Source organism: Aeromonas sp. FDAARGOS 1414, from assembly GCF_019047065.1.
GTDB lineage: Bacteria > Pseudomonadota > Gammaproteobacteria > Enterobacterales > Aeromonadaceae > Aeromonas > Aeromonas veronii_A.
On record NZ_CP077210.1, the window covers coordinates 3,940,001 to 4,170,686 of the forward strand.

Below are 230,686 nucleotides of genomic sequence, written 5' to 3' on the forward strand. Positions count from 1 at the left end.
ACAAGCTGTGCCGGTTTCACCGACACTTCTTGGGGTTGTATGGTTAAGTGACTAAGCGTACATGGTGGATGCCTTGGCAGTCAGAGGCGATGAAGGACGTACTAACCTGCGATAAGCTGTGAGAAGTCGGTAAGAGACGCTATTACTCACAGATTTCCGAATGGGGAAACCCACCCGAGATAACTCGGGTATCTGTTACTGAATACATAGGTAACAGAGGCGAACCGGGAGAACTGAAACATCTAAGTACCCCGAGGAAAAGAAATCAACCGAGATTCCCTCAGTAGCGGCGAGCGAACGGGGATTAGCCCTTAAGCATCTTGGAAGTTAGTGGAACGGTCCTGGAAAGGCCGGCGATACAGGGTGATAGCCCCGTACACGAAAACAACCTTGATGTGAAATCGAGTAGGGCGGGACACGTGACATCCTGTCTGAATATGGGGGGACCATCCTCCAAGGCTAAATACTCCTGACTGACCGATAGTGAACCAGTACCGTGAGGGAAAGGCGAAAAGAACCCCTGTGAGGGGAGTGAAATAGAACCTGAAACCGTGTACGTACAAGCAGTGGGAGCCCTTCGGGGTGACTGCGTACCTTTTGTATAATGGGTCAGCGACTTACATTTTGTAGCGAGGTTAACCGTATAGGGGAGCCGTAGGGAAACCGAGTCTTAACTGGGCGTCTAGTTGCAAGGTGTAGACCCGAAACCGGGTGATCTAGCCATGGGCAGGTTGAAGGTTGAGTAACATCAACTGGAGGACCGAACCCACTAACGTTGCAAAGTTAGGGGATGACCTGTGGCTGGGGGTGAAAGGCCAATCAAACTCGGAGATAGCTGGTTCTCCCCGAAAGCTATTTAGGTAGCGCCTCGGACGAATACTACTGGGGGTAGAGCACTGTTTGGGCTAGGGGGTCATCCCGACTTACCAACCCCATGCAAACTCCGAATACCAGTAAGTAATATCCGGGAGACACACGGCGGGTGCTAACGTCCGTCGTGAAGAGGGAAACAACCCAGACCGCCGGCTAAGGTCCCAAAGTTCTGGTTAAGTGGGAAACGATGTGGGAAGGCTCAGACAGCTAGGATGTTGGCTTAGAAGCAGCCATCATTTAAAGAAAGCGTAATAGCTCACTAGTCGAGTCGGCCTGCGCGGAAGATGTAACGGGGCTCAAACCAGGCACCGAAGCCGCGGATTCACACTTATGTGTGAGTGGTAGGGGAGCGTTCTGTAAGTCTGCGAAGGTGTATCGAGAGGTATGCTGGAGATATCAGAAGTGCGAATGCTGACGTAAGTAACGATAAAGGGGGTGAAAAGCCTCCTCGCCGGAAGACCAAGGGTTCCTGTCCAACGTTAATCGGGGCAGGGTGAGTCGACCCCTAAGGCGAGGCCGAAAGGCGTAGTCGATGGGAAGCAGGTTAATATTCCTGCACGACTTGTAATTGCGATGGGGGGACGGAGAAGGCTAGGTGGGCCAGGCGACGGTTGTCCTGGTGAAAGTGCGTAGGTGGTGTTTCTAGGCAAATCCGGAGACACAACACTGAGACACGAGACGAACACACTACGGTGTGGAAGCCATTGATGCCCTGCTTCCAGGAAAAGCCTCTAAGCTTCAGATTACAAGTCATCGTACCCCAAACCGACACAGGTGGTCGGGTAGAGAATACCAAGGCGCTTGAGAGAACTCGGGTGAAGGAACTAGGCAAAATAGAACCGTAACTTCGGGAGAAGGTTCGCTCTTGACAGTGAAGTCCCTTGCGGATGGAGCAGTTGGGAGTCGCAGTGACCAGATGGCTGGGACTGTTTATCAAAAACACAGCACTCTGCAAACACGAAAGTGGACGTATAGGGTGTGACACCTGCCCGGTGCCGGAAGGTTAATTGATGGGGTTAGCGCAAGCGAAGCTCTTGATCGAAGCCCCGGTAAACGGCGGCCGTAACTATAACGGTCCTAAGGTAGCGAAATTCCTTGTCGGGTAAGTTCCGACCTGCACGAATGGTGTAACCATGGCCATGCTGTCTCCACCCGAGACTCAGTGAAATCGAATTCGCCGTGAAGATGCGGTGTACCCGCGGCTAGACGGAAAGACCCCGTGAACCTTTACTACAGCTTGGCACTGAACATTGAACCTACATGTGTAGGATAGGTGGGAGGCTTTGAAGGCGTGACGCCAGTTGCGCTGGAGCCGTCCTTGAAATACCACCCTTGTATGTTTGATGTTCTAACGCAGGGCCCTGAATCGGGCTCGCGGACAGTGCCTGGTGGGTAGTTTGACTGGGGCGGTCTCCTCCCAAAGAGTAACGGAGGAGCACGAAGGTTGGCTAATCCTGGTCGGACATCAGGAGGTTAGTGCAATGGCATAAGCCAGCTTAACTGCGAGACGGACAGGTCGAGCAGGTACGAAAGTAGGTCATAGTGATCCGGTGGTTCTGAATGGAAGGGCCATCGCTCAACGGATAAAAGGTACTCCGGGGATAACAGGCTGATACCGCCCAAGAGTTCATATCGACGGCGGTGTTTGGCACCTCGATGTCGGCTCATCACATCCTGGGGCTGAAGTCGGTCCCAAGGGTATGGCTGTTCGCCATTTAAAGTGGTACGCGAGCTGGGTTCAGAACGTCGTGAGACAGTTCGGTCCCTATCTGCCGTGGGCGTTGGATGATTGAAGGGAGTTGCTCCTAGTACGAGAGGACCGGAGTGAACGAACCTCTGGTGTTCGGGTTGTCACGCCAGTGGCACTGCCCGGTAGCTAAGTTCGGAATCGATAACCGCTGAAAGCATCTAAGCGGGAAGCGAGCCCTGAGATGAGTCATCCCTGACCCCTTGAGGGTCCTAAAGGGCCGTTGGAGACCACAACGTTGATAGGCGGGGTGTGTAAGTGCAGCGATGCATTGAGCTAACCCGTACTAATTACCCGTGAGGCTTAACCATACAACACCCAAGAAGTGTTCTAAGGCTTGTAGCGAATGAACGAACTACTCAAATTCAGTGGTAATGACAAAGCAAACTAGCCAAGTTGTTATTCACATCAGCTTTCCAAGATTGAAGAATTTGCCTGGCGGCCATAGCGCCGTGGAACCACCTGATCCCATGCCGAACTCAGAAGTGAAACGCGGTAGCGCCGATGGTAGTGTGGCATTCGCCATGCGAGAGTAGGACACTGCCAGGCACCTAATTAAACAGCGATGTGAAGAATCACGTCACTGGCTGCGAGGATGACACCTCACTGACGCGGCAAACAATTTAGCGCAAGCTAACCGAATGCGGAGCGGTAGTTCAGTCGGTTAGAATACCGGCCTGTCACGCCGGGGGTCGCGGGTTCGAGTCCCGTCCGCTCCGCCACTAATTTGAAGGCCTTCCCTGATGGGAAGGCCTTTTTGCTATGGGCGTTTTTGCCCAGTGATCCACAGTTTTGCACACCAGAACCAACACAAAGCCCAGTCTGACGACTGGGTTTTGATGTTTTAGCCTGCTGGTGAGCTGCCGACATCCCACCGCGATGGCAATACCTTCCCCCTGTTGGCGTTCTTGCTACTGTTTCCAGCTCTGTATCGCATCACACCCCACCTTGGCCATAGTGCATGACGATTAAATCAGGCCATCTTGCAACGGTACGTCATCGCTTCCACTTGTTTGTGTAATCCCTTTTTTGCTTATGGATTTATTCCATTAAAACAGTCTCTTATCAAGAATGAGCGATTCTGCTGCAGGAATACCACATGAATCAAATGATAATGATTATTGTTTGAATGATTCTGGCGAGGTCGTTACAATGCGGGCTGATTAATAAAGTGCTTTTCAAATGAGCCTTTTCTAATGCTGCGTCTGGCCGGATGCTAGGGCGTTGTAATGAGTGAAGTAAGGGAATACGTCACCTTCCTACTAATAATGTTCAGGCTAAAACATGACAACAGTGAAACCGAACAAGCTTGCCTTGCTGATCTGCTCCCTTCTTGCGACCCAGGCCTATGCTGCCGAACAAGAGGTGATGGTCGTCACCGCTTCCGGCTTCCAGCAGAAGATTGAAGACTCTGCCGCCTCCATCTCCGTGATTACCCGTGAGCAGCTGGAAAAGCGGGCCTATCGCGATGTGACTGACGCCCTGAAGGATGTTCCCGGTGTTGTGGTGACCGGTGGTGGCAGCAGCAGTGATATCAGCATTCGCGGTATGGGCTCGAAATACACCCTGATGCTGGTTGATGGCAAGAAGGTGGATAGCCGTGGCACTCGCCCGAACAGCGATGGTCCGGGTATCGAGCAGGGCTGGCTGCCGCCACTGCAGGCGATTGAGCGGATTGAGGTCGTCCGTGGTCCCATGTCATCCCGTTATGGTTCCGATGCCATGGGGGGCGTGATTAACGTCATTACCCGCAAGACCACCGGTCTGGCCTGGCAGGGCTCGGTTCATGCTGATTCGACCTTCCAGGAGAACAAGGATGCTGGCAACAGTTTCCAGACCGATGCCTACACCGCAGGTTCACTGATCGATGGCGTGTTGGGGCTGCGTTTCAACGGGCAGCTCGCCCATCGTGGTGAAGACAAATTTATCCAGGGTTTTGCGGAGCAGGAGACTCGCAGTGGCACGGCGGTGCTCAGCTTCAAGCCTGATGACCATAACCGCTTCGATCTGGAGGCCAGTCGCAGTCTGCAGGATCGGGATCGCACGGCCGGCAATTCGCTGGCTGCCAAGGCGAAAGATAGCCTTAACCGCTACGAGCGCACCAACTATGCGCTGACCCATGATGGCCAGTATGATTTCGGCTCTTCCAGCAGCTATCTGCAGCAGGAGATCAATACCAACCCCGGCCGCCAGATGGAGCTCACCAACACCATCGCAGATACCCATACCCAGTTTATTCTGGGTGATCACTACCTGAGCGTCGGTGGTCAGTATCGCTATGAGGATCTGCACGATCAGGGCAATACCCTGAAAGTGGCCAACCCTGCCGAGCAGCTGACCCGCTGGAGCTGGGCGATGTTTGTCGAGGATGAGTGGTCACTCACTGACAGCTTTGCCCTGACCGGTGGCGCCCGCATGGATCGGGACCAGAACTACGGTTCTCACTGGAGCCCGCGCCTCTACGGCGTCTGGCATCTGGATGATAGCTGGACCCTGAAAGGAGGCGTATCGACCGGTTACCGCTCTCCTGACTTGCGGATGTCGGCGGCCAACTGGGGTCAGGTCACCGGTGGTGGTAGCCTGGATGGTATGCTTGTCGGTAACCCGGACCTCAAACCCGAGACTAGCGTGAGTGAAGAGATCGGTCTGCTGTGGAACGGTCATCAGGGTTTCAACGCCGGGGTTACCCTGTTCAACACCGACTTCAAGAACAAGATCTCCGAAGTGCGTCGCTGCACCAGCAAGAGTGATCCCGCCTGTACCCTCAATGGGTACAGTTATGACTTCATCAGTGATCGGGTCAACGTCGACAAGGCGAACATGCGCGGGGTCGAGGGGATGATGGATTGGGCTATCAACGAGGATTGGTCGGTCAGCTCCAGCTACACCTTTACCCAGTCCGAGCAGAAGAGTGGTCCACTGGCGGGTCATGCCCTCAACCAGATGCCCCGTCACATGTTCAACGGCAGTGTTGACTGGCAAACCACCGAGGATCTCAGCCTCTGGTCACGGGTCAACTTCCGTGGCGAGACCTCCGAGTACCTGAGCCGTGTCAAGATGGCGGAGGGGACTCCTTCCTACACCTTCTTTGACATGGGCCTGGTCTACAAGGCCAACAAGCATCTGGCTCTGACCGCAGGGGTCTACAACCTGTTCGACAAGACGGTGGATTACAGCAGCTATGGCACTGTGTTGGATGGTCGCCGCTACAACCTGGGCGTGACCTACAACTTCTGATAGGAAACGTCTCATGCGGCCGCCATCTTCTGATGGCGGCCGTTTTTATTGCGCGTCCGTCAGAGGGCTATGCCTGATAGGGGGCGGCTTGCCAGGTATTGCGCCCCAGTCCCTTGGCCTGATACATGAGGGCGTCAGCCTGCCGTAGTAGCTGCTCGGCATCAGCCTCTCTCTCTGCGGCGACCCAGACTGCCCCGGTGCTGATGGATAGTGTCACTGCACTATTGTCGGTGTACAGAGTTTGTTGATTGCACTCCTGACAGAGGCGTTTGGCCCACTGCTCTGTCTCTGCCAGCGTGGCCAACGGCAGCAGCAGGCAAAACTCCTCGCCGCCGATGCGAGCCAGCAGAGCCTCTTCGGGTAACAGGTTCGTCACAGTCGTGGCCAGCTTTTCCAGCAACAGATCCCCGATGCCATGACCAAAGCGGTCATTGGTCTCCTTGAAGTGATCCACATCGAACAGCAGTAGAGCACAGGGCTCCCCGCTTGCCAGTCGTTGCTCCATGGCAGGCATGAATGCCCGTCGGTTGAGCAGGCCGGTCAGGGGGTCGGTACTGGCCTGCTTCTCCAGTCTGGCGTTGGCGCGGCTCAACTCGGTGGTACGGCTGGCAACAGCGCGGCGCAGTTGCACTATGTAGGCCACCATGATTAACACTCCGGCCAACAGCAGCCAGGGACCGAGATGGATGGGGTAGACGGTTTCGACATGCATCCATTTGCGGATGATCCGCTCCCGATCGCTCTCTTTGAGCTTGGCGAACCCCTCTTCCAGCCGGTTTAACAGGGCAAGGTCGCCCTTTTTCACTGCAAAGCGGATCTGGTCGGTATAGAGGTGGCGAACCGGAATAAAGCGGGTGGGATCGTCCGAGGTATAGATGTAGAAGTTGGCGACCTGCAGATCGGCGATAAAGGCCTTCACTTCACCCTTGAAGGCCGCAGCCAGCAGGGTGTCATTGTCATTGAAGGTTTGCAGTCTGGTGCCGGGGAAGTAGCGTCTGGCGTAATACTCCTCGTAGCCACCGGCTACCACACCGACCGTTTCATGGAGCAGGTAGTAGTGGACATCGGTGCCGCGCAATTCGCTCGAGAAGAAGAGCTGGGAGTCGAGCTGGGCGAGAGGCCGGCCATAGTCGAACAGTTTGCCCCGCTCCGGTGACCAGAGCAGTCCGGCGTGAACGTCCGCTTTCCCCTCATGGAGCAGGTCGAGGGAGCCTTGCCAGTCGACCAGCCTGAACTCGATCTTCTGGCCGGTCACTCGGGCATATTCACGCCACAAATCGATCAGCAGGCCATCCGGCTGGCCCGACTCATTGATATAGGAGAAGGGCTGCCAGGCTTTGGAGTTGGTAATGATGAGCGGCTCTTCCGGGGCTTTGGCCCAGGCAGGTAGGGCAAGGGCGAGCAGCAGGAGCCCCCACCCGATACTGACTATGACTCCTGTCCTGGAAGAGGCCATCCTTGCTCCAATCCGTTGCCGTATACCGTCCCGTGGTCACCGATTATCACCGTCTTTCTCATCGAAGAACAAGCGCTCAAATGATGAAGTTTGCATGATGCAAATGGCGCCATGACAAGGCTGGCGGATAGAGTAACTACTTACAGCGGCAGGCTGATCCGCGCCTCCAGTCCCCCCTGTGGCCGATTGAGCAGGGTCAACTCGCCGCCGTGCTGATGCACCAGAGTGCGGGCAATTGAGAGCCCGAGCCCCACGCTGCCGGACTCGGTGTTGCGCGCTTCATCGAGCCGCACGAACGGCTTGAACACATCCTCGAGCCGCGCCGGATCGATCCCCGGCCCGTTATCGCAGACCCGGATCAACAGCTCCTCCTTGCGCCGCTCCAGCGACACTTCGGCGCTGCCGGCATATTTGATGGCGTTGCCGATCAGGTTCTGCAGCACCCGGCGCAGGGTGTTGGCTCGGCAGGCGTAGACCTCTTTGCCCTCCGCCAGACAGGTGACCGGCTGGCCGGTATCGGCATAGTCATCGCACAGGCTGACCAGCAGGCTGACCAGATCCAGCTCGCGGGTGGCCTCCTGCTGCCCCTCCTCGCGGGCAAAGCTGAGGGTGGCCGCCAGCATCTGCTCCATCTGCTGCAGGGTCTGCTGGATGCGCTCCTTGTCCTCGCCATCGGCCAGAAACTCGGTGCGTAGCCGCAGGCTGGTGATGGGGGTGCGCAGGTCGTGGGAGATGGCCGCCAGCATCCGGGTTCTGTCCTGCACGAAGCGGTCGAGCCGGGTGTGCATCCGGTTGAAGGCCTGAATCGATTCGCGGATCTCGGTCGGTCCCTCTTCTTTCAAGGGTTCGATATCCTCGCCCCGCCCGAGCCGCTCCGCATTGCCTGCCAGCTGCTTGAGCGGGCGGGTGGCACGGCGAAACAGCAGCACCATCAGCCCGATCACCAGACTGGCGACCAGCATCAGGTTGAGGGTGGTCTGCCACGACCAGCTGCCCGCCTCCTTGTCGACCAGCGAGCTGAACTGCAGCCAGCCCCCCTGGGGCAGTTCGATGGAGCCATAGAGCCGCATATCTCGTGGCGGGGGCGGCCCCTTGCGATCCCGCATCATGCGGGCGTGATGCTCCCAGGCTTTGCTGCGCTGGGCATCCTCTTTCAGCTCGGCGCTGATCTCTATGGTGAGACCCTGCGGGTAGCCGAGCCGAGAGCGCACCAACTGCTCGAAGCGGGGGCTGCGATTATCCGGTTGCAGTGGTTCGTCTGAGAGGCGCAGCAGCAGGGTTTCGCTGCGGCTCGCCTTGAGGATCTCGTCATAGAGAGATGGGGGTGATAGAGAGAGCAGCCTGACCACAGAGATGATCCGCTGCATGGCGTTGCGGCTGTTGACGAAGCCGAGCGCCTCCTCCCGATCCGAGCGGTAGATCTGGATGCTGAGCAGCTGGATCAGGATCAGCCCTGCCAGCGCCACCAGAATGATCTGGCCTGTCAGCCCCTTGGGCCACATCCGTGCCCACAGTCGTCGCAAGGTGCCCACAGTTTAAACCTGCGTCACGTCGGCGGAGAACATATAGCCGCCACCCCAGATGGTCTTGATCAGCTCCGGATTCTTGGGATCCCGCTCCAGCTTGCGGCGCAGTCGACTCACCAGAGTATCGATGGCGCGATCGAAGGCCACCGCCTCGCGGCCACGGGCCAGATCCAGCAGTTGATCCCGGCTCAGCACCCGTTGCGGGCGTTCGAGAAACACCTTGAGCAGATCGAATTCGGCGGTGGAGAGGCTCAGGCCCACCCCATCCTCATCGACCAGCTCCCGACGATTGACGTCGAGCAGCCAGCGATCGAAGCGCAGATCCCGGGTCAGGGTCTCGGCGGCAGGCTGGGTCTCGGCCTGGGTGCGGCGCATCACCGCCTTGATGCGCGCCAGCAGCTCGCGCGGGTTGAAGGGCTTGGCCAGATAGTCATCGGCCCCCATCTCCAATCCGATGATGCGGTCGGTCTCTTCCCCCATGGCAGTGAGCATGATGATGGGCAGGTTCGATTTGACCCGCAGCTCGCGGCAGAGGGTCAGACCATCTTCACCCGGCATCATCAGATCCAGCACCAGCAGGTCGAACTCCCGCTCCTCCAGCAGTCGCTTCATCTCCTTGCCATCCCGGGCGCAGCTGACCCGCAGGCCGTGCTGTTCCAGAAAGCGTTTCAAGAGATCGCGGATCTCGCTGTGGTCGTCGACCACCAGAATGTGGGTGTTGCCCTGGTTCATGAATACCTCCCCTTCTTGGCGTTGGCCCGAGTATACGAAAATCCGGACGGCGGTTTGTGTCAAAGTGTGCCAGATCCGCACGATGCCACACTCTGCTACAAAAAAGGGCGATGCTGGCAAAGTTCAGACACCGATAGGGTGTTTACTTGAGGGCAAGGCAAGAGCGCCGAACCAGAATCATCCCTACAGGAGATAGACCATGAAAAAGCTGACCAAAACCCTGCTGACCGCCACCCTGATCCTTGGCCTGCCGCTGGGTGCCTATGCTGCCAGTGAAGCGGCCCCCACCGGCCAGCCCGGTGCCATGGTGGATTGCCCGATGGACGGTGGTGGCATGATGGGTGGCAAACACCACGGTGGTCGCCACGACAAGATGGCCCGCATGCAGAACATGACCCCGGAGCAGATCCAGGCCAACCTGCAGCAACGTTATGACCGCATTGAAGATCCGGCCAAGAAGGCGGAGTTTATCAAGAAGCTCAACGAGCGTGCCGCCGGTATGACCAAGCACGCCGAAGCGATGAAGCAGTTCGCCGAAGCGAACCAGTAACAGCGCCAGCTGTTATCAACCCAAGGGTGGCCGAGGCCACCCTTTTTGTGTTTACTACGTTGAGTAGCAGATTGGTTAAACGCTGGAGATTGCCAATAAAAGAGGGGAGCCTGATGCTCCCCCTCTTGCTATCTGTGCAACCGACTTCACCGGACGAGCGAACTTAGCCCTGAGCCTTGTCGGTCAGGTCTACTTTCTTGACGGTTTCGCCTTCGAACTTGATGACCACGTTTTTCTTGGCGGCGTCGGTATCTTTCAGCAGGGTTTTGGTGGTTTCTGCCAGCAGCGGAGAGGCCTTGTTCAGGGCATCCAGATCATAGGTCCACACTTCCAGACCGGATTCAGTCTTGGTGGTGGCAGGAGAGCCCAGCTTATCTTTGACTGCCTGCTTGTTGGAGCCGCCTTCCTTGATATCCAGTGCCTTTTTGATGGCTTCGTTGGATGCGCTGTCCATGGCACCGGATACGGCAGTGCTGGCCGCATCCTTGACGCTGCTGGTGACGCTGTCGGTCAGCGAGTCCATCAGGCCGGCATTGGCAAACAGGGGCAGGGTGGTGAGGGCAACCAGCAAACTCTTTTTCATTTTCTACAGCTTCCATGGGTTCAATGAGGCGGCTATGAAATCAGCAAAGATATTGGGCGTCAAGTGAGGCATGCAATTAACATTTCTGTTAACTGGATCTCATTTCTCACCAGTTGCAAATAGTTTTGGTATCTCCCGCACCAGCCAGCTTTTGGCCTTGCCCATGGTGTCTCGCCGCCAGGCCAGCACCACCTGCAATTGATGGCGATATTCGGGGCTGATCACCTTGAGTCGTCCGGCCCGGATGTCCCCCTCAATCCAGCTCTGTGGCATGGTGCCGACGCCGATCCCTGCCAGCAGGGCATCCCGTTTCTCCGTCATGGTGCTGACAGTGAGGCGCGGCTGCTTGTCCAGCAGGCGGTAGGTGAGCACCGGCTTGCGCAGGGCGGTATCGGCGACGGCGATGGCGCGATAGCGGCGCAGGGTTTCGTCAGCCAGAGGCTCCGGCTCCTGATGCAGCGGGTGATCGGGATGGGCGACGTAGAGCATCACCTCGTCCTTGATCACCTGATGCTTGATGCCGGTCATCATGATGTCGGGGTTGATGGAGGAGATAAGCAGGTCGGCGCGACCATCTTCCAGACACTCCCAGCTACCCGCCAGCACCTCGGCCCGCAGCCGCAGTCGGGTATCGGTCTGCTCGGCCAGCTTCTCCACCAAGGGGTAGAGGGCCTGCACCGGGACCAGTGCATCGACGGCGACTGTGATGTCGGTCTCCCAGCCACGGGCCAGCGCCCGGGTCTCTCCCACCAGATGCTCGGCTGCCTCCAGCAGTACCCGGCCGCGCTCCAGCAGCATGCGCCCCGCCGGTGTGAACTTGGTGCGGTGGCCGCTGCGGTCAAACAGCATGGCATCCAGTTCATCCTCCAGCTTCTGCACTGTGTAGCTCAATGCCGAGGGGACCTTGCCCAGCTCGTCGGCCGCCGCCGCAAAGCTGCCGCGGCGGTCGATGGCATCCAGCACCCGGATTGCCTCCAGGGTCAGCGCCCGTTCCTTGTTCGATTCCTTGGCCATTCCTCACCTTCAATTTTTTTGAATATGTTTGCCAGTTTATCTCGCTAACAAGTTAGGTCATGTCACTTTAATATTCAATCAACGCTTAGGCAGGAACGTCGAGCGGCCAAATATGCGGGTAGTTCCGTACTGTGACACACCAAATAGGTCTGTCTGACGTCGGTGAAAGAACAACACACTATTTGAATGACCTCTTGCATGGATGCATTGATTCTGGCCGAAAAGGCCTTGGCAATGACATATAAAACAAGAGAGTGAATGAACATGAAAAACGTAATCAAGATGCTGGCCGTTGGAGGCCTGATGACCACTGGTTTCGCCCAGGCTTCCGTACCGGCTGACTTCAATGCCATGCCCGGCGTGCTGTTTGTGAACTGGAACGCCACTGCCGCAATGGATGGCAAAGCCAATCCTATGTTGGAAGTGCGTGACGAGTCTGGCGATCTGCTGGCATCAGTCCACGCCAACCTGACAGGCACCCAGCAGGTGCGGATCCCGAGCCGTACCCAGGGCAACCTGACTGTCAGCCTGGCTGACCAGAGCAGCGAATACCGTATTCCGTTCGGTATCGGTAGCGGCAAACAGCGTTAATCAACCGTCCCGGTAGGTGAGGAGCACACCATGATGCAATTGAGAGCCGCAGAAGCGCGGGGCAAGGCCAACTTTGGCTGGCTGGACGCGCGCCACAGTTTCTCCTTCGGTCACTACTATGACCCGGAGTGGATGGGACACTCGGTACTGCGGGTGATCAATCAGGATCTGGTTGCGCCGGGTGGCGGATTCGCCACCCACCCTCACGCCAATATGGAGATCCTCACCTGCGTGCTGCAAGGCACCATAGAGCACAAGGACAGCCTCGGCCATGCCGAGCAGATCCCGGCAGGGGATTTCCAGCTGATGAGTGCAGGTAGCGGGATCCGCCACAGCGAGTACAACCCCTCGCAGACGGAACCCCTCTCCCTGTTGCAGATCTGGATCGAGCCGAACGAGTTCGGCACGCCACCCGGGTATCAGCAGAAGAAGATCGAGTCCAGACCGGGCATGACGCTGGTAGCGTCACCGGATGGCGAGGCGGGATCGCTGCGGATCCGCCAACAGGCCCGCGTATGGCGGCTGGAACTGGCCCCGGGCGAGACGCTCGAATGGGCACTGGCTGGCCGACACGGTTACCTGCAGATGATTTCAGGTACGCTTGCCGCCAACGGTCTGGCTGCCCGACCCGGCGACGGGGTACTCAGTCGTGATGAATACCGGTGGGAGCTGGTTGCGACCAGTGCCAGCCAAGCCCTGTTATTTGACCTACCCTGAAGCAGTCAGCGGTGATGTGACACAAACGAGGAATATGAAATGGACAAGATGAAAGATGTAGCGCTGCTGGCGGGTCGTGTACTGCTGGCGCTGATGTTCGTAATGGCGGGCTGGAGCAAGATCGGCGGCTATGCCGGTACTCAGGGCTATATGGAAGCGATGGGTGTGCCCGGCTTTATGTTGCCGCTGGTGATCCTGCTTGAGCTGGGTGGTGGCCTTGCCGTCGTGCTGGGTCTCTTTACCCGCAGCCTCTCCGTGCTGCTGGCCGGTTTCACCCTGATGGCTGCCTTTATCTTCCACTACCAGCCTGCCGAACAGATGCAGATGCTGATGTTTATGAAGAACGTCTCAGTGGCCGGTGGTTTCCTGGCGCTGGCGGCGGCCGGAGCAGGGGCTTTCAGTGTGGATGCCCGTCTCGGCAAAAACTGGTAATGCCCTGAAGAGTCAAGTTTTCCAATGCCTTTTGGCCGGTGCAACTGCACCGGCTTTTTTCTGTCTGCGTTTTCCGGATAGGTGAGGCGGCGCGTCAAATCTGCGGCGCCCCTCATGATTCAGCGGTTTACCCGCCTGCTGGCCACAAGTGCCTTTTGCATCTTCCCCCTCGATCCCCGACAATTCCTTTTCTTGTGAAGTGACGGAAATGGCTCGCCTTTTCCCTCGCCCCCTCTCATCCACAGGCGGGAATTGCTCATGTTTACCCTCTACCACTCCAATCAGCTGGATCTGCTCAAAGAGCTGCTGGTGAGCCGCATCCGGCAGGCCCCCCTCTCTCACCCCTTCGATCGGGAGCAGATCCTGGTGCAGAGTCCGGGTATGGCCCAGTGGCTCAAGCTGGAGCTGGCCAAAGCGTTCGGCATCGCCGCCAATATCGATTTTCCGCTACCCGCCAGCTTTATCTGGGAGATGTTCACCCGGGTGCTGGCAGATGTGCCGCGCCAGAGCCCCTACAACAAGGGCTCCATGAGCTGGCAGCTGATGACCATTCTGCCTGCCTTGCTGGATCGCCCCGCCTTTGCCCCGCTCGCCGCCTATCTGGGTGGGGGAGATGACGAGGATCCCGCCAGAGATCCCGAGCAGGTGCGGCTGTGGCAGCTCTGCCAGAAGGTGGCGGATCTGTTTGACCAGTATCTGGTCTACCGGCCGGACTGGATCGCCCGCTGGGAAGAGGGGGAAGGATTGAGTCAGGAGCTGGCCGGGGTGAGCGGTCAGGATTGGCAGCCCGAGCTGTGGCGCGAGCTGGTGGCCCGCACCCTGGCGCTCTCTCCGAGCGGCTACCACCGCGCCAACCTCTACGAGGAGTTTATCCACGAGCTGGCGCGCACCGCCGATCTGCCGGGCAAGCTGCCGCAACGGGTCTTCGTGTTCGGCATCTCGGCGCTGCCGCCGCGCTATGTGGAGGCGCTGCTGGCCCTCGGTAGCCGACCGGAGGTGGAGGTGCACCTGTTCGTCACCAACCCCTGCCGTTACTACTGGGGGGATCTGCTGGATCGCAAGACCCTGGCTCGGCTGGAGAACAAGCTCAAACCCGGTACCGACATCGAGACATTGCAAGGCCCCGCCAACCCGCTGCTCGCCTCCATGGGCAAGCTGGGGCGCGACTACCTGCATCAGCTGATGGAGCTGGAGGTGCCGCAAATCGAGGCTTTCGTCGATATCGACGAAGTGGATGGCAAGGGCAATGTCAGCCTGCTGCGCGCCATCCAGAAGGATGTGCTGGAGCTGGCAGAACGGGGCGCCGGTCAGTTCGATCTCGACAGCAGCCATCACAAGAGCCCGATCGATCCGGCGGATGGATCCTTGCAGATCCACGCCTGCCATGGCCCGATGCGCGAACTCGAGGTGCTGCACGATCGGCTGCTGGCGCTGTTCGAGCAGGACCCGACCCTCACCCCGAAAGACGTGGTGGTGATGATGCCGGATGTGAACAGCTACGGCCCCTATATTCAGGCGGTGTTTGGCGCGCGCGGCCAGATCCCGTTTGCGGTCTCGGATCGGGCGGCGAGTCAGGAGAGCCCGCTGCTGCAAAGCTTCCTCGCCCTGCTCAGGCTGCCCAACGCCCGCTTCGGGGCGGGGGAGCTGCTCGCCATTCTCGAGGTGCCCGCCGTGCTGCGCCGCTTCGAGCTGGATGACGACGAGTTCAACCAGCTGCGGGTCTGGGTGCAGGAGACAGGCATCCGCTGGGGGCTGGATGACGGTTACCCTGTCCGTTTCGATCTGCCGCCCATGTCCGGCAACAGCTGGCTGTTCGGCCTGCGCCGCATGCTGCTCGGCTTTGCCATGGGGGATGGCGAGCCGGTGGCGAGTATCTTGCCTTATGCCGATATCGAGGGGCAGCAGGGGCTGGCGCTCGGCAAGCTCGCCTGGTTTGTCGATTCGCTGGCAGAATTCCTGCCCCGCCTGCAACAGGCGCAGCCGCTGGCCGAGTGGAACGCCTGCCTGCTGGCGCTGCTGGAGCGCTTCTATCTCGCCGACGAGGATGAAGAGCGTCAGCTCCAGCTGATTCGCAGCCAGCTGGCCGAGTGGCAGACCCGGCTTGGCGAGGCTCGCTTCGAGCAGCCCATCACCGCCGACCTGTTGCAGGATTACCTCGGCAGCGTGCTGGGGGAGTCCCGCTCCAGCCAGCGCTTCCTTGCCGGTCAGGTCAACTTCTGCACCCTGATGCCGATGCGCTCCATCCCCTTCAAGCAGGTCTGCCTGCTCGGCATGAACGACGGCGTCTACCCGCGCACCCTGGCTCCCATGGGGTTCGATCTGATGGCGGTGGCGTCGCGGCGTGGGGATCGCTCCCGTCGCGATGATGACCGCTACCTCTTCCTCGAGGCGCTGCTCAGCGCCCAGCAGGGGCTCTATATCAGCTATCAGGGCTTCAGTGCGCAGGACAACAGCGACAAGGTGCCGTCGGTGCTGTTGGCGGAGCTGATCGACTATGTGCGGCAGGGCTTTGTGCTGGCGGGGGATGAGGATCTCGACGACGAAACCTCCGGCAAGCGGCTGCTCAACCATCTGATGGTGGCGCACCCGCTCACCCCCTACAGCCGCAACTACTTCTATCCGGAGCCGGGTTCACGCCTCTTTACCTATGCCGCCGACTGGCTGCCCGCTCTCAATCCGGTGCGCGGCGCGGCCAACTTCCAGAGCGGCGAGCTGCCTTTGCCTCCCGAATGGGGCAAGGAGCAGGGACTGGAGCTGGCGGAGCTGCTGCGTTTCTATCGCCAGCCCACCAAGTATTTCCTCAACCGTCGCCTCAAGGTGTGGTTTGAACTGAACGAGGCCAACATCGAGGACAGCGAGCCATTCGAGCTGGATGGCCTGCAACATTATCAGCTGAAAGATCTGCTGCTCGATGCCCATCTGGCGGAAGGAGATAGCACCGAGCGTCGCGAGCGGTTGCAGCTCACCGGCCTGCTGCCGCAAGGGTGGTTCGGCAGCCTGCTGCTGGACGATCTGGACGCCGAGATGGGCAAGCTGGCGGATCGGTTGCGCCCTTGGGTTGCGGCCAATGAGTCAGAAAAACAGGCGGTGGAGATCGATATCTCCCTCACTCAGGGCCAGCTGCAAGGGTGGATCGACACCCAGAAGGGGCGCTTGCTGGTGGTCAAACCCGGCAGCTTCAACGGCAAGGATCTGCTGCTGGGCTGGATCCAGCACCTCTGCCTCTCATTGAGCGGCGCCCCCGGCGACACCCTGCTGTTCGATGCCAAGCAGAGTCTGCGCCTGCCTGCTCTTGCTGCCGACGAGGCGCGGCCCAAACTGGCGGCTCTGGTGGCCTGTTGGGCGCAGGGGATGAAGCGGCCGCTGCCGTTTTTCCCCAACACTGCCTGGGATTGGCTCAAGGCGATCGAGAAGGATCCCGACAAGCCGGAGGCGGCCGACAAGGCGGCTCTCACCCGTTTCAACGGCGGCTGGATGATCAATGGGGAGGGGCAAGACGTTTACGTCGCCCGCTGCTTCCCCGAACTCGATGACGAGGTGCTGGGGCAGTTGCAGGCGCTGGCCCGCGAACACCTGACCCCGCTGCTTAAGACCCTGGAGGAGCTGAAATAATGGCTAACCCGCTCAATACATTGCGTTTTCCCCTCCATGGTGAACGACTGATCGAAGCCTCCGCCGGTACCGGCAAGACCTACACCATCGCCGGTCTCTACCTGCGCCTGCTGCTGGGCCACGGCCCCATGATCGGTGAGGGCGCCGATGCCGGTCAGCCGAGCGCCCACGAGCGGCCGCTCTCGGTGACCGAAATTCTGGTGGTGACCTTTACCGAGGCGGCCACCGCCGAGCTGCGCGGGCGGATCCGCGGTCGCATTCACGAGGCGCGCCTCGCCTTTATGCGCGGCCATAGCAATGATGCCCTGCTGGCCCAGCTGCTGGACGAGGTGGAAGATCACGAACTGGCGGCCCGCCGCCTGCTGGCCGCCGAGCGGCAGATGGACGAGGCGGCGGTCTTTACCATCCACGGCTTCTGCCAGCGGATGCTCAAGCAGAACGCCTTCGAGTCTGGCGCCCTCTTTGAAACCGAATTTCTTACCGACGATAGCCAGCTCAGGTTGCAGGCGGTGAGCGACTACTGGCGCGCCGAGTTTTATCCGGTGGATAAGACCCTCGCCAGTGCGGTGCGCGCGCTCTGGCCGAGCCCCGCCGCCCTGCTGCGGGAGATGGGTAGCTGGCTCGACAACAGCGAGCTGGAGATCCACCCCGCGCTGGGGGACGAGACCCTCGCCGCCCGCCATCAGGCCGCCATGAGTCGAATCGCGGCGGTGAAGAGCGAATGGCTGGCGCAGATGGACGAGATCCGCCGCCAGACGGATGGGCAAGTAAGCCGCTACACCGGCAAGAACTATGAAGGGTGGCTTGCCAAGATAGCCGATTGGGCGCAGGACGAGAGCAGTGGCTACGCCATCCCGAAGGAGCTGGAGCGCTTCGGTCAGACGGTACTGGAGGAGAACCTCAAGAAGGGGGGCGCCGTGCCGACCCTGCCGCTGTTCAGCCAGATCGATGAACTGCTGGCGAGTCGCCCCGGTATTCGGGATCTCATCCTGCAGCGGGCGGCCAAAGTAGTGCGCAGCCGGATGCAGGCCAGCAAGCGGCAGGCTCATCAGCTCTCGTTCGATGACTTGCTCAAAGATCTCGACGGGGCGCTTGGCTCCAGCCTTGGCGAGCGGCTCTGCGAGCGCATTCGCGCCACCTACCGGGTGGCGATGATCGATGAATTTCAGGATACCGACCCCCAGCAGTACCGCATCTTCCATCGGCTTTACGGCGGCCACACAGACACGGCGCTGTTGATGATCGGTGACCCCAAGCAGGCCATCTACGGCTTTCGCGGCGCCGACATCTTTACCTACATTCAGGCGCGGCGAAATGTGAGCGCCCACTACACCCTCGGGCGCAACTGGCGCTCCAGCAGTGCGCTGGTGGGGGCGGTCAACGGCCTGTTCGAGCGAGCCAAGGATCCCTTTATCTACGAAGCGGATATCCCCTTCCTGCCGGTGGAGGCGCAGGGCAAGAGCAAGGCGCTGCAGCTGGATGGCGAAGCCGCCCCCGTGCTCCACTGCTGGCAGCTGAGCGGCCAGCCGACCTTCAATCGGGGGGATTACCAGAGCAAGATGGCCCGCGCCACCGCTGCCGAGATCCACCGCCTGCTGACCCTGGCCCGCGAGGGCAAGGCATTGATCGGTGACAAGGCGGTGAAGGCCGGAGATATCGCCGTGCTGGTGCGTACCGGCTCCGAGGGCAAGCTGGTGCAGCAGGAGCTGGCGCGGCTCGCCATCGCCTCCGTCTATCTGTCGAACCGCGAGAGCGTGCTGGAGCAGACGGAGGCGCGGGAGATCCTGCTGATTTTGCACGCCTGCCAGAACCCGAGCGAAGAGCGCAGCCTGCGGGCGGCGCTCGCCACCGGCCTGTTTGACCTCGACGCCAAGGCGCTCGATGGGCTGGCCAGCGACGAGCGAGCCTGGGAGAGCGCGGTGCAGGAGTTTATGGAGTACCGCAAGATCTGGCACCGCCGTGGCGTGCTGGCGATGCTGCGGGCCCTGCTGCACCGGCGCAATCTCGCCTCTTCGCTTTTGGCTAGCCCCTATGGCGAGCGGCGGCTGACCAACTTCCTCCATCTTGGCGAGCTGCTGCAACAGGTGAGCAGCGAGCTGGACGGGGAGTATGCCCTGCTGCGCTGGCTGGGGGAGGCGGTGAGCCGCCCCAACGGGCAGGATGCGGAGCAGGTACTGCGCCTCGAATCCGAGCGCAAGCTGGTGCAGATCGTCACCATCCACAAATCCAAGGGGCTGGAGTACCCGCTGGTATTCCTGCCCTTTATCTGCAGCCATAGAACCGCCGAGACCCCGCTCTATCACGAGGCGGACGAGGCGGGCAATCGCACCATTCTCGATCTGACCGGCGCCGACTCGTCGCTCGCCGAAGCGGACAGGGAACGGCTTGCCGAAGACCTGCGGCTGCTCTATGTGGCGCTGACCCGGGGCGTCTACGCCACCTGGCTGGGGCTGGCGCCGGTGCGGGCGGGAGCGGGCAAGTCGGAGAAGACCGACCTGCACCACACCGCCATCGGCTACCTGCTGCAAAAGGGCGAGGAGGGGGATGCGCAGACGCTGGCAACCGCCCTGACCGAGCTGTCACAGGCGCTGCCCGGGGTGGCCGTCGGTGAGCCCTCGCTCACCCGTCCGGCCCCGCTGCCGCCAGAGGAGGAGCTGCTGGGCGAGCCGCAGGTGCGCCACTTTACCGGTCGGCTGGAGCGGGACTGGTGGATCAGCTCCTACTCCGGGTTGGCGGCGCAGGGCCACGGCCACAGCAAGGGCGTACTCGCCAATCCCGGTTTCGATGACGAGGTAGTCACCGAAGCAGCCGCTGCGCTGGTGGCGGAACAACCGGACGAGGCGCCCCAGCCCTCCATCTTTACCTTCCCGAAAGGGGCGCGCCCCGGCACCCTGCTGCACAGTCTGTTCGAGACCATCGACTTTCAAAGCGCCGCGGGCGAGCCGCTGGCAGAGCATATCGCCAGTCTATTGGCTCAGGACGGCTTCGACGAGAGCTGGGCCCCGGTGCTGCAACAGCAGGTCGAAGCGGTGCTGGATACCCCGCTGGAAACGGGCTTTGGCGAGCCGATACGGCTGCGGGACTTGAGTGCCGAGCGCAAACAGGTGGAGCTGGAGTTCTTCCTGCCCATGGGACGGGTGACGGCACCGGCGCTGACTGCGCTCTGCCAGCAGCACGACCCGTTGTCACGGGGCAACAAGCCGCTCAGCTTTGCCACCGTGCAGGGGATGCTCAAGGGCTTTATCGATCTGGTGTTCGAGTGGCAGGGGCGCTGGTATCTGCTCGACTACAAATCGAACCACCTCGGCATGAGCCCCGCCGATTACAGCCGTCCGGCGCTGGAGCGGGCGATGGCGGAGCATCGCTACGACCTGCAATACCAGCTCTACTCGCTGGCGCTGCACCGGCTGCTCACCCTGCGCCTGCCGGGCTACGACTTCGAGCAGCACTTTGGCGGCGTTTTCTATCTGTTCCTGCGCGGCATGCCGCAGGGGGGCATTTTCCATACCCGCCCGAGCTGTGAACTGGTGCTGGGGCTGGATAAGTTGTTTCGCGAAGGCAGTGAGCTGCCAGCAGCGGGATCTCAAGCATTGAACGAGGTAGAGGCATGAGCGGCACCATGATCAGCACCGCGACCAGTGTAATGATGGTTGAACGGTTGAAAACACTGGCGCTGGCTGGCCGTATCCGCCAGCTGGATCTGCAATTCGCCAGGCTGGTGGCAGACCTTGGCGGCAGCCCCGAGCTGGTGCTGGGGGCGGCGCTCGCCTGCTTCGAGCTGGGGCGTGGCCATGTCTGTCTGCCGCTGGAGATGCTCGCTGCCGGATCCCTGCGCCCGTTCGGTCTGGATCCCCAGCAGAGCCGGGATCTGTTGGCTGATCTGGCGGATCCTGCCCGCTGGCCCGCCCTGTTTGCGGCAAGCCCGCTCGTTGGCTGTGAGCAGGATGACGGGCTTGCCCCGCGCTGGCCGCTGCGGCTGTGGCACGGGCGGCTCTACCTCACCCGCTACCACGATTTTGAACTGGGGGTGGCCCGCCATCTGCGCGCCCTGAGCGAGCGCGCCGAATGGCCGGAGATTGCCCCCGCTCTGTCGCGGCTGTTTGCCCGCGACTACGGGCTGGTGTTCGCGGCGCTGCTGAAAGCCCGCCTCGCCCCCGATTTCTCGGCCCGCCACTTTATCGAAAAGTATCTCGATCTGGTGTTCCCCAATGAAGTGGATTGGCCCGCCATCGAAGGGCTGCTCGCCAGTGCGCAGGCGGCGAGCGACCTTGGCAAGCTGGACGCGCTGGTGCCCGAGGCGCTCTGTTGTAACGGCCAGAAGCTGGCGGCGGCCACCGCGGCGGCGCGCCCCTTTGCGGTGATCTCCGGCGGCCCCGGCACCGGCAAGACCACCACTGTGGCGAAGCTTTTGGCCATTCTGGTGGAGACCGGCCTGCAAGCGGGCAAGGCCCCGGCGATCCGGCTGGTGGCCCCCACCGGCAAGGCGGCGGCGCGCCTAACCGAGAGTATCGGCTCTGCCCTGCAGGCCCTCGATCTGCCCCCCGAGTGGGTGGAAGCGATCCCCACCGAAGCGGGCACCCTGCACCGGCTGCTCGGGGTCATTCCGGGGCGCAGCCAGTTCCGCCACCACGCGGGCAACCCGCTGCACCTCGACCTGCTGGTGGTAGATGAGGCCTCCATGGTTGACCTGCCGATGATGGCACGCCTGCTCAATGCGTTGCCAAGCCACGCCCGCCTGATCCTGCTCGGCGACAAAGATCAGCTCGCCTCGGTGGAGGCGGGGGCCGTGCTCGGCGATATCTGCAGCTTTATCGAACAGGGCATCAGCCCGGCGCAGGCGGACTGGCTCTCCCGCCAGACCGGCTACCGCCTGCAGGGCACACCAGCGGGGGCCCCGGTGCGTGACAGCCTCTGCCTGCTGGCCAAGAGCTGGCGCTTTGATCAGCACTCCGGCATCGGCCAGCTGGCGCGCGCCTGCAACAGCGGCGATGCCACGGCGGTGGAATCAGTCTGGGGCATGGGCTTTGCCGATATCAGCCTGCACCCCTGGGCCGGGGAGGCCTACGATGCCCTGATTGCCCAGGGTGTGGCCGGTTACGGCAGCTATCTGAAGGCGGCCCGCGCGGGGGAAGCGCCCGCCGCCGTGTTCAAGGCATTCAACAGCTTCCAGATCCTCTGCGCCCTGCGCGATGGCCCGTTCGGGGTGCTGGGGCTTAACGAGCGCCTCGAACTGGCCCTGTCACGGGCTGGCCTGATTGCCCGCGATGGCGACTGGTATGCCGGTCGCCCGGTGATGGTGGTGCGCAACGACCATGGGGTCGGCCTCTACAACGGCGATATGGGGCTCTGCCTGCCCGATGAAAGCGGGCGGCTCAAGGTCTGGTTCGAGCAGCCGGACGGCACCTTGCGGGCGCTTTTGCCCAGCCGCTTGCCACCCCACGAGACGGTCTACGCCATGACCATCCACAAATCCCAGGGCTCGGAGTTTGCCCATACCGTGCTGGTGTTGCCCGATAGCCCCAGCCCGCTGCTCACCCGCGAGCTGGTCTATACCGGCATCACCCGCGCCAAGGCCCGGCTCGATCTCTACGGCGATCGCGCCCTGCTGGCACAGGCGGTACGAAAAAAGACCGAGCGTTATTCCGGATTGGCGGAGAGGTTGGGGGAGTGATGTGGGGTCTGTAAGACTGATACAGAAGTAAGTCATAAGTTAAGCGGATTGACCGAGATATTCTGTTCTGGTAACGTCTGCATCACTGGTGACTAGGAGTAACTCCAGTCGTTAAGCCAGTCCCTAGGCGTCATTACCTGATTTCTTTCTTCCCCCCCTCTTTACTATGCTGAGAGGGGAAGGGAAGATTGAAAGTATAAATACCCTTCAGTTTTCCCAATTCCATCCATATTTTTAACGTATGAGACATGCAGTCTAATTAATTTAAGTTTAAGTATCACTATTCTAATTTTATTAAACATAACGATTAGTTGTTTTTTCTATATTTGTGAATTATATTTCATCAGGTTTATATGATTTGGAAATGATGAAATGATTCAACGCACTTTTAAACAAGCATTTAATGCTGTATTTCATGAAAAAGAAAATTTCGAAGAGTTCCTTGCCCTTGATATCGAAAATGAAGTCGAGAAAATTTCCGTTGAAAATAAAATAAAGAAACAGCACAGACTGTTCTTTCGTCAATCTGAAAAATTAAAGAAATATCTTCGATTTGTTGATAGAGTAATACTGAGAAATCTAGCAAAAGATAATGATGTAGTCCATTCTTTCACCAAAGATAAAAGTACATTGACAGCGGTGTCTGCTCATTCAAATAATGATTATTTTTTCCAAACTGATATATCTTCCTTTTACTCAAGTATTACTAAGGATGATGTATTAAGGATCTTAAAAAGAGACATTAATCTTATACCAATAATTGATCTTTCTGACTATATAGACTTCCTTGTATCTATCATGACTTATGATGGTGTTTTACCTGTAGGATTCTCGACGTCACCTCAAATAAGTAATGCTTTTCTCTTCGAGTTCGACGGGGAATTGAATGAAATCTGTCGAAGAAGAAATATTATTTATACTAGATATGCAGATGATATAATCCTATCTGGAATGGATTTAGAACATTTGAAGGACATGAGTAGTGTAATTGACTCATTGATACTTAAGCTGTTTTCTGGACAGATCACCCTTAATAAAGGGAAGACAAAGTTAACATGGAAAGGTAATAAGGTAAAAATTCTTGGACTGACAATTCTACCTAATGGCGTGGTGACAATTGACAAAAAATATAAGAATACAATAGAAACACTTCTTCATCTTTATACAACCGATATCGATAGATTTGAAAAACATTTATCTGTAACAGATGGGTTCAATAAAAGGTCCTTATTTGGATTGCTACACTATGCAAATTCGATTGACCCACAGTATATAAGTAAGTTACAGCGTAAATATGGTTCTTTGGCTGTCTATAAATTAATGGAGGATAGTCAAAATGACGACTGATATTGTGGTTATAAAAAATATAAAAGCAATAAAGTCTCTTAGTGTCGAATTCTCCTTCTCTGACAGAGGAATATTGGTCGTAACAGGTAAAAATGGTATCGGTAAAACGTCACTCGTAAAGGCATTTAGTCTGCTATCTGACCCTTTAGTTTTTATAAAATCCTCTGGTGAAAAATCCATTAATGAAAAAAGTTATATCAGTATTTCTATTGATGAACATTCGCCAATAGAATATAAATATAATGATATCCATAAATCTCTCGACTCAAAAGATATTCTGCCAAAGAAAAATAAAGTTTTGGCAGAGCTTTCAGTCCCATACGGGAAAAGATTTAAGCAGTTTTCCTTGATATCTGAATATGATAGGGAGATAAGGGCTAATATAGCATCATCCCGGTATGGTAGAGCTGAAAAGCTAATTTCATTTTTAGGCGAAATTTATTCTAATGATAAATTTAGTGACTTGAAAGAAACAAGGGTGAATAAGCATTTATTCTATTTTAGGTTATTGGATAATGACTATTACATCAGAGAAGATCACTTCAGTTCAGGTGAGTTTTTTCTAATACAACTATACAGGCTAATAACTTCTGGTGCATCTCTTGTTTTGGTTGATGAGGTTGATGTTGCGTTAGATGCTGCTGCGCAAGTAAGGCTGTATTCAACCATAACACCGTTATTAAAAGAGTATAAAACTAGGTTAATAGTAATTTCCCACTCTTTAGCATTTATGAGTACGGTTGGTGAGGGGGAAATATATTATCTAGAGGATAAAGGAGAATGTATAAGTCTAGAGCAGAGATCTTTAGGGTATGTTAAGTCGGATTTATATGGTTTTACGGGGAAAGATAGATATATTCTAGTCGAAGATGATGTTCTTGCCGGATTTGTTAGATTTTTAATTAATAGTCATATAAAAACATTTTTTGAATACGAAATAATTGCTGTGGGGGGTGAGCCACAAATAAAAAGCATGATATCTAAGAATTCCCGAGATAGAATTTTTGGCCCCCCTGAAGATGTTATTGTTATTGTAGATAAGGATATTATTGAAAAGGTAAAATCAGATGGTCTGACACAAGTACATTCATCACCTGTCAATGACATAGAGGTCTTCATTTATAAAAACAGAGAAAGACTATTGCCTAATATAAAGTTGAAGGACTTTAAAACTGCTGGAAAGGAAAAGAAAACAGCTAAAACATTCTGGTCTAAAATAATTGGTTCAGCACAAGTACGTGAAGAGTATCTATATTCTTTGATTGAACTTGAGCATAAGGAGGAAGTATCATCATTAATTTCCGTTTTAAAAAATCACTTGGAAATATCACTATATGAGCACCACCTGACATAGACTATATAAGCTTGGATACTATATACCGGCAGGTGATATTAGCTAGGCCATTTTGGGGTTTATGTGTTCGGTTTCATATCATTTTTCCCTCCCCTCATCCCCGACCCTTCTCCCGCAAGGGGAGAAGGGAGCAATGCAGTTACCGCTGTCCGATTACGCTTCGCTAATCGAACCTACGTGACTGATGGTATTGCGGTTAGCCGAACCGGTGTGGTGAGCGATCATATCTCAGGTGCCGCTTTATCCCCTCTCCCGTTGGGAGAGGGCAGGGTGAGGGGAGCATTCAGGTATTAGATGGTCAGCTCCAGCCGGTTGCCTTCCGGGTCGAGGAAGGTGCTCTCGTAATAGCCGTCGCCGGTCCAGCGGGGGCCGTCCAGGTGCTTCACCTCGGCGCCCTTGAGCAGCTTGAGGCGGGCGGTCATCTTGTCCACCTCCTCCACGCTGCCGAGGGAGAAGGCGAGATGGGCCAGCCCCTGCAACGGGTGCGGTAGAGTGAGATCTGCCGGAAACAGTATGGGGGTGTGCATCAGCTCCAGGCTGGCGCCCCCTTCGAAACGCACGAAGTAAGAGCTGAACTGTTTGCTCGGGTTGTGATAGCGCTCATTGGCCTGCCCGCCAAACAGGGTGCAGTAGAATGCCTTGAGTGCCTCCAGATCCTGCGCCCAGATGGCGACGTGATGGATATGCATGGCTGGTCTCCTGTGACTCGATGCCCTTGATGCTATGCTGGGGCCTGTCCCTTCGACATGGCTGAGCCCGTCCTGATGATGTCTGAAACTGCCAACGCCGAGATTATCGATGTCTCCCCCGACTGCCGCGAGCAGATCTGCTGCGACAGCTTGCTGCCGGCCCTTGCGCAGGAGCAGGTGTGGCTGGCGGGTTATTCCCGCCTCAAGACCCGCTACCGCATCGCGCGCCGCTTTGCCGATATGCACTGTTTTCTGCTGACCCTGGGCGGTGAGGGGGAGGTGCAGGTGGGGGAGCGCCGCGAGCGGTTGCAGGTCGGGGAGTGGGCGCTGATCCCGGCCGGGGAGCCGCTCTGCTATCAGTTGAGAGAGCATCTTGGTGAGCAGTTGAGTGAGCAGCTTAATGAGCCGTTGAACCAGCAGGTGAATAAGGGGAGTGAGTGGGAGCTGGTGTGGCTGCTGCTGCACAAGGATTCCCCCTGGGATGCCTTCGCCAGCCACCCCCGGCTCGGTTGTACCTCCCAGCAGGCCACCGTACTGCGCACGATCGAGAACCTCTATGCGGAGCAGGAGCGCCATCAGGACCCGCTGCTCAGCGCCCTGCTGGTTGAGCAGCTCGGCTTTTACCTGCGCCGTCTGTTGCAAAAGGGAGAGGGGCAGCGGCGTGGCGAGCGGCTGGCGCAGCGCCTCGAATTGCTGCTCAAAGAGGCGCTGACCGAGCCGTGGGACATAGCGCGCATGGCCGGCGCCCTGCACCTCTCCGAGCGCCAGCTCTACCGGCTCTGCCAGCAGCACTTCGCGCTGGCGCCCATGGCGCTGCTGCAACGGCTGCGGCTACAGCGGGCGGCGCTCTTGCTGGCCAGCCGGGCCGACCCGGTGAAGCTGCTGGCCGAGCAGTGCGGCTTCAAGAACGAGTACCACTTCTCCACCGCCTTCAAACGCCAGCATGGCCTGGCGCCCAGCCACTATCGCAACCTGCATCATCCTGCCTTTAAAACCGGACAAGGGTGAAATATTGAGCCACACTGGTTGCTAATGTTATTCAGACGAACCCGATGGCGGCCGATAACCGGAACAAGTAGTGGCGGTTTTCATCGATCAACGGATAGCGGACTGTGCAGCCGTCTGCCGCTATCATTTCTCAACATCAGGCTGGAATGCCCCGCGCCCCAGCGGGGCGGCAATACAAGGATGGTCTCCCATGCTGCAGGACAGCGACACGATCAGGATCTCGGATGTCAGCGAAGCCGTGGTACATGGCATTCTCGAGGTGATCAGCGATGGTATCTGGGACTGGAATGCCAACACCGGTTTCGTCTATCGCAACCCGGGCTGGTACCGGATGCTGGGCTACGAGCCCCATACTCTAGGCAACAATGTCTTCACCTGGGAGAGTGTGATCCACCCCGACGACATGGATCGGGTGATGGCGAGCTTCGATGCCTATCTGAGCGGCGCCGCCCCCGACTACCGGGTCGAGTATCGCTGTCGCAGTCGCGGTGGAGACTATATCTGGATCGAGGATTGCGGCCGCATCATAGAGCGCAATCCCGATGGGTCTGTGGCACGGATGATCGGCGCCCATCGCAATATCCACGCCAGCAAGTTGCTGCTGGAGCAGCTGGAGCTGCGCAATCAGTCGCTGGAGCAACTGGTGGCGGAGCGCACCGCCGAGCTGGTGCGAGTCAACGAGGCACTGCAACAGAGGGTGGAGGAGAATCGTCAGCTGGCGGAGACTGATGCCCTGACCGGTGCCGCCAGCCGCTATCGGCTGGAGCGGGCGTTGCAGCTGGAGTGCGAACGGGCGCGCCGCTTTCACTTGCCTTTTACCGTGATTGCCATGGATGTGGACAACTTCAAGCAGATCAATGACAGCTATGGCCACAATATCGGGGATCAGACCCTGATCAACATAGTGGCGCTGGTGCGCGACCATATCCGCGAGATTGATCTGCTGGCTCGTTGGGGTGGCGACGAGTTTATGGTGCTGCTGCCCAATACCGGCCGTGAAGATGCGTTGGTGGTGGCGAACAAGTTTCAGGCGTTGATGGTGACGAACCCCATCTGTCCCCGCGGTGTCACCACCATGAGCTTCGGAGTGGCGGAGTATCAGCAGGGTGAGCAGAAGGAGAGTCTGATGGTGCGTGCCGATCGGGCGCTCTATCAGGCCAAGCAGCAGGGCAAGAATCAGATCTGCTGATGGCACATCAGCCAATAGAAGGGCCGCAGGCGTGAAACCTGTGGCCCTTTTGCATTGTTACTGACGCGGCGCGACTTAGAAGTGGTAGCGCAGACCCAGCTTGAGGGTATCCAGAGAGTAGTGCTCATCACCCAGGCTCAGGGCGTTGAACTGGCGCTCGTAACCGATACCGGCAGAGAAGCTGTCGTTGAAGGCGTAGTCCAGACCCACTTCCAGATTGGGGTGTACCTTGCTCTTGGTTTCGCTGCCACTTACCTGACCGCTCATACCGAGGATGGTGGCATTGCCGACAACTTCCACTTCGGTGCGAGTGTAAGCGATACCCGGTTTGGCATAGGCGCTGAAGCCCCAGGCCAGCGGCTGGCTCAGCTTGGCGGCCAGGCTGATGCTGCGGGTTTCGATGGTGGTGTCGGCAAAACCGGTTGCCCCCTGAGAGGTCACCCAGATCAGCTGCTCCATCTGTTGGGCGTGCAGGCCACCTTCAATGGCCAGCCAGGGTTTGAAGCTGTAACCGACGATCAGGCTGCCGCCGTCGAGCTGGTCGTCGATCACTTTGGCGTCATAGGCGCGCTGGAGGTCACCGTCGAGATCCATCTTGGAGGTGGTCAGATCCAGACCTGCATACCAGCCTTCGGCATGGGCGCCGCCATTCATGGCCAGAGCAAGCAGGGAGAAAGCGGCAATTTTATTAAACTTGTTCATGGATAAATAACCTTGTGTTGCGTGAACTGCGTGTAATTTATATTGCTCAATCCATGAAGCTTTTTATATTTCCGTCATCGCTCTGCTTTCACAGAGGGGCCGCAGTATAGTCAGCACATTTCTGAATAACAAGAGAGTGGTTTCCCCATCATTATAAATATGACTGGCTGCAAGCAGGGCCATTTTGTTTAATAAATGGTGTTATTAGAGTTTTAGCTTTATTGAGGTTTAAATAATTAACTGGTGAGGAAAATGACCGGCTGCGAGTTCTATTTTGATTCTATGTGATTGATTTTTATCAGCATTGAATTTTCATTCGAGCGTGGCCATGATGAGCCGTCTAAAAATTGGCATCTCAGATGTCACTGATTGGCATCAGGTTCTTTTCGATGATTTTTTGAACGCATCACAAGGTGAAACCGTGAGAAAAAAATTTCTCTCTTTGCCTGTTTTTTGCTCTTTTTGAGGTTTGGGATTGTTCCCATTGTAACTTTTGGTGGTCTTTTGAGGCTGTTTTTGCGTGGGCTATGCTACCCACCAGATACGCGAATGGGCGCTTGTGGGTGGCTTTTCTCTTCACCCGGCCGCAATTGTTGAGGTGGTCATAAGGTGTGATAAGCAGATATGGGATGCGCGGTGTGATTAATTTTGTTTGCTTATATATTCAAGCCATTTAAAAGATAGGTTTTTGGCGTTTTAAATAACTTTGTTATATTCGTTTTTATATTTTTCGAAGCTTTCCAAGCAAGCCATTTAAATATATTGAATGGCAATAACACGGTATTGATGATCGTTTAGGATACCTTGCCAGAGGGGGCGTGGTGGCTGGCGCATCAGTGGGCGGCGGGTGGCCGGTGACACTTCCCCTTGCCGGGGCCCTTGACCTGACCTGCGAATTCAGGGAAAAGAAAAGGGCGGTGCTATCAGCGCCGCCCAATGCCAGGAAAGAGAAAAAACCTTACGGTTTAAAAGATAAAAATTTGGAAGCAAACAATCGATTTCTCAACCAGGAAGGGTCTTGAATTCGATACGTTTCGATTATGCGCGATGTTCTATGCAGCACTAGCAAAATGTTTGCGGGTTGAAAGATATGCACTGTCTGGTGTCAGATTTTGCGACCTCATCGTTCAACTGGTCTGTCCTGATGGGCGTTGTAGGCGATTTTTTCTCTAGGCTGTTTTTTCGGTGTCAATATCTGAGCCTTGAAGGTAAAAACAGGTCAGAAGCTGACTCGGCATAACCATGCAATGAAAGTGCGATAACAAGGAAGAGTGGCATGACCTACAGCCAGACCCTGGCCAACAATATTCTCGACACCCTGAAGAAGACCCTGACCGACAAGGGGATCCGCTATCAGACCCTGGCAGAAGCCATGGGTGTCTCCATCGCGACCGTGAAGAGGATGATGAACAAGCCCTCCCTGCCGTTCGATACTCTGCTGGAGATCTGCCATCTGGTGGGGCTCTCGTTCGAGGAGTTGCTGGATCGCACTCAGGACGCCCAGAGCCGCCGCGCCGTCTTTACCCAGGAGCAGGACGAGGCGTTTCACAACGAGCCGGGGCTTTACGCCTTTCTCGCCAATATCTTCTGGCGCGACAAGACGCTGATCGATCTCAAGCGGGAGTACGGCCTGACCGATGCCTCCTGCTACCTCTATCTGCGCAAGCTGGAGAAGCTTGGCATTTTGCAGCTTGGTATCGACAACAGTTACCACTTCCTGATCAGCGAGCGGATCAGCTTCGAGCAGCACAGCCGTTTCGCCCGCCAGCAGGCGCGGCAGGCAATGTCGGTGCTGGGGGAGTATCTGGTGGAGAACATGCACAAGTCGAACAACTATATGGCGCTCTGCCAGCTGCACCTCAACGAGGGAGAGGCGATGGCGCTGATCGACCGGATGAAGGAGTACTGGCATCAGGAGATCAAGCTCAACCGCCCCGCCATCGGCCAGCAGGAGCACGCCAAGACCTACACCATGTCGCTGCAACTGGCCGACTGCGGCTACCAGAGCTTCGACGACATGATCCCCAATATCGACAACTGATCCCGGCGGATCCTGCGGGATCCGCCATGTTGGAGTCTGGTTATTCCGTGAGTTGAACGGTATGCGATCTGCTTGCGACCGGTTGCAGCACCCGGTTATCGAGGCAGATGCGGATCGCCACTGTGCTCGACAGTGCTCTGGATATTTTCCCTAATCGGCGGCCCGGGTTTGTTGCAGCTTGCCTGCGATAGGTTGCAACGCCCGGGTATCGAGACAGATACGGATCGCATCCGGCCGCCAGTGCTCGATATCGCAATCCACCAGACCGCCTCGCTCGTCGTAATTGACCCGCACCAGCCGCAGTACCGCGCTCCCCTCCGCCAGATTGAGGGCGCGGGCGATGGCGCCGCGCGCCGCCGAGGGGGTGATCTCGAGACTCGCCCCGCCCTGGCCTATGCCATAGCGCTGCTGATAGAGCTCGGTGAGGGAGCTGGCCAGCGGTGCGCTGGCGATATCGGGAAAGCGGCTGGCCAGCAGATGGTGGCTGACGTGGAGCACCGGGCGACCGTCGATAAGACGCTGGCGGCGAATTTCATACAGCGGCGTAAAGGGATCCAGCCCCATCCAGCGGCACAGCTCACTGCTGGCGAGCTCGCTACCGTGGGCCAGCACCCGGGTTTCGGCGGTACGCTGCTGCTCGCCGATCCACTGGTGAAAGTGGGTGTGGATGGCGGGATCGTAGGTGAGACGAGGCGGCGCCACGAACCAGCCGCGCCGCTCGGCCCGGTAGATAAGGCCATCCGCCTCGAGGCTGGAGAGTGCCTCCTTGATGGTGATGCGGGTGGTGGCGAAACGTTCGCTCAGGGCCCGTTCGGCGGGTAGCTGCTGCCCGGCCCCCAATTGGCCGCTGCCGATATAGCGGCGCAGGGTCTGGCAAATCTGTTCGCACTTGGAGGAGGAGCGGCCATCGGCCATGCTCTGTTCGTTTACTCTCTGCTCGCTCAATCTCGGCTCGGTCACACTCTTGTCCCTGTTGCTTATTCAGAAGGCGGGTGGCTGGCAACCCCTTACTGGAATAGTCCAGCCTCACTCGGGTTCAGAGTTGTAACTGCTGTGGATGACAGCGCCATGACAGGGTGATTGTCATCAAACTGCCATCAAAGCGCCCCGCGACCGTCATATTTCCCCTCTAGCATCCCTCTCGAACCTTAACTGACCTAGTCCAGAGGGATGGGATGATGAAAAGCGTGATCGCAAGTGCACTGGCCATGGTGGCCATCAGCCAACCGTTGTTTGCCACAAATAGCTATGCAGCCGAAAATATCGCGGATCTCGAAAAGGCCGCCCGTGGCGAAGGCCAGCTCCACAGCATCGGCATGCCCGACAGCTGGGCCAACTGGAAGGATACCTGGCAGCAGCTGGGCAGCATCTACGGCATCAAGCATCAGGATACCGACATGAGCTCGGCGCAGGAGATCGCCAAGTTCGCCGCCGAGAAGGCCAATGCCACCGCCGATATCGGTGACGTGGGCGGCGCCTTCGGTCCGGTTGCGGTCAAGCAGGGTGTTACCCAACCCTACAAGCCCTCCACCTGGGCCGATATTCCCAACTGGGCCAAGGATGCGGACGGTCACTGGATGCTGGCCTATACCGGCACCATCGCCTTCCTGATCAACAAGGATCTGGTCAAGGCCGCCCCCACCAGCTGGCAATCCCTGCTGGGTGGCGACTACAAGGTGACCCTGGGTGACGTGGGCGTTGCCTCCCAGGCCAACAACGGCGTGCTGGCGGCGGCCTATGCCACCGGTGGTAGCGAGAAGAATCTCAAGCCCGCGCTGGAGCTGTTCGGTCAGCTGGCCAAGCAGGGTCGTCTCTCCCTGAACGATCCGACCATCGCCAATATCGAGAAGGGCGAGGTGGAAGTGGGTGTGCTGTGGGACTTCAACGCCCTCAACTACCGCGACCAGATCGACCCCAAGAAGTTTGATGTGGTGATCCCGAGCGACGGCTCCGTCATCGCCGGTTACACCACCATCATCAACAAGTGGGCCAAGAACCCCAACGCCGCCAAACTGGCCCGTGAATACATCCTCTCCGATGCCGGTCAAATCAACCTGGCCCGTGGTTACGCCCGCCCGATCCGCAGCAACGTTGCGCTGCCGGATGACGTGAAGGCCAAGCTGCTGCCGGCCGAGCAGTACGCCAATGCCAAGCCGGTGCAGGATCATGCCGCCTGGGAGCTGAGCTCCAAAGCCCTGCCGCGTCAGTGGCAAGAAACCGTCATGATCAACATGCAGTAAGGGAATCCAGTGCAACACAAGGTGATAGTGGTACTTGTGGATGGTCTGGCAGCCGAGGTAGCCCACACCATGGGCTACCTCGGTGGCATGGTGGAGGCGGGGCGGGGCCTGCATACGACCCTGAATGCTGCCCTGCCGTCTCTCTCCCGACCCCTCTACGAGTGCATCCTGACCGGCGTGCCGCCGGTGGTGAGCGGCATCACCCACAACGGGGTGAGTCGCCTCAGTCTGCATGACTCCATCTTCCATCTGGCCCGCGCCGCGGGTAAATGCACCGCAGCGGCGGCCTACCATTGGGTGAGCGAGCTCTACAACCGCAGCCCCTGGCTGGCGGCCCGTGATCGCTTTACTCACGACGAGCAGTTGCCCATTCAGCACGGCAGCTTCTACTGGGATGACAACTATCCCGACAGCCATCTGCTGATGGATGGGGAATGGCTGCGCAGCCAGTACGATCCCGATTTTCTGCTGATCCACCCGATGGGGGTGGACGATGCGGGCCACAAGTTTGGCCTCGACTCCCGCCAGTACCGCAATCAGGCGCGCCGGATGGACAGCCTGCTGGCCGATCTGCTGCCCCAGTGGCTGGCGGAGGGGTATCAGGTGGTGATCACCTCGGATCATGGCATGAACAACGACCTGAGCCACGGCGGCACCCTGCCGGAAGAGCGCACCGTGCCGCTCTGGCTGTTTGGCGATGCCTTTATCGAGCGCTGGCCGGATGGCGTGGTGATCGCCCAGACCCAGCTCTGCGCCCTGATGGCTGATCTGTTGGGCATTCCCCACGACAAGCCGGCAGCGCCACCGCTGCTCAAGGCCGCCTTTATGCGCGAGGTGCACTGATGATGCCTGCCACCACCGAGATCCTCGCGGATCGACCCGTGGCCACCAAGCGCAAGGTGCGCCGCCACTGGCTGCCCGCGCTGGTGCTGCTGCCGTTTATTCTCTTGATGATCCTGTTCCAGCTCGCCCCCATGGTGTGGGTGCTGGTGGGTAGCTTTCAGACCCCAGATGGCTGGGGCCTCGACTACTACCGGGAGATTTTGAGCTCCCCCTTCTACCTGCAATCGTTCGGCAACTCATTGCGCATCGCCGGTATCGCCAGTCTGGCGGGGCTTGCCATCGGCACCCTCGGGGCGGCGGCGCTGCGCCACAGCGGCGAGCGGGTCAAACGGCTGCTGCTGGCCTTCGTCACCATGACCGGCAACTTCAGCGGGGTGCCGCTGGCATTCGCCTTTATCATCATTCTCGGCATCAACGGTGCGGTGACCCTGCTACTGAAATCCTGGGGATTGATCGACGGCTTCAACCTCTACTCGGGCAGCGGCCTTATCCTCATCTACACCTACTTCCAGATCCCCCTTGCCCTGCTGCTGCTCTATCCGGCGTTCGATGCGCTGCAGGATGAGTGGCCGCAGGCGGCCGCGCTGCTGGGGGCGAGCAAGGGGCAGTATGTGTGGCACGTGGCGCTGCCGGTGCTGACACCTGCGCTGCTCGGCACCCTGATCATCCTGTTTGCCAACGCGGTGGGGGCCTATGCCTCCGCCTACGCCCTCACTACCGGCAACTTCAATCTGGTGACCATCCGGGTGGCCAGTCTGGTCTCCGGCGATATCTTCCTCGAACCCAATATGGCGGCGGCGCTGGCGGTGATCCTGATGGTGCTGCTGGGGGTAGTGACGGCCGCCAACCAGTGGCTGCTGAAAAAGAGCTATGTGAACAAGGGGCAATCCCATGCATGATTTGACGCCGCGCTGGCCCAAGTGGGTGCTGGGTGGGCTGGTCGCCACCCTGCTGCTGCCGCTGCTGGCCACGTTTCTCTACTCCATCTCCACCCGCTGGGGGGCGACCCTGCTGCCGGATGGCTTCACCCTCGACTGGTATCTCAAGCTGTGGGGCGATCCGCGCTTTCTGGCGGCGTTTGGCCGCAGCCTCCTGGTCTGCTTCGCCACTCTGCTGCTGGGGACCCTGGTGCTGGTACCGACCGTGCTGGTGGTGGCTTACTACTTCCCAAAGCTGGATCCCTGGATGAACCTGTTGATCCTGCTCCCCTTCGCGGTGCCACCTGTGGTCTCGTCAGTGGGGCTGCTGCAGATCTACGCCGATGGTGTCCTGCCCATTATCGGCACGCCGTGGATCCTGATCGGTACCTGGTTCACCGTGGTGCTCCCCTTCATGTACCGAGCGCTGGCCAACAGCCTGCAAGGGGTACCGCTCAGGGATTTGATGGATGCCGCCCATCTGCTGGGGGCAAGTAGTCGGCGCGCCTTTCTGTTGGTGGTGATCCCCTGCCTGCGCAAGGGATTGCTGGCGGCGCTGTTTCTCTCTCTTTCCTTCCTGCTCGGCGAGTTCGTGTTTGCCAACATGCTGGTGGGCACCCGTTACGAGACCCTGCAGGTCTACCTCTACAACATGCGCGCCACTTCTGGCCACTTCACCAGTGCGCTGGTGATGAGCTACTTCCTGCTGACCCTGCTGCTCACTTGGGCGGCCAACAGATTTCATCGGTGAATCAATATGTTCCATCTAGAAGTGAATCAACTGCACAAATCCTACGGTGACACCAGAGTGTTCGAGGGGATCGAATTCGGTATCCGCAAGGGGGAGCTGGTGACCCTGCTCGGCCCCTCCGGCTGCGGCAAATCGACCCTGCTGCGGGCGCTGGCCGGGCTCACCCCGGTGGATGGCGGTCAGGTGCGGGTGGCCGGTGAAGATATCACCTGGCAGGAGCCCCAGAAGCGCGGCATCGGCATGGTGTTCCAGAGCTATGCGCTGTTCCCCAACATGACGGTGTGGGACAACGTTGCCTTCGGCCTCAAGATGAAACCCCAGCCGGGGCGGGATCTCGCCGCCAGCGTGCAGGAGGCGCTTGAGCTGGTGGAGCTGATCGGTTTCGAGCGCCGCTATCCGGCCGAGCTCTCCGGTGGCCAGCGTCAGCGGGTGGCACTGGCCCGGGCTCTGGTGGTGCAGCCGCGGATCCTGCTGCTGGACGAGCCGCTCTCGGCGCTGGATGCCCGTATCCGGCGCAGCCTGCGCCAGCAGATCCGCGAGATCCAGCAGCGCCTCGAGCTCACCACCATCTTCGTGACCCACGACCAGGAGGAGGCGCTCACCATGTCGGATCGGATCTTCCTGATGAACAAGGGATCCATCGTCCAGAGCGGCACGCCGGAGGAGATCTATACCCGCCCCGCCAGCGAGTTTGTGGCGGGCTTTATCGGCAACTACAACCTGCTCGGCGCCGAGCAGGGCAAGTCGCTGTTCGGCCCCCGTTTTCAGGGCAAGCTGGCGCTGCGGCCAGAGTCCATCACCCTGCTGCCCGCCGGAGCGACCAGCAGCGAGCCCAGCCTGCCCGGCATCGTTCGTCAGCAACAGCTGCTCGGCAACGTGATCCGCTATCAGGTGGAGTGCGAGGTGGGGCTGTTGACGGTGGATTGCCTCAACCGCTCGGCCAGCGATCTGCTGGCCACCGGCAGTGCCGTGACCCTGGCGGTGGCCCGGGATCAACTCTGTGAGGTAGCATGACACCGCATTTCATTTCCATTTTCACTGCGAGGAGCGCCCATGGCACTGGCACTGTTTGATCTGGACGAGACCCTGATAGCCGGGGATTCCGCCAGCCTCTGGCTGGAGTACATGGTGGCCGAGGAGCTGGCGCCCGCCAGCATGATCGCGGAGGAGCAGGCCATGATGTCCCTCTACCATCAGGGCAAGATGGATATGCACCAGTACATGGCCTTCACCCTGCAACCGCTGGCGGGCAAGACGCGCCAGTGGCTCGACTCGCTCTGTGCCCGCTTTGCCGAGCAGGTGCTGCGCGAGCGCCTCTACCCCGAGGGGTTTGCGCGCATCGAATGGCATCGGGAGCGGGGCGACGACCTGGTGCTGATCTCCGCCTCCGGCGAGCATCTGGTGGCCCCCATGGCGAAGATGCTGGGGATGGATCACTGCGTCGCCATTTTGCTCGATGAGGAGGAGGGAATGCTGACCGGCCAGACCCGCGGCACCCTCAGCTTTCGCGAAGGCAAGGTGGCCCGCATCAACCAGCTGTTTGCCGGCAGGGACCATCTCTGGCAGGGTAGCTTTGGCTACAGCGATTCCCACAACGATCTGCCCATGCTGCGGGCAGTGAGCCATCCTCATGCGGTCAATCCCGCCCCCGCGCTGCGTCAGCAGGCCGGGGAGCTGGGTTGGCCGGTGTGGGAGTGGCAGCGCTGAGTCGCGTGCTCAAACAGGCTTAAAGCACGGCAAGAATAGCGACATAAACAACAGAGAGAGGCAGTTGCCTCTCCCTTGTCTCCTTCCCCCGGTTGTGCTCACCCCCCCTCCGGCCGGGGGGGGCGTCGGGTAGAATCAAGGTTAGGGGAAGGATCCTCTTCCGTCACGTCGCAGGTGCGACGCTGGGGGAAGCAGATGCGATTTTTTCCCTCCCGCTTGGCCTGATAAACCCCGCTGTCGGCCAGTTCTATCAGCTCCTTGGTCGAGAGCCCGGAGTGGCTCAAGGCCACCCCGCCGCTGAGGGTAATGGTCAGTTCCGGCTCTCGCCACTCCAGTTGAGTGACCGCAAGTCTGAAGCTCTCCAGCAGCGAGGTGGCCTCACTCATTTGCATCTCCAGGCGCAAGATCAGCACCAGCTCCTCGCCACCGTAACGACAGAGCCAGCCCCACTGGTCAAACATTTTCATGCCCAGCTTGCTCACCCGTTTGAGCACTATATCCCCTGTTTGGTGGCCAAAGGTGTCGTTGACCTGTTTGAAGTTATCGAGATCGAACATCACTACCAGGAAGGGGGCACCGCTGCTGAGCTGTCTCTGCAGGCACTCGTCGAAGAAGCGGCGGTTGTAGAGACCGGTGAGTTTGTCCTGATTGGCTTGCTGGCGGATCTGGGCAAAGTCCTGACTGGCGGCATCCATCTCTTCATAGACCTTGGCCAGCTCCAGCATGCGGCTGCCATGATAGGCAATCCCGCCAGAGCGGCTGGTGCGGATCAACAGGGTAATCTCCCCCAGCATGCGGCGGAAGTAGCGGGCCCAAAGCAGGGCTAGCAGCAGATAGAAAAAGCAGGCAACGGCAATCATCAGCTGCACGTTGATGGAGACGCTGTCGATCACCTGCTGCATGCTGGCGGTGGGCTCGACACTGAGCAGGAACCAGCGCTGCTCGGGGACACGGTAGTAGGAGACCATCATGCCGCTGGCATCGTCGAGGAAGAAACCTTGCGGCTGTTGCATGTGTGCCAGCCATTCAGGGTGGGTGAGCGGTTTGAATACCTGTTCGCGATCCGGGTGAGCCAGCACCAGCCCGTCATGGTTGATCAGGATCTGATAGCCCTTGCCCAGATGATGGCTCTGTTCATGCCGGTTGTTGAGCCAGTTGGCGAGCGGGGTGAGCTGGGTATCGAGGGAGAGCACCCCCACTCGCTTGCCGTCAGGGTCTTGAATTACCCGGGCCAGCGCCATGGTGAGGGTACCCAGGGTGTAGTCGTAATAGGGATCGGTCCAGACGATCCGATTCGGGTGGCTGGCTGCCAGCAGATACCAGGGGCGAGTTCTGGGATCGAACTTCTCGTCCGCCTGCCAGGTGGGGTGGATCAGCATCTGGCGATGCTCGGTTCCTACATAGACGTAGTCGAGCTCCATCACCTCGTGATAGGCCTGCCACTGTTGCAGGTAGCGCTCGCCGTTACTGATCGCTGGGCCGCTGAAATCCTGATAATTTACCTGCTGATAAATAAGCGTAAACTGGCGTTTGAGGGTCTCCAGATAGGGTTCGAGCAGGGTATGGAGATATTGGGTGTTGCGGGCAATCAGGTTTTGTTGCTGCTCAAGGCGCAGGGTACGTTCCATATGCAGGTAGTAGATGCTGCCGAGCAACACTACGGGAATAAAGAGCAGGAGGAGGCCCAGCCGCATGCGGGTGATTAAAGACCAAGTGTGCTTGGGCTTGGCGGGGGACATGCACAGATCCTTTTCAGCTCGGGTGTCACCAGCATATATGATGCCGTCCCGCCCGTCTAAAGGCAGAAAATGAGATCCGTTCAATGCTGAACCCCACGTTGCTCCTGATGGCTCACTACGGCGGCATCATGCTGTTGGTCCTGGCGCTCTGTGTCGAGTATCTGATCTTTCGTCGCGGCCTGAATATGTTGCGGGTACACCGTCTGCTGCTGGCAGATGCGGTGGCGGCGCTGGCGCTCTTCTCCATCTTTGCCACCGGTTGTCTGCTGGCCCTCGAACACGCCAGCTCGGTGGCGCAGCTCTTTGCTCATCCTGCCCACGGTCTCAAAGTGGGGTTGTTTCTGCTGATTGTCGGCTCCCTCGACTATCCCAGTCGCCTCTTCTATCGCTGGCGTCGTGCCCTGCGTCTGGGCAAGGCGCCGATGATCTCGATCCAGCAGTACTTCCGGGTGGTCTGGATCCTGCGGGGCAATCTGGTAATGGTCGCCCTGCTGGCCGTGCTGACAAAACAGCTATCGCTCTAAAGACAAGAGGGTAGGGAGGCAGGTATCTTGGATTGGATAACCCGTCACGCGCCGATTTAAGGAAGAATCGCCATGCGCTCCAATCTGATGTTGCTGATGGCTGCCACCATCTGGGGTATGGGCTTTGTCGCCCAGCGCCTCGGGATGGATCATATGGGGCCCTATACCTTCAATGGCCTGCGCTTTCTGCTCGGTGCCTTCTCCCTGCTGCCGCTGCTCTGGTGGCTCAAATCCCGTCAACCAGTGGTCGCCACTGGCGACCATCGCCAATTGCTGACCGGTGGTGTGCTGGCCGGACTGGTGCTGTTCTGTGCCGCATCCCTGCAGCAGGTGGGGCTGCTCTATACCACTGCCGCCAAGGCCGGTTTCATCACCGGGCTCTACATCATTCTGGTGCCGGTACTGGGGCTGCTGCTGCGGCACAAGACGGGTACCAATACCTGGATTGGAGCCCTCATTGCCCTGAGCGGGCTCTATGTGTTGAGCGTGACCGACGAGTTCACCATCGGTTTTGGCGATCTGCTGCAGGTGATTGGCGCCCTGTTCTGGGCGATCCATCTGCTGCTGGTGGATCACTACTCCAACCGGGTGGCCCCCATCAAGCTGGCTTGTGTGCAGTTTGTGGTGTGCGGCCTGCTCAGTCTCGCCACCGCCTTTGTCATCGAAACTCCGACCGTGGCTGGCGCAGTAGCTGGCTGGCAGGCGCTGCTCTATGCCGGGCTGGTGTCGGTCGGGGTGGGTTATACCCTGCAGGTGCTGGGGCAGCGGGGCGCCCATCCGGCCCACGCCGCCATCATCCTCAGTCTGGAGACCGTCTTTGCCGCCGTGGGGGGCGTATTGCTGCTGGATGAAACGCTGGACGAGCGTGCCATTGCCGGTTGCGCCCTGATGCTGGCGGGGATGCTGATCTCCCAGATCCGGCTGCGCTGGTGGTGGAAGTCGCGCCGGGACAAGGTGCCTGCGACCAAGTAAACCGCGCTCGCTGCATAACAAAAACGCCCCGACTATCGGGGCGTTTTGCATGGCGGCTGTTGGGTCAGGGGCGCTGATCCAGCTCGTGCTCCAGCTCTACCGCCTTCTGACGGGCCGGATGGGTATTGAGGCGTTCCCAATAGGCTTGCAGATGCGGGAAGTGGGCCAGCTGGCCGCTTTGCGCCAGCAGATCCACCAGGAAGGAGTTCATGATGTCGGCGCCGGAGAGGCGATCCCCCACCAGATAGTGGCGATTCGCCAGTACCTCATTGAGGTAGCCCAGCACTTTGGCACACTCCGCCCTGGCGTAGTCCGGCAGGAAGCGCATCGGGCTGCCATCCTTGCGCACAAACATGTCGAGCAGCAGCGGCAGAATCCCCGAGCTCTCGGCAAAGTGGAGCCACTGCAGGTATTCGGGATACTCCGGGCTATCTGGTGCCGGAGCCAGCCGATCGGCGGCGTAGCGGGCGACCAGGTACTCGGTGATGGCGCCCGATTCTGCCAGTACCCGGCCGTCGAACTCGATGACCGGCGACTTGCCGAGGGGGTGGATGGCCTTGAGCTCGGGCGGCGCCAGAAAGGTGGTGGTGTCGCGCTGATACGCCTTGATCTCATAGGGCAGGCCCAGCTCTTCAAGCAGCCAGATGATGCGTTGGGAGCGGGATTTGTTCAGGTGGTGCAGGACTATCATAATGACCTCGATTCGGTGGCAGGATGGGGTATACGAGCGGGTGAGGAGGGCGGTTCACCGGCAGTAAAAAAAGAGCGGGCTGATGCCCGCTCGCTCAACACCAGACTCAGGCCTCCAGCGCCTGATCCAGATCTGCCAGAATGTCCTCGATCGCCTCGATCCCTACCGAGAGCCGGATCATCTCAGGTTTGACTCCTGCCTTGGCCTGCTCCTCCTCGCTCAACTGGCGATGGGTGGTGGAGGCGGGGTGGCAGGCCAGCGACTTGGCATCGCCGATGTTGACCAACCGCTTGAAGATCTTGAGCGCATCGTAGAAGCGCACGCCCGCCTCGTAACCATCCTTCAGACCGAACGAGAGGATGGCCGAGGGGCGACCGGCCATGTACTTCTCTGCCAGCAGATAGTGGGGATGACCCGGCAGACCGGCGTAGCTGACCCAGGCCACCTTGGGGTGATGCTTGAGGTGATTGGCAACCCGCAGGGCGTTGTCGACGTGGCGTTCCATGCGCAGGCTCAGGGTCTCCAGCCCCTGCAGCAGCAGGAAGGCGTTCATTGGCGCCAGCGCTGCGCCGGTATTGCGCAGTGGCACTGTGCGTACCCGCCCGATAAAGGCGGCCGGGCCAAAGGCCTCGGTGTAGACCACCCCGTGGTAGGAGGGCTCCGGTTTGGTCAGCTGTGGGAAGCGCTCGGCGTGATCTGCCCAGGGGAACTTGCCCGAGTCGACGATGACGCCACCCAGCGAGTTGCCATGGCCGCCGACATATTTGGTGAGGCTGTGGACGACTATGTCAGCGCCATGTTCGATGGGTTTACAGAGCACCGGGGTGGCGACCGTGTTGTCGACGATGAGCGGCACGCCACGGGCATGGGCTGCCTTGGCCAGCGCGGCCAGATCGACGATGTTGCCCGCCGGGTTGCCGATGCTCTCGCAGTAGACCGCCTTGGTCTTGTCGTCGATGAGGGCGGCGATGGCTTCGGCGCTGTCATCCTTGGCGAAGCGCACCTCGACCCCGAAACTCGGCAGCATGTGGGCGAACAAGGTGTAGGTGCCGCCATAGAGCTGGGGCGTGGAGACAATGTTGTCACCGGCGGCGGTCAGCGCCTGAATGGCGTAGGTGATGGCGGCGGAACCTGCCGAGACCACCAGCGCGGCAATCCCTCCTTCCAGCGCGGCCATCCGCTGCTCCAGCACATCGTTGGTGGGGTTCATGATGCGGGTGTAGATGTTGCCCGGCACCGCCAGATTGAACAGATCCGCCCCGTGCTGGGCGCTCTCGAACTCGTAGGCCACCGTCTGGTAGATGGGCACGGCGACCGCCTTGGTGGTGGGGTCGCTGGAAAAGCCGTGGTGCAGGGCCAGGGTCGCATCTTTCATCACACACTCCTTGTTGGATGTTGCTTGTCGCAGTTATAGATGGATAGACGTCCAATCTATCAGGCCCGTGGCCGATGTAAACAGCAAGATCCGGCAAAGCAATGTCGCCCGCAGGGGATGCGCGTCCCGAGTGGCGGGCAGGCCTGCCGTGCTCAGAGGCGACGGCGATACTCCTTGTCATCGATCTGGTTCATATCCCACTGCATCAGGCGGTTGAGCTGCTGCATGGGATCCTCGATGAGCGCCAGCGGGCGCGGCAGGATCCGCTTGAAGTAACGGCGCAAGGTCTGCTGGACCCGGTTCGGTTTGAGGGGGTTGGCGTGGCTCATGATGGTGCTCCTCTACTGTGGTTCTCACGTTCATCAGCAGTATTGAGCTAAAATGCGGAAGTAAAAACTGATGACTTATAGCAACAGGATTTCCTCTTTTATGCCGACCGGTCGCCTCTACCAGCAATTTCAACGACTCGCCCAGCTGCTTGGCAGCGACGAGCGGGAGATCAGCCTCGCCGAGGTGGCGGATCTGCTCTGCTGCACCCCGCGCAACGCCCGCCTGCTGCTGCGGCGGATGCAGGATCAGGGCTGGCTCAGCTGGTCGGCGGAAGCGGGGCGGGGGCGGCGCTCCCGGCTCACCCTGCTCGATAGTCAGGAGAGCCTGACCCGGCGCCGCTTGCGAGATCTGCTCAGTCAGGGCCAGCTGGCACAGGCGGTGCGGCTGACCGAGGATCGCCTCGATCTGCTCACCCCGCTGCTGATCGAACAGCTCGGTCAGGCCACCCGTGAGGGGCGCCAGATCCTGCGGGTGCCCTACTACCGGCCGCTGCCGCAGTTGCTGCCCACCGGCCCGATGCGCCGCTCCGAAATTCACCTGAGCCGCCAGATCTTCAACGGCCTCACCCGGCGAAATGAGGAAAATGGGGAAATCGAAGGGGATCTGGCCCACCACTGGGAGTGTCTGGGCCCCTGTCACTGGCGCTTCTATCTGCGCCCGGCGGTGCGCTTTCACCACGGCCGCGAGCTGGTGGTGGAGGATGTGATGGAGAGTCTGCTGGCCCTGCGGGATCGCCCGCTGTTCGCCCATCTGGATCGGCTGGAGAGCCCTTGGCCGCGCACGCTGGATCTCTATCTCGACAGCCCGGATCCCTGGCTGCCCCACCTGCTGGCGGAGCCGGTGGCGACCATTTTGCCACGGGAGCTCAAGGGGGAGGCGGGCTTTGCCCTGCAACCGGTGGGCACAGGCCCATACCGGGTGGCCGCCAACGATCCCCTGCATCTTTGCCTTGCGGCGTTTGACGACTACTTCGGCCTGCGCGCCCTGCTCGACGAGATCGATATCTGGATGCTGCCTGAGCTTGCGGAGCGACTGGAGACCCACCTGCAGCTGGGGCGCGACAGCCCTGAGCTCGGTACCATGCGCGGCGAATCGGAGCTGGAGTCGGGCTGCTACTTCCTGCTGCAGGACGATCGTTCCGGATCCTTGCAGGATCCCTCGCTGCGCCAGTGGCTCGGCCAGCTGCTCAATCCGGTAGCCCTGATGGGGCGGGTCGCCCCCGAGTTGCAACGGGGCTGGACCAGCGCCCTCGGTCTGCTGCCCCACTGGCGCGAAGCACTGCCCGCGCCCTTGCCCACACCGGCGCAGTTGCCGACGACCTTGGTGCTGGCCTGTTTCAACCAGCATCTGGAGTTCAACGAGTGCGCCAACGCCATGAGCAGCCTGCTGGCCGAACAGGGGATCCGGCTCGAGGTGCGCACCCTCGATTACGGCCGTTGGGTGAGTGGCGAGGATGAAGACGTGGATCTCTGGCTCGGCACCCTCAACCTCGAACATGCCGGCCCCTTTGCCCCCTACGCCTGGTTGCAGGGCACCCCGTTGCTGCGCAAGGTGTGGAGCAGTCAGCATGAGTTGTGGCAAGGGTTGATGCAGTGGCGCGCCAGCGGTGAGGAGCCTGGCCCCCGCGCCCTGCTGGCAACTGTGCAGCAGCAGAGCTGGTTTGTGCCGCTGTTCCACCACTGGCTGGAGCTGGAGAGCCGGGTCGGCGTGCACGGGGTGCGGATGACGGCGCTCGGCTGGTTCGATTTTCGCAGCGCCTGGTTGCGGCCGGAACTGGCTGTCAGCACTTGGGATAAGACGGGGAGGCTTGAGTCCTGATGCGGGGCGCGTTAGCCTGATCGCGGTTCAATGACAAGGAGTCAACCCATGCTGGAAATGCAGATCCAACCCCGCTTTCAGGAGACGGATGCCCTCGGCCATATCAACAATACGGTGCCGGCGGTCTGGTTCGAATCGGCGCGGGATCCCCTGTTCCGGATCTTTTCCCCCGATCTGGATGTGCATAACTGGCATCTGATCATCGCGGGCTATACGGTGCAGTTCAAACGGGAGCTGTTCTACGGCCAGCCGGTCACCATCAAGACCGGCGTGCGCCGCATCGGCACCAGCTCATTTACGGTCTGGCAGGAGGCCTGGCAGGGCGGCGAACTGGCCGTCACCGCCGAAACGACCCTGATCCATTTTGACTACCGGACCCGCCAATCCCTGCCCCTGAGCGATGTTCACCGGGAAGGGCTGCGGGCCTGGCTGACAGAGAGTTAACCACGGGCCGGATGGCCCATCACAGGAGTGTTATGTACAACTCAATGCGCAACACAGCGATCGCGCTGACCCTGGGATTCTGCTCCCTCCCTTCTCTGGCCGCTTCTCTCGCCGAGCAGTTTACCCTGATGGAGAAGGGGGCCGAGAGCGCCCTCGATATCCGTCAATTCAGCCATGACGGCGTCGATATCAAGGCCTGGATCGATGGCGCCCCCGTCATCATCGCCGTGCCCATCATGAACGAGCTGGGCAAGCTGGAAGGGGAGAGCCGCTACTACTTCAAGGGCGGCAAGCTGTTCGGGGTCAAAGAGCCCGCCGCCCAGTTCGCTTTTGACGACAGCGGCAAGCTGACCCAATGGCTGGACGAGAAGGGCCAGCCCGCCGAGTTTGTCAGCAAGATGAGCATGCAGCAGCGTCAGGAGTGGCTCACCAAGCGGGCCGCCGAGCTGAGCAAGCTGTTCGCGCCGAGCGCGGCCGAGCAGAGGGCGGCCAAGGGTGGCGTCAAGCTGAAGGGGGCGGATCTCGCTCACTGGCTCTGCAACGGCAAACTGATGGATCTTGCCCATGGCGACAAGGTGATCTTCGAGCAGGATAAGCTGAAGATTGGCGAGCAGGGGATCGAGGGGGAGGTCTCCCTGCGTCAGGATAAGGGGTGGCAGGAGTTGAGCCTCAAGTGCGAGGTGCAGGGCACTCAGGTGACCCGCCTCACCTGGCAATCTTTACCGGCAACCAACAAGCCGCAATAAGTGCACCACAGCAAGGGGCCCATCGTGGGCCCCTTGTCATTGGCTCATTGTTCCCCCAGCTTGAGCCGGGTGAGCGCCTCGACCCGGCGCCACTGTCCGGGTTCGAACCAGCGGGCCAGCAGCTCCTGTTGCTGTTCGGCCCGGGCCTCGTTCGGCAGTTGCCTGAGTTCGGCCAGAAAGCCGCTGAGCTGCTCCTCGAACCCTTGCCGGTTCTGCTCCAGCTGGCGCATCCGATCCACCGCTTCCGGCCCCCCCGTCTCCAGCAGCAGGGCATCCCGTTTGGCTGGCTCCATCTGTGCCAGCTCTTGCAACTCTTCAAGCAGGCGGCTGTTGGCCTCAGCCTCGCGAAACCAGCCCGGTTGCTCCGCCAGCCAGAGATCCAGCTCGCTGGCCAGCTGCGACTTGTCGCTGTCTCTTGCTTCCGCCAGCGCCCTGCGGCGCAGGGTCAGCTGCTCCATCAGTCGATCCTCGGCAAACAGCTGGGCCTGCTCGGCCGGGGTAAAGCTCTGCTGGCGCAGCTGCTCCCGCTCGTCAAACAGGATCTGCAAGCTGGCGAGGGAGATTTCGGTGGGCACCGTCAGGCTGCTCTGGGCGGAGACAAAGGTGCGATAGCGCGCCTGCAGGGCATCGGCGGCCTCCTGCTCGGGATCGTGCGGGTGGCTCTGTGCATGCTGATTGGTTTGAGCCTGTGATGAGTCTGCCGTCGGTGCTGTGGGCCAGAGCAACACCCCGCCAAGCAGCAGGGTGATGGCGCAGGGCACGACGAGCAGGGTGGCGATCTTCATAGTCCCAGCTCCTTGAGACGGTTGGCATGCTGGCGATAGAGGGTGACCGGATCGGTCTCGAACAGATGGTGGATGCCGAATGACTGGTTCACTTCGTCCAGATGGTTCATCCGGTAGTCGGTGCCGATCACCTTGCCGAGGTGACTGCTGCAGACTCCGACCAGCCCGTCATTGGGCTCCTTGAAGAAGGCGCCGGTCAGCGCCAGCGCAGGATCCACCGGATCCAGCAGATTGGTCAGGTTGCCGCGCCCGCTCCAGGAGAAGTAGTAGACGCCGTTGCTGGCCTGCATCGGCCCCTCGCCGCAATAGCGGCTGGGCAGCCCCTCCGGGTAGCGCTGGTTGAACTGGCTGGCCCCCTTGCTAGTGAGGGCATCGAGGGCGGCGACCGGATCTTGCGGCAGCTGGCTCCCGCCCGAGAGCAGCGAAATCATGTCGGAGAGGGCGTGGGCTGCGGCGGCCGCCAGCTTCTCAGCGGCCGAGCCGGGGGCGGCATTGGCCCGTACCAGATCGGCAATCTCGGAGCCGTAGTTGACCCCGCCGACGCTGGTGGCGGAGGCGACCAGCTCGGGGGCGACCGAAGCGACATAGCGGATGGTCGGGCCGCCATGGGAGTGGCCGATCAGGTTGACCTTCTCGGCGCCGGTGGCGGCCAGCAGCAGTTCAATCTGGGCGAGCAACTGCTCCCCCCGCTGCTCGGAGCTGGCGGTAGCAGATACCTGAGCCACGTAGACCTTGGCGCCATCGCGGCTCAGGGCTTGCGGAATGCCGTAGAAGTAATCGACCCCGAGCAGCTTGTCGAAGCCGAACAGGCCGTGCACCAGCACTATGGGGTAGCGGGTCTGGGTGTATCCGCTGGCGTGTGCCAGCATGGGCAGGGTGCAGAGCAGCACCAGAAGCCATCTCTTCATCATCAGCATCCTTGTTGATTCGTGAGGAACAGATTGTGTGGCGTACTCCATGTTCGCCGGTGCCAGTATGGTGGCTGCTGACGGGAGAGGCTGTGAGGGGGATCGCAACTCGGGAGTCAAAAGGGATTCAGGGGGCGGGCGGGGAGGCTGTGCTCCCCGCCCTGCGGCTTATTGCCACGCCACCAAGTGATACTGCTTTTTGCCCCGGCGCAGCAGCAGGTAGCGGCCAAACAGCCGATCAGTGGCACTCAGCTGATCATCTTGCTTGAGCACACCATTGAGGCTGATAGCGCCCGCCGCCAGCAGCTCGCGGGCGATGCGTTTGGAGTTCGCCAGACCGCAGCTGACCAGCAGGCTGACCAGATCCGTCTCGCCGCTGACGGTGCTGCACGGCATGCCATCCTGCGCCAGCTGGGCCAGATCGCTCTCGCCGAGGCGGGCCACATCGCCGCTAAACAGTAACTCGCTGATGCGCTGCACCGCCGCCAGCGCCGCCTTGCCGTGTACCAGCTCGGTCAGCTCGTTCGCCAACACCTGCTGGGCCTGCTTTCGCCCCTGCCGCTTCGCATCTTCCGCCTCCAGTGCATCAATCTCGCTCAGCGACATAAAGCTGTAGTAGCGCAGGAAGCGGTAGACATCCTCATCCGCGGTGCCGAGCCAGAACTGGTAGAAGGCGTAAGGGGAGGTGAGCGCCGGATCGAGCCAGACCGCGCCCCCTTCGGTCTTGCCGAACTTGGTGCCGTCTGCCTTGGTGATGAGGGGCAGGGTCATGCCGTGCACCTGCGCCTGATGGAGGCGACGGGTCAGATCCATGCCGCTGGTGATATTGCCCCACTGGTCGTTGCCGCCAATCTGCAGGGTGCAACCGAGCCGCTGGTGCAGCACCGCAAAGTCGTAGGATTGCAGCAGAGCGTAGGAGAACTCGGTGAACGAGATGCCCTGATCCGGGCGAGCCAGCCGCTGACGCACCGACTCCCGCGCCAGCATGGCGTTGACCGAGAAGTGCTTGCCGATATCCCGCAGAAAATCGAGGGCGGACATCTGCCCCATCCAGTCGCCATTGTTGACCAGTTGCGGGGCCGACAGGCCATCATCGGCGGGCAGCAGCGCCCTGATTTGGGCCGACAGGCTGGCGACCCAACCCTGCACGTTATCGGCACTGTTGAGGCTGCGCTCGGTCGCCTTGAAGCTGGGATCGCCGATAAGGCCGGTTGCCCCGCCCACCAGTGCCACCGGGGTGTGCCCAGCCAGCTGGAAGCGGCGCAGCATCAGCAGTGGCACCAGATGGCCGATATGCAGGCTGCCGGCAGTGGGATCGAACCCGCAATAGACGGTGCGCGGGGTGGCAAGATGATCGGCCAGGGCTGCCGGGTCGGAATTCTGGGCCACAAGGCCGCGCTCGGTCAGCTCATCGAGCAGGTGGGGGTTGATCATGGGTTCTCCAACAGCAGGGTGAAAGCCGTCATCCTCGCCGTTCTGGCTGGTGGCGGATATGTCCCCTCAGGGACAGTTTTGCCACTCTCGTGCTAGCATTCAGCCATAGCGGGGAATCGCTCCCCGTCACCGGAAACGTGCCACCATGACCCAGCCATTCACCACAGATGCCTTGACCCGCAGCATGACCGAGGTAGTCGATGCCCTGCACAGCAGCGCCTTTGCGGCGGCGCTGGTGCGGCTGATCCAGCAGCAGGTGGCGTTTGATTGTGCCCTGCTGCTCGGGGTGGGGCAGCGGCCCGTCTACCTCTACGACAACCTCAACCATCAGCGGGCTCTGCTGTTTGATCGCTACCTCACCAGCCACTTCAGTCAGGATCCCTTTATGCAGGCGCTGGAGCAGGGCTTGCCTGCCGGCGTCTGGACCCTGGCGCAGGTCTCCCAAGGGCGGCTCGATCCCGAATATCGCCACCACTTCTATCAGGCCACCGGCTGGCAGGAGGAGGTGGGGCTGATCCTGCCGGTGCGGGACGGACTGACACTGATGCTGTTTCTCGGGCGACTCGACAAGCGCAGTACCCTCAGCCGTGACGAGCAGGCTAGGCTGGAGCAGCTGTTCCCGCTGGTGCATTCGCTCTGTCGTCAGCAGTGGCGGCAGAGCCAGCCGCTGTTGGCCCAGAGCACTGCGCTGCCAGACAGCGCCAGCCTCCGGAGTGCGGTGGAGCAGGCGATGGCGAGTGTCGGGGGGGATCTGCTCACCCGGCGCGAGCGGCAGGTGGCGGAGTTGCTGCTGCAGGGGCTGGATACGGAGGCGATTGCCGCGGAGCTCGGGATTGGCAGCGGCACGGTGAAGAATCACCGCAAGCATCTCTATGGCAAACTGCGGCTCGGCTCGCGGGCCGAGCTGTTTCATCTCTTCCTCAACCATCTGATCACCACAGAGGGAAGAGGATGAACCGGGGTTACTCGATCTTCGGTAGCGGCTTATCGCTTTGGGGAAGGTTACTGAGCCGCTGGTAGCGTTCCATCAACTGCCGGTATTCGCTACCGAGACGAACCTGATCGAGGGCTTGTTGCAACCGGGCGACCTGCTGCCGATCCGCCCGCGGGTTGAAAGCAAAGCAGTTGTCCTGTTCCTCCAGCACTGCGACAGAGATGAAATCTTCCGCGGCAAATCCCAGAGCTTTCAGTTGATGGAATAACATCACCTCGTTGCCTGCTACCAGATCTGTACGGGCCATGATGAGCTGGCGTACCACCTGCTCCATGCGCTCCACCGCCATCATGTTGCCCGGGCTGATGCCGCGGTTGAGCAGTAACTGCTCCCCCACGTCAGCCTGCATTACCCCTACCTGCAGTTTGGCCAGATCCCCCTTGCCGGTCACTCTGGGGGCATCCTGTTTTCGTCCGACCAGCGTCACTCGCGAGTGGCTGATGGGGCAAACCCATAGGAAATGGGGATCACGCTCTTTGGTTCTGGCGGTGGTAAAAAGAACGGCCTCCGGTTGCTGGGTCAGCAGATACCAACCGCGGGCCCATGGCAGAAATTGGATCGGTTGCTCCGGCTCCCCCAGCTCGCGCCACATCAGCCGCAGCAGCTCAACTGCCAGCCCGATGGGCTTGCCCTCCTTGTCCAGCCCGTTGAGGGGCATGTTCTGCTCCGAGTAATAGATAAAGGCGGACCGTGCGGGGAAGCTGGTCAGCAGGAGCAGGGCGATAAGGGCCGCGAGCAGGGATCGCATGGCGCACTCCTTGTGCAGGGAATTACCTATCAGTCTATGTGTCCTTGGCCGGAAGTTCATAGTCGGGTCGCGGATACCGCGACAGGCCACCTTGCGGTGACCTGTCGGTTTATTTTAGCAGGGCCTCCATCTCCGCCTCTGCCTTGGCGCGAGCCTCGGCTTCTGCTGCTATGGCGGCATCGGTGGCGCTCTCTCCGGCCGTATGGGGAGCGGCGGTGCTGACTGCCTGTTTGGCAGGAACGACAACAGCCTTGGTGGCCTCTTGCGTCGCGGTCGCAGCGGCGCTGCTGACGGCTTGCTTGGCAGGAGCGGCAACGGCCTTGGTGGCTTCTTGCGTCGCGGTCGCAGCTGCGCTGCTGACGGCTTGTTTGGCAGGAACGGCAACGGCCTTGGTGGCTTCTTGCGTTGCGGTCGCAGCGGCGCTGCTGACGGCCTGTTTGGCAGGAGCGGCAACTGCCTTGGTGGCTTCTTGCGTCACGGTTGCGGCGGCGGTGCTGACGGCTTGTTTGGCAGGAGTGGCAACGGCCTTGGTGGCTTCTTGCGTTGCGGTGGCGGTGGCGCTGCTCACCGCCTGTTTGGCGGGTGCAGTGACTGCGGTGGTTGCACTACGGGTCAGATCGGTCGCGCTTTGGCTTACCGCTTGGGTGGCCTGCCCTGTGGCGTTGGCGGCTGTGCCGCTGATAGCCTGACTTGCACTGTTGGTCAGCGAGCCGGTGACGCCGCGGGTCACTGTGCCCAGAGCGCTGCCAAGGGAGAAGGGGGAGGCGCCACTCTGACTGGTCGCCGCCCCGGTCAGGGCATTGGCCGCCGGGGTGAGCTGGCTGGTGGGGGTCTGCCAGCCCTGCATGGCGGTTGGCCAGGTCGGTGCCGTGCCCGCCAGATTTTCGCCGAAGGTCAGGGTGGTGCCATCCCCTTTTTGCAGCAATACAGACATCTGGTTGGTTTGCGAGTTCCACACCATCCCCGCCTGCTTGGCGATATCCGGCACGGGCGCATACTCGGAGACCACATAGAAAAGCGGCCCCTCCTGCTGTAACTTGTCGGCCGTCTTGAGCAACTGCATGGTGCTGTCGTAATTGGGGCCAAGGATGGCGGTCATCCGATCCTTGATCAGGGGTTGTTCGAACAGATTGACCTCGTTCGGGTCAAAGCCGACCAGCGGCTTGAGCAGGGCCCACATCAGCTGGCTGGTGGGGCTCATCATCAGCAATGGAGCAACGCAGGCGGACAACATCAGGCTCAGGCAGGCAGCCTTGAGCAACGGCATGATACGCATTGGGATAATATCCAAATAACGATTTGATAAATAAGGTTATATTTTGTCAGGACGTGACAAATTCACCGGGAGTTTGCGCGTGGCAGCGAGAGACTGCCCACAGGCGCTGGCAGGCTACCATATTGGTTCCACAATGCCAGCAGGCTGTATGATTATCCGTCAAGTAAACTCGGGGCCGGGTTGATTGCTGGAGTGGGCCTGAGAGTCTGGCGTTCCCCTGCGATGGTGCTGCCAGTGGCCACATGGCAGCAAAACCAGAAGAGGATTTCAGGGGGCCAGTGAGGCTTTTCTTGATCCAGCTAAAGACATGGACGTGATCCCTGTCGCATAATGCAGCTCCTTTCTACTCTTGGCTGGAACCTAAGAAATGGCTCGTCGCTCTTCCAATGCACAACGTCGTCGCAGTAGCTGGTGGTACAAACGCCTGTTGGCAAGGGAGCGGCAAGAGCGCGAAGCGCGTTCCGTCCGGGATTGATAAAGCATTGAAAAACGGAGCGTTTGCTCCGTTTTTTTTCACCTATGAAACTGGCTGAATGGCTCAGTGTGCAGCCCTGTCTGCCGACAATAAATCACTCTGACCGTGCCGGTTGTATGGACTGATGCGATGGATGATGCATGATGGACGTTTCGAGAAGGAGCCTCATATGCAGATTACCATCCGTCATGCCGAATCCGCCGATGCCCCCGCCTTGCGGGATCTCTATGCCATGCCCAATGCCCAGGCGGGCACTTTGCACTTGCCTATGTCTCCCCTTAGCCAGTGGCAGAAGCGGTTGGAGAGTGACAGCGTGGTGGCACTGGTCGCCGATGTTGACGGCTTGCTGGTAGGCCAGCTCTCGCTGCTGGTTGAGCCCAATCCGAGACGCAAGCATGTGGCCTGTATCGGTATGGGGGTACGGGATGACTGGGCAGGCAAGGGGGTGGGCTCTGCCCTGATGGCTGCGGCGTTGGATCTGGCCGATAACTGGCTCAACCTGCACCGGATTGAGCTGACCGTCTATACCGACAATGAGGCCGCACAGGCGCTCTATCGCAAGTTCGGTTTCACGCAGGAGGGGCTGGCTCGTGACTATGCCTTCCGGCAAGGGCGCTATGTGGATGTGTTCTATATGGCCAGAGTTGCGGGGGGCGTCAGTCGCTAATGGCATGGTCGATTATCAGGCCAGATTGCGCCCGGTGATCCGGGCGCTGGAGCAGAATCCCGAGCTCTGCCTCAGTGAGGCGGCCAGTCTTGCGGCGCTCTCCAGCTATCACTTTCATCGGGTCTTTACCGCCGTCACCGGTGAAACCCCGACCGAGATGCAGCGCCGCCTGCGGTTGGAGCGGGCTGCTCGCTCTCTCTGCTACAGTCGCGACCCGATCACCGAGATTGCCTTTTCGGCCGGTTTTGCCAGCTCACAGGCCTTTGCCAAGGCGTTTCGCAAGCAGTTTGCCATGGCACCGGGGATGTTGCGCCGCCAGCCGTCACTCTTGCAACTGAGCAAGAATGGACACGCGGCTGCCCGGGTCTCTGATTATGCTGAAGGCCGTTCCAGTGAAAGGAGGCTACAGATGAAAACCGAACAGATGGCTGCGCGCACTCTGGCCTATATCCGGGTCACCGGCCCTTACGGCATAGGCTATGAGCCGGTGTGTGACCAGCTCTATCAATGGGCTGTCGGGTTGGGCTTGGCCGAAGGGGAGTGGATCTTCATCTACCACGACAACCCCGAAGTGACGGCTCCCCAGCAGTGCCGCACCGATATTTGCGTCACCGTGCCGGCGGGCACCAGGGGAAGTGGCAATGTGGAGATCCAGCAGCTGGCGGGCGGCCGCTATGGCCAGTCACGTTTTACCGTGACCGACCCGGCCCAGTACCCCGCACTCTGGCAGCAACATATCGGTGAGGTGGTAGCGGCCGGTTTCGAATTTGATGATCGACCCTGTTTCGAGCTCTATCACAGCTTCGATCCGGTGACCAAGGTTGCGGATGTGAGCTTTTGCTCCAGCCTAAAGGGTTAGGGCACAACAAGACGTAAGGGATGGTACAGAGCATCGCGCAGAAATTAGAGAGCCGGACAGTGTCCGGCTCTTTTGCATCTGGCGGTTGGGCGGCGGTTAGCGCTGGAACCCCTTCTGGGCGAACTTGGGGCGGGCGTTCATGATCTGCTCCACCTGTTCGTCGCTCATCTTGCCACGCGACAGCCCCAGCACCTTGTAGGTGAGCAGCGGTCGGGCGGGCAGGGCGATCATCAGGGCGCGGATCTGGTTCTCGTCATCCTTATCTCGGGTCGGCTTGCCGTAGGCATAGGTGAGGACGCCGGCATCCATCAGGTTTTTGACGGCGGGCTCGGTGATCGGCAAGTTTATGACGCTTTTACGCTGTAGCACGAACTCGCGCAGCACCGCCTTTTCGTTGAAGTCGAGGAAGCCGATCATCTGGGCCAGCTGGTCCTGCTGACGGCGCGCCTGCCACTCTTCGCAAGCCCACTCCCAGGCGATCAGGAAGCCCTGACTGCAGAAGTAGGAGATGGCGATCAGCATGCCGACCCCCAGCCAGGCCGCATGATCCGCAGCCCACTGGCTGACGGCCCCTTTCATCAGCCCGGCCGGAAACAGCAAAATGATGCTGCAACAGAGCAACAACCAGACCATTAGCCAATTGAGGCGGCTGAGTTGATAGAAATGTTGGATCCACCGTTTCATTGTTCATCCTTCCCAAACTGTTGTGGATAGTGAACTACCTACAGCAATCGGTGTGCCAACAGCGTAATGGCGCCGGGGAGGGGAGGCTGGCGATACATTTCCTTACAACTTATTGAATGAGTTATCAGTAATTTGCCTTGTGAGGTGACGGTCGAGTTGGTAAAACGTCCCCTCAGTCATTGGGGAGTAGCAACCCGCCCGTATTCCGGGCCGGGCCCATGTCAACACTCTTGGATCCTCGCATCCATGGCATGGGCGGCGATAGGCACTATCGCTCTGCAAGACCTTTGGCCTCGATATGCACGCCAGCCGGGCGAGCCATGTCGGGTCCATCGGTTATTCTGCTCGCCTGGCGGTATCTATTATGTTGATTACCCTGCTGTTATTTCTCGTCTCTGCGGTCACCATCTACCTTGCCTGCGAATACTTCGTTAACGGCATCGAATGGACCGGACACCACTTCAAACTCTCGCAAAGTGCCACTGGTTCGCTGCTGGCTGCACTGGGTACGGCGCTGCCCGAATGCATCGTCACCCTGACCGCCCTGCTGATAGGCAATACAACCGCCCAGCAGGAGATCGGCATCGGCGCCGCCCTCGGCGGGCCGCTGGTGCTGGCCACCATCGGCTATGGTGCGGTCGGTCTCACTCTGCTGCTTTGCATGGGGCGTACCGAGCGCGCCATCAATGGGGAGGTACAGCGCGAGATTGGCCGGGATCAGCGCTGGTTTATGGGAATCTTTCTGGTGGCCACTGTACTGGGTCTGGTCGCCTTTACCGGCAAGAGCTGGCTGGCCCCGCTCTTCCTGCTGGTCTACCTCGTCTATGTAAGGCGCGAGCTGAAGCAGAGCGACAGCCATGAGGTCGAGCTGCCGGAGCCCCTCAAGCTGGCCCCAGATGCCGGGATCCCGCCCCTTGGCAAGGTGCTGCTGCAGACGCTGGCTGCGTTAGTGGTGGTGGCGCTGGCGGCACAGCTGTTTGTCCATCAGCTGGAGAGCATGGGCGAACTGTTTGGCCTCTCGCCGGTGCTGGCGGCCCTGCTGTTGAGTCCGGTGGCGACCGAGATGCCGGAGCTGATGAACGTGCTGATCTGGGTGCGACAGGGCAAGAATCGGCTGGCGCTGGCCAATATCTCCGGGGCCATGATGATCCAGGGCACTATCCCCAAGGCCTTCTGCTTGATCTTCACCCCCTGGTTGCTGGATGGTGCCATGATGGCCTCCTCGCTGGTGACGCTGCTGGCGGTGGGGTTGCTCTGGTGGGGGTTCAGAAAGGGAGTGATGACCGCCGGGCGGTTGGCGCTGGTGGGTCTGCTCTATCTCGGCTTCTGCGGCTGGCTACTGGTGAGCTGAAGCGAGAAGCGCGGATATGAAAAAGCCCCCTTGGGTCAGGGGGCTTTGCTGTCGCGGTTGGTCGCGGCGCTTACAGGGCGGCGATCTCGGCCTGCTGGGCTTCCAGCTTGGTCAGCTGGAGACGGTAATCTTCCAGCTTCTCGCGCTCTTTGGCGATGACCGCTTCCGGCGCCTTGGCGACGAAGGCTTCGTTGCCGAGTTTGCCTTCGATACGGCCGCACTCGCCCACCAGACGGGCAACCTCTTTAGCCAGACGGGCCAGTTCGGCATCCTTGTCGATGAGACCGGCCATCGGGATCATCAGCTCGGTGGCACCGATCAGCTTCTTCACTGACAGCGGGGCGGTTTCACCGTCCGCCAGAACGCGGATGGACTCCAGACGGGCCAGCGACTTGAGGAAGGCCTCGTTGTCAGCGGCGCGCTGGGCATCCTTGGCATCGCACTGGAGCAGCACGTTGAGGGGCACGCTCGGGGCCACGTTCATCTCGGCGCGGATGTTGCGGATACTGACGATGAACTCCTTCACCCACTCCTGATCCGCCATCGCGGCTTCGTCCACCTTGGCGGCGTCGAACTCCGGGAAGGCCTGAATCATGATGGTGTCGGCGTGTACGCCAGCCAGCGGGGCGACCGATTTCCAGATGGTCTCGGTGATGAACGGGATGATCGGGTGCGCCAGACGCAGCAGGGTCTCGAGGACGCTGACGAGGGTGTGGCGGGCAGCGCGTTGATCGGCCTCGGAACCCTTGGTCAGCACTGGCTTAGTCAGCTCCAGATACCAGTCACAGAACTGGTTCCAGATAAATTCGTACAGCACGCCAGCCGCGATATCGAAGCGATAGGTATCGAGGGCGGTGCGGAAGTCACGGATGGCCACTTGCAGCTGGGACTGGATCCAGCGATCTGCCAGACTGAACTGCATCTCGCCACCGGCAAAACCGCAATCCTGATCTTCGGTGTTCATCAGTACATAGCGGGAGGCGTTCCACAACTTGTTGCAGAAGTTGTTGTAGCCATCCAGGCGCTTCATGTCCCAGTTGATGTCACGACCGGTAGAGGCCAGCGCTGCCAGCGTGAAGCGCAGGGCGTCGGTACCGTGGGCATCGATCCCTTCCGGGAATTGCTTGGCGGTACGCTTGGCGATCTTCTCGGCCATCTGCGGCTGCATCATGTTGCCGGTGCGCTTCTCCAGCAGATCTTCCAGCGAGATGCCATCGATCATGTCGAGGGGGTCCAGCACGTTGCCCTTGGACTTGGACATCTTCTGGCCCTCTTCGTCACGGATTAGGCCGGTGATGTAGACGGTCTTGAACGGGACTTGTGGCTGGCCGTTTTCGTCCTTGATGAAGTGCATGGTCATCATGATCATCCGGGCAATCCAGAAGAAGATGATGTCGAAGCCGCTCATCAGCACGTCGGTCGGGTGGAAGGTCTTGAGCGCCTCTGTGTTGTTCGGCCAGCCCAGGGTGGAGAAGGTCCACAGGGCGGAGCTGAACCAGGTGTCGAGCACATCTTCGTCCTGACGCAGGGTAGTCACGGACGGGATGCTGTGCTTTGCGCGCACTTCATCTTCGCTGCGGCCCACGTAGACGTTGCCGGCGTCGTCATACCATGCAGGGATGCGGTGACCCCACCACAGCTGACGGGAGACGCACCAGTCCTGAATGTCGCGCATCCAGGAGAAGTACATGTTTTCGTACTGCTTTGGCACGAACTGGATGCGGCCATCTTCCACCGCCTCGATGGCGGTCTTGGCCATCGGTGCCACGCGTACGTACCACTGGTCGGTCAGCATCGGCTCGATGGGCACGCCACCGCGATCGCCGTAAGGCTGCTGCAGCACGTGATCCTTGATCTCGGCCAAGAGGCCCAGCTCGTCCAGCTTGGCGACGATGGCCTTGCGGGCGGCGAAGCGCTCCATCCCGGCGAATTCGGTCGGCAGGGCGGCGTCATAGGCGGTGCTGGGGTTGCCGTTGCTGTCGACCACTTCGGCCTCGGCACGCACGTGGGCGTCCAGGGTGAAGATGTTGATCATTGGCAGGTTGTGGCGCTTGCCCACTTCGTTGTCGTTGAAGTCGTGGGCCGGGGTGATCTTCACGCAGCCGGTGCCCTTCTCCATGTCGGCGTGTTCGTCGGCAACGATGGGGATCAGACGATTCACCAGCGGCAGCAGAATGTGCTGACCGATCAGCGCCTTGTAGCGCGGGTCTTCCGGGTTTACCGCGACGGCGGTATCACCCAGCATGGTTTCCGGACGGGTGGTGGCGACGATCAGGTGATCCTGGCCTTCGGCAGTCTTGGCGCCGTTGGCCAGCGGGTAGCGAAGGTGCCACATGTGGCCCTTGATCTCGCGGTTTTCCACTTCCAGATCGGAGATGGCGGTGTTGAGCTTGGGATCCCAGTTCACCAGACGCTTGCCACGGTACATCAGGCCATCTTCGTAGAGACGGACGAACACTTCCTGCACGGCGGCAGAGAGGCCTTCATCCATGGTGAAGCGCTCGCGCTCCCAATCCACGGAGTCACCCAGACGGCGCATCTGGCGGGTGATGGTGCCGCCGGACTCTTCCTTCCACTGCCAGATCTTGTCGATGAAGGCTTCCCGGCCGTAATCGTGGCGGGTTTTGCCCTCTTCTGCGGCGATCTTGCGCTCAACCACCATCTGGGTGGCGATACCGGCGTGGTCGGTACCCGCCTGCCACAGGGTATTCTTGCCCTGCATGCGGTTGTAGCGGATCAGGGTATCCATCAGGGTTTGCTGGAAGGCGTGACCCATGTGCAGGCTGCCGGTGACGTTCGGCGGCGGGATCATGATGCAGAAGGAGTCTTTGCTGGTGTCGCCGTGGGGCTTGAAGTAACCCTGGGCTTCCCAGTGCTGATAGAGCGCCTGTTCGATGGCGTTGTGATTAAAAGTCTTTTCCATGGTCTCGCCGTAATCTGGATGGATGGAGTCTGGTGTTGATTCTTTATGGATCAATTGGTTGCAGTCAGGGCTGCGCCGGATCCGGTGCGGCAAGGACGGGCTGATCCCTCATTTCGAGGGCATGGCCTGCCTGGCGATAGTGCTTGTAGCGCTCGCGAGCTTGCTGCTTTTGTGTTTCGTCAGTGGGGACAAAATCTACCACTTGAGCGAAGTGTCCTGCAAACAAAGGTGTCGCAGTGGCCAGATTGATGAGGCGGGCGTAGCGCCGTTTCGGTGGCTGATAGCCGATCTCCACCGGGGCCATACCACTTTCGCCTTGCAGCTGGTGCGGCACGAAGCGCTCCGGTGGCAGTTGCCACAACAGCTCGTCCAGACGCAGGGCCTGGGCCTCATCGTTGCAGAACAGGTAGATATGGCCCGTGCCCCACGACTCGGCCGCAAGAGTACAGGCCAGTCGCTCGACCGCAGAGGCCTGCGTGTCATCCTGTTCGCTCATCAGGTAAAAGGTCACTTGGCTCATCAGGTTGATCCCGTTTTGCGGTGACGGAGTGTTGACCGCCTCATGAGGCTGACGGGGCGTTTCCCGTCCGCAACTCACTGATTCAAGAATGAAACAAGGAAGAGGCGGGCCTCTTCCTTGTGGTTCAGGGTAACGCCAACCCTTCCGATGCAGCCATCGGCAGGGGCCGGAGAGTTACTCTTTCTCTTCGATATCCACGCCAGCCCGGTTCAGCAGGAACTGGGTCAGCAGGGGCACCGGACGACCGGTGGAGCCTTTATCCTTGCCACTCTTCCAAGCTGTCCCGGCGATATCCAGGTGGGCCCAGTTGTACTTCTTGGTGAAGCGTGACAGGAAGGCCGCCGCGGTGATGGTACCGGCAGGACGACCGCCGATGTTGGCCATGTCGGCGAACGGGCTGTCGATCTGCTCCTGATACTCGTCGAACAGCGGCAGACGCCAGGCGCGATCACCCGCCTGCTCGGAGGCGTTGAGCAGCTCGTGGGCCAGCGGATTGTGGTTGGCCAGCAGACCCGAGGTGTGGTGGCCCAGCGCGATGACGCAGGCACCGGTCAGGGTCGCCACGTCGATCACTGTTTCCGGATCGAAGCGGTCCACATAGGTCAGCGCATCACACAGTACCAGACGACCTTCCGCATCGGTGTTGAGCACTTCGATGGTTTGGCCGGACATGGAGGTGAGGATGTCACCTGGGCGATAGGCGTTGCCACCCGGCATGTTTTCGCAGCCTGCCAGCACGCCGATGACGTTGATCGGCAGTTGCAGCTGGGCCAGCGCATGCATGGTACCGAGCACGGAGGCGGCGCCACCCATGTCGTACTTCATCTCGTCCATGCCGTCGGCCGGCTTGATGGAGATGCCGCCGGAGTCAAAGGTCAGACCCTTGCCGACCAGCACGATGGGCTTGGCATCCGGATGACCCTTGTATTCGATGATGGCCATCATGGCTTCGTTATCGGAGCCGCGGGCCACCGCCAGGTAGGAGTTCATGCCGAGCTCGGCCATCTCCTGCTCGCCCACCACCTTGGTGGTGATGTTGTCGTAGGCATCGGCCAGACGACGGGCCTGGGAGGCCAGATAGGCCGGGTTGCAGACGTTGGGCGGCATGTTCGCCACGTCGCGGCAGACCCGCACACCCTTGGCCACGGCCAGACCGTGAGCGATGGCTTTTTCACCAATGGTCAGTTCCCGACGCGTCGGCACGTTGAATACCAGCTTGCGCAGCGGGCGACGTGGCTCGGCCTTGTTGGTCTTGAACTGATCAAAGCTGTAGAGGCCCGCCTTGGTGGTTTCTACCGCCTGGCGCACCTTCCAATAGGTATCCCGACCCTTGACGTGCAGCTCGGTGAGGAAGCAGACCGCTTCCATGGAGCCGGTTTCGTTGAGGGTGGTGATGGTCTTGTTGATGATCTGCTTGTACTGGCGTTCGTCGAGTTCCCGCTCCTTGCCGCATCCGACCAGCAGTACGCGCTCGCTGAGCACGCCCGGTACTTGATGCAGCAGCAGCATCTGGCCTGGTTTCCCTTCCAGGTCGCCACGGCGCAGCAGCGAACTGATATAGCCATCGCTGATCTTGTCCAGTTGTTCGGCAACCGGAGAGAGGCGACGCGGCTCAAATACGCCGACTACGACGCAGGCGCTCCGTTGCTTCTCTGGACTGCCACTCTTTACACTGAACTCCATGGAATCTCCTACATCCTAAAGACAAAAGGCACCTTTTATTGAATAATGCGGTGCTTGTTGGGGTATCAGAGGCGGAGCGAACAGCCACAGGCTCCGCAGTTCAAACTGGTAAAAATCCAATATACGGCCCTATTTTTCAGGCATTCGACTAAAAACACAAGTTTACTTGGGAATGACTGTGATCGTTTTCCGATATTTGTTCAGGGAAACCCTGAAAACCCAGCTGGCAGTGTTATTCGTATTGCTGCTTATCTTTGTCAGCCAACAATTTATCAAGATCATCGGTGATGCCGCCGATGGCGAGGTGCCGACACGTCTGGTCTCCACCCTGCTGCTGCTCAACTTGCCCAATATGGCGCTGTTGATGCTGCCTATCAGTCTCTTTTTAGCCATTTTGTTTGCCCATGGTCGCCTCTACGCCGAAAGCGAGATGACGGTGATGCATGCGGTGGGTTTCAGCCACCGTTTCGTAATGCGCAGCGCCATGTTGCTGGCCTTGCTGACCGCTGCAGTCGCAGCGTTCAACACCGGCTGGATCGCCCCGCAGGCCAAGGAGCGAGAGTATCAGGTGATCGACGAGTTCAAGTCGGATCCGGGGATCTCTTTCCTGCAGGCGGGCCGCTTTATGGAGCTCGACAAGGGGCGCCTGGTTGCCTATATCCAGGATTTGAACGACAACGGCTCGAAGCTGCAGAAGATCTTCGTGCTGCAGCGGGCCGAAGGCAGCAACCCCCCTTCGGTGGTGGTGGCCAGCGAAGGGGTGGTGACGATCGATGAGAATGGTCTGCAGTGGCTGACTCTGAAGGATGGTTCCCGCTATGAAGGCAACTTCTCCGGCAAGCAGTTCCAGATCTCCGATTTTCGCGAGTATGGTCTGGTGATCCGTCAGCAGGAGATGGAGCGCTCCAACCGCAAGGCGGCGGCCAAACCCACCATGGAGCTGCTGGGTACCCAGGAAAACGACATGATGGGTGAATTGCAATGGCGTATCTCGCTGCCCCTCTCCATTCCGGTGCTCACCCTGCTGGTAGTTCCGCTGGCTCGGGTCAACCCCCGTCAGGGGCGCTACGCCAAGCTGTTGCCGGCCATCATGCTCTATCTCTCCTACTTCCTGCTGCTCAGTGCTGCCCGCTCGGCTATCGACAGTGGCCGGTTGCCCTACTGGCCGGGGATGTTCCTGGTTCCGCTCGGTTATCTGCTGTTTATTGGCCTGCCCCTCAATTTGCAGGGCACCAGCTGGTGGAACGGGGTAAAGAGCAAATATTTCATAAACAAATCAAAATGATGAAGCCACATAGGAACTACCGCTGATGTTTGGCATTCTCGATAGATATATCGGCAGGGTCATTTTTATGTCGATCCTGCTGTGTGAGCTCACGCTCGTTGGTCTTGCGGCGCTCATCAAGTATGTGGAACAGCTCAAGTCTGTCGGAGAGGGCAACTACGACATGCTCAATGCTCTCTACTATGTGTTGCTCTCCATGCCCAAGGAGGCGGTGCTCTTCTTCCCGCTGGCGGCACTGCTGGGCGGTCTGATCGGTCTGGGCCAGCTGGCGACCAGCTCCGAGCTGGTGGTGATGCAGGCGGCGGGCCGCTCCAAGATCAGTATTGTAATGGCGGCGCTCAAAACCGCGATCCCGCTGATGATCCTGGTAGGACTGATGGGGGAGTATGTGGCCCCTGTCGCCAAACGGATGGCGGATGATATCCGTGCCGGTGCCATGTCGGAAGGGCGGCTTACCGTCTCGGCCTACGGGGTGTGGGCACGGGATGGCAACAACTTCGTTAATATCAACGGGGTGCGCAACGATGGTGCCCTGACCGGCATCACCCTCTATCGTTTCACCCCCGAGCGCAAGCTGATCGACGTGGTGCAGGCACGGGAGGGGGTATTTGAAAGGCATCACTGGCTGCTCAAGCAGACGCAGGTTACCCGCTTCGACGACCCGGCTCAGATCCGCAGTGAAGAGCACGACAAGATGGAGTGGAGCTCGGAGCTGACGCCCAAGCAGCTGGGGGTGGTGAGTATCGACCCCGAGAATCTCTCGGTCTCCGGTCTGCTCGACTACATCGGTTACCTGGACGCCAACAAGCAGGATGCCGGTCGCTACAAGCTGGAGATGTGGCGCAAACTGCTGTCACCGCTCTCGGTGGTGGCGATGATCCTGCTGGCCTCTTCTTTCATCTTCGGCCCGTTGCGTTCGGTGAGCATGGGGGCGCGGATGCTGATGGGGATCATGACCGGTTTCGCCGTCTATGTGAGTGATCGGGTGTTTGGCCCCATCAGTCTGGTCTATGCGGTACCGCCCATTCTGGCGGCTGTCGCGCCCAGCCTGCTGTTTGGCGGCATCTCCTTCTACATCCTCAGCCGCAAGCAGTAATTCACACGTGGTAATACAAAGAGGGCACCTGCTGGTGCCCTCTTTCGTTATTGCATTGATCCGGTATTACTTGTTCAACAATTCCAGATTGGCCTCTTTGCTCAGCACAATCACTTCGCATTCGGCCCAGATATCCTGGAACGCCCGTGGGCGCTTGCGGTTGAACAGGCACATCAGGTTGCCCAGACCAAAGGCGGCAGTGGCGAGACGGATCAGCGCCTGGGTAATACGGATATGGCTGCCATCTTCGTTCTGAATGCGCAGCCGCCAGGCGCGCATGCCGACGGTCTGGCCAGCGCGGGTCCAGAACCAGGTGTAGAAACCGCAGATGACGAAGGCGAGCCACAGGGTGTAGATCAGGCTCAGGGGGTGGCGGGTCAGCAACCAGACGGTATCTTCACCCGCCGGTACGCTTGCCATGCCGGTGATCAGCAACAGCTTGGCGACACCCATGCCGATAAAGCCAGCGATGATCAGCAGCGAAGTCACCACCAGCGCATCATAGATGAGGGCGCCGAGGCGACGCAGCAGACCCGCTGACGGGTATGGCTGAGTGGCAGGAGAGGGGGATTTTAGTTGGACTTTTTTAGGCTCGGCCATCGTTTTTATTCCATTAAGATGATGGCGGCATTCTATGTAACTGGCCCCGCATCGGCAAGGCGTTGAATAAATGAACAAACGGGAGTGTTCAATCGAAAAACACCTTGCATGGCATCGCGCCATTCGTATAATCCCTCGCAGTTGCCCGGGTGGCGAAATCGGTAGACGCAGCGGATTCAAAATCCGCCGGTGAATAACCGTGTCGGTTCGAGTCCGACCCCGGGCACCATTCTTTTCCCTGTTTGGTCAACAGGTTACAGCGCTCAATAGCGCTCCTGCTCAAAGTTTCTGCGGTTGATAACTCTCATTCATGTGCAAATATGTGCAAGAGGCTTCAACCAATGGCAAGCATCCAAGTTCTCACTCGAAAAACCGGCAAGTCCTATCGCGTTCAGTTCATGCGTAACGGCAACCGTGTATCCAAAGTTTTTACCCGCAAAAAAGACGCAGAGCAGTTCCTGGCTCAGATCACTGTATCTGACGAGCTGGCAGATGCCTTAACCAACGTCACCCTCACCAGTACCACCATTCAACAAGCTATCCATGAGTACCTTGAACAGCACAAGGGACGGGACAAATCTGTACCACAGCGTCTGGGCTGGTGGGCTGAACATCTCGGCGACAAGACGTTGAACAAGGTAAATCGCCAGCGGATCAAAAACGCCATCTCGATTCTGGAGGCAGAGGGGAAAGCGCCTGCGACCCTGAACCGCTACAAAGCAGCGTTGTCAGCAGTCTTTGCCTACATGTGTGATCGCTATGACCTCAAAGTGAACCCTTGCCTGGAAGTGAAACAGAAGAGGGAAGACAATGCTCGCACACGCTTTTTGTCGACAGATGAACTTGCTCGATTGATGAAGGCCACCAAGTCGAGCAAGTGGGAGCGACTTCATATGCTGGTTCATATGGCGTTGACCACTGGTGCACGGAGGGGCGAGTTGATTGGCCTCAAATGGTCAGACATTAATTTCAACACGCGCACAGCTCACTTGGCGGTGACCAAGAATGGTAGTCAGAGGGTTCTGTCTCTGACTGCTGAATTGCTTACTGAGCTCTCCAAGTTTCGCGAGATTGGTGCCAGCTTTGTGTTCCCTCATCCCTCTGGCCTCAATCGACCGTTTACCGAGTTTGATCACCATTGGCAGGCCGCGAAGAAAGCCGCGTTGCTCTCTGATTTCCATTTTCATGACCTTCGGCACAGCTGTGCCAGCTTGTTGGCGATGAACGGTGCCAGCATTCTGGAGATCGCAGAGGTGTTAGGCCATAAATCGATCACCATGACCCAACGATATTCCCATTTGTGCAATGCCCACAAAGCCAAACTCACTGATCGGGTATTTGGTAATCTCATGGGTGGTTAATCAATTAGGCTGTGCAGCTTAGATGTATTGAACATGTTAGCCTGAGCCCCTCGCATCTATGGATGCGGGGGGCTTTTGTTTGTCTGGGGATGTAGTAGATGAGTGATCAATATATAAACAGCGATTTTCTGGAGGGTTTAGTTGTATGGCAACAATCACCAGATGATGAACCCATCATTGTTGATGGAGAGGAAGGAATTCCGTACTTCTCCCCAAATGGCCGCCCGAGGTTGGCCATTACAAAAGATGGTCAATTAATAGACTCAGTATCAATCGACATCACAGCCAAAAAAGTAACTTCTGATGATGAAGTCGAGCGCCAAAATGACCAATACCATATTGGGAGCTGGGAAAATAAAACACCTCGTTTGACGATAAAGCGTGAAGTAGCCAAAGAGGCCATCAGTTATAGCGCAAAGTTGCGGAAAATTGGGTGGGCTGATGAGCGAATGAATTCTGCACTGAATGCGCTTGAGCTCCGCTGGGCTGACTCAAATATCACAGCACCGTCAGTTGCTACTATCCGAGCTAGAAATAGGCTCTCTCCTCATCGATATAAGATTCCAAGACTGGCTTTAGCTGCCTACATTGAATATCACAAGATTGGTTTTCAAAAGGGATTCATGGCTCACCTGAAAGGGAAAAGTGAAGAGGAAATATCTTGTGCTCTTATGAGGATAGCCTTAGATATAGCGTTGCTAAACCCTTGCCTAGGGGAAGTATGGGGGAGAGTGTATACCCGACAAGGAATGCGAAAGAAAGCTCCACCGCCGTCAACGTTGGAAATTACTTTGGAGTCTCTTTTGGATCGGCTCGTGTACTTAGACGCTCAGGCAGTGAACCACGATAATTCGGAGGAATGGTTTGGTGATGAGATCGCTTCGTTAGAAAGGTCGATCAAACTCATTCAACAAGACATTGAGTTCGAAAAGCAGATGAAACTGCGTCAAGTTGATGCGGTACAGGCCGCAAAAGTACTTCTGACTGCATCAGGAATCCCATGCAGGACAAATAAAGAAGATGAGCCATGGGCTCGGTTTGTTGCTGAAGCATGGGGAGTTATCCCTTCATATATCGTTAGTGCAGCCAAGATATTGAAAAAGTCAAGAACAGAAGTGAGCTGACTTCTGTTCTAAAAGAAAACCTATCACATCGCGTTAAATACTCCCCGACCAAACCGCAGAACACCAAGAGCAACAGGAAAGGGAGTATAAGCAGTATGCAAGACCTCAACCTCATCGCAATCAGTCAAGATCTAAACAACTGGCTGCCTGTGACCGAAATCCCCAAGCACTACCCCCAATTTAACTATCCCACACTGAAGGCCATGTTTTGGAAGCGAGCCGAGAAGCCCGGCTTGGAACGTTGCTGCCGAATTGTCGGCAAGCGGATGTTTGTGAACACCAAACTCTTCGGCTTGTGGATGGCTGGTGGACTGCCTGAACAACACCCGACGGATGATTAAACCGCAAGGAATCCATCTGTTACCGGATATAGGCAAACATGGTGTGCAAACCCATGGGGAAAACATGAAAAAAAGCCCTTACCTGCGACAGTAAGGGCATTTCGGATTACTCGCTGGCTCTGACAGTTTGGCGACCAAGGAGCCAGTGAGTGCGAGGTAATTTTAACATGAAAGTTCACTTATTAATCCATAAAGGTCATCAAGGCTTGCTGGCCGAGATCCATGCTCTTTCTTCTGATTCGGAGGGCAAGCGATGATCTATTTTGCATGGGCCGCTGATAGCCAGACTGAAACCTTCTATGGACCACCCAATCCCAGAACCTGCAAACGCTCCCGTGTCGGAGTATTGAGTGCCTTCACCAGCCGAAAAGCGAGATCCGTTTTTATAGAGCAAAGCCAAGGGGCCGCTGCTGTTGTAACTCGCCCCTATGCTCGCCAAATGAAGGCAGGCTTAGACGAGCGGGCATTCAATGAGTTGGTTGCCGCTCTAGTTGGGGGCGAGGTATGAGCACTGTAAGGTTTGTTTCTGATGTGGCCGCCGCAGCTGTAGGGTATTGGCCGGATTTGCTGGCGGGTCTTGGCCTCGACATTCCGCGTCATGGCAAGCATGGCCCCTGTCCTGCCTGTGGCGGCAAAGATCGCTTTCGACTCGATGACAAGGAAGGGCGAGGGACTTTCATCTGTAGCCAGTGCGGTGCTGGGGATGGGTTGGATCTGGTATGCCGGGTGATGAGCAAGAGCCCCATGGAGGCAGCCGAGTTGATAGCGCCTATGGTGGGGTTGGCTGCCGGTGGGCTAGATCCTGTCGAACGGGGGCGCATCCACCAGCAACAACAGGCCAAGGCCAAAGAGGAAACCCGAAAGCGGGAAGATGGCCACAGGAAAGCTGCTGCACGCGCCTGCCGCATCATGAATGCTCATTCGCGTGGTTGTGGTAGCGCCTACCTATCAAGGAAAGGTTTTGCGGAACACCAGAGCGCGATCAGCGGTACCAAAGAAACGATAAACGGTGAGGTGTTCCCTGTCGGTAGCGTGATTATTCCCTTGCTCGATGGTGCAGGGAATCTGGTTAACGTGGAGCTAATTCGCAACGAAGATGGTTTGAAACACACCTTGGGTGGTGGCCGCAAGGCTGGTGTATATCATCGCATTGATGGTGGGGCGCTGGTGGCAGTGGTGGAAGGCTACGCCACCGGTCTATCAGTCCAGCAGGCGACAGGGGCAACAGTCTATTGCGCGATGACTGCCAACAATCTGATGAACGTGGCTGAGATTGCTAGAAGTCAGAACCCAGACGCCGAAATCATCATCTGTGGTGATCACGATTTGGATAACGCAACAGGCCAGCGTAATAACTCTACCAAGCACCAGACTGAGCAAGCAGCACAAGCAGTGGGCGGGCGTGCAATATTTCCACCAGAGGCCGGGGATTGGAACGATTACCACCAAGCTCATGGGCTGAGCAAGACACAAGAGGCCATCATGAGCGCCAGCACCAGACTGGCGACCAGCCAAAGCCAAAACGCCAGCCAGAAGGGAGAGGAATCCAGGAAGATCGAGGTGAATCAGCTCCAACGGGAGCATGAGCCACCAGCCACCATGATCGACAAAATGAGTGCTAGTCAGCGGGCTGCACTACTGGTCGAACGATTGGGGCAAGTTGCTATCAGCCTTGAGGCCGAGCGTGTCTATCGCTATGACGGTAGCCTATGGGCACCATGGACAGATACCGAACTGCGCCGCGAAATGGCCGCCATCTTTACCGAGTATGGAGTTCCGTTCAGTGACAAAGGTATTGCCGCCACAGTTTCCACGATGAAGCTGATGATCCCAACCATGGGCCAGTCAACCAAAGAGCTGATCGGCTTTGCTAATGGGGTTTATGACATGGCAACTCGCCAGTTTCGGCCACATTCGCCCAGCGATGGGCTGCTCACGCACAACGGAATCAACTATGCTCCGCCACTCGTCGATGAATGTCTCGAGCGGGATGCCCCCAACTTCACTAGGTGGTTATGTCACGCTGTCGATAACAACGTCGCCAAGATGGCTCGCATCAATGCCGCCCTATATATGGTGTTGGCAAACCGTTATGACTGGCAGCTATTCCTTGAGGTTACCGGTGAGGGGGGCAGCGGCAAGAGCATCTTTGCCAATGTGGCAATCCTGTTAGCTGGTGGAAAACGGAACACTGGCTCCGGCAACATGGCCTCACTGGACCACGCTAAAAGTCGCTACCAGTTTGTCGATAAACGGCTGATTGTGCTGCCTGACCAGCCCAAATACATCGGTGATGGCAGTGGCATCAAGGCCATTACCGGGGGCGATTTGGTCGAGATCGATGGGAAGTATGAGAAACAATTTGCCACTGTCATTCAGGCTGTTGTGCTGGCCACCAATAACGAGCCTATGGTCATTACTGAACGCAATGGGGGAATATCCCGACGTAGGGTGATCTTTACCTTTGACCGGGTTGTGGCCGAAGCGGATAAAGACCCGTTGCTTGGAGACAAGATTGCCGCCGAGTTGCCGGTGGTGATCCGCCATCTGTTAGCCCAGTTCGCCGAACCTGAGCATGCCCGTCACTTATTGCTGGAACAGCGTAACTCCGATGATGCCTTGATCATCAAACGAGCCACCGACCCCGTGATCGACCTTTGCGGGATGGTGCTCTTTCTGGATGAACCCAAGGGATTGATGATGGGGGGTAATCCGGAGATCAAGCGGGAACCCCGGCGCTATCTCTATCATGCCTACCTTGCCTTCATGGAGTACCACGGTCTGGGGCGCCCGCTATCAGTTCAAGGTTTTAGCCGTGCGCTCAAGGCAGCAGCCAAAGAGTATGGCCGCCAATACTGCAGTCGGGTGATCAAGGGCAAATCGCAAACCAACATTATGTTGACCGAGGTAGCGGAGATGTTCTTACCCCAAGCTGTCTACGCCGATCAGTAATGACGGCATAGTGATGACAGAATGATGAGCTTGGCCGCTGTACCTGATGATACCTAGGACTTTCATCTACAAACCCTACCCTCCCTACCTAGCACAGCTGAAAGCCTTGCCAGGCAAGGGATAAAAAGAGGTAGGGTGAGTATTCTCTAACCCTACCCAAGCCCTACTGGTCATCTTTATCCCTACCGTCATGGCTGATTTGGCTTGGTTGCAAATCTAGGCTGCTCTGATTAACCAAACGGTGCCGGGGTAGGGTATGGGTAGGGTCTGAATGTTGAACCCTACACGCCTCAAGCCAGTCTTGGTAAGGCCTGAAAGGGAGGTAGGCTGGGTAGGCGCAAAAAGCGGTAAAACAATTCAGGGGGATTAGCGGGCCACGCCAATGATGATCCACCAAGCCCAACGTGAAGCAGAAGCGAATGATCGACGAAGTTCTGAAGATGTATGCCAAAGAGATAGCGAAAGAGGAAAAGCAGCGGCTAAAGGAGCAAAAACGAGCAGAGCGCCAGCGCAAGCAGCTAGAACGATTGTGCAAGCCAGCACCGGGAGTCGAAGACATCTTTCGGTATCGTAATGCCTGGGCTCGGAATGTCGGGCAGTCTAACCGTCGATTGATGGAGCGGGCAGAGCGAAACCGTGCCATTTCCCAGCTCGGGCCGATTGATCACTTGGCCGCTCTTGTCGTTGCAATGGGGTGGCACCCGCACCATGCCTACATTCTGGTCGTAGCAACACATCCCGGTGTGACTTGTGAGGAGCTGACGGACTTCTATAACCTGAGTCATTCAAATCACAGGATGGTGTTTCGTCGCTTGAACACAGTGTTGAAGCAGTTGGGTTGGCGTTTCGCCTCATACCCCAGAGGCGCACCAAATGAACCATGGGGTTGGGAGTTGGAGAAAATCCTTAGGTGATCACCCCTAAAATGATCACTTTTTGTGTTACAGGCGATCATTATTGCCCTGTATGAGCATAGGATTGGCATAACCCAATAAGAATGAGGGCTACAGACCAGCTTACGTTACAGAATGCGGGAAAGTGATCACTTTTGGCAGAGTGGTTTTGGTGAAAAAACAGGATCGCTTATTCTCGGCAAAGATCGCAGTAACTAACAGTAAAATAAGGGTTTTTATTAAAAGTGATCGTTTTGCATAACGATCCTTTTTCTCTACTATTGGCGATCCCTTTTCTGGCTAGCCAGGATCGTTTTTTATGGTTAATTGCCCCCCGTCTTAGCCCCCAGGCCAGTTCTAGCAAGGGATTGCTGGTAGGGGCTAGCGCACACGCCTCTTCGACCGTCCCCCAAAAATGAAAAACCCTTTGTCCTGTTACGAGTGATCATTTGCAGAGTGCCCTTGAACCTTGTCGTATCGAAAAGTGGTAGTGAATGGCCTCCGGGTTGCTATCGGGCCGCGTTTAGGTAAATCGAGCTAACTGAGGAGGTGGTGATGATCTGAGCCCCGCAATCTCCTACGAATCACTCGCGGTCTGTGAAGTGGTTGCAAAAGGGGGCCATTAAAGTCACATTTTGCCTTGAGCTACTCTGGAAGGTGCGCGGCCGCCACAGGGCTGCAAGAAGAGTGAGGTGATGCGGTCTACCTGCGATGAAAAGCGGGGGTGAAGGTTCGCGCTAAGCAAAGTTTGGAGGGGCTCGTAAGCCCCTCCCCGCTACACACTGTTTAAAGTTTGCTTGTCAGGTGCCATCCCTCGCCATGGGGACATTCATACACTCGAAGTAATACCCCCTGTTCTCGTTCCAGAATGAGTGCACGTCGCACCGCTGCACTTTCTGAGGCATACGCCTGCTTCAAACAGTCACAGCAGTGATGCCCTGGCGTGTGCCGATCTGCCGGACACAAGTGCCAGGAGCAGCATCGGCCGCAATGGTAGGGCATCATGCGGTTGCCATATGATACGAGAGCATATCGCGCGCCTTCTTCGGCACATTGCTGATTTGGGTAGGCGCGACGAGGTTTTCCTTTGGCGCTGAGACAGATTGAGTTTTTGAACATCGCTTCAGCCCTCGATGTCCATGACTACTCGAAAAGAGACCTTGATATTTTTGTAGGCACCCCAGGACGTTGATCCTATGTCGCCCTCCCAAAAACGGCCGCTAATGTGGCCCTTTTCTTGGCACCATTCGTAGGCGTCCCACGCATCAATGAACTCGAGGCCCTGATGTTCTGTCCATGGGATCTGTTCTTTCCATGCCGCATGTGGAGGAAAGTCCTTGATCCAGATTTTGCGAACTCCACCGTTGATGGCTTTAGCGCTGCTGACATCAATCCCGGTGGGATGCGGGAATTCAGCGACGTCAGGATTGGGCTCCAGAAACCTTGGCTCAGACCACTTGACGGCCGAAGGCACAGCTTGGCGGATAGCCTGTTCGCTTGCTTCTACCAGTGGACGAGGTGGCCAGTTTTCCCACGGAAAATCACCAAACGCCATCGATTCGTAGTGCTTGGAGTAAGCTGGGCGAATAGCGCGAAGCTCTTTCTGGGTGAGTAGCCTGAGGCTGACACCAAGTTGCCGTTCACGCCATGCGCAATAGGCTTGAGCATCAACCCATGATGCGCCGACAGGAGCATCATCAGAGGCGCCTTCATTGGCGCGATCCCAAGGCTCGCTACGCTCGCCCTGTCGTTCATGGAAGCCTGTTTCCTCCAGCATCTGCCGGAATGAAGCGAGGTCTATCAGATCGCTGATAGCCAGCTTGCGGCCTCCAATCTCGACGAGATGGAAGCCGTTTGGTAGCGGCCCAGCCCATTTTGCTCGCTCTGGTGATCGCCAAATGCCTTGCTCTGTCAGCCATGTGCGGCGCACATCGACGGACGTTGTGAGTTGCCGCTCCATCATGCTTCCGCCTCGGTCGTAGAAGGCTTGCTCCGCTTTGTGGGCTTCGTCTTCGTCCCAGAACTCTTGGCGGAAATGAATGGCTCGACGCAAGTCGCTTTCACTCATCAACTTTGATGGCAAATCTGCAATCGCCAATTTGTATGAATCGGCCAAATTGTCCGGCTTGGGCGGTTCATGTTCCCTGTAATCACGCCACAACAGGTCCCAGCAACCGTCATGAGCGCGTAGGACGGTGAGTCGGTTGTTGTAAGGAAGTACGTCAATCCACCCTTCGGGCTGAGCGTCAAAAACGGCGCGGAACGCACGGACTGCGGCAAAAGTCTTTGCATGTTGTGCCGTCCGGTCCTCGGGGCCGTACTTTAGTTCCCAGTAGCGTTTGTCGACTATGGTGCTAAGCGGGCCATCAACCAACTTGTTATCCAGAAAGCCCCACTGGCCCATCAGGTCGAGCCGTCGTGCAAACAAGTCTTTGCCAAGCTGGGCTGCCACTTCCGGCAACGCATTGATGGACTTGATTGCAGCGGCTGGGACTTGATGGCCATTCCCGTTATCCCAAGCGGACCAGTCCACGCCGTATCCAAGAAATACCCGACGAGGCCGCTGCTCTTGGGGGCCGAAGAAGATGCGGTCAGCCAACTCACGAGGGGTGGGGCCGCCATGTTCTGAAAAATAAAGATCTATGCAGCCGCCATGATCTACCGGAAAGGTGCCAACCTGCTTGGTACAGCGGTGCTTTTTGAGGAAGGCTTGAAACTCGGGCCAGCCATTATTTTGATAAGTCCCGAAGTCTCCGGCGAAGCCCAAGCGATCGACAATAGCGTTGAGCGTCTGTCTATGTTTCAAGGGGTCAGCATCGGGATGAAGCACGCGTGATTTCGCGCCTTCTTTAATGTCCGCTGGTGATATTCCGCGCAGAGGAATGGCGTGGCCATCGCGCAAAGGGAGGTAGCCGAGGCGACGCTCAGCAAATTTGTGGTTATCAGACACTATATTCTCCTAACAAAATCATCCCCCACCCCAAGGCCGCCAGTATGGGATCGTGATTAAGTTGAGTTGTTAGTGTGTTGATAACTTGTCGTTCTGATTTTCGAAACGAGGAGAACTTGCTTTCGGCGTTGGCGGCGCCGACGACCCGGCAGGGCGTCTCCGAGCCCTTGATATGAAGGTTAAACTAATCGACCAACGAGAGTCAACGAGGCAAAGTTGCTCTGGGCTCGACCTCTCCACACCCATTGGCAAAGCCATGTTGACCATGTTTGCCGCTGTAGCAGCACTGGAACGTTCAAACATCAAGCTCCGGCAGATGGCCGGGATTGCCAAGACGAAGGCAGAAGGTAAGGCACTGGGGCGCGAGGAGGCAATCACGATGCTGCCGTTGCGAGCTGGCGAAAAGAGAATTCAGCTAGCATCAAGCTGACGGCTGAACACTTCGGGATCTCGCCCGCCAGTGTGAAACGAGCATGTCGGTCTGCGTAATTAGCCATCTGCGCAGGTGTTTATTCCTTTGATAACGCTTCAGGTATGTTCCTGTTCAAGTTTTGGACTCATAACTCTCCCATATATCCCCGTATTCATGAGAACATCAGCACCAGTCCTCTTTCAAACCGGAGTGCGCTGTGTCACCCATCAACAAAGCAACCCTTACCGAAGCCGACATCATCTCGAAATACCTGTTGCCTGCTATCAAGGCTGCCGGGTGGGATGACCTGACCCAGGTCCGCCAGGAGGTGAAGCTGCGGGATGGCAAGGTGGTGGTGCGCGGCCAGATGGCGGCACGCAAGAAGGTCAAATCGGCCGATATCGTGCTCTATCACAAGATGGGCTTGCCACTGGCGGTGATCGAGGCCAAAGCCAACAAGCATGAGATTGGCAAGGGGATGCAACAGGGGCTCGATTATGCCCGTCTGCTGGATGTGCCGTTCACGTTTGCCAGCAATGGCGATGGCTTTGTATTTCATGACAAGACCAATCCGGCCAAGCTGGAATCCGAGATCGCGCTGGAGGACTTCCCCAGCCCCGGCCAGCTTTGGGACAAACTCTGCACTTGGAAGGGTTACACCCAGGCACAGTTGCCTGTCATCAGCCAGGACTATTACTCTGATGGCAGCGGCAAATCTCCCCGCTACTACCAACTGCAGGCCATCAACAAGACCGTAGAAGCAATATCGAAAGGTGAGGATCGGGTATTGCTGGTGATGGCCACCGGTACCGGCAAGACCTACACCGCATTTCAGATCATCTGGCGTTTGTGGAAGGCGGGCGCCAAGAAGCGCATCCTGTTTCTGGCCGATCGCAACATTCTGGTAGATCAAACCAAGATCAATGATTTTCAGCCCTTTGGCTCGGCCATGACCAAGGTCACCGGGCGCACGATCGACCCCGCCTATGAGATCCACCTTGCCCTATATCAGGCGCTCACCGGGCCGGAAGAGTCGCAGAAAGCCTTCAAGCAGGTCTCCCCCGACTTCTTCGACCTGATCGTGGTGGATGAGTGCCATCGGGGCAGCGCCGCCGAAGACAGCGCCTGGCGCGAGATCCTCGAATACTTCTCATCGGCCACCCAGATTGGTCTCACCGCCACGCCCAAGGAGACCGAAACCGTCTCCAGCACCGATTACTTCGGTGACCCTGTTTATACCTACTCCCTCAAAGAGGGGATCGAAGATGGTTTTCTTGCCCCCTACAAGGTGGTGCGGGTCGATATCGATGTCGATCTGCAGGGGTGGCGTCCCACCAAAGGGCAGATGGACAAACAGGGCAACCTGATTGAAGACCGTATCTATAACCAGAAGGATTTTGACCGCACTCTGGTGATCGACGAGCGTACCCAGCTGGTGGCCGAGACCATCACCAACTACCTCAAGAAAACCGACCCGATGGCCAAGACCATCGTGTTCTGCAACGACATCGATCATGCCGACCGGATGCGACGGGCGCTGGTCAACCTCAACCCGGAACAGATGGCCAAGGATGAGCGCTATGTGATGAAAATCACTGGCGATGATGACCTTGGCAAAGCCCAGCTCGACAACTTCATCAACCCGAAAAAGCCCTATCCGGTCATCGCTACTACCTCCGAGCTGATGACCACCGGCGTCGATGCCAAAACCTGCAAGCTGGTGGTGCTGGACCAAAACATCCAGTCCATGACCAAGTTCAAGCAGATCATCGGCCGTGGTACCCGTATCGACGACAAGTACGGCAAGCTCTGGTTTACCATTCTCGATTTCAAGAAGGCTACCGAGCTGTTTGCCGATCCCCGTTTCGACGGCGAACCGGAGCGCGTCATGGTGGTCAAACCGGCAGACATCAACAATCCGGATGAAGGCCTGGGCGATATCATCGATAGCGCCGATCCACTGCCTGCCGATGAACCCGGCGACCATGGCGATCCGTTTGCCCCCGGAGTCGATGAACAACCCGGCAGCTACACGACCGGTAGTGATGGTGGCCAGAGTGGCGCAGGGGGCCAGGGCACAGGCCCGCTGGGTGGCCCCGAGCCCGGAGTCAGCAAGTATTATGTCAACGGCGTGGCGGTCAGCGTCATCGCCGAGCGGGTGCAGTATTACGATGCCGATGGCAAGTTGGTGACCGAATCCTTCAAGGACTACACCAAAAAGACCCTGCTCAAAGAGTTTGCCACCCTCGATGCGTTCACCAAACGCTGGCAAGCCGCCGAACGCAAGCAAGCCATTATGGATGAATTGGCTCAGGCGGGCGTGCTGTGGGAGGTGTTGGAGCAGGAAGTGGGCAAGGAGCTCGACCCGTTCGACCTTATCTGCCATGTGGTATACGATCAGCCGCCACTGACCCGCCGCGAGCGGGCCAACAACGTCAAAAAGCGCAACTACTTCACCAAGTACAACGATACCGCCCAGCAGGTGCTTACCAGCCTGCTCGACAAATATGCCGATCAGGGCGTGACCGAGATTGAGACCAAGGATGCGCTAAAAGTCGCTCCCTTTACCGAGTTGGGTCGCCCGCTGGAGTTGGCCAAGAAGGGTTTTGGTGGCCCCAAACAGTTCGAGCAGGCCATCACCGAACTGGAGCAAGAAATTTACCGTGAGCAGCAGAGCGCCTGACGGCCTGACTGCTTCTGAACTACCATGCGGCCATTCCAATGATGGCCGCTTGTTTGATCGATCTTCCTGACGCATTCGCCCCTGTATTCGTCACCATTTTTGTAAAAAGCAGAGAATCCCATGTCATCCATCAGCTCAGTCATCAAATCCATTCAGGACATCATGCGCAAGGACGCCGGTATCGACGGCGATGCCCAGCGCCTCGGCCAGCTCTCCTGGCTGCTGTTTTTGAAAGTGTTCGACGCCCAGGAAGAGGAGCTGGAGTTTGAGCAGGATAACTACCGCTGCCCCATCCCCGAACGCTTCCTGTGGCGCCATTGGGCGGCCGATAGCGAAGGGCTGACCGGCGATGCCCTGCTAGATTTCGTTAACAACGATCTGTTCGATAGCCTGAAAAACCTGCCTGCCAACATCGAATACAACCCCCGTGGCTATGTGGTGAAAGAGGCGTTCAGCGATGCCTTCAACTACATGAAAAATGGCACCCTGCTCAAGCAGGTGATCAACAAGCTCAACGAGATCGACTTTACCGACAGCAGTGAGCGCCACCTGTTTGGCGACATCTATGAGCAGATCCTGCGCGACCTGCAAAGCGCCGGTAACGCGGGCGAGTTCTACACTCCCCGTGCCGTCACCCGCTTTATGGTCAACCGCATCGATCCCAAACTCGGCGAGCGGATCATGGACCCGGCCTGCGGCACCGGCGGCTTTCTCGCCTGCGCCTTCGACCATGTCAAAGAGCACTATGTCGAGACCTCAGCCGACCATCAGACCCTGCAGCAGCAGATCCTGGGGGTCGAGAAGAAGCAACTACCACACCTCCTTTGCACCACCAATATGCTGTTGCACGGCATCGAGGTGCCGGTGCAGATCCGCCACGGCAACACCCTCGACAAGCCGCTGTCGAGTTGGGACAGCGATATCGATGTGATCCTCACCAACCCGCCCTTTGGTGGCACCGAAGAGGATGGCATCGAGCAGAACTTCCCGGCCGATCTCCGTACCCGCGAAACTGCCGACCTGTTCCTGCAGCTGATTATCGAGGTCCTGAAAAAGGGCGGTCGCGCCGCCGTGGTGCTGCCTGATGGCACCCTGTTTGGCGAAGGGGTCAAAACCAAGATAAAGCAACTGCTCACTGCTGAGTGCAACCTGCACACCATAGTGCGGCTGCCCAACGGCGTGTTTGCCCCCTATACCGGTATCAAGACCAATATCCTCTTCTTCACCAAGGGTCAGCCCACCAAGGATGTCTGGTTCTACGAGCATCCTTATCCAGCTGGGGTGAAAAACTACAGCAAGACCAAGCCGATGAAGTTTGAGGAATTTGAGGCAGAGATCGCTTGGTGGGGTGATGAGGCGGACGGCTTTGCTGCTCGGGTTGAGAACGAGCAAGCCTGGAAGGTCAGCATCGAGACCATTATCGAGCGCAACTTCAACCTCGATATCAAAAACCCCCATGTCGGCGAGCAGATAAGCCATGACCCCGACGAGCTGCTGTCGCGCTATGCCACAGAGCAGGCGGAAATCCAGACCCTGCGTAACCAGTTAAAAGCCATTCTGGGCGACGCTTTGGGCAAAGGTGCGGCCAAGCAAGGGGGGCAGGCATAATGGCGATCGAAAGTCTGATTACCGACCACCTGGATCTCTGGACTGCGGCGGTGCGCCCCAAAAGCAGTGCCGGACGCGGCAGCAACAGCAAGCTGGAACTCACTGGCATCAAAAAGCTGCGCGAGCTGATCCTGGAGCTGGCGGTGCGTGGCAAACTGGTGCCACAAGACCCCAGCGATGAACCTGCCTCCGCGCTGCTTGAGCGCATTGCCGCTGAAAAGGCTCGTTTGGTGAAAGAAGGCAAGATTAAAAAGCCCAAGGCGCTACCAGAAATTGCTGAAGACGAGAAGCCGTTTGGATTACCGGAAGGGTGGGAGTGGGTCAAGCTGGGGGACATTGGTTATGACCATGGTCAGAAAACTCCTGACTCTTCATTTACCTATATTGACGTGGGCGCAATTAATAAAGAAATGGGCTTTATTGATTCACCGACAGTAATGGCTGCTTCTGATGCACCATCTAGGGCTAGAAAAATTGTAAAGTCTGGAACAATTATTTATTCTACAATTAGACCCTATCTTCTGAATATAGCTGTTATTGATGAAGATATGTCTCCGGAGCCAATTGCGAGCACTGCGTTTGCAATTATTCACCCATTTGATGGTGTTTTAAGTCGCTATGTATATAGGTATCTTCGTTCACCATGCTTTGTAACTTATGTTGAAAATGTTCAAACAGGAATAGCCTATCCGGCGATTAATGATAAGCAGTTTTTTAATGGAATAATTCCACTTCCTCCAACAGAAGAACAACACCGCATTGTCGCTAAAGTCGATGAGTTAATGGCTCTCTGCGACCAGTTGGAGCTTCGCTCCGAATCGCAGTTGGCGGCACATCAGACGCTGGTGGAGACCTTTCTCGCCACGCTGACAGACTCCAGCGATGCCGACGAGCTGGCGCAAAACTGGGCGCGGCTAAGCACTCACTTCGATACCTTCTTTAGCACCGAGGCCAGCATTGACGCCTTGAAACAGACCATTCTGCAACTGGCAGTGATGGGCAAACTGGTACCGCAAGACCCAAGCGATGAACCTGCCTCAGCCCTGCTGGAGCGCATCGCCGCCGAAAAAGCCCAGCTGGTCAAAGAGAAGAAAATCAAAAAAGAGAAACCGCTTCCTGCAATTAGTGAAGACGAAAAGCTGTTTGAGCTACCGCTGGGATGGGTATGGTCAAGAATAAGTGAGTCCTCTCTATTTTGTGAATATGGTAGCTCAGAGAAAACGGTCAGCGAACTATCAGATGGTGTACCTGTTTTAAAAATGGGGGATATTCAGGATGGTAAGGTTATTTTAGGTTCTCATCAGGTCGTTTCACCAAAGATTGATGATCTACCAAACTTATATCTTAAAAAAGGTGACATTTTATACAATCGAACTAATAGTGCAGAGCTTGTTGGTAAAACAGGTATGTTTGATGGGGATGATGATACATATACATTTGCATCATATCTTATCCGTATTCGTTGTAGCATTCATAATATCAGACCAGAATATCTGACATTATGTATGAATAGCCCTTTATTTAGGAAAACTCAGATTGAACCTCATATCAAGCAGCAATGTGGGCAAGCCAATGTAAATGGGACGCTGATGAAAAGCATGCTTGTATCGATTCCTCCATATCATGAGCAGGTTCTCATACTGCAAAAAATACATGAGCTGATGACCCTCTGCGATCAACTTAAATCTCGCTTGCAAACCAGCCAGCAGACCCAGCTTGCCCTGGCCGAGTCGCTGGTGGAAGGAGCCCTTGCCTGATGCCCTACGCTCGCCCTTGGCTTAGCTATCAACAGCAACTGGATCAGCTGATTGAGCGCGGCATCACGGTTACCGACCGGGATGCCGCACTGAGCTATCTGGAGCGGATTGGCTATTACCGTTTAAGCGGCTACTGGTACCCGTTTCGCCGCTTTGAGCCTGCGACTGAGGGTGAAAGCAAACGGGAGACCAGGGCAACCGATCAGTTTTGCCCCGACACCCATCTGCTGGATGCGGTGGAGCTCTATCTGTTCGACAAGAAGCTGCGCCTGTTGGTAGTGGATGCGCTGGAGCGGATCGAGGTGGCGTTGCGGGTCGATCTTGCCTATCTCCTTGGCAAGCGAAATACCTTTGCTCACCTCGATCGCAGCTACTTCCACCCCAGCTTTATCCGGCAGCCTGCATTCAGGGGGAGTCACCAGACCCGCTTTGAGGCGTGGATGGAGAAATACCGGGGGCTGGTAAAGCGCTCCAAAGAGGATTTTGTGCGCCACTACCATCAGCGCCATGGTGAGGAGCTGCCGATCTGGGTGGCGGTGGAGGTATTTGATTTTGGCGCCATCTCGCAGTTGATCGGCATGATGAAGGTATCTGATCAGCAGCATATCGCCAGCAAATACGGTCTGGACTGGCAGGTGTTTGCCAGCTGGATCTACGGCCTCAGTTACCTGCGCAATATCTGCGCCCATCATAGTCGCCTCTGGAACCGCAACGTGACGACGCAGGTGAAGTTGCCCAAGCCAAGAGAGGTGCAATGGTGCGATTTCCTGGCAAGAGACGATGAGCGGCTTGCCAAGCCATTCGTGTTGCTGGCCATCACACGGCATCTACTCAAGGTGATTTGCCCTAATACCCAGTGGCATCTGCGCCTGCGGGATCATCTGCTGACGTTCCCCACACAAAAGTCGGTGCGCAAGCTCGGGTTGGCAAATATGGGGTACATAGAGAACTGGCAGGAGTGGTGGTAAATCCACCAAATAAGAACCCCAGCGTAAGTTGCGAAGCAACCAAGAGGCCGGGGTCGTGTTGCGAAGAAGAATAGGGGGGAACCTCCATTCAGTCAAACTTTTTTACCCCATTTTGTGACGGATAGAGTGGTAGTCGAGTGGGTATTAAAGCAGGATCTCAAAGGCTCTTCAGCTACGTGAGAGCTGGCTTGAAATATCAATATTACAAGGAGTTGCGATGCTACATGCAATCCTGCATGGCAAGGCTGGCCGTATCGAGCGGGAAGGGGAATCCCTGCGCTGGCGCGACCTGTTCAAAGGCAGCGAAGATCTGCTGACTGCTACCCTCTTTGGCCGTCTACCCCACCTCTCGGACGGTGCTCTGGGTGCCGTACTGCGCTTTTTACTCGGTGACAATCCGCTAGACCCGGCCACCTTTCAACGGTTGGAGCTGTGGCCAAAACTGGCATCGCTGCAGGATCGCCGTTATGTCGAGCCCGATGTGCTGCTCCACTTTGACGACGCGCTGGTGGTTATCGAGGTGAAGCCCCCGTTCGGTGGTGACCAGTATCGGGAGCAGTGGCTGGCGCAGGTCAAGGCTGTGGTCAGCGAAGCCGAGTTTGATGACTATGAAGACCGGCTCTATTACGTGGCTCTCGGCAATATCCCTGTTGACCCGCTGTCTCGCCCAGAGCTGCCTGAACGCTTTGTCCAGATGACCTTGCGTGAATGGGGGCCACTGCGCCGCTATCTGCAAACTGCCTCCGAGTTTGAATCCTGCCGTCAGGATCGCGCCATCCGCGATGAGTGGCTGCAGGCGTTTGAGCTGTTTGGCATGGCCCCGGTGGTGCCTGAATGGGCGCCGTTGTTTGCCTACGCAGGGCAGCTGGACCTGGATTGCGGGGTGATGTCTGAGCGGGAAACTCCCCCACCGGCTGAACCTACTGGTTGGGCTGCTCTGCTCGACTATGCCGGGACATTGCACCTCTCTCGCCCCGATTTCTCTTTTTTGAATCACTGACTTTGGCTAAGGATGCCGTCATGCAACACGATCTTGAACAGACCACCCAGCTGGTGACCCAACTGCAACAAGCCCACCGACTCGCAGCCGGTTTTTATCAGCGTATCCTCCCACTATTCGATCAGATCGCCAGTCAGGCGCTGGACGCCGAGTTCTGGTACTGGGAGCCCAGCGAAAATAGCCGCCCCTGCCGCTCGGGAACCCGCCCATCCAGCAGCTGGGCATGGGACTATCTGCCACTGTTTGCTTCTACCCATTGTTACCGTGATTGGGGTGGCGATACGGCCGAAAAGAACGATATCACTCTGGCTTTCCGCCTTTACATTGATAGCGATTTTCGCCATACCTCAGTGCTGCGGGCAGGGGTAAAAGGCCAGCCAGACCCTCTGCAACTTGATGGCCAAGCCATTGTTGAAGTGAGTTTGTTCCGTTGTCTGGAAGATAGCGACAAGCATTTCGATGAGCTGTGGCGCCCGGTGCCTTGGCCCCTTCATCAACCGAATTGGAAGCAAAGTGAGGAGTGCGGCCAGCTCGCCTTGTGCTCCAACCATCTGCCGCTCGCTCAGCTGCTTGCCGATCCTGATGGCGTTGGCCGTTGGATCGAAGAGATGAGCCATCGTTGATCCTGTGGTTGGCAGGTAACAGTGCCACAAGCCAGGGGCATGCAATAATCTGATGTTTAAATGGCCATCACCACGGGCTTTGAGAGCGTATTTAATGACACAGACTAATTTTGAGTTGCCGAACAGAATCCATGATATCGGTTCTTTAGTTGTTCAGGCGAAGGAATGGAGCTCAAAACCCTCGGTTGAAGATCTCTGGATGGCCTATCTTCTTGCGCGCATTCCTGCAGAGCGAACGAATGATGAAATTCATGCTCTACAGTCATGGTTTTATCAAGAGGTTGAGGCGCAGGGGCATGATCTCCTACTCATGTAGTTCCCTTTGGCTATTTGTATATGGCGTGATGGGTGATGATAGAGCAATGTTAGGATTTAATCGATGGAAGTAGATTTTCTCACTGATTTTTTTGAAAGCCCAATATCGTACTTATAATACTTATGTAACCAATGGGCTCTACCTTTGAGGAGATTGAGCCCATTTTTATGTCACGTGAAACCCGCTTCCAAAGCGGGTTTTTTTATGTCAGTCGTTTCCCATCCATCTGCGTTGTTATGGAGGCGTGAAAGTCGTCACCATGATCAGCACGGCTAGTTGTTCAATCATGAAACCATCAACATCAGCTGTAACTTGGTGGGACAAAGAGTGTTTGGTCATGATTTGGAAGTAACCGGGTCAGATGAAAGAGAGCCGACAATGACTTGTAAAGTTGAAGTATCCGCCTGCATGGCGTAAATGCTCTTAAGGAGAGAATGTATGTTAGAACTGCTGAAAACACTCGCTACCAACTCCCTCGCTACGAACCTTGGATTTATGGCTGCTGTATTGGCGTTAGGTTTCTTGCTGTTGGTTACGACTAGGTAATGTGTGGGGCCGCTGGCCCCACTTCCTACTATCGAGATGGTTTATCCATTCCCAGGCAGGCTTACTTTTTTGTGGACTTGCTTGGCTTTAACGACGGGGTATTTCCCGGAGTATCTTTATTATCACGACGACGTTGATCTGGTTTCCCTGTCGATTGCGCGATTGGTTTCGGACCAGGTTTAAGACCCATAACAGTTCTCCTTTCACTGTTCAGAGGACGACCCTCTAACACGGAGATGTAGGCTGTTGTTGGAGTTATCAAGAGTGGTCGCGAGATTAACATGTATATGGGGGGATGTAGTAAGTTGAAGCCCCATTTTGCTATCGGCCACCATGCTACATGGTCCATGTTTTACTGAGGGGATCTATGCCCGATAAAAAATCTATTAAACATCTAACCCTGTTGCAGGTGGATGCCCGATGGTGGCTATGTTGTGGACACTATGGGCGTATGAGTACGGTGGGTAAAAATGTGCAAAGTGTGCAAACCCACCTCACTCACAGCAAACTGGAGATAACTCAAACCCTATTGATTCAAGGCGTTACGAGTCGTACTATCCCTAGGAAACCGCAGTTTCTGGATTCAAAATCCGCCGGTGAATAACCGTGTCGGTTCGAGTCCGACCCCGGGCACCATCAAATTCATGACAAAAGGCCATCAGCAATGATGGCCTTTTGTTTTTTGGCGTTCCTGCGCATTGGTGGGTTGCTGCTGAGCAGGCAGTACTTCCAGTTACCTCTTGGTATCCCTTCTCTTTTCCCGCTATCCGTTATTTCATTTCCTTGATATAGCCGCTGACGGCATCACCGCCAGCGGCCTGTCTCTATTGCGGTTTTTTCCAAACCTTGCTGCATCAGAACATGGTTGCCGCACTATCCCAGCAGGGCAAACAGCAGGGTACCGAGGCTGCCTGCGAGCGTCAGCGCGATGATGGCTCTGGGTGTGCCGTGCAGCTTGGTCCACATAAACAGGCTGGTGAGGGCGAGCAGCAGCAGGGCCAGGGCGGCGATATCGCCAAACAGCTGCCAGCCGAGGCCGGTGCCTATGCCGCGGTGCAGCCGGTTGAGGCTGGCGGCAAAGTTGGCCAGTTGCAGGTCGGTACGTACCAGCAGGGTACCCTCAACATAGCTGGCGGCCACGCTCTGGCTGAGGGTGACACCGCGCATCTCCCACTTGGCGGGCAGGGTGAGCGGGCCGTTCGGGGTGGGCAGGGTCTGGGCCGGGGTGATCATGGTTCGCCCGTCGGCAAAGGTATCGGGATAGCGCTGTTGCAGCAGGCTTTTCAGCTGCTCCGGGCTGGCGAGCGGCGCCTCCAGCACTATCTCTTCACTCGATTTGTCGGTGTGGGGGCCGGGGATGGGCAACACGGCACGGTGTTGCAGCCAGAGACCGGTGATGCCGTACATCAGCATCAGGGCGAGGGTAAAAAAACCGGCCCAGGCATGGAGGCGGCGTACCCATTTGTTGTTGTGAAGGGGAACTCTTCTGCGTTTCATCGTGGTTGCTTCATAAAAAAACTGGCCAGCAGGGGCTGGCCAGTCGGGGTGGTTGTCACAGAGATCAGAAACGGTAGGTACCGGTCAGGCTCAGCTGACGGGGTGTGCCCGGCATGATCTGGGTGGCACTGGTGGCGCTGACGAAGTACTCGTGGTCAGTCAGGTTCTCGGCGCTCAGCTCGGCTTCCCACTGTTGCCAGCGATAACCGGCGCGCGCATCGAAGCGGGCGTAACCGGGCAGTGTGGTGGTGTTGGCGTTGTCGGCAAAGCGATCGCCCACCGCCGTCACGCCGGTTTCACCGAACCAGCCCTGCTCACCACTCTTGTAGCCGAGATAGAACTGGCCATTCTGGCGGGAGACGTTCATCGGGCGCTTGCCCTGCAGATCCGCATCCGCCTTGACCTGCTCCGCATCCTGAATGGCGAAGCCGCCACGCAGATAGATCTCGTCGGTCAGCTCGGCGCGGGCGCTCAGTTCGACCCCTTCGGTACGCTGCAGGCCGGTGAGGATCACCTTGGTGGGATCCAGCGGATCCTTGGTGCGCTTGTTGTACATCTCCAGTCGATAGAGGGAGAGAGTGGTCGCCAGCTTGCCGTTCAGCCAGTCACTCTTCACCCCACCTTCGTAGAGGCGGGTGTGCTGGGGTTCCAGCCCGTTGTTTTTGTCGCCCGGGGTGATGCCGATCAGCTCGCCGCCCACCGGAGTGAAGGTCTTGCTGTAGGAGGTGTAGAAGGCGTGATCCTCGAGGGGATTCCACACCAGACCGAGGCGCGGGCTCAGGCTGTTGACCGAGACGCTCTCCTCCTTGTTGAGGTCGTAGCGGCGACTGGTGACGGTGAAGTCGTCACGGCGCAGCCCGCCCACCAGATGCCAGTCACCCAGGCTGAGCTGATCCTGCAGATAGAGGCCATTGCCGCGCACCTTGTGTTTGGCGTCGCTGGAGAGCTTCATGGCGCCATTGTAGGTAGGCAGTGAGCCCGGGTCGTAGAGGTTGCCGGACGGGATGGCGGTGGCGTTCTGGTAGAGCTTGGGTGTGCGCTCCTGCCAGTTCTGCTCGAAGCCGGCCAGCAGGCGATGTTCCACCGGGCCGGTCTGGAACAGACCTTCTGCCTCGGTGTTGCTGATCAGGTTCTTCGCTTTCAGATCCTGCTGCCAGCGGGAGCGGGTCACCTGATCCCCTTTGACGCTGGTGACATAGGTGTTGTCAAACTGGCTGTCGAGGGTGGAGTAACCGAGCTGCTGGCGCAACTGCCACTGATCGTTGATATCCCAGGAGAGGCGTGAGCGGGTGGATTGTGCCACGTCATCGATGAAGTCGCGGCTGGTATCGCTGTAGACATACTCTCGCGGCACATCGGCCGGACGGCCATTGACCCCGGGAATGCCGCGATCCGGGGTGCGGTCATGTTCGTTGCGCTCGTACTGCACCAGCCAGTTGAGGTTGTCGCTGATCTCCCAGTTGGCGGAGGGGGCCAGCAGGGTGCGCTTGCTCTTCACGCCGTTGCGGAAGCTATCTTTGTCCTCTTGCGCCATGTTGAGGCGCAGTTGCACCTGCTCACTCGCCTCGCCATTGAGGTCGGCGGCCAGTCGCTGACTGTCAAAGCTGCCGACCCGGGCGGTGACGCTGGACTCCTGCCCTTTTTGCGGCTTCTTGCTGACCCGGTTGACGATGCCCCCCGTGCTACCGCGGCCGTAGAGCACGGCAGCCGGGCCCTTGAGCACTTCCACCCGCTCGATGTTGCCGAGATCCCGGGTGTACTGCATGTCGTCGCGGAATCCGTCGAGATAGAAGTCGTTGCTGGCGCTGAAGCCGCGGATATTGACCCCGTCGAAGCGGGTATCACCGCTTGCGTTGACCCCGGGAATGCCGCTCAGGGCTTCACTCAGCGTAGGTTGGCCGAAGGCGGTCAGCTCGCTGACCTTGACGCTGTCGATGGTCTGGGGAACCAGCTTGGCTGGCGTATTGGTACGGGTTGCGGTGGCAACTTCCTGATGCTGGGAGCGTTTGCCAACCACAGTCATGGTTTCATCGGTGGCCTGGGCAGTGAAGCCGGTGCCCAGCAGTGCCAGCGAGACCAGCGTTCTGCGAAAGTGAGGGTGCTGCATATTCAATATTGACTCTTTGGATGTCGACCTGACGGCTCGAACATATTGATTTAATTATAATTAGCCTGACCCGCTTAAGCGGGATGCCAATGATATTGATTTTCATTTGTCTGGCAAGGTGAAAATGGAGGGGGCTTTGGGTGCGTGTTGTGTGGTCGGCAGAGCTCGGCTGAAAAGCAGAGCCATTACAGCAAACCGCGAGAACGAAGCGAGGGAGAAGGGCGTAGCGGAAGAAAAAGGTGCGAAATGTGAAGCGATATCCGGCCCGATAGGACGGGCCGGATATCGGACTCAGCGAGAGCTCAGCAGTCGGCGGGTGAGGGGGATAGTCGCCAGCAGGCGATAGACCAGCAGAGACGATCCCAGCAGCAGCGGCACCTTGGCGATCTCCCACAGGATGGATGCGGCCTGCGGGCCAAACACGAAGAGCCAGACCACCAGCATCATGTGCAGGCAGTAGATCCCGAGCACTTTGGGGGCCTGACGTTCAAGCCAGCTGCCCTTGCCCCACTCGGGGTTGGCCAGCAGCAGTCCAAATAGGCCGAGAGCCCAGGGAAGGGAGCCGAGCAGGAAGTCGTGGCGGGTGAGCGGCACTGCGGCAAAGTGCTGCAGCGCCCAGGCTTCACAGCCATAGAGCGTCACGCCCGCCAGCAGCAGTTGCCAGCCGGTGCGGGCATCGGGCTGCCACTGACGCTGGCGCAACAGGGCCCCGAGCGCCACAAACAGCAGGGAGAAGAAGGGGCCGTTACGGGTGAGCAGTGGCCACTCGGCGCCCAGCAGCGGCTTGGCATAGGAGCCCCCCAGCAGCGCCAGCAGGTAGAGGCCAAGACCCAGCCAGAGGGTGAGCTCTGGTCTGCCAAGCCGGTAGCAGAGTGCCAGCAGGGTCACCGCCATGATCAGGGCTGGCAGGAACCAGAGGTGGATCATGCCGCCCACCAGCCAGCCATTGAGGGGGTCGCCGAGCTGGAATTGCCACTGCCCGCGCAGGGAGGTCAGATAGCCTTGCTGCACGGCATCCAGCGGATTGAACGGCACCAGCAGGTAGACCAGACTCCATACCAGCCAGAGCAGCAGCAAGGGGTGGCAGTAGCGCCAGGCCACGGTCAGCGGCGCTTCGCGGCTCAGTCTCGGCTGCAGAAAGTAACCGGCACAGAGGAAAAACAGCGGCACGGCAAAGCGGCATAACTGGTTGATGGTGCCGCTCAGCCAGAGCCAGGATCCACTTCCCCACAGGGCGGGATTGAACGGATTGGCGAAGGGGGATACGTGAATGGTCATCACGGCCAGAATGGCCAGTACCCGCCCGCACTCGATACTGGAAATGCGCATGGTGGCTCGTCGTTACAGGGGTTGTGATGGCACGCTAAAATTCTTGCTGCCAGGTTACAACCAATTGATTCTATTAGTGTGAATCACGCTGTTGAGTAGTTACGTTTTGTAACGGGATGGCGGAAGGTGTTACCTGTAGCGGGAACTGGATCCCATTTTTTGGGCGCGCTCATGCAGATAAAAAAAAAAGCGAGGCAGGTGCCTCGCTTGGTTGGGGATCTCGAGCTTACTGGTGAGTCAGCATGCTGCTCTGGTTGGCTGCCAGGGTGGTTCTGCCCGAGCTCTCCAGCCAGGTTTTGATCCGCTTGGCATCGGCGACCCTATCGTTGGTGGTCTCGGCATTGAGCAACACCATGATCACCGGCTCACGATTGACCTTGGTGCCCAGCACCAGACAGCGGCCCGCTTCGCGGATATAGCCGGTCTTGGAGAGGGTGAACTCCCATTGCCCTTCGCGGATCAGCCGGTTGGAGTTGAGGTAGTGCAGCTGACGCTTGTTGGTGCGCACATAACTCTGCTCGTCGGTGGAGTACTGGCGGATCAGCGGATAGGAGGCCGCTGCGGCGGCGAGCTTGGCGAGATCCTGCGCGGTGGAGACATTGCGCGGGTTGAGCCCGGTGCTGTCTGCATAGTGGGTATTCCACATCCCCAGCATGCGGGCTTTGGCGTTCATCGCCTCGACAAAGGCGCGCTGACCGCCGGGATAGTGGCGGGCCAGTGCCGAGGCGGCACGGTTTTCAGAGGACATCAGGGCGATATGGAGCATTTCGGCGCGGCTGAGCCTAGAGCCGATGGCCAGGCGTGAACCGGTTCCCTTGATGCGGTCGATGTCGGCATTGGTCACGGTGAGCATTTCGTTGAGGCGCAGGTTGGCATCCAGCACTACCAGCGCCGTCATCAGCTTGGTGAGTGAGGCGATGGGCATTACCCGGTTGCCGTTGCGCTCGGAGATCACCTCGCCGGTTCTGTGGTTGGCCACCACGAAGGCAGCCGAGCTGAGGTTGGGCACATCCCGTCGCTCGAGAAAGCCGCTGCTGCTCTTGCTGCTGGCGGAAAAGGGGTTGGCATGGGCACTGTCCATAGTGGCCGGCAGCATTACTGCGCCAAGCAACAGGGGAAGGAGGGAACGCATCATCATGATCAGCTCTACCGGACGAAATACAGGGATATCTCGCTAAGTTATATGTCGTGAACTGGCGCTTCACAATCATTCTCACCTTGATATTGATAATTTACGGCGTTGAGCGTGCTCTGACGGCGAGGAGAGCGTAAAAGAGGTCTCCATAGAGTCTTTTTTGCATTGAAACTATGGACTGGCCGTGATGGCGAGCGGAAGCCGGCGCTAAAAAAATCGGGACCAGAACGGTCCCGATTGGCATGGAGCATTGCCTGCCGGTTAGTGGGCATCTTCCTGCTTGATCTTGAAGCGCATGGCGATCACCACGAACAGCAGCGGGCCAATGATGGTCCAGACGCCGGTGGAGATATCGCCGGAGATAAAGGGGGCGACCACGGTAAAGACGTTGCCGAAGGCGACCAGGATCAGGCTGATGATGGTGGCAAGCAGTACCGAGCCCGCGCTCTTGAAGAAGATCAGGTCCTTGCCCAGCGCCGGGTTGTTGCGATAGCGATACCAGGCGTAGATGAGGAACATGTAGGGCAGGGTCATGCCGACGTTGGTCATGGTGATGATCAGCTCGTAGAGGGCGGCGGCCCCTTCCGGGTTGATCAGGGTAAAGATGGACTTGGCGGCAATGAACAGACAGACCACCCAGGCTTGCACCTTGAGGGCTTCAATGCGCACGCCATTCTCGTTCTCGCGCTGGAAACGCTCCGGCCAGAAGTAGCTCGGGGTGCCGGTGATGAACTGGCGCAGTGGCGCGTATGAGAGGGCGATAAAGGCGCCCAGATAGCTCAGGAACATGCCAAGGCCAGCAAAGCGCATGAACACCTGTCCCAGCCACTCGCCACCGAGATGGCGCCCCAGCTCCAACATGATGATGAAGAGGGCGGAGAGAGAGGTGATCCCCTCGGCCGGGAAGTCGCTCCAGCGCATGATTGAGCCGACCGCCAGAAAGCCGATGATGTAGCAGAGTACGATGAAGGCGCCGGAGAGGAAGATGCCGCGCTTGAGGTCACGCTCGGGATCTTCCAGCTCGTCAGCCACCCCGGCCATCGCCTCGACCCCGCCGTAGGCGAAGATGGCGAACACCATAAAGCCGAGGAAGGGGATGATGTCGTTGAACGCGGCATTGGGAGACGCCGTCAGCGATGCCTGGGTGAAGGGCTCCTGCAGAGTCATGCCGCTCACCGCGAAGGTGAAGACGCCACCGACCAGCAGCAACACGTTGAGTGCCACCACGGATAGACCGCCGATAGCCGCCACTTTGGCGAAGCGGGGGCTGCCCAGGGTGATGAGCTTGGTGACGGTGGCAACCAGTGCGATGGCGACTACGCCCAGAATAAAGGGGCCAAAGTCGATGCCGGTGCCCAGGGTGACCGGGATGACGGTGATGTCGCGGCCAAACAGCATGAAGGAGAGGGGCACCCACATGGAGAGCGCCTTGCCAAACATCCAGATGACGTAGGAGGCGAACCACATGGTCAGACCGATAAAGGCGAATCGGGTCGAGACCGAGTGGCGCATCCAGGTAAAGATGCCGCCTACCTCTTTGCGAAAGCCGGTGCCGAATTCGATCATCATCAAAATGAACGGGATGAAGAAGAACAGACCGCCGATCACGAACATCGGAATGGCGGCATATCCCATTCGGTAAAAACCGATCCCGATATTAGTGACGCCAAATACCGATGTTAATATCATCAATATAAAGGCGCCCAATTTCAGCTTTTTTGCTGACATATTAAAAACTCCCTGATGGTGCTGGATTTAAAATAATCAAAAATTAAACGGACGAAACCAGACCCATTAATAACGCGGTAGCGCCATGCCATCTTGCTGTGGCGGGCGCGATCGGGTCATCTCTGACCGGGCTGGCTTACCCGTCAGGCGGTCAATGAATGTATGGGCGGAGCTGCATGGTCTGTGCCATGCGCGGTATTGGTCAGCGTTGCCGAAAATTAACTGTGAACGATTTTATCATTAATGCTGCTGGGCAGGTAAGTTTCCCGAATGAAGCTGTGGTTGAAATAAACAGACCTGCCAGTTAATTGATACGTTGCGGATGTAAACATTTACGCCCAGGCCGACACTTATTTCCATTATTGGTATTCGGCATATTTGGCGGAGTGAATTGCGCCATCCTGCCTGATAAATCCGCCCCAATGGCGACAGCGTTTATCCTCCCAGCCGGGTCAGCAGCACGCCGCCGGTAATAATGGCCGCCGCCGTCAGCCGCATGCGCCCGAGCGGCTCTTTCAGCAGCCAGACCGAGAGCAGAATGGCAAACAGCACACTGCTTTCGCGCAGAGCCGCGACCACGCCAATGGGTGCTTGGGTCATGGCCCAGATAACAATCCCGTAGGCGAGCAGTGACATGGCACCTCCTGCCATTCCCGCCATCGCATGGCGACGGATCTGGCGCCATGCGTTGCGTTTCTGGTGGACGATCAGCACCAGCAGCATCGCCAGCCCGGTGCAGGCAAAGAGCCAGAGGGTGTAGCGTACCGGTTCACCCCCTGCGCGGGCGCCGGCTCCATCCGAGAGGGTATAGGTCGCCGTGAACATGGCCGTGATCAGTGCTGCCCGAACCGCTTTGCTGTCAAGGCGCTGCTGCCCACCTCGCCAGGCCATCAGCAAGACCCCCATGATCAGCACGCAGGCGCCGATGATGCCGCCGTAACCGGGGTAGTCCCCCAGCAGCAGGGCACTTAACGCCATGGCGAGCAGCGGGGCACTGCCACGGGCCAGCGGATAGATCTGGCCAAAATCGCCCTGATTGTAGGCATGGCTGAGAAACAGGCAGTAACCGATATGGAGCAGGACTGAGAGGCCGAGCCAGGGCAGCTCGGCAGCAGAGGGAAGCCCCATGGGCAGCAGCGCCACGGCGGCGATAAGCCCTGAAAAGATCGCCACCAGTGACACCCCCACCAGCCGCTCTTCGCCAATTTTGACCAGCGCATTCCAGCTGGCGTGAAGCAGGGCTGCCAGCAGAACGGCAAAAAAGACGGTGGTGCTCATGGGAAAAGGCTCTCGGGCGATGGGGGCCAACAGCATACCCGCCTGGAGCCTGATTGGCCGAGATCTTTATCAAAGCTTCGGTTTCTCGGGGTTCTTCTCCTGCTTGGTGGTGCTGCCCAGTTGCCCCAGCACCAGTTTGGGGTGGGGATCTGTCTGCAGCGGAATATCCTGCAACTGCGTTCCCTGCTGGTGGCGATGGATGATTACTGCGGCCATCTTGCCCAGCGCCTCGTAGCTGCTGATGGTGCCCACGCTGCAGCCGTGCTCGACGAACAGCTCTGCACTGCAGATGGTAGGGATGGCAGCTGCGTTGAGTGCATTCAGCAAACGGGGGGCGATGGAGAGCAGATAGCTGTCTGCGGCCAGAAAGACGATGTCGTTTTTGGCATCCTGTTGCAGCCGCTTCAACTCGTTCTCCAGTCGCTTTGGATCCGGTGCTATACGCCAGGTTGCGACTTGCCATTGGTAGCCTTTGGCCGCGTTGATCAGCATGTCGGCCACCAGCAGGGTGTTTTGCTCCCGCGGGTTGAAGGGTAGCAGCAGCCGCTTATCCGATGGGAGGTACTTGCTGGCATTGGCCAGTTGCAGCGCCATCGGCACCATATTGCTTACCCCGGCCACCATGCTGTTCTGGGCTTTGTCTTCCGAGAGAAAACCTGCCCCGACAGGATCTGAAACCACATTGAATATCATGGGCTTGCGATTGGCGACCAAACTCTTTGCCATGGTGGTGGCTGTGGTACCGAAGGTGTAGATGTAGTCGTATTCGGCCAGTTTCGGCAGCATCTGCTGACGTAGCATGGTCGCCAGCGCCGTGCGATCCTGATTGGCATTGTAGACGGTGATGGTGGTCTGATAGCCAAGTCGGGTCAGTTCGGCCCGAAAGCCCGCCTCGGCGGCGGTTTCGCCACGCCACAGTACCATGGCGATATTGAGGGCGTGAGCGGGAAGAGCCAGCAGCAAGAGCAGGACGAAAAGCAGCCTGACCATGATCATCTCTCCGGCGATACATCTACTGTTGAGCCTAGGCCAGTTTGTGGTTTTCTGAGCAACAGCGACGAAAAAGCGCGATGGCAAGCCATCGCGCTTTGGGTATCAGAAAACCTCGATTAGAAGTCGTAGCGAGCAGCCAGCTGGAAGTCATCCTTGTTGGCGGTCGCTTTGCCGGCAACGCTGTCCAGATTGTTGATGCGGTACTCGCCGATCACCCGCAGGTTCTTGTTGAACTTGTACTGGGCTCCCAGGGTGTAGTAATCCACATTGTCTTTCTTGGTGCCAGCCTTGTCCTGCTCCTGTTTGTTCCACAGCGCCATCAGACCGAAGCCATTCTCGAAGTTGTAGCCCAGCGCGGCTTCCCAACCGGTGTGATCGGTGCCGGTCGCCAGGAAGTCGCTGCCATCGGCATAACTGAGGGCGGCGTAGGCGGCCTTGTTGTCAAACTTGGCGGAGATCAGCCACAGTTTTGCATCTTCTTCACCGCTCTTGTCGCGCAGGCCGACGTTATAGGCAGTACCCAGCGACAGGTTGAAAGGGAAGGTATAGGCCACGGCTGCTCCGTAGGCCGCGTCGCTATCCTTGCTGGTAGTCTCTTCGGTGTCACCACCGTCGAACTTGTAGCTGGTGTCGAGCTGGAAGCCATTGAACAGGCCGGAGTATTTCAGTACGGAACCGGCGCGGTTGGTGGCGAAGGTGTCGGTCTTTGCACCCAGCGCTTCGTTACCGTAGCCGTCGGAGAGGGAGACATCAGTCCAGTCCGCCAGGAAACCCGGGGCACCTTTCTGGCGACCGAAGGTCACTGTACCCCAGTCAGCGCCCACACCGGCAAAGGCCAGACGGGTACGCAGGTTGTCGGAGCTCTCGCTGATGGTCTTCTCGCTGTCGTTGATGTACATCTGAACTTCGTACTGGGCCAGCGCCTTCAGACCGCTCTGGATCTGGGTTTCAGCCTTGGCACCGAAGCGGACAAACTGGTTAGCCCCTTGCTTGGCGCTGTAATCCTTGGTGCCATTCGGGTTGGCGGTATCGACGTTTTCTTTCTTGTCGCCGAAGAATTGACCGGCGTAGATGCGGCCATACAGGTCCAGCATGGCGGTATCATTTTTATACACCTCAACGGCTTGCGCCTGGAAGGCGGCGGTCAGAGCCAGTGCCACTACAGTCAGCTTTTTCATCTTAATCCCTTGTGTTGCAAGCTTTTGTTTTGAAGACGGGGCCATCCTAGGGAAGATGCATGACAGCGGGGTGACAACTGGATGAAGAGTCGATGGCAATTGGGTTGCAATTGGATGAATTGGCTACATTTATGCACCTGGCAGCTACTTTTGTGCGCAAAGGTTTGCCCTTGTGGTAGAATGCCGCCCGTTTTCGAGCTCCATAGGTTGGATATGCGATGAGACGTGAACTGGCAATCGAGTTTTCCCGAGTGACGGAAGCGGCTGCACTGGCTGGCTACAAGTGGCTCGGACGTGGTGACAAGAATATCGCTGATGGGGCGGCCGTAGCGGCCATGCGCCACATTCTCAACCAGATCGAGATCGATGGTGAGATTGTGATCGGCGAAGGTGAAATTGATGAAGCGCCGATGCTCTATATCGGCGAGAAGGTCGGTACCGGACACGGCGACGCGGTGGATATCGCGGTCGATCCCATCGAGGGTACCCGCATGACCGCCATGGGTCAGGCCAACGCGCTGGCCGTGCTGGCGGTGGGCGACAAGGGTTCTTTCCTGAAAGCACCTGACATGTACATGGAAAAGCTGATCGTCGGGCCCAAGGCCAAAGGCGCCATCGACCTGGATCAGGCTCTCGAGCTGAACCTGAAGTCCGTGGCCAAGGCGCTGGGCAAGCCGCTCTCCCGTTTGACTGTCATTACCCTGGCCAAGCCGCGTCATGACAAGGCAATCAAGGAGATGCAGGGTCTGGGCGTGCGGGTGTTCGCCATTCCTGATGGTGACGTTGCCGCCTCCATCCTCACCTGTCTGCCGGACAGCGAAGTCGACATGCTTTATGGCATCGGCGGCGCACCGGAAGGGGTGATCTCCGCGGCGGTGATCCGCGCGCTGGATGGCGACATGCAGGCCCGTCTGGTGCCGCGTCACCGGGTCAAGGGCGACAGCCCGGAAGTGCGTGCGTTGGGCGAGCAGGAAATTGCCCGCTGCGAAGCGCTGGGCATCGACGTCAACAAGGTGCTCAAGCTGGAAGATATGGCGAAGAATGACAACGTCATCTTCTCCGCCACCGGCATCACCAAGGGTGATTTGCTGGATGGCATCACCAGCGATGGCGTGATGGCGACCACCGAGACTCTGTTGATCCGTGGTAAATCCCGTACCATTCGTCGTATCAAGTCGATCCATTACCTGGAGCGCAAAGACAGCGTGGTACGTGACATCATCCTGTGATGATGGCTCGCTGAACCGGCTGTGTTGTTTGAAGCCCGATCGCCCGTGCGGTCGGGCTTTTTGTTGTGCGCCAGCTACGTTTGTGCCGCCGCTTCGGCTATGGTGGTTCAGACCGTCTCAAAGGAGTGGAGTCTATGGAGTGTCGTAGTGGCTGCGCGGCCTGTTGCATCGCCCCCAGTATCAGCAGTGCCATTCCCGGTATGCCAGATGGCAAACCGGCAGGTGTCCCCTGTATCCAGCTCGATAGCGCCCTTGGCTGCAAGATTTTCGGTCAACCGGAGCGGCCGGCGGTGTGCGGCGGTTTTCGCCCCATGATGGATGTGTGTGGCAGCCATCGCGCCGAGGCCATCTGGCTGATCGGCGAGCTGGAGCGGCTCACCACCTGACGAGGGCAGGGCGAAAAGATAAAAAAAGAGGCCGCATCATGCGGCCTCTCGCGTTTCTTTTCGCCGGGGATCAGATCCCCGCCAGCTCCAGTGCCTGACGATAGTATTCGTTGGCCTTGTTGGTGAGGCGGCGCTTGTCCATCAGCTGGCCGAGGGCGTGATAGGCGGCGGCGCTCGGCGCCCGCTCCACCTCCTGCTCCAGCAGCTTCTGGGCATCGTCCAGCTGACCGGCCAGCAGATAGAGCTGGGCCAGTGCGGTGTCCACCTCCGGTTGCCCCTGCTGCTTTTGCAACAGCGCCAGCAGCGGCTGATAGCTGTCGAGTTTCAGCTTGGGTAGGCGAGCCAGCAGCTGCGGCATCGGCTGTTTGCGCAGCGCCTCCTGCCACAGGGTGGCGGCCTCGCCGTCGGCGCCCAGCTGGCGCAGCAGATCGCCGTAGCAGGCCAGCAGCTCTGGCTCAAGGCGCAGCTTGCGCGGCAGATCCTGCCACACCGCCTTGAGGGTTTCGAGGCTGCTGGCAGCCTGTTGCAGGCGACCAGACCAGGCCTGTTGCAGCAGCTCTTCTTCCTGTTTCGGGGTCAGCTTGCCTACCTTGTGCAGTGCCGGGATCAGGTCGCACAGAGCGCTCCAGTCCTGACGGGCCAGATGCACCTGGCGTAGCTGATCCAGCACCATGGGGTGGCGCGGGTTGAGGGCGTAGACCGACTCCAGCATCGCCAGCGCCGTGTCGTACTGGCCCTGCTCGATCTGCAGCTGGGTCTGGGTCAGGGTGAGCGCCAGCTCGGCCTTGGGATTCTCCTCCTGCGCTTTTTGCAGGTATTGATCCCGGCGTGCGTCGTCACCACGGGCCTGTGCCGCCTTGGCGGCGCTCAGGTAGTTGAGCAGCGGGGTGTCGCTGTTGCTGGCCCCCTTGATCATCAGCTTTTCAGCCTGACTGTAGTGCCCTTCGGCCATCGCCAGGGTGGCGGCGACGGTCTGTTGATTGGCCTTGCGGCGGCGGCGCGAGCCGTACCAGCCGAGGGTCTTGCGGCGCAGGCCGAATACCCGACCCAGCAGCCACTCGACGATCAGCAGGGCGCCGTAGAACAGCACGGCCAGGATCACCGCGCTGGTGACGGAGGATTCGATGGTGTAATTGCCAAGGGCAATCAGCACATAGCCCTTGTTACCGGAGGCTTGCGGGCCAAAGATCAGCCCTGCGACCATCACGGCAACCAGAATGATTATACGGATCATGGTGCCCTCCTCAGCTGCTGGCCAGAATGCGTTGCAGGCGTTCGGTCAGCACCTGCTCCAGCATGGCCTGGGTCTTGAACTGGGCCGGATAGTCGATCTGGATCTGCTCACCCTTGAGCTTGTCGATCTCGCCCTGCATGTAGCGGGTGGCGCTGTTGTCGGTGTCGAAATACTGGGTCAGCCAGCGTTGGGCCTTGTCCAAGCTGTCTTCGTAGAGCGCCTGCTGCTCGCGATAGACGGAGAGCTGGGCCTGCAACAGCTTGGTTTTGAGGTTTTCACGCAGGAAGATCTCCTGCTGCGGCGAGAGCAGCGCCTCGACCGCGCCATCGCGGCGACGGATGGTGACGAAGTTCTCGGTGAACTTGACCCAGTTCTTCTTCAGGTTGCTCTCCCACTCGTCTGGATTGGTGCTGACCGCTTGATCCGGCTCGGCCTTGGCTTCCGGCATGCTGACGGTGGAGAGGGGCAGCAGCTCGATCTGGTCGGACAGTGCCGCCAGCTTGAGGGTCAGTCCCTCGCGGTCGATGCGCGGCATCCCCTTGAGCTTGGCGATATCCTCGGCCAGCGCCTTGCGGATCGGCATCAGGCTGGGGTCGTTGAGGGCGGCGATCCGCTCGTCGGCATTGCCGAGCAATGTGATGGCGGAGACGAGGTCATGCTCCAGCCACAGTTTGCGACCCGCCATCCGAACCAGATACTCGGATTCGGCCAGCATCCAGTCGTTGGGGCGTTTATCGTTAAGATCCAGTACCCGGTTCTGCAGACCTTGCATCTCCCCTTGCAGCCGCTGCTGGGTTTGATCCAGCGCGGCCAGCTGCTCGGCATCCTTGCTGCTGGTCTGGTCGATCTTGCTCAGGGCGCTCGCCAGCTGCTGCTTGAGCTGGGCCAGTTCGGCTTGCTGGGCCACGGCATTCTTGTGACCGTGCAGATAGAGACCGCCGGTCAGGCCAAGGGCCAGCAGGATGGCGACCCCTCCCAGTACGGCACCGGAGCGGCTCTTGCTGCCATTGACCGCAGCGGTCGGCTGGGGTTTTACCTGGGATTCTTGTTGTTCTGTCATTCCATCTTCCTCAGTTCCAGTGCGGCCGTCAGGGCCTGGTTGGATGCACCTTGGGCAATCGTGATATGGATAAAGCCCGCGGAGTGGGCCATCTCGGCCACTCGCGGGCTGGGGACCACCAGCAGGCGGTCAAAAAGCCAGGGCCGCTGGTGGTCGGGAACCAGCTCCAGCAGCCGTTGCAGCAGTTCACCACTGGTAATGAGCAGGCTGTCCAGCCCCGCTGCCTGCCAGTGGCGGGTCAATGTCTCCCCGTCTAGCTCGGGGTAGTGGCGTTCATAGGCCGCACAATAGTGCACCAGAGCACCGCGTGAGGCCAGTGTGCTGGCGATGAGATCCCGCCCGCCATTGCCGCGCAGGATCAGTACCCGTTTGCCTGCTACCTGCTGCAGGGCGGGCAGGGCCAGCAGCCCTTCGCTGCGCGGGTCATCCGGGCAGCTCGCCGTGATGCCGATGGCTGCAAACGCATCTGTGCTGGCCTGACCCACCGCAAAGTACTCAATATGTGGCCAGGTCTGACCAGTTTGCAACAGAAAATCGTGTGCAAAATGAACGGCATGGATGCTGACGGCGATAACCACGTCGGCACTGCGCAGCAGGTCGGGCAGGAGAGGGAGTTCGCTGCCCGCCACGGTTTCCAGCAGCGGGCAGCAGAGTGGTGCATGGCCGTGCTGGCGCAACAACTGCACCAGTTCGGCGGCCTGGGCGGCCGGACGCACCACCAGCGGGGTCATGCGCGGTAGACCTCGGCGAGGATCTCGTCGGCACCGGCGGCCAGCAGGCGCTGGGCCAGTTGCTCGCCGAGGGCCTCACCATCGGCCAGCGGGCCGCGGATCTCGTCACGGATTACCTGGCTGCCATCCGGGCTACCCACCAGACCGCGCAGCCAGATCTGCTCGCCTTCGACCAGTGCGTAGGCACCGATAGGCACCTGACATCCCCCTTGCAGGGCGCGATTCATGGCGCGTTCGGTCAGCACCCGGGCGCGGGTCTCGGCGTGCTCCAGCGGCGCCAGCAGGGCGTGAAGCTCAACATCGTCGAGGCGACATTCGATACCGACGGCACCCTGACCGTTGGCGGGCAGGCTCTGCTCCGGCTCGATAAAGGCGGTGATGCGGTGCGCCATCTCCAGTCGTTTCAGACCGGCGGCGGCGAGGATGATGGCGTCGTACTCACCGGCATCCAGCTTGGCGAGGCGGGTGTTGACGTTGCCACGTAGGTCGCGGATCACCAAATCCGGGCGCGCCGCGCGCAACTGGCACTGGCGGCGCAGGCTGGAGGTGCCGACCACGGCCCCTTGCGGCAGTTCGGCAATAGCTTTGAAACGGTTGGAAACGAAGGCGTCGCGGGGATCTTCCCGCTCGCAGATAGTGTGCAGACCAAGTCCCTCGGGGAACTCCACCGGCACGTCTTTCATGGAGTGAACGGCGATATCGGCCCGCCCTTCCAGCATGGCGGTCTCCAGCTCCTTGACGAACAACCCCTTGCCACCGACCTTGGCCAGCGGGGTATCGAGGATCTTGTCACCCTGAGTGCTCATGGGCACCAGTTCGACCTGCAACTGCGGGTGCAGGGCTTCGAGCCGGTCTTTGACAAAGTTGGCCTGCCACAGGGCCAGAGGGCTCTTGCGAGTGGCAATTTTCAGGGTTCGGGCTGCCATATCAATCAGTTGTTTCATTTTTAGAAGGAAATCGATATTACCACCCTTTGCCCGTGCTTTCATGGCGGAGCCGGCAAAAGCGGGGCCAAGCTCAAAAATGCATGCTGAAAATGATTTTCATTAAGCAAGCGGCCTTGATTAATTCATTGAATGCATTGGAATTTAATGATTTCCCCTGATACTTGATGTGGTCATACCAGAAATAATCTGACGTTTAGCTGAAGGCTTGTTTACCACCGCTGTTTGCATTGTTAACATGATCACACTTTTTTGACGTATCCCTCTTTTGGTGCGTCATTTTCACTTAGGTGATAGGCAGGGCATTGCAGGAACACATCGATACGCTGGTTGCGCGTTATGACGACATTACCCGTCTCAAGACGCAACGGGCGTTAGGTCTCATGAGTCGCTACGGGCAGCAGGTATTCCAACTGCTGCCCGTCATGCTGCACTTCAATCACCCCCTGCTCCCCGGTTATGTCTCCGGTGATGTTCCTCATGGCATCTGGAGCTTCAGCGCCAGCGCCGAGCAGCAAGCCTTTATCGATGACCTCTGTCGCAACGCCAACTGTCAGAGCGGCCTGGCAACCCATGATCGAGCCATTCAGGGGCTCTACTCCATGGGCAGCACCTCCTCCATCGGCCAGTGCTGTCACTCCGATCTCGATATCTGGGTTTGCCACGTGGCTGGCTTGTCGCAGGAGCGGCTCGCCCTGCTGGAGCAGAAGTGCCGGTTGCTCTCCAAGTGGGCGGAGCAGCGCGGGGTCGACCTCAACTTCTTCCTGATCCCCGAAGACAAGTTCCGCCAGACCAACGATGCCGAGATGCAGGGAGAGAGCTGTGGCAGCGCCCAGCACCTGCTGCTGCTTGACGAGTTCTACCGCAGCGCCATGCGTATCGCGGGCAAACGCTTGATCTGGTATCTGGTGCCCACCGAGTGTGATGATCACTACGACGACTATGTGAACGGGTTGTTCGAGAGTGGCAAGCTCAGGCAGGATGACTGGCTCGATCTCGGCAGTTTTGACCGGATTCCGGCGGAGGAGTATTTCGGCTCTGCCCTGTGGCAGCTCTACAAGGGGATCGATTCCCCCTATAAGGCGGTGCTCAAGTCGGTGCTGATGGAGGCTTATTCCCACGAGTACCCCAACACCCGGTTGCTATCGATGATCAGCCGCGACTGGTTTCAGCACAACGAGGGGATGCACTACCGGCTCGACAACTATTGTCTGATGCTGGACAAGGTGACCAATTACCTCAAGTCCATCGGCGACATGGCGCGACTCGATCTGGTGCGCCGCTGCTTCTACCTCAAGGTGTGCGATGGCCTCAGTCATCCCAAGGATGATCACTCTCCCGAGTGGCGCCGCGAGCAGATGAGCCAACTGGTCTCCTACTGGGGTTGGAGCCAGGATAAACTGTACCACCTCGATCATCGCCACGAGTGGAAGGTCGAGGAGGTGAAGATCGCCCATGCCGAGTTGCTGGAGGCCCTGATGCAGAGCTACCGCAACCTGATCCAGTTCGCCCGTCGCAACAACATCAGCGAGTCGATCAACCCGGAAGATATCGGCATCCTGTCGCGCAAACTATACGCCGCGTTCGAGAGCCTGCCGGGCAAGGTGCAGCGGGTGAACCTCAAGATCGCGCCGGATCTGAGCGAGCCCGACCTTAGCTTCGTGCAGGTGCCCCACGGTCGCCTCAACCGCGCCGGCTGGTATCTTTACAAACATTCGCTGGAGCCGGTGGACATCATTGGTCGCGCGCCGCTCGAGTTCAACGGCTACATCAGCAAGCTGGTCTCCTGGGCCTACTTCAACGATCTGCTGACCCCCCAGTCGCGGGTGCACCTGTTCAATCAGGGCTCGGATCTGCACATCGACAATCTGCACCAGTTCTGCCGCGATCTCTCCGGCTGCTTCCCCGAGAAGTACCCGCTGGCCACCAACCTGGCGCTCAGTCGGCCGTGCGAGATCCGTCAGCTCTCCATCTTCCTCAACCTGGAGATGGACCCGACTAGCCACTGGGTCGGTCAGGTGATCGAATTTGACGCCAATACAGTGGATGTCTTCTCGTTCGGTCGCAATCAGGAGTGTCTGGTCGGTTCGGTGGATCTGGTCTATCGCAACTCCTGGAGCGAGATCCGTACTCTGCACTTCCAGGGGGATGAAGCTGTGGTCGATGCCCTCACCACCATCCTCGGCAAGATGCATCAGGATGCCGCCGCCCCCGAGATGATCGAGGTGTTCTGCTATAGCCAGCACTTCCGATCTCTGGTGCGCTCCCGTTTCCAGAAGCTGGTGGCGGAGTGTATCGATCTGCGCCTTGCCCGCGACAAGCAGCAGCTGGTCAAGACCATGGCCCTTGGCCGCGAGAAGTACGGCATCTTCTTCGAGCGGCGCGGGGTGTCGGTGAAGAAGCTGGAGAACGCCATCGATTTTTACCGTCACATCTCCCACAACAAGCTGGATCACCTGCCGCTGCGGCTCGACAAGACCCACAGCCAGCATCTGCCGAGCATAGTCGATGCCTACGCCAGCGAAGGGTTGGTGCAGTTCTTCTTCGATACCCGGGATGCGGGCACCAACATCTACATCCTCGATGAGGCGAACCGGGTGGAGATCTACCAGCACTTTGCCGGCAACAAGGATGAGCTGGTGGCGGGGGTCAACCGCTTCTACACCTCCAACCACGAGCGGTTCAGCGATGATGGTCAGTTCATCAACTTCAACCTGCCCCAGTACTACGAGATAGTGCAGCAGGGGAGCGAGCTGGCAGTGATCCCCTATCGCAGCCAGGGAGCTCCGCGTGAGCAGGTGTCACCCACTCGTGATGTCGGGTGACCCGCGAGGGTAAGTCGCCATAAAAACGGCCTGCAGATGCAGGCCGTTTGCTTTTGCGGTTGCTCAGGCGCCGAGGCGGGCCAGCAGCCAGCTGCGAATGTCGCCCAGCTGCGGACGGCAGATCTCGTGACGCATCGGGTACTCGTGCCACTCGGGGTCGAGCCCGGCGCTTTCCAGCCGGTTCTTGGCATCCCAACCGAGCGACAGGCTCACCACATCGTCGTAGATGCCGTGCATGTAGCAGATGGGCAGAGCACGAGCAGCCTCGCTCATCTCGCCGAGCAGCTTGTCGGGGGCAGCCAGATAGGTGGACATGCAGAGCAAGCCCGCCAGCGTAGCCTGATAGCGCAGCGCGGTGAAGGAGGCAATTACCCCGCCCTGTGAGAAGCCTGCCAGCACGATATGCTCGGGGGCAAACCCGTCGGCCACCAGCTGATCCAGCAATGCGGCAATCTGGTCGGCTGATTCACGGACATGGGACTCCACGGCCCGCTCGGCGGGATCCTCGAAGCTCTTGATGTCGTACCAGCCGCGCATCTTGTAGCCCATGTTGATGGTGATGGGGCGCTCGGGGGCATCCGGCAGCAGGTGACGCACCGGCAGCTCGGCGGGCAGATCCAGTGCGTCCACCAGTGGGGCGAGACCTGCGCCGGAATCACCCAGCCCGTGTAGCCAGATCACCGCGTGACGGGCGCCCTGCGGGTACAGGTCGATCATGGAAACACCACCTCTTCACCCGCCTGGGCGGAGCAGGATTGGCTCAACAGCGCCTTGAGCTCGTGGCCGAAGCGGTTGTCGATCCAGGTGTCACCCTGCAGTTCGAAGTGGAAGCCGTTCTCGCGGGTGGCGACCCAAATCTGGTGCAGTGGCTCCTGCTTGTTGATGATGACCTTGGTCTTGTTCTCGAAAGAGAGGGTCAATACGCCACCGTTGCGTTCGCAGTCGATATCCGGATACCCCTCGTCGAGCGTGTCTTCCACATATTGGAAAAAGGCGTCGGTCAGGGCGTGATACTCGTGATCCTTCATCGGTTTATCCTGTTGCTTTTAACAATGTGAGTGCGATTATAGAGGGCCAAAAATTTTTTCGCAGCGAACCATTATGATCACCCAGTTCACCAAGTGTCTGCTTGCCACTCTTCTGTCCCTCGGGTTGGCCGCGTGCGGTCTGAAGGGGCCGCTCTATATGCCGCCCCCCGAGCAGCCACAGAGCCAGAGTACACCGCAAGCAGCGCCGCCTGCGACCACTGAGGCTGCCACCGAGGCCGCGCCGCACTAATGCCGCACCCATTCTAGGAAGGAACCGCCCCCTTGGATCACTTTAACTACGACGCCGACGGCCAGCTTCAGGCCGAGCAAACCTCGCTGCAACAGCTTGCCGAGCAGTACGGTACCCCGCTTTACGTCTACTCCCGTGCGACCCTCGAGCGCCACTGGCACGCCTTTGACAAGGCCGCTGGCGATATTCCCCATCTGATCTGCTACGCGGTGAAGGCCAACTCCAACCTGGCGCTGCTCAACCTGCTGGCTCGTCTGGGCTCGGGGTTTGACATCGTCTCTGGTGGCGAGCTGTCGCGGGTACTGGCGGCGGGCGGTGATCCGGCCAAGGTGGTCTTCTCCGGTGTTGCCAAGAGTGAAGCGGAGATGCGCCTTGCGCTGGATAAAGAGATCCTCTGCTTCAATCTGGAGTCGGAAGCCGAGCTGGAGCGCCTCAATCGGGTGGCGGGCAGCATGGGCAAGAAGGCTCGTGTCTCGGTGCGGGTCAATCCGGATATCGATGCCGGTACTCACCCCTATATCTCCACTGGCCTCAAGCAGAACAAGTTCGGCATTCCCATCGAGCTGGCGCCCGCCATCTATCGCAAGGCGGCCGCGATGGCGAACATCGAGATCGTCGGGGTGGATTGCCATATCGGCTCGCAACTCACTGAATTGAATCCCTTTATGGAAGCGGCTGACAAGCTGCTGCGGCTGATCGACGGTCTGGCTGCAGAAGGCATTCATATCCACCATCTGGACGTGGGGGGCGGCCTTGGGGTCAACTATGGTTCCGAGCAGCCCCCTCATCCGACCGAGTATGCCGAAGCGCTCAAGCAGAAGCTGGCGGGCCGGGATCTGACCCTGCTGTTCGAGCCGGGCCGCGCCATCGTCGCCAATGCCGGTGTGCTGCTGACCCGGGTCGAGTACCTGAAGCCGGGCGAGACCCGCAACTTCGCGCTGATCGATGCCGGCATGAACGACATGCTGCGCCCTTCGCTCTACGGCGCCTGGATGAACATCATCGAGGTGGATAGCCGTGCCGGCCATGCTCCCGCGATCTATGACGTGGTGGGCCCGGTGTGCGAGACCGGCGACTTCCTCGGCAAGGAGCGCACTCTGGCCATTGCCGAGGGTTCCCTGCTGGCAGTGCGCTCGGCCGGTGCCTACGGCTTTACCATGTCATCCAACTACAACACCCGTCCGCGCGCTGCCGAAGTGCTGGTGGATGGTGCCGAGGCGCACCTGATCCGCGAGCGTGAGCAGTTGGCCGATCTCTGGCGCGGTGAGCACCTGCTGCCCTGATGCAGTAGATAGAGATGACAGAATTTTACAGCCCTGACAGCACAGGAGTGCGCGATGTGTACAGATTGTTCAAGGATGCATGGGGTTGTGGCCAATGACTTCATAGTGGTTGATGGTGAGTATTTACAGCCCTAACAGCACAGGAATGCACGATGTTGATAGATTTTTCCAAGATGCATGGCTTGGGCAACGACTTCATGGTGGTGGATGGCGTCACCCAGAAGGTATTTTTCAGCAATGACGTCATCAAGAAGCTGGCAGATCGCCACTTCGGGATCGGCTTTGACCAGCTGCTGCTGGTGGAGCCGCCCTATGACCCTGAACTCGACTTTCACTATCGCATTTTCAATGCCGATGGCAGCGAAGTGGAGCAGTGTGGCAACGGTGCCCGCTGTTTTGCCCGTTTCGTGCGTCTCAAGGGGCTGATCAACCGGGATCGCATTGCGGTCAGTACCGCCCGGGGTCGCATCGTGTTGCAGCTGGAGGGGGAGAATCAGGTCACGGTCAACATGGGTGTTCCCCAGTTTGAGCCGGGCAAGATCCCGTTCCGGGCCCAGAAGGCAGAGAAAACCTATCTGTTGCGGGCGCAGGAGCATACCGTGATGTGTGGCGTGGTCTCCATGGGCAATCCCCACTGCGTCATCGAGGTGCCTTCGGTCGCCGATGCGCCGGTCGAGACGCTCGGTGCCATCATGGAGCGCCACGAGCGTTTTCCCGAGCGGGTCAACGTCGGCTTCATGGAGATGGTCAATGCTACCGAGATCAAACTGCGTGTATTCGAGCGGGGCTGTGGCGAGACCCTGGCCTGCGGCACCGGTGCCTGTGCGGCGGCGGTGATTGGCATCAGTCAGGGCAAGCTCAAGGAGCGGGTCACCGTCAGCCTGCCGGGCGGCAAGCTGACCATCGCCTGGAAGGGGCCGGGCCAGCCGGTCTACATGACAGGCCCCGCCGAGCATGTGTTTGACGGCCAGATAGAGGTTTAGCCGATAAAGGTTCAGGTACGGGGGGCGCTGGCCCCCTTTGCCCATGATGTCGGGGCAGCGAGCCCCATTTCTCTGATGGATCAACCAATTTATGAGCGAACTCAAACGGCAGGAGCAATCGGTGGATGAAGCCACTGTGCTGGAGTACCTGGCCCGTTATCCCGAGTTTTTCCAACGCCATGCCGCCGTGCTGGACCGGATCCGCATTCCCCATGAACGCAAAGGGTCGGTCTCGCTGGTCGAGCGCCAGCTGGAGCGTCAGCGCGAGCGGATCGAACAGCTGGAGCAGGAGATCACCGAATTGATGGGGATCGCCAGCGAAAACGAGCGGATCTTCCGGGTCTATGCCGATCTCTACGGCGAGCTGTACGGCTGCCAGACCCTGTTCGAGGTAAGTGCCGTGATGGGCAAGGCCTTTGTCCAGCGGCTGCGCCTGACCGGGCTGCGGCTCTGGCTCAATCCCAAGAAGTTTGCCCTGAGCGGGCCCGAGCAGCGCTTTCTGGCGCAGGGCAAGCAGCTCGAATCCCTGCTGGGTCAGCGTCTGCCGGGGCAGAATTACTACTTTGGCCGCCTGAGCCAGAGCGAGAAGCAGGCGCTGTTTGGCCATGATGTGCTGGTCAACTCGGTGGCCCTGATGCGGCTCGGCGATCTCGGTGTGCTGGCCTTCGCCAGCTCGGATCCCGGCCACTTTACTCCCCACAACGACACCCTGCTGCTGGGCCAACTGGGGCGCCTGCTGCAACTGCGTCTGCCCGAGTTGACTCATGGCTAGAACACCGGCCAAGGCGCCTGCCAAAGCACCCGTCATCGCACCGCCACTGCCTGCGGCACTGGCGGACGAGCTGGCGGCCTTTATCGAATACCTGAGGGTCGAGCGTCAGCTCAGCCCTCATACCCGCAATAACTATCAAGCCCATCTGGAGGCGATGACCGCCGAGCTGGTGGCCCTCGGGCTCACTGATTGGGGTCGGCTCGAGGTGAGTCAGGTGCGCACTCTGGTGACCCGGATGCACAAGGGGGGCCTTGCTCCTCGTTCCCTTTCCACCAAGGTCTCGGCCCTGCGCAGCTTTTGCGACTGGCAGGTGCGGCAGGGGCGGCTCACCGCCAATCCGGCTCGCGGTATCGTCACCCCCAAACAGGGGCGGCCGCTGCCGAAAAACCTCGATGTGGACGAGATGCACCAGCTGCTCAACATTACCGACGAGCAGGATCCGCTGGCGGTGCGGGATCGCGCCATCATGGAGCTGATGTACTCTTCAGGGCTGCGTCTGGCCGAGCTGGTGGGGATCAATCTGGTGGATCTGAAGCTCGACGACCGCCAGCTCAAGGTGACCGGCAAGGGCTCGCGGGAGCGGGTGCTGCCCATCGGCCGGATGGCGGTCGAGTGGCTGCAGAAGTGGCTCAAGGTGCGCCCGCTGCTGGCCGGGGATGAGAGCGAGGCGCTGTTTGTCTCCAACCGCAAGCAGCGGCTGTCGGCGCGCTCGGTGCAGGCCCGCCTCGATGGCTGGGGCAACAAGCAGGCGCTTAACGCCCACGTCCATCCCCACAAGCTGCGCCACAGCTTCGCCACCCATATGCTGGAGTCTTCCGGCGATCTGCGGGCGGTTCAGGAGCTGCTGGGACATGCCGACCTCTCCACCACCCAGATCTATACCCACCTCGACTTCCAGCATCTGGCCAAGGTTTACGACAGCGCCCACCCCAGGGCCAAGCGTGACCCGGATGCGCAGGACGATGAATAACGGGCCCTGAGCCCCGTTGCAGAGGATAGTCCATGCACTTCTATCGCCGCTGGCAGCCGGTTGCTGCCATCTCGTTTGACCTCGATGACACCCTCTATGACAACGGCCCCGCCATCGTGCGGGCCGAGCAGTGGATGTTGAGCCATCTGCGCAGCGAATATCTGGCGACAGCCATGCTCGACAAGCCACGCTGGCTGGAGCTAAAACGCGCTGTGTTGCTGGCCAACCCCGGGCTGCGCCACGATGTCAGCCTGGCGCGCCAGCAGACCATCCGCGCCGCCATGGTCGAGGGGGGGATGGCCGACCAGCAGGCCAGTCGCGAGGCGGAGCAGGTCTTTGCTGCGTTTCTGGCAGAGCGCTCGAAGATCGATGTGAGCGAGTCCACTCATCAGCTGCTGGCCAGATTGGCCGAACGCTACCCGCTGGTGGTCATCACCAACGGCAATCTGGATCTGCTTCAGGCCGGGCTGGATCGCTACTTCACGCTGGTCTGCAAGGCGGGGGCGGGCGCCAGGATGAAACCGGCGCCGGATATGTTTGAGCAGACCCGCAGTGCCCTCAAGCTGCCTGCGCAGCGGATCCTCCATGTGGGGGATCATCCCGAGACCGATGTACTGGGTGCCCGTCTGCATGGCTTTCGCGCCGCCTGGCTCAACGAACGGCAGCAACCGTGGCAACGGCTGCAACAGTTGCCGGACGTGGAGCTGACGGCACTGGAGGAGCTGGCTGAGCTGCTGCTCTGATGGCGCTGGCGGGTGGCCACGCTCAGGCGGTAATGGCTGTCAGCGAATAGCGATATATGGCAAGGGGTTACGCCCGCTATTTGCGACAAACCAACCCGAGCAGGGTGTAGCGGTCGCGCTGGTTGACGCGGCAGTAACTGATGCCGACGGGCAGCGCCTGCTGCAGGGTGATGGCGCTGTTCTGATAGCGGCAGACCAGATAGAGGGGGCGCAGGCTGCTATCGAGCTGGCTCCAGTAGTGGATCTCGTCGCTGTCGCCGTTATCCGGTTTGAGCTGGACCCGCTCATCGGGATTTCCGTCAAACAGGGAGAGACGATCCAGCCGATGGGTGAGGCGCTCGCCAAGTTTGCCGTTGTCGTTGCGGGTCACGGCCTGCCAGCCCTGCTGCGGGGTCAGCAGCTGCTGGCGAGCCTCGATGGTGGCAGGACAATCAAATTGCAGGCTGGCGGCAAGGGCCAGGGTTGTCAGTAACATGGCTGCTGTTCTCTCTTCACGTCCTCAACAAGATGCCATGCTACGTCATCTGCCCCCGAACAGCTTCATCAGTTTATCAAGCAGATCAAGCTGTTGTGGTGGCCGTTTCATTGACTCTGCCTCTCGTTCCAGCAGTGCCTGTTGCTCCTGCTGACGGTCACTCAGTACTCGATAGAGGGGCTCGACCAGTGACTCGCGCTGGGCGACCAGCTCCTGGAACATGCTCTGATTGATGCGATAGGTTTCGACGGTGGCCACCGCCCGCACGGTGAAGGTACTGGGTTCGCCGGTGAGCAGGCTCAGTTCCCCGAAGAAGTCACCTGCGCCGAGAGTGCCCAGTTTCAACTCTTTCCCTTCCAGATTAATCAGCATCTCGGCTTCCCCTTTGACCAGTACGAACAGCCAGTTGGAGACCTCTCCCTGCTCAAGCATGATGTCACCGCTGACAAAGGGGGCAAACTTCACCTGGTCCGCCAGTCTGATCAGCTCATCCTCCTGCAACATGGCAAACAGAGGTAACTTGCGCAGGGTCGCGGTGCGTTCGACCGTGTGGCGTTTGTGGCGGGCATCCAGGTGCTGCTTCTCCTTGGCCATAAAGACATTGAAGATCGGTGGGGTAAGGCGGCGATCGTTGCGACGCAGGGCGGCATCGATCAGGCTGCGTACCATGGAGTCGGTCGGATCATCGCGAGCCAGATCGGTCAGCCAGTAGCGCACTGCATAGCGGGCAATCCCCCCCTCGACATTCATCAGCAGACAGTCCGGTTGCGGATGCTTGGCGACGCAGGGGAGCTTGGTCTCTCGCAGGGATTTCTCGATCAGGGCGATGATCTGGGTCGGCAGGGTATCCAGGGTCAGATCGAACCAGACCCAGCGTCGCCACTGCAGCGGCTCGCCACGGCGACGCCCGAGCACGGTGAAGCGCTGTTTGAGCAGATGGCTGTTGGGGATGACGACGGTCTCCCAGTTGCGGGTCTCGATGGTGGTGGCACGCCAGTTGATCTCCACCACCCGGCCCTGGGTGGTGTCTACTTGCAGCCAGTCCCCGATGGCGATGGAGTTGTCGAGCTGGATGGAGACCCCGGCCAGCAGGTTGCCCAAAGTATCCTGCATGGCGAAGGCGATGACCGCGGTGATCACCGCCGAGGTGGTGACTATCTCCCCGAGCGCCATGCCGGAGGCGTAGAGGCGAAACAGACCCCAGCCGATATAGCCGATGGTGATGACGATGTCGGCGATGATCCGCGGGATGCGGATCTGGCAGAGGGGCAGAAGAAATTCGAACAGCAGTATCCCCCACACTTTTACCAATATCAGGCCCGCCAGCAGGGTGGAGATCTCGATCAGCAATTGATGGGGCAGCGGCAGTTTGAACCAGCCCCCTTCCAACTGGATCAGCAGGATCACGACAGTGCTTATCATCACGAAGCTGAGCTCGGAGAGCAGCTCCCGTCGTTGCCCGGGGCGGCGCCAGAAGTGGAGCAGCATCAGAGAGAGTGTGAGCAGGGTCCAGAACGGGTGTTCGCGGATCCATATCAGTGTGGGTAGCGCAGTGAGGTTGTCGCTGAACATGACGGCCCCTTGTGATGGTTTTATTTCCAGCATAGCCGTTCCGGCACGGGGAAATGGTGCGTTGGGGCAGCAATTTATTTATCCTGTGCAGAACCGGGCAAAGGAGTGCGATTGAGTGAAATTTTCAAAGAAAATCATCTGTTTGATGGCCCTGTTGCCACTGGCTGGCTGCGATCTGCTGGTCGAGAAGTATCGGGTCGAATTCCGGGATGGCTCCTGGCGTGAAATAGCTATTAGCCCCTTCTCCAGCGAGGCGCGCTGGCGCGAGGGGTGTGCCACCGGCGAGGTGCTGAGCGATATGAAGGTGCCCATCAAACGGGGTGATACGGTCAATGGCCGCGAGCAGTTGCTGATCGGCGGCGAGAAGTTCGAGCTGGATGACAACAACCTCTACCGCAGCAACGGCATGGTGTTTGGCCATTCGCCTGATCATATCCAGCGTGGGCTCAAGGGGATGGATATTTGCCGTACCCTGCGCCCCGAGCGGGGCGGATTGCCCAAGCTCAAGGCGCGAGGATTTGGTGAATAAGCGTTAACGATTATCTCTCTGACGGCGTCGGCAGGCGTCACCAAAGGCCTGGAAGATCTTGATGGAGTGAGGATTCTCGCTGGCTTTCCACTCCGGGTGCCACTGTACTGCCAGCAGGAAAGGGGAGAGGGTAGGGGCATGGATGGCCTCGACCAGTCCATCTTCGGCATGGGCCAGCGGCTCTAGGCCATCACCAAGACGGTTTAGCCCCTGTCCATGCAGGGAGTTGACCGGTATCTGTTCAGCCCCCATCAGTTCGGCAAACCAGCTGCCCGGCAGCAGCTCAATTTGATGACTTGGCCCATACTGTTCGTCGACCGGATCGTCGGCATCTTCCCGATGATCGTCATAACCCGGTTCGGTGTAGACCTTCTGGTGGATATCTCCGCCCAGTGCCACGTTGATCTCCTGCATGCCGCGACAGATCCCGAGGATCGGCATGCCACGGGCGAGGGCTCCCTTAATGAGGGGCAGATCGAACAGGTCGCGATCCCTGTCCTGCTGTTTCTCCGGGGTGAGGTTCTCCTGTCCGTAAAGCGCCGGATCGATGTTGGAGCCGGCGCCGCTCAGATAGATGCCGTCAGCCAGATCCAGATACTGCTCCAGATCGGCGGTGCCACAGCAGGTGGGCACCAGCAGCGGGACACAGCCGCTGATCTCGACCAGCGGCATGATGTATTTGTGGGTCATTACCTGATAGGCGTGGCCGTTGCGGGGCTGGGCCCCCATGGTCATCAGCACGACGGGTTTACGGTTGGTGACGAGTATGGAATTTGGCATAGAACACCCTGATTATCCCTGGCGTTGAAGTCTCATCCTGCACCTTGGGCAGACCCTTGCACATCGGCTGGGCAAGGGCATGCCTCAAGGTATGGTCATGGGATCCCGCGTCTTACCGGGTGGCAGAATCGAATCGTCGGTCAGCCTCGGCAGCGACAGCCTGGATCCTCTCCCCAGTCTGCCAAGGCTGTTCAATATGTCAAACAAAATGATGCAAAATTGTTAATGCAATAGTTTTGAATGGTTCTTTAGTGGCGATTTTACTGGGAAAAACGGATAGGGATGTATGCCAGGAACACCAGAGTGGTGGATATATTAAACGCACAGGGAGGGGGTAGGGGAAAAGGCATCAAGATAAACACGCCTCCCCGAGGGGAGGCGTGTTTCGGGGATCACAGCAGGTCTTCGATCTCGCCGCGCAGATACTGGTACATCTCGCGGTAGGCGACCGGCGGCTTGTTCAGCTCCCGCTCCTTGTTGGCGGAGCGGATCAGCTGGCGCAGCTTCTGGCGATCCAGTTCGTGGAACTGGGACATCAGCTCGTTGAGGGCGCTGTCACCTTCGGTGATCAGGCGCTCGCGCCACTGCTCCAGGCGATGCAGGCGCGCATTCACGGTGGAGTGACGGTTCTTGATGATGGAGAGCGCTTCGGCAATCGGCTCGATATCGCGGCTGCGCATCAGGCGGCCGATGAACTGCAGATGGCGACGGAAGGACTCATCCTTCTTCGGCTTGAGTTTGCGACCCAGCTCGACAGCTTCTGCAAGCTCTTCATCCAACGGGATTTTTTCCAGCTCGCTGTGGCTGAGGGAGACGATCTCTTCCCCCATTTTCTGCAATGCTTCGGCATCGCGCTTGAGCTGGCTCTTGCTGGGGCCCCAGTCTTCGAACTCGTTGTCGTCTTGATATTGACTCATCGGTCTCTTGATTCCTGTCATTCACGTTTGGCGGATATGTTACCAGCTTCTCCCGCTGGGCGCAGGGGTCTGATATGCTTACCCCCCTTTCCTTCTTTCATACAGATGTGAGTTATGGATCAGCAAGACCAAATCCGCCAGGATCAAGCCCATCTCGAGGCCGTGGTTGCCGAAGCCCTGGAGATAGCCAAAGGACTGGGCGCCTCGCTGGCCGAAGTCTCCATCAGCAAGCAGACCGGGTTGTCGGTGAACACCCGGGGTTGTGAACTGGAAAGCATTGAATTCAATAAGGATGGCGCCCTCGGCATCGCCGTCTATCGCGATGGTTGCAAGGGATCTTCCTCGACCACCGATCTGAGCAAACCCGCCATTCGTGCCGCCGTTGAAGCGGCCATCGAGATTGCCCGCCACACCTCGGCGGATGATTGCGCCGGTCTGGCGGACGCCGAGCTGCTGGCCTGGGATGCCCCCGACCTGCAACTGTGTCACCAAATCGAGCTGGATCCCCAGCGCGGCATCGATCTGGCCATCGAGTGCGAACGACTCGCTCTGGGTCGCGATATCCGTATCAAGCACTCCGACGGTGCCGGTTTCTCCAGCCATCTTGGCATCAAGGTCTATGGTAACAGCCACGGCTTCGTCAAAGGCTACGCGGCGTCGCGTAACTCCCTTAGCTGCGTGCTGATCGGCGAGCAGGATGGCGACATGCAGCGGGATTACGGCTACTCCTCCAGCCGTTCCCTCGACGGGCTCTGGAGCGCGCAGCGCATCGCCGACGAGGCGGTGGAGCGTACCGTCTCCCGTCTCGGCGCCCGCAAGATTTCTACCCGCCATGCCCCTGTGCTGTTCCACCCCGATACTGCCTCCGGCCTGTGGGGCCATCTGGTAATGGCCATCAGCGGGGGCAACCTCTATCGCAAGTCGAGCTTCCTGCTCGACAAGTTGGGCAAGCAGATCCTGCCAGAGTGGCTCACCATTCAGGAGTTCCCTCACCTGCTGGGCGGGCTCGCCAGTACTCCGTTTGATGGGGAAGGGGTGCGTACCTGCGATATGGATATCATCCGTAACGGCGAGCTGATGAGCTGGCTGCTTACCTCCTACTCCGCTCGCAAGCTGGGGTTGACCACCACGGGTCACGCTGGTGGCATCCACAACTGGCAGGTTTCCAATACCGGCCAGGATTTTCAGGGCATGCTGAAAGAGATGGGCACCGGCCTGTTGGTGACCGAGCTGATGGGGCAGGGGGTCAATATCGTCAATGGCGACTACTCCCGCGGCGCCGCCGGTTTCTGGGTCGAGAATGGCGAGATAGCCTATCCGGTCGAGGAGATCACCATCGCCGGCAATCTGGCCGAGATGTTCAGCCACATCGTGGCGGTGGGCCGTGACGAGGATGAGCGCTCCAGTCTCAAGACCGGCTCGGTGCTGGTAGAGAATATGAAGCTGGCGGGTCACTGATCGCCGCTGCAGCGAGATCGATATCCATAAAAAGAGGGCCGCAATCGCGGCCCTCTGTCTTATTTGCCTGGCGGATTAACCGGCCTTGACGCTGCGGCGACGCTGCAGCCAGACGATCACCCCGAACAGCAGGAAGCCCGGGATCCACATCCACTCCTTGCGCCAGCGATCGGTGGGCGCCTTGACGGTGAGGATCTCCTGATCGAACTCCAGCCCCATGGTGGCGGCCGGGCTGCCAAAGGCGACGTTGTCGATCAGCGTTTTGCCATCTTGCTCATAGAGGCTCAGCCCCAGATTGGCCAGCCGCTCTTCGCCATTTGCCCCATCCGGTACGGCGACCAGCAGGGTGAACTTGCGTGGCTTGCCCACTGCATCTTCACCGAGGATCCGCAGCCGCAGGGTGCTCTCCGCCTCCACTTCACCCATGGTTTGGGCCAGCTGGGCAGGCGGGGTCTCGCGATAGGGGTCGTGCACCATGTCCATCCAGAAACCCGGGCGGAACAGGGTAAAGGCGACCAGCAACAGCAGCACGCTCTCGTACCAGCGGCTCTTCACCAGGAACCAGCCCTGAGTGGCGGCGGCGAAGATCAGCATGGCGATGGTCGCCACGATGAAGATCAGCACCCCGTGGGCGAAGTCCACGTCGATCAGCAGCAGATCGGTGTTGAAGATAAACAGGAACGGCAGCGCTGCGGTACGCAGGCTGTAGTAAAACGCCGTGATCCCGGTCTTGATGGGGTCGCCCTTGGAGACAGCCGCTGCCGCGAAGGAGGCCAGTCCCACCGGCGGCGTCACATCCGCCATGATGCCGAAGTAGAATACGAACAGGTGCACTGCGATAAGCGGCACGATCAGCCCGTTTTGCTGCCCCAGCGTCACCACCACTGGTGCCAGCAGGCTGGACACCACGATGTAGTTGGCAGTGGTGGGCAGCCCCATGCCGAGGATCAGGCTCAACAGGGCGGTGAGCAGCAGCATCAGCAGCAGGTTGCCCATGGAGAGGAACTCCACCAGATCCGCCAGCACCAGACCGACCCCGGTCTGGGAGACCGCACCCACGATAATCCCCGCGGTGGCGGTGGCAATGCCGATACCGATCATGTTGCGGGCACCGGCAACCAGCCCTTCCCGCAGATCCACCACGCCGTCAGCGACGGTACCGTAGTCGTGCTTGCCGTCCTTGCGCAGCCAGTTGAGCAGCGGGCGCTGGGTCAGCAGGATGATCACCAGCATCACGGTACCCCAGAAGGCCGACAGCCCCGGCGAGAGGCGTTCCACCATCAGGCACCATACCAGTACTACCACCGGCAGCAGGAAGTGCAGGCCGGAGAGCAGCACGGCGCGGGTGTTGGGCAACTCGGTGAGCGGCTTGTCGGGATCTTCGGCAGGCAGGGGTTCATTGCTGGCGGCGATCTTCAACAGAGCCACATAGGTGGCAGCCAGCAGTACCGAGATCCCCGGCAGGGCGTAGTCACCCAGAGCAGGTTTGAGCCAGCCGAGGCCATAGTAGACCGCCAGTGACAGGCCGCTGATGAGGGCCGCGCCAAAGGCAAAGCCGGTCAGGCGACGCAGCCAGGGTTTGGGCTGATGGTTGCCGATGGGCTGCATGCCCAGTTTCAGCGCCTCCAGATGGACGATGTAGAGCAGCGCTATGTAGGAGATGGCGGCAGGCAGGAAGGCGTGCTTGATGATCTCCACATAGGGGATACCCACGTATTCGACCATCAGGAAAGCCGCAGCCCCCATCACGGGTGGCATGATCTGGCCGTTGACCGAGGAGGCCACTTCCACCGCCCCCGCTTTCTCTGAACTGAAGCCCACCTTCTTCATCATCGGGATGGTGAAGGTGCCGGTGGTCACCACGTTGGCAATCGACGAGCCGGAAATCAGACCGGTCAGGCCGGAGGCGACCACTGCCGCCTTGGCCGGGCCGCCGCGCAGGTGACCGAGCAGGCTGAAGGCGAGCTGGATAAAGTAGTGACCGGCACCGGCCCGTTCCAGCAGGGCGCCAAACAGCACGAACAGGAACACGAAGCTGGTGGAGACACCAAGGGCAATGCCGAACACCCCTTCGGTAGTGATCCACTGGTGGTTGGCCAGCGCGGTAAAGCCTACCCCGCGATGTGCCAGCAGTCCCGGCATCCAGGTGCCCGCCAGGCTGTAGATCAGAAAGACGATAGCGATGACCGCCAGTGCCGGCCCCAGGGCGCGGCGCGCCGCTTCCAGCAGCAGTGGAATGCCGATGCAGGCGGTCACCAGATCGGCGGTGGTGAGGGTGCCGGGACGCAGCGCCAGTGCTTCATACATCACGAACAGGTAAGAGGCGGCGCCAGCAGCGATCAGGCCGAGGGCGATATCGCCGAGGGGAACCCGATCCCGCGGCGAGGAGCGAAACGCCGGGAACACCAGAAAAGCCAGCAACAGGGCGAAGGTGAGGTGAATGGAGCGGGTTTCGGTGTCATTGAGTACGCCAAACCCCACCATGAAGGGGAGTGGCGAGGCGATCCAGAGCTGGAACAGGGACCAGGCCAGCGCCAGCGTGGTGATGATCCAGCCCAGCGGGCCCAGCGGCAGGCGAGCGCCCACATCCTGGGCGATCAGTTCCTCGGTAGAGAGTTGTTTATCTTGCATAGGGTTAACTTGTGCCAACGAGTACAACAAGAGCGACACCCGCCCCCGCAATCAGGCGGCGGACGGGTGTCGAAGAGAGTGACAAAGGCCCCGGGGCCTTTAATCAGAGCCAGCCGCGCTCTTTGTAGTAGCGGGCTGCCCCTTCATGCAGCGGTGCAGAGAGACCCACCTTGATCATGTCGGCCTCTTTCAGGTCGGCAAAGGCAGGGTGCAGGCGCTTGAAGCGATCCAGGTTGTCGAACACCGACTTGACCAGCTGATAGACCACTTCCGGATCGGTTTTGGCGCTGGTGGAGAGCACCGCTTTGCCACCGATGGAGGGGGTCGGCTTGTCGCTGCCCTTGTAGATGCCGCCCGGGATCTCGGCCTTGCTGTAGTAGCTCTTCTCGGCCAGCAGCTTGTCGATGTCGGCGCCGGTCACAGGTACCAGTACTGCATCTGTGGTGGTGGAAGCTTCCTGAATGGCGCCGTTCGGGTGACCGACGAAGTAGCTCATGGCGTCGATGTTGTTGTCACCGAGGGCGGAGGCCTGTTCGGCCGGCTTCAGCTCGGAGACCAGACCGAAGTCACCCTTCTTCCAGCCTTTGACCGCCATGATCTCTTCCATGGTGTCACGCTGGCCGGAGCCCGGGTTGCCGATGTTGACGCGCTTGCCTTTCAGGTCGTCGAAGCTGGCGATCTTGGCATCGCGGCGAGCCAGGATGGTGAACACCTCGCTCTGCAGGGAGAAGACGGCGCGCATATCGTCCATGGCCCCTTCGGCCTGGAACGGTGGCAGCCCTTTCATCGCCTTGAACTGGTGGTCGGATTGCATGATGCCGAAGTTGAACTCACCGCTGCGGATGCCGTTGACGTTGGCAACACCACCGCCACTGGCCGGGGCGTTGCACTTGATCTGGTGATCGGCGGCGCCGCGATTGAGGAAGCGGCAGATGGACTGGCCAGCGACATAGTAGACGCCGGTCTGACCGCCGGTGCCTATGGTCACGAAGCGCTCCTGCGCTTGTACCGGACCACCGAATGAAACACCGACCAGAGCCGCCGACAGGGCGCATGCCAAAGTTAATCCTTTCATTTTTTCTCCCTTTTCTTTGATTTTGTTTATCCGATCCCCGGATAAATTGATGGCAATCCCGTTCTGCGCCGGGCTTGCCCGCTCTTCTCGTTGCGCGAAAGCGGGGGAGTTGATTGCCCCCTTTTCCGGCGGTCACCCTCATCCTGTGGTGAGGTTACCGACCTCCTGTCGGTCGAAGATAAATTGGCCCCTGAGGGGCCAAATAAAAAGTTGCAAGCACTCCGATTAAGCACATTCACCCAACATAAATCAAACGAAATGGCAAAATCACGGAGTTTAATCTTGAGAAACATGACCTCGATCATTCATTTTCTAGCCGAAGATTAATTTGATATGAAGGGAAATGGAAGAGGGAAAAACTAGGGTTGGATTCTTATGTGGCCCTTGCGTGACAAGGGCCGGGGTCATACTGGATCAGTTGGCCGCGGTGGCCAGATCCAGGATAAAGGCGTATTCCAGCGCGATATCCTCGTAGGCTTTGAAGCGGCCCGACTTGCCGCCGTGGCCGGCGTCCATGTCGGTGTTCAGTAACAACTTGTTATCATCCGTCTTCAGTTCGCGCAGCTTGGCGACCCACTTGGCGGGCTCCCAATACTGCACTTGCGAGTCGTGCAGTCCGGTGGTGACCAGCAGGTTGGGGTAGGCTTGCGCCTTGACCTGATCGTAGGGGCTGTAGCTCTTCATGTAGTCGTAGTAGCGCTTCTGGTTCGGGTTGCCCCACTCGTCATACTCCCCGGTGGTGAGGGGAATGGACTCGTCCAGCATGGTGGTGACCACATCGACGAACGGCACCTGTGCCACCACGCCGCGGTAGAGTTCGGGCGCCTGATTGATGACCGCCCCCATCAGCAGGCCGCCGGCGCTGCCGCCCATGGCGTAGACCTGATCTTTGGCACCGTAGCCTTGCTCAACCAGCGCCTTGGTGACATCGATAAAGTCATTGAAGGTGTTCTGCTTTTTCAGCAACTTGCCATCTTCGTACCAGTGACGGCCCAGCTCTTCACCACCCCGGATATGGGCGATGGCGTAGACGAAACCGCGGTCCAGCAGGCTCAGGCGCGAGCTGCTGAAGTCGGGATCCATGCTGGCGCCGTAGGAGCCATAGCCATAGACCAGCAGCGGATTCTTGGGCGCATCGGCCTGCTCTTTCTTGAATTTGTCCTTGCGATAGACCAGCGACACCGGCACCGATACGCCGTCGCGGGCGGTCACCCAGAGCCGCTCGCTGGCGTACTGGTCGGCCTTGAAGCCGGCTACCGGCTGCTGCTTGAGCAGGGTGCGTTTGCCGCTCGCCATATCCAGCTCATAGGTGGAGGCGGGGGTGGTCATGGAGGAGTAGCCATAGCGCAGGGCGCTGGTATCCGGCTCCGGGTTGTAGGCGAGCCAGGTGACATAGGCGGGATCGTCGAAGGCGATCTCCTTCTCGTCACCGCTCTGCCAGTTGATCTGGCGCAGTCGGGTCAGCCCCTTGTTGCGCTCTTCCAGTACCAGCCAATCCTTGAACAGGGCGTAGCTCTCCAGCAGAACGTCCGGATTGGGGGCGATCACCGCCTTCCAGCGATCGACCGGGCTCTCTTTGGTCTCGTAGAGGCCGAAGTTCTTGCCGTCCTTGTTGGAGCGCACATAGAAGCGGCCGCGGTAGTGATCCAGGCTGTATTCGTGATCCACCTGACGGGGCAGGAACAGGCGGGGGGCGTGCTCCGGCTGGTTGGCATCGATCAGCCGTGCTTCGCCGGTGGTGGTGCTGGAGAGGGCGATGACGATGAAATCTTCCGAGGTGGTGGCGTAGAGGCTGATGTAGAAGGAGTCATCCTTCTCCTCGTAGACCAGCTTGTCCGTGGCCGGATCCGTCCCGAGCGTATGGCGATAGACCTGATAGGGCAGCAGGGTCTGCGGATGCTTGCGCACATAGAAGACGGTCTTGTTGTCGTTGGCCCACACCAGATTGCCGGAGGTATTTTCCAGTTTGTCGGTGGCCCACTGGCCACTCTCCAGGTCGAGGAACTGGATCTGGTACTGACGGCGGGAGAGGAAATCTTCCGCCACCGCCAGCCAGCGGTTGTTGCGGCTCACCTCAAGGGCGCCGAGGGCATAGAACTCGTGCCCTTCAGCCCGCAGGTTGCTGTCGAGCAGCAGGCTCGCCTGCTCTTCACCGAGCTTGGTGCGCGAATAGATCCCGTACTCCTTGCCCGGCTCATAGCGGGTCTGGTAGCGGTAGCCCTTCTTCACATAGGGCACCGACTCATCCTGCTGGGGGATGCGGGCGACCATCTCTTTGTAAAGCTGTTCGCGCAGGGGTTGGGTCGGCTTGAGCATGGCCTCGGTATAGGCGTTCTCGGCCTTGAGATAGTCCAACACCTCGGGCTTCTGCCGCTCGTCGTCACGCAGCCAGTAGTAGTTGTCGATGCGGGTATCCCCGTGTTTTTTCAGAGTGCGGGGATGTTTGGCGGCCACGGGCGGCTGGATTGGATGTTCGCTTGTCAGCATGGCGGGCTCTTCATTGGCATAAGTGGGGGGGAGAACTGTCAGAAAGGCTAGCAGCAGAACTCCTCGGGAAAAGGTAAACATGTCGCATCCTTGGCGCTGGAAAGGGTTGGTAGACCTGAGCATCGGCTCCATGAATTGGCGTTAAATCTGCCCCTTGTTGCCGGTGGTTGCAAGCAATCCCTTGTTATTGCAGGAAATGTAATCAAAAAAAGCCGCTATCTCGCGATAGCGGCCCTCATTCTGGCCATGAGCGGCAAGAGTCCGCTCAGGTGTGCCTCACATGATATGGGAGTGCCCTCTCATGGCCAGTTTTCGTCAGCCTGGGTAGCTCGACCAGCGGTTGGTCGCGCCCTCGTTGCTGATACTCAGTACCTCATAGGGATGGCCCGGAATATCCATGCCCGGCGCACTCTGGGGCATGCCCGGAATGGTCAGGCCCCGGATCGCCGGTTTTTCCCTGAGCAGCTTCTGCACATCGGCGGCCGGTACATGCCCCTCGATCACATAGCCATTTACGATACCGGTATGGCAAGAGGCCAGTTCCGGCGCGATACCGTATTGCTGCTTCACTGCGCCGAGCTGTTCGGTTTCGATGACTTCCAGTTCGAAGCCATTCTGCTCCATGTGCTCGTTCCAGCTTTGGCAACAGCCACAATATTTGGATTTGTAGACGGTCATCTTCTCGGCCGCGAGAGCCGAAAAGCTGACGGTACCGGCCAGCATGGCCAGTAACAGGGGTTTGTACATCACTCACCTCAGATTGAAAGAAAAGATGCCCGATACGGGATGCGTTTCAGGTCCGGGTGCGTGGGGGACGTTCGAGCCGCTCGCACGGAGCGTCCGGCATAAAGAGAGAGGGGGAGGCGAAGTCGGGGGTATCCGGTTCCAGCACGGCGACCGTCAGGCTGTCGCTGCCTACCAGCGTCATCGAGAGGGCGGTGGTAAAGCTGCCGCAGGGCATTGCTTTTTCCAGGGTTCGCTCGCTCTGGCTGCAGTGGGTGGTCAGGGTACAGAGGTCGGTTGCGGCCCGACTGCCAAACGACATCAACACCAGCACCAGACTCCACAAGGGGAGCCAGCGACGGGCGTGAGCGAGTTGGCGACGGGTGAGAACCATGGAATGACTCGAAAATAACAAGGGGCACATGGTAACCCTGTGCCCCGGGGGAGGGTCAAGCCCTCCCCATAGAGTCAGTCAGCCAGGATTAAGGTTGCTGACGGGTCGCCGCCAGCACGATCTCGCGCACGCAGACGTTGGCAGGCTGGTTCCAGGCGTAGAGCACGGCATCGGCGATCACTTCCGGTGCAATGACGCCGCCCATCTGATCTTTCCAGTCGTGGTAACCGGCCTTGATGCTCTCGTCAGTGGTGTGGCTGAGCAGCTCGGTCTCGACCGCACCCGGGGCAATGGTCACCATACGCACGCCGACATCGGCCACCTCTTCCCGGATGTTCTCGGTCAGGGCGTGCACGGCGAACTTGGTGGCGCAGTAGGCAGCATGGTTCGGGAAGGTCTTGCGACCGGCGATGGAGCTGATGTTGATGATGGTGCCGCTGCGGCGCTCCTTCATGCCTGCCAGCACTGCGTGGACGCCGTTCAGCACCCCCATCACGTTGATGTTGAGCATCTGCTGCCATTCGGCGGGATCCTGCACATCTGCCTGACCCAGCAGCATGACGCCGGCGTTGTTGACCATGCAGCCGACCGGGCCAAATTTGGCTTCTGCCTGCTGGACTGCGGCCTTCATGGCGGCGGTGTCGGTCACATCGACCCCGATGCAGAGGGTATCGGGCAGGTTCAGCGCCTGCATCGGCTCGACCCGGCGGGCCAGCAGCAGCAGCGGATGACCGGCGGCAGAGAAGGCACGGGCGATGGCGGCACCGATCCCGGCGGAGGCGCCGGTGATCACGACGAGAGATTTGGACATGGGTCTTTCCTTCTGATTCAAGAGTCGGTTTGAGCAAACAGGTGGCTGGCCAGCACGGAACCCAATCACTATAGTCACTGTATCTATAAGTGATAAATATTGTTTTCCGCTGGTTATCATCTGAAAAAACTATGGTTGGTTTATGCTGGACTTGAGATTGCTGCGTTTCTTCATCGCCATCTATGAAGAGAAGAACATCACGGCGGCGGCCGAGCGCTGCCACGTCAGCCAGCCCTCCCTCTCGGCGGGACTGCGCCAGCTGGAAGAGGCGCTCGGTGACAGCCTGTTTGTCCGGGGCAAGAAAGGGGTGGTGGCGAAAGATCCGGCCCACTATCTCTATCCTCACGCAGTCAAGCTGGTGGAGGAGGCGCGCCGTCTGCCAGAGCTGTTTCGCCAGAAAGCGACGCGTGCGAGGCTCAATATCGCCATCATGCCGGACTTGAGTCGCCGCCGGGTGGCCGGGCTGCTGCAGCAAATACAGCGCGTGTTGCCGCAGCTGGATCTCACCCTCTCCGACTACACCACGCCCGCTGACTGCCGCTTGACGCTGGATGCCTTGCGCCGGGAGGACGAGATCTTTCTGCCGCTGTGGGAGGAGGATTACGTGCTCTGCGTGCCGGTCGACCATCCCCTGGCCAGTCGCGAAAGGATCGAGCTGGCCGAGCTGCAACATTATGATTTTATTGAGTGCCCGCCCTGCGAAGCGCACCAGCAGACTATCGGCCTGCTGGCCTGTGATCGGCTCACCCTCAATCTGGTGGCCAAGGCCGAGAGCAAGGGGTTGGTGATGGCGCTGGTGCTGGCGGGGGTCGGCATCAGTTTTCTGCCGGACGGGCTGGCCGAGGATGAGGCGGGGCTCTGTACCCTGCCGGTGAGCGGGCCGCGGATGTTTCGCCGGATTGGGCTCTGCTATCCCGCCCACCAGACCCTCAATCCGGCGCTGCGGGAGCTGATCCCCGAGTTGGCAGGCTATGGCGCTTCCTGATAAGGTCGCTCTCCTGTGCACCTTTACGATGCAGCTCCCCAGACTCCCCTTTTCTGTTTACCTCGCCTTGCACCGCAAGGCTTTGTTCGGGTGATGTGGTCATGAAACGCATTCTGGTTATTTTTTCCCATCCCGCGCTGCAGAGCTCGCGGGCCAACAAGCAGCTGTTGCAGGCGATTGAGGGGCTGGAGGGGGTCACGGTTCACGACCTCTATCAGCACTATCCCGACATGTTTATCGATGTGAAGCGGGAGCAGGCGCTGCTCTGTGAGCACGACATCATCGTCTTCCAGCACCCGTTTTACTGGTACTCCTGTCCGGCCATCATGAAGGAGTGGATGGATCTGGTGCTGGAGTATGGCTATGCCTATGGCCCCGAGGCCCACGCCCTCAAGGGCAAGCAGTGGTTGAGCGCCATCACCACCGGCGGGGCGCCGGAGTCCTACTGCAGCGAGGGTTACAACAGCCGACCGCTGCTCGATTTTCTGCTGCCATTTCAGCAGGCTGCCACCTTGTGCGGCATGAACTGGCTGCCCCCTTTCGTGCTGCACTCCTTTCACAAGATCAAGGATCCCGCCGCCCTGCGCCGTTGCGGTCAGGATTACCGCCAGTTGCTCTGCGCCCTGCGTGACGATCAGCTGACCTCGGAGCAACTGGCCGGGCGCCCTTATCTGCGCGACCTGCTGGAGGTGCTCTGATGAAACACGGACAGCTTGTTGGTCGAGCTTATGAGTCGGATCTGACGTTCAAACGGAGGGCTGACTGATGGGCCACGGGATCCTGTTTGATGCCTTTATCTATCTCTCCGCCGCCGTTATCGCGGTGCCGCTGGCCAAACGCTGGGGGCTGGGCTCGGTGCTCGGTTATCTGCTGGCGGGGATCATCATAGGCCCCTTCCTGCTGGGGCTGGTGGGGGAGCAGAAGGATGTGATGCACTTCGCCGAGTTTGGCGTGGTGCTGATGCTGTTTCTGGTCGGTCTTGAATTGCGTCCGGCCCTCTTGTGGCAGCTGAAAGGGCCGATCCTCGGCACCGGTGGCCTGCAGGTGCTGCTCACCACGGCGGCGCTGACCGGCGTGGCGCACCTGATCGGTCTGCCGCTGCAACAGGGGTTGGCCATCGGCCTGATTCTGGCGCTCTCCTCCACTGCCATCGTGTTGCAGAGCCTGCAGGAGCGCAAGTTGATGCAGAGCGAGAGCGGTCGCTCCGCCTTTGCGGTGCTGCTGTTTCAGGACATCGCCGTCATTCCGATCCTGGCGATCCTGCCGCTGCTGGCCATGGCGCCGGTGAGCAACAATGGCAGCTCCGAGCTGGCGGGCTGGCAGCACGGCCTGCTGGTGGTGGCGGCTATCTCTGGCATCGTGCTGGGTGGCCACTATCTGATGCGGCCGGTGTTCCGGGCCATTGCCCAGTCCCATATGCGGGAGATCTTCGTCGCTGCCGCCCTGCTGCTGGTGATCGCCATCGCCGTGTTGATGGAGTCGGTCGGCCTCTCGCCCGCTCTCGGCTCATTCCTCGCTGGCGTGGTATTGGCCGACAGCGAATACCGTCATGAGTTGGAAGCGGACATAGAGCCGTTCAAGGGCTTGCTGCTCGGCCTGTTCTTTATGTCGGTGGGGGCGGGGATCGACTTCGGGCTGTTTGCCGAGCACCCCTTCCTGATACCCACTCTGGTCGTTGGCCTGATGGTGCTCAAATGGCTGGTGCTGATGGCGCTCGGCTTCATTATCCGCATCTCGCCGAGCCAGCGCTGGACCTTCGCGCTGGCGTTGGCGCAAGGGGGCGAGTTTGCCTTCGTGCTCTTTTCGTTTGCCGCGCAAAACCGGGTGCTGCCCGGCGAGACCATCTCGCTGCTGACGCTGGTGGTAGCGCTCTCCATGGCGCTCACCCCACTGCTGCTGATCCTCAACGATCGGGTGATCCAGCCCTGGTTCGATTACCGTAACCAGAGCGACGCACCGCAGCATGAGCAACCTGAGCTGGTGGAGCATCCGGTGATCATCGCGGGCTTCGGCCGCTTCGGTCAGATCGTGGGGCGTCTGCTGCATGGTCACGGCATCGGTACCACCATCCTCGAGCAGGATGCCAGCCAAATAGAGACCCTGCGCAAGTACGGCTATCAGGTCTTCTATGGCGATGCCAGCCGGATCGACCTGCTCCATGCCGCAGGGGCGCACAAGGCGAAGCTGCTGGTGCTCTCCATCAACGATCCGGCTACCTCGCTGGCGGTGATCGAGATGGTGCAGAAGCACTTCCCGCACCTGAAGATCCTGGCGCGAGCGCTAGATCGGCCCCACGCCCACGAGATCCTGCGCCACGGGGTCGAGAGCGTTCACCGGGAAACCCTGGGCTCTGCGGTCGATCTGGGGGTGGAAGCCCTGACCCAGCTTGGGTTTAGGGCCAACCAGGCCTGGCGGGCGGGGCAGACCTTCAAGCAGCACGATAACTGGCTGTTGCGCGAGCAGGTCAACTATCTGGACGACGAACACACTTATATCAACAAGAGCCTGCAATACCGGGAGATCCTCTCCGATCTGCTGCAAGACGATGAGGAGGGGCAGGAGCGTATCCATGCCCACAACTGGAACAGCGGGCTACCCGACGACGACAAGGAAGCAAAATGATTGCCTATTATCCCATGTTCAAACACCTGCATATGACGCTGGCGCTGGTCAGTCTACTGCTCTTTATCTATCGCTGGAGTCTGGCGCTGGCCGGCAGCGATCGGTTGCAGCAGAAGTGGCTGAAGATCCTGCCGCATATCAACGACACTTTCCTGCTGCTGTTTGGTGTGTTGCTGGCGGTGGCCTTGCAGTTGAGCCCCGGCCAACAACCCTGGCTGATGGCCAAGCTGATTGCACTGGTGCTCTATATCGGCCTGGGAGTCATGGCGCTCAAGCGTCCGGCCCGCGGCCAGAAGCTGGTGGCCGGTGTGGCGGCACTGGCGGTGTTTGGCTACATGGTCGGTGCGGCCATCACCAAGTCAGCCTGGTCGTGGCTGATGTGATTTGGCTGGGAGGGAGGATTGCCTCCCTCCGGCTACCTCAAAAGAAAAGATTCAGAAGAATCCTAAGTCCCTCTATGTTAGCCTGCCTCTCCATTTAGTTTTCTTCGATGCGCTTAGCTTGTCTGAAAACGTCAAGTTAGCCGTTTTTATTCATGTTTTTTCTTAAAAATCAAATGTATGTGTAGTTTTGTATGAAAATGGCGACAGTTGTCGCTACAAAACTTACGACATAGACTGTCGCAAGTTGCGACTAGCATACAGTCAACGCTAAACCAGTGAAGGCATGCACCATGAGTAAGAAGCTGTTACGACAACTGACCTTGGCGCGTTGCATCCCGCACCGCCCTTACAAGCTGACCGCCAGCCAACTTCAGGTAAAACTGGAAGAGGAAGGCATCCATGTCAGTCTGCGTACCGTGCAACGGGACCTGGAGGAGATGTCCGGCATGGGACTGTTCGACCTCACCTCGGACGAGCGCAGCAAACCCCATGGCTGGTGCTTCGAGCGCCACGGCCTCAACGACTTTGCCAATATCATGCCGCTCTCGCTGGCGGTGGCCCTGAAAACCTGGAGTGATCAGGCGAGCCAACTGTTGCCGGCGAGTGTACTGACTGAATTGAATCCGCTAGTCGACAAGGCGAGCCAGGTGATCCGCGACAGCCAGAGTGAACTGGCCGAACGCTGGCTGGAGAGTGTCCACCAGTCACCGCGCCCGTTTGCCGGCAACCCGGAGATCCGTCGCAGCACCCTGATCCGCGATGCGCTCTGGCGTGGTCGCAAGTTCAGTGCCGAGATCCAGCGCGTGATCAAAGAGCGCACCGTGTGGCTCTGCTACGACCGTATCAACCCGCTCGGTATTCTCAATCAGCCGGACGGCCCGATCCTGCTCTGCACTCTGTCCGAGCTGGATCCCAAGGTCTACGGCATCCCGTTTGACCATATCAAGAACGTGGAGCTGACCAACTTCAGCGCCACCCAGCCGAAGGATTTCAATATCCAGAAACTGATCCGCGATCAGGGCTATCAGGATGTGAGCGGCCCGATCCGCTTCGTCGGCCGGATCGATGCCAACAGCCAGTCGCTGGTGGATAACCAGATCCCCGGCAACAATCCGCGCATGACCCGCTATGACAAGCGCAGCGTGGTGGTGGAGACCGAAGTGCAGGACACCCCGGAGTTTCGCAGCTGGTTGAACAATATCGGCGGTGAACTGGAGGTGCTGGCACCGGAATCGTTGCGCAAGGCCTATCTCAATCCGGCCAACCGCTTGAGCTGATTAAAAAATTGGAATGTTGAAGAGTCGAGCCTGGTCTCGGCTCTTTTTTTTGCGGTTTTTTTAAGCATATTTATTCAACTAATTTTTAAGTCTTAACGTCAGGATTGAACCGTTTTCCTGCCCCGTTTTTGGAGGCGAAACCCGTGTAAGAGATCTGCCATAGCGACTGTAAGAGGCTGGCGCTTTGAGCCGTACGTGAAGCCATGCCAGAATGATCGAGCTTTCCCGTGAAACTAAATAAACAACTGATATTAAAGGGTTAGTTTTTAAGTTTGTTTTTTGGGATGGGAGCTGCATCGGATCTTTATCATCGGATGGCCCTTGTTCGGGGGGCGCATTTCCTTAGTATGGGTCTCACAAGGACGGAGCTGGTCCGGCAGGATGCAGGGCAGCGCATAAAGATGGAATAGTCCGCAGGATGTGGACAAGGGACACCTCAGGATGAGCTCGATAATCAGGATGATTATCGTCACGGATGAATAAAGGAACACCGCGGGATGCGGCAGGACACTCTCGGGATGGGAGTAGAACGAACGGAACCTCGTTCTTCAGGATGAACAGGATCTCGCCGGATGCGAGAGGAATACTTCAGGATGAAGTGAGATAACCCGGATGGTTATCTGTCAGGAAGACGCAAGGAACCCCACAGGACGTGGTAATGGACACCTCCAGGATGGAGACAGGGAAGCAGTTCAGGATGAATTGCCAGGCCAGGAACGCCGCAGGACACGCCAACGGATTGGAAAGGGGATATTCCAAAGGATTAGGATAACGTCAGGGATTGCAGGGAGCATTGCAGTTCTACGGACAGGACGACACGACTCTAGGGGACGGCTACCGCCGTCCCCTTTTCTTTTATGGTTTGTCCGAGAGATTGCCGCGCTGGGCGGCGTTGACGATCTCTTGCAGGCGCTGACGAATGTCGACCATGCCAAACACACCAAAGATCAGCACAGTGACAAATTCGGCCTTGGTGACAGCGAAGTAGCGTTTGCAAGCCGCCTTGATCATGCTGGCCTGCAGCCAGTGCAGCAGGGCGACGATCACGCCGCAGACCGGCAGAAAGCCGTTGAGTTTGCCGGGCAGCGGGGCAATCAGGCTCACCAGCACGCCAAACCAGAAGAACAATATCAGCCCCATCGCCAACAGATTAAAGACTCGCTTCATTGTTTACCTCTCTTAGATAGAGTTGATAGCAGACCTGACCGGCCTGTTTGTCCTTGAGTAGTTGCCAGCTGGCGGGCAGCGCTAGATCGGCCATCTCTTTTTCCCGCTCCAGATAGATGAGGGCGTCCGGTGCCAGCCAGCCGCGCTGCTCCAGCAGTTCGCACACTTGCGGCAGCAGCTCGCGGCGAAACGGTGGATCGAGGAAGACCAGATCGAAGGGAGTGGCGGGGCCTTGCAGCCAGCTCACTGCATCTGACTGGATCACCTGACCCTGACTGCTGCCGAGGGCGGCCAAGTTCTTCTTGATCTGGTCGGCGGCCCCTTTGTCCATCTCGATCAGGGTCACCTGCTCGGCATAGCGCGACAGCGCCTCCAGTCCGAGTCCGCCGCTGCCGGCAAACAGATCCAGGCAGCGGGTGCCGCGAATATGGGGGGCCAGCCAGTTGAAGATGGTTTCCTTGACGCGATCCGTGGTGGGTCTGAGCCCCTCCACATCCTTGACCGGCAATTTGCGGCCTCGCCACTGGCCGCTGATGATTCTTACAAAGCCCGATTTTCCTTGCGGGGCAGGACTCTTGCTCGGGTTGCTACGGCTGGATTTCACTCTGGGCATCGCGTTTCATCGTCAGAAAATAAAGTGGTAGTATAAGGCGGTTCATTTTTATGCCGACCCGCCAAGGGACGGCTATCTTAGCAGTCAGCCTTTGATGTGAGTATTTTTAGATGGCAAAAGGTTTGTTTTCCTGGCTGGGTTTCGGCCGCAAGAAAGAAGAGGCTGAGGCTGTCCAACCACAGACACCCCAAGCCACCCCCGTTACCGTTGAGCCCGAGGTCACTGCTACCCCCGCTCCCGTTTCCGATACCACTGTTTCCGATAGTACGCCGGCCGTTGCCCCCGAAGTGCCTGCCAGCGCACAGAATTCCGTTTTGCAAGATGATTGCTGCCTGCCGACCGAGCTGGACGACCACGGCCCACTGGTGGTGGAGGAGTGCGCCTCCGATTTGGAGCCGGTGATCGTCAACGAAGCGCTGATCGCCGAAGAGGAGCGTGCCGCTGAAGCCGCTCGCACTGCCGCAGAAGCGCAAGCCGCTGAGGTCAAGGCAGCCGAAGAGGCTCGTATTGCTGCCGAAGCTCGCGCTGCGGAAGAGGCACGTATCGCTGCCGAAGCCCGCGCTGCAGAAGATGCTCGTATCGCCGCCGAGGCTCGCGCTGCAGAAGATGCTCGTATCGCCGCCGAGGCTCGCGCTGCAGAAGATGCTCGTATCGCCGCCGAAGCTCGCGCCGCAGAAGAATCTCGCATTGCCGCCGAAGCCCGTGCTGCGGAAGAGGCTCGTATTGCCGCTGAAGCCCGTGCGGCTGAAGAGGCTCGTATTGCTGCTGAAGCTCGCGCTGCGGAAGAGGCTCGTATTGCTGCCGAAGCCCGTGCTGCGGAAGAAGCTCGCATTGCTGCTGAAGCTCGCGCCGCGGAAGAAGCTCGCATTGCCGCTGAAGCTCAGGCTGCGGAAGAAGCCCGTATCGCCAAAGAGGCCCAGCGAGCGGAAGATATGCGCCTGGTCGCCGCGATGGAGGCTGAGGCTGCCGCACTGGCTGCCCTGCCGTTGGCCGCCAAGGTGGACGACGACACCCAGGACAAACCGCAGCGGGAGGGCTTCTTTGCTCGCCTCAAACGCAGTCTGGTTCGCACCAAGGAGAATATCGGTTCCGGTTTCTTCGGCCTGTTCCGTGGCAAGAAGATCGACGATGAGCTGTTTGAAGAGCTGGAAACCCAGCTGCTGACCGCCGATCTCGGTGTGGATACCACCACTCGTATCATCGAGGGGCTGGTGCAGCACGCGGATCGCAAGCAGCTCAAGGATGCCGAGGCGCTCTACGGTTTGCTCAAACAGGATATGGGCGAGATGCTGGCCAAGGTCGAGCAGCCGCTGATGATCGACACCAGCAAGAAGCCTTACGTGATCCTGATGGTCGGCGTGAATGGCGTCGGCAAGACTACCACCATCGGCAAGCTGGCCAAGCAGTTCCAGGCTGAAGGCAAGAGCGTGATGCTGGCAGCGGGTGACACCTTCCGTGCCGCTGCGGTCGAGCAGCTGCAGGTATGGGGCCAGCGCAACAACATTCCAGTGATTGCCCAGCATACCGGTGCCGACTCCGCCTCCGTTATTTATGACGCCATCGAGGCCGCCCGCTCCCGCGGGGCTGACGTGCTGATCGCCGACACAGCCGGTCGCCTGCAGAACAAGAGCAACCTGATGGAAGAGCTCAAGAAGGTAGTACGGGTGATGAAGAAGCTGGATGAAGAGGCCCCCCACGAGATCATGCTGACGCTGGATGCCGGCACCGGCCAGAACGCCCTGAGCCAGGCCAAGCTGTTCAGCGAGGCGGTTGGCCTGACCGGCATCACCCTCACCAAGCTGGATGGCACCGCCAAGGGCGGCGTCATCTTCGCGGTGGCCGACAAGTTCCAGATCCCGATCCGCTATATCGGGGTGGGCGAGGGGATCGACGATCTGCGTCCCTTCGTTGCCAACGATTTCATCGAGGCGCTCTTCAGCCGCGATGAGTCAGCTCAGCCGTGATGATTAAGTGTTCCATACCCCGACTTCGGTCGGGGTTTGTCAATGTCAGGGAACCGTTATGATTCGTTTTGACAAGGTCAGCAAGGTATACAGCGGCGGCCATCAGGCGCTGCAAAAGGTCAGCTTTCACCTGCGCAAGGGAGAGATGGCCTTTCTGACCGGGCACTCGGGGGCGGGCAAGAGTACCCTCCTCAAACTGATCAGCGTGATGGAGCGTCCGACCGATGGTCGCGTCTTCTTTCATGGTGATGATGTCAGCCATATCCAGCGCAGCCAGATCCCCTATGTTCGCCGCCAGATCGGGATGATCTTTCAGGATCACCGCCTGCTGATGGACCGCACCGTGTTCGACAACGTAGCGCTGCCGCTGGTGATCGATGGTTACAGCCATGCGGACATCAACAAGCGGGTGGCGGCGGCATTGGACAAGGTAGGGTTGCTCGGCAAGGAGCGTTACCAGCCGCGGATGCTCTCCGGGGGTGAACAGCAGCGGGTCGGCATCGCCCGTGCCATCGTCAACAAGCCGCCGCTGCTGCTGGCGGATGAACCGACCGGCAACCTGGATCCCCAGCTCTCCATGGATATCATGCGGCTATTTCAGGAGTTCAACAATTTTGGGGTCTCTGTACTGATTGCTACTCACGATCTGGGGCTGATCGCCCGCATGCGCTATCGCACCCTGACCCTCAAGGCGGGTCGCATGTATTCGGCCGGGGAGGAGCTCTGATGGCTATCGTTCGTCACAAGCAGCCGCCGCTGCGTCGTCTGATGATGTACGGGGTTGACCATGTGCGGCAGGCGTTTGCCAGTCTCGGGGAGCTGTGGCGAAATCCGCTCGCCTCCCTGATGACGCTGGCGGTGCTCGGTGTCAGTCTGGCGTTGCCCTCCTGCTTCCACGTATTGTTGAAAAACGCCGAGGTGGTGGAGGGGAGCTGGCAGAACAGCTCCCAGATCTCCCTCTATCTGCGCAAGGATCTGCCGGAGCAGAGCATTCTCGATCTGCAGCACAGGATCCTGCTCTATCCCGAGGTGGATTCGGTCACCTACCTGAGCCGTGACGATGCGTTGCGGGAGTTTCGCGAGATCTCCGGTTTCGGCGATGCCCTCGATTATCTGGACAGCAACCCGCTACCGCCGGTGCTGAGCGTCATTCCGGATCCGCGCTGGCAGAATCCGGAAGGGGCCGCCGAGTTGCTCGGCAAGCTAAACAATGAGGATGGGGTCGAGCAGGGCAAGCTGGATCTGCAGTGGCTGACCCGCCTGCAGGGGATCATGAACCTGCTGCGTCACACCATTACCGGTATCGCCGTGCTGCTGCTCTCCGCCGTGCTGCTGATCGTCGGCAACACCCTGCGTCTCAACATCCTCAACCAGCGTTCAGAGATCGAGGTGCTCAAGCTGGTGGGGGCAACCGATGCCTTCATCCATCGCCCTTTCCTCTATACCGGCATCTGGTTCGGGGTGATCGGCGGCATGCTGGCATGGTGGCTGACCGAGGTGATGGTGATCTGGAGCGAAGGGGTGGTGAAGGAGCTTGCGGGCTTGTATAACAGTAACTTCCGGCTGGTTGGCATGGGTCTGGTAGATGGGGTGAACCTGATCCTGCTGGGGGCCTTGCTGGGGCTGATTGCTTCCTGGTTTTCGGTTCATCGTCACATTCGAGATATAGAGCCATCCTGATTAATTTATTATCAAAGTAAATCGCTGGATTTTGAGAGGTGGATCAAGTAAAAGAGGCTCCGTTTCTGGCTTGGCCCCCATAGTCAGAGTATTCTGAATAACAATGATCTTCCGGATCTTCGCTAGATCCAGTGAACCTTCTGATTTATAAGCAGTCTATTAAAGCTGAAGCATTTATACGGGTGTGGCCCCTCTGCCTTGCTCGTCAGACTTGGCAAGCATGTGAAGGTTGCGAGCTCCGCAACAATGGACTTAGCATGCTACTTTTCGGGGGTCCTTCATTGTGACCCCCTTTTTTTGACTGTTCATTCATGATTCATCCTGCAGGCTTAAGATAAGCCGGTCTAAAACTGGGCATGTTCTTTGATACACGCCGCAGAATGGCATCCGGTCAGTAGACAGACCCTCTCAGGGTGTTAGACTGATTCGATTGAAAAGTAAGAGGTAACAGATGGGAACTTCATTGCAGCGCACTATGGCTCTGATTCCGCAAGGTAGTCTGGAAGGCTATATCCAGGCAGTAAACTCTATTCCTGTGCTGAGCGCAGAGGAAGAGCGTGAACTGGCTGAGCGTTTGCAGCAGGATGGCGATCTCGAGGCTGCTCGTCAGCTGGTTATGTCGCACCTGCGCTTTGTCGTTCATGTCGCCAAGAGTTATGCCGGTTACGGCCTGCCTCAGGCCGATCTGGTTCAGGAAGGCAACATCGGCCTGATGAAGGCGGTCAAGCGCTTCGACCCGACGGTCGGCGTGCGTCTGGTCTCCTTTGCAGTGCACTGGATCAAGGCCGAAATCCACGAATATGTCCTGCGCAACTGGCGCATGGTCAAGGTGGCGACCACCAAGGCCCAGCGCAAGCTCTTCTTCAACCTGCGCAAATCCAAAAAACGTCTGGGCTGGCTGAACCACGAAGAGGTTCAGGCCGTGGCGGCCGATCTCGGCGTCTCTGCCGCTGACGTGACCGAGATGGAAGCGCGGATGGCCAACTACGATCAGGCGTTCGATCTGGTTGGTGATGATGAAGAAGAGGGCGGTTTCGCTCCGGTTCACTATCTGGAGGATAAATCCTCCGATCTGGCCGCGACCATCGAGAATGACAACTGGGACGATCATGCCACCCGTCGTCTGAGCTCTGCCCTCGCCACCCTGGATGAGCGCAGCCAACACATCATCCGCGCCCGCTGGCTCGATGATGACAGCAAGACCACTCTGCAGGAGCTGGCCGATACCTACGGCGTCTCTGCCGAGCGTGTGCGTCAGCTTGAGAAAAACGCACTCAAGAAGCTGAAAGATGCCATGGAAGCCTGATGCTTCCTCTCATAAAAACAGGGCCTGATGGCCCTGTTTTTGTTTCGCAAGGATCTGGTCGGCCTTGCTTTGGTTACCCTTGAGTGTGTTATGTTGCCGCCACTGCCACATTAGGGAGAGCAGAAGTGAAACTGTTGAACGACCTGTTTACCAACAACCGTGAGTGGGCCGAACGGATCAAAGCCGAAGATCCCGCTTTCTTTGCCACCCTTTCTGCCCAGCAGGCCCCCGAATACCTCTGGATCGGTTGTTCCGACAGCCGGGTCCCCGCCAACCAGCTGATGGGGTTGCTGCCGGGGGATGTCTTCGTCCACCGCAACGTCGCCAATCTGGTTGTACATACCGATTTCAACTGCCTCTCCGTGCTGCAATACGCGGTAGAAGTGCTCAAGGTGAAGCACATCATCGTCTGCGGTCACTATGGCTGCGGCGGCGTCAAGGCCGCGATGCAGAATCAGGAGCTGGGTCTCATCGACAACTGGCTGCGCAACATCAAGGATGTCTACTTCAAATATGGTGAAGAGCTCGAGGCCATCGAGGATGAGCACGAGCGCTTCGACTATCTGTGCGAGCTGAACGTGGCCGAGCAGGTTGCCAACGTCTGCCACACCACCATCATCCAGAACGCCTGGCGCAAGGGGCAGGAGCTGGCCGTCCACGGCTGGATCTACGGGATCAAGGATGGCTTGCTGCATGATCTCGATCTCTGCATCAGCGGGCCGGATCAGATCCCCGATGTCTATCGCGCCTGGCCGGACATGCGTCCGCCACACCGTCGGCGCTAGGGAGCTTCATGGTGGCGCCAGCCCTCTATCTGCAGATCAAGCAGCACATTCTGGACGGGATCCGCGAACGCCACTATCAGGCGGGGGACAGGATCCCGACCGAAGCGGCCCTGTGCGAGCAGTTCACCGTGAGCCGGATGACGGTCAACCGGGCGCTGCGGGAACTCGTGGCGGAAGGGTGGCTGGTGCGTACCGCCGGTTCCGGCAGCTTCGTGGCGGACCGGCGCACCGAGTCGCCGCTGCTGGCTATTCGCAACATCGCCGACGAGATCGCCGAGCGTGGCGGCGAGTACAGCGCCCGGGTGATCCGGCTGCAGCGACTGGCCGCCGACGAGAAGGTGGCAGTGCAACTGGGACTGCGGGTTGGCGCCCCCATCTTTCACAGCCTGATCGTCCATCAGGCCGATGGCGAGCCGTTGCAGCTGGAGGAGCGCTTCGTCGATGCCGAGCGCCTGCCGGGCTATGGCGAGCAGGATTTTACCCAACAGACTCCCAACCGCTATCTGATGGATGTCTGCCCCCTCTCCGAGATGGAGCACGTGGTGGAAGCCGTGTTGCCTAGCGCCGGTGAGGCGGGATTGTTGCAGATCCGCGTAGATTCCCCCTGCCTGTTGTTGCACCGGCGTACCTGGTCGGAGGGGCATCTGGTCTCCTATGCCCGTTTGCTCTCCCCCGGTTCCCGTTACAAGCTCAGCTCCAAGACTCAGCTGGAGTAAATGTCTATACAACTCGATTTTGCAAAGCCCACCTCCTGGTGGGCTTTTTTGTGCTTAAACTCTAAGTTTGATGCTGTTATCAGGATGTGAACTTCGCTCTTCCTTTCGTCATAGAGATCGACTATAAGAATATGTATATACATTTGAGGTCGCTATGAACAAGGAACTGTTGAACTGCGAGCGGGTCTGGCTCAACGTGACGCCCGCTACCCTGAATGATGAGCTGGCCGACTACGGTCTGCTGCCGCTCCATGCCATTGGCGTAAAGGATGGCAAGATCCATGCGCTGGTGCCGATGGCCGAGTTGAAGGGGCCGTATCCCGCTCACTGGCAGGATATGCAGGGCAAGCTGGTCACCCCCGGCCTTATCGATTGTCACACCCATCTGGTCTTTGCTGGCAGCCGTGCCGAGGAGTTCGAACTGCGCCAGCAGGGAGTGCCCTATGCCGAGATCGCCCGTCGGGGCGGCGGCATCATCAGCACGGTGCGCGCCACCCGCGAGGCCTGCGAGGATCAGCTCTTTGAGCTGGCGCTGCCGAGGGTGAAATCCCTGATCCGGGAAGGGGTCACCACGGTGGAGATCAAGTCCGGCTATGGCCTGACGCTGGATGACGAACTCAAGATGCTGCGGGTGGCCCGCCGACTGGGAGAGGCGTTGCCGATCCGGGTCAAGACCACTCTGCTGGCGGCCCATGCGGTGCCGCCTGAATATCGCGACGATCCCGACAGCTGGGTCGAGACCATCTGTCAGGAGATTATCCCGGCCGCCGCCGAGGCGGGTCTGGCCGATGCGGTGGATGTCTTCTGCGAGCACATCGGCTTCTCGTTGGCCCAAACCGAGCAGGTCTATCTGGCGGCGGATCAATATGGCCTGCCGGTGAAGGGGCATATGGATCAGCTCTCCAATCTCGGTGGCAGCACCCTCGCAGCCAACTTTGGCGCCCTCTCGGTGGATCATCTGGAGTATCTGGATCCGGAAGGGATCCTGGCGCTGGCCCACCGTGGCGTGGTCGCCACCCTGCTGCCCACCGCCTTCTACTTCCTCAAAGAGACCAAGCTGCCGCCGGTTGCCGCCTTGCGCAAGGCGGGGGTGGCGATGGCGGTCTCCTCCGACATCAACCCGGGTACCGCACCCATCGTCTCGTTGCGGATGGCGATGAACATGGCCTGCACCCTGTTTGGCCTGACCCCGCTGGAGGCCATGGTCGGGGTGACCCGTCACGCCGCCAAAGCGCTTGGCGAGCAGGATCGCCTTGGTCAGCTCAGGGTCGGCATGGCAGCCGATTTCCTGATCTGGCACTGCGTCCATCCGGCCGAGCTGAGTTACATGGTCGGCGTCGATCAGCTGGCAGGCCGCATCTTCAACGGCGAGGAGACCCTACATGGATAAGTTCAACCCGATCGATATGTCGCTCTGGCAAGGGCGGCAGGATCCGGAAGATGGCGAATTGGCCCTGCGTTGGCACGACAAGGTGCAGCCCTGGACCGCCGGAGCACAAGACGCTGCCGGTGTGGTACTGCTCGGTTTTGCCTGCGATGAAGGGGTTCGCCGCAACAAGGGGCGTGTCGGCGCCGCCGGTGCGCCGCAAGCGGTGCGCAAGCTGCTGGCCAACACCGCCTGGCATCTGAGTCGCCCCGTCTATGATGGTGGGGATGTGAGCTGTACCGATGGCAATCTCGACGCCGCCCACGGCCATCTGGCCGAGCGGGTCGCCGCTGCGCTCGATTTGGGCCACTTCCCGCTGGTGCTGGGGGGCGGCCACGAGGTGGCTTTCGGCAGCTGGAGCGGCCTTAACCGTCATCTGGGTGGCAGTGGCAAGGTCGGCATTATCAACCTCGATGCTCACTTTGACCTGCGCATGAAGCAAGAGCAGGCCAGCTCCGGCACCCCCTTCTTCCAGATCGCCGAGCAGTGCGCCGCTCAGGGCACACCGTTTCGCTACGCCTGCCTCGGGGTGGCCGAGACCGCCAATACCCAGGCGCTGTTTGCACGGGCCGACGAGTTGGGGGTCTGGTATGTGAAAGATGAAGCCATGAGCGAGCGTGCTCTGCCCACCTTGCTAAGCGGGCTGGATACCTTTATCGCCGATTGTGATCACCTCTATCTGACCATCGATCTCGACGTGCTGCCCGGCAACCTGATGCCGGGAGTGAGTGCTCCCGCCGCCCGTGGTGTGGAGCTGGCGGTGATCGAACCACTGATCGCCCATATCCGGGCCAGCGGCAAGCTCAGGCTTGCCGATCTGGCCGAGTACAACCCGACGCTGGATCAGGACAATCGCAGTGCCCGCGTGGCCGCGCGACTGGTTCATCTGTTGACCCGTTAACCCTTTGGCCACCCATCGCCGAAGGCACCCTATTGATACAACAAGGAGTGTGTATGTCTGTGCAACAGCAGGATCCCCGTCATGATCCGAACCGCGTGATCCGTGCCCCGCGCGGCACCGAACTGACCGCCAAGAGCTGGCTCACCGAAGCTCCGCTGCGGATGCTGATGAACAACCTGGATCCCGAGGTGGCCGAGCATCCCCAGTCACTGGTGGTCTATGGCGGCATCGGTCGCGCCGCCCGCAACTGGGCCTGCTTTGACAAGATCGTCGAGGTGCTGACCCGGCTCGAGGAGGATCAGACCCTGCTGGTGCAATCCGGCAAGCCGGTCGGGGTGTTCCAGACCCACAAGGATGCGCCGCGGGTGCTGATCGCCAACTCCAACCTGGTGCCGCACTGGGCCAACTGGGAGCACTTCAACGAGCTCGATAAGAAGGGCTTGATGATGTACGGCCAGATGACTGCGGGTTCGTGGATCTACATCGGCACCCAGGGGATCGTGCAGGGCACCTACGAGACCTTCTTTGCGGTGGCCAACCAGCACTTCAACGGCGAACCCAAAGGGCGCTGGATCCTGACCGGTGGTCTCGGCGGCATGGGCGGCGCCCAGCCGCTGGCCGCCACCATGGCCGGCTTCTCGATGATCGCAGTGGAGTGCGACGAAACCCGCATCGATTTTCGTCTGCGCACCCGTTATGTGGACAAGAAGGCCCACAGTCTGGATGAGGCGCTGGCCATGGTCGAGGAGGCCAAACAGAGCGGCAGCGCCATCTCCATCGGCCTGCTCGGCAACGCCGCTGACGTGTTCGCCGAACTGGTGGCTCGTGGCATCACCCCGGATGTGGTGACCGACCAGACCTCCGCCCACGACCCGGTTCACGGCTACCTGCCGCAGGGTTGGAGCGTGGCAAAGTGGCGCGAGCTGCAACAGAGTGCCCCGCAGGAGGTGAATCTGGCTGCTCGTCGCTCCATGGCCCGTCAGGTGGAGGCGATGTTGACCCTGCAAGAGCGCGGCGCGGCGACTCTGGATTACGGCAACAACATCCGCCAGATGGCGCTTGAGGAGGGGGTGAAAAATGCCTTCGACTTCCCCGGCTTCGTCCCCGCCTACATTCGCCCGCTGTTCTGCGAGGGGATTGGGCCGTTCCGCTGGGTGGCCCTCTCCGGCGATCCGGAAGATATCTACAAGACAGATCAGAAGGTGAAAGAGCTGATCCCGGATGATCCTCACCTGCACAACTGGCTCGACATGGCCCGCGAGCGCATCGCGTTTCAGGGACTGCCGGCGCGGATCTGCTGGGTCGGGGTCAAGGATCGGGTGCGGCTCGGTCTGGCCTTCAACGAGATGGTGAAAAACGGCGAGCTGAAAGCCCCCATCGTCATCGGTCGCGACCATCTGGATTCCGGCTCGGTGGCGAGCCCGAACCGCGAGACCGAAGCCATGATGGATGGCTCCGATGCCGTCTCCGACTGGCCGCTGCTCAACGCTCTGCTCAACACCGCTGGCGGTGCGACTTGGGTCTCTCTGCACCACGGCGGCGGGGTCGGCATGGGCTTCTCCCAGCACTCCGGCGTGGTGATCGTCTGCGACGGCTCCGATGACGCGGCCCGCCGCGTCGGTCGGGTATTGCGCAACGATCCGGCCACCGGGGTGATGCGCCACGCGGATGCCGGCTACGAGATTGCCATCAACTGTGCCCATGAGGCGAAACTAGATCTGCCGATGATTGACGGCGCCAACGGTGTCAAAGGAAAGGTGTAACACCATGTTTGAATTGACTATTACTCCTGGCGAGCTGGATCTTGCCACCCTGCGCCGCGTCAGCCGCGAGCCGGTACATGTTTCACTGGATCCGGCCGCCCTGCCGGAGATCCACGCCTCAGCTGCTGTGGTTACCAAGGTGATCGAACAGAACCGGGTGGTGTATGGCATCAACACCGGCTTTGGTCTGTTGGCCAACACCCGCATTCCGGTGGAGCAGCTGGACGAGCTTCAGCGCTCCATCGTGCTCTCCCATGCCGCTGGCATCGGCGAATACATGGATGACGCCACTGTACGGTTGATGATGGTGCTCAAACTCAACTCGCTGGCGCGGGGCTTCTCCGGCATCCGGCTGACGGTGCTTGAGGCCCTGATGACCCTCATCAACGCCGAAGTCTATCCGGTGGTGCCGAAGAAGGGCTCCGTCGGCGCCTCCGGCGATCTGGCGCCGCTGGCCCATATGAGCTGCTTGCTGATCGGTGAAGGCAAGGCCCGCCACAAGGGCGAGCTGATCGACGCCGCCACTGCGCTGAAAATTGCCGGGCTGGAGCCCATCGCGCTGGCACCCAAAGAAGGATTGGCGCTGCTCAACGGCACCCAGGCGAGCACCGCCTTCGCGCTGGAAGGGCTGTTCCACGCCGAGGATCTCTACGCCGGTGCCATCACCATAGGTGCCATGAGCGTGGAGGCCGCGTTGGGCAGCCGCCGTCCATTCGATGCTCGCATCCACGTGGTGCGTGGTCAGCGTGGCCAGATCGACGCGGCCACCTGCTATCGCCACCTGCTGGTGGATGGCAGCGAGATCGGCATGTCCCATCACAACTGCGAGAAGGTGCAGGATCCCTACTCATTGCGCTGCCAGCCGCAGGTGATGGGTGCCTGCCTGACCCAGATCCGTCAGGCCGCCGAGGTGCTGGTGTGCGAGGCCAACGCGGTCTCCGACAACCCGCTGGTGTTTGCCGAGGATGAAGACATCCTCTCCGGCGGCAACTTCCACGCCGAGCCGGTGGCCTTCGCCGCCGATAATCTGGCGCTGGCCATCGCCGAAATCGGCTCCCTTTCAGAGCGGCGCATGGCACTGCTGATTGACTCTCGGATGTCCGGTCTGCCGGCGTTTCTGGTCAACAACGGCGGGGTCAACTCCGGCTTTATGATCGCTCAGGTCACCTCGGCGGCGCTGGCCTCCGAGAACAAGACTTTGGCCCATCCCGCCTCGGTGGATAGCCTGCCTACGTCGGCCAATCAGGAGGATCACGTCTCCATGGCGACCTTCGCCGGCCGCCGGCTTGCCGATATGGCCGAGAACACCCGTGGCATTCTGGCTGTCGAACTTCTGGCGGCAGCGCAAGGACTGGATTTTCGTGCTCCCCTGCGCAGTACCGAGCTGATCGAGCTGGCCAAGGGACGACTGCGGGCAGAGGTGAGCTTCTACGACAAGGACAGGTACTTCGCGCCGGATATCGAGGCGGCCGCCGCCCTGCTGGGCCGTGCCAGCTACAACGACCTGATCCCGGCCGGGGTGCTGCCCAGCCTGTAAGCCTTGATCCCCCTTCTCCCCTGGCGGGAGAAGGGTAGGGGATGAGGGGGACGCCGCTTCACAGGCGCCGGTGAGAGCCGGGAGCAGATGACAAAAGACCGCCCAATCGGGCGGTCTTTGCGTTTCTGACGTTGGTTGAACGCGGTTATTCGTGTTCGAACATCAGGAACAGATAAACCACGAACAACACCAGATGGGTCGCACCATGGAGCACATTGGTGCGGCCGCTGCTGAAGGTTACTTTACAGACCATCAAAGTCGTGACCAGCAGCACCATATCGGCGGGGGAGAGGCCGAGGCGTACCTCCTGATCCAGCATGGAGCCGATAAAGAGCACGGCAGGCACGGTGAGGGCGATGGTGGCCAGCACCGAGCCGAAGTAGAGGTTCATTGCCCGCTGCAGCTGGTTGTTGAAGGCGGCTTTGATGGCGCCGACTGCTTCGGGGGCGAGCACGATGCAGGCGACGATAAAGCCGCCCAGTGCGGCGGGTGCTTCCATCACATGCACCCCGTAGTTGATGGGGATGGCCAGGGTCTTGGCCAGCAGGATTACCACCAGCAGGTAGGCGAGCAGCAGGATGGTGTGATAGACGTTGCTCTGCAGCGGGCCGTGGTGCTCCTCATAATCCTCGTGATCGCTGTCGACGAAGAAGTGGCTGTGGCTGCGGGTCTGGATCAGCAGAAAGACCCCGTAGAGCAGGATCGAGATGATGATCAGCATCCACGACATGGCGCGCGACATACTGCCGATTGCACCACCCTCGGTGAAGTTGGGCAGCACCAGACAGAGCAGGGCGAGCGGGATGATGGCCACCAGATAGGATTTCACCCCGTCCAGATTGAAGCTCTGGGTGTGGTAGCGCCAGCCGCCAAACAGCAGGGTGAAGCCCACCAGACCGGTACTCACCAGCATCACTACCGCAAACATGGTATCGCGGGCCATGGTGGGGTTGGGCTCACCGGTCAGCATCACCGAGGAGATCATCACCACCTCCAGCGAGATGACCGAGAGGGTGAGGATCAGGGTGCCGAAGGGCTCGCCCAGCTTGATGGCGAGGGCATCGGAGTGGCGCACCACCGAGAAGATGGCCCAGGTGACGATGGCCAGTAGTGCCGCCGAAACCGGAAGATAGATCCCGAGCGGAGTTGTCTCTGTCAGCAGGTCGCTCCCGATCGTCTTGAAAAAGAGCAGGGTCAGCAGGCCGACGGGCAGGGCAATCTCTTGCCGGATAAATGTCTTCATAGGCAATGGTTCTCATCTCGGGACGGCGCTGGCCGACAGGGATTGATGGGAGGCGTGCGTGAAGGTGCTCACGGTAGCCGAATGCTTATGATAAGGGTTCCATCCTCTCAGGGGCAGATCATTTTGTTGCTGAATGTAAATGGTGGTTCAAGGGCGATGAGCCAGGTCGTGGCAGAGGCTTTGGGAGTGTCAGCCTCTGTGCAAAAGGGTGCGTGTGCTCCCGGTGGGGGGAGCCCTGCCAGCGCTGGCCTGTGCAATATCGGTGTCAGCTCTCTTGCGAATATTGTGGAGGCCATGTCTGCTGCCAGATGGCAAGATCTGCCAGCGCCATGGGCCTGCCAAAGACGTAACCCTGGATCAGATAGACGCCGTGTTGCCGCAAGTAATCAACCTGTTCCCGCGTCTCAACCCCTTCCGCAATCATCTCCATGCCTGATTCCAGGCCAAACGTGATGATGGCATCCAGCACGCTGCGTTTGAGGTCGTTGGTGCCTATGGTATCGACGAACATCTTGTCGATCTTGATCTGGCGGATCCCGAGGCTCTGCAGGTAGGCAAAACCACCGTAGCCGGTACCGAAATCATCCAGTTTGAAGTGATATCCCATCTGCTGCAACAGGGTGATCTCCTCGGTAGCGGCTTTGATGTCGAGGATCGGCTTGCGTTCTGTCAGCTCGAAGGTAAGGCGCTCGGGCGAAGGGTTATGGTGTTCACTCAACATGTTGCGCAGCAAGGGTTGTTCGATATGGGTGGCCATCAGATTGACACTGATCCACTGCTCTGGTGGCAACAGCGGCAGATCCGTGATCACCTGCTCCAGCAACTGCCTGGTGATAGGCAGGATAAGTCCCTGATCTTCAGCATATTCGATGAAAGCGCTCGGGGGGATCAGCTCGTGTCCACGTTGCCAGCGTAGCAGCGCCTCAAAACCGGCAACCTGCCAGGTTCGAAGATCCACCACGGGTTGATAGAAGGGGATGAACTCCTGGCGCACCAATCCGGCCTGCAATAGCCCCTTGAGCGAGCGGCGATAGTTTCGCAGCGACCAGTAAGCGGTCACCAGCAGCAGGCCCAGGATAGTGCCGCTCCAGAGTGCGATTCGTCTGACTTGCTCGCGAGCATACAGATCCAGTGCAGAAGCGGCCCAGATGGTTTGTCGGGTCAGTTTGTCCTGATCAAAGAAGCTCAGGCTGCGGCTGCCCTCTTCCAGCTTGATGGTCCGGTCACCGCGCGGGAAGCGGGGGGTCATCGCTGCGGGATCCCGCTGGCTGAACTCCAGATAGAAACAGTCACTGCAGGGGAGCTGTAGCAGATCGTGGCTCCAGCTGTTATCGAGCACCCAGTAGGCAATGTTGCCGCCGTTTTTGTAGTAGGCAACCATCTCCTGTTCCGTATTGAAACTGGCCGTTGTAGCAGTCAGCCCCAGTTTGTCGGGGAGGGCGCCATCCTGGTTGGCGTTTTTGATGAGCGAAATACCCACACCCAGGCTTGAGCAGCTTTTCCCTGATGCCAGTTCCAGCCCCTGCAGACGAATATGGGTGTTGTAAAAGCGGGGATCCCGCAGCAGTGCCATGTCGTTGGCACCACAATCGAAATCAAACAGCGTCAGCTGCTCGCTCATGGCCTTGTCCAGCGTGTGATGGCGTATCGCCATGGCTCGCTTTATCTCGGCCACCTTCTGCTCAAGCAGGTGGTTGGCCATCGGTTTTGTTAGCCACAGACCGACGGACTGGCTTGCCAGGATGGGCAAGAGCAGTAGCAGTACAGTGATCCAGAGGGGGGTGATGCGTAACAAGGGCGCCTGCCAGTTTCACGAGACACAAATGGGTCAAGCCATCATAGTGCATTAGTACAATCAATTTGAGCTCTACTTGTCACACTTATTGGATGATTTTTTAAATGTATGATTTTAAATGTTTTTATTATTAACCTTGAAAAGATTCAATCGCTGACCTGTCATAAATGACAATTGCTCAACTTATCCGAACTGCTTTAGAGTACCCCTGCGGTTTGACTCACCGTGTGTTCAATACTCCTGTATCTGTTTTTTGTCAGTAGCACAGAGTGTTAGTTTTGATATGAGTGTTCCTTTTGGTCCCTTTTGAGGGACCATTTTTCTGTCTGCTATCTTCCCCTGCTCCACCTGTGTACCTTCCTTGGTATTCTCCCGCTGCTTTGGGTATGCTGCCCCGCTTAAATTACAGAAGCGGGATCCCCGTCCATAGTGATGGCCACAGCGCCACTGCTACCATGAACTCCAATGGATGATGCCGGGCACACGGAAAGGCACATGAAACTCACAACACATCTTGTCTCGTTTATTACCTTGTGCGTGATCGCTGCCATGGCGACCGTGCTGATTGGCGGGGTGTTCAGCTTTCGCGAGCTGGGCATGGAGTTGCAGCAAAAGAAGGTCGATGCGCTGGTCGAGGTGATCGACAAGCAACTCGACGTTGCTCACGGTATGGAGGATATGAGCCGCTGGTTGCCCACCTTGCTGCGGGCGGCTCATGTGGTGGAGCTGGAGGTGCGCCAGAATGACCAGCGGGTCTACTGGTTCCGTGACGTACAGAGTCCGGTTGATGAACCGCTGCTGGTGCCATACAGCCATCCGCTGCCCCATCAGGCTGGCATGCAGGCCAGCTTCAAGCTGGAGCGCCCCTTCAAGGAGGCGGAGTACTCCATCAAGGCGATGTCGGGCATCTCGTTCGGGATCTTCATCGTGGTGTTCGGTCTCTGGTACTCCATCCGCTGGTTGCGTCAGCAGTTGCGCGGCGCCGAGCTGCTGGGCATTCGCGCCCAGCTGATCCTCGATGACAAGCTCTCCAAACTAAGCCATGACCCCGCCGAAGAGTGGCCGGTGGCCGCCAGTCAGGCCCTCGATCATCTACTCGCCGAGCTGGCGGATGCCCGCAAGGAGCGCAGCCGCTTCGACAACTTCATTCGCAGCAACGCCTTCGTCGACAAGATGACCGGCATCGGCAACCGCCTCTTCTTCGATAACCGGCTCGAGAGCGCTATCATGGAGGCGAGCGTGATGAGTGGCGGTGTCTTGCTGATTGAACTCGCCTGTCTGGAAGAGCTGGAAGCGGAGCAGTTCGAGCTGCAGGGGCATGATCTGCTGCTGGAGGCGAGCGCCGTGATCAGTGCTTTTGTGCGCAAGCATAACGGTGCCTTGCAGGCTCGTTATGCCGGACATGTCTTTGCGGTATTGTTGCCCAACATGTCTGAGAGCGAGATGGTGGACAGTGCCAGCCAGCTGCTCAAGAGTCTGCAACGGCTACACTGGCCGCAGCAGGTCAATCCGGAGACGGCCATCTATATCGGGGCTGTCTGCTACCAGGCGCAAGACACTCTGCTCAAGGTGCAGGAGGAGGCCGAGCTGGCCCTCAAGAGTGCACGTCTGCAGGGGCACAACGGCTGGTTCCTCTATGAAAAGCAGCTGGACGAGGAGCAGAGCAGCAAGGGGACGGTGCGCTGGCGCACCCTCATCAGTCGCCGTCTTGAAGAGCAGGGGATCGATTTTTATACCCAACCGGTCCAGCAGGATCGGGATCAGGTGGTACTGCAGCAGGATCTGCTCACCTATATCCACGATGAGCAGGGGCGGGAACTGCAAGCAGGGATCTTCATGCCAATGGCGGAGAAGGTGGGCCTGCTGCTGCAACTGGATCGGCTGGTGGCGGAGCAAACGCTGGTGTTGCTGCGCCAGCGTTCCGAGCAGAGCTGTCCCATCACTCTGACCCTGAGTGCCCAGAGTCTGCTCAACCGCGAGTTCCAGCGCTGGCTCTTCTTCGCCCTGTTCCAGCTGCCGCGCAGCATCAACGAGCGGTTGATCCTGCAGCTCTCGGAGGCTCAGGTCACACGCCACTTCGAAGCACTCAAGCGGCCGCTGCGCTCCCTGCGCATGCTGGGCTGCCAGCTGGCCATCGATCATGCTGGCCAGGATGTGGTGAGCACCCAGTACATCAAGGAGTTCGAGATCAACTTCCTCAAGCTGCACCCCAGCCTGGTGCGGGAGATTCACGCCCGACAGGTGAACCAGATGGCGGTCCGCAGTCTGGTGGGGGGCTGCGCCAATACCCGTACCCGGGTGCTGGCGGTGGGGGTAGAGAGTGGCGATGAGTGGAAGATGCTGCGCCACCTCGGGGTGCATGCCGGGCAGGGGCCCTGGTTTGCCGAGCCACGCCGGTTGGTGCAGGAGTCGGCTGGTGATTGAGATAAATGAGAGAGGGTCGTCGTGGGGCGACCCTCTCTCGTTTTCGGTTGCCGTCAGGCGGGGCTCACAGTCGCCCCTGCTCCCGCAGTCCGGCCAATCCCTGCATGCCGCCGGTATGGATAAAGACAATCTTGCTGCCGGGGGCGATGCGGCCCGCAGCCAGCTCGCGAAACAGCCCCCACATCGCCTTGCCGCTGTAGATGGGCTCCAAAGGCAGACCTGTTTCGGCGCTGAAATCTTGAACCCACTGCCAGAGGGCCGGGCTGAATTTGGCGTAGCCACCATCGTGGTGATCGAGTGCGACCCGCCAGCCGGGGATGCTGGCGGCAGCGGGATGGAGGCGACACACCTCGTCAGCGATAAAGCCGCCTCCTTTCAGTACCGCAATGGCGAGGATCTGCTCCCGGTCCTGTTTGCCAGCGATTAGGCCCGCCAGGGTGCCGCCGCTGGCACAGGGCAGTACCCAGAGATCCGGCGAGAAGGGTACCTCGCCGACCAGTTCGGCAACCCCGGGGATAGCCAGCGGGCTGCTGCCCCCTTCCGGCACGATCAGGGTATCGGGTGCATCGAATTGGGCCAGCCAGTCGGGATCCTGGCGACGGCGGTAACTCTGGCGGTCGACGAAAACGAGATCCATACCCCAGCGTCTGGCATCCCTCAGGGTGGTATTGCTGACGGCATCAGATTCGCCCCGTATGATACCGGTAGTTCGAAGGCCAGATTGGCACCCTGCTGCTGCCAGTGCATGGATGTGATTGGAGTAGGCGCCGCCAAACGAGAGTAGATGCCGTTTGCCGTGCTCTCTGGCATGAAGCAGGTGGTATTTGAGCTTGCGCCACTTGTTGCCGGAGATGGTCGGATGGATCAGATCATCCCGCTTGCACCAGAGTTCGACGCCGTAGCGGGTCAGCAACGGGTGGTGGAGGGGGTGCAGGGGGGAGGGCAGGATAGCTGACCCCTCTGGCTCGGCTGGAAGGCTGGCTTGCAATGGTGAGTCCGTCTTTTATATAGAGGCTAATCTGCTGTTTATGTTAATATTTCATACATTTAATCACTATTGATGGGCGGGCTTACATGAAAAAACTGTTCAGACGGTCGACGCCAAGCCGCCAGGTCGGGCTCTTGTTGGCCAATGACAGGATCATGCTGGCTGCAGTCGGCAATCCCCCCGTCTTCGCGACGCGCACCATCAACGGCCCACAGGAGTGGGCTGTGGCCATGAACGAGCTGTTCAGCCGTTATGGGCTGGCCAAGTCTAAAGTGCGGGTAGCCCTCGCCGCCAGCCTTTATCAACAGATCCAGATCGACAAGCCTGCCGTGCCTGACGCCGAGATGGCGGGGGCGCTCCCCTGGGCCATCAAGGACTATGTCAGCGAACCCGTGCTGCAACTGGCGATGGATTATGTGGACTTGCCCACCCCGCCTGCCGGTCGTCCGCGCATCAATGTGATCTGCCTGCCCAAGAGCCGGGTGCAACAGCTGGCCGATGCCATCAACGGCATCGCCACCCTGCAATCCATCATCAGCGACGAATTGGCGCTCACCTCTCTCTATGACGCTGACGAGACGGTGCGCATGCTGCTGTGGCAGCCCAAGGGGCAGGATCTGCAACTGCTGGTCTTCCATCAGGGCGGGCTCTGCTTCTCCCGCCAGCTGCGCGGTTTCACCAGCCTGACCGGCGAACATGAGCCTGACGCCATGCTGCTCGATTCACTGGCGCTGGAGATCCAGCGCTCCCTCGACTATCTGGCGGGCCAGCTCAAATTGCCCGAGCTGGGGCAGATGCAGTTTGCCGTCGCTTCGCCCTTTATCGGTACCCTGGTGCGTCACATGGAGCAGACCTTCGGCTTTGCCGTCTCCGCCATGGCCAACAAGGCGGTGCTGGCCGGCGTCGAATACCTCTCGGCTTATGCTGCCGCATTGGGGGATGATCAATGAGAGTGTTATTCCCCCTTGCTGCCATGGTCAACAAGACAATGTTGCTGGCTGGCGTCGAATACCTTTCTGCCTACGCAGCCGCCATCGGGGAGGATGCGTGATGAAACGTCAGATAAACCTCTATGGTGCCGAGTTTCGTCCCAAGCGGCAGTGGGCCAGCCTCAATCAGATGGCGTTGGTATGGGGTGTTGCGCTGTTGCTGATCCTGCTGACGGCTATCGGTTACAGCTGGCAGCAGCAACAGGTCAGCCGGGCGCTAGCGCAACGCACCGCCGAGCTGGAGCTCAAGCGCAGCGAGGCCAGACGCCTCGATGCCGAGCTTGCGCGCCATCAGGCGGATCCCCGGCTGCAACAGCAACTGGTCAATAAACGGGATGAGCTGACCGCCAAGCAGGGGCTGATGCGTCAGCTCGGTAGCCTGTCTCTGCAAAAATCCCAGGGCTATGCCAGCGTGATGGCGGATCTCTCCCGCATTCGCAGCAGCAACCTCTCGTTGCAGCGCATCGAGATCAACGAAGGGCGGATCAACCTCTCCGGTTTTGCCGGACGCAGTCAGGATGTGCCGGCCTGGGTCAACCGCTTCAAGCAGACCCCGAGTCTGGTAGGCAAGGAGTTTGGTGAACTGACCCTCGGCCGTGACGAGGAGGGTCGTCTGACCTTCCAGTTGAGCGGCATCGCGCGGGAGAAACCCTGATGAACCTGAAAGCACAATGGCAGGCGTGGGGCCAGCGTATCGCCCGGTTGAGCCAGCGGGAGCGGGTGTTGATCCTGCTTACCGGTCTGGTTTTGCTGGGCGCTGGCAGCATCTACGGTTGGCTCGATGGCGCCGATACCCGCCTGCAGCAGGATCGCATGGCCCTGAGCGCCGCCGAGCGCGACCTCGAAATCATGGAGCTGGAGAACCTCGGCAAACAGGCTCGGCTCAAGCGGGATCCCAATCAGGGCGTTCGCGACCAGCTGGCGCAGGTCGAAGCGGATCTGGCCCGGATCGACGATGAGCTGAAGGCCCAGACCGTCGATCTGATCCCGGCGCACGAGATGCCGCAGGTGCTGGAGGCGCTGCTCTCCCGCTCCGCCAACCTTCACATGCTGGCGCTCAGTTCGCTGGAGCCGACCCCGCTGATGGCGGGAGAACAGAAGGTCAATCTCTACAAACATGGTATCCGGCTTCAGCTTGAAGGCGGCTATTTCGATGTTTATCAATATCTCAAAGCGCTGGAAGCCTTGCCGCGCCACTTTTACTGGAAGCAGTTCGACTACCGGGTCAAATCCTATCCCGGCGCGGTGGTGGAGATGGAGATCTACACCCTGAGTACCAGCAAGGAGTTTATCCGTGGCTAGAGTGTTTGCGTTGTGCTGTTGCCTGTTCAGCGTGCTGGTAAAGGCGGAGCAGATCGAGGTATTGCAGGATCCCACCGCACCGCTGGCGGATGTGGCGATTGGCGCCCGTGCGACCGGCGAGAGCAACACCGGTTTACCGAAGCTGCAGAGTGTGGTGCTGGGCAATGGCCCGGCGCTGGCGGTGCTCAATGGCAAGAGTTATCGGGTCGGGCAACAGGTGGATGGCTATACGCTGGTGGCCATCACGGCAGATGCCGTGGTGCTGGAAAAGGCGGGCAAACGCCACGCGGTCACACTCTTTGCCAGCAAGATCCGGGTTTGAGTCGTGCTTGCCTTTCGAGAGGTGGAGCGGCTTTATCGAGTTTAATTGCAAGTCAGGGTGCTCTAATTACATGAAAAAACACCGTCTCTGTCTGATCACCATGGCCATGATGGCCGCAGGCTGTACCACGTATCAGCACCCCGAGCCGACCCAGGCCAAGGATGCTCTCAAACAGGCCATGAACGAACAGCAGAAGCAGGCTGCCCCGCTGACCGCCTTGCCCAAATCGGTGCAGAGTGAATTGCTGCAGCTGAACCGGCCGCAGATGCCGGTCGGCATGCCGGAGAAGCGGCTGCGCATCGCGGCTCACGACGTGGAGGCGGTGGAGTTTTTCGGTTCCCTGTTCAAGGGCTCCCGCTACAGCGTGGCGGTTCATCCCGGGGTGGCCGGGCTGGTCTCGGTCGAGCTCAAGGATGTGACCCTGCCGGAGGTGCTGGCGGTGGTAGGTGACATGTATGGCTTCGACGTGCAGCGCAAGGGCAATGTCTTCCACATCTATCCGGCGGGTCTGCGCACCGAAACCATTCCGGTCAACTATCTGATGATGTCCCGCCGTGGCCTATCCCGCACCTCGGTCAGCACCGGCGGGGTGACTGCCAATGACAACAACAATGGCAGCAATAACAGCAGTTTCGACAGCGCGTCCAACAACAGCGGCAGCAACAGCTCCTCCAGCAACAACTCGAGCGGTGACAACAGCAACGGTACCCGGATCGAGACTGACACCAACAGCGACTACTGGACCGATCTGCGCGACTCCCTGCAGACCCTGATTGGCACGGGTGATGGTCGCGCCGTGATTACCAGCCCGCAGGCGGGTCTGGTCACTATTCGCGCCTATCCGAAGGAGCTCAAGGCGGTACGTGAATTCCTCAATCAATCCGAGAGTCACCTCAAGCGCCAGGTGGTGCTGGAGGCGCGGATCATCGAAGTCGCCCTCAACGAAGGGTATGAGCAGGGGGTTGACTGGAGCGGTCTCTCCGCCAGTTGGGATGGCGGCAAGGGTATTACCGGCGGCCAGTCACTTGCCAAGACCCAGCTGCCCACCACCCCCAACCAGATCTTCAGTGCGCTGGGCGGCGGCGCCGGTTTCACGATCTCTGATGGCAACTTCGAGGTGGCGGTCAACCTGCTCAAGACCCAGGGCGATGTGAATACCCTCTCCAGCCCGAGGGTCACTGCGACCAACAACCAGAAGGCGGTGATCAAGGTGGGGACGGACGAATATTTCGTCACCAATGCCTCGACCACTACGGTGACCTCGACCGGCACGGCCGAACCTATCGTGACCCCCAATGTGGAGCTGACCCCCTTCTTCTCCGGTATTGCGCTGGACGTAACGCCGCAAATCGATGAAGAGGGCAAGGTGCTGCTCCATATCCACCCTTCCGTTATCGACACAGAAGAGCAGAAGAAGACCATCAACGTCGGTACCGCCAAACCGCTGGAGCTGCCGCTCGCCAAGAGCTCGATCCGCGAGTCCGATACCGTGGTGCAGGCCAATAACGGCGACATTATCGTCATCGGTGGTCTGATGAAGACCGACAAGCAGGAGATCGTCAGCAAGGTGCCGCTGCTGGGAGATATTCCCTGGGTGGGCGAAGCCTTTACCAATCGTCGCGAGAGCACCAAGAAGGTGGAGCTGGTGATCATGCTCAAACCGACCGTGGTGGAGAAAGATACCTGGCAAAACGAGCTGCAGCGTTCCGCAGATCTGCTCGACAAGTGGTATCCGGCGAAGGGGTAAGCCATGAGCTGGCGATTGGCATCTTTCCATTCCGCCGTACTGCGGGCCGAGGCTCGCGGTCGCAGGTTCCCCGTACTGGCTGGTGAGCGCCCATGTACCTGAGCCACTTCGGCCTGCAGGAGGCGCCGTTCGGCCTCACCCCCAATACCGGCTTCTACTACGGCCTGCCCCCTCACGAGGAGGCGCAACAGGTGCTCAATTGGGCGCTGGCGCAAGGGGAGGGATTTATCAAGGTGACCGGCGAGGTGGGTACCGGCAAGACCCTGCTCTGCCGAAAACTGCTGAGCGAGCTGGGCTCGGAAGAGTGCCCGGTGCGGCTCGCCTGGTTGCCCAATCCCCACCTCAGCCCGGCCGAGCTGCGCACAGCGCTGGCGCTGGAACTGGGGTTGTCGGTGCGGGAGCAGAGTGAGCTGGATCTGACCGATCGTATCCATCGTCACCTGATCAGCCTGCACCAGCAGGGCAGTCGGGTGGTGGTGCTGATCGATGAGGCCCAGGCGCTGCCTGACGAGACTCTGGAGGCGATTCGCCTGTTTGGCAATCTCGAGACCGAATCGAGCAAGCTGCTGCAGATTGTGCTGTTCGGCCAGCCGGAGCTGGATATCAGACTGGCCAGGCCCCACCTGCGCCAACTGCGCCAGCGGATCGGCTTTTCATACTGCCTGCGCCCGCTGCGCTTTGACGAGACCCGCGCCTATCTGGAGCACAGATTGCAGGTCTCCGGCTACCGCGGGGCACCACTGTTTGCCGGCCGCGCCATGCGGATGCTGTGGCGGGCCTCGCGAGGGATCCCGAGACTTATCAACATCCTGGCGCACAAGTGCCTGATGCTGGCCTACGGTCAGGGGAGGCGCCGGATCGATAGCCGTCTGGTGAGGCTCGCCATTCGCGATACCGACGATGCCAGCCGCTTTGCGCCATTGCGCTGGTGGCCCCTGTTACTGTTACTGTTGCTGGGGTGCGCCCTGGCTTATGGAGTCTGGCCATGAGCGTTATCAACCAGATGCTGAAAGATCTGGATCGGCGCCAGCAAGGCGCCGAGGGAACTGCCGTCTATATTGCCCCTGCGCGCCAGCAGGGGTGGTGGATGTTGCTGCTGACCCTGATCTGTGGTCTGGCATTGGGGATCCTCGGTTGGCGCACCTGGATCTACTGGCAGCAGACACACCCTGTCGTCGCCGCCAGCGAAGTGGTGGTTCCCGATGTGGTGACACGGGCCGCCGAGCCAGTCAATCCGCCCGAGCCGGTCGAAGTGGCCGCTGCGCTGCCGTTGCCGGGTGGGGATGAGAGAGTGGCTGATACCGCTGGCGGGCAGCTAGAGGGAGAGATGGCCGATGGTGCCCCCTTTGATGCCTCCAGCGATGTTGACGATTCGGAGCCGACCGATGAAGAGCTGCAGCCCGAGCTCTACGCCGAACTGGCGGCAGAGCAGCAGGCTGTCGCCAGCGCCCCGCGTAAACCGGGCATATTGAAGATCGAGACGGTCGAGCTGTCGGCCAAGGAGCTGGCGGCACTGGCGGAGCGCAAGGCGACGACCGCCATGGCCAAGGGAAGCCTGCGGGATGCGCAGGACAACTACTATCAGGTGCTGGCCCACGATCCCTATAACCAGGGGGCGCGCGAGCAACTGGCGGGGTTGCTCTACGGCGAGGGGCGCCTGACCGAGGCGCGCCAGCTGCTGGAGGAGGGGATCCGGCTCGATCCCCAACAGGCCGATTTTCGTCTGCTGCTGGCCCGTCTTGCCATCAACGAGGGGCAGCAACAGCAGGCGCTTGGCTGGTTGTCCGGTTATCAACCTGATCTTGCCAGCAACTTGGACTATTACGCCACTTGGGCGGGTCTGACCCAAGAGCTGGGTCAAAATGCCGATGCGGCGGCGCTCTATGTGAAGCTGCTGCGCCAGCAGCCGGATCAGGGCCGCTGGTGGCTTGGTCTCGGTGTCGCCGAGGATGGTCAGGGGCACAGCCAGCGGGCACTCGATGCCTATCGCAACGCCCTGCTGCACGGCAATCTCGGCGAGGCGTCGACCAACTGGCTGGAACAACGAATTGGCCAACTAACCCCTTGATAAACGCAGATTCGATGAGCGAAGCCTCATCGGATGCGGCAACGGGTGTGAAGTAACAGATATCGGAGCAAACATGGCACAACCCAGACTGAAAATGCGCCTCGGCGACCTGCTGGTTCAGGAGCAGATCATCTCTGATGATCAGTTGCAGCTTGCCCTGCAGCAGCAGCGTCAGACCGGACGCAAACTGGGTACCACTCTGATTGACCTCGGCTTTATCAGCGAGGTACAGCTGCTGCAGTTCCTCGCTCGCCAGCTGGATGTACCCTTCTTCGATCTCAATAACCTCACCATCGATGCCGCCGCGGTGCCGCTGCTGCCCGAAGTGCAGGCGCGCCGTTATCGGGCGCTGGCGGTCAATCTTACCGACGACAAGGTGACGGTAGCCATGTCGGATCCGGCGGACTTGAGTGCGCTGGATGCCATTGCTGCCTTGCTGAGCCCGCGGGAGATGGTGCTGGCGGTCGCGCGGGAAGGGCAGTTGCTGGACTATTTTGACCGCCTCTATCGCCGCACCCGCGAGATTGAGAGCTTCGCCGAACAGCTGCAGGAGGAGTATCAGGACTCCGGCTTCGAGTTGGGTTCAGGTAATCTGGGGGCCAATGACGAGGGGGAGGCGACGGTGGCCAAGCTGCTGCGCTCCCTGTTCGAGGATGCGGTGCAGGTGGGAGCGTCGGATATCCACATCGAGCCGGACGAGAAGGTGCTGCGCATTCGCCAGCGGATCGACGGCATCCTCCACGAGAATATCCTCAACGAGGTGCGCATCGCCCAGGCGCTGGTGCTGCGTCTCAAGCTGGTGGCCGGGCTCGATATCTCCGAGAAGCGCTTGCCGCAGGATGGCCGTTTCAACATGAAGGTGCGCGGCCGTGATGTGGATGTGCGGATGTCCACCATGCCGGTGCAGTATGGCGAGTCTGTGGTGATGCGTCTGCTGGATCAATCCTCCGGCATCCTGTCGCTGACCGAGACCGGCATGCCGCCGGAGATCCTGACCCGTTTCCGTCGTCAGCTCAAACGCCCGCACGGCATGATCCTGGTGACCGGCCCCACCGGTAGCGGCAAGACCACCACCCTCTATGGCGCTCTCTCCGAGCTCAACCAGTCCAGCAACAAGATCATCACGGTCGAAGATCCGGTGGAGTATCGTTTGCCCCGTATCAGCCAGGTGCAGGTCAATCCCAAGATCGGTCTCACCTTTTCCCACGTGTTGCGTTCTACCCTGCGTCAGGATCCGGACATCCTGCTGGTGGGTGAGATGCGTGACAACGAGACGGTGGAGATCGGCCTGCGTGGCGCCATCACCGGTCACCTGGTGCTGACCACCCTGCACACCAACGATGCGGTGACCAGTGCCTTGCGCCTTATCGACATGGGGGCGCCCGGCTATCTGGTGGCGAGTGCCCTGCGGGCTGTGGTCGCCCAGCGGCTGGTGCGGCGGGTATGTGAGCACTGCGTCGAGGAGAAGGCGCCCGACGAAGGGCAGGCCACCTGGCTCACCGTGCTCTCCGGCGAGGCGCCTGGCCAGCATACCTATCACAAGGGCCGGGGTTGCCAGAGCTGCAACTTTACCGGTTATTCCGGCCGGATCGGGGTCTACGAGCTACTGGAGCTGGATCAGCCGATGATGGATGCCCTGCGCCGCAACGATGCGGAAGGGTTCGCCAAGGCGGCCCGTCAACACGAACACTACCGGCCGTTGGCCCTCACTGCCCTCGATTATGCCCGTCAGGGGATCACCTCGGTGGATGAGGTGCTGCGACTGGCCGAGGATCTGGGGTAAGCGATGGCTAACTTTGCCTACAAGGGGCGTGACAGCCAGGGCAACGCGACCAGTGGCGTGGTCGAAGCGGCCAACGAGATGGCGGCCGCCGAGCAGCTGATGCGCCGCGGCGTGATGCCCACCGAGTTCAAACCGGGCAAGGCCAAGTCCGCCGCCATCGACTGGTCACTGTTGCTGGAAGGGGGCGTCAAGCTGGATGAGCTGGTGATCTTCAGCCGCCAGATGTATGCCCTGACCCGGGCCGGGATCCCGATCCTGCGCGCCATCGCCGGGCTGGAGGAGAGCACGCACAGCAAGCCGCTCAAGCGGGCGCTTCACTCGCTGGGGGAAGATCTTGGCAACGGTCGTCCGCTCTCCAGCTCGATGCAGGCGCACCCCAAGGTATTCAGCAGCCTGTTCGTCGCCATCATCCATGTGGGTGAGAACACCGGTCAGCTGGAAGAGGCCTTTTTGCAGCTCGCCAACTATTTCGAGCTGGAGCTGGAGACTCGCAAGCGGATCAAGACTGCCATGCGCTACCCCAGCTTCGTGATGATCGCCATCAGTATCGCCATGGTGATCCTCAATATCATGGTGATCCCGGTGTTTGCCGGCATGTTCGCCAAATTCGGGGTGGAGTTGCCGCTGGCGACCCGCATTCTGCTCGCCACCTCGCACTTTTTTGTCAACTACTGGTGGCTGCTGCTCGCTATTCTGGCGGGGATGGTGTTCGGTTGGCGCCGCTGGGTCGCCACCACCAAGGGCAAGCTGACCTGGCACCGCTGGCAGCTCAAGTTGCCGATCGTCGGCACCATCATAGAGCGCTCCCTGCTGGCCCGTTTTGCCCGCAGTTTTTCCATGATGCTCAAGGCAGGGGTGCCGCTGAACACCGCGCTGACCCTGGTGGCCGATGCGGTGGATAACGCCTATATGGCGGGGCGGGTACGGGATATGCGCGCCGGTATCGAGCGGGGCGAGAGCCTGCTTCGCACCGCCAGCAGCAGCGGCCTGTTCACCCCGCTGGTGATGCAGATGATCGCCGTGGGTGAGGAGACCGGTCAGGTCGATGACCTGCTGCACGAAGCGGCCGAGTATTACGAGCGCGAGGTGGATTATGACCTCAAGAGTCTCACCGCCCGCATCGAGCCGATCCTGATCGGGATCGTGGCAGTAATGGTGTTGATCCTGGCGCTGGGTATCTTCACGCCTATGTGGGACATGATGAGGGCCGTAAGAGGCAAGTAACCCCGTATCTTCACGCCAGAATGGTGGGACATGATGCGAGCGGGATGTGAGTGGTTCGTAGCAAGTAACTCGGCATCTTCACACCTGAGTGGCTGGGCATGATGAGCGTCGTAAGAGGCAATAGGGCGAGGGAGTCGAGGAGTGGATGAACAGACAGACACAACAGGATGATCGCTGGCTGGCCGGATATCGGCGGATCGCCGTGATAATCCTGCTGATGGTGATCGTCACGACCCTGGTGCGCAGCTATCAGATCAACCGGGAGGAGGCGCAACAGCTTTCGCTCACCCTGCTGGGAGAGCAATTTGCGGAGCGGGCACAGCGTTTGCACGGGATCTGGCTGAATGAACGGCGCCCCGACACCCTGCATAGCGCGGGTCATGGTTGGCAATTTGATGAGCGTGGCTGGCCACTCGGACTGTTGCCCCTGCAATCACCATCAGAAAATTGTCGTCAGTTGTGGCTGGCGTTGGTGGGAGAGACGGAGGGGGGCATGCCACCCTTGCAGTTTCTGGCCCGCCCCGATGGCAGCGGGTGCGAGATGGGGTGGGATGGTTATTGGCTGGTTTATCTGTTTTCCGACGGGCGAGTGATTAAAAAGCCTTGAATGAGGCTAATCATATGACCCAACTACATGATTTTTTTAGGTCTGCATGAAATAATATCGGCCATTACCAAGGGAGCATGAAAATGAAACCAATGGCACCATCAATGCCAAATAACGGGATGACAAGAGTGACCGCCGGCTTCTCCCTGATTGAGCTGGTGATCGTTATCGTGATCCTGGGGATCCTGGCGGTAACAGCATTGCCCCGTTTTCTGGATGTAACCGACGAGGCGAAAAAGGCCAGCGTCGAGGGCGTCTCGGGTGGTTTTGCAACAGGAGTGTCGCTAGTGCGGGCCCAGTGGGAAGCGGAAGGGCGCGCCAAACAGGATAGCCTCAATACCGTGCTCTATGACGGCAGCCGCTTCTATCTGACCACGCCGACCGATGCCCAGATCAGCAACGGCGAGTTGTCTCCCGGCTATCCCATGGATACTGCGGCTAGCGGCAATCCGGATGTGGATCCGGCCAATCTGAGCGCAGAGCGTTGTCTCAAGATTTGGGAGGGGTTGCTGCAAAACCCGCCCAAGGCTACGGCCAACTTCAATGAAGTACGCGGTAGCGGCAATGACCTGAAATACTATGCCACTGTGAGCAGTAATGGACTGGATTCGGTCTGTCGTTACTATCTGGTCAATAGTTTGAGTAAGGGCAGCGATGGCAAGTATCAGGATCCGCAAGGCAGTACTGATGCATTCATGAGTTTCAGTTACCGTCCGGCGTCCGGTCAGGTGACTACCAACATCAATTGACAGAGGAAAGTGAAATGAAAAAACAGGCGGGTTTTACCCTGATCGAACTGGTTATCGTGATCATTATTCTGGGGATTCTGGCGGTCACCGCTGCACCCAAGTTCCTGAATCTGCAGGATGATGCGCGTAAAGCAGCTGCTGATGGGGTCAAAGCATCACTACAGAGTGCGGCTCAGATGATTTACAGTAAGGCGGCTATCCAAGGTATTGAAAACTCTTCTTCGGCAGTCTCTGTTGCTGGCACTACCGTCGATGCCAAGTATGGCTATCCGACAGTAGGTACCATTGCAAACGCCGTTACTTTAGATGGGTGGGATGAAGTATCTGCATCCAAAGGGACCTTCAAGCCCAAGGCGGCTGGCAATAACGCTAATTGCCAAGTTAAATACAATGAGGCCACTTCAGCCGCTGCATTCAGTGTTGATGTGACAGGTTGTAGCAACTGATTGAATTATCAAGCGAGGCTTTGGCCTCGCTTTCTTCTTTCCCCCTATGAGAAAAACCATGCCTGCAACCAAGGGCTTTACCCTGATTGAACTGGTTGTGGTGATCCTGTTACTCGGGATTCTCGCCGCCTTTGTCGTGCCCAAATGGCTGGGCAAAGGCGGCGTTGAAACTCAAACTGTGCGTGATGAACTGCTGACCCGTCTGCGGTTGGTACAGACCGTCAATATGCATGAGCCTGCCAACCGCTGTACCCTGCTGGTGGTCGCCTCTCCCCGTTTTGCCCACCGTACTTATGCGGCGTGTCCCGCCAGCGATGATCTGGGCAGTGGTTGGACCGATAACCTGCGCACCCGTGGTCGGCTGGTGACCGCCTCTGACGGAATCACGCTTTCCCTGAACAGCAACAGAAGCTTCGTACTCCGCTTCGATCAGATGGGCAGACCGCTAGGCAGCTGTGCCAACGGTTGTACCTTGCTGGTGAGTGATGGTCGCGAAACCAGCCGCATCCAGATTGAGTCTGAGGGGTATATCCATGAGATCCCTTAAGCGCGGCTTTACCCTGATTGAGCTGATTGTCGGCATAGTGCTGCTGGCGGTGGCCTTGACCGGCATATTGGGGTTACTCATCAATCAGGCGCCCCGGGCGGTGGATCCGGTACAGCAGGTGCGTGCCGCCCAGCTGGCCCAGCGCCTCTCCGGCGAGATCCTGCAAAAGTCGTTTGATGAACATTCGGATCATAATGGTGGCCGTTATCGTTGTGGCGAGCAGGTGGCGGGGGTGAACATAGCTCCCTGCTCCGGCAGTTATGGCCCCGATGGTGAGCCGGCTCCCTACGCCTATAACGATGTGGATGACTTCGATACTGCGGGAAACTGGCGGGATGCCAGCTGGTTTACCCAGACGGCGGCGGGGATCAGCGGCGAGGAGTATCGCAACTATCAGGTCAGGATTGCGGTCAGCGCCGTCGATTTTAGCGATGGCACCTTCAAGAGTTGTAACGCGCCCTGTTCTGTGGGCAAGCGGATTGATCTGCAGATCAAGCTGCCGGATGAGAGCGTACTCGACTTCTCCTTCTACCGGGGGAACTACTGATGAATCGTTCCGCTGTCGGGTGTTGCCTGCCTGTCCGAAAGTCCGCTCCTGTAACCACTTCCGGCCTCCGATTATGTCTGGCGGCTAGTCGAACTTACCGTAAACCTGGGGGTAACAGTGGCTTTACCTTGGTCGAGCTGGTGATGGTGATTCTGCTGCTGGGCATCATGGCGACATTTACCAGCCAGTTTATCGGTATCGGTACCCAGATTTATGGCGATGCCAGCAGTCGTGAGCAGTTGATGAGCGATGCCCGCTTCGCCATGGAGCGGCTTAATCGCGAACTGCGCGATGCGGTGCCGGGATCGGAGCGGATCGAGACGCTTGATGGTACCTGGGTTGACTCGGGGGCTTGCCTGCGGTTCTGGCCTATCAGCACCTCCAGCCGCTATCTGGCGCTTAACCGTGCCATGTCGGGGAGCACGGCCACCCTTGAGCTGGTGATGGCGACCCCGGCTTCTGCTGCCAGCCCGTCGAGTGCAGATCCGTTAGCCGTCGGCAAAGGTGACTGGATGATCGTTTTCCCGGTACCTGACCCAAGTGCAGGGTCGCTGCTGAGCAATTGTGAATATGGCCGCTGTGTGGCCAGGGTTGCTGATGTGCTGGCGCCCGTCTCCGGCGCACAAACGATCCGCTATACCAATAGCGAGAGTCTGGCTGGCCTCTCTCCCGGTAGCCGTGTCTACTTTGCCAATCAACAGGTACGTTATTGCGTTGATGGGGGCACCCTCACTCGTGCCAGTGCCGCAATCGGTGCTCCTTTACCTGCGCAAGGCGTGCTGATGGCAGAGTCGCTCCGCGCTGGCGGTTTCTATCGGGAAACATCGGCATTCAACGCGGAAGGGGAGTTTGGCATGCGGTTCTTGTTCGAACGCAAGGGGGAGTCGGTCACCTTCAGCCACAAGATCGAGGTGTTCAATGTCCCGTGATGCACTCCCGGCAGGACGGATGCGTGGTAGCACCCTGATGATCGCCCTGTTTGTGATCGTGGTGATGGCGCTGCTGGCGGCCGCCATGGGCCGTTTTCTGGTCGACAGTAGCGAGAAAAATACCGTGGAGGTACGCAGTGTGCGTGCTCTGCTGGCCGCCCAGAGCGGGCTGGAGATTGCTCTGTATCAGCTGTTTCCGAACCGGCCTGCTGCGCCATCTCCCCAGGATCGTTGTGACTGGATCAGCCCGACCCCCTCGTTCACCGGCGTTACCGGTCTGGTGCAGTGCCAAGTTGCTGTGCGTTGCACTCAGGTTCCGGTGACCTATAACGGTGCCGTGACTAATGGCTATCGTCTCGAGAGTGTCGGAACCTGTGGTTCCTCTGAACTGGATAGTGCGAGTCCCGATTTTGCCGTGAGCAGAACTCTGATGCTTGAAGCGTATGACGGAGGCGGACAATGAAATGGGTATGGGCGCTTGCCCTCTTTACTGGCCATGTCTGGGCCTTCGACCCTATCGACACAGGCACGCTCTTTCCGGATGTGGTGCAAGGGCATCATGGCAACAACAATAACGTTTGCCATCAGATTAGCGGCTACCAGCTTAGCCAACTCAACAACGCCAAGATCAACGGTTCCGGCGGTTTGCCTCTCAACTTCTGCTCCATCCAGCCGGATCAGAACAATACGCCGCGCTGCGATGATGGTACTGGCGGCTACATGGTTTGTAGCGTTACTGGCAAAGATATCCGCGGGCTGTCCCTGAGCGGGAATAATGCTTTTCCCGCCATCACCTCCAATTCGACCCAGCTCTGTTCGTTCGGTGCGCAAACGGCTTCCAGTACCTCTTATGGTGCGATGACGGTAGAAAACTGCACTATGACGTTCCCCAGCCGCAGCACCTACCTGATCAAGACGCTGACAGTGCGCAACAACGCGATCCTGGTGCTGGGGGAGGGGGATTACTTCATCGACAAGCTGATTCTGGACAGCGGTACCATCCGTCTCTCAGGCAGTGGCACCACCCGGATTTTCGTCAATCAGGATGTCAAGCTGGTCAATACGGTCAATATCAATGCCAATAATCAGGGCAGTCTCATCTGGGTTAACTATAACGACATGGTGATCGACAACCGCACCACGTTTTATGGTTATCTCTATGCCGATGGGAAGCTCACCATGAACAATAATGCCACCGTCTATGGCAGGGTGACGGCCCGCTATCTGGCCATGGATGCCCAGTCCAGCATCAATGAAGCGGTACTTCCGCCGATGCTGACCTGTTTTGTCGACGGTTTCGAAAGCAGCCAGATCAACCCCGACAGTTGGGTCGTGGCTCAGCGCAACAACAGCACATTGCCATCGGTGCAGAATGGTCGCCTGCGTCTCACCCAGAACGTCACCAACCAGGCCACGTCGGCCACTTTCCAGCGCCTCTTCCCCGGGGCTGGTAACCTGGTGACGGTCGAGTTCGATCAATACGCCTACAAGACTTCCGGCACAAGCGGGGCGGATGGCATGGCGGTGGTGCTCTCGGATGCCACCCTGACGCCACAACCAGGTGCGTTTGGTGGCCCCCTAGGATACGGTTTCAAGACCGGGATCAGTGGTTTTGCGGGCGGCTGGCTTGGTGTCGGGATCGACGAATACGGCAACTACGCCAATGAGGGGGGGTCTTATAATATCGGCTCCCGACCGCAGGCCGTATCTATTCGCGGATCCGGCTCCGGTACCTCCGGTTACCGCTACCTGGCCGGAACCGCCAGCAATCTCAACCCGACCGTCGACAGCGGTACCAACAGCAATCGCCCCCACCGCTATCGCATTACGGTCGACTCTCGCACGGCGGGCAACTCGGTGGCCACCGTCGAACGGGATAGCGGTGACGGGTTTCGTACGCTCGTTGGTCCAATCAACATGACGAGCCAGACCGGCCAAGCGACAGTACCGGGCAACTTCCTGCTGTCATTGACTGGGTCCACCGGGTCGGTGACCAACTTCCACGAGATCGATAACGTGCGGATCTGTGCGCTGCGTTCCAGTCCAGTGGGCACCCAGATCGATCATTTCGAATTCGATCACAGCGGCAATGCGCTGACCTGCAACCCTGAAACCCTGACCATTCGGGCCTGTGCCAATGCCGACTGCAGCCTGTTGGTGACCGAGCCCGTGACTGCCACCCTGCAACCCGTAACGAGTAGCAGCGGTGGTTGGGTGGGAGGCAATCAAGTGAGCTTCAGCGGAGGAACCACCACGCTGGCGCTGCGACAGAATACCGCCGGTACGGTGACCGTCGGGGTCAGCGGCTCGACGCCCTCGACCAAACCGTTGAGTACCACCCTGTGCCGGGTTGGCGGTGGCGCCAAGAGTGCGGCTGCCTGTACGCTCACCTTTGCCGACAGCGGATTTATCTTCGACGTGCCCGACACCTACTCGAACCAGCCGCAGACGGTGACCATCAAGGCGGTCAAGAAGAGCGACGTGACCAGGCAGTGCGTGCCGGGGTTTGCCAACCAGAGCAAGAGCGTCAAGTTCTGGGGTAGCTATATCACCCCCACCAGTAACCCCTATAACAGCCAGATGAGCGTCAACAGCAGTACGATTGGTGCCAGTCAGGGCGCTGCAACGCCGCTCTCCCTCGCATTCGATGCTCAGGGGCAGTCGACCATAACGGTTAAGTACCCGGACGCGGGCAAGGTGCAACTGGATGCCCGTTATGATGGTACCGGCAGTGAAGCCGGTCTGGTGATGCTCGGCGCGGATCAGTTTGTAGCGCGTCCGGTGGGCTTGTGCATTACCCCTCCGCAAGGGGTATGCGCGGCAGGTGACAGCAGTTGCCCGGTATTCAAAAAAGCGGGGGAGACGTTTCAGGTAGATATCAAGGCGATGGCCTGGGAGTCGGCTAATGATGGGGATATCTGCGCAGGAAATCAGACTACGCCCAACTTTGTGCTGAGTGGCATTGGCTTGGGTAGCACCTTGGTGGCACCAAGCCCCGGCTCCAATGCCGTATTGGGTACTTCTACTTACAACCACGTGGCAGCGACCAACAGTGTCAATAGCCTTAGCCAGACTGTGAGCGAGGTGGGAGTGTTCCGGATGACGGCGACGCCACCAGCCAATGGCTACTTCAATTACACCATCCCATCAGCCCAGAGCCAGCCGGTGGGGCGTTTTATTCCTGCCGACTTCAATCTGGTCAGCGGTGATATCGTGCCGGCCTGCAATGCGTTCTCCTACATGGGCCAGCCCTTTGGCGTTGCGCTGGATGTGCAGGCTCGTAACACGACGGGTGTACAGACCCTGAATTATACGGGGCCCTTTGCCAAGGGGAGTGCTTTTATCTCGGTTGCCAATAACCAGGATGGTAAATCCCTGTCGAACCGCTTGCGCAGTTTGCAGCCGTTGCCATGGCTAAATGGCCGGGCGACTTTGACTGCCGGTAGCAGCGAGTTTGTGCGCCTCTCTGACACGCAACCGGATGGTCCCTACAACTCTTTGCTGTTTGGCCTTTATATGAGGGATAACGATGGCGACAGAACGCTGATTGCCAGCCCGAATTTCAATGATGCCGTAGTGGGTAACTGCAGTGGCCGCGGTTGTAATGCCCGTTTAATCGACAGTGTGCCAATGAAAGCCTATTTCGGCCGCCTGCAGGCGGGCACGGAGGCAGGCCTGGCCTCGGCGCCGCTGGCCATTCCACTGCAGATGCAATATTACGAAGCGGGCAACTGGCTGCAAAACAAGGAAGATCAATGTACCCAGCTCTCTTTGGCCAATCAGGGGTTCACTTTCCTCAATCCGAGTCACACCTTTGATGCGGCGACTCGCGAGCTGAATTTGGGGGCGGGTCGCAAGATCAAGCTGGGGTTGGGTAGTTCTGCACCGGGTGGGGATGCTGCACTGGCGAAAGACGGGGAGATCCTGTTCCACTTTGCCAAGCCGGACATCTCGGTGCGCATCCCCTACAAGGTCGAATTGGCAAAACAGCCGTCGCAGCCACTCTGGTTGTCTGACCCAACGAGTGCCAATGACGGCAACCTGCAAGGTGAGGCCATTTTCGGCTCCAGCCGGGGTAATGACAGAATTATTTATCGGCGCGAAGTATTGCACTGAATGATGTGAAAGGAGGAATGGCTCAACAGCATCCCCCTAAATCCTTGTTTATTAGTGTTTGCAAGCGTGTGCGAGTGAGTGATGACTCGCATTTTTGTCGCGCCTGATTGATTGGCGACAGTTTGAGCGCTTGCCCATTGGGGTGGGCATTGGTAAAGTTAGCCGGTTTTCTGCACCTCCAAATTCTTAGGATTTCCCGTAGCCATGTTCAAAAAGCTCAGAGGCGTCTTTTCCAACGATCTGTCGATCGATTTGGGAACTGCCAACACCCTGATCTATGTAAAAGATCAAGGGATCGTCCTTAACGAACCCTCAGTTGTCGCCATTCGCCAAGAGCGCGGGAACGCCAAATCGGTCGCTGCTGTCGGTCATGCCGCTAAGCAGATGCTGGGCCGAACCCCGGGCAACATTTCCGCAATCCGCCCGATGAAAGATGGCGTGATCGCCGATTTCTACGTGACCGAGAAGATGCTGCAGCACTTCATCAAGCAGGTTCACGACAACAACTATTTCCGCCCCAGCCCGCGCGTGCTGGTGTGTGTACCGTGCGGTTCAACCCAGGTTGAGCGTCGCGCCATCAAGGAATCCGCACTGGGTGCCGGTGCCCGTGAGGTCTACCTGATCGACGAGCCTATGGCCGCTGCCATCGGTGCCGGCCTGCCGGTCTCCGAAGCGACCGGTTCCATGGTCGTGGATATCGGTGGTGGTACCACTGAAGTGGCCATCATCTCCCTGAACGGTGTGGTCTACTCCCAGTCTGTCCGTATCGGTGGCGACAAGTTTGACGAAGCGATCATCAGCTACGTCCGTCGCAACTACGGCAGCCTGATCGGTGAAGCTACTGCCGAGCGCATCAAGCACGAGATCGGCTCCGCCTACCCGGGCGAAGAGGTGCGCGAGATTGAAGTACGTGGTCGCAACCTGGCTGAAGGTGTGCCGCGCAGCTTTACCCTCAACTCCAACGAGATCCTGGAAGCGCTGCAAGAGCCGCTGTCCGGTATCGTGGCTGCCGTGATGGTTGCGCTGGAACAGTCTCCGCCGGAACTGGCATCCGACATCTCCGAGCGCGGCATGGTGCTAACCGGTGGTGGTGCGCTGCTGAAAGATATCGACCGTCTGCTGATGGAAGAGACCGGTATCCCCGTCGTCGTTGCCGAAGATCCCCTCACCTGTGTGGCCCGTGGCGGCGGCAAGGCGCTGGAGCTGATCGATATGCACGGTGGCGATCTGTTCCACTACGAATAAGACCCAAAGCCGGCCAGCGTGCCGGCTCTTTTTTGACGACCCATGAAACCCATTTTTGGTAGAGGCCCTTCGCTTCAGTTACGGTTGTTTCTCGCCGTCATCATCTCCATTGCTGCCATCGTCGCGGATTCTCGCTTCGGTGTGTTTACCCATGTCCGCGTCTACCTCAGTTCGTTAGTCAGTCCGTTGCAGTACATGGCCAATGCGCCCGGCACCCTGCTCGACACCATGTCGACCCAGGTGCAGACCCGCGCCGATCTCATCGAGCAGACCAAGCAGCAGGAGCAGCAACTGTTCACCCTGCGCGCCCGCCTGCTCAAAATGGATCAGCTGGAGCACGAGAACCAGCGGCTGCGTGAGCTGCTCGGTTCGCCGGTGCACAAAGAGTCCCGCAAGATGGTAGCCGAGCTGCTGTCGGTGGACTCCGACCCCTTCAGCCATCAGGTGCTGATCAACAAGGGGGCACTGGATGGCGTCTACAACGGTCAGGCAGTGATCAACGATCAGGGTGTGATTGGTCAGGTGCTCCATGTGGGCTCCACCACCAGTCGCGTCCTGCTGATCACCGATTCCAGCCACGGCATTCCGGTGCGGGTGCTGCGCAACGATTTGCGTGCCATCGCTTCCGGCAGTGGCGAGCTCGACAAGCTGGAGCTGCGCAACCTGCCGCGCAACACCGATATTCAGGTGGGTGATCTGCTGGTCACCTCCGGTCTTGGTGGCCGCTTCCCGGAAGGTTATCCGGTGGCAACCGTGACCCGTTCCGAGTATGTGGAGGGCAAGCCCTTCGCCCAGATCGAGGCCAAACCGCTGGTCGAGCTGGATCGGTTGCGCTATCTGCTGCTGCTGTGGACCGACAAGAAGCCCGAGGTAAATGACAAGGATGGCGAACGCCCGGCCCCCGCTGCCGCTGCGTCCGCCGCAGGAGCCACTCGCTGATGCTGCAACCCGCCAGTGGCAGGATCTGGATCTGGATCTCGATCCTGCTGGCTTTAAGCCTGTCGATCCTGCCGCTTCCCTTTGAATTTGATCCATTCCGTCCGGACTGGCTGGCCATGGTGCTCATTTACTGGGCACTGGCGTTGCCGCACCGGACCAACGTCGGTACCGCCTGGGTGGCCGGTCTGCTGCTGGATGTGCTGCTTGGCAGCACCCTCGGCGTGCGCGCCATGGCGATGGCCATTACCACCTATCTGGCGGCCTTCCAGTTCCAGAAGATCCGCAACTTCTCCCTCTGGCAGCAGGCGCTGATCATCGGCTGCCTCTCGCTGGTGGGCAAACTGACGGTCTTCTGGGCCGAGCACCTGTTTAGCCGGGCCAGCCTCAACTTCGCCTACTTTTGGTCGACGTTGACGACGATGCTAATATGGCCCTGGGTGTTTCTGGTGTTGCGCAAAGTGCGGCGCCGCTTCAATATCAGGTAAATATGAGCAAAAACAACGAACTGCAACTCTATCTCGCCTCGGGTTCTCCCCGTCGTCGCGAACTGCTGACCCAGCTTGGCTATCGTTTTGATGTGCTGAAACTGGATGTACCGGAGCAACGGGAAGAGGGGGAGAAGCCGCAAGATTATGTCTGTCGTCTCGCTCGCGACAAGGCGATGGCGGGTGTGGCGTGTGCGCCGACAGCGTTGCCGGTGCTGGGGGCCGACACCATAGTGGTGCTGGGGGATAGGGTGCTGGAAAAACCGTCCGATCTGCTCGATGCCAAGGATATGCTGGAGTCCCTCTCCGGCAAGGTGCATCAGGTGATGACCGCGGTGGCGCTGGCCAGCCCCGAGCGTTGTGACGTGCGACTGGTCACCACCAACGTGGCGTTTCGCAAGCTGGACGAGGCCGAGATCGAGGCTTACTGGCAAACCGGCGAGCCCTGTGACAAGGCCGGGGCCTACGGCATTCAGGGTATTGCCGGCAAGTTTGTCAGCCGTATCGAAGGGAGCTACAGCGCCGTGGTCGGCCTGCCGCTGCTGGAGACGGATCTATTGATCAAGCAGCATCTGGAACAACACAAGTAATTTTCCGTCAGCTGTGCTCTGCTGCGTTCTTCCTTGCGCGCGTTGTACCGGATTGGCTGTATAAGAATTCAAAACTGGAACAGGCAAGGTTACTTATGTCGGTAGAACTGCTGGTTAACGTTACCCCCTCCGAAACCCGGGTCGCTCTGGTCGAAAACGGTCTGCTGCAGGAAGTGCATGTAGAGCGTCAGGCCAAGCGCGGCATAGTGGGCAATATCTACAAAGGCAAGATCAGCCGGGTACTCCCGGGTATGCAGGCAGCCTTCGTCGATATTGGCATGGACAAGGCAGCCTTTTTGCACGCCTCTGATATCGTCCCTCACACCGAGTGTGTGGCGGTGAAGGAGAAGGAGCAGTTCCAGGTCGGTAACATCGCCGAGCTGGTGCGTCAGGGGCAGGACATCATGGTGCAGGTGGTGAAAGATCCACTGGGTACCAAGGGTGCCCGTCTCACAACCGATATCACCCTGCCATCCCGCTATCTGGTCTTTATGCCGGGCAGTGCCCACGTCGGTGTCTCCCAACGTATCGAGTCCGAAGCAGAGCGGGAGCGCCTCAAGCGTACCGTAGCTGGCTATGTGGACGAGCTGGGTGGCTACATCATCCGCACCGCTGCCGAAGGGGTGGGGGAGCAGGAGCTGGAGCAGGATGCTGCCTTCCTGAAACGGCTGTGGCGCAAGATCCTCGAACGCAAGCAGAAGTATCCACCCTGCAAGATCCTCTACGAGGATCCCAGTCTGGCATTCCGGGTAGTGCGCGACTTCGTCGGTGCCGAGCTCGACAAGATCCGCGTTGACTCCCGCCAGAGCTTCGATCAGCTCAAGCGCTTCACCGAAGAGTACGTGCCTGAGCTGGCCAGCAAGCTGGAGTACTACCCAGGCGAGTCGCCGATCTTCGATCTCTACGACGTGGAGAACGAGATCCAGCGGGCGCTGGAGCGCAAGGTAGAGCTGAAATCCGGCGGCTACCTCATCATCGACCAGACCGAAGCCATGACCACGGTGGATATCAACACCGGCGCCTTTGTCGGCCATCGCAATCTGGAAGAGACCATCTTCAACACCAACGTCGAGGCGACGGCGGCCATCGCCCGCCATCTGCGCCTGCGCAATCTCGGCGGCATCATCATCATCGACTTCATCGACATGCAGTCGGAAGATCACCGCCGTCGGGTGCTGCACAGCCTGGAGCAGGCGCTCTCAAAGGATCGCGCCAAGACCAACGTCAATGGCTTCTCCCAGCTCGGCCTGGTGGAGATGACCCGCAAGCGTACCCGCGAGAGTCTGGAGCATGTGCTCTGCTCCGAATGCCCCGAGTGCAAGGGGCGTGGGCGGGTCAAGACGGTGGAGTCGGTCTGCTTCGAGATCCTGCGGGAGATTATCCGGGTCAATCGCGCCTACGATGCGGATCAGTTCACCGTCTACGCGGCCCCAGCCGTGGCCGACTACCTCCATGGCGAGGAGTCCCACAGTCTGGCGGAGCTGGAAGTGTTCATCGGCAAGCAGGTGCGGGTAGTGAGCGAACCCCTCTGTGGTCAGGAGCAGTTCGACGTGGTGATGATGTAATTGGTCTATCGCTGGCTGAGTCGGGGCTGGTTGGCCCTGGGGGTCCTGTTCGTACTGATGGCCATGCTGGTCACCTTGGTACGGGTCGGGGGCCCTTTGCTGAATCAATACCGGGAGAGTCTGATCCACACTCTGCTGGGTGATTCACAACTCAAGGTCAGCGTGGAGCAAGTGGGGCTGGACTGGACACAGTCCGGGCCCGCCCTCGAACTGCAGCAACTCGCCATCGCCCCGGATTCGGGGCGTTTTGCCGTACAGCTCGGCAAAGCCTGGGTGCATCTCGACTTCTGGCGCACTATTAACGAGCTAAAGCCGGTGTTTGGCGAGCTGATCCTGAGCGATGGCGATATCACCATCGACTTGCGCCAACCGGCTGACGACAGCCCCTCCGGCGATCCCCAGCAGGGTGCCCTGCTGCGCTTTCTGCTGACCCAGCTCTCCACCTTCGATGTGCACAACACCCGCCTCAGCGTCACCACCTCCCTCGGTGATCTGCGTGCCCTCGACATCGCCCAGCTGCGCTGGCAGAACCGTGGCAAGCGCCATCAGGGGGTCGGCAAGGCCTATCTCATCAACGGGGTGGGCGAGAGCACCCTCGATCTGATACTCGATGTAGATACGCCGCAAGATCGACTCGATCGCCTCAAGGGGCAGCTCTATCTGGGGGCCCGCCAGCTCGATATCACCCCGACCCTGGCCAGGATCCATGCTGGTGAACCCAGGGTTACCGGTCAGCTCGACTTCCAGCTCTGGAGCGAGTTTGACAGCGGCAAGCTGGGCAATACCCTGCTGGCGTTTGGCAACAACTACCTGATCTGGAAGGATCCCAAGAAAGGGGAGATGCACCGCTTCGGCCTCGATGGCGGCAAGATCCAGCTGCGCCGTGAGGGCACCGACTGGCAACTGGCCAGCCATAACGTCACCTTCAAGCTGGACGGCAAACCCTGGTTGCAGAGCCGCTTGCAGCTGGAGCGGGTCGGGGATCGGGTGCAGGGCTATCTGCCCAGCATAGAGTTCGACAAGATCACCCAGATCAGTCAGCTGGTCTCGGCGCTCTACCCCACACTCTGCGAGACCCTGCGCCAGACCAATCCGCAGGGTTCGGTGCAGGATCTGACGCTGCTGGCCAACGCCGACTGGCAGGATCTCTCCCTCAGTGGCCGCTTCAGCAAGGTGCGTCTCAAGGCCTGGCAGGATATACCCGGGATGCAGGATCTCAACGGCGAGTTCTGGCTTACCCCGACCGGTGGTAGCGCCAGACTGGCGCTGGCGAACGACAAGGTGGATCCCGCCCGTCACTTCAAGATGCCGATCCCGGTCGACAACTTCTCGGCCCGCCTCGACTGGTGGCGCGAGGAACAGGGCTGGGTGCTCTACGGTCAGGATATCGCGCTGGATAACCCGGATCTGACCCTGGCCAGCCGTTTCCGCCTCGATCTGTTCGAGCACCCTTTCCTCGCCCTGACCGGTCGCATCGATGTGAAGAATGCGGGCCATGCGGATCGCTACTTCCCGCTGCAGGTGATGGACAAGGGGCTGGTGGATTACCTGAGCGGCGCCATCAAGGGGGGCAAGGCCAAGGGGGCCGACCTGCTCTGGTATGGGGAGTTTCGGGATTTCCCCTACGACAACGGCAAGGGCATCTTCCAGGTGGCGGTGCCGCTGGAGCAGGCCACCTACGAGTTCTTCCCCGGTTGGCAACCGCTTACCGACCTGCAGATCGATCTCTTGTTCCAGAATGCCGGTCTCGATATGCGCAGCCGATCCACCAAACTGGGCAAGGCGAGCTCCGACTCGGTGCATGCCTGGATCCCGGATCTCTCCCCCGGCGCCCACCTCTATGTGGATGCCAAGGTGCAGGGGGAGGGCAAGGCCATCAGCGACTACCTGCAGGACTCCCCGCTGGGCAGTTCGGTAGGTCAGGCGCTGCGAGAGATCGAGATCCACGGCCCGATGGCCGGTTCGGTCAAGCTCGATATTCCTCTCGATGGCGAGAGCGAGGTCAAGGCGAGCGGTGATGCCACCTTCAGCAACAACAAGGTGCGGGTCGCCAGTCTGGATCTGCCGCTGGAGAAGGTGCAGGGGCGCCTCGAATATGACAACGAGCAGACCCGTTTCAGCAACCTCAAGGCGACTCTGTGGAATCAGCCGCTCACCCTCAACTATCAGGGGCGTCAGCATCCTGACCACTATCAGGTCGACCTCGATTTCAAAGGCCAGTGGGATAGCCGCCGCCAGCCCGCTGCCATCTCCTCATACGGCATCCTCAACGGCCGCAGCAACTGGGGCGGCAAGCTCGGGTTGACCCTGCCCGACAGCAAGCCGCTGCGCTTCCAGCTGGCGCTTGACTCCAACCTGCAGGGGATGGGACTGGATCTGCCGCTGCCGCTGGCCAAGAGCAGTGCCAGCCGGCTGCCGCTCAAGGTGATCGCCCGTGGCCGGGATGGCAGCGCCGACATTCGCGCCGTACTGGGGGCTGATGTGGATATGCAGACCCGACTGGTCTACGGCGAAGGGGTGCCTTATCTCAGCCGAGTTCGGGTCGATGTGGGCCAGCCGGGCGCCCGGGTGCTGCGTGATGCCCCCATGCTGCTCGCCATCAACCAACAGGAGGCCGATGTCGGTGGCTGGCTGGCACGACTCAAGCAGTGGCTGCCGGCGCAGAACCAGACCGGCAATGCGGTGGTTGGCCCTGCCTTCCTGCCGCAGGAGTGGTGGGTGGATGGACAGCTGGCTCGCGCCTATATCGGCAGTGCCACCCTCAAGGCGGCGCGTTTCACCGTGGGGCCGACCAATCAGGCGACCGAGGTGATGATCGACAGTCCCGACGTGATGGGGGTGATCCGCCTGCCTGCAGTGGCCAATCGCCCGGTGGATGCAAAGTTTGCCCGCATCTACTGGTCCGGCAAGAGTTCGGATCTCAGCCCGGATCCCGATGCCAAACAGGACAACGCCATCATGGCATCCATCCCCTGGTTGAAGGTGAGTTGTGTCGATTGCCGCTTTGGCGCATTGCCGCTCGGTGAAGTGAAAGGGGAACTGGTGCCCGGCGCCAACAAGGTGACACTCAAGGGGCTGGATGTGCGGCTGGCAGGTAGTCAGCTCACCGGCAGCGTCGACTGGCTGGCCGATGGCAACCGGATGCAGACCCGTGCCCGTGGCAAGCTGACCAGCAACAACAGCGAGCTGCTGCTCAAGCGGCTCGGCTACACCTCGCCCATCGGCGATGCTCCCGGCTCCCTCGCTTTTGATCTGAACTGGCAGGATGTGCCCTATCGCCCGAGCCTGCCGACTCTGGGGGGAAGTGCCAACTATCAGCTGGAGGGTGGCACCCTGCGGGAGGTCAACGACAAGGGGGCGCGGCTGCTCTCTCTGCTCAGCCTCGATTCCCTGCTGCGCAAACTGCGGCTCGATTTTCGCGATGTGTTCGACAAGGGCTTCTACTTCGAATCCATGTCCGCCTCTGCCACCATCAAGCAGGGGCTGGTCAGCAACGATGATTTCTATATGAAGGGGGCGGCAGGCAACCTGCGCGGCGAGGGGATCGCCGATCTGGTGCGCTGGCGGCTCGACTACGAGCTGAGCTTCTCCCCCAATCTGGGGGGCACCCTGCCGGTGGTGGCGGCCTTCTCCATCACGCCGGTCACGGGTCTCTATGTGCTGGCCCTCTCCAAACTGCTGGAGCCGGTGGTGGATGTGGTGACCCGCATCGATTTTCGCATCTCGGGCCCGCTCGACGCACCCAAGCTGATCGAGGCGGGGCGCGATCGCGCGCGCATCAAGCTCAACCAGCAGCAGAAAGAGGCGGTTGACGCCGTTGCTCCCAGCCTGCCGACCCAAGAGGTGACCCCTTTCCTGCTGAGCCCCAAACATGCGGGGCCCGCTCAGCGCTGAACGAGCGGCCCGGCACCATCACAAGGAGTGAGCCATGATCCGACATATCCTGCTGATCGCCTTCAAGCCGGACACCCAGCCTGCCCGGATAGATGCGGTGCGTACCGCCTTTCTCGCCATTCCCCATCAGGTCAGCGGCGTGACCGCCGTGGAGTGGGGGGAGAATGACAGCCCGGAGGGGAGGGATGATGGCTTTACCCACAGCGTGCTGATGACCTTCGCCGACGAAGCGGCCCGCCAGCGCTATCTGCCCCATCCTGATCACGATGCCCTCAAGGCCATCTTTCGCCCGGTGCTGGCGCGCATCATAGTGCTGGATTACACCCTGCAGGCGGGGGATCGGGTTGTGTCAGAGGGGCCGTTATGATGGTGGATGAGCACTGGGCTGCCATCCCGCCACTGCAGCGCGCACTGCTGGAATCGGTTATGAAACATGGCGCAGCTCATCCTGCGATTGATGCCGGGGTAGTGGTTGGGTCGCTCGCCAAGGGCAAGGCAGACCGGGTATCCGATGTCGATCTCTTGCTGCTGGCCGAGCCGGGCTTCCATAAGCAGGGAGACGAACTGGTGCGCACCATTGTGGGGGGGCGGCCCATCTTTCACTGCTGGCAAGGAAGACATGAAGAGGTCTGTTCATACTGGCGCTTCATATTCCTCGACATGTCCAGCATCGAGATCCATATCCTTGATCGGGGGGCTGAGTTCCCCCTTGCCAAACCTTACTTGCCACTGTTCGATAAAACTTCCTCCCTTGGTGCGCTTGAGGTCTCTGACCCTGCCCCAAGCCATTGGGACTTTCCTGCCTATATGGCCGAAGGAGATGGTCTGGTTTGGGAGTTGTTCGATTGCCTCAAATGGGCGGAGCGGGGGCAGCGGGGATTGGTCCGGCATCATCTTCGCAAGCTGCTGGCCGAGATGGATAAAGACCCGAATATTGTGGATCGCGATTAATACGGACAAGGAGAACGTCATGTGGTTAGCCGCAATACAGCTGGTATCTGGCCGTCGCTGGCAGGATAACCGGGAGCAGATCGCCACCGAGTTGGCCATGCTGCCCAAAGAGCGGCCGCTGCTGGTGCTGCTGCCGGAAAACTTTGGCCTGTTTGGCGAACGGCAGGGTTATCTGGATGGCGCCGAGGCAATCGGTTCCGACCCCAGTGCCGCTCTGAGCGGAGCAACGCCTATTCAGCAACAACTGGCCGAATGGGCCCGCGATTATGGCATCTGGCTGGTGGCCGGGGCCATGCCGACCACCATCGCAGGTTCCGACCATATCCACACCAGCTCGCTGGTGTTTGACCCAAGCGGTGAGCTCAGGGGCCACTACCACAAGATCCACCTGTTCGACGTGGATGTGGCGGATAATCACGGCCGCTATCGGGAGTCGGAGACCTTCAGCCCGGGGGAGGTGCCTGTGCTGGTGGATACCCCCTTTGGTCCCCTCGGCCTCTCGATCTGTTATGATCTGCGCTTTCCCGAGCTCTATCGTCAGTTGGCCCGTGCTGGTGCCCGCGTGCTGCTGGTGCCTGCCGCCTTTACCGCCGTGACCGGCGAGGCGCACTGGGAGCCGCTGCTGCGGGCTCGCGCCATCGAAAACCAGTGCTACGTAGTCGCTGCTAACCAAGGCGGCACTCACGAGACAGGGCGCCAGACCTGGGGCCACAGCATGGTGATCGATCCCTGGGGTCGGGTGCTGGCGAGCAAAGAGTCCGGGCGCGGCACAGTGCTGGCGAAGATGGAGCCCGGGCTTATCGACGAATTGCATCGCACCATGCCAGTGCTGCAACACGCCCGTTTGCTCTGATGGTGTGGTGAAAAATTGAAACGCAGCCGTCTGCCCGTGCTGGAGCATACCCGTTTGTTGTGATGGTGTGGCTTGTCGCCAACCCGTTGGCAAGACGATTTAAAACAGCTCGTTACGAGAGTGGAGAAGAAGATTGAGTCTATTGAGCCAGGTTAGTGCCTCCCTGTTGGCCCCGAACGATCTCGACGAAGGGCGCCTGCAGCAGCTGCTCGGCAGCCTGATGAGCCATCAGGTGGAGTTCGGCGATCTCTATTTCCAGCGCAGCTGGCACGAGTCCTGGATGCTGGAAGATGGCATCGTCAAGGATGGCAGCTACAACATCGATCAGGGTGTGGGGGTGCGCGCCGTCAGCGGCGAGAAGACCGGCTTTGCCTACTCGGACGAGCTGAGCCTGCTGGCGCTGCAACAGTCGGTGACTGCCGCTCGCGGCATCGCCGCAGCCGGTGCTCACGGCAAGGTGAAGGCGTGGGCCCGCACCGAAGCGAACCTGCTCTATCCGGCCATGGATCCGCTGCAGACCCTCGACAAGCATCAGAAGATTGCCCTGCTGGAGCAGATGGACAAGTTCGCCAGGAGTCTGGATCCCGCCATCAATCAGGTGATGGCCTCCATCAGCGGCGTCTACGAAGAGGTGCTGGTGGCCGCGACCGACGGCACCCTGGCCGCCGATGTGCGTCCGCTGGTGCGTCTGTCGGTGACTGTGATCGCCGAGAAGGGCGATCGCCGCGAGCGTGGCAGTGCCGGTGGCGGCGGGCGCTTTGGTTACGACTGGTTCCTCGAACTGGATGGGCTGGAGAGCCGCGCCTTTGGCTATGTGCGTGAGGCAGTGCGTCAGGCGCTGGTCAATCTGGAAGCCATCGACGCGCCAGCCGGTACCATGCCGGTGGTGCTGGGCTCCGGCTGGCCCGGCGTGCTGCTGCACGAGGCGGTAGGTCATGGTCTGGAGGGGGATTTCAACCGCAAGGGATCTTCCGCATTTGCTGGCCGCATCGGCGAGCAGGTGGCCTCCAAGCACTGTACCATCGTCGATGATGGCACCCTGCCGGGTCGCCGTGGTTCCGTCTCCATCGATGATGAGGGGACGCCGGGTGGCTACAACGTGCTGATCGAGAACGGTATCCTCAAGGGTTATCTGCAAGACAAGCAGAACGCTCGCCTGATGGGGGTACCGCTCACCGGCAACGGGCGCCGCGAATCCTATGCTGCCATGCCGATGCCGCGCATGACCAACACCTACATGCTGGCAGGTCAGTATGATCCGGCCGAGATCATCGCCTCGGTGAAGAAGGGCATTTATGCCCCCAACTTCGGTGGCGGCCAGGTGGACATCACCTCCGGCAAGTTTGTCTTCTCTGCCTCCGAGGCCTACCTCATCGAGGATGGCAAGATCACCGCTCCCATCAAGGGCGCTACCCTGATCGGCAACGGCCCCGAGGCGATGAGCCAGGTCTCCATGGTGGGCAGCGATCTTGCGCTGGATCGCGGGGTTGGCATCTGCGGCAAGGAGGGGCAGAGCGTGCCGGTCGGTGTCGGCCAGCCCACCCTCAAACTGGACCAGCTCACCGTGGGTGGCACCCAGTAAGCCTCGACGCAGAACAAGAACAGAGAGAAACCATGCTTACCCTGTCGAAAATATCCAATATCAGGAGCCAGCTCTCCCCCAGCGAGCTCAAGATTGCCGATTACATCCTCTCCTGTCCGGAACAGGTGACCCACTTCTCCTCTCAGGAGCTGGCCCAGCAGGCGGAGGTGAGCCAGTCGAGCATAGTGAAGTTCACCCAGAAGATCGGGTTCAAGGGCTTCACCGCCTTCAAGCTGGCGGTCAGCGAGGATCTGGGGCGCAAGCATGCCATCAAGACCGACAATGTCGGTGATCTCTACAATGGCATCGGGCGAGACGATGATCTGGAGACCATGGCCAAGAAGCTGGCGCAGGAGAAGATCAATTCTATTATCGAGACCACTCAGGCTCTCGACAGTGCTCTGCTGAAGCAGGTACTCGACACCATAGATGGCGCCGGGCGGGTACAGCTGGTGGGGATTGGCGGTTCTGCACTGACCGCCAAGGATCTCTGGTACAAGTTGCTCAAGATTGGCGTAACTACCCTGTTTGCCCAGGATAGCCATGTGCAGATCTCCATCGCCCAGACCCTGGGACCGGGTGATGTGCAGCTGGTCATCTCCTATTCTGGCGCCAGCCGTGATGTGCTGGCGGCGGCCGAGCTGGCCAAGCGCAATGGTGCCACCCTGATTGCCGTGACTTCGTTCCGGCAAACCCAGTTGCGCCAGATGGCCGACATGGTGCTGGATACGGTGGCGGAGGAGAACGAACTGCGTATCTCTTCCATCTCCTCCCGTACCGCCCAGAACACCATTACCGACATCCTGTTCCTCGGCCTGGTGCAGCGCAGAGACGAGCGAGCCTGGGCCCTGATTGACGGTACCCGGGATGCCATCGACCGACTCAACAAGGAGTGAGGTCGGCTCTGCCTCTGCATCATCCGTACAACAAAAAACCACCTGAACAGGTGGTTTTTTGTTGTCTGCTAGAGGTCAAGGGCCCAGCGGATAAAGGCTTTACGCCGCTTGGCATCGGCCGCCAGATAGAGTTCCCGCAGGGTGGCATCCGCCTGCTCCGGCGTAAGTGCCGAAGCTGTATGAGCGGTAGTTGCGGCTTGTGTTGCGAAAATGGGGGCCGGACTCACTGTTGGCGTATGGCTTGCCAGCAGGGCCTGGTAATCGGTGCCCAGACTATCCTGGTTGCGTGGCAGGGCTTGTAGTGCCAGCGGTTGTGAGGTGCCCTTGTCGTCACTCAGCAGCAGGGCCGGGCTGGCGGCAAACTGGCGGATAGCCGAGGAGCTGGTCAGCACCGGGGTGGTCAGTTGCAGCGTCCCTTGTGATGGTGCTGTAAGGGTAACCAGCAGAGGAGCCGAGGTCACGCGTCCCTGGCTCTCGTTGGTGGAGCGAGGGTCACTTGGGCTGTCAAAGCGCACCAGCAGTCGGGACTCTCCCGCCGGGAGCTCAATGGTCCGGGTGAAGGCCGAGGGTTTGCCCTGTGGCGAAGCGAGCAGGGTGAGGGTATCGGCCAGCTCCAGTCGGGCTGCCGTGGCCGGTACGCTGAGCAGCAGGGCAAACAGGGGGGATAATAGTAGGGGAGAGAGCAGGGAGGATCGTGCCATCATAAGACTCCATGAAGGAGCCGGCCCGCAGGCCGGCAACCAGATCAGAATTCGTAGCGCAGGCCGAGGTGGTAGAAGCTCTCGCTGTTGCTGCTGCCACCAAAACTGGTGATGGTGCTACCAGCCAGACCATCTTCACCATTGCGGATCACATAGGCGCTGTAGAGGGAAGATCGCGGGGTGAGCTTGTATTGTAGCTCCAGCGTAGTATCGCGCAGTGCCATCTGGTCGCCACCCTCATTGACGAGGTGACGATAGCCTGCGCGGGCCGCCCACTTCTGGTTGATGTCATACACCGCGGTCAGTTCCCACACCTTGTCTTCACTGTCGGCACGGCCATCGCGATAGGTCACCTGATCCTTGCTATAGAGGGCGCCCAACATCAGAGGGCCGAGATAGTAGCGGGTACCGATCCCGGCGAAGCGATACTCATCGGCATTGGGATCGACCTTGCTGCCACTGCTCTGGGCGGCTTTGGTCTGCTGATACGCCACGACCGGAGCCAGTTTACCGGCATTGCCCAGATCGAAGGTGTAGCGCAGGGCGCCGTTGTAGCCGTAATCAAGATCCGAGGTGCCGTTACCAAGGATGTAGGCGAGCGAGAGATCCAGATTGCCGAGGGTGTTCTGGTACTGCAGGGTGCCATCCTGACGGAACACCTGCACGGCGGTGGAGTCCACCTTGCTGGCCTGACGAGCCATGGAGACATCAGAGGCGGCAAACACATCGCCAATATCGGTGAACATGATGAGGCCGGAAGAGACGCGCCCGCCGGTCACCTTGCCCCACTGGCCAGCGTCGATCCCTGCCCAGACGTAACGAGCTGTGAGGTCGCTGCTGTTCTTCTGTACGTTGTTGGCGTATTCGGCTGCATTAACCTGATATTGCGCCATGCCGATCACTGCGACATCGTCATTGACGGTCTGGCGGGCGGTAAAGCCGATACGGCCATCGAAGTCACCCTGATCATTGCCGCTCTTCTTGTCGGAAATATTGAAGCCAAGACGGCCGTAGAGGTCGACGTTGGAGCCATCGTCAGCCTGATAGATGACGGCCGCATGAGCAGAACCTGTGCCGAGCAGTGCGGGAAAAATCAGAGCAAGCATGGATTTTTTCATTTTTTATCGTTCCTGTACGGGCTCTGTGCCAGAGCCGGGATGAGTTTGGCCATGACCCCGATTGCTCGGGGCCAGACCTTGGCTAGAAATCCGGAGGAGTGATTAACTCAGATCGACGTTCTTGCAGCCGAACATCAGGGTGAAGAGGTAGCCGCCGAGGTAGGCGACGGCGAGGCCGACCGCATAGACCATCATGCCGGGGAAGATCCCCTGGGCGGAGGTCATCAGCGGCAGGGCGACGATACCGGATGGTCCAAAGACGGTGTTGAGGCCGACCGGCAGACCCAGCCAGGAGATCAGGCCAACCACGAAGCCCCCCAGCGAACCACCGCAGCAGGCCGTGATAAAGGGTTTGACCCGCGGCAGGGTGACGCCGTAGATGAGCGGCTCACCGACCCCCAGAATGCCCGGAATGATGGTGCCCTTCACCTGAGTGCGCAGTAGGGAATCCTTGCCTGCCCGGCTGTAGAGCGCCAGCGCAGCCCCTACCTGTCCGGCACCGGCCAGCGCCAGGATAGGAAACAGGGAGTTGAAGCCCTGGGCATCCATCAGCGCAAAGTAGACTGGAACGAATCCCTGGTGGATGCCGAACATCACCGAGATGAGGAACAGGCCAGCCAGAATAGCGGTACCGAACGGGTTGCCATTGAGGTTGATGAAGAGCCAGGACATGCCGTTATAGAGCTGCACGCCGAGGGGCATGATCAGGATAAAGGTGACGGCTCCCATGATCAGCAGGGTGATGCAGGAAGTGAGGATCATATCCAGACTGTCCGGCATGTAGCGGCGAACCTGGCGCTCAACTGAGGCGCCTATGATGCAGGCGATCAGCACGCCGATGATGTTGCCGCGGGGATCGATCTGATGGCCGAAGAAGTCGGTGATACCGGAGTAGATGCCGCTGCTGGCCTGAGGGTCATAACCCATGACAAACAGAGAGGCGATGATGGCACCGTTGACGCCGGAGCCACCAAACGCCTTCTGGGCGTTGTAGCCGATCAGTATGCTGAGGAAGCTGAACAATCCCTTGCTGAAGAGCTTCATGTAGCCGACAAATTCGGCCAGCATGCCCCCTGTCTGCTGTCCTTCCAGCAGCAGGGTTTGCTCGATCAGGGTGGCGCAGCCGAGCAGCAGACCCGCAGCGATAAAACCGGGGATCAGCGGTGTGAAAATGGTGGCAAACTTGGCCAGGAAGCGGTGCGCCGCACTGCTCTGTTTCTGCTTCAGCGCCTGTTTGTTGGCGGCGGCGATGTCGACAAGATCCGCTGATTGCGGGCGGGGGGCGGTGAGGATGCCCGCGTCCGCACTCAGCATGCCGTTCATCATTTCGCAGGCGGTCTGGGCCTTGCCCGGACCAAGCACTATCTGGAACTGGTTGTCGCTTTCAATCACCCCCATCACCCCGGCGATCCGTTTGATGGTATCGCGATCGGCATGCAGGCTGTCCGCCAGGCTCAGCCGCAAGCGGGTCATGCAGTGGCCACAGTTGGTGATGTTATCCCGGCCGCCGATGGCCTGGATGATCTGGCCAATCATGGAATCAGTTATTTTTGCCATAAAGAACCCGGTCAGTCTGATGTGAGGGGGCGGATGCCCCCGCTTATGTTGTTATCCTGTCGCCATTGCTGGCGCGGCCAATGTGCGGTCGGCCGATTAATCTGTGCATTTGCTGATAAAGCCGCCGCTGCTTTTCAGCCGCTCTCGTGCTTCGCTGGCGGAGATATTGGCCAGGATCATCACGATGGCGGTCTTGCAATGGTTATCTGCGGCAGCAAGAGCCTGCTCGGCCGTGCCACGATCACATTCGGTTGCTTCCATGACGATGCGCTTCTGGCGCTCCACCAGTTTGGCGTTGGTCGCCTCCACATCCACCATCAGATTGCCGTAGACCTTGCCGGTACGGATCATGGCGCCGGTCGAGAGCATATTGAGGATCAGCTTCTGGGCTGTGCCCGCTTTCATGCGGGAGGAGCCGGTCACAATCTCGGGGCCGACCACGGCGACCATGCTGATGTCGGCCGCTTTGGCGAGCGGGCTGCCCGGGTTGCAGCTGATGCTGCACACTGTGGCACCCAGGCTCTTGGCATATTGCATGGCGCCCAGCACATAGGGGGTTCGCCCGCTGGCTGCGATACCCACCAGCACGTCGTGGGCACTGAAGTGGATATTTTTAAGATCGTTGGCACCGAGTTCTGCATCGTCTTCGGCATTCTCCACCGCCTGCAGTATGGCCTTGTGGCCCCCGGCAATCAGGCCGATGACCAGCTCGGCAGAGACCCCGTAGGTGGGCGGGCATTCGCTGGCGTCCAGGATGCCGAGGCGCCCGGAGGTGCCAGCCCCGATGTAGATCAGGCGGCCGCCTTTGCCAAATGCGGCTGCAATAGCATCGACCGCCTTGGCGATCTCGGGCAGCAGTTGGCCTACAGCCACTGCAACGTGTTGATCTTCTTGATTGATGATCCGCAGCATATCCAGCGTCGGGAGCTGATCGATCTCGATGCTGGCTGGATTGCGGGTTTCGGTAATCATGCTTGATAGGTCAATGGTCATCGCTTCCTCTACTTCAGGTCGTCGCCATTCCCGGCGTAAATCATCTTTTTTGATGTTGGCCATCATGAACGATTTTTGATTTTTATTATGAGATCAGCATCGCATAATTAATTATTCCAGTTATTTTGTTTTTAAAGGAGATAAAATTCCATTAGAGGAGTATGGAGAGAAGAGGGGGTGACAGGGGGATTGGCTAGCCTGCTTGATGGGAATGCAACAAAAAGCCCCGGTCAGTAGGCCGGGGCTTGCAGAATCATCAGTGTTAATTGACCGAGATGGCGCGGGCGTCGATGAAGTAACGGGCTTTACCCTGTTTGTCGATCTGGATTTTGGCGAGCAGCCTCTCTTGCTGCCTGTGTTCCCACAGTTGTTCTATGTTGGCAAGAGCTGGATTGGCTATGCCGAGCACATTCAGGTATTCGTGAAACAGGCTATGACTGCCGATTTCGGTCAGCATCTTGGTCATATGGGCACTCTTCTGGAACAAGGGGGGCAGATACAAGATAGCCATGTCGAGCTGAATGAGTGCTGTACAAAAAACAAACAGAGCTTCTGGCAACAGCAGAGATAATGCGGGTCAGCGAGTGCGGGATCGCAGACAACAAAAAGCCCCGTTCGGTGGAGCGGGGCTGGCTGGTTATTCGGTATCAGTTGATGGATATTGCGCGAGCATCGATGAAGTAACGGGCATTGCCCTGTTTGTCGATCTGGATTTTGGCGACCAGCTGCTCCCGCTTTTTATATTCCCAGTGTTGCTCAATCTTGGCGAGGGATGGGCTCGCAATCCCAACCACGTTCAGGTACTCGTGAAACAGGCTATGGCTCCCTATTTCGGTCAGTATCTTCTCCATCTGCATACTCTCCTGAAGTTGAGTGGGTATTCATCAACAAACCTATCAGCGTCCGTCTGAATAAAGTCTGTATAAAAAACAAACTAACCCATTTTTGTGTCAATAACATGATCAGGAACAAGATCAGTGCAGATCGTCAGGGACTTTTTGATACCGTTTTCAATCAGGGCTGACGGGCTTTTGCGGCAACTGATCAAACGTGCCGGAAGCCTGCGGTAGCGCCGGTGCGGTTTGCACGGCCTGGCCGCCGTGGAAGACCGGATCCTGTGCCACTTCCTTGATGCCGTTGATGCAAAACTGCATACCCATGCAGACCAGCAGGAAGCCCATGATGCGTGTCATGGCATCGATGCCGGTGGCGCCAAGGATCTTGCAGACCGGATCCGCCAGCTTCAATACTCCCCAGCTGATCAGGCTCATCAGGGCAAACGCAGTGACCATGGCGCCATAGATGGTGAGGCGGTTGTACTCGTCAGGCAGCTCGGCAATCTGGGCTGCCCCGCTTATCACCAGCGCCATGGTGCCCGGCCCGCACATGCTGGGCATGGTGAGTGGTACGAAGGCAATGCTCTGGTTGATATCGACCCCGCTCTGCTGGCTGGGGGCGGGGAACAGCATGCGAAAGCCGATAAAGCCGATGATGAGCCCCCCGGCTAGGCGCAAACCCGGAATGGAGATACCGAACAGATCCAGAATCGAGGAGCCGATAAAGAAAGTGATGCAGAGGGTGCAGAACAGATAGATGGCCGCCATATTGACCTGACGTCGCACATGTTCGCGCGACATCCCCTTGCTCAGCCCCAGCAGCAGGGTGGCCGTGGTAGGCGGATTGACCATGGGCAGCAACGCCAGCAAAGCGAGAAATACGACCTGAAAGAACATGTTGAGCCTCGGATAGCAGGGATGAATGGGAATACCTTGATCCAGGTGGTCACCTGACTCAAGAGGGAGGCTATCTTATGCTGGCGAAACTGAACATAAGCAGTACAAAAAAGCCCCGGCAGATACCGGGGCTTGATGTTCGGTTCAGGCCGCTTGCGGCGCTTGCTGTTGCCGGATGGCCCGTTGCTGGAACCAGAGCCAGAGGCCGATGGCGAAACCCAGCACCGACAGGCTTACCACATAGTGGGAGGGGGCCAGCATGTCGCTCTTCATCCAGAGGGTCACCGCCATCGGGGTAAGGCCGCCGAAGATGGCGTAGGCCACGTTGTAGGAGAACGACAGACCTGAGAAGCGCACCACCGGCGGGAAGGCGTTGACCATCACGTAAGGCACGGCGCCGACAATCCCGACCGCAAAGCCCGCCAGCATGTAGAGCGGCACCAGCTGGCTCGTACCGGCCGCCAGACCGTGATAGAAGGCGTAGCTGGAGCCTGCCAGCAGCAGGGAGCCGAACATGAAGGTGAGACCGCTGCCCAGCAGGTCGATCAGTCGGCCATAGACGATGCAGCCGAGGGTCAGGGCAATGATCGCCAGCGAGTTGGCGGTCAGGGCGTCCGCCGGGCTGATGCCATAAACCTTCTGCAGATAGGTCGGGGTCATCAGGATCACCACCACGATACCGGCGGAGAGCAGCCAGGTGAGCAGCATGGAGACCACCACGCTGCTCTTGTGGTTGCGCAGCACCGACTTGAGGGGCAGCTCGTCAGCCAGGGTCTTGTTGGCCTTCATCTCGGCGAAAACCGGGGTCTCGTGCAACCAGCGACGCAGGTACATGGCGACGATGCCGAAGATACCGCCCAGCAGGAAGGGAACTCGCCAGCCCCAGTCACTCACTTCGGCCGGGGTCAGGCTCTTGTTGACCGCAGTGGCGATGAGGGAGCCGAGCAGGATGCCGGCCGTCAATCCCGCCGTGAGCGTGCCGCAGGCGACCCCGACCCGACGGGCAGGAACGTGCTCGGCGACAAATACCCAGGCGCCCGGCACTTCACCGCCGATGGCGGCGCCTTGCAGGATCCGCAATCCCAGCAGGGCGATGGGGGCGCCGATGCCGAGCACCGCATAGGTGGGCAGCAGACCGATCAACAGGGTCGGCAGCGCCATCATGATGATGCTGAGGGTGAACATCCGCTTGCGACCGATGAGATCGCCAAAGTGGGCCATGATGATGCCGCCAAGCGGGCGGGCCAGATAACCGGCGGCGAAGATGCCGAAGGTCTGGAACTGGCGCAGCCACTCGGGAATGTCGGCCGGGAAGAACAGCTCGCCGATGACCACGGCGAAGAAGACGAAGATGATGAAGTCGTAAAACTCCAGCGCGCCGCCGAGGGCAGCCAGGCTCAGAGTTTTGTAATCCTGTCGATTGAGGGGGCGGGCGTGATCGTGTTGTTGTGTGGTCGTGGTCATATCCGTATGTTTCCCATCGGTTTTTTTAGTTATTGTCACCCCGGACAAGGGGCATATACAGGTGATCGAGAGTATGCTGCCTGCCTCTTGTGTGTAAATCGCGCAATTCGCAACACTGTCTTGCATCTTTTTGGGGCAATCCGAGTGCCCCGCTGGCGGAGGAATGATGGAAAAGAAACGGGTACTGCTCTCCTGGAGCAGCGGCAAGGATTGCGCATGGGCTCTGCATCAGTTGCGGCAGGATCCCGCCATCGAGGTGGTGGGGCTGTTTACCACCCTCAATCAGGCATTCGAGCGGGTGGCGATGCACGGGGTGCGCAAGCAGCTGTTGACCGAACAGGCCGCCTGCGTCGGGCTGCCCCTCATCACCATCGATCTGCCCTGGCCCTGCAGCAACGAGGATTACGCCCGCATCATGACCGGCTTTATCGCCGATGTGGTGGCACAGGGGATCCGCCATATGGCCTTTGGCGACTTGTTCCTTGAGGATGTGCGCGCCTACCGTGAAAAGCAGCTGGCAGGCACCGGCATCGAACCACTGTTCCCGCTGTGGGGCAGCAATACCCGTGAACTGGCGTCGCAGATGGTGGCCGCTGGGTTGAAGGCGCGGATCAGTGCTCTCGACCCGAACAAGCTGGATGCCAGCCTGGGTGGCCACGATTTTGACGAGGCACTGCTGGCGGCGCTGCCGGCGGGGGTCGATCCGTGCGGCGAGAACGGCGAGTTTCACACTCTGGCCTGGGATGGTCCCATGTTTCTGCGCCCGCTGGCGATCTGCACGGGGGAGACGGTGGAGCGCGATGGTTTCATCTTCACTGACTTGTTGCCTGCTGATTCCAGCACCTAGTCGAGTTTGGCCTCCTGATCGCTCTTGTCGTCGTTGTAGCGCAGCGCGATCTCGTGAAACTGCACGTGGATGTGAGCGAAGGCATCCGTGATGTCGGGATCAAAATGGTTGCCCCTTCCCGCCAAAATAATGGGCACCACCTCTGCATGGGTCATGGCTGCCTTGTAACACCGCTTGCTGATCAAGGCATCGTACACATCTGCCAGCGCCATCAGTCGGGCCGAGAGGGGAATTTCATCTCCTATCAGACCGTAGGGGTAGCCGGTGCCATCCCACTTCTCGTGGTGGTAGCAGGCGATCTCCTTGGCCAGTCTCAGAAATTCCACCTCTACCCCCAGCGCTTCCTCGGCGTGGACTATGGCCTCCTTGCCAAGGGTGGAGTGGTGTTTCATCTGGGCGAACTCATCTTCATCGAGTTTGCCAGGTTTGAGCAGGATCCGGTCCGGTACGCCGACTTTGCCGATATCGTGCAGGGGGGCCGACTTGAACAGCAGCTCTATTGTCTTGGGGGTCAGCTCGGCACGAAAGCGAGGGTGCTCGCAGAGAGTTTCCGCCAATAGCTTCACATAATGCTGGGTGCGCAGAATGTGGTTGCCGGTCTCGTTGTCCCGGGTTTCGGCCAGAGAGGCGAGGGAGTGGATGGTGATGTTCTGGATCAGCTCGTTTTCTCGGGTGCGTCGTTCCACCTCCTGCTCCAGATAGGCATTTTGGTCATGTAGCAGATCCCGTGCCGCCTTCAGCTCAAGGTGGTTTCTGACGCGGGCCAGCACGATGGCGGGGGAGATCGGCTTGTGAATATAGTCCACGGCGCCGAGAGCCAGTCCATGTGCCTCGGCGCTCTCCTCTACCTTGGCAGTCAGAAAAATCACCGGAATATGCCGTGCCTGCGGCATCTCCTGCAGTGCCTGCATCACCTGATAACCATCCATCCCGGGCATCACGACATCAAGCAGGATCAAATCTACCCGGGAGTCTGATGACAGTATCTCCAGTGCCCGCTGGCCACTGATGGCGACCTTGACCCGGTATTGTGGGCTGAGCAAGGCGCTGAGCAATGAGAGGTTTTCAGGGGTGTCATCGACCACCAGCAGGGTGGGCTTGGTATCGGGATCCAGCAGGTTGAGCATGGTGGTGCCCTCACTCTTGGTTGAACAGATCGGGCCTGAGGGCCCGGACTCGTTGCAGATGTGCAAGTGCATCCGTAAAACGGAAGCCGGTAATGGCGTCAGCCATCCTGGATGCCGTCTCTCCCAGCACTCTCGTCAGCTGCTGCTGATGCTGCTGGAACAGGGTCAGAGCTCCGGCATCATCTTCCGCCAGCAGCCGGATCAGCTGCGCCAGCAGGGGCGCCAGGTCGACTTGTTCTTGCTCCGGCAGGTCGGCTGTGGTCTGGGTGGGTAGCAGGGCCTGTAGGCCATCGCTCAGTTGCTGCTGCATCTGCAGCCCCTGTTCCGCCAGTGGAAGCAGGCTGGTGGTGTCATCCCCCCGGGAGAGTGCACTCTCCAGCCTGGCCGAGATACCCCGCAGTGGTTCGGCGCCCAGAGTGGCGGTAATCCCCTTGAGGGTATGGGCCTGACGATGGGCCTCCTCCCGGTCGTTCTTCTGCAGGGCGGCGATCAGGCTCTGCATGGGCCGGGTGCCCTGTTGGGCAAATCGTTGCAGCAGATCCTGATACCACCCCCAGTTGTACATCAGCCGTTGCAGGGCGGCTTCGGCATTGAGTCCGAGCGCTCTTAACTGAGGCTGCAATGGCTGGTGCTGTGGTGAAGGTGCGCTCTTGGGTATTGCATCGGTTTCAACGCTGAAGGCAGGGGCCCAGCACTGCAGTGCGGCATAAAGCTTGTCGGGGTCGATGGGCTTGGCGATGTGGTCATCCATACCGGCCGCCAGACAGCGTTCCCGGTCACCGGCCATGACATTGGCCGTCATGGCGAGGATCGGAGTGTGGTGCCCTTCGCTCTCTTGCTGGCGCAACTGACGGGTGGCAGTCAGTCCATCCATCACCGGCATCTGCATGTCCATCAGGATCAGGTCGTATGGTTGTTGCGCAGCCATTTCCAGAGCAATGGCACCATTGGCAGCAATGCTGACGTCGATGCCCGCCGCTCGCAGCAGTTCCATGGCCACCTGCTGATTCAGCTCGTTGTCTTCTGCCAGCAGTATACGGAGTCCCTCGAAGCGATAGTTGTGGGTAGGCTGGGTGGGCTTCAAGGCAGTCGCCGTGGTTTGCTGGCCGAACAGCCCAATGATGGTATCAAACAACACAGAGGCACAGACTGGTTTGACCAGTACCCTATCAAAGCCGGCGGCCTCTGCTTCGCGAAAAATCTCTTCCCGCCCATAACCTGTCACCATGACCCGATAAAGCCGCTTGCCAAGGCCGCGGGCGATGAGGCGGCGCCCCGTCTCTATGCCATCCAGCCCGGGCATGTGCCAATCCAGCAGCACCACCTCGTAGGCGTTACCTTCCTGCTCGGCACAGGCGATCATCTGCAGCCCTTGCTGACCCGATTCGGCGGTGTCGACCACGAAACTCATGCTGCGCAGCAGGGCAGCCAGTATGGTGCGGGCGCTGGCACTGTCGTCGACCACCAGTATGCGGCGGCCACGCAGATCCAGACTTGGCAGATAGCGTGAGCGGTATCTGCCGCGGCCGAGTCGGGCAGTAAACCAGAAAGTGCTTCCCTTGCCCGGTTCGCTCTGCACGCCGACCTCCCCTCCCATCAGTGCCGCCAGTTCGCGGGAGATGGCGAGCCCGAGGCCGGTGCCGCCGTATTTGCGGGTGGTGGAGCTGTCCGCCTGCTGGAAAGACTGGAACAGCCGTTGCTGCTGCTCCTGGCTCATGCCGATCCCCGTGTCCTGCACCGAGCAGTGCAACAGCACCTCTTGCGGTCGTTTCTCCAGACAAGTGACCTTGACCAGTATCTCCCCCTGCTCGGTGAATTTGACTGCGTTGTTGGCGTAGTTGATCAGGATCTGGCCGAGCCGCAGGGGATCGCCATAGAGCAGGGTGTCTAGCTGGTGATCGACCTCGAACAGCAGTTCTATGCCTTTGGCTTCGGCCTTCTCGCCCACCAGGGTTGCCAGATTTTCCAGCACATGGTCGAGATCGAACTCGATCTGCTCCAGATCCAGCTTGCCCGCCTCGATCTTGGAGAAGTCGAGGATATCGTTGATGATGCCGAGCAGGTGATGGGCCGAGCGCTGGATCTTGCCCAGATAATCAGCCTGCTGCGAGTCGAGGCGTGTTTGCAGGGCGAGGTGGGCCATACCCAGAATGGCGTTCATCGGGGTGCGGATTTCATGGCTCATGTTGGCGAGAAAATCGCTTTTGGCCCGGGTTGCGCTTTCTGCCAGCTCATAGGCCTGCTCCAGCTCCTGATTCTTGGTCTGCATCACGGCGAACAGCTCATCCCGGGTCGGTTCAGCGAACTGCTGCTGCATCTGCAACAGCAGAGCGTCATCGGGCCAGTGTGGCAGGTGGCATACCAGAGCGATGGCGGTGTCAGCATGAGGAACCAGCCGGATGCTGCCATGGGTTGCACCGGGTGCGTTGTGCTGCAGTGGCTCGTCGGCCGAGAGGGAGACCCACAGCTCCCGCGTATTGCTCTCCAGCCAAAGCTGGAGTTGCAGTGAGTCGATGGTTGCCGTCAGCTGGCGCACCAGCTCCGAGGTGGTACCCGCCAGCGGCGCCACGAAGGTGGGGCTCTTGTCGATGCAGGTGAGCACCTGGATCACCTTGCGTCTGGCGGTGAGGGCTGCCGTCGGGCCAGAGAGCCTGATATCACCGATCAGCTGCCGCATCTAGCGCTCCTTCTCTGGTTGTACCCGCAGCACAATACAGCTCGCATCGTCGGTGCTGCGCCCACTATGGTCTATGACTTGACGGGCCAGAATGACGGGATCAGCCCCCAGATCCAGTGCGCCGTCACGCAGGTTGAGTGACTCGCTGATGCCATCCGAATAGAGCATCAGCACATCCCCCGGCTTGATGGGCTGCCGTTGCAGCAAGGGGGTGGGGAAGCGCTCCCCCAGCACCCCATCACGGGAGATACCGCGCCAGAGGTCATGGCCGCGCAGACAGATGCGGGTGTTGCCGATGCCGGCGTAGCTCAGTTCACCCCGTTCACTGTTGACCAGGGCTATGCCAGCGGCCGCTCCCCGGGTACCGATGCAGTGTTGGTGCAACAGCTGCAGCAGAGGTGCCGGCTCCTGTTCAGGGGTGTTTTGCAGCGCCTCTTGCAGTATCAGTGCCAGCTTGTTGGCCGAGGAGCCGTGGCCGCTGACATCGATCAGTACCAGCAAGACGCCGTCGGATGTGGGCCGGATAAAGACCAGATCGCCGGAGACCTTTTCCGGATAACAGGGTCTGTTTTCGCTAGCCCAGACCAGTGTCAGACCTGCCTGCCCCCATTGTTGGGTGGGCGTGATGAGACGTGGGACCGAGGGTACAGAACCCAGCCATTTGCGCGCCTGCACCAGGGTGCCCCCTTCCGGCGGTGTGCTGATGGTGAGCTCTGACATCATGCGCCGCACGCCGGGCAGTCCCAGTCCCAGGGTGCCGGAAGTGCTGTAGTGATCCTGCAGGGCCTGATAGACATCCGATATGCCGGGCCCTTTGTCACGGGCGATGATGTCGATGCAGGATCTCCCCTTCGGGTGATGGAGCATCAGGGTGATCTCCCCCTGCCCGGCGTATTTCAGGATATTGCTGCCAAGTTCGGAGACCACGGTGGAGAGCATGGCGCGATCCACGTCGGATAGGTTGGCGATAAATGGGAGCCGACGAACCGACATCACAGCCAGGTGCAGATCGATATCGTGGCGTAGCGGATAGCTGGCCTCCCGGGTCGCATGCTCTTGTATCATGGCGGTTTACTCCTCGCCCTGGAGGCGGCTGACATGGGCAAAAGCGTCGTCCATGTCGATGAAGCAGCGCAGTGGCCCGGGCTGTGCCTCGGCTAGCGCCAGAAATGCGGCGATCCCGGCATTTAGCCCTACCAGCAGGCAGGTGGCACCCAACAGACGGCACACCTCGGCAAGTTTGCAAACCTGTCTGAATTCATGGTGATCCAGTAGCATGACGCCGGAGAAGTCGAGCAAGACTGCATGGTGACGCCCGTGTACCAGTCGCTGGGAGAGGGCCTGCATCAGCATCTGCATGCCGTCGTCTCCGAGATCGGGGCGCATGCTGACTACTATGCAGTCGGCCATATCGGCGATGCCAAGATCGTTGTTGAGCTGCATGGTCATTGCCGCGACCTAGAGGGCTGAGCCAACCCGTTTGAGCGCTATTTCGAAGGCGTCTCTCAGGGTCGCCGTGGTACGGACGTCACCGACCGACACCCCCAGCTCCACCATGGTACGGGCAATGGCGGGGGAGACTCCCGAGATGATGGCTTCACAGCCCATAAACTGGGTCGCCTTGGTGATCTTGATCAGCTGGTTGGCGACGCCAGTGTCCACGGTGGCGACTCCGGCAATATCCAGCACAAAGACCCGGGCGCGGGTTTCGGCAATCTTGGTGAGCGACTTGTTCATCACGTCGGCAGTGCGCATGGAGTCGATGATCCCAACCAGTGGCAGCAGCAGGATCCCGTCCCAGATAGGGGTGACAGGGGTCGACATCTCTTGCAGAGACTTGTGCAGCTCCTCGCGCACTCTGGCGGCCTCTTCCGCTTCCACCATCGCCTGTTTGAGCTGGCGGTGCTGCTCCACCTGCGCCGTGATGTCGGTGGCAAACTTGACGATTTTACTGGGCTTGCCGTTCAGATCCAGCACGGGGTTGTAGGAGCCCTGGATCCATACCTCCTGTCCCTGCTTGTTCAGGCGGCAGAATTCGCCAGCCAGAAACTCGCCCCGGCGCAGCGTGTCCCAGAAGGCGAGGTAATCCGCCGACTGGGCGTAGTCTGGGTCAACCAGCAGCCTGTGGTGTTGCCCTTTCAGCTCTTCCAGCTGGTAACCCACTATGTCGAGAAAGCGTGGATTGGCATCCAGTATGGTGCCCTCCAGCGAAAACTCGACCTTGCCCATGACCCGGCTCAGCGCATTGAGCTGGCCCTCGAAGCTGGCCGTGAGCTGCTTCTGCCCGGTCAGATCCATGGCGTACAGAGTCATACGAGATAGTTGTCCATTGTCATCCAGAACCGGGCTGCAGGCTCCACGGATCCAGACATCCCGCCCCGGCTTGTCCAGCAGGTGAAGCTCGTCCTCCTGCGAGGAGCCGCTGCGCAGTGCTGCCTGAAAGGTGTCATGTGTGGCGGATTGCACCTGGTCCGGGGAGAGCAGCATGCCGTAGTGCTTGCCGGAGAGCTCATCTAGCGTGTAGCCCATGAGGCTCAGAAATCGCGGGTTGGCATCAAGGATCTGCCCCTCTGGCGAGAGTTCGAGCCGTACCAGCACCTGATCGAGGGTGTCTATCCCGGCATGATGAGTGGAAGGGGCCGAACCTGTGGTATTGGAAGAGGAAGTGTGCGCGTCCATGGCATCTCCAGAGAGAGTCGTTGATTTTGATATCAATAGCGGGTGTTAAGCAGTTATAGCCCACTCTGGCTCTTCCAGCCGATATCTAGGGTCAAAAGAGGCTTGTCATATCCTGGTTGGTGGAGGCTTATCCCGGGCGGATAAAATGGGGGGCTAGCCACCAAGACCGAGACCGTGAGCCAGATCCTGCAGCAGACCATGAATATTCCGGCCGACCAGCTCAATCCGGTGATCTTCGCCGGTGGCCAGCGGGGCAGAACACCAAGGTGCAGTGGCTCAAGGATAAGCAGATGACGCTCTTCTACGGTGATATCAAGGCGGCGCAGGAGGTCGGCATTCGCGGCATTCGGCTGCTGCGGGCCGCCAACTCCAGCTATCGACCACTGCCGTTGGCAGGGGCGCTGGGGGAAGAGGTGGTCATCAACTCCCAGTTCTGATCCGGAGCGGATCCATACAACAAGGGCGGGGCCATTGGCGCCCGCCCTTCTGTTTTTAAGGAGTCATGCAAAGGCGTAGCGCCTTGGTCAGCTCCGGTTATCAGTCAGCCCACGGCATCTCGGGCAGGCTGTCGAGGAATTCGCCGTAGCGGGTCAGATTGAAGGGGCCCTGATCGGCCTCCATCGCCATCAGCTCGGCCCCTAGGGCGCAGGCGATATATTGCAACGCCTCTTCCCGCGGGGTGCCCTTCATCACCAGCCGCATCAGGGTCGCCTTCACATGGGGAGGGTGACCATCGTTGAGCTGGTTCTCCACCATCTCCAGCAGCGTCTCTTCGTCAAAAAATTCCTGAGTGTCGTTCATGGGATATCCGCAACAGTGAATGTGGCGGCCAGTATAGCCTGAATGTGACTAACACCTTGAATGGCCAGCGAATAAACAATCCGATGAGGAGGCCATTTGTTACCCATAATTAGGAAGAGTTTGCCAAGGCAAACAGGTTGGAACACAGATAACATGGATGGACACGCCTATGCCCACGATAGATTCCCTGCTGGCTGAGCCCAAGCTACTGCCCCAGATCCCTGAAGTGATGCGCGATTTGATCCAGACCTTCAATGAAAAGGATCCGGATCTGCTGAAGATCAGCAAGTTGATCAACAAGGACCCTGTCATCTCCGCCAAGTTGCTGCGGCTGGCCAACTCGGCCAAATTCGGCAGCAGTCGTCAGATCGGCACCGTCAATGAAGCCGCGGTGCGGCTGGGGTTGGCGATGGTGCGCAACATGGTGCTGGCCTGCGGGCTCACCGAATCGGTCAAGGCCGTGCCCGGCATTGATCTCAAACATTTCTGGGGCTGCGTCTTCAACGTGGCTGAACTGGCCCGCCGTCTGGCGGTGAAGAAAGGGATGAAGGGAGATGAGGTTTTTACCTGCGCTCTGCTGCACGATCTTGGCCGGCTGGTGATGCACGTGGGGCTGCCTGAAAACACTGTCCACCATATTCACGATCTGGAGCTGCACAAGGGGCGGGCCAAGGCAGAAGAGCTGGTGGTTGGCTTCAACTATGCCCAGGTCGGGGCGGCCATGGCTCGTTACTGGAAGTTTCCCGATACCATCAGCAATGCGGTGGAGTATCACTACAATCCCATGCTGGCCAAGGTATTTTCCGCCGAGGCCGGGTTGATCCATCTGGCCATTGTGCTGGCGGCCCAGTCCGATGTGGGGGAAGAGGTGCCCCCTGAGTGGCCCCACAAGGTGGCAGATGCGTTGGGGCTGAGCTGGGCCGATTGCGCTGCCCAGTTCACTGCGCTGCGCGAGCAGGGCAACGGCTATGCCGGACTGCTGGCCGCCTGAGCCCGTTTCTCCCATCTCGTCAGGGGTCGCACTGCGGCCCCTTTTGTATGAGTGATGGTGCCACAGGCTTGCCAGCCCGGGAGTGACGGGGCACTCTTTGCCCTTCACTTTCCGTTTGAGAGCCCTTGCCATGATTGCCTCCTCCCGCCTGATCCTGCGCGAAATGATCGCCACCGACGCCCCCTTCATCCTTGAGCTGCTCAATGACGGTGACTTCTATCGCTACATCGGTGATCGGGGCATTCGCACCCTCGAACAGGCGCAGGAGTATATCCAGCAGGGGCCGGCAGTCAGCTATGCCCGCTATGGTCACGGGCTCTATCTGGTGGAGCGCAAGGATGACGGTGCCAGCCTCGGTATCTGCGGTCTGATCAAGCGCGATACCCTGGAGCAGGTCGATATCGGTTACGCCTTCCTGCCGCAATATCGTGGCCAGGGCTACGCCATTGAAGCGGCGCAGGCCACCCTTGCCGATGGCAAAAGCCGGTTGGGGATCGGGCAGGTAGTTGCCATCGTCACTCCGGGCAACGAGCGATCCATCGGCCTGCTGGCCAAGCTGGGGCTGGTGCACAGTCGACTGGTCAAATTGAGCGAAGATGCCGATGAGTGCCTGCTGCTCGAATCCGGGGTAACGGAGTAACGTTCCGGCTGTCTGCGAGCCGGTCGATGCCAGGAGAGGGGAGTCCCACTTTCGGGAACAAGTGTCCCGTTTTCTAAGATCTTGTCAGCCAGCCCATCAAAAATGAGTTTTTGGGAGTCTCTGTTCCGTAAGCGAGACGCACCTGACGGGACCAGCCCTGCATAGTAGGCACACTGGTTTCACCGTCATTGGAGCAATGGACATGAGAACTCCCAATATCACCTTTATCGGCGCAGGCTCTACCATCTTTGTGAAGAACATCCTGGGGGATGTGTTTCACAAACCGGCCCTGAAAAATGCCAACATCTCCCTGATGGACATAGATCCACAGCGGCTGGAAGAGTCCCAGATTGTGGTGCGCAAGCTGATGGATTCCAGCGGTGCCAAGGGGCTGCTCAGTTGCCATACCGAGCTGAAACCTGCGCTGGCAGCGGCCAACTTTGTCATCGTTGCTTTCCAGATCGGCGGTTACGAGCCCTGTACCGTGACCGATTTCGAGGTGTGCAAACGCCACGGTCTCGAACAGACCATTGCCGATACGCTTGGGCCCGGCGGCATCATGCGGGCACTGCGCACCATCCCTCATCTTTGGCGGGTGTGCGAGGTAATGAGCGAGGTGTGCCCCGACGCCACCATGCTCAACTACGTCAACCCGATGGCGATGAACACCTGGGCCATGTATCAACAGTTCCCTCATATCAAGCAGGTGGGACTGTGCCACTCGGTGCAGGGAACGGCGCACGAGTTGGCCCGTGATCTCGGCATCGATCCGACGACCTTGCGTTATCGCTGTGCCGGTATCAACCACATGGCCTTCTATTTGACCCTTGAGCGTCAGCTGGAGAGCGGCGAATTCGTCAATCTCTATCCCGAGCTGCTGGCTGCCTATGAAGCGGGGACTGCCCCTAAGCCCGGCCTGCACCACAACCAGCGTTGCCAGAATCTGGTGCGTTACGAGCTGTTCAAGAAGTTTGGTTACTTCGTTACCGAATCCTCCGAACACTTTGCCGAGTACACCCCCTACTTCATCAAGCCGGGGCGCCCTGATCTCATCGAGCGCTACAAGGTGCCGCTAGACGAGTATCCCAAGCGCTGCGTCGAGCAGATTGCCCGCTGGCAGGATGACCTCACTGCCTATCGTCAGGCCGAACGGGTCGAGGTGCCCGAATCGAACGAGTATGCGAGCGTCATCATCAACTCCCTCTGGAGCGGTCAGCCCAGCGTCATTTATGGCAACGTCAGAAACGACGGCCTCATTACCAACCTGCCGGATGGCTGCTGCGTGGAGGTGCCCTGTCTGGTGGATGCCAACGGCATTCAGCCCACCGCCATCGGTCGGCTGCCAACCCATCTGGCCGCCCTGATGAGCACCAACATCAACGTGCAGGCGCTAGTCACCGAAGCGATCACCGAGCGCAAGCGGGAAAGCATCTACCATGCAGCCCTGCTCGACCCCCACACCGCAGCAGTGCTTGGCATGGACGAGATCTACGCCCTGATCGACGAACTGATTGAAGCCCACCGCGGCTGGTTGCCGGAGTGGATTCACGGCTGAGCAAGAGCCCCCTGCGGGGGGCTTAACCCCCAAGGAGATAAACCATGAGCGTCTCGCTGAAAACCAAGTTGAGCTATGGCTTCGGGGCCTTCGGCAAGGATTTTGCCATCGGCATCGTCTACATGTACCTGATGTTCTACTACACGGATGTGGTGGGGGTGTCGGCTGCCTTCGTCGGCACCATCTTTCTGATTGCCAGGATTTGGGATGCGGTCAATGACCCCATCATGGGGTGGATTGTCGACAATACCCGTAGCCGTTGGGGCAAGTTCAAACCCTGGATACTGATCGGTACAGTGGTCAACTCCATCGCCCTGGTGATGGTGTTCAGTGCCCACTATTTCGAAGGGACGGCCCTGCTCGTCTATGTGGCCATCACCTACATCCTGTGGGGCATGACCTATACCCTGATGGATATCCCCTTCTGGTCGCTGGTGCCAACGTTGACCATCGATAAGCACGAGCGCGAGGCACTGGTTCCCTATCCCCGCTTCTTTGCCAGTCTCTCCTGGCTTATTACCGGTGCCATCGGCCTCAAGGTAGTGGACTATTTTGGCCAGGGGGACAAGGCCCACGGTTTTCTGATGTTCACCTTCATCCTGGTCGCCTTCTTTCTTGTCTCGACCCTGGTCACCCTGCGCAATGTTAAGGAGCGCTACAGCTCGGCCGCGACCCCCACTGTCAGTCAGCAGCGCACCACCATCATGGATTCGGTCAAGCTTATTTTCCGCAACGATCAGCTCACCAGCGTGCTGTTTATGGCGCTCTGCTACAACGTGGCGAACAACACCATCACCGCCTTCGCCATCTACTACTTTACCTATGTGATTGGTCAGGAGTCCCTCTTTCCCAGCTTCATGATGTACGGGGGCATCGCCAACCTGATCACCCTGATGATCTTCCCGCGGCTGGCCCGCTTCATCTCGCGGCGGGTGCTCTGGGCGTTGGCCTCACTCTGCCCCATAACGAGCTGCCTGATGCTGATGTATATCGGTTTCATTGCTCCCCAGAATGTCGCGCTGATCATCCTCTCCGGCATCCTGCTCCACATAGGTACCGCCCTGTTCTGGGTGCTACAGGTGATCATGGTCGCCGACACGGTCGACTATGGCGAGTACAAGCTTGGCACCCGCAACGAGAGCATCGCTTACTCGGTGCAGACCATGGTGGTCAAGGCTGGCTCGGCCTTCGCCGGCTTCTTCATCGGTGTCATGTTGACTCTGGTCGGTTATGTCCCTAATGCGGTGCAGAGTGCCGAAACCCTCTTCGGCATGCAGGCCATCATGGTGGTGCTGCCGGCCATCTTCTTTGCCCTGACCCTGTTTGTTTACTTCCGCTTCTACAAGCTCAACGGCCACTACCAGAGCAAGGTGGTAGATCATCTGATGTGCAAATATGAATCCGAAAGTATCGAGGCCAAGCAGGCGCAGGCGGCGGCCAGCTGATCTCTTTCACCTATAACGCCGACCTTGGGGTCGGCGTTCATCATCAAAGGAGTTGAACATGGGATATCCAATGAGTCGCCGGGCCCGTCTCTCATGCGCCATGATGGCGGCAGGCATCGCTACCCTCTGTGCGCAGCCGGCGGTCGCCGCCGGAGTGGAGGCAGCATCGCAACCGGCCGTGCATCTCAGCTCTTCCAGCACCGAACTGGCGGAAGGATTCAACTGGGCGGCCGCCAAAACGGCGCAGTTCATCATGACCGGCCAGCGTGGCGTCACCAACAAGGACGAGTACCACCCGGAGGGGGATGGCACCGGCCTGCATGACTACATCCCCTCATACTGGGCCGGCTATTACGATCGCACGGCCTTTTACGGACGCGACTTTGCCCATCAGGTTGCCGGTGCCGAGATTGCTGGCTGGCGCGCCGAGAACTTTTCGATGTTCAAGGTGTTTGCTCGCAATGCCACCGACGCGCGCAAGTGGTATACCCTCTGGGCCTTCAACTTTGATGGCTCTCCCCACACCATCGACTACAAGGACGACAGCTGGTTCGTGCGCGAGGTGCCCGCCCAGTTCGAGTTGGTGGAGAAGGCTTACCACGCCTACCTCTGGAGCGGCGATCGCCGCTATATCGAGGATCCCGAGCTGTGGTCCTTTTACGGCAAGGTGCTGACCGACTTCATCGCGCTGCATGATGAGCAGCACCCCAACGGGATCGCCGAGGGCAAGGGAGGTATTTTCCAGGGATCCTGCACCTACAACGAGCGGGGTGAGCACCCGATAGAGGCAGCCGATGCCATCGGCTCCCAGTATCAGGCGACGCTGGCTTATGCCGCTATGCTGCAGGCTCGCGGTGAAAAGCGGGCGGCGCAAGTTTGGCAGCGCAAGGCGGTGCTGCTGAAGCGCTACTTCAACGAGGAGTGGAGCCGGGTTGCCGGGGATGAGCAGGGCCACTATGCCCGCATCCTCGACAGCAATCTCAGCAAGCGCAACGATTTTGGCAAGGAGAACAGCTGGTTTATTCCGATGAAGCGGCTATCAGAGCCGGGGCCGCGCAATGACCGCTATCTCGACTTTATCAGCGAGATGGTGGGCGAGGGGATCGGCTCGACACCACAGGCACCCGCCAACATCGAGGCCTACACCTATCTGCCGGATACCTATTTCCCCTATCAGCGCAACGAGGAGGCGTGGCGCTGGATGCGCTACATTCTGGCCAAGCGAAATCTCCCCCATGAGCGGCCTAGTCAGGGCACCAATGGCGACTATCCGGAGATCTCCTTTACGCTGGTGTCGCAGACCGTGGAGGGGATGATGGGGGTTGAGCCGGATGCGGCCGCGCACCGGGTGGCAACCCTGTCCCGATTGCCCGCTTTCATCGACTGGGTAGCCATCGAGCAACTGCCGGTCGGGGCCCACCGGTTGTCACTGCGCCATGAGGGCGTTACCGCCAGCAAGTTGGGCAACACGGGGCCGCGCGCGCTGTTCTGGGAGGCCCGCTTCCCGGGCAACCACGGATTCCTGCTGGTGGATGGCAAGCTGCGCAAGGCGCGTATGCAGCGCCTCAACGGAGTCACTGTGAGTGCGGTCGAGGTGACTGTGCCGCCGGGTGGACGAGTGAATGTATCGGTACCGTCCCGCTAAGCGGGGAGAGATTGAATCAGGGGGCGTGAGCCCCTTTTTTATTTGGGAATTTACTGCGAAGAGTTGGCCCGTTCCCGACTCAGTTGGCGGTAGCGACTCGGTGTCAGCCCCAGATAACGCTGGAAGGTCTCATAGAAGCGGCTGCTGGAGTTGAAACCTGCCGTCAGTGCGACATCGAGGATGGTACGGTCGGTATCGCTGAGCAGGGCTCTGGCATGGTTGATCCGCATCGCGGTGACGTACTGCTTGATGCTCATCTGCATCACCTTCTGAAACAGCCCCATGGCGTAGTTGGGGTGCAACCCAACATGATCGGCCAGCTCCCTGGTGGTGAGCGGGGCATCATGGTGGGCGGCAATGTATTCGAGCATCTGCTGCACATGGAACTGGGAGTGTTTTGAGGCACCCGTCGTCGTCCCCTGATTGCTGTGGTTGGCGAGCAGGCGGCTCCAGCCATCCAGCCCTAGGCGCCGCAACATCAGGCAGATCTCGTCGGCAACCAGTTGCTGACGGCTAGGGTCATCCATCCGGCTCTCCGTGACCCAGCGGGTCAGTTCAAACTCGCTCACCAGCATGGCTGATCGCGACTGCAGTACGCCGCCATGGGTGACCTGATTCAGCAGCTCCCGATTGATGGGCCAGGAGAGAAACAGATGGATCGGTATATTGATGAGGCCCATCTGCGAGCAGTGGCCGATACGGGTCAGCTGATGGGGAATGGCCGCCCAGAACAACCCTGCATGCCCTGCCGCCAGGGTAAAGGATTGGCCATTCATGGTGTACTCCACATCGCCATCGAACGGGATGTTGACTTCCACCTGGCCATGCCAGTGGTAACCGTCCATCTCGTGGGGAGCCCGCAGTTCCACATCGATCGCCTCATAAACGGAGTAGAGCGAGAGGGGGCTGCTTAGCCCCTCATCGGTCTCGTGCACGCTGGAAAAGTAGGGGCGTTCAAGCTTCGTCATCATGCAGGCATCGTTATCAGGTGGATTGAAGAGACCCTGTTTGTATCACCATTCCGAGTCTCTGCCTGTGGCGGTCGTTCCGTTATTGCATCTTGTGGTGCACCAGAGCAGGAAACTGCCGGTGAACTCACAGTTGGGGTATGCAGGAGACAGCGGAGTTGCATGCTCTACCCCTGTTGTCCCCTGCTCTGCGATGTCATCTGGACACCAGCCGCTCCAGTCCGGTGAGTGCTTGTTCCAGATAGCTGCGCGGGCAGCCCAGATTGAGGCGAATAAAGCCCTGCCCCCCTTTGCCAAAGCCGATCCCCATCGACGGGACAACTCTCGCCTCTTCGATAAGCCGCTGTTTCAGCTCATCGTCATCCAGCTCCAGCTGGCGGCAATCGATCCAGGCCAGATAGGTGGCATCGGCCTCCATCAGTTGCAGACGGGGCAACCGGGTTGCCAGCTGCTCGGCAAACCAGTGGCGATTATCTGTCAGATAGGCGAGCAGCCCGTTTAGCCATGCCTCGCCGTGCTGATAGGCCGCAGTGGCAGCCTCCATGGAGAGCGCATTGAATACATCCAGACCATGGGCATCGAGACGCTGTTTGAAGCGCTGGCGCAGCGCAGGATCCGGGATGATGAAGTTGGAGATGCGCAGCGAGGAGAGACCGAAGCTCTTGCTGGCAGAGGTCGCCACCACCATGTTGGGCAGCAAATGGGGCGGCAGGGAGAGCACCGAGGTGTGCCGATGGCCAGCCAGTTGCAGATCGGCCCAGATCTCGTCTGATACCAGCGTCACGCCGTGCTGCTGGCACAGGGTCGCCAGTTCATAGAGCTCGGTGAACGTCCAGCTCCTGCCGGTCGGGTTGTGGGGATTGCAGAGGATCATCATGGCGGGGCGCTCCACCATGAAGAGACGTGCCAGCTGCGGCAGATCCATCTCGTAGCGATTCCCTTTTCGCAGCAACGGGTTATCTAGCAGTCGTCGCTCGTTCAGCGCGATGATCTTGGCAAAGGAACCATAACAGGGGCCCTGGACAACAATCCCTTCTGCGGGTTGTGTCAGCATTTGCAGTAGCAGCGAGATGCCGGGGATCACCCCCTCGACGGAGTGGATCCACTCCCGTTCTATGGTGATCTGATGGCGCCGGGCAAACCACTGTTGTATGGCGCTGAAGTAGTCATCCCGTCGCTCGCTGTATCCGAATACGCCGTGGGCGACCCGCCGTTGCAGTGCCTGCTGCACGGTTGGTGGACAGGCAAAGTCGAAATCGGATACCCACATGGGTAGCAGATCGCTGCCGTCGATGCCAAGGTACTGGGGCATACAGTCCCACTTGATGGAGTTGGTATTGTGGCGATCAATCACTTGGTCAAAGTTGTGCTCCGGCATCTTATCGCTCCTCCGCCACTGTCATGGTCCGCGGCTCCCCTGTCACCTCTTTCCGGTCTGCATGGGCGATGCCAATACCGGTAAAGCCGTAGCCCAGGGCAAAGAAAAGGGCGGCATAGCACTGGATGGCCCAGGGGAGGTAATCGAGCGTCGGGATGCCAAGGGTGCCCGCCATATAGACACCAGCAGCCGTCCAGGGGATCAGGGGCTCAATCACGGTGCCCGCATCCTCTATGGTGCGGGAGAGGTTCTTGGTATCCAGCCCCATGCGACGGTAGGCGTCCTGAAACAGCTCGCCCGGGATGAGCAGGGCCAGCTTGCCGTCACTGGTGGCACCGGTGACCAGCAGGGTGGTGGCAATGGTCGAGGCGATCAACTGGCCAGTGGAGTGAATAAGGGTCAGCAGGCGATTGATGATGAGGTTGAGCGCCCCCGTCAGGGTCAGTACACCGGCAAAGGAGAAGGCGCAGAAGACCAGCAGAATGGTGCTCATCATCGAGAACATGCCACCGCGATTGAGTAGGCGGGGGATATCGGGGAGCAGCTGGCTGACGTCATGACCCAGTGGGGTGAACATGGTGAGGTTGAAGCCGTCGATCAGGGCATTGAAACCGGACTGTAGCGGCAATCCCTGCAACGTAATCCCGAGGATAATGGCGATGGCGCTGGCCAGCAGCATCAAGGGAATAGTGGGCTTCTTGGCGATCGCCCCCCACAGCACAATCAGCGGGGGCAGCAGCAGGAGAGGATTGAAGTGGTAGAGCTGCTCCAGTGTGGACAGGATGGTGATGACCTTCTCCGGTGTGGCCACCTCTTCACCGATGACTGAAAAACCGGCGACGAAGAAGACGCCGGCAGCCAGCAGGAAGCTGGGCAGCGTGGTCCAGAGCAGGTGCTGGATATGGGCGTAGAGGGTGGTATCGGCCACAATGGCGGCGAAGTTGGTCGAATCGGAGAGAGGAGAGATCTTGTCGCCGAAATAGGCGCCTGACACCACCGCCCCGGCTGCCGCTGCCAGCGAAACATCCAGACCGTGCGCAACCCCCATCAGGGCTACCCCGACGGTGCCCGCTGAGCCCCAGGAGGTACCGGTACAGACCGAGACCAGACTGGTGATGAAGAAGGCCGCAATGAGAATGTATTGCGGGCTGATCAGCTTGAGCCCCCAATAGACCATGTAAGGGATGGTGCCGCTGAACATCCAGCTGCCAATCAATCCACCCACACAGACCAGGATCAGAATGACCGGCATCGCCTTGGCCAGCTTCTGGACGATGGACTGGATGATCTCGTCCCAGCTATATCCCTGCCAGCAGGCGAGCAGTGCTGTGAAGATGGCGGACAGCAGGAGCAGTGGCTCAATGCGCAATCCCATCAGAACATAGCCAACGATCAGGAGCCCCAGCATCACCAGAATGGGTAATGTGGCAAGCCCCAGGGTCAGGGTCTTTCTCTCTTGTTTCATCACAGTTGATCCATCGCTTCAGAACATGGCGCCATTGTGGGGCGAGCAGCCTGGTGGAAATGTGAGCCTTGCACGCCAGCCATGTAACCGGTTACATGGTGTTCTGGAACGTGATCATGGTCGCAGAAGGGGAGGTTGCGTCAGGGGCATAACCGACTCGCGAATGACCAGTGCAGGGGTGAACTCATGGATCTCCGGGCCCGGGTCCTGCTGTTGCAGTCGGGTGATGGCCAGCTCGGCAGCCCGTTTGGCCATGGTCTCAATCGGGTAGTGCAGAGTGGTCAGTGTCGGGTAGAGGTAGCGGGCCAGCATGATGTCATCGAACCCGATAATCGACAGGTCTTCAGGGATCCGTCGCCCGCATTTTCTCAGGTGCGACATCATGCCTGCCGCCATCACATCGTTGAAAGTGAGCACGGCGGTTACCTCGGGGCACTCAGCAAGCAAGCGCGCCGCCGCCTGTTCGCCCCCCTCCTCGGTAAAGGGCTGGCTGATAACCCACTGTGGTTTGAGTGCCAGATGATAGTGAGCCATTCCTTGCTCATATCCCTCCAGGCGGAGCTGCCGATCGGCGATGGGCAAATCACAGGTGATGAAGCCGATCCGGCGATGACCTTGAGCCACCAGATGGTCGACGGCGGCTCGGGTGCCTGCCCGGTTGTCCAGCCAGACACTGCGGTGAGCCAGCTCGGGCAGATAGCGATTGATGGGAATGAGTGCTGGCATGTGTGAGGCGTAACGGAGCAGCAGTTCGTCAGAGAGGCGAGTGGTATGGGCAACGATGGCTTCGCAGCCCTGATTGATCAGAAACTCGAGCCCATACTGCTCCTGCTCGCTTTGATGGGACCCGCTACAGACCATCAACCGAAAGCCGTGCTGCCGGCTGATGGCTTCTACTCCGCGGGCCAGTCTGGCAAAGAAGGGATCGGCCAGATTGCCGGTCAACAGGCCGAGCATATTGCCGCTGCGTTTTGCCAGAGCCACTGCCGCCATGTCGCGTCGATAGTCGAGCGCACGCATTGCTTTCTCTACCCGTTCCCTGGTCGCCGGTTCAACATGGGCAGAGTTATTGATCACTCTTGAGACGGTTGCCGTCGAGACCTTGGCGAGGGTTGCGACCTGTCTGATGGTGGCCATCTGATTGCCTTGTTCATACTCCGGAGATAAGGGGCTCTCTTATAACGACAACTCGGTATGTCAGCTACCTCTTGCGGTTCGCTTTACTGCGATTTGTGATCGGAGTGGCACATTGGTGGTTTGCAAGGCGAATGAGATAAAGAGGCTAAGGGAAGGAGCAGAGACGATGCGGGGTGTACTATCACCAGATGATGGCGGAGGGGGATAAGCAAAGAGGCCGCCGTGAGTTGCGGCCTGTCTGCATCGGGCGCTGCCGGAGGGCAGGCAGGATCAGTTGAGGTCTTCGATGGAGAACTCGCCAGCGATACCATCACAGGAGATGGCGAAACCGCCGCTGAAGCGGGTGCTGAACTGGATCAGAAACGCATCATTGTCGTGCTCTTGCACAGGCAGGTTGATGGGCTTGCTACGACGCAGGGGCTTGTGTGTTTGTACTGCTTTCATCATGGTATTTCTCTATATAAATTAGGTGTTTGCTCCTTGTATTGGCAAATGTCAGGTCAATGGGCGCGGTCGATTGGGTGAACGACAAGCGCGCAGGAATACCCAGCCCGGTTAAAGGGCGTCTGCACTTTCAAGGAATATGCTGATGCATAAATCAAATTGGGTGGGCAGATCGGGTCTGCACCGTGAGAGCCGGGCAACGCAGGCAGACAGCCTGACGGTTCTCAAGGCGAGTAAATCAGAAGAAGGTTATGCGGGTACTGGCAGGATTCATCGTGAGGTGAAGCATTGCAGGGTAAACATAAACAGGGCTGATTAACTAGCCGACGAGCATTCTCTCCTCGAAATGAATAAAAAGCAAACAATAATTTGCCGATGTTGAAGTCAGTACGCTTTTCCTCTGTGTAATCAAGGCGCTATCAGCAGCAAATATTCGCAACTATCCGCCATAAAAAGAGGGCTCCCGACGGGAGCCCTCTCTCATTCTGCAATCAGCACAGTGGGCCGACTCAGTAGTCGCCACAGGCCTTTTTGGCAGCCGTGATCATCGGGGTGATGGTCATGCCTTGCACCACGATGGAGAACATCACCACCGAGTAGGTCATCACAAGGATGACCTCCCGCAGGTCGACGCCATGTTCCGGGATCATCATGACGCCGGAGGGGAGTGCCAGTGCCATCGCCATGGCCAGACCACCGCGCAGGCCACCCCAGGTGAGGATCCGCACCGAGAAGGTGTTGTAATTGCGGAATCGGCGGAAAGCCACATAGGGCAGCGACACGCTGATAAAGCGGGCACCCAGGCAGAGCGGCACCGCAATGACCAGCAGGATCCAGTCACGCCAGGCGAGATCCAGCAGTACCAGCGCCAGACCGATCAGCAGGAACAGCAGGGCGTTGAGGAACTGGTCCATCAACTCCCAGAAGTGATCCAAGTGATGGCTGCTCTGCTCGGAGAAGCCGGAGTGACGGGTCCAGTTGCCGATCATGATGCCGGTGACCACCATGGCCAGTGCGCCGGAGACGCCGATCATGTTGGCAAAGGCAAAACCGGCGGTCGGGATGCAGAGGGTCAGCAGCAGCTCCAATGAACCGTCATCGGTGGCGCTGATCATCACGTGGGCGATAAGGCCCAGCACGGCGCCGAACAGAATGCCGCCTAGGGCCTCGTGCAGGAACAGACCGGCCACGCTACCGAAGGTGGGCTCGACACCACCAAAGGCGACGGCAAACACGGTAGCGAAGATGACGAGGCCAACACCATCGTTGAACAGGGATTCCCCTTCGATCTGGATGGCGATCTGGGGTGGCGCCTTCATCTTCTTGACGATGGCCAGTACGGCAATCGGGTCAGTGGGGGAGATCAGCGCGCCGAACAGCATGCAGTAGACCAGCGGCAACTCCCAGCCCAGCAGCTTGGCGATAAACCAGAAGCCGTAGCCGATGAGGAAGGTGGAGAGCAGGGTGGCAATGATGGCCAGAATGGTGATCTCCCACTTCTGGCTACGCAGCGCCTTGAGGTTGATGCCAAGGCCCCCGGCGAACAGCAGGAAGCCCAGAATCCCCTTCAGCAGGAAGTTCTGGAAGTCGATGCTCTCCATGGTCTTGACGGCAAGAGGTTCCAGGTTGAACCAGCCCAGTTTGCCAAACAGCACCAGCAGTGCGGAGATCAGCATGGAGCCCGCAGTAATGGCGATGGTGGTCTGGATCTTCACAACATACTGGTTGGCAAAGGCGATAAAAATCGCCAACGCTGCCAGAAAACAGAGTGTGTAGTAGACGCTCATAGTTATTTTTTTCTCGTTGGTAGACAGCAAGCACGTATCCCTATGCAGGACGGGCATAGGTTACTCTCGGGCCCTATGTTACTCATTACCCATAAATGAGTATATGGTGGCGCATTTGGACTGATAGACGGCTAGATTTCCATTTTATTTGTTTGCTGTTAGGATGCTGTTTACGCAGTTGCATGGATGTAAGAGGAACACGCGGTGTCGAACGTAATGTCGAGCAGAGAGCCGAGCAAGCAGTCGGACGTAACAAAGAAGCTGGAAGCCTGCCTCAGGGAGCGGATCCTGATCATCGACGGGGCCATGGGCACCATGATCCAGGGCTACAAGCTGGGGGAGGCGGATTATCGGGGTGAGCGGTTTGCCGACTGGCATACCGACATCAAGGGCAACAACGATCTGCTGGTGCTGACCCGTCCGGCGGTGATCCGCGAGATCCACGAGCAGTATTGCGCTGCCGGGGCCGACATTCTCGAGACCAACACCTTCAACGCCACTCGCATCGCCATGGCCGATTACGAGATGGAAGAGTTTTCCGCCGAGATCAACCGTGAAGCCGCCCGTCTGGCCCGCGCCGTGGCCGACGAGTGGACGGCAAAAGATCCCGCCAAGCCGCGCTTCGTAGCAGGGGTGTTGGGCCCCACCAACCGCACCGCCTCCATCTCGCCGGATGTGAACGATCCCGGCAAGCGCAACGTCACCTATGACCAGCTGGTGGCCGCCTACACCGAATCGACCCACGCGCTGATCGAGGGCGGCGCCGACATCATTCTGATCGAGACCATCTTCGATACCCTCAACGCCAAGGCCGCCGCCTTCGCGGTGGAAGGGGTGTTCGAGGCGCTGGGCTTCAGCCTGCCGGTGATGATCTCCGGCACCATTACTGACGCCTCCGGTCGTACCCTCTCCGGCCAGACCACCGAAGCCTTCTATCACTCGTTGCGCCACGTCAAACCGGTCTCGTTCGGCCTCAACTGTGCGCTTGGGCCCGATGAGCTTCGCCAGTATGTGGAGGAGCTGTCGCGCATCAGCGAATCCTGCGTCAGCGCCCACCCCAACGCCGGTCTGCCCAATGCGTTCGGCGAGTACGACCTCGATGCCGTCGAGATGGCGGAGCATATCCGCGAGTGGGCCCAAAGCGGCTTCCTCAACATGGTCGGCGGTTGCTGCGGCACCACCCCGACCCATATTCGTGCCATGGCCGACGCCGTGGCGGGCATCAAGCCGCGCGTGCTGCCCGAGCTGCCGGTAGCCTGCCGCCTGTCGGGCCTCGAGCCGCTGATCATTACCCCTGAATCCATGTTCGTGAACGTAGGGGAGCGCACCAACGTCACCGGTTCGGCCAAGTTCAAGCGGCTGATCAAGGAGGGGCTCTACGACGAGGCGCTCGACGTTGCCAAGCAGCAGGTGGAGAACGGCGCCCAGATCATCGATATCAACATGGACGAGGGGATGCTGGACGCCGAAGCGGCCATGGTGCGCTTCCTGAACCTCATCGCCGGTGAGCCGGATATCGCCAGGGTGCCTGTGATGATCGACTCCTCCAAGTGGGAGGTGCTGGAAGCGGGCCTCAAGTGCGTGCAGGGCAAGCCGGTGGTCAACTCCATCTCCATGAAAGAGGGGGAGGAGAAGTTTATCCAGCAGGCCAGATTGCTGCGTCGCTACGGCGCCGCCGTCATCGTGATGGCGTTCGATGAGGTGGGTCAGGCCGACACCCGCGCCCGCAAGTTCGAGATCTGCCAGCGCGCCTACCGGATCCTGGTGGATCAGGTCGGTTTCCCGCCGGAAGACATCATCTTCGACCCCAATATCTTCGCGGTGGCGACCGGCATCGATGAGCACAACAACTACGCGGTGGACTTCATCGAGGCGGTGAAGGACATCAAGACACACCTGCCCCACGCCATGATCTCCGGCGGCGTCTCCAACGTCTCGTTTTCGTTTCGCGGCAACGAGCCGGTGCGCGAAGCCATTCACGCCGTCTTCCTCTACCACGCCATCAGGAACGGTATGGACATGGGGATCGTCAACGCCGGCCAGCTCGCCATCTATGAAGACATTCCGGCGGAGCTGAAAGAGAAGGTCGAGGCGGTGGTGCTCAACCTCAATGACAACGCCACCGAAGAGCTGCTGGCCATCGCCGAGAAGTATCGCGGTGCCGGTGCCCAGGCGGAGGATCCGCGGGATCAGGAGTGGCGCAGCTGGCCGGTGGGCAAACGGCTGGAGCACGCACTGGTCAAGGGGATCACCGACTTTATCGAAGAGGATACCGAAGAGGCGCGCGCTGGCGCGGAGAAGCCGCTGCACGTCATCGAAGGGCCGCTGATGGATGGTATGAACGTGGTCGGCGACCTGTTCGGCGCGGGCAAGATGTTTCTGCCGCAGGTGGTGAAATCGGCCCGGGTGATGAAGCGGGCGGTGGCCTATCTGCAGCCCTATATCGAGGCGGAAAAATCGGGCGGCTCCAGCAATGGCAAAATCGTGCTGGCCACCGTCAAGGGTGATGTGCACGACATCGGCAAGAACATCGTCGGGGTGGTGCTGCAGTGCAACAACTTCGAGATTGTCGACCTCGGGGTAATGGTCTCCTGCGAGACCATTCTCAAGACTGCGCGTGAGGTCGGCGCCGATATCATCGGGTTGTCGGGTCTCATCACCCCGTCCCTGGACGAGATGGTGCACGTGGCCAAAGAGATGGAGCGTCAGGGCTTCAAGCTGCCGCTGCTGATCGGCGGTGCCACCACCTCCAAGGCCCACACTGCGGTGAAGATCGAGCAGAACTACTCGGAGCCTGTGGTCTATGTCTCCAACGCCTCCCGCGCGGTGGGGGTGGCCCAGAGCCTGCTCAGCCCGGATCTGAAGGAGGCGTTTGTCGCCCGCATCGACAAGGAGTACGAGATCGCCCGGGATCAGCATGCCCGCAAGCAGCCGCGCTCCCGCCCGGTCAGTCTGGCCCATGCCCGCGCCAACCGGCACCAGCTGGACTGGGTTGGCTACCAGCCGCCGAAGCCCCACGAGCTCGGGGTGCAGAAGTTCGAAGATGTGGCCATTTCGGTGTTGCGCCCCTACATCGACTGGACGCCGTTCTTCCTCAGCTGGGAGCTGGCGGGCAAATTCCCGCGCATCCTCGAGGACGAGATCATTGGCGAGGAGGCGACCAAGCTGTTTGCCGACGCCAACGCCATGCTGGATCAACTGGAAAAGGATCAGAGCGTGCGCTGCGCCGGGGTGGTCGGCCTGTTCCCGGCCAACGCGGTAGGGGACAGCATCGAGGTCTACAGCGACGAGTCCCGCACCGAGGTCATCAAGGTGCTGCACCACCTGCGCCAGCAGAGCGAGAAGCAGGGCTTCCCCAACTACTGTCTGGCGGACTATGTGGCGCCGAAAGAGAGCGGCAAACCGGACTGGATCGGCGCCTTCGCGGTGACCGGTGGCATCGGTGAGGAGGCCATCGCCAAGGCCTACAAGGCGCAGCACGATGACTACAACGCCATCCTCATTCAGGCGGTGTGCGACCGTCTCGCCGAAGCCTTTGCCGAGTATCTGCACGAGCAGGTGCGCAAGGTACATTGGGGTTATGCTCCCGACGAGGCCCTCAGCAACGAGGAGTTGATCCGCGAGAACTATCAGGGTATCCGCCCGGCCCCCGGTTATCCGGCCTGCCCGGAGCACACCGAGAAGGGGAGCATCTGGGAGCTGCTGGAGGTGGAGCAGGCCATCGGCATGCAGCTCACCGAATCCTACGCCATGTGGCCGGGGGCGGCGGTATCGGGCTGGTACTTCTCCCACCCCGAGAGCAAATACTTCGCGGTGGCGCAGATCCAGCACGATCAGGTGGAAGATTACGCCGCCCGCAAGGGTATGACGCTGGCCGAGGCCGAGCGCTGGTTGGGGCCAAACCTGAACTGACTCCCGCGTGACATCGGTTGATCTTTAACGAGAAACGGCGGCATCCTTGCACGGGTTGAACAACCTGCGCAGAGCCGCCGTTTAACCTGTTGGTCACAGTGATGTGGTAGCGTGCGGTTTGGTGTGGTTTGTCTTGTTGTCAGGATAAACAATTGGCGTTGTCTTGGCGCTGTGGCACCTTATACTCTCCCGCCCCATCCTGCCCAGGCACAGCCTTCTAGCGGAATTGTCATGAAGATCGCCATTTTATCCCGTGAGCCGAAAAACTACTCCACCCGCCGTCTGGTCGAGGTGGCGCAGGCGCGCGGTCATCAGGTAGAGGTGCTCGACACCCTGCGCTGCTATATGAATATCGCTTCCCACAACCCCTCCATTCACTACGAGGGTGGGGAGCTGGGAAGTTATGACGCCGTGATCCCGCGGATCGGGGCCAGCATTACCGCCTACGGCACCGCCGTGCTGCGCCAGTTCGAGATGATGAACACCATGGCCCTCAACAGCTCGGTGGCTATCAGTCGTTCCCGCGACAAGCTGCGGGCGATGCAACTGCTCTCCCGCCATGGCATCGGCCTGCCCATCACCGGCTATGCCCACAGCACCCACGACGTGCCCGACCTCATCACCATGGTGGGCGGGGCGCCGCTGGTGGTGAAGCTGCTGGAGGGAACCCAGGGGATTGGCGTGGTGCTGTGCGAGACCCAGAAAGCCGCCGAGAGCGTGATCGAGGCCTTTATCCAGACCAACAACAACATTCTGGTGCAGGAGTATATCCGCGAGGCCAATGGCGCCGATATCCGCTGTCTGGTGGTCAACGGCAAGGTGGTTGCCGCCATGCGCCGCCAAGCCCAGCCGGGGGAGTTTCGCTCCAACCTGCACCGTGGCGGCACCGCCGAGGCGATCAAGATCACCCCGGAAGAGCGCGCCACCGCGGTGCAGGCCGCCAAGATCATGGGACTGGATGTGGCGGGGGTGGATATCCTGCGCAGCGCCCGTGGCCCGCTGGTGCTGGAGGTCAACTCTTCCCCCGGCCTGCAAGGGGTGGAAGCCGCCTCGGGCAAGGATGTGGCCGGCAAGATCATCGAGTTCCTCGAACTCAAGGCGAGCCGCAAGAACAAACCGGCGGAGTGAGCCGCGGGCTTGCATCCGTCAGATAGAAACAGGGCGCCCTCGGGCGCCTTGTTGCTATCTGGCTGGTGGGTTGGCGGTGCCACTGCGCCCTCACCCTAACCCTCTCCCAAAGGGAGAGGGAACTCTCCGGCGGCGATCATCGCCAGCCGGGCGCTGAAAATTCCGTCCTTCAGCCGGGTATCGATCTGCCAGCCCAGCTTCTCGCAGATGCGCTGAATGATGGTGAGGCCACAGCCGTAGCCGAGGATCTGATCCGGCGCCGCCGCCGTCGGGTTGCTGATGGTGAGCACCGGGCCACACAGCTCGATGTCGATATGTCCCTCGGCATAGCTCAGGGCATTTTTCAGCAGGTTGCCGAGGGCGATGGCGAGCAGGGAGAGGGGGGCGTTGACTTCGCTGCTCTCGTCCAGATTAAGCCGGATATCGAGGGCCTCCCGCTGCAACAGCGGAGCGAGGCGGGCCAGCTCCTGACGGATCAGCGGGGTGACCTGTTGCAGCGGTCGCTCCACTGCCTCCTTGCGGCCCAGCAGCAGGAAGGTCTCGGTGAGCAGCGCCATCTCGTCGGCGGCGGCGCGGATGCGGATGGTGGCGCGGGCGGCCGGTGCGGGCAAGTCCGTCACCTTGCCGAGCAGGGCCGCCGAGCCCTGGATCACCATGTTGGGGGTGCGCAGCTCGTGGCTGGCGAAGCGGCTGAACTCCTGCTCGCGGGCGAACACTGCGCTCACCTCCTGCTTGCCGGCCAGCAGCGCCAGCTCGATATCCCGCAGCTCCTGCCAGGGGGCGTCGGGTTCGAAATCCGCCTGATCCGGGGTGAGGTGGGCGACCCTCTGTTGCAGCCGTTGCAGCGGCCCCGTGATATGGCGCACCAGCCAGATGCCGAAGCCGAGGCAGGCGAGCAGCAGCGCCAGCCCGATCAGTCGGGTGGCCAGATGCAGCTTGTCTTCGTAGGGGTCGAGGTAGTCGTCGGCGTCGTCGTTGAAGACCAGATAGAGCAGTCCCTCGCCGGAGGGGTGACGGGCCACCAGAAAGTGTTTGTCCTCTTTGCCCAGTTGGTGCTCGAAAAAGCCGGGGGTCTGGTAGGGCTTCAACCACTTGGGCAAGCGGCCTGCCTCGGTCCAGTAGCTGGAGAACTGTCTGGGGCTCGGGGCAGCCGCAGCCGGGCCGAGTCGCAGCCAGTCATCGCTGTAGCGGGTCACTTCGGCTTCCAGCCAGTGGCGCAGGCTCAGCTCCTCCATCTTGTCCTCGGCCACCAGCATCAAGCCGGAGAGCAGGATCAGCAGCACCACCCCGGCGCCGCCGAGCGCCATGATCAGGCGGCGGCGCAGGCTCGGCAGGCTCATGCGCTCACCAGTCGATAGCCCTGACCGTGCAGGGTCTCCAGCATGGGAGTGGGGAAGGGTTTGTCGAGCGCGTTGCGCAGGGCGTAGATATGGCTGCGCAGGGCATCGGAGTCGGGCTCCTCATCCCCCCAGACGGTGTCGAGTACCTCCTGACGGCTGACGATGGCGGGGGCGCGGCGGGCCAGCAGGGCGAGGATTTGGAACGGGATCTTGCCGAGCTTGAGGGGCTCACCGGCGCGGGTGGCGCGGCCGCTGGCGACATCGACCGTCAGATCGCCAAAGCTGATGGCCCCCACATCGCCGCGCGGGCCACGCAGGCTCAGAGCTTGCAGTCGCACCTCCAGCTCCTCCATGGCGAAGGGCTTGACCAGATAGTCATCCCCTCCCGCCTTGAAGCCCGCCAGCTTGTCTTCCAGGCTGTCGCGGGCGGTGAGAAACAGCACGGGAGTGGCAATCCCCTGCTCGCGCAGGCGCGCCACTGTGCTGAGGCCATCGAGGCGCGGCATCATCACATCCATGATGATGACGTCGAAACGCTGCTCCTCCAGCAGTTGCAGCGCCGCCTGACCGTGATAGGCACAATCGAGGCGGTGACCGGCCAGCTCCAGATAATCCATGATGGTTTCCGCCACCTGAGGATTGTCTTCCACTACCAAAATCTTCATGCTTTGCTCTCCTGGTTGGTGAGCGTTTCACGCTCTTTTCACACCGGATTCGGCATCCTGTTTGCCAGTGTAACCCCGAGGATCCCTGATGAAGAAGTCTCTCTGCGCCCTCCTGCTGTTGATCTTGTTGCCACTTGGCACCGCACAGGCGACCGAATTCAAACTGACCGGCCGCACCACCTGGCAGCTTGGCCAGTTGATGGTCAACGGCATGCCGTTCGTGATCGACGACCAGACCCGCTTCAAGGATTGGCTCAACGAGGATGATCTCGGCGGTACCTGGGTCGAGATGAAGGGGGTGGTGGAGAACGGCGTGCGCTATGTGCGCAAGGTCGAAGCCCTCGACGAAGATGACAAGGACGAGATGGATCTGGAGGGGCCGGTCGAAGGGGAGCGGATCTGGGGCTACACCACCTCGGACAACAGTCTGGTGCCGTTTGAAGGGCGCTGGCTGGAGCTGGAGTGCAAGTTTGACGGCATGCGCCTGAGCCGCTGCCGCGAGGATGACTGATCCGATCTCTGCGTTCCGATTAGAAATGCTCCCGAATGAAGCCCATGCTTGTCCAGCATGGGCTTTTTGTTCAGGGACGAACGAAGATGGAACAATCGAGAAAGTGGTGTGCATGGATGCTGGGTGTGCCGCTCTGGGCGGCGCAGGCGGGAGCCGACGAATTATGGCTGGTGGAGCTGGAGCACAGCGATGGCATCCGCCTGCAATTTCAGGGGGCCGAGGTGGAGCAGGGCAGTGCCGCCATCTGGCGGCAGGGGGAGATTTGGCCGCAGCCACTCAAACCCGGCGACCAGCTCGCTCTGCTGGTCGCCGATGGCGTTGCCACCCGGATTGAGCTGCTGGCCGCCAGAGCCCCGCTGGCCAATCAGCCCTGGCTGCGGGCGCAAGATCGCCTGCAATCCTTCGATGACCGGCAGCTCACGCTGGCCACCCTGGGCACTGTGCGACTCAATCCGCAGGTGCGCTGGGTCAACGGCTCGGCCGCCGATCTGCATGCCGGGAGCGAGCTGGTATTGATCCGTTCGGCGGATGGAATATTGCAGGGAATTGAAGTGGTCAATCCGGAAGAGTAATTCAGCATCTTCTTATTTAATATGGTTTCACCATATTGTGGCAGGCACTAAATAATGCCTGTCACAATATTTATGATTTATTCCTCAATAAAGTCATCACTCTAATTATTTTCTTATACCGCCATTATTTTGTTTGTCATGGATGTTTTTTGGTGGTTTATTTTATTTGTGTCAGGTTTTGTCGGAGTTCATCCCTGTCAAATGAAAAAGGATATTTCTACACAATAACAATTATCGCATGTCTGAAAGAGGGATAAATGATGAATAGAATAATTACCGCCAATCTGGCGTTTTTGGCGTCTTCATTGATGCTCGCTCAGGTGCAGGCGGCTGAACCTGTCTACCCTGATCAGGTCAAGTGGGCGGGTCTTGGCACGGGCGTCTGTGCCAGTGGTTACCGTCCTCTGACCCGCGATGAAGCCATGAGTATCAAGGGTAATCTGGTCAGCCGCATGGGGCAGTGGCAGATCACCGGGCTGGCGGATCGCTGGGTGATTATGGGGCCTGGATATAATGGCGAAATCAAACAGGGCACTGCCGGAGAAACCTGGTGTTATCCCAACTCACCGGTTTCCGGAGAAATACCAACACTCTCTGTCTGGAATATTCCGGCGGGTGATGAGGTCGATGTACAATGGCGTCTTGTCCACGACAATGATTATTTTATCAAGCCGGTCAGTTATCTCGCCCATTATTTGGGATACGCCTGGGTGGGTGGAAATCATAGCCCCTATGTCGGGGAAGATATGGATGTTACCCGGGTTGGCGATGGCTGGTTGATAAAGGGAAATAATGACGGCGGTTGCTCCGGATATCGTTGCGGGGAGAAGAGCTCCATCAAGGTAAGCAACTTCTCATATACCCTGGAACCCGACTCCTTCAGCCATGGTCAGGTCACCGAGAGCGGCAAGCAGCTGGTCAAGACCATCACGGCCAATGCGACCAACTACACCGACCTGCCCCAGCAGGTGGTGGTGACCCTGAAGTACGACAAGGCCACCAACTGGTCGAAGACCGACACCTACAGCCTGAGCGAGAAGGTGACCACCAAGAACAAGTTTCAGTGGCCGTTGGTGGGGGAAACCGAACTGGCCATCGAGATCGCTGCGAGCCAGAGCTGGGCTTCCCAGAAAGGGGGCTCAACGACCGAGACCGTCTCGGTTGAAGCGCGCCCCACGGTGCCGCCTCACTCCAGCCTGCCGGTGCGGGTTGCCCTCTACAAGTCCAACATCTCCTACCCCTACGAGTTTAAGGCCGAGGTCAATTATGACCTGACCATGAAGGGCTTCCTGCGTTGGGGCGGCAATGCCTGGTATACCCATCCTGAGAATCGCCCCACCTGGGAGCACACCTTTGCCGTCGGCCCGTTCCGCGACAAGGCGAGCAGCATCCGCTACCAGTGGGACAAGCGTTATATCCCGGGTGAAGTGAAGTGGTGGGACTGGAACTGGACCATCAGCGAGTATGGTTTGTCGACCATGCAGAATAACCTGGGTCGTGTGCTGCGCCCGATCCGTTCGGCAGTGACCGGTGACTTCTATGCCGAGAGCCAGTTTGCCGGCGATATCGAAATCGGTCAGCCCCAGATCCGTTCCGCGGCCTCTGCCCAGTTGCGTAACGCCTCTGCTGAAGGTGTGGCACTGACCGGCGTGGATCTGGATCAGGAGGCTCTTGCCAACGAAGGGTTTGGCAATGTATCCCTGACCATAGTGCCGGTTCAATAACCTCCCTCGCAGGCCCCTTTCATAGGGGCCTGTTTCTGTTCTGCGCAAGACGCGGCTCTTGCTTTGTGTCCCTCGACTTTCCCTCTTTTTCTCCTCTTGTCCCTGCATGATCACTGCGGGAACCTGTGGCGTGCCAAGGTGATGCCAACGCAGGTTTGACCTGTACTTGGGGTGGCCCCGTGAGCGAGGCATCGTTCACTCATTTGTTAAGAGAGGCGTGTTGGCCAGATTGTTAACGGCTTGTGCTTTAGATTTTCCCCCTTATACTGGCGCCATCTTGTCGGAGTGCTGACCGTCGAACGACGCGAAGCTGAGACCGTTAATTCGGGATCCGTGGAACCTGATCAGGTTAAAACCTGCGAAGGGAACAAGGGTAACTTGCGGGTTACCGCGCCGGGGGAGGAACAAGCCTCTTCCGCTCATCGAAGGGATCACCCTTGATGGGTCAGGGCGCACAGGAGGGAGTCTGTCCCGTCCGGTTGTCCAGCACGTGGGGCGCCTTGCCCACAGCGTGCAGAGAGCGGGAAGTGGCAGAACAGCAGCGCGGAGATCCATCCCGCGCGCACTCCCTCCCGAGATAAACACCCCGCCGCAAGTTCATCTTCTCCTCGAACTCCAGACAAGCAAATACCCATAACTTCAACCAGTTAATGTGAGTTTTGCTATGTCTACTTCCGTATCTGATACCGCCAAATCCAGCCGCCGCGAGCAGCGCTCCAGCGCTCAGGCCTTTATCGACAGCCTCAAGGGGATGGCTCACCCCAACTCCCGCCGCATCTTTATCGAAGGCTCCCGCGCCGATATCCGGGTGCCCCTGCGGGAGATCCAGCTGGCCGACACCTTCATCGGCGGCACCAAAGAGGCTCCTCAGTTCGAGCCCAACGAGCCGGTGCCGGTCTACGACACCTCGGGCCGTTACGGGGAGGAGGGGGTCGCCATCGATGTGCGCCGCGGTCTGCCGCGCCTGCGGGAGAACTGGGTGCTGGAGCGCGACGATACCGATGAACTGCCGGGACTCAGCTCCACCTTCACTCAGGAGCGGCTGGCCGATGAGGGGCTGGATCACCTGCGCTTCGAGCATCTGCCGAAACCGCGCCGCGCCAAGCCGGGTCGTCGGGTCACCCAGCTCCACTACGCCCGTGCCGGCATCGTCACTCCCGAGATGGAATTTATCGCCATTCGCGAGAACATGGGCCGCGAGCGGGTGCGCTCCGAGCTCCTGCGCACCCAGCATCCGGGCCGCGATTTCGGTGCCCGCCTGCCCCAGAACATCACCCCCGAGTTTGTGCGCGATGAGGTGGCCGCCGGTCGCGCCATCATCCCCAGCAACATCAACCACCCGGAAGCGGAGCCGATGATCATCGGCCGCAATTTTCTGGTGAAGATCAACGCCAACATTGGCAACTCGGCAGTCACCTCCAGCATCGAAGAGGAGGTGGAGAAGCTGGTCTGGTCGACCCGCTGGGGCGCCGACACCGTGATGGATCTCTCCACCGGCCGCTACATCCACGAGACCCGCGAGTGGATCCTGCGCAACAGCCCGGTGCCCATCGGTACCGTACCCATCTATCAGGCGCTGGAGAAGACCAACGGCATCGCCGAAGACCTCACCTGGGAGCTGTTCCGCGATACCCTGCTGGAGCAGGCTGAGCAGGGGGTGGACTACTTCACCATCCACGCTGGCGTCCTGCTGCGCTTCGTGCCGATGACCGCCAAGCGCCTCACCGGCATCGTGTCGCGCGGTGGCAGCATCATGGCCAAGTGGTGCCTCTCCCACCATAAAGAGAACTTCCTCTACCAGCACTTCCGCGAAATCTGCGAGATCTGCGCCGCCTATGACGTGGCCCTGTCGCTGGGCGACGGTCTGCGCCCCGGCTCCGTCTATGACGCCAACGACGAGGCCCAGTTCGCCGAGCTGCGCACCCTGGGTGAGCTGACCAAAATCGCGTGGGAGTACGACGTGCAGGTGATGATCGAGGGGCCGGGTCATGTGCCGATGCACATGATCGAGCGCAACATGACCGAGCAGTTGGAGCACTGCCACGAGGCACCGTTCTATACGCTCGGCCCGCTCACCACCGACATCGCACCGGGTTACGATCACTTCACCTCCGGCATCGGTGCGGCGCTCATCGGCTGGTACGGCTGCGCCATGCTCTGCTACGTCACCCCCAAGGAGCATCTGGGGCTGCCCAACAAGGAGGATGTGAAGCAGGGGCTGATCACCTACAAGATCGCCGCCCACGCCGCCGATCTGGCCAAGGGGCATCCGGGGGCCCAGATCCGCGACAACGCCATGTCCAAGGCACGCTTCGAGTTCCGCTGGGAGGATCAGTTCAATCTTGCCCTCGACCCTGACACTGCCCGTGCCTACCACGACGAGACCCTGCCGCAGGAGTCCGGCAAGGTGGCTCACTTCTGCTCCATGTGCGGGCCCAAGTTCTGCTCCATGAAGATCACTCAGGACGTGCGCGACTACGCGGCGAAGCTGGAGGCCGTTGAGATCAAGCTGGTCGGCATGGATGGCCAGCAGGAGCAGGTGGTGGCTCAGGTGGAGAGCGGCATGGCCCGCATGGCGGAAACCTTCAAGGAGACCGGTGGCGAGATCTATCATCAGGCGGCGGCGCTGAAACAGGCCGCAGGGGAGGAGGCGTGAGCAGCGCAAGCGGGGCTGTCAGCCCCGCCGATCTGCTGCCTGTGACGGACTCCCGCCCAGTTGTCTGGACCATCGCCGGTTCAGACTCCGGCGGCGGTGCCGGCATTCAGGCCGACTTGCACACATTGCACGACCTCGGTGTGCACGGCTGCTCGGTCATCTCTGCCATCACCGCCCAGAACTCGGTGGCGGTGAAGATGGTTGACCCCGTGCTGATGCAGACCTTCACCGCCCAGATCGACGCCCTCGGTGTCGATCTGCCGCCCGCCGCCATCAAGATCGGTCTGCTGCCGACCCGGCTGCATGTGGAGGTGCTGGCCCGCCGGTTGGCGGCCATCGAGGCCCCCTTCGTGGTCTACGACCCGGTGGCCATCGCCAGCACCGGCACCCCGATGGCGGAGCCCAATATGCTGGCGGCGGTGCGCGAGCAGCTGTTGCCGCGCCTCTCGCTCATCACCCCCAACGGCCCCGAGCTGGAGGCCCTGACCGGCTTGCCGGTCAGCAGCCCCGATCTGGTGCGCCTCGCCGCCCGCCGTCTGCGCGAACTCGGTGCCCGCGCCGTGCTGGTCAAGGGCGGCCATCTGGAGTGGAGCGGCGATCTCTGCCTCGACTACTACCAGGATGAGACCCGCGAATTCTGGCTGGCGGCGCCGCGCCTGAATACCCGCCACGGCCACGGCACAGGTTGCTGCTACGCCAGCGCCATCGCCGCCGTGGTGGCGCAGGATTATCCGGTAGAGGACGCCATCACCCTGGCGCGAGCCTACCTGCAACAGGGGCTGGCGGCGGCGCAAGGAGTTGGGGCAGGCCCCGGCCCCATCGCCCATCTCGGTTGGCCCGCCGATCTTGCCCACTTCCCTCGCGCCGGATTGGCGGGCTCAACCCTCGATCGCCGCTTCGGACTTTATCAGACAAGCAGTGCCCGCCTGCCGGATGGCCCCTTCGCGCCGACCGAACACAACCTCGGCCTCTATCCGGTGGTCGATTCGGTCAAGTGGCTGCGCCGCCTGCTGGGGCAGGGGGTCAAAACCATCCAGCTGCGGATCAAGGATCTGCCCGCCGCAGAGGTGGCACCAGCCATTCGCGATGCGGTAGCGCTCGGTCGCCGCCATGGGGCGCGGCTCTTTATCAACGACTACTGGCAGCAGGCCATCGAGGCGGGTGCCTGGGGCGTGCATCTGGGGCAGGAGGATATGGAGACCGCCGATCTCGCCGCCATTCAGGCGGCCGGGCTGCGCCTTGGCATCTCCACCCACGGCTACTTCGAGCTGATGCGGGCCCGCGAGCTGGCCCCCTCCTATATCGCGCTGGGTCATATCTTCCCGACTAACACCAAGGCGATGCCGTCTCGCCCGCAGGGGCTGGTGCGGCTGCATCGCTACCGCGCCCTGATGTGCGACTGGCCGACGGTGGCCATCGGCGGCATCAGCGAGGAGCGGGTGGCGGCGGTCAAGGCAAGCGGGGTCGGCAGTATCGCGCTGGTCTCGGCCATCACGGCCAGCGATGACTGGCAGGGGGCGACCGAACGGCTGCTCGCGGCCGTGGGGGCGGGGGATGAGCCACGCTCGGCTTCTGCCATAAGGGAGGTGGAACATGCGCTCTGATGCCGCTTCTCTTAGTGACAAAGAGTATTTGCGATACGGCCGCCAGCTGATGCTGGCGGAAGTGGGGGAGGCGGGGCAGGCGCGGCTCAAGGATAAATCGGTGCTGATCGTCGGCCTCGGCGGGCTCGGCTCGCCGCTCGCCCTCTATCTGGCTGGGGCCGGTGTGGGCACCTTGTGGCTGGCCGATGGCGATACGGTGGATTCCAGCAACTTGCCGCGCCAGATCCTGTTCGATAGCGAGGCGGTCAACCACTCCAAGGCAGAGCTGGCCCGCGAGCGGTTGGCCGCCCACAACCCGCTGGTGGAGCTGATTGCCATCAACCAGCGGCTCGATGCCGCCAGCCTGCCGGAGTTTGTGGCCGAGGTGGATCTGGTGATCGATTGCTGCGACAACCTCGCCACCCGCCAGGCCATCAACGTCGCCTGCGTGGCTCAGGGCAAGCCCTGGCTCTCCGCCGCCGCGGTGGGCTGGCAGGGGCAGCTGATGGCGCGCACCAGCAGCGATCACGCCTGCTACGCCTGCCTCTATCCGCTGGATACCAAGCTCGCCCAGAGCTGCGAGACCAGCGGCGTCACCGGCCCGCTGGTCGGAGTGATGGGCTCTTTGCAGGCGCTGGAGGCATTGAAACTGCTGCTCGGGATGCCGAGTCCGGTCGCCGGCACATTGCGCCGCTTCGATGCGTTGACCCATCAGTGGCAGACCCTCACTCTGGCTCCCGATCCCGATTGCCCGGTTTGCGGACTGCGCCGATGCCCGACACACGATAAGGAGATCACCCCATGACCCTCACCGTTCGACTCAATGATAAAGCCCAGTCGCTGGCGACAGGGCAGAGCGTGGCCGACCTGCTGGCTGCACAGGGGGTCAATCCCCAAGGGGTGGCGGTGGCCCTTAACGGCGCCGTGCTGCCCCGTGGCCGCTGGGCCGAGACCCGTCTTAATGACGGGGATGAAATTCACCTCTTCACCGCCATTGCGGGAGGCTGACCCATGATGCTCACAGTCCCATCTTCGCGTGCTCTGCCTTGCGGTGGAACCTCATCTCTTCTTATCGCAGTGGCAGGAGGCTGACATGCTCAAGATTGCCGATCACACCTTCTCATCGCGCCTCTTTACCGGCACCGGCAAGTTTGCCCGCCCGGAACTGATGGCCGCCGCCATCGAGGCGAGCGGCTCCCAACTGGTCACCATGGCCATCAAGCGGCTCGAACCGGGCAAGGCCCACGACGATATCCTGAGCCCCTTGCTGCAACTCGGGGTCAAGCTCTTGCCCAACACCTCTGGCGCCAAGACTGCCGCCGAGGCGGTGTTTGCCGCCCATCTCGCCCGCGAGGCGCTGGGGACGAACTGGCTCAAGCTGGAGATCCACCCCGATCCGCGCTATCTGCTGCCCGATCCCATCGAGACGCTGAAAGCCGCCGAGCAGCTGGTGAAAGAGGGCTTTGTGGTGCTGCCCTACTGTGGCGCCGACCCCGTGCTCTGCAAACGGCTGGAAGAGGTGGGCTGCGCTGCCGTGATGCCGCTCGGTGCGCCCATCGGTTCCAATCAGGGGCTGGTGACCCGGGAGTTTCTCTCCATCATCGTCGAGCAGGCCAATGTGCCTGTGGTGGTGGATGCGGGCATAGGTGCGCCGAGCCATGCCGCCGCCGCCTTTGAGCTGGGCGCCGATGCCGTGCTGGTCAACACTGCCATCGCGGTGAGCGGCGATCCGGTCGCCATGGGCCGCGCCTTTGCGCTGGCCTGCACCGCCGGTCGCAGCGCCTATGAGGCTGGCCTTGGCGCTCGCGCCCTGCAGGCGCAAGCCTCCAGCCCGCTCACCGATTTTCTGGGGGCGTTATGAGTCATGATGCTGGCTCGGGGCAAGAGCCAATCGCCATGTCCTCTTTCTCGGTTTCTCCCGAGGCGGATGTGTTTAGCCCCCCTCTCGACTCTTCACAAAATATGGGAGAGGGGCTGGGGGGGAGGGCTAAGGAGCCTACCTTTCTCGACCGATGGCAGGAGCTTGATTGGGACGATATCGGCATGCAGATCCGCGCCAAAACGGCTGCCGATGTTGCCCGCGCGCTGGGTTCACCCCGCCGCACTCTGGCCGATTTTATGGCTCTGATCTCGCCAGCCGCCGAGGCGTATCTGCCGCAGATGGCGGCCGAGGCCGAGCGGCTGACCCGCCAGCGTTTCGGCAACACCATCGGCTTCTATGTGCCGCTCTATCTGTCGAACCTTTGCGCCAACGACTGCACCTACTGCGGCTTCTCCATGAGCAACCGCCTCAAGCGCAAGACCCTGAATACAGAGGAGATTGAGCGCGAGTGCCTCGCCATCAAGGCGCGCGGTTTTGACAGCGTGCTGCTGGTGACCGGCGAGCACGAGCACAAGGTGGGGCTCGCCTATTTTCGCGAGGTGATGCCCATCATCCGCCGCCACTTCAGCACGGTGGGGATGGAGGTGCAGCCCCTCTCGCAGGCCGAATATGCCGAACTGAAAACCCTCGGCCTCGACGCCGTTATGGTCTATCAGGAGACCTACCACGCCCCCACCTACGCCCGCCACCACCTGCGCGGCAACAAGCGGGACATCGCATGGCGACTCGCCACGCCGGATCGGCTCGGCCGCGCCGGTATCGACAAAATCGGGTTGGGGGCGCTGATCGGTCTCTCCTCGGACTGGCGCGCCGACAGCTACTTTGTCGCCGAGCATCTGAGCTGGCTGGAGCGTCACCACTGGCAGAGCCGTTATTCGCTCTCCTTCCCGCGCCTGCGCCCCTGCACCGGTGGGCTGGAGCCTGCCGTGATCATGTCGGATCGCCAGCTGGCCCAACTTATCTGCGCCTGGCGCCTCTTCTCGCCCACGCTGGATTTGTCGCTCTCCACCCGTGAGTCGGCCACCTTTCGCAACGGCGCGGTGCGTCTTGGCATCACCCAGATGTCGGCCGAGTCGCGCACCCAGCCGGGAGGCTATGCCGAGGGGGATAAAGAGGAGCTGGAGCAGTTCGCCATCCACGACGACCGCCCGGTGGGGGAAGTGGCCGCCGCCGTGCGGCAGGCAGGGTTGCAGCCGGTGTTCAAGGATTGGGAGCCCTTCCTGGGCCGATAGGGGCGGCCACGCCCCCCTTTGCCGGTGGCATCCCGGCGTCCAGCCAGACTCCGTGCCTGTGGCAAGCAGGCACGGCTGCACCGTGCAATCGTAGGGTCGATTAGCCGGTAGGCGTAATCGTCCGTTCCGAGGTATGGCGTTGGCGGCAGGGGCTGTTGTGTGGTGGCACGGCCTTGCCGTGCAGGACGCGAGGCCGCTGGCCTCGACGAGGTTTCGCCCGCCCTTCGGGCTTGGGCGAGTAACTTTTCTTTGCGTGGCCAAAGAAAAGTCACCAAAAGAAAGGCCACCCCCGCCAATCCGACCGCTACGCGGTTGCCCTCGGGTCAGGTGCAAGGTCTGACGGACCGCCGCAGACGGCACATCCCTGTGCCGGCTGCGTCTGCGCCATCATCCCTGATGGCGCTCCTGACCTTGCCCCTTCCCCTCGGCGGATTGGAGGGGGAGTCAAGTGACGTGCCTTGTTTGAGCCCCTTTGTTCTCTTTCTTTACTACGGAGGGTATTTTCATTTGTCTATCTTACTTATTGCTTACTCTAACGTTGTGTAAAGGTGGTATCTCAAGTGATTTACGTGATTTACGTGATTTACATTGTGTTTTTTATTATTGATTGAATATATTATCCCAATGCTTTCATTCGGAAATAAGGCGCTTATCTAATGACATATATAACAAGGGTGAAACTGACGAATTTTAAAAAGTTCAGAGTTTATGATATTAAATTTGACCCTAAGAGAAATATTCTTGTCGGAGACAATGAGGCAGGTAAAAGTACGATATTGACAGCCATTGAGCTGGTATTGAGTGGGAGCAAGAGTAAGATAGAAAGCTTTGGCATTGAGTCTTTGTTAAATGCAGATGCAGTAGCAAATTTTCTCGCTGGGGAGAAAACGATCGCCAACCTACCTGTTCTCCACATAGAGCTTTTCTTGAATCAAACAGAAAATCCAGACCTTAATGGCCGAGTTAATAGTCTAGGTGTCAATGCTGATGGGCTGCAACTTATCTGTGAGCCAAATGATAGCTTGCATGCTGAGATTCAGCATGTTTTGAATTCTATTGGTGACAATTTCCCTTTCGAATTCTATGTTGCTAAATTCACAACATTTAGTGGTGAAGCATACACAGGATACAGAAAATTCCTAAAGCATCTCACTATAGATAGTTCTCAAATAAACAGTGAATACGCCAACAGCCAGTATGTTAGGTCTATGTATGAGGCTGAGGTTGAAGAGCCGATGAGATATAGATTGAGAAATGAATACCGGCAGCAAAAAACATTATTCAAAAATGAACACTTAGAAGATATTAACAATGCTTTAGGTGAATATGAATTCGCAATCCGCTCTAATTCCAAATATAATTTGGATACTGACTTAATGTTAACAGAAAGTGGGATTCCTATTGAGAATAGAGGGAAGGGGAAGCAGTGCTTTATAAAAACTGCATTTGCTCTTCGAGAGAGAAATGAAGCAAAAGCTATTGATGTACTGTTGCTAGAAGAACCGGAAAATCATCTTAGTCATACTAATATGGCAAAATTGATCTCGCAAGTGGAAGCATCCCACCACAATCAAATAGTCATGGCAACCCACAGTAGCATGATCAGTTCGAGATTAGATCTGAGAAAAACCATTCTTTTAAATAGTGCAGGTAGGAACCCTGCGACACTCGCTGAACTTAACCAAAATACGGCGAGATTTTTCATGAAAGCACCAAACCACAACATCTTGGAGCTGGTTCTATCTGAGACAGTTATTCTGGTTGAAGGAGATGCAGAATATATTATGATGCCTTGCTTATATAACAGGGTATCGGGTCGTAATTTAGAAGAAGATGGTATTCATGTGATTTCAGTCGGGGGAACTAGCTTTAAGCGCTACATGGAAGTATCTAAATTATTAGGTATTAGAGTCGCAGTTATCCGTGATAACGATAAAAATTATCAAAAAAACTGTGTAGATAATTATGCAGAGTATGTTTCTGAGTCCATATCAGTGTTTTCAGATCAAGATAATACAAGAAGCACTTTTGAAATTTGCATGTACGAAGACAACAAAGCTATATGTGATGAATTGTTCTCTGGGGGGCGGATAGAATTACCGCCACAACAGTATATGTTAGATAACAAGACAACAGCAGCGTTTAATTTGGTTGACAATAAATATAATGAGATTGAAGTTCCCGCTTATATTCGAGAGGCGATTGAATGGATAAACGCATAGTTTTGGCCGTCGCTGGTTCAGGAAAAACCAAATACATCATTGATAAATTGAGTGATGATTGCCGTGCGTTGATAATTACCTATACCGTTAATAATTATGAAAATATCAAAAAGCGTGTGCTGGAGAAGTTTGGTTTCATTCCGAAAGGGGTGAGAGTTTATACTTACTTCTCATTTATAATGTCATTTTGCATTCGCCCAATTTTTATTGGTAGCGCTAAAATAAAGGGAATTACATATAACGAACCACCTAGGTTTGAAAAAAGAAGAACGCATGGTCATTATTTCGATAGGAATGAAAGGGTTTATCATAGTAGAGCTTCAAAGCTATTGCTTGACTCTGATCTAGTTGCCCTGACCTCTGAAAGGATTGAGAGATACTTTGATCTATTTTGTATAGATGAAATTCAGGATTTTTCTGCCAATGACTTTGATTTTGTTATGAAACTGTTCTCTACTAATGTAAATATATTGATGGTTGGTGATTACTTTCAACACACTTTTGACACTAGTAGAGATGGTAATATTCAAAAGAATCTTCACGAAAGCCTTCATGGATACATAGGGAAATTCAGAGCGGCAGGCTTTACAATTGACACAGAAACACTATCTCATAGTTACAGATGCAGTCCTACCGTTTGTAAATTCATTGTAGATAACCTAGGTATTGAAATACGCTCTCATCGAGAGGATGTTGTTGGTTTGAAATTACTTTTAGATGATGTTGAAATTCAAGGGATAATGGAGGATGACTCCATTGTTAAATTGTTTTACAGGGAAAGTAATAAATATGTGGGAAGGGTGGACAACTGGGGGAATACTAAGGGGCTTGATGATTTCAATGACGTTTGCATTGTTTTAAATAAGACAAGCTTCTCAGCTTTTCAAAAAGGCAAGCTAGCTGCTCTAGCTCCATCAACCTTAAATAAGCTATATGTCGCGTGTACCCGTTCGAAAGGTAATCTTTATTTTTTGCCTGAAGAAAGATTAGAGAGTTACAAACGCTGAGCGGTTTAAGTGCACTTTTCCGATAAACCAGCATGATCCTCTCGGCTACAGAAATCAGTCTGTGGGAACAATGGCGTAGATATGTGCATCCATAGGCTGCCCATGGAGAAAGATGCGGTTCCTTGCCCGACACTCGAAGTTGGCCCCTGCGGCGATGGCAACCGCTTCGCTGGCGGTGTTGCCGACCCCCATCACGATCTCCAGCCGAAATAGTCCCAACTGCTGAAAGCCAAAATCACGGAGCAGGGCGACCGCCTGTCGGGCGATACCGCATCCCTGGCGGGATTGGCGTACCCAATAGCCGATATTGCCGTAGCGATGATGGGGTGACAGCTGGTTGATTCCTGCGCCACCCAGCAGTTGGCCGGTGGTGGCGCAGAAGATGCCCATGTCAAAGGCGCGTCCCGCCGCACAATCCTGCGCGCAGCTGGCAAACCACTCCAGCGCGTTTTCCCGAGTAAATGAATGGGAGCACCAGCTCATCCATTTACCGACCGTCTCGATGGATTCGTGGGCCGCGCGGAAAAACTCGTCGGCGTCGCCCGGCTCGAACGGGCGGATCACGATATTGGCATTGGCAAGGCGCTGGAATGTCATCACTTGCCCTGCTTCTTCAAAAAATAACTCACATGCCCCGGCGGCATATCGGGCAGCTGGCCAAAGACTTCGTAACCCTGCTTCTGGTAGAAGGGGAGGGCCTGAAAACTGGTGGTTTCCAGATGGTAGTTGCTGATGCCTTTGCTTTGGGCGTACTGCTCCATGGCGCCGAGCAGGCGGCCGCCCCAGCCATCGCGGCGGATGCTTTCATCGATCCAGAGCCAGTCGACATGCAGCCAGCCCCACTTGATATCGGCGATGATGCCGCCGTGTACCTTGCCCTCTTCATCCTTGATAAAGCTGGCGATCCGCTCGCGCAGATGGGTACCGGCGTGTTCCTTGTTGTAGCCCGAGAGACCAATGCGCAGCGCTTCGATCTCATCGTCCTGAGGCGGTTGGGGTGGGGTGAGTTGCATAGTGCTTCCTGCTTGAGTGTGATGATCTCTGTCGGGTTGCGACGTGTTGTGCGCCGGGCTTACCGCTGCGTTACTGTTGATGTTTTACCGACACTACCCTAACGGAATCGGGTGGAGCCGTGCCAGCTTTTTCGTGGGCCCAGGTTCGCCAGTCTCTGTCGCCCTGTGGTGGTGGGCGTATCGACCCCGCCGGGGTTTGTCCCTAGCATAAGGAGGATGCGGGGCAGGGGCTCCGCCATGCGGGCATGTGTTGATGCCCGTTTACGGATTTCTGGCGGAGAGAAAAGATGAAGCTGCGTTCCTTGTTGATGGTGGGGGCCCTGCTGCTGTGCGGTTGTGCGGTCAATCCCTACGGTGGTACTCAGGCTCCTGTCAGTGAACCCGATCAGCCAGTGAGCCAGCCGGACAAGCCGGTGACCAAACCGGATAGCGGGGACGTTCAGCCCAAGCCGGTGGCGCCGACAGGACTGGCGCAGGCCATGGCCGATCTCTTTGTGCAGGCCCCCGAGGTGCGGGAGCTGGCGCAAACCGGTCAGCCGGTGCTGCTCACCCCGCCCCAGAACGGCACCGGCGAGCCGGTGGACACCCGCGCCATGGCGGCGGCCATGAGC

195 protein-coding genes, 2 tRNA genes, 2 rRNA genes and 2 riboswitches (1 of these 201 only partly in view) are annotated in these 230,686 nt (G+C 59.2%); of the genes, 123 read left to right on the forward strand and 76 right to left on the reverse strand.

Annotated elements, in window-relative coordinates:
- Positions 1–41: 41 nt before the first annotated feature.
- The 4 genes from I6L44_RS17915 to I6L44_RS17930 all read left to right on the forward strand — a co-directional run bounded on the left by I6L44_RS17915 (position 42) and on the right by I6L44_RS17930 (position 5,857).
- Positions 42–2,931: ribosomal RNA gene (locus I6L44_RS17915) — 23S ribosomal RNA — on the forward strand.
- A 123-nt stretch (positions 2,932–3,054) separates the two neighbouring features.
- Positions 3,055–3,169: ribosomal RNA gene (gene rrf, locus I6L44_RS17920) — 5S ribosomal RNA — on the forward strand.
- Between the two features lie 96 nt (positions 3,170–3,265).
- Positions 3,266–3,342 (forward strand) — tRNA-Asp (locus tag I6L44_RS17925).
- 562 nt (positions 3,343–3,904) lie between these two features.
- Positions 3,905–5,857 (forward strand): ligand-gated channel protein, encoded by a 1,953-nt coding sequence (locus I6L44_RS17930; protein WP_216952671.1) that lies wholly within the window; start codon positions 3,905–3,907, stop codon positions 5,855–5,857.
- Between the two features lie 67 nt (positions 5,858–5,924).
- Here the strand turns inward: I6L44_RS17930 and I6L44_RS17935 are convergent, their stop codons facing one another.
- The 3 genes from I6L44_RS17935 to I6L44_RS17945 all read right to left on the reverse strand — a co-directional run bounded on the left by I6L44_RS17935 (position 5,925) and on the right by I6L44_RS17945 (position 9,571).
- Positions 5,925–7,313, reverse strand: coding sequence for a transporter substrate-binding domain-containing protein (locus I6L44_RS17935; RefSeq protein ID WP_216952672.1), 1,389 nt, complete (start codon positions 7,311–7,313; stop codon positions 5,925–5,927).
- A 140-nt stretch (positions 7,314–7,453) separates the two neighbouring features.
- On the reverse strand, positions 7,454–8,815 hold the full coding sequence (locus I6L44_RS17940) for an ATP-binding protein (RefSeq protein ID WP_216954487.1): 1,362 nt from the start codon (positions 8,813–8,815) through the stop codon (positions 7,454–7,456).
- 33 nt (positions 8,816–8,848) lie between these two features.
- Positions 8,849–9,571, reverse strand: a complete 723-nt coding sequence (locus I6L44_RS17945; protein WP_005336534.1) for a response regulator — start codon at positions 9,569–9,571, stop codon at positions 8,849–8,851.
- Between the two features lie 199 nt (positions 9,572–9,770).
- Between I6L44_RS17945 and I6L44_RS17950 the strand changes: the two genes are divergently transcribed.
- On the forward strand, positions 9,771–10,121 hold the full coding sequence (locus I6L44_RS17950; protein ID WP_005355311.1) for a hypothetical protein: 351 nt from the start codon (positions 9,771–9,773) through the stop codon (positions 10,119–10,121).
- 163 nt (positions 10,122–10,284) lie between these two features.
- On the opposite strand, the gene I6L44_RS17955 is transcribed toward I6L44_RS17950, so the two are convergent.
- Together I6L44_RS17955 and I6L44_RS17960 are read right to left on the reverse strand one after the other, a co-directional pair.
- Entirely contained in the window at positions 10,285–10,704 is a 420-nt protein-coding gene (locus I6L44_RS17955) for a hypothetical protein (protein WP_216952673.1), read from the reverse strand.
- 99 nt (positions 10,705–10,803) lie between these two features.
- Positions 10,804–11,718, reverse strand: coding sequence for a LysR family transcriptional regulator (locus I6L44_RS17960; protein ID WP_216952674.1), 915 nt, complete (start codon positions 11,716–11,718; stop codon positions 10,804–10,806).
- A gap of 258 nt (positions 11,719–11,976) precedes the next feature.
- On the opposite strand from I6L44_RS17960, the gene I6L44_RS17965 reads away from it, so the two are divergent.
- The 8 genes from I6L44_RS17965 (at position 11,977) to I6L44_RS18000 (ending at position 25,442) form a co-directional block, all read left to right on the forward strand.
- A complete protein-coding gene (locus I6L44_RS17965) occupies positions 11,977–12,309 on the forward strand; it encodes a hypothetical protein (RefSeq protein ID WP_216952675.1) in 333 nt (110 codons plus the stop codon).
- A 30-nt stretch (positions 12,310–12,339) separates the two neighbouring features.
- Entirely contained in the window at positions 12,340–13,026 is a 687-nt protein-coding gene (locus I6L44_RS17970; RefSeq protein ID WP_216952676.1) for a pirin family protein, read from the forward strand.
- A 39-nt stretch (positions 13,027–13,065) separates the two neighbouring features.
- Positions 13,066–13,458 (forward strand): DoxX family protein, encoded by a 393-nt coding sequence (locus I6L44_RS17975; protein ID WP_005336513.1) that lies wholly within the window; start codon positions 13,066–13,068, stop codon positions 13,456–13,458.
- A gap of 258 nt (positions 13,459–13,716) precedes the next feature.
- Positions 13,717–17,070 carry an exodeoxyribonuclease V subunit gamma gene (recC, locus tag I6L44_RS17980; protein WP_216952677.1) on the forward strand — a complete coding sequence of 1,118 codons (3,354 nt, stop codon included), beginning with the start codon at positions 13,717–13,719 and terminating at the stop codon, positions 17,068–17,070.
- Positions 17,070–20,681 carry an exodeoxyribonuclease V subunit beta gene (gene recB, locus I6L44_RS17985; protein WP_216952678.1) on the forward strand — a complete coding sequence of 1,204 codons (3,612 nt, stop codon included), beginning with the start codon at positions 17,070–17,072 and terminating at the stop codon, positions 20,679–20,681. The genes recC and recB overlap by 1 nt, the downstream gene beginning before the upstream one ends.
- Positions 20,678–22,741 (forward strand): exodeoxyribonuclease V subunit alpha, encoded by a 2,064-nt coding sequence (gene recD, locus I6L44_RS17990; RefSeq protein WP_216952679.1) that lies wholly within the window; start codon positions 20,678–20,680, stop codon positions 22,739–22,741. Before recB ends, recD begins: the two co-directional genes overlap by 4 nt.
- Positions 22,742–23,113: 372 nt before the next feature.
- A complete protein-coding gene (locus tag I6L44_RS17995) occupies positions 23,114–24,088 on the forward strand; it encodes a reverse transcriptase domain-containing protein (RefSeq protein ID WP_201906020.1) in 975 nt (324 codons plus the stop codon).
- Positions 24,078–25,442, forward strand: coding sequence for an AAA family ATPase (locus I6L44_RS18000; RefSeq protein WP_201906022.1), 1,365 nt, complete (start codon positions 24,078–24,080; stop codon positions 25,440–25,442). Before I6L44_RS17995 ends, I6L44_RS18000 begins: the two co-directional genes overlap by 11 nt.
- 290 nt (positions 25,443–25,732) lie before the next feature.
- Here the strand turns inward: I6L44_RS18000 and I6L44_RS18005 are convergent, their stop codons facing one another.
- Positions 25,733–26,131, reverse strand: a complete 399-nt coding sequence (locus I6L44_RS18005; RefSeq protein WP_216952680.1) for a VOC family protein — start codon at positions 26,129–26,131, stop codon at positions 25,733–25,735.
- 75 nt (positions 26,132–26,206) lie between these two features.
- Here I6L44_RS18005 and I6L44_RS18010 point away from each other — a divergent pair, with 75 nt between their 5' ends.
- Together I6L44_RS18010 and I6L44_RS18015 are read left to right on the forward strand one after the other, a co-directional pair.
- On the forward strand, positions 26,207–27,139 hold the full coding sequence (locus tag I6L44_RS18010; protein WP_216952681.1) for an AraC family transcriptional regulator: 933 nt from the start codon (positions 26,207–26,209) through the stop codon (positions 27,137–27,139).
- Between the two features lie 190 nt (positions 27,140–27,329).
- A complete protein-coding gene (locus I6L44_RS18015) occupies positions 27,330–28,328 on the forward strand; it encodes a sensor domain-containing diguanylate cyclase (protein ID WP_216952682.1) in 999 nt (332 codons plus the stop codon).
- 75 nt (positions 28,329–28,403) lie between these two features.
- On the opposite strand, the gene I6L44_RS18020 is transcribed toward I6L44_RS18015, so the two are convergent.
- Positions 28,404–29,030 (reverse strand): porin family protein, encoded by a 627-nt coding sequence (locus I6L44_RS18020; protein WP_216952683.1) that lies wholly within the window; start codon positions 29,028–29,030, stop codon positions 28,404–28,406.
- A gap of 1,276 nt (positions 29,031–30,306) precedes the next feature.
- On the opposite strand from I6L44_RS18020, the gene I6L44_RS18025 reads away from it, so the two are divergent.
- Complete coding sequence (locus I6L44_RS18025; RefSeq protein ID WP_005336490.1) at positions 30,307–31,071, forward strand: helix-turn-helix transcriptional regulator; 765 nt, start codon at positions 30,307–30,309, stop codon at positions 31,069–31,071.
- A 150-nt stretch (positions 31,072–31,221) separates the two neighbouring features.
- On the opposite strand, the gene I6L44_RS18030 is transcribed toward I6L44_RS18025, so the two are convergent.
- Positions 31,222–31,986: a UTRA domain-containing protein gene (locus I6L44_RS18030; protein WP_254204300.1), complete on the reverse strand. Its 765-nt coding sequence runs from the start codon at positions 31,984–31,986 to the stop codon at positions 31,222–31,224.
- 263 nt (positions 31,987–32,249) lie between these two features.
- Here I6L44_RS18030 and I6L44_RS18035 point away from each other — a divergent pair, with 263 nt between their 5' ends.
- From I6L44_RS18035 to I6L44_RS18060, 6 genes are read left to right on the forward strand one after another with little or no spacing between them, the layout of a single operon-like run.
- On the forward strand, positions 32,250–33,311 hold the full coding sequence (locus I6L44_RS18035; RefSeq protein ID WP_157162419.1) for an ABC transporter substrate-binding protein: 1,062 nt from the start codon (positions 32,250–32,252) through the stop codon (positions 33,309–33,311).
- 9 nt (positions 33,312–33,320) lie between these two features.
- Entirely contained in the window at positions 33,321–34,154 is an 834-nt protein-coding gene (locus I6L44_RS18040; protein WP_216952685.1) for an alkaline phosphatase family protein, read from the forward strand.
- On the forward strand, positions 34,154–35,053 hold the full coding sequence (locus I6L44_RS18045; protein WP_216952686.1) for an ABC transporter permease subunit: 900 nt from the start codon (positions 34,154–34,156) through the stop codon (positions 35,051–35,053). Before I6L44_RS18040 ends, I6L44_RS18045 begins: the two co-directional genes overlap by 1 nt.
- Positions 35,046–35,822: an ABC transporter permease gene (locus tag I6L44_RS18050; RefSeq protein ID WP_005355251.1), complete on the forward strand. Its 777-nt coding sequence runs from the start codon at positions 35,046–35,048 to the stop codon at positions 35,820–35,822. The genes I6L44_RS18045 and I6L44_RS18050 overlap by 8 nt, the downstream gene beginning before the upstream one ends.
- A gap of 6 nt (positions 35,823–35,828) precedes the next feature.
- Complete coding sequence (locus I6L44_RS18055) at positions 35,829–36,836, forward strand: ABC transporter ATP-binding protein (RefSeq protein ID WP_216952687.1); 1,008 nt, start codon at positions 35,829–35,831, stop codon at positions 36,834–36,836.
- 39 nt (positions 36,837–36,875) lie between these two features.
- Positions 36,876–37,529 carry an HAD family phosphatase gene (locus I6L44_RS18060; RefSeq protein WP_216952688.1) on the forward strand — a complete coding sequence of 218 codons (654 nt, stop codon included), beginning with the start codon at positions 36,876–36,878 and terminating at the stop codon, positions 37,527–37,529.
- A 98-nt stretch (positions 37,530–37,627) separates the two neighbouring features.
- Here the strand turns inward: I6L44_RS18060 and I6L44_RS18065 are convergent, their stop codons facing one another.
- A complete protein-coding gene (locus tag I6L44_RS18065; protein WP_227341559.1) occupies positions 37,628–39,268 on the reverse strand; it encodes a sensor domain-containing diguanylate cyclase in 1,641 nt (546 codons plus the stop codon).
- Between the two features lie 83 nt (positions 39,269–39,351).
- On the opposite strand from I6L44_RS18065, the gene I6L44_RS18070 reads away from it, so the two are divergent.
- Together I6L44_RS18070 and I6L44_RS18075 are read left to right on the forward strand one after the other, a co-directional pair.
- Complete coding sequence (locus tag I6L44_RS18070) at positions 39,352–39,792, forward strand: DUF2214 family protein (protein ID WP_216952689.1); 441 nt, start codon at positions 39,352–39,354, stop codon at positions 39,790–39,792.
- A gap of 72 nt (positions 39,793–39,864) precedes the next feature.
- Positions 39,865–40,764 (forward strand): DMT family transporter, encoded by a 900-nt coding sequence (locus I6L44_RS18075; protein WP_216952690.1) that lies wholly within the window; start codon positions 39,865–39,867, stop codon positions 40,762–40,764.
- Between the two features lie 64 nt (positions 40,765–40,828).
- Here I6L44_RS18075 and I6L44_RS18080 read toward each other — a convergent pair whose 3' ends face one another.
- The 3 genes from I6L44_RS18080 to I6L44_RS18090 form a co-directional block, all read right to left on the reverse strand.
- Positions 40,829–41,455: a glutathione S-transferase family protein gene (locus I6L44_RS18080; RefSeq protein ID WP_216952691.1), complete on the reverse strand. Its 627-nt coding sequence runs from the start codon at positions 41,453–41,455 to the stop codon at positions 40,829–40,831.
- A gap of 106 nt (positions 41,456–41,561) precedes the next feature.
- A complete protein-coding gene (locus I6L44_RS18085; protein ID WP_005336464.1) occupies positions 41,562–42,830 on the reverse strand; it encodes an O-acetylhomoserine aminocarboxypropyltransferase/cysteine synthase family protein in 1,269 nt (422 codons plus the stop codon).
- Between the two features lie 152 nt (positions 42,831–42,982).
- Positions 42,983–43,159 (reverse strand): hypothetical protein, encoded by a 177-nt coding sequence (locus tag I6L44_RS18090; protein WP_216952692.1) that lies wholly within the window; start codon positions 43,157–43,159, stop codon positions 42,983–42,985.
- A 100-nt stretch (positions 43,160–43,259) separates the two neighbouring features.
- On the opposite strand from I6L44_RS18090, the gene sgrR reads away from it, so the two are divergent.
- From sgrR to I6L44_RS18105, 3 genes are read left to right on the forward strand one after another with little or no spacing between them, the layout of a single operon-like run.
- Positions 43,260–44,978 (forward strand): HTH-type transcriptional regulator SgrR, encoded by a 1,719-nt coding sequence (gene sgrR / locus I6L44_RS18095; RefSeq protein WP_216952693.1) that lies wholly within the window; start codon positions 43,260–43,262, stop codon positions 44,976–44,978.
- 48 nt (positions 44,979–45,026) lie between these two features.
- Complete coding sequence (locus I6L44_RS18100; RefSeq protein ID WP_216952694.1) at positions 45,027–45,422, forward strand: thioesterase family protein; 396 nt, start codon at positions 45,027–45,029, stop codon at positions 45,420–45,422.
- 44 nt (positions 45,423–45,466) lie between these two features.
- Positions 45,467–46,168 (forward strand): hypothetical protein, encoded by a 702-nt coding sequence (locus tag I6L44_RS18105; protein ID WP_216954488.1) that lies wholly within the window; start codon positions 45,467–45,469, stop codon positions 46,166–46,168.
- 44 nt (positions 46,169–46,212) lie between these two features.
- Here the strand turns inward: I6L44_RS18105 and I6L44_RS18110 are convergent, their stop codons facing one another.
- From I6L44_RS18110 to tyrS, 3 genes are all read right to left on the reverse strand, one after another.
- Complete coding sequence (locus tag I6L44_RS18110) at positions 46,213–46,953, reverse strand: lipase secretion chaperone (protein WP_216952695.1); 741 nt, start codon at positions 46,951–46,953, stop codon at positions 46,213–46,215.
- A complete protein-coding gene (locus I6L44_RS18115) occupies positions 46,950–47,861 on the reverse strand; it encodes a triacylglycerol lipase (protein ID WP_216954489.1) in 912 nt (303 codons plus the stop codon). The genes I6L44_RS18110 and I6L44_RS18115 overlap by 4 nt, the downstream gene beginning before the upstream one ends.
- A gap of 168 nt (positions 47,862–48,029) precedes the next feature.
- Positions 48,030–49,295: a tyrosine--tRNA ligase gene (gene tyrS / locus I6L44_RS18120; RefSeq protein WP_216952696.1), complete on the reverse strand. Its 1,266-nt coding sequence runs from the start codon at positions 49,293–49,295 to the stop codon at positions 48,030–48,032.
- Positions 49,296–49,440: 145 nt separating this feature from the next.
- Between tyrS and I6L44_RS18125 the strand changes: the two genes are divergently transcribed.
- On the forward strand, positions 49,441–50,250 hold the full coding sequence (locus tag I6L44_RS18125) for a helix-turn-helix transcriptional regulator (protein ID WP_216952697.1): 810 nt from the start codon (positions 49,441–49,443) through the stop codon (positions 50,248–50,250).
- Between the two features lie 7 nt (positions 50,251–50,257).
- On the opposite strand, the gene I6L44_RS18130 is transcribed toward I6L44_RS18125, so the two are convergent.
- Both I6L44_RS18130 and I6L44_RS18135 read right to left on the reverse strand, forming a co-directional pair.
- Positions 50,258–51,037, reverse strand: a complete 780-nt coding sequence (locus tag I6L44_RS18130) for an ABC transporter substrate-binding protein (protein ID WP_216952698.1) — start codon at positions 51,035–51,037, stop codon at positions 50,258–50,260.
- Between the two features lie 109 nt (positions 51,038–51,146).
- A complete protein-coding gene (locus tag I6L44_RS18135) occupies positions 51,147–52,313 on the reverse strand; it encodes a hypothetical protein (RefSeq protein WP_216952699.1) in 1,167 nt (388 codons plus the stop codon).
- A gap of 644 nt (positions 52,314–52,957) precedes the next feature.
- Here I6L44_RS18135 and I6L44_RS18140 point away from each other — a divergent pair.
- Together I6L44_RS18140 and I6L44_RS18145 are read left to right on the forward strand one after the other, a co-directional pair.
- Complete coding sequence (locus I6L44_RS18140) at positions 52,958–53,455, forward strand: GNAT family N-acetyltransferase (RefSeq protein WP_216952700.1); 498 nt, start codon at positions 52,958–52,960, stop codon at positions 53,453–53,455.
- A 4-nt stretch (positions 53,456–53,459) separates the two neighbouring features.
- Entirely contained in the window at positions 53,460–54,314 is an 855-nt protein-coding gene (locus I6L44_RS18145) for a GyrI-like domain-containing protein (protein ID WP_216954490.1), read from the forward strand.
- Between the two features lie 96 nt (positions 54,315–54,410).
- Here I6L44_RS18145 and I6L44_RS18150 read toward each other — a convergent pair whose 3' ends face one another.
- On the reverse strand, positions 54,411–54,998 hold the full coding sequence (locus tag I6L44_RS18150) for a superinfection exclusion B family protein (protein WP_216952701.1): 588 nt from the start codon (positions 54,996–54,998) through the stop codon (positions 54,411–54,413).
- A gap of 169 nt (positions 54,999–55,167) precedes the next feature.
- Positions 55,168–55,274: riboswitch (yybP-ykoY riboswitch) on the forward strand.
- 88 nt (positions 55,275–55,362) lie between these two features.
- On the opposite strand from I6L44_RS18150, the gene I6L44_RS18155 reads away from it, so the two are divergent.
- On the forward strand, positions 55,363–56,349 hold the full coding sequence (locus tag I6L44_RS18155) for a sodium:calcium antiporter (RefSeq protein WP_216952702.1): 987 nt from the start codon (positions 55,363–55,365) through the stop codon (positions 56,347–56,349).
- Positions 56,350–56,419: 70 nt separating this feature from the next.
- Here the strand turns inward: I6L44_RS18155 and I6L44_RS18160 are convergent, their stop codons facing one another.
- From I6L44_RS18160 to pepA, 3 genes are all read right to left on the reverse strand, one after another.
- Entirely contained in the window at positions 56,420–59,272 is a 2,853-nt protein-coding gene (locus I6L44_RS18160; protein WP_216952703.1) for a valine--tRNA ligase, read from the reverse strand.
- Between the two features lie 64 nt (positions 59,273–59,336).
- The gene (locus tag I6L44_RS18165) at positions 59,337–59,792 is read right to left on the reverse strand and encodes a DNA polymerase III subunit chi (protein WP_100644885.1); all 456 of its coding nucleotides are present in this window, start codon (positions 59,790–59,792) and stop codon (positions 59,337–59,339) included.
- Between the two features lie 174 nt (positions 59,793–59,966).
- Entirely contained in the window at positions 59,967–61,475 is a 1,509-nt protein-coding gene (gene pepA, locus I6L44_RS18170) for a leucyl aminopeptidase (RefSeq protein ID WP_005336423.1), read from the reverse strand.
- Positions 61,476–61,647: 172 nt separating this feature from the next.
- Here pepA and lptF point away from each other — a divergent pair, with 172 nt between their 5' ends.
- Both lptF and lptG read left to right on the forward strand, forming a co-directional pair.
- Positions 61,648–62,760, forward strand: a complete 1,113-nt coding sequence (gene lptF, locus I6L44_RS18175; RefSeq protein WP_216952704.1) for an LPS export ABC transporter permease LptF — start codon at positions 61,648–61,650, stop codon at positions 62,758–62,760.
- Positions 62,761–62,785: 25 nt separating this feature from the next.
- Positions 62,786–63,856 (forward strand): LPS export ABC transporter permease LptG, encoded by a 1,071-nt coding sequence (gene lptG, locus I6L44_RS18180; protein WP_216952705.1) that lies wholly within the window; start codon positions 62,786–62,788, stop codon positions 63,854–63,856.
- A gap of 66 nt (positions 63,857–63,922) precedes the next feature.
- Here the strand turns inward: lptG and I6L44_RS18185 are convergent, their stop codons facing one another.
- Positions 63,923–64,456: an RDD family protein gene (locus I6L44_RS18185; RefSeq protein ID WP_216952706.1), complete on the reverse strand. Its 534-nt coding sequence runs from the start codon at positions 64,454–64,456 to the stop codon at positions 63,923–63,925.
- Between the two features lie 143 nt (positions 64,457–64,599).
- Here I6L44_RS18185 and I6L44_RS18190 point away from each other — a divergent pair.
- From I6L44_RS18190 to I6L44_RS18215, 6 genes are all read left to right on the forward strand, one after another.
- Positions 64,600–64,685: transfer RNA gene (locus I6L44_RS18190), tRNA-Leu, on the forward strand.
- A 112-nt stretch (positions 64,686–64,797) separates the two neighbouring features.
- Positions 64,798–65,817: a site-specific integrase gene (locus I6L44_RS18195; RefSeq protein ID WP_216952707.1), complete on the forward strand. Its 1,020-nt coding sequence runs from the start codon at positions 64,798–64,800 to the stop codon at positions 65,815–65,817.
- A 98-nt stretch (positions 65,818–65,915) separates the two neighbouring features.
- Entirely contained in the window at positions 65,916–66,941 is a 1,026-nt protein-coding gene (locus I6L44_RS18200; RefSeq protein WP_216952708.1) for a hypothetical protein, read from the forward strand.
- 95 nt (positions 66,942–67,036) lie between these two features.
- Positions 67,037–67,282, forward strand: coding sequence for a hypothetical protein (locus I6L44_RS18205; RefSeq protein ID WP_047438419.1), 246 nt, complete (start codon positions 67,037–67,039; stop codon positions 67,280–67,282).
- A gap of 504 nt (positions 67,283–67,786) precedes the next feature.
- On the forward strand, positions 67,787–70,234 hold the full coding sequence (locus tag I6L44_RS18210) for a primase-helicase zinc-binding domain-containing protein (protein WP_216952709.1): 2,448 nt from the start codon (positions 67,787–67,789) through the stop codon (positions 70,232–70,234).
- A gap of 419 nt (positions 70,235–70,653) precedes the next feature.
- A complete protein-coding gene (locus I6L44_RS18215) occupies positions 70,654–71,148 on the forward strand; it encodes a hypothetical protein (protein ID WP_042081257.1) in 495 nt (164 codons plus the stop codon).
- A gap of 1,102 nt (positions 71,149–72,250) precedes the next feature.
- Here I6L44_RS18215 and I6L44_RS18220 read toward each other — a convergent pair.
- The gene (locus I6L44_RS18220) at positions 72,251–74,077 is read right to left on the reverse strand and encodes an SUMF1/EgtB/PvdO family nonheme iron enzyme (protein WP_216952710.1); all 1,827 of its coding nucleotides are present in this window, start codon (positions 74,075–74,077) and stop codon (positions 72,251–72,253) included.
- Between the two features lie 172 nt (positions 74,078–74,249).
- On the opposite strand from I6L44_RS18220, the gene I6L44_RS18225 reads away from it, so the two are divergent.
- The 8 genes from I6L44_RS18225 to I6L44_RS18260 all read left to right on the forward strand — a co-directional run bounded on the left by I6L44_RS18225 (position 74,250) and on the right by I6L44_RS18260 (position 83,444).
- A complete protein-coding gene (locus I6L44_RS18225) occupies positions 74,250–74,507 on the forward strand; it encodes a recombinase family protein (RefSeq protein ID WP_254204235.1) in 258 nt (85 codons plus the stop codon).
- A gap of 199 nt (positions 74,508–74,706) precedes the next feature.
- Positions 74,707–77,172: an EcoAI/FtnUII family type I restriction enzme subunit R gene (gene hsdR / locus I6L44_RS18230; RefSeq protein WP_216952711.1), complete on the forward strand. Its 2,466-nt coding sequence runs from the start codon at positions 74,707–74,709 to the stop codon at positions 77,170–77,172.
- Positions 77,173–77,292: 120 nt separating this feature from the next.
- Positions 77,293–78,780 (forward strand): N-6 DNA methylase, encoded by a 1,488-nt coding sequence (locus tag I6L44_RS18235; protein ID WP_216952712.1) that lies wholly within the window; start codon positions 77,293–77,295, stop codon positions 78,778–78,780.
- On the forward strand, positions 78,780–80,537 hold the full coding sequence (locus I6L44_RS18240) for a restriction endonuclease subunit S (RefSeq protein ID WP_216952713.1): 1,758 nt from the start codon (positions 78,780–78,782) through the stop codon (positions 80,535–80,537). The genes I6L44_RS18235 and I6L44_RS18240 overlap by 1 nt, the downstream gene beginning before the upstream one ends.
- Positions 80,537–81,505: an Abi family protein gene (locus I6L44_RS18245; protein ID WP_216952714.1), complete on the forward strand. Its 969-nt coding sequence runs from the start codon at positions 80,537–80,539 to the stop codon at positions 81,503–81,505. The genes I6L44_RS18240 and I6L44_RS18245 overlap by 1 nt, the downstream gene beginning before the upstream one ends.
- Before the next feature lie 217 nt (positions 81,506–81,722).
- Positions 81,723–82,505 (forward strand): hypothetical protein, encoded by a 783-nt coding sequence (locus tag I6L44_RS18250; RefSeq protein ID WP_216952715.1) that lies wholly within the window; start codon positions 81,723–81,725, stop codon positions 82,503–82,505.
- Between the two features lie 20 nt (positions 82,506–82,525).
- Entirely contained in the window at positions 82,526–83,128 is a 603-nt protein-coding gene (locus I6L44_RS18255; RefSeq protein ID WP_216952716.1) for a hypothetical protein, read from the forward strand.
- A gap of 94 nt (positions 83,129–83,222) precedes the next feature.
- Positions 83,223–83,444, forward strand: coding sequence for a hypothetical protein (locus tag I6L44_RS18260; protein WP_216952717.1), 222 nt, complete (start codon positions 83,223–83,225; stop codon positions 83,442–83,444).
- Positions 83,445–84,863: 1,419 nt separating this feature from the next.
- Here I6L44_RS18260 and I6L44_RS18265 read toward each other — a convergent pair.
- The 8 genes from I6L44_RS18265 to I6L44_RS18300 all read right to left on the reverse strand — a co-directional run bounded on the left by I6L44_RS18265 (position 84,864) and on the right by I6L44_RS18300 (position 95,235).
- Positions 84,864–85,487, reverse strand: coding sequence for a PepSY-associated TM helix domain-containing protein (locus tag I6L44_RS18265; RefSeq protein ID WP_216952718.1), 624 nt, complete (start codon positions 85,485–85,487; stop codon positions 84,864–84,866).
- A 64-nt stretch (positions 85,488–85,551) separates the two neighbouring features.
- On the reverse strand, positions 85,552–87,594 hold the full coding sequence (locus tag I6L44_RS18270) for a TonB-dependent siderophore receptor (RefSeq protein ID WP_120416099.1): 2,043 nt from the start codon (positions 87,592–87,594) through the stop codon (positions 85,552–85,554).
- Between the two features lie 291 nt (positions 87,595–87,885).
- Positions 87,886–88,923 carry an acyltransferase gene (locus tag I6L44_RS18275; protein ID WP_216952719.1) on the reverse strand — a complete coding sequence of 346 codons (1,038 nt, stop codon included), beginning with the start codon at positions 88,921–88,923 and terminating at the stop codon, positions 87,886–87,888.
- Positions 88,924–89,149: 226 nt separating this feature from the next.
- Complete coding sequence (gene pbpG, locus I6L44_RS18280) at positions 89,150–90,061, reverse strand: D-alanyl-D-alanine endopeptidase (RefSeq protein ID WP_042053464.1); 912 nt, start codon at positions 90,059–90,061, stop codon at positions 89,150–89,152.
- A 258-nt stretch (positions 90,062–90,319) separates the two neighbouring features.
- Positions 90,320–91,786: a glutamate/gamma-aminobutyrate family transporter YjeM gene (gene yjeM / locus I6L44_RS18285; protein ID WP_216952720.1), complete on the reverse strand. Its 1,467-nt coding sequence runs from the start codon at positions 91,784–91,786 to the stop codon at positions 90,320–90,322.
- 435 nt (positions 91,787–92,221) lie between these two features.
- Entirely contained in the window at positions 92,222–93,100 is an 879-nt protein-coding gene (locus I6L44_RS18290; RefSeq protein ID WP_216952721.1) for a DMT family transporter, read from the reverse strand.
- A gap of 33 nt (positions 93,101–93,133) precedes the next feature.
- Entirely contained in the window at positions 93,134–94,054 is a 921-nt protein-coding gene (locus tag I6L44_RS18295) for an ABC transporter substrate-binding protein (protein WP_216952722.1), read from the reverse strand.
- 119 nt (positions 94,055–94,173) lie between these two features.
- The gene (locus I6L44_RS18300) at positions 94,174–95,235 is read right to left on the reverse strand and encodes a porin (protein WP_216952723.1); all 1,062 of its coding nucleotides are present in this window, start codon (positions 95,233–95,235) and stop codon (positions 94,174–94,176) included.
- A gap of 218 nt (positions 95,236–95,453) precedes the next feature.
- Between I6L44_RS18300 and glpX the strand changes: the two genes are divergently transcribed.
- Together glpX and I6L44_RS18310 are read left to right on the forward strand one after the other, a co-directional pair.
- Positions 95,454–96,464: a class II fructose-bisphosphatase gene (glpX, locus tag I6L44_RS18305; protein ID WP_005336386.1), complete on the forward strand. Its 1,011-nt coding sequence runs from the start codon at positions 95,454–95,456 to the stop codon at positions 96,462–96,464.
- A 134-nt stretch (positions 96,465–96,598) separates the two neighbouring features.
- Positions 96,599–96,850: a YkgJ family cysteine cluster protein gene (locus I6L44_RS18310; protein WP_005336384.1), complete on the forward strand. Its 252-nt coding sequence runs from the start codon at positions 96,599–96,601 to the stop codon at positions 96,848–96,850.
- Positions 96,851–96,920: 70 nt separating this feature from the next.
- Here the strand turns inward: I6L44_RS18310 and I6L44_RS18315 are convergent, their stop codons facing one another.
- Genes I6L44_RS18315 through hemC form a run of 4 tightly spaced genes read right to left on the reverse strand, consistent with a single transcriptional unit; the run spans position 96,921 to position 100,801 of the window.
- Entirely contained in the window at positions 96,921–98,084 is a 1,164-nt protein-coding gene (locus tag I6L44_RS18315) for a heme biosynthesis HemY N-terminal domain-containing protein (RefSeq protein ID WP_106843456.1), read from the reverse strand.
- A 10-nt stretch (positions 98,085–98,094) separates the two neighbouring features.
- On the reverse strand, positions 98,095–99,144 hold the full coding sequence (locus tag I6L44_RS18320; RefSeq protein ID WP_005336380.1) for a uroporphyrinogen-III C-methyltransferase: 1,050 nt from the start codon (positions 99,142–99,144) through the stop codon (positions 98,095–98,097).
- The gene (locus I6L44_RS18325; protein ID WP_106843458.1) at positions 99,141–99,875 is read right to left on the reverse strand and encodes a uroporphyrinogen-III synthase; all 735 of its coding nucleotides are present in this window, start codon (positions 99,873–99,875) and stop codon (positions 99,141–99,143) included. Before I6L44_RS18325 ends, I6L44_RS18320 begins: the two co-directional genes overlap by 4 nt.
- On the reverse strand, positions 99,872–100,801 hold the full coding sequence (hemC, locus tag I6L44_RS18330; RefSeq protein ID WP_139740585.1) for a hydroxymethylbilane synthase: 930 nt from the start codon (positions 100,799–100,801) through the stop codon (positions 99,872–99,874). Before hemC ends, I6L44_RS18325 begins: the two co-directional genes overlap by 4 nt.
- A 323-nt stretch (positions 100,802–101,124) precedes the next feature.
- Between hemC and I6L44_RS18335 the strand changes: the two genes are divergently transcribed.
- Positions 101,125–103,644, forward strand: coding sequence for a class I adenylate cyclase (locus tag I6L44_RS18335; protein ID WP_216952724.1), 2,520 nt, complete (start codon positions 101,125–101,127; stop codon positions 103,642–103,644).
- Positions 103,645–103,707: 63 nt separating this feature from the next.
- On the opposite strand, the gene I6L44_RS18340 is transcribed toward I6L44_RS18335, so the two are convergent.
- A complete protein-coding gene (locus I6L44_RS18340) occupies positions 103,708–104,361 on the reverse strand; it encodes an alpha/beta hydrolase (protein ID WP_216952725.1) in 654 nt (217 codons plus the stop codon).
- Complete coding sequence (gene cyaY / locus I6L44_RS18345; protein WP_106843461.1) at positions 104,358–104,672, reverse strand: iron donor protein CyaY; 315 nt, start codon at positions 104,670–104,672, stop codon at positions 104,358–104,360. The genes I6L44_RS18340 and cyaY overlap by 4 nt, the downstream gene beginning before the upstream one ends.
- A 73-nt stretch (positions 104,673–104,745) precedes the next feature.
- Here cyaY and I6L44_RS18350 point away from each other — a divergent pair, with 73 nt between their 5' ends.
- The 6 genes from I6L44_RS18350 (at position 104,746) to I6L44_RS18375 (ending at position 109,673) form a co-directional block, all read left to right on the forward strand.
- The gene (locus tag I6L44_RS18350; protein WP_019444858.1) at positions 104,746–104,922 is read left to right on the forward strand and encodes a lipoprotein; all 177 of its coding nucleotides are present in this window, start codon (positions 104,746–104,748) and stop codon (positions 104,920–104,922) included.
- Positions 104,923–104,954: 32 nt separating this feature from the next.
- Positions 104,955–106,205 (forward strand): diaminopimelate decarboxylase, encoded by a 1,251-nt coding sequence (gene lysA, locus I6L44_RS18355; protein WP_088868282.1) that lies wholly within the window; start codon positions 104,955–104,957, stop codon positions 106,203–106,205.
- A 152-nt stretch (positions 106,206–106,357) separates the two neighbouring features.
- The gene (gene dapF / locus I6L44_RS18360; protein WP_005336371.1) at positions 106,358–107,188 is read left to right on the forward strand and encodes a diaminopimelate epimerase; all 831 of its coding nucleotides are present in this window, start codon (positions 106,358–106,360) and stop codon (positions 107,186–107,188) included.
- Positions 107,189–107,279: 91 nt separating this feature from the next.
- Positions 107,280–107,960, forward strand: a complete 681-nt coding sequence (locus I6L44_RS18365) for a DUF484 family protein (RefSeq protein WP_216952726.1) — start codon at positions 107,280–107,282, stop codon at positions 107,958–107,960.
- Positions 107,953–108,930, forward strand: coding sequence for a tyrosine recombinase XerC (xerC, locus tag I6L44_RS18370; RefSeq protein ID WP_254204237.1), 978 nt, complete (start codon positions 107,953–107,955; stop codon positions 108,928–108,930). The genes I6L44_RS18365 and xerC overlap by 8 nt, the downstream gene beginning before the upstream one ends.
- 32 nt (positions 108,931–108,962) lie before the next feature.
- Positions 108,963–109,673 carry an HAD-IA family hydrolase gene (locus I6L44_RS18375; protein ID WP_216952727.1) on the forward strand — a complete coding sequence of 237 codons (711 nt, stop codon included), beginning with the start codon at positions 108,963–108,965 and terminating at the stop codon, positions 109,671–109,673.
- A gap of 76 nt (positions 109,674–109,749) precedes the next feature.
- Here the strand turns inward: I6L44_RS18375 and I6L44_RS18380 are convergent, their stop codons facing one another.
- Complete coding sequence (locus I6L44_RS18380; protein ID WP_216952728.1) at positions 109,750–110,148, reverse strand: STY0301 family protein; 399 nt, start codon at positions 110,146–110,148, stop codon at positions 109,750–109,752.
- Positions 110,149–110,193: 45 nt separating this feature from the next.
- Positions 110,194–111,720 carry a mechanosensitive ion channel family protein gene (locus I6L44_RS18385; protein ID WP_216954494.1) on the reverse strand — a complete coding sequence of 509 codons (1,527 nt, stop codon included), beginning with the start codon at positions 111,718–111,720 and terminating at the stop codon, positions 110,194–110,196.
- Between the two features lie 145 nt (positions 111,721–111,865).
- On the opposite strand from I6L44_RS18385, the gene I6L44_RS18390 reads away from it, so the two are divergent.
- A complete protein-coding gene (locus I6L44_RS18390) occupies positions 111,866–112,249 on the forward strand; it encodes a hypothetical protein (RefSeq protein WP_216954496.1) in 384 nt (127 codons plus the stop codon).
- Between the two features lie 3 nt (positions 112,250–112,252).
- Here the strand turns inward: I6L44_RS18390 and I6L44_RS18395 are convergent, their stop codons facing one another.
- Both I6L44_RS18395 and yjgA read right to left on the reverse strand, forming a co-directional pair.
- Entirely contained in the window at positions 112,253–113,029 is a 777-nt protein-coding gene (locus tag I6L44_RS18395; RefSeq protein WP_216952729.1) for a gamma-glutamyl-gamma-aminobutyrate hydrolase family protein, read from the reverse strand.
- A 392-nt stretch (positions 113,030–113,421) separates the two neighbouring features.
- Positions 113,422–113,946 carry a ribosome biogenesis factor YjgA gene (yjgA, locus tag I6L44_RS18400; RefSeq protein WP_005336359.1) on the reverse strand — a complete coding sequence of 175 codons (525 nt, stop codon included), beginning with the start codon at positions 113,944–113,946 and terminating at the stop codon, positions 113,422–113,424.
- A gap of 114 nt (positions 113,947–114,060) precedes the next feature.
- Between yjgA and pmbA the strand changes: the two genes are divergently transcribed.
- Positions 114,061–115,404: a metalloprotease PmbA gene (gene pmbA / locus I6L44_RS18405; protein ID WP_216952730.1), complete on the forward strand. Its 1,344-nt coding sequence runs from the start codon at positions 114,061–114,063 to the stop codon at positions 115,402–115,404.
- 75 nt (positions 115,405–115,479) lie between these two features.
- On the opposite strand, the gene I6L44_RS18410 is transcribed toward pmbA, so the two are convergent.
- From I6L44_RS18410 to I6L44_RS18435, 6 genes are all read right to left on the reverse strand, one after another.
- Positions 115,480–118,035 carry a TRAP transporter permease gene (locus I6L44_RS18410; protein ID WP_216952731.1) on the reverse strand — a complete coding sequence of 852 codons (2,556 nt, stop codon included), beginning with the start codon at positions 118,033–118,035 and terminating at the stop codon, positions 115,480–115,482.
- Between the two features lie 103 nt (positions 118,036–118,138).
- A complete protein-coding gene (locus tag I6L44_RS18415; RefSeq protein WP_005339950.1) occupies positions 118,139–119,110 on the reverse strand; it encodes a TAXI family TRAP transporter solute-binding subunit in 972 nt (323 codons plus the stop codon).
- Between the two features lie 414 nt (positions 119,111–119,524).
- Positions 119,525–121,678, reverse strand: coding sequence for a S9 family peptidase (locus I6L44_RS18420; protein WP_216952732.1), 2,154 nt, complete (start codon positions 121,676–121,678; stop codon positions 119,525–119,527).
- A 234-nt stretch (positions 121,679–121,912) separates the two neighbouring features.
- Positions 121,913–122,344: a DUF411 domain-containing protein gene (locus I6L44_RS18425; RefSeq protein ID WP_005339953.1), complete on the reverse strand. Its 432-nt coding sequence runs from the start codon at positions 122,342–122,344 to the stop codon at positions 121,913–121,915.
- A 46-nt stretch (positions 122,345–122,390) separates the two neighbouring features.
- Positions 122,391–122,714, reverse strand: coding sequence for a hypothetical protein (locus I6L44_RS18430; protein ID WP_204420131.1), 324 nt, complete (start codon positions 122,712–122,714; stop codon positions 122,391–122,393).
- An 88-nt stretch (positions 122,715–122,802) separates the two neighbouring features.
- Positions 122,803–123,525, reverse strand: coding sequence for an SDR family oxidoreductase (locus tag I6L44_RS18435; RefSeq protein WP_005348556.1), 723 nt, complete (start codon positions 123,523–123,525; stop codon positions 122,803–122,805).
- A gap of 142 nt (positions 123,526–123,667) precedes the next feature.
- Here I6L44_RS18435 and I6L44_RS18440 point away from each other — a divergent pair, with 142 nt between their 5' ends.
- From I6L44_RS18440 to I6L44_RS18460, 5 genes are all read left to right on the forward strand, one after another.
- On the forward strand, positions 123,668–124,510 hold the full coding sequence (locus tag I6L44_RS18440; protein WP_216952733.1) for a LysR family transcriptional regulator: 843 nt from the start codon (positions 123,668–123,670) through the stop codon (positions 124,508–124,510).
- A 101-nt stretch (positions 124,511–124,611) separates the two neighbouring features.
- Entirely contained in the window at positions 124,612–125,208 is a 597-nt protein-coding gene (locus I6L44_RS18445) for an NAD(P)H-dependent oxidoreductase (protein WP_139405081.1), read from the forward strand.
- A 67-nt stretch (positions 125,209–125,275) separates the two neighbouring features.
- Positions 125,276–127,132 carry a monovalent cation:proton antiporter-2 (CPA2) family protein gene (locus I6L44_RS18450; protein ID WP_216952734.1) on the forward strand — a complete coding sequence of 619 codons (1,857 nt, stop codon included), beginning with the start codon at positions 125,276–125,278 and terminating at the stop codon, positions 127,130–127,132.
- Positions 127,129–127,515: a SirB2 family protein gene (locus tag I6L44_RS18455; RefSeq protein ID WP_042081419.1), complete on the forward strand. Its 387-nt coding sequence runs from the start codon at positions 127,129–127,131 to the stop codon at positions 127,513–127,515. The genes I6L44_RS18450 and I6L44_RS18455 overlap by 4 nt, the downstream gene beginning before the upstream one ends.
- Positions 127,516–127,805: 290 nt before the next feature.
- Positions 127,806–128,792: a YafY family protein gene (locus tag I6L44_RS18460; RefSeq protein WP_005339987.1), complete on the forward strand. Its 987-nt coding sequence runs from the start codon at positions 127,806–127,808 to the stop codon at positions 128,790–128,792.
- An 855-nt stretch (positions 128,793–129,647) separates the two neighbouring features.
- On the opposite strand, the gene I6L44_RS18465 is transcribed toward I6L44_RS18460, so the two are convergent.
- Together I6L44_RS18465 and rsmD are read right to left on the reverse strand one after the other, a co-directional pair.
- Positions 129,648–129,959 carry a DUF1145 domain-containing protein gene (locus I6L44_RS18465; RefSeq protein WP_005342853.1) on the reverse strand — a complete coding sequence of 104 codons (312 nt, stop codon included), beginning with the start codon at positions 129,957–129,959 and terminating at the stop codon, positions 129,648–129,650.
- Positions 129,943–130,572 carry a 16S rRNA (guanine(966)-N(2))-methyltransferase RsmD gene (gene rsmD / locus I6L44_RS18470; RefSeq protein ID WP_075112753.1) on the reverse strand — a complete coding sequence of 210 codons (630 nt, stop codon included), beginning with the start codon at positions 130,570–130,572 and terminating at the stop codon, positions 129,943–129,945. The genes I6L44_RS18465 and rsmD overlap by 17 nt, the downstream gene beginning before the upstream one ends.
- 110 nt (positions 130,573–130,682) lie before the next feature.
- On the opposite strand from rsmD, the gene ftsY reads away from it, so the two are divergent.
- The 10 genes from ftsY to hutH all read left to right on the forward strand — a co-directional run bounded on the left by ftsY (position 130,683) and on the right by hutH (position 142,650).
- Positions 130,683–132,536, forward strand: a complete 1,854-nt coding sequence (ftsY, locus tag I6L44_RS18475) for a signal recognition particle-docking protein FtsY (RefSeq protein WP_216952735.1) — start codon at positions 130,683–130,685, stop codon at positions 132,534–132,536.
- Positions 132,537–132,594: 58 nt separating this feature from the next.
- A complete protein-coding gene (gene ftsE / locus I6L44_RS18480; protein ID WP_005339995.1) occupies positions 132,595–133,263 on the forward strand; it encodes a cell division ATP-binding protein FtsE in 669 nt (222 codons plus the stop codon).
- Positions 133,263–134,216: a permease-like cell division protein FtsX gene (ftsX, locus tag I6L44_RS18485; protein ID WP_005342860.1), complete on the forward strand. Its 954-nt coding sequence runs from the start codon at positions 133,263–133,265 to the stop codon at positions 134,214–134,216. Before ftsE ends, ftsX begins: the two co-directional genes overlap by 1 nt.
- A 451-nt stretch (positions 134,217–134,667) precedes the next feature.
- Positions 134,668–135,522 carry an RNA polymerase sigma factor RpoH gene (rpoH, locus tag I6L44_RS18490; protein WP_005339997.1) on the forward strand — a complete coding sequence of 285 codons (855 nt, stop codon included), beginning with the start codon at positions 134,668–134,670 and terminating at the stop codon, positions 135,520–135,522.
- A gap of 125 nt (positions 135,523–135,647) precedes the next feature.
- Positions 135,648–136,307, forward strand: a complete 660-nt coding sequence (gene can / locus I6L44_RS18495) for a carbonate dehydratase (protein WP_005339998.1) — start codon at positions 135,648–135,650, stop codon at positions 136,305–136,307.
- Between the two features lie 11 nt (positions 136,308–136,318).
- Entirely contained in the window at positions 136,319–137,023 is a 705-nt protein-coding gene (gene hutC / locus I6L44_RS18500; RefSeq protein WP_058060001.1) for a histidine utilization repressor, read from the forward strand.
- A gap of 154 nt (positions 137,024–137,177) precedes the next feature.
- Positions 137,178–138,413 (forward strand): imidazolonepropionase, encoded by a 1,236-nt coding sequence (hutI, locus tag I6L44_RS18505; protein ID WP_254204238.1) that lies wholly within the window; start codon positions 137,178–137,180, stop codon positions 138,411–138,413.
- Positions 138,406–139,350 (forward strand): formimidoylglutamase, encoded by a 945-nt coding sequence (gene hutG / locus I6L44_RS18510; RefSeq protein ID WP_216952736.1) that lies wholly within the window; start codon positions 138,406–138,408, stop codon positions 139,348–139,350. Before hutI ends, hutG begins: the two co-directional genes overlap by 8 nt.
- 53 nt (positions 139,351–139,403) lie before the next feature.
- A complete protein-coding gene (gene hutU / locus I6L44_RS18515) occupies positions 139,404–141,113 on the forward strand; it encodes a urocanate hydratase (RefSeq protein WP_216952737.1) in 1,710 nt (569 codons plus the stop codon).
- A 4-nt stretch (positions 141,114–141,117) separates the two neighbouring features.
- On the forward strand, positions 141,118–142,650 hold the full coding sequence (gene hutH / locus I6L44_RS18520) for a histidine ammonia-lyase (protein ID WP_216952738.1): 1,533 nt from the start codon (positions 141,118–141,120) through the stop codon (positions 142,648–142,650).
- Positions 142,651–142,795: 145 nt separating this feature from the next.
- Here hutH and I6L44_RS18525 read toward each other — a convergent pair whose 3' ends face one another.
- On the reverse strand, positions 142,796–143,893 hold the full coding sequence (locus tag I6L44_RS18525; protein WP_216952739.1) for a calcium:proton antiporter: 1,098 nt from the start codon (positions 143,891–143,893) through the stop codon (positions 142,796–142,798).
- Positions 143,894–144,158: 265 nt separating this feature from the next.
- A complete protein-coding gene (locus I6L44_RS18530) occupies positions 144,159–145,688 on the reverse strand; it encodes an EAL domain-containing protein (RefSeq protein ID WP_216952740.1) in 1,530 nt (509 codons plus the stop codon).
- A 495-nt stretch (positions 145,689–146,183) separates the two neighbouring features.
- On the opposite strand from I6L44_RS18530, the gene I6L44_RS18535 reads away from it, so the two are divergent.
- Positions 146,184–148,112: an EAL domain-containing protein gene (locus I6L44_RS18535; RefSeq protein WP_216952741.1), complete on the forward strand. Its 1,929-nt coding sequence runs from the start codon at positions 146,184–146,186 to the stop codon at positions 148,110–148,112.
- A gap of 64 nt (positions 148,113–148,176) precedes the next feature.
- On the opposite strand, the gene I6L44_RS18540 is transcribed toward I6L44_RS18535, so the two are convergent.
- Positions 148,177–149,100 carry a 1-aminocyclopropane-1-carboxylate deaminase/D-cysteine desulfhydrase gene (locus tag I6L44_RS18540; protein ID WP_216952742.1) on the reverse strand — a complete coding sequence of 308 codons (924 nt, stop codon included), beginning with the start codon at positions 149,098–149,100 and terminating at the stop codon, positions 148,177–148,179.
- A gap of 86 nt (positions 149,101–149,186) precedes the next feature.
- On the opposite strand from I6L44_RS18540, the gene I6L44_RS18545 reads away from it, so the two are divergent.
- The 28 genes from I6L44_RS18545 to I6L44_RS18685 all read left to right on the forward strand — a co-directional run bounded on the left by I6L44_RS18545 (position 149,187) and on the right by I6L44_RS18685 (position 179,476).
- Entirely contained in the window at positions 149,187–150,050 is an 864-nt protein-coding gene (locus I6L44_RS18545) for an MSHA biogenesis protein MshI (RefSeq protein WP_216952743.1), read from the forward strand.
- 100 nt (positions 150,051–150,150) lie between these two features.
- Entirely contained in the window at positions 150,151–150,744 is a 594-nt protein-coding gene (locus tag I6L44_RS18555) for a PilN domain-containing protein (protein ID WP_128834786.1), read from the forward strand.
- The gene (locus I6L44_RS18560; RefSeq protein ID WP_106844135.1) at positions 150,744–151,391 is read left to right on the forward strand and encodes a type 4a pilus biogenesis protein PilO; all 648 of its coding nucleotides are present in this window, start codon (positions 150,744–150,746) and stop codon (positions 151,389–151,391) included. The genes I6L44_RS18555 and I6L44_RS18560 overlap by 1 nt, the downstream gene beginning before the upstream one ends.
- Entirely contained in the window at positions 151,384–151,713 is a 330-nt protein-coding gene (locus I6L44_RS18565) for an MSHA biogenesis protein MshK (RefSeq protein WP_216952744.1), read from the forward strand. Before I6L44_RS18560 ends, I6L44_RS18565 begins: the two co-directional genes overlap by 8 nt.
- A gap of 70 nt (positions 151,714–151,783) precedes the next feature.
- A complete protein-coding gene (gene mshL / locus I6L44_RS18570; protein WP_216952745.1) occupies positions 151,784–153,460 on the forward strand; it encodes a pilus (MSHA type) biogenesis protein MshL in 1,677 nt (558 codons plus the stop codon).
- A 92-nt stretch (positions 153,461–153,552) separates the two neighbouring features.
- Positions 153,553–154,449, forward strand: a complete 897-nt coding sequence (locus I6L44_RS18575; protein WP_216952746.1) for an ExeA family protein — start codon at positions 153,553–153,555, stop codon at positions 154,447–154,449.
- The gene (locus I6L44_RS18580) at positions 154,446–155,528 is read left to right on the forward strand and encodes a tetratricopeptide repeat protein (protein ID WP_216952747.1); all 1,083 of its coding nucleotides are present in this window, start codon (positions 154,446–154,448) and stop codon (positions 155,526–155,528) included. The genes I6L44_RS18575 and I6L44_RS18580 overlap by 4 nt, the downstream gene beginning before the upstream one ends.
- 73 nt (positions 155,529–155,601) lie before the next feature.
- Entirely contained in the window at positions 155,602–157,311 is a 1,710-nt protein-coding gene (mshE, locus tag I6L44_RS18585; protein WP_106844139.1) for an MSHA fimbrial ATPase MshE, read from the forward strand.
- 3 nt (positions 157,312–157,314) lie between these two features.
- The gene (locus I6L44_RS18590; RefSeq protein WP_216952748.1) at positions 157,315–158,535 is read left to right on the forward strand and encodes a type II secretion system F family protein; all 1,221 of its coding nucleotides are present in this window, start codon (positions 157,315–157,317) and stop codon (positions 158,533–158,535) included.
- 145 nt (positions 158,536–158,680) lie between these two features.
- Positions 158,681–159,142: a hypothetical protein gene (locus I6L44_RS18595; protein ID WP_128834793.1), complete on the forward strand. Its 462-nt coding sequence runs from the start codon at positions 158,681–158,683 to the stop codon at positions 159,140–159,142.
- 77 nt (positions 159,143–159,219) lie between these two features.
- Positions 159,220–159,891: a prepilin-type N-terminal cleavage/methylation domain-containing protein gene (locus I6L44_RS18600; RefSeq protein WP_106844142.1), complete on the forward strand. Its 672-nt coding sequence runs from the start codon at positions 159,220–159,222 to the stop codon at positions 159,889–159,891.
- Between the two features lie 14 nt (positions 159,892–159,905).
- Positions 159,906–160,337: a prepilin-type N-terminal cleavage/methylation domain-containing protein gene (locus tag I6L44_RS20595; protein WP_106844143.1), complete on the forward strand. Its 432-nt coding sequence runs from the start codon at positions 159,906–159,908 to the stop codon at positions 160,335–160,337.
- Positions 160,338–160,395: 58 nt separating this feature from the next.
- On the forward strand, positions 160,396–160,884 hold the full coding sequence (locus I6L44_RS18610) for a type II secretion system protein (protein ID WP_128834795.1): 489 nt from the start codon (positions 160,396–160,398) through the stop codon (positions 160,882–160,884).
- A complete protein-coding gene (locus tag I6L44_RS18615; RefSeq protein ID WP_216952749.1) occupies positions 160,871–161,431 on the forward strand; it encodes a type II secretion system protein in 561 nt (186 codons plus the stop codon). The genes I6L44_RS18610 and I6L44_RS18615 overlap by 14 nt, the downstream gene beginning before the upstream one ends.
- Positions 161,431–162,360 carry a PilW family protein gene (locus tag I6L44_RS18620; RefSeq protein WP_216952750.1) on the forward strand — a complete coding sequence of 310 codons (930 nt, stop codon included), beginning with the start codon at positions 161,431–161,433 and terminating at the stop codon, positions 162,358–162,360. Before I6L44_RS18615 ends, I6L44_RS18620 begins: the two co-directional genes overlap by 1 nt.
- A gap of 37 nt (positions 162,361–162,397) precedes the next feature.
- Positions 162,398–162,823, forward strand: coding sequence for an MSHA biogenesis protein MshP (locus tag I6L44_RS18625; RefSeq protein ID WP_216954499.1), 426 nt, complete (start codon positions 162,398–162,400; stop codon positions 162,821–162,823).
- On the forward strand, positions 162,820–166,476 hold the full coding sequence (locus I6L44_RS18630) for a DUF6701 domain-containing protein (RefSeq protein ID WP_216952751.1): 3,657 nt from the start codon (positions 162,820–162,822) through the stop codon (positions 166,474–166,476). The genes I6L44_RS18625 and I6L44_RS18630 overlap by 4 nt, the downstream gene beginning before the upstream one ends.
- A gap of 204 nt (positions 166,477–166,680) precedes the next feature.
- Entirely contained in the window at positions 166,681–167,721 is a 1,041-nt protein-coding gene (locus I6L44_RS18635; protein ID WP_005340051.1) for a rod shape-determining protein, read from the forward strand.
- A 42-nt stretch (positions 167,722–167,763) separates the two neighbouring features.
- On the forward strand, positions 167,764–168,660 hold the full coding sequence (gene mreC, locus I6L44_RS18640) for a rod shape-determining protein MreC (RefSeq protein ID WP_216952752.1): 897 nt from the start codon (positions 167,764–167,766) through the stop codon (positions 168,658–168,660).
- Entirely contained in the window at positions 168,660–169,145 is a 486-nt protein-coding gene (mreD, locus tag I6L44_RS18645; RefSeq protein WP_033112548.1) for a rod shape-determining protein MreD, read from the forward strand. Before mreC ends, mreD begins: the two co-directional genes overlap by 1 nt.
- A gap of 2 nt (positions 169,146–169,147) precedes the next feature.
- Positions 169,148–169,735 (forward strand): nucleoside triphosphate pyrophosphatase, encoded by a 588-nt coding sequence (locus I6L44_RS18650; protein WP_216952753.1) that lies wholly within the window; start codon positions 169,148–169,150, stop codon positions 169,733–169,735.
- A gap of 95 nt (positions 169,736–169,830) precedes the next feature.
- Positions 169,831–171,300, forward strand: coding sequence for a ribonuclease G (gene rng / locus I6L44_RS18655; RefSeq protein WP_005340056.1), 1,470 nt, complete (start codon positions 169,831–169,833; stop codon positions 171,298–171,300).
- Positions 171,301–175,194: a YhdP family protein gene (locus tag I6L44_RS18660; protein WP_216952754.1), complete on the forward strand. Its 3,894-nt coding sequence runs from the start codon at positions 171,301–171,303 to the stop codon at positions 175,192–175,194.
- A 34-nt stretch (positions 175,195–175,228) separates the two neighbouring features.
- A complete protein-coding gene (locus I6L44_RS18665; RefSeq protein WP_216952755.1) occupies positions 175,229–175,561 on the forward strand; it encodes a Dabb family protein in 333 nt (110 codons plus the stop codon).
- Positions 175,558–176,145 carry a nucleotidyltransferase domain-containing protein gene (locus I6L44_RS18670; RefSeq protein WP_216952756.1) on the forward strand — a complete coding sequence of 196 codons (588 nt, stop codon included), beginning with the start codon at positions 175,558–175,560 and terminating at the stop codon, positions 176,143–176,145. Before I6L44_RS18665 ends, I6L44_RS18670 begins: the two co-directional genes overlap by 4 nt.
- Before the next feature lie 19 nt (positions 176,146–176,164).
- Positions 176,165–176,998, forward strand: coding sequence for a carbon-nitrogen hydrolase family protein (locus tag I6L44_RS18675; RefSeq protein WP_216952757.1), 834 nt, complete (start codon positions 176,165–176,167; stop codon positions 176,996–176,998).
- A 133-nt stretch (positions 176,999–177,131) separates the two neighbouring features.
- On the forward strand, positions 177,132–178,580 hold the full coding sequence (gene tldD / locus I6L44_RS18680; RefSeq protein ID WP_005348653.1) for a metalloprotease TldD: 1,449 nt from the start codon (positions 177,132–177,134) through the stop codon (positions 178,578–178,580).
- A 32-nt stretch (positions 178,581–178,612) separates the two neighbouring features.
- A complete protein-coding gene (locus tag I6L44_RS18685) occupies positions 178,613–179,476 on the forward strand; it encodes an SIS domain-containing protein (RefSeq protein WP_108588468.1) in 864 nt (287 codons plus the stop codon).
- A gap of 68 nt (positions 179,477–179,544) precedes the next feature.
- On the opposite strand, the gene I6L44_RS18690 is transcribed toward I6L44_RS18685, so the two are convergent.
- The 8 genes from I6L44_RS18690 to I6L44_RS18725 form a co-directional block, all read right to left on the reverse strand.
- The gene (locus tag I6L44_RS18690) at positions 179,545–180,180 is read right to left on the reverse strand and encodes a DUF2057 family protein (RefSeq protein WP_254204240.1); all 636 of its coding nucleotides are present in this window, start codon (positions 180,178–180,180) and stop codon (positions 179,545–179,547) included.
- A 41-nt stretch (positions 180,181–180,221) separates the two neighbouring features.
- Positions 180,222–181,295, reverse strand: a complete 1,074-nt coding sequence (locus I6L44_RS18695) for a porin (RefSeq protein WP_216952758.1) — start codon at positions 181,293–181,295, stop codon at positions 180,222–180,224.
- A 102-nt stretch (positions 181,296–181,397) separates the two neighbouring features.
- The gene (gene murP / locus I6L44_RS18700) at positions 181,398–182,852 is read right to left on the reverse strand and encodes a PTS N-acetylmuramic acid transporter subunit IIBC (RefSeq protein WP_041234056.1); all 1,455 of its coding nucleotides are present in this window, start codon (positions 182,850–182,852) and stop codon (positions 181,398–181,400) included.
- Positions 182,853–182,948: 96 nt separating this feature from the next.
- Positions 182,949–183,845 carry an N-acetylmuramic acid 6-phosphate etherase gene (gene murQ / locus I6L44_RS18705; RefSeq protein WP_216952759.1) on the reverse strand — a complete coding sequence of 299 codons (897 nt, stop codon included), beginning with the start codon at positions 183,843–183,845 and terminating at the stop codon, positions 182,949–182,951.
- 262 nt (positions 183,846–184,107) lie between these two features.
- On the reverse strand, positions 184,108–184,311 hold the full coding sequence (locus I6L44_RS18710; RefSeq protein WP_041209699.1) for a hypothetical protein: 204 nt from the start codon (positions 184,309–184,311) through the stop codon (positions 184,108–184,110).
- A 181-nt stretch (positions 184,312–184,492) separates the two neighbouring features.
- Positions 184,493–184,696, reverse strand: a complete 204-nt coding sequence (locus I6L44_RS18715; RefSeq protein ID WP_216952760.1) for a hypothetical protein — start codon at positions 184,694–184,696, stop codon at positions 184,493–184,495.
- A 159-nt stretch (positions 184,697–184,855) separates the two neighbouring features.
- Complete coding sequence (locus I6L44_RS18720; protein ID WP_151287145.1) at positions 184,856–185,578, reverse strand: MarC family NAAT transporter; 723 nt, start codon at positions 185,576–185,578, stop codon at positions 184,856–184,858.
- Positions 185,579–185,722: 144 nt separating this feature from the next.
- Positions 185,723–187,042: an MFS transporter gene (locus I6L44_RS18725; RefSeq protein WP_151287144.1), complete on the reverse strand. Its 1,320-nt coding sequence runs from the start codon at positions 187,040–187,042 to the stop codon at positions 185,723–185,725.
- A 166-nt stretch (positions 187,043–187,208) separates the two neighbouring features.
- Between I6L44_RS18725 and I6L44_RS18730 the strand changes: the two genes are divergently transcribed.
- Complete coding sequence (locus tag I6L44_RS18730; protein ID WP_216954501.1) at positions 187,209–187,889, forward strand: adenine nucleotide alpha hydrolase; 681 nt, start codon at positions 187,209–187,211, stop codon at positions 187,887–187,889.
- Here I6L44_RS18730 and I6L44_RS18735 read toward each other — a convergent pair.
- From I6L44_RS18735 to I6L44_RS18755, 5 genes are read right to left on the reverse strand one after another with little or no spacing between them, the layout of a single operon-like run.
- Positions 187,886–189,088 carry an HD-GYP domain-containing protein gene (locus I6L44_RS18735; protein WP_216952761.1) on the reverse strand — a complete coding sequence of 401 codons (1,203 nt, stop codon included), beginning with the start codon at positions 189,086–189,088 and terminating at the stop codon, positions 187,886–187,888. The two genes, I6L44_RS18730 and I6L44_RS18735, sit on opposite strands and share 4 nt — an antisense overlap.
- The gene (locus I6L44_RS18740) at positions 189,027–191,693 is read right to left on the reverse strand and encodes a response regulator (RefSeq protein WP_216952762.1); all 2,667 of its coding nucleotides are present in this window, start codon (positions 191,691–191,693) and stop codon (positions 189,027–189,029) included. Before I6L44_RS18740 ends, I6L44_RS18735 begins: the two co-directional genes overlap by 62 nt.
- Positions 191,694–192,758 (reverse strand): ATP-binding SpoIIE family protein phosphatase, encoded by a 1,065-nt coding sequence (locus tag I6L44_RS18745; protein ID WP_216952763.1) that lies wholly within the window; start codon positions 192,756–192,758, stop codon positions 191,694–191,696.
- Positions 192,759–192,764: 6 nt separating this feature from the next.
- A complete protein-coding gene (locus tag I6L44_RS18750; RefSeq protein WP_216954502.1) occupies positions 192,765–193,136 on the reverse strand; it encodes an anti-anti-sigma factor in 372 nt (123 codons plus the stop codon).
- Between the two features lie 15 nt (positions 193,137–193,151).
- Positions 193,152–194,372 carry a PAS domain-containing protein gene (locus I6L44_RS18755; protein WP_216952764.1) on the reverse strand — a complete coding sequence of 407 codons (1,221 nt, stop codon included), beginning with the start codon at positions 194,370–194,372 and terminating at the stop codon, positions 193,152–193,154.
- Positions 194,373–194,662: 290 nt separating this feature from the next.
- Here I6L44_RS18755 and I6L44_RS20600 point away from each other — a divergent pair, with 290 nt between their 5' ends.
- Positions 194,663–194,809 carry a hypothetical protein gene (locus tag I6L44_RS20600; RefSeq protein WP_302055900.1) on the forward strand — a complete coding sequence of 49 codons (147 nt, stop codon included), beginning with the start codon at positions 194,663–194,665 and terminating at the stop codon, positions 194,807–194,809.
- A 100-nt stretch (positions 194,810–194,909) separates the two neighbouring features.
- Here I6L44_RS20600 and I6L44_RS18765 read toward each other — a convergent pair whose 3' ends face one another.
- Complete coding sequence (locus I6L44_RS18765; protein WP_042658108.1) at positions 194,910–195,173, reverse strand: hypothetical protein; 264 nt, start codon at positions 195,171–195,173, stop codon at positions 194,910–194,912.
- 169 nt (positions 195,174–195,342) lie between these two features.
- On the opposite strand from I6L44_RS18765, the gene I6L44_RS18770 reads away from it, so the two are divergent.
- From I6L44_RS18770 to I6L44_RS18790, 5 genes are all read left to right on the forward strand, one after another.
- The gene (locus I6L44_RS18770) at positions 195,343–196,164 is read left to right on the forward strand and encodes an HDOD domain-containing protein (protein WP_216952765.1); all 822 of its coding nucleotides are present in this window, start codon (positions 195,343–195,345) and stop codon (positions 196,162–196,164) included.
- 130 nt (positions 196,165–196,294) lie between these two features.
- Entirely contained in the window at positions 196,295–196,804 is a 510-nt protein-coding gene (locus I6L44_RS18775) for a GNAT family N-acetyltransferase (protein ID WP_216952766.1), read from the forward strand.
- A gap of 202 nt (positions 196,805–197,006) precedes the next feature.
- Complete coding sequence (locus I6L44_RS18780) at positions 197,007–198,359, forward strand: alpha-glucosidase/alpha-galactosidase (RefSeq protein ID WP_216952767.1); 1,353 nt, start codon at positions 197,007–197,009, stop codon at positions 198,357–198,359.
- A gap of 44 nt (positions 198,360–198,403) precedes the next feature.
- The gene (gene melB, locus I6L44_RS18785; protein WP_216952768.1) at positions 198,404–199,804 is read left to right on the forward strand and encodes a melibiose:sodium transporter MelB; all 1,401 of its coding nucleotides are present in this window, start codon (positions 198,404–198,406) and stop codon (positions 199,802–199,804) included.
- Between the two features lie 58 nt (positions 199,805–199,862).
- Entirely contained in the window at positions 199,863–201,449 is a 1,587-nt protein-coding gene (locus I6L44_RS18790) for a hypothetical protein (protein WP_216952769.1), read from the forward strand.
- 50 nt (positions 201,450–201,499) lie between these two features.
- Here the strand turns inward: I6L44_RS18790 and melR are convergent, their stop codons facing one another.
- The 6 genes from melR to I6L44_RS18820 form a co-directional block, all read right to left on the reverse strand.
- Entirely contained in the window at positions 201,500–202,420 is a 921-nt protein-coding gene (gene melR, locus I6L44_RS18795) for a transcriptional regulator MelR (protein ID WP_216952770.1), read from the reverse strand.
- A 193-nt stretch (positions 202,421–202,613) separates the two neighbouring features.
- A complete protein-coding gene (locus I6L44_RS18800) occupies positions 202,614–203,795 on the reverse strand; it encodes a MalY/PatB family protein (RefSeq protein ID WP_216952771.1) in 1,182 nt (393 codons plus the stop codon).
- A gap of 1 nt (position 203,796) precedes the next feature.
- The gene (gene nhaC, locus I6L44_RS18805) at positions 203,797–205,260 is read right to left on the reverse strand and encodes a Na+/H+ antiporter NhaC (protein ID WP_216952772.1); all 1,464 of its coding nucleotides are present in this window, start codon (positions 205,258–205,260) and stop codon (positions 203,797–203,799) included.
- A gap of 114 nt (positions 205,261–205,374) precedes the next feature.
- A complete protein-coding gene (locus I6L44_RS18810; protein ID WP_216952773.1) occupies positions 205,375–206,397 on the reverse strand; it encodes a LacI family DNA-binding transcriptional regulator in 1,023 nt (340 codons plus the stop codon).
- A gap of 270 nt (positions 206,398–206,667) precedes the next feature.
- A complete protein-coding gene (locus I6L44_RS18815) occupies positions 206,668–206,844 on the reverse strand; it encodes a hypothetical protein (protein WP_005340085.1) in 177 nt (58 codons plus the stop codon).
- A 506-nt stretch (positions 206,845–207,350) separates the two neighbouring features.
- Positions 207,351–208,628, reverse strand: a complete 1,278-nt coding sequence (locus I6L44_RS18820; RefSeq protein ID WP_019446508.1) for a sodium:proton antiporter — start codon at positions 208,626–208,628, stop codon at positions 207,351–207,353.
- 216 nt (positions 208,629–208,844) lie between these two features.
- Here I6L44_RS18820 and metH point away from each other — a divergent pair, with 216 nt between their 5' ends.
- Complete coding sequence (gene metH, locus I6L44_RS18825) at positions 208,845–212,540, forward strand: methionine synthase (protein WP_216954503.1); 3,696 nt, start codon at positions 208,845–208,847, stop codon at positions 212,538–212,540.
- A gap of 231 nt (positions 212,541–212,771) precedes the next feature.
- Complete coding sequence (gene rimK, locus I6L44_RS18830) at positions 212,772–213,668, forward strand: 30S ribosomal protein S6--L-glutamate ligase (RefSeq protein WP_005340088.1); 897 nt, start codon at positions 212,772–212,774, stop codon at positions 213,666–213,668.
- Between the two features lie 95 nt (positions 213,669–213,763).
- Here rimK and I6L44_RS18835 read toward each other — a convergent pair whose 3' ends face one another.
- Together I6L44_RS18835 and I6L44_RS18840 are read right to left on the reverse strand one after the other, a co-directional pair.
- Positions 213,764–215,008 carry a HAMP domain-containing sensor histidine kinase gene (locus I6L44_RS18835; protein ID WP_216952774.1) on the reverse strand — a complete coding sequence of 415 codons (1,245 nt, stop codon included), beginning with the start codon at positions 215,006–215,008 and terminating at the stop codon, positions 213,764–213,766.
- The gene (locus I6L44_RS18840; protein WP_019446511.1) at positions 215,005–215,673 is read right to left on the reverse strand and encodes a response regulator transcription factor; all 669 of its coding nucleotides are present in this window, start codon (positions 215,671–215,673) and stop codon (positions 215,005–215,007) included. Before I6L44_RS18840 ends, I6L44_RS18835 begins: the two co-directional genes overlap by 4 nt.
- Positions 215,674–215,761: 88 nt before the next feature.
- Here I6L44_RS18840 and I6L44_RS18845 point away from each other — a divergent pair, with 88 nt between their 5' ends.
- The 11 genes from I6L44_RS18845 to I6L44_RS18895 all read left to right on the forward strand — a co-directional run bounded on the left by I6L44_RS18845 (position 215,762) and on the right by I6L44_RS18895 (position 229,062).
- Positions 215,762–216,184, forward strand: a complete 423-nt coding sequence (locus I6L44_RS18845) for a hypothetical protein (RefSeq protein WP_216952775.1) — start codon at positions 215,762–215,764, stop codon at positions 216,182–216,184.
- A gap of 86 nt (positions 216,185–216,270) precedes the next feature.
- Positions 216,271–216,756 carry a hypothetical protein gene (locus tag I6L44_RS18850; RefSeq protein WP_216952776.1) on the forward strand — a complete coding sequence of 162 codons (486 nt, stop codon included), beginning with the start codon at positions 216,271–216,273 and terminating at the stop codon, positions 216,754–216,756.
- A 260-nt stretch (positions 216,757–217,016) separates the two neighbouring features.
- Positions 217,017–218,480, forward strand: coding sequence for an aerolysin AerA (gene aerA, locus I6L44_RS18855; RefSeq protein WP_216954504.1), 1,464 nt, complete (start codon positions 217,017–217,019; stop codon positions 218,478–218,480).
- A 271-nt stretch (positions 218,481–218,751) separates the two neighbouring features.
- Positions 218,752–218,864: riboswitch (TPP riboswitch) on the forward strand.
- 280 nt (positions 218,865–219,144) lie between these two features.
- Positions 219,145–221,136, forward strand: a complete 1,992-nt coding sequence (gene thiC / locus I6L44_RS18860) for a phosphomethylpyrimidine synthase ThiC (protein WP_302055901.1) — start codon at positions 219,145–219,147, stop codon at positions 221,134–221,136.
- A complete protein-coding gene (gene thiE / locus I6L44_RS18865; protein ID WP_216952777.1) occupies positions 221,133–222,740 on the forward strand; it encodes a thiamine phosphate synthase in 1,608 nt (535 codons plus the stop codon). The genes thiC and thiE overlap by 4 nt, the downstream gene beginning before the upstream one ends.
- Entirely contained in the window at positions 222,730–223,524 is a 795-nt protein-coding gene (locus I6L44_RS18870) for a HesA/MoeB/ThiF family protein (protein ID WP_216952778.1), read from the forward strand. Before thiE ends, I6L44_RS18870 begins: the two co-directional genes overlap by 11 nt.
- The gene (gene thiS / locus I6L44_RS18875) at positions 223,521–223,727 is read left to right on the forward strand and encodes a sulfur carrier protein ThiS (protein WP_110304204.1); all 207 of its coding nucleotides are present in this window, start codon (positions 223,521–223,523) and stop codon (positions 223,725–223,727) included. Before I6L44_RS18870 ends, thiS begins: the two co-directional genes overlap by 4 nt.
- Before the next feature lie 85 nt (positions 223,728–223,812).
- Positions 223,813–224,580 carry a thiazole synthase gene (locus I6L44_RS18880; RefSeq protein ID WP_042081355.1) on the forward strand — a complete coding sequence of 256 codons (768 nt, stop codon included), beginning with the start codon at positions 223,813–223,815 and terminating at the stop codon, positions 224,578–224,580.
- A 35-nt stretch (positions 224,581–224,615) separates the two neighbouring features.
- Positions 224,616–225,833 (forward strand): 2-iminoacetate synthase ThiH, encoded by a 1,218-nt coding sequence (thiH, locus tag I6L44_RS18885; RefSeq protein ID WP_216954507.1) that lies wholly within the window; start codon positions 224,616–224,618, stop codon positions 225,831–225,833.
- Between the two features lie 656 nt (positions 225,834–226,489).
- Positions 226,490–228,055 (forward strand): ATP-dependent endonuclease, encoded by a 1,566-nt coding sequence (locus I6L44_RS18890; protein WP_216952779.1) that lies wholly within the window; start codon positions 226,490–226,492, stop codon positions 228,053–228,055.
- Positions 228,040–229,062, forward strand: a complete 1,023-nt coding sequence (locus tag I6L44_RS18895) for a DNA helicase UvrD (RefSeq protein ID WP_216952780.1) — start codon at positions 228,040–228,042, stop codon at positions 229,060–229,062. The genes I6L44_RS18890 and I6L44_RS18895 overlap by 16 nt, the downstream gene beginning before the upstream one ends.
- A 54-nt stretch (positions 229,063–229,116) precedes the next feature.
- Here I6L44_RS18895 and I6L44_RS18900 read toward each other — a convergent pair whose 3' ends face one another.
- Complete coding sequence (locus tag I6L44_RS18900; protein ID WP_216954509.1) at positions 229,117–229,659, reverse strand: GNAT family N-acetyltransferase; 543 nt, start codon at positions 229,657–229,659, stop codon at positions 229,117–229,119.
- Positions 229,659–230,075: a GNAT family N-acetyltransferase gene (locus I6L44_RS18905; RefSeq protein ID WP_216952781.1), complete on the reverse strand. Its 417-nt coding sequence runs from the start codon at positions 230,073–230,075 to the stop codon at positions 229,659–229,661. The genes I6L44_RS18900 and I6L44_RS18905 overlap by 1 nt, the downstream gene beginning before the upstream one ends.
- Positions 230,076–230,362: 287 nt before the next feature.
- Here I6L44_RS18905 and I6L44_RS18910 point away from each other — a divergent pair, with 287 nt between their 5' ends.
- Positions 230,363–230,686, forward strand: partial view of a penicillin-binding protein activator LpoB gene (locus I6L44_RS18910; RefSeq protein ID WP_216952782.1) — the 5' portion only. The gene runs 255 nt beyond the window's last position; the window shows 324 of its 579 coding nt (coding positions 1–324); it begins with the start codon at positions 230,363–230,365; its stop codon lies off the right edge, out of view.

What these genes read in the sequence shown, in the direction of transcription:
- I6L44_RS17930 (WP_216952671.1), top strand. Translation starts at nt 3,905, where the DNA reads ATGACAACAGTGAAACCGAACAAGCTTGCCTTGCTGATCTGCTCCCTT.
- I6L44_RS17935 (WP_216952672.1), bottom strand. Translation starts at nt 7,313, where the DNA reads ATGGCCTCTTCCAGGACAGGAGTCATAGTCAGTATCGGGTGGGGGCTC.
- I6L44_RS17940 (WP_216954487.1), bottom strand. Translation starts at nt 8,815, where the DNA reads ATGTGGCCCAAGGGGCTGACAGGCCAGATCATTCTGGTGGCGCTGGCA.
- I6L44_RS17945 (WP_005336534.1), bottom strand. Translation starts at nt 9,571, where the DNA reads ATGAACCAGGGCAACACCCACATTCTGGTGGTCGACGACCACAGCGAG.
- I6L44_RS17950 (WP_005355311.1), top strand. Translation starts at nt 9,771, where the DNA reads ATGAAAAAGCTGACCAAAACCCTGCTGACCGCCACCCTGATCCTTGGC.
- I6L44_RS17955 (WP_216952673.1), bottom strand. Translation starts at nt 10,704, where the DNA reads ATGAAAAAGAGTTTGCTGGTTGCCCTCACCACCCTGCCCCTGTTTGCC.
- I6L44_RS17960 (WP_216952674.1), bottom strand. Translation starts at nt 11,718, where the DNA reads ATGGCCAAGGAATCGAACAAGGAACGGGCGCTGACCCTGGAGGCAATC.
- I6L44_RS17965 (WP_216952675.1), top strand. Translation starts at nt 11,977, where the DNA reads ATGAACATGAAAAACGTAATCAAGATGCTGGCCGTTGGAGGCCTGATG.
- I6L44_RS17970 (WP_216952676.1), top strand. Translation starts at nt 12,340, where the DNA reads ATGATGCAATTGAGAGCCGCAGAAGCGCGGGGCAAGGCCAACTTTGGC.
- I6L44_RS17975 (WP_005336513.1), top strand. Translation starts at nt 13,066, where the DNA reads ATGGACAAGATGAAAGATGTAGCGCTGCTGGCGGGTCGTGTACTGCTG.
- recC (WP_216952677.1), top strand. Translation starts at nt 13,717, where the DNA reads ATGTTTACCCTCTACCACTCCAATCAGCTGGATCTGCTCAAAGAGCTG.
- recB (WP_216952678.1), top strand. Translation starts at nt 17,070, where the DNA reads ATGGCTAACCCGCTCAATACATTGCGTTTTCCCCTCCATGGTGAACGA.
- recD (WP_216952679.1), top strand. Translation starts at nt 20,678, where the DNA reads ATGAGCGGCACCATGATCAGCACCGCGACCAGTGTAATGATGGTTGAA.
- I6L44_RS17995 (WP_201906020.1), top strand. Translation starts at nt 23,114, where the DNA reads ATGATTCAACGCACTTTTAAACAAGCATTTAATGCTGTATTTCATGAA.
- I6L44_RS18000 (WP_201906022.1), top strand. Translation starts at nt 24,078, where the DNA reads ATGACGACTGATATTGTGGTTATAAAAAATATAAAAGCAATAAAGTCT.
- I6L44_RS18005 (WP_216952680.1), bottom strand. Translation starts at nt 26,131, where the DNA reads ATGCATATCCATCACGTCGCCATCTGGGCGCAGGATCTGGAGGCACTC.
- I6L44_RS18010 (WP_216952681.1), top strand. Translation starts at nt 26,207, where the DNA reads ATGATGTCTGAAACTGCCAACGCCGAGATTATCGATGTCTCCCCCGAC.
- I6L44_RS18015 (WP_216952682.1), top strand. Translation starts at nt 27,330, where the DNA reads ATGCTGCAGGACAGCGACACGATCAGGATCTCGGATGTCAGCGAAGCC.
- I6L44_RS18020 (WP_216952683.1), bottom strand. Translation starts at nt 29,030, where the DNA reads ATGAACAAGTTTAATAAAATTGCCGCTTTCTCCCTGCTTGCTCTGGCC.
- I6L44_RS18025 (WP_005336490.1), top strand. Translation starts at nt 30,307, where the DNA reads ATGACCTACAGCCAGACCCTGGCCAACAATATTCTCGACACCCTGAAG.
- I6L44_RS18030 (WP_254204300.1), bottom strand. Translation starts at nt 31,986, where the DNA reads ATGGCCGATGGCCGCTCCTCCTCCAAGTGCGAACAGATTTGCCAGACC.
- I6L44_RS18035 (WP_157162419.1), top strand. Translation starts at nt 32,250, where the DNA reads ATGAAAAGCGTGATCGCAAGTGCACTGGCCATGGTGGCCATCAGCCAA.
- I6L44_RS18045 (WP_216952686.1), top strand. Translation starts at nt 34,154, where the DNA reads ATGATGCCTGCCACCACCGAGATCCTCGCGGATCGACCCGTGGCCACC.
- I6L44_RS18050 (WP_005355251.1), top strand. Translation starts at nt 35,046, where the DNA reads ATGCATGATTTGACGCCGCGCTGGCCCAAGTGGGTGCTGGGTGGGCTG.
- I6L44_RS18055 (WP_216952687.1), top strand. Translation starts at nt 35,829, where the DNA reads ATGTTCCATCTAGAAGTGAATCAACTGCACAAATCCTACGGTGACACC.
- I6L44_RS18060 (WP_216952688.1), top strand. Translation starts at nt 36,876, where the DNA reads ATGGCACTGGCACTGTTTGATCTGGACGAGACCCTGATAGCCGGGGAT.
- I6L44_RS18065 (WP_227341559.1), bottom strand. Translation starts at nt 39,268, where the DNA reads ATGTCCCCCGCCAAGCCCAAGCACACTTGGTCTTTAATCACCCGCATG.
- I6L44_RS18070 (WP_216952689.1), top strand. Translation starts at nt 39,352, where the DNA reads ATGCTGAACCCCACGTTGCTCCTGATGGCTCACTACGGCGGCATCATG.
- I6L44_RS18075 (WP_216952690.1), top strand. Translation starts at nt 39,865, where the DNA reads ATGCGCTCCAATCTGATGTTGCTGATGGCTGCCACCATCTGGGGTATG.
- I6L44_RS18080 (WP_216952691.1), bottom strand. Translation starts at nt 41,455, where the DNA reads ATGATAGTCCTGCACCACCTGAACAAATCCCGCTCCCAACGCATCATC.
- I6L44_RS18085 (WP_005336464.1), bottom strand. Translation starts at nt 42,830, where the DNA reads ATGAAAGATGCGACCCTGGCCCTGCACCACGGCTTTTCCAGCGACCCC.
- I6L44_RS18090 (WP_216952692.1), bottom strand. Translation starts at nt 43,159, where the DNA reads ATGAGCCACGCCAACCCCCTCAAACCGAACCGGGTCCAGCAGACCTTG.
- sgrR (WP_216952693.1), top strand. Translation starts at nt 43,260, where the DNA reads ATGCCGACCGGTCGCCTCTACCAGCAATTTCAACGACTCGCCCAGCTG.
- I6L44_RS18100 (WP_216952694.1), top strand. Translation starts at nt 45,027, where the DNA reads ATGCTGGAAATGCAGATCCAACCCCGCTTTCAGGAGACGGATGCCCTC.
- I6L44_RS18105 (WP_216954488.1), top strand. Translation starts at nt 45,467, where the DNA reads ATGCGCAACACAGCGATCGCGCTGACCCTGGGATTCTGCTCCCTCCCT.
- I6L44_RS18110 (WP_216952695.1), bottom strand. Translation starts at nt 46,953, where the DNA reads ATGAAGATCGCCACCCTGCTCGTCGTGCCCTGCGCCATCACCCTGCTG.
- I6L44_RS18115 (WP_216954489.1), bottom strand. Translation starts at nt 47,861, where the DNA reads ATGAAGAGATGGCTTCTGGTGCTGCTCTGCACCCTGCCCATGCTGGCA.
- tyrS (WP_216952696.1), bottom strand. Translation starts at nt 49,295, where the DNA reads ATGATCAACCCCCACCTGCTCGATGAGCTGACCGAGCGCGGCCTTGTG.
- I6L44_RS18125 (WP_216952697.1), top strand. Translation starts at nt 49,441, where the DNA reads ATGACCCAGCCATTCACCACAGATGCCTTGACCCGCAGCATGACCGAG.
- I6L44_RS18130 (WP_216952698.1), bottom strand. Translation starts at nt 51,037, where the DNA reads ATGCGATCCCTGCTCGCGGCCCTTATCGCCCTGCTCCTGCTGACCAGC.
- I6L44_RS18135 (WP_216952699.1), bottom strand. Translation starts at nt 52,313, where the DNA reads ATGCGTATCATGCCGTTGCTCAAGGCTGCCTGCCTGAGCCTGATGTTG.
- I6L44_RS18140 (WP_216952700.1), top strand. Translation starts at nt 52,958, where the DNA reads ATGCAGATTACCATCCGTCATGCCGAATCCGCCGATGCCCCCGCCTTG.
- I6L44_RS18145 (WP_216954490.1), top strand. Translation starts at nt 53,460, where the DNA reads ATGGTCGATTATCAGGCCAGATTGCGCCCGGTGATCCGGGCGCTGGAG.
- I6L44_RS18150 (WP_216952701.1), bottom strand. Translation starts at nt 54,998, where the DNA reads ATGAAACGGTGGATCCAACATTTCTATCAACTCAGCCGCCTCAATTGG.
- I6L44_RS18155 (WP_216952702.1), top strand. Translation starts at nt 55,363, where the DNA reads ATGTTGATTACCCTGCTGTTATTTCTCGTCTCTGCGGTCACCATCTAC.
- I6L44_RS18160 (WP_216952703.1), bottom strand. Translation starts at nt 59,272, where the DNA reads ATGGAAAAGACTTTTAATCACAACGCCATCGAACAGGCGCTCTATCAG.
- I6L44_RS18165 (WP_100644885.1), bottom strand. Translation starts at nt 59,792, where the DNA reads ATGAGCCAAGTGACCTTTTACCTGATGAGCGAACAGGATGACACGCAG.
- pepA (WP_005336423.1), bottom strand. Translation starts at nt 61,475, where the DNA reads ATGGAGTTCAGTGTAAAGAGTGGCAGTCCAGAGAAGCAACGGAGCGCC.
- lptF (WP_216952704.1), top strand. Translation starts at nt 61,648, where the DNA reads ATGACTGTGATCGTTTTCCGATATTTGTTCAGGGAAACCCTGAAAACC.
- lptG (WP_216952705.1), top strand. Translation starts at nt 62,786, where the DNA reads ATGTTTGGCATTCTCGATAGATATATCGGCAGGGTCATTTTTATGTCG.
- I6L44_RS18185 (WP_216952706.1), bottom strand. Translation starts at nt 64,456, where the DNA reads ATGGCCGAGCCTAAAAAAGTCCAACTAAAATCCCCCTCTCCTGCCACT.
- I6L44_RS18195 (WP_216952707.1), top strand. Translation starts at nt 64,798, where the DNA reads ATGGCAAGCATCCAAGTTCTCACTCGAAAAACCGGCAAGTCCTATCGC.
- I6L44_RS18200 (WP_216952708.1), top strand. Translation starts at nt 65,916, where the DNA reads ATGAGTGATCAATATATAAACAGCGATTTTCTGGAGGGTTTAGTTGTA.
- I6L44_RS18205 (WP_047438419.1), top strand. Translation starts at nt 67,037, where the DNA reads ATGCAAGACCTCAACCTCATCGCAATCAGTCAAGATCTAAACAACTGG.
- I6L44_RS18210 (WP_216952709.1), top strand. Translation starts at nt 67,787, where the DNA reads ATGAGCACTGTAAGGTTTGTTTCTGATGTGGCCGCCGCAGCTGTAGGG.
- I6L44_RS18215 (WP_042081257.1), top strand. Translation starts at nt 70,654, where the DNA reads ATGATCGACGAAGTTCTGAAGATGTATGCCAAAGAGATAGCGAAAGAG.
- I6L44_RS18225 (WP_254204235.1), top strand. Translation starts at nt 74,250, where the DNA reads ATGAAGGTTAAACTAATCGACCAACGAGAGTCAACGAGGCAAAGTTGC.
- I6L44_RS18235 (WP_216952712.1), top strand. Translation starts at nt 77,293, where the DNA reads ATGTCATCCATCAGCTCAGTCATCAAATCCATTCAGGACATCATGCGC.
- I6L44_RS18240 (WP_216952713.1), top strand. Translation starts at nt 78,780, where the DNA reads ATGGCGATCGAAAGTCTGATTACCGACCACCTGGATCTCTGGACTGCG.
- I6L44_RS18245 (WP_216952714.1), top strand. Translation starts at nt 80,537, where the DNA reads ATGCCCTACGCTCGCCCTTGGCTTAGCTATCAACAGCAACTGGATCAG.
- I6L44_RS18250 (WP_216952715.1), top strand. Translation starts at nt 81,723, where the DNA reads ATGCTACATGCAATCCTGCATGGCAAGGCTGGCCGTATCGAGCGGGAA.
- I6L44_RS18255 (WP_216952716.1), top strand. Translation starts at nt 82,526, where the DNA reads ATGCAACACGATCTTGAACAGACCACCCAGCTGGTGACCCAACTGCAA.
- I6L44_RS18260 (WP_216952717.1), top strand. Translation starts at nt 83,223, where the DNA reads ATGACACAGACTAATTTTGAGTTGCCGAACAGAATCCATGATATCGGT.
- I6L44_RS18265 (WP_216952718.1), bottom strand. Translation starts at nt 85,487, where the DNA reads ATGAAACGCAGAAGAGTTCCCCTTCACAACAACAAATGGGTACGCCGC.
- I6L44_RS18270 (WP_120416099.1), bottom strand. Translation starts at nt 87,594, where the DNA reads ATGCAGCACCCTCACTTTCGCAGAACGCTGGTCTCGCTGGCACTGCTG.
- I6L44_RS18275 (WP_216952719.1), bottom strand. Translation starts at nt 88,923, where the DNA reads ATGCGCATTTCCAGTATCGAGTGCGGGCGGGTACTGGCCATTCTGGCC.
- pbpG (WP_042053464.1), bottom strand. Translation starts at nt 90,061, where the DNA reads ATGATGATGCGTTCCCTCCTTCCCCTGTTGCTTGGCGCAGTAATGCTG.
- yjeM (WP_216952720.1), bottom strand. Translation starts at nt 91,786, where the DNA reads ATGTCAGCAAAAAAGCTGAAATTGGGCGCCTTTATATTGATGATATTA.
- I6L44_RS18290 (WP_216952721.1), bottom strand. Translation starts at nt 93,100, where the DNA reads ATGCTGTTGGCCCCCATCGCCCGAGAGCCTTTTCCCATGAGCACCACC.
- I6L44_RS18295 (WP_216952722.1), bottom strand. Translation starts at nt 94,054, where the DNA reads ATGGTCAGGCTGCTTTTCGTCCTGCTCTTGCTGCTGGCTCTTCCCGCT.
- I6L44_RS18300 (WP_216952723.1), bottom strand. Translation starts at nt 95,235, where the DNA reads ATGAAAAAGCTGACTGTAGTGGCACTGGCTCTGACCGCCGCCTTCCAG.
- glpX (WP_005336386.1), top strand. Translation starts at nt 95,454, where the DNA reads ATGAGACGTGAACTGGCAATCGAGTTTTCCCGAGTGACGGAAGCGGCT.
- I6L44_RS18310 (WP_005336384.1), top strand. Translation starts at nt 96,599, where the DNA reads ATGGAGTGTCGTAGTGGCTGCGCGGCCTGTTGCATCGCCCCCAGTATC.
- I6L44_RS18315 (WP_106843456.1), bottom strand. Translation starts at nt 98,084, where the DNA reads ATGATCCGTATAATCATTCTGGTTGCCGTGATGGTCGCAGGGCTGATC.
- I6L44_RS18320 (WP_005336380.1), bottom strand. Translation starts at nt 99,144, where the DNA reads ATGACAGAACAACAAGAATCCCAGGTAAAACCCCAGCCGACCGCTGCG.
- I6L44_RS18325 (WP_106843458.1), bottom strand. Translation starts at nt 99,875, where the DNA reads ATGACCCCGCTGGTGGTGCGTCCGGCCGCCCAGGCCGCCGAACTGGTG.
- hemC (WP_139740585.1), bottom strand. Translation starts at nt 100,801, where the DNA reads ATGGCAGCCCGAACCCTGAAAATTGCCACTCGCAAGAGCCCTCTGGCC.
- I6L44_RS18340 (WP_216952725.1), bottom strand. Translation starts at nt 104,361, where the DNA reads ATGATCGACCTGTACCCGCAGGGCGCCCGTCACGCGGTGATCTGGCTA.
- cyaY (WP_106843461.1), bottom strand. Translation starts at nt 104,672, where the DNA reads ATGAAGGATCACGAGTATCACGCCCTGACCGACGCCTTTTTCCAATAT.
- I6L44_RS18350 (WP_019444858.1), top strand. Translation starts at nt 104,746, where the DNA reads ATGATCACCCAGTTCACCAAGTGTCTGCTTGCCACTCTTCTGTCCCTC.
- dapF (WP_005336371.1), top strand. Translation starts at nt 106,358, where the DNA reads ATGTTGATAGATTTTTCCAAGATGCATGGCTTGGGCAACGACTTCATG.
- I6L44_RS18365 (WP_216952726.1), top strand. Translation starts at nt 107,280, where the DNA reads ATGAGCGAACTCAAACGGCAGGAGCAATCGGTGGATGAAGCCACTGTG.
- xerC (WP_254204237.1), top strand. Translation starts at nt 107,953, where the DNA reads ATGGCTAGAACACCGGCCAAGGCGCCTGCCAAAGCACCCGTCATCGCA.
- I6L44_RS18375 (WP_216952727.1), top strand. Translation starts at nt 108,963, where the DNA reads ATGCACTTCTATCGCCGCTGGCAGCCGGTTGCTGCCATCTCGTTTGAC.
- I6L44_RS18380 (WP_216952728.1), bottom strand. Translation starts at nt 110,148, where the DNA reads ATGTTACTGACAACCCTGGCCCTTGCCGCCAGCCTGCAATTTGATTGT.
- I6L44_RS18385 (WP_216954494.1), bottom strand. Translation starts at nt 111,720, where the DNA reads ATGTTCAGCGACAACCTCACTGCGCTACCCACACTGATATGGATCCGC.
- I6L44_RS18390 (WP_216954496.1), top strand. Translation starts at nt 111,866, where the DNA reads ATGGCCCTGTTGCCACTGGCTGGCTGCGATCTGCTGGTCGAGAAGTAT.
- I6L44_RS18395 (WP_216952729.1), bottom strand. Translation starts at nt 113,029, where the DNA reads ATGCCAAATTCCATACTCGTCACCAACCGTAAACCCGTCGTGCTGATG.
- yjgA (WP_005336359.1), bottom strand. Translation starts at nt 113,946, where the DNA reads ATGAGTCAATATCAAGACGACAACGAGTTCGAAGACTGGGGCCCCAGC.
- pmbA (WP_216952730.1), top strand. Translation starts at nt 114,061, where the DNA reads ATGGATCAGCAAGACCAAATCCGCCAGGATCAAGCCCATCTCGAGGCC.
- I6L44_RS18410 (WP_216952731.1), bottom strand. Translation starts at nt 118,035, where the DNA reads ATGCAAGATAAACAACTCTCTACCGAGGAACTGATCGCCCAGGATGTG.
- I6L44_RS18415 (WP_005339950.1), bottom strand. Translation starts at nt 119,110, where the DNA reads ATGAAAGGATTAACTTTGGCATGCGCCCTGTCGGCGGCTCTGGTCGGT.
- I6L44_RS18420 (WP_216952732.1), bottom strand. Translation starts at nt 121,678, where the DNA reads ATGTTTACCTTTTCCCGAGGAGTTCTGCTGCTAGCCTTTCTGACAGTT.
- I6L44_RS18425 (WP_005339953.1), bottom strand. Translation starts at nt 122,344, where the DNA reads ATGTACAAACCCCTGTTACTGGCCATGCTGGCCGGTACCGTCAGCTTT.
- I6L44_RS18430 (WP_204420131.1), bottom strand. Translation starts at nt 122,714, where the DNA reads ATGGTTCTCACCCGTCGCCAACTCGCTCACGCCCGTCGCTGGCTCCCC.
- I6L44_RS18435 (WP_005348556.1), bottom strand. Translation starts at nt 123,525, where the DNA reads ATGTCCAAATCTCTCGTCGTGATCACCGGCGCCTCCGCCGGGATCGGT.
- I6L44_RS18440 (WP_216952733.1), top strand. Translation starts at nt 123,668, where the DNA reads ATGCTGGACTTGAGATTGCTGCGTTTCTTCATCGCCATCTATGAAGAG.
- I6L44_RS18445 (WP_139405081.1), top strand. Translation starts at nt 124,612, where the DNA reads ATGAAACGCATTCTGGTTATTTTTTCCCATCCCGCGCTGCAGAGCTCG.
- I6L44_RS18450 (WP_216952734.1), top strand. Translation starts at nt 125,276, where the DNA reads ATGGGCCACGGGATCCTGTTTGATGCCTTTATCTATCTCTCCGCCGCC.
- I6L44_RS18455 (WP_042081419.1), top strand. Translation starts at nt 127,129, where the DNA reads ATGATTGCCTATTATCCCATGTTCAAACACCTGCATATGACGCTGGCG.
- I6L44_RS18460 (WP_005339987.1), top strand. Translation starts at nt 127,806, where the DNA reads ATGAGTAAGAAGCTGTTACGACAACTGACCTTGGCGCGTTGCATCCCG.
- I6L44_RS18465 (WP_005342853.1), bottom strand. Translation starts at nt 129,959, where the DNA reads ATGAAGCGAGTCTTTAATCTGTTGGCGATGGGGCTGATATTGTTCTTC.
- rsmD (WP_075112753.1), bottom strand. Translation starts at nt 130,572, where the DNA reads ATGCCCAGAGTGAAATCCAGCCGTAGCAACCCGAGCAAGAGTCCTGCC.
- ftsY (WP_216952735.1), top strand. Translation starts at nt 130,683, where the DNA reads ATGGCAAAAGGTTTGTTTTCCTGGCTGGGTTTCGGCCGCAAGAAAGAA.
- ftsE (WP_005339995.1), top strand. Translation starts at nt 132,595, where the DNA reads ATGATTCGTTTTGACAAGGTCAGCAAGGTATACAGCGGCGGCCATCAG.
- ftsX (WP_005342860.1), top strand. Translation starts at nt 133,263, where the DNA reads ATGGCTATCGTTCGTCACAAGCAGCCGCCGCTGCGTCGTCTGATGATG.
- rpoH (WP_005339997.1), top strand. Translation starts at nt 134,668, where the DNA reads ATGGGAACTTCATTGCAGCGCACTATGGCTCTGATTCCGCAAGGTAGT.
- hutI (WP_254204238.1), top strand. Translation starts at nt 137,178, where the DNA reads ATGAACAAGGAACTGTTGAACTGCGAGCGGGTCTGGCTCAACGTGACG.
- hutG (WP_216952736.1), top strand. Translation starts at nt 138,406, where the DNA reads ATGGATAAGTTCAACCCGATCGATATGTCGCTCTGGCAAGGGCGGCAG.
- hutU (WP_216952737.1), top strand. Translation starts at nt 139,404, where the DNA reads ATGTCTGTGCAACAGCAGGATCCCCGTCATGATCCGAACCGCGTGATC.
- hutH (WP_216952738.1), top strand. Translation starts at nt 141,118, where the DNA reads ATGTTTGAATTGACTATTACTCCTGGCGAGCTGGATCTTGCCACCCTG.
- I6L44_RS18525 (WP_216952739.1), bottom strand. Translation starts at nt 143,893, where the DNA reads ATGAAGACATTTATCCGGCAAGAGATTGCCCTGCCCGTCGGCCTGCTG.
- I6L44_RS18535 (WP_216952741.1), top strand. Translation starts at nt 146,184, where the DNA reads ATGAAACTCACAACACATCTTGTCTCGTTTATTACCTTGTGCGTGATC.
- I6L44_RS18545 (WP_216952743.1), top strand. Translation starts at nt 149,187, where the DNA reads ATGAAAAAACTGTTCAGACGGTCGACGCCAAGCCGCCAGGTCGGGCTC.
- I6L44_RS18555 (WP_128834786.1), top strand. Translation starts at nt 150,151, where the DNA reads ATGAAACGTCAGATAAACCTCTATGGTGCCGAGTTTCGTCCCAAGCGG.
- I6L44_RS18560 (WP_106844135.1), top strand. Translation starts at nt 150,744, where the DNA reads ATGAACCTGAAAGCACAATGGCAGGCGTGGGGCCAGCGTATCGCCCGG.
- mshL (WP_216952745.1), top strand. Translation starts at nt 151,784, where the DNA reads ATGAAAAAACACCGTCTCTGTCTGATCACCATGGCCATGATGGCCGCA.
- I6L44_RS18575 (WP_216952746.1), top strand. Translation starts at nt 153,553, where the DNA reads ATGTACCTGAGCCACTTCGGCCTGCAGGAGGCGCCGTTCGGCCTCACC.
- I6L44_RS18580 (WP_216952747.1), top strand. Translation starts at nt 154,446, where the DNA reads ATGAGCGTTATCAACCAGATGCTGAAAGATCTGGATCGGCGCCAGCAA.
- mshE (WP_106844139.1), top strand. Translation starts at nt 155,602, where the DNA reads ATGGCACAACCCAGACTGAAAATGCGCCTCGGCGACCTGCTGGTTCAG.
- I6L44_RS18590 (WP_216952748.1), top strand. Translation starts at nt 157,315, where the DNA reads ATGGCTAACTTTGCCTACAAGGGGCGTGACAGCCAGGGCAACGCGACC.
- I6L44_RS18595 (WP_128834793.1), top strand. Translation starts at nt 158,681, where the DNA reads ATGAACAGACAGACACAACAGGATGATCGCTGGCTGGCCGGATATCGG.
- I6L44_RS18600 (WP_106844142.1), top strand. Translation starts at nt 159,220, where the DNA reads ATGAAAATGAAACCAATGGCACCATCAATGCCAAATAACGGGATGACA.
- I6L44_RS20595 (WP_106844143.1), top strand. Translation starts at nt 159,906, where the DNA reads ATGAAAAAACAGGCGGGTTTTACCCTGATCGAACTGGTTATCGTGATC.
- I6L44_RS18610 (WP_128834795.1), top strand. Translation starts at nt 160,396, where the DNA reads ATGCCTGCAACCAAGGGCTTTACCCTGATTGAACTGGTTGTGGTGATC.
- I6L44_RS18615 (WP_216952749.1), top strand. Translation starts at nt 160,871, where the DNA reads ATGAGATCCCTTAAGCGCGGCTTTACCCTGATTGAGCTGATTGTCGGC.
- I6L44_RS18620 (WP_216952750.1), top strand. Translation starts at nt 161,431, where the DNA reads ATGAATCGTTCCGCTGTCGGGTGTTGCCTGCCTGTCCGAAAGTCCGCT.
- I6L44_RS18625 (WP_216954499.1), top strand. Translation starts at nt 162,398, where the DNA reads ATGATCGCCCTGTTTGTGATCGTGGTGATGGCGCTGCTGGCGGCCGCC.
- I6L44_RS18630 (WP_216952751.1), top strand. Translation starts at nt 162,820, where the DNA reads ATGAAATGGGTATGGGCGCTTGCCCTCTTTACTGGCCATGTCTGGGCC.
- I6L44_RS18635 (WP_005340051.1), top strand. Translation starts at nt 166,681, where the DNA reads ATGTTCAAAAAGCTCAGAGGCGTCTTTTCCAACGATCTGTCGATCGAT.
- mreC (WP_216952752.1), top strand. Translation starts at nt 167,764, where the DNA reads ATGAAACCCATTTTTGGTAGAGGCCCTTCGCTTCAGTTACGGTTGTTT.
- mreD (WP_033112548.1), top strand. Translation starts at nt 168,660, where the DNA reads ATGCTGCAACCCGCCAGTGGCAGGATCTGGATCTGGATCTCGATCCTG.
- I6L44_RS18650 (WP_216952753.1), top strand. Translation starts at nt 169,148, where the DNA reads ATGAGCAAAAACAACGAACTGCAACTCTATCTCGCCTCGGGTTCTCCC.
- rng (WP_005340056.1), top strand. Translation starts at nt 169,831, where the DNA reads ATGTCGGTAGAACTGCTGGTTAACGTTACCCCCTCCGAAACCCGGGTC.
- I6L44_RS18665 (WP_216952755.1), top strand. Translation starts at nt 175,229, where the DNA reads ATGATCCGACATATCCTGCTGATCGCCTTCAAGCCGGACACCCAGCCT.
- I6L44_RS18670 (WP_216952756.1), top strand. Translation starts at nt 175,558, where the DNA reads ATGATGGTGGATGAGCACTGGGCTGCCATCCCGCCACTGCAGCGCGCA.
- I6L44_RS18675 (WP_216952757.1), top strand. Translation starts at nt 176,165, where the DNA reads ATGTGGTTAGCCGCAATACAGCTGGTATCTGGCCGTCGCTGGCAGGAT.
- I6L44_RS18685 (WP_108588468.1), top strand. Translation starts at nt 178,613, where the DNA reads ATGCTTACCCTGTCGAAAATATCCAATATCAGGAGCCAGCTCTCCCCC.
- I6L44_RS18690 (WP_254204240.1), bottom strand. Translation starts at nt 180,180, where the DNA reads ATGATGGCACGATCCTCCCTGCTCTCTCCCCTACTATTATCCCCCCTG.
- I6L44_RS18695 (WP_216952758.1), bottom strand. Translation starts at nt 181,295, where the DNA reads ATGAAAAAATCCATGCTTGCTCTGATTTTTCCCGCACTGCTCGGCACA.
- murP (WP_041234056.1), bottom strand. Translation starts at nt 182,852, where the DNA reads ATGGCAAAAATAACTGATTCCATGATTGGCCAGATCATCCAGGCCATC.
- murQ (WP_216952759.1), bottom strand. Translation starts at nt 183,845, where the DNA reads ATGACCATTGACCTATCAAGCATGATTACCGAAACCCGCAATCCAGCC.
- I6L44_RS18710 (WP_041209699.1), bottom strand. Translation starts at nt 184,311, where the DNA reads ATGACCAAGATGCTGACCGAAATCGGCAGTCATAGCCTGTTTCACGAA.
- I6L44_RS18715 (WP_216952760.1), bottom strand. Translation starts at nt 184,696, where the DNA reads ATGGAGAAGATACTGACCGAAATAGGGAGCCATAGCCTGTTTCACGAG.
- I6L44_RS18720 (WP_151287145.1), bottom strand. Translation starts at nt 185,578, where the DNA reads ATGTTCTTTCAGGTCGTATTTCTCGCTTTGCTGGCGTTGCTGCCCATG.
- I6L44_RS18725 (WP_151287144.1), bottom strand. Translation starts at nt 187,042, where the DNA reads ATGACCACGACCACACAACAACACGATCACGCCCGCCCCCTCAATCGA.
- I6L44_RS18730 (WP_216954501.1), top strand. Translation starts at nt 187,209, where the DNA reads ATGGAAAAGAAACGGGTACTGCTCTCCTGGAGCAGCGGCAAGGATTGC.
- I6L44_RS18735 (WP_216952761.1), bottom strand. Translation starts at nt 189,088, where the DNA reads ATGCACTTGCACATCTGCAACGAGTCCGGGCCCTCAGGCCCGATCTGT.
- I6L44_RS18740 (WP_216952762.1), bottom strand. Translation starts at nt 191,693, where the DNA reads ATGCGGCAGCTGATCGGTGATATCAGGCTCTCTGGCCCGACGGCAGCC.
- I6L44_RS18745 (WP_216952763.1), bottom strand. Translation starts at nt 192,758, where the DNA reads ATGATACAAGAGCATGCGACCCGGGAGGCCAGCTATCCGCTACGCCAC.
- I6L44_RS18750 (WP_216954502.1), bottom strand. Translation starts at nt 193,136, where the DNA reads ATGCAGCTCAACAACGATCTTGGCATCGCCGATATGGCCGACTGCATA.
- I6L44_RS18755 (WP_216952764.1), bottom strand. Translation starts at nt 194,372, where the DNA reads ATGGACGCGCACACTTCCTCTTCCAATACCACAGGTTCGGCCCCTTCC.
- I6L44_RS20600 (WP_302055900.1), top strand. Translation starts at nt 194,663, where the DNA reads ATGACGCTCTTCTACGGTGATATCAAGGCGGCGCAGGAGGTCGGCATT.
- I6L44_RS18765 (WP_042658108.1), bottom strand. Translation starts at nt 195,173, where the DNA reads ATGAACGACACTCAGGAATTTTTTGACGAAGAGACGCTGCTGGAGATG.
- I6L44_RS18770 (WP_216952765.1), top strand. Translation starts at nt 195,343, where the DNA reads ATGCCCACGATAGATTCCCTGCTGGCTGAGCCCAAGCTACTGCCCCAG.
- I6L44_RS18775 (WP_216952766.1), top strand. Translation starts at nt 196,295, where the DNA reads ATGATTGCCTCCTCCCGCCTGATCCTGCGCGAAATGATCGCCACCGAC.
- I6L44_RS18780 (WP_216952767.1), top strand. Translation starts at nt 197,007, where the DNA reads ATGAGAACTCCCAATATCACCTTTATCGGCGCAGGCTCTACCATCTTT.
- melB (WP_216952768.1), top strand. Translation starts at nt 198,404, where the DNA reads ATGAGCGTCTCGCTGAAAACCAAGTTGAGCTATGGCTTCGGGGCCTTC.
- I6L44_RS18790 (WP_216952769.1), top strand. Translation starts at nt 199,863, where the DNA reads ATGGGATATCCAATGAGTCGCCGGGCCCGTCTCTCATGCGCCATGATG.
- melR (WP_216952770.1), bottom strand. Translation starts at nt 202,420, where the DNA reads ATGATGACGAAGCTTGAACGCCCCTACTTTTCCAGCGTGCACGAGACC.
- I6L44_RS18800 (WP_216952771.1), bottom strand. Translation starts at nt 203,795, where the DNA reads ATGCCGGAGCACAACTTTGACCAAGTGATTGATCGCCACAATACCAAC.
- nhaC (WP_216952772.1), bottom strand. Translation starts at nt 205,260, where the DNA reads ATGAAACAAGAGAGAAAGACCCTGACCCTGGGGCTTGCCACATTACCC.
- I6L44_RS18810 (WP_216952773.1), bottom strand. Translation starts at nt 206,397, where the DNA reads ATGGCCACCATCAGACAGGTCGCAACCCTCGCCAAGGTCTCGACGGCA.
- I6L44_RS18815 (WP_005340085.1), bottom strand. Translation starts at nt 206,844, where the DNA reads ATGATGAAAGCAGTACAAACACACAAGCCCCTGCGTCGTAGCAAGCCC.
- I6L44_RS18820 (WP_019446508.1), bottom strand. Translation starts at nt 208,628, where the DNA reads ATGAGCGTCTACTACACACTCTGTTTTCTGGCAGCGTTGGCGATTTTT.
- metH (WP_216954503.1), top strand. Translation starts at nt 208,845, where the DNA reads ATGTCGAGCAGAGAGCCGAGCAAGCAGTCGGACGTAACAAAGAAGCTG.
- rimK (WP_005340088.1), top strand. Translation starts at nt 212,772, where the DNA reads ATGAAGATCGCCATTTTATCCCGTGAGCCGAAAAACTACTCCACCCGC.
- I6L44_RS18835 (WP_216952774.1), bottom strand. Translation starts at nt 215,008, where the DNA reads ATGAGCCTGCCGAGCCTGCGCCGCCGCCTGATCATGGCGCTCGGCGGC.
- I6L44_RS18840 (WP_019446511.1), bottom strand. Translation starts at nt 215,673, where the DNA reads ATGAAGATTTTGGTAGTGGAAGACAATCCTCAGGTGGCGGAAACCATC.
- I6L44_RS18845 (WP_216952775.1), top strand. Translation starts at nt 215,762, where the DNA reads ATGAAGAAGTCTCTCTGCGCCCTCCTGCTGTTGATCTTGTTGCCACTT.
- I6L44_RS18850 (WP_216952776.1), top strand. Translation starts at nt 216,271, where the DNA reads ATGGAACAATCGAGAAAGTGGTGTGCATGGATGCTGGGTGTGCCGCTC.
- aerA (WP_216954504.1), top strand. Translation starts at nt 217,017, where the DNA reads ATGAATAGAATAATTACCGCCAATCTGGCGTTTTTGGCGTCTTCATTG.
- thiC (WP_302055901.1), top strand. Translation starts at nt 219,145, where the DNA reads ATGTCTACTTCCGTATCTGATACCGCCAAATCCAGCCGCCGCGAGCAG.
- I6L44_RS18870 (WP_216952778.1), top strand. Translation starts at nt 222,730, where the DNA reads ATGCGCTCTGATGCCGCTTCTCTTAGTGACAAAGAGTATTTGCGATAC.
- thiS (WP_110304204.1), top strand. Translation starts at nt 223,521, where the DNA reads ATGACCCTCACCGTTCGACTCAATGATAAAGCCCAGTCGCTGGCGACA.
- I6L44_RS18880 (WP_042081355.1), top strand. Translation starts at nt 223,813, where the DNA reads ATGCTCAAGATTGCCGATCACACCTTCTCATCGCGCCTCTTTACCGGC.
- thiH (WP_216954507.1), top strand. Translation starts at nt 224,616, where the DNA reads ATGTCCTCTTTCTCGGTTTCTCCCGAGGCGGATGTGTTTAGCCCCCCT.
- I6L44_RS18890 (WP_216952779.1), top strand. Translation starts at nt 226,490, where the DNA reads ATGACATATATAACAAGGGTGAAACTGACGAATTTTAAAAAGTTCAGA.
- I6L44_RS18895 (WP_216952780.1), top strand. Translation starts at nt 228,040, where the DNA reads ATGGATAAACGCATAGTTTTGGCCGTCGCTGGTTCAGGAAAAACCAAA.
- I6L44_RS18900 (WP_216954509.1), bottom strand. Translation starts at nt 229,659, where the DNA reads ATGACATTCCAGCGCCTTGCCAATGCCAATATCGTGATCCGCCCGTTC.
- I6L44_RS18905 (WP_216952781.1), bottom strand. Translation starts at nt 230,075, where the DNA reads ATGCAACTCACCCCACCCCAACCGCCTCAGGACGATGAGATCGAAGCG.